The organism is Hylemonella sp. GW821-FHT12C09, from assembly GCF_058807395.1.
In genome coordinates this window covers 493739-718015 of record NZ_JBXAQQ010000001.1, presented here as the reverse complement: position 1 = coordinate 718015, position 224277 = coordinate 493739, and the positions used below count along the sequence as shown (strand labels likewise).

Sequence of the window (224277 nt, the reverse complement as noted above, 5' to 3'; positions counted from 1 at the left end):
CCGGCCGTCAACCAGCTCAACCTGCATCCCGCGGTCACCAAGATTGCTGCGGAGCAGCAGTGGCTGCACTGGTTCCTGCTGATCATCTGCACCGTCATCTTTGTGGCGGTGTTCGGTGTGATGTTCTATTCCATCCTGAAGCACCGCAAGTCGGTGGGCCACAAGCCGGCTGACTTCCATGAGTCCGTGGCCGTGGAAATCGCCTGGACCGTCATCCCCTTCATCATCGTGATCCTGATGGCCCTGCCGGCCACCAAGACCGTGGTCGCCATGAAGGACACCAGCAACGCTGATCTGACCATCAAGGCGACGGGTTACCAGTGGAAGTGGGGCTACGACTACCTCAAGGGCGAGGGCGAAGGCATCGGCTTCCTGTCCACGCTGGACAGCTCCCACCGTGCCATGTCCGAGTCCGGCAAGCCGGCGCCTACCGACAACTACCTGCTCAAGGTGGACAACCCCCTGGTTGTGCCGGTCGACAAGAAGATCCGCATCATCACCACCGCCAACGACGTGATCCACGCCTTCATGGTGCCGGCTTTCGGCATCAAGCAGGACGCCATCCCCGGCTTCGTGCGCGACACCTGGTTCCGCGCTGAGCAGACCGGTGACTTCTACGGCCAGTGCGCCGAGCTGTGCGGCAAGGAACACGCCTACATGCCCATCCACGTGAAGGTGCTGTCCGCAGAGGACTACGCCAAGTGGGTGGATGGCCAGAAGAAGGCCATGGCCGCCAAGGCCGACGATCCGGCCAAGGTCTGGGTGCTGGACGATCTGGCCAAGCGTGGCGAGAAAGTCTATGCCGCCAACTGCGCCGCCTGCCACCAGGCCAACGGCAAGGGTGCCGGCCCGATCAAGGCGCTGGACGGTTCGGCCATCGTGCAGGACGCCGACAAGGGCAAGCAGATCGCCATGCTGCTCAACGGCAAGGGCGCCATGCCGGCCTGGAAACAGCTGAGCGACACCGAGATCGCTGCCGTCATCACCTACACCAAGAACAGCTGGTCCAACAAGACCGGCCAACTGGTGCAGCCGGCCGACATCAAGACCGCCCGCAAGTAATTAGTCGTCAGACGCTTAGAGTATTGAGAAGGAAATCAGGATGAGTGCCGTTCTAGACCATCACGATCACCACGCCCACGACGACCATCACGCCCCGACGGGCTGGCGGCGCTGGGTCTTCGCGACCAACCACAAGGACATCGGTACGCTGTACCTGCTGTTCGCATTCACCATGCTGATGGTGGGTGGCGTTCTGGCCCTGCTGATCCGCGCCGAGCTGTTCCAGCCCGGTCTGCAGGTGGTGAACCCTGAGCTGTTCAACCAGCTGACCACGATGCACGGCCTGATCATGGTGTTCGGTGCCATCATGCCGGCCTTTGTGGGCTTCGCCAACTGGATGGTCCCGCTGCAGATCGGCGCGGCCGACATGGCTTTTGCCCGCATGAACAACTTCAGCTTCTGGCTGATGATCCCGGCAGCGCTCATGCTGGTGGGGTCCTTCTTCATGCCCGGTGGTGCTCCCGCCGCCGGCTGGACGCTGTATGCCCCGCTGACCCTGCAGATGGGCCCCTCGATGGACGCCGGCATCTTCGCGATGCACATCCTGGGCGCTTCCTCCATCATGGGCTCGATCAACATCATCGTGACCATCCTGAACATGCGCGCGCCCGGCATGACGCTGATGAAGATGCCGCTGTTCTGCTGGACCTGGCTGATCACCGCCTACCTGCTGATCGCCGTGATGCCCGTGCTGGCCGGCGCCATCACCATGACGCTGACGGACCGCCACTTCGGCACCACCTTCTTCAACCCCGCCGGCGGCGGTGACCCGGTGATGTACCAGCACATCTTCTGGTTCTTCGGCCACCCCGAGGTGTACATCATGATCTTGCCGGCCTTCGGCATCATCAGCGCCATCGTGCCGGCCTTTGCCCGCAAGAAGCTGTTCGGCTACGCCTCCATGGTCTACGCCACGGCCTCCATCGCCATCCTGTCCTTCATCGTGTGGGCCCACCACATGTACACCACCGGCATGCCGGTGACCGGCCAGCTGTTCTTCATGTACGCCACCATGCTGATCTCCGTGCCCACCGGCGTGAAGATCTTCAACTGGCTGGCGACGATGTGGAAGGGTTCGATGACCTTCGAGTCCCCGATGCTGTGGGCCGTGGGTTTCATCTTCGTGTTCACCATGGGTGGTTTCACCGGCCTGATCCTGTCCATGGCGCCGGTCGACATCCAGCTGCAGGACACCTACTACGTCGTGGCCCACTTCCACTACGTGCTGGTGGCCGGTTCGCTGTTTGCCATGTTCGCCGGCATCTACTACTGGCTGCCCAAGTGGACGGGCCGCATGTACAAGGAAGGCCGCGGCAAGCTGCACTTCTGGTGGTCGATGATCTCCTTCAACATCACCTTCTTCCCGATGCACTTCCTGGGTCTGGCCGGCATGCCGCGTCGTTATGCCGACTACCCCATGCAGTTCGCCGACTTCAACATGATCGCCACGATCGGTGCCTTCGGCTTCGGTCTGGCCCAGGTCTACTTCTTCTTCTTCGTCGCGCTGCCCGCCATGCGCGGCCAGGGCGAGAAGGCCCCGCAGAAGCCCTGGGAAGGCGCCGAAGGCCTGGAGTGGGAAGTGCCCTCGCCGGCCCCCTTCCACACCTTCGAAACCCCCCCGAAGCTGGACGCCACGGCGACCAGGGTCATCGGCTGAAGAACCGGCACCAGCCTGAACCATGGCCATGACACCTGAACAGAAAAAAGCCAACCTGCGCATGGGGCTGGTCCTGGCCTCCGTGGCCGTGGTCTTCTTCCTCGGTTTCGTGGCCAAGTTCGTGTTTTTCGCCAAGTGACGAAGCAGCCATGAACCTGCGACGCGAAAACGTCCGGATGGTGGGCAAGCTGGCCATCGTGGTGGCCGGCATGTTCGGCTTCGGCTATGCGCTGGTGCCGATCTACAAGGCCATCTGCGAGTTCACCGGTGTGAACATCCTGGCCATCGGCGAGCGTGACGTTCCCGGCCGCAGCAGTGCGGCCCTGGTCAACACGCAGGTCGACACCAGCCGCACCATCACGGTCGAATTCGACGCCAATGTGCGCGGCCCCTGGGGTTTCAAGCCCGCGCAGCGTTCGCTGCAGGTGCATCCGGGCGAGATGGCCACCGTCATGTACGAGTTCGAGAATGTGCAGGACCGCCGCATGTCGGCCCAGGCCATCCCGAGTTATGCGCCGCGCCAGGCAGCAGCGCACTTCAACAAGCTGGAGTGCTTCTGCTTCAACGAGTACACACTGGCCCCGGGCGAGAAGAAAAGCTGGCCGGTGGTCTTCGTGATCGACCCCAAGCTGTCCAGGGACGTGAGCACCATCACGCTGTCCTACACCTTCTTCGAGGTGGGCAGCAAGACGCCGCCCGCGCCCACGGCCGCACGCAAGTCGACGGAGGCCGGCGCATGAGCGACGCACCGGCACCCAAAGGTTCGCTGTGGGCGACGGTCAAGGCCGTGGCCTGGTCCTTTCTCGGCGTGCGCAAGAGCAGTGGTTTCCAGGATGACATCGCCCAGCTCAAGCCTTACCACATCATTGCGGTGGGTCTGGTCGGCGGCATCCTGCTGGTAGTGAGTTTGATTGCATTGGTGAACTGGATCGTGGTCAAGTAAGACCCGGTCCGGGATATCTGAAAATTTGAGAGAAGCAGAATCGGAAGGAATGGAGCAAACATGAGTTCGACTACACACGGCGGCACCCCGTACTACTACGTGCCTGGCCCGTCCCGTCACCCCGTGATGGCGGCGATCGGCCTGTTCTTCGTCATTCTTGGTGCCGGTCAGTGGGTCAATGGCGCCAGCTGGGGCAAGTACTCCCTGGCCTTCGGCCTCATCTGGTGGCTGGTCGTGCTGTTCCAGTGGTTCCGCGAGGCCATTGCCGAGAGCGAAGGTGGCCAGTACGGCCACAAGATCGACATTTCCTTCCGCTGGAGCATGACTTGGTTCATCTTCTCCGAAGTGATGTTCTTCGGCGCCTTCTTCACCGCCCTGTGGTGGGCCCGCGCGCACTCGGTGCCCGCGCTGGGCAGCCTGGACAACGCGCTGCTGTGGCCCGACTTCAAGGCTGTATGGCCCAGCGTTGCCGCTGGCGCTACCGCCTCGCCGGCCGGCATCATCGAGCCCTTCCAGACCATGGGCCCGTTCTGGCTGCCCACGATCAACACCGCCCTGCTGCTGAGCTCCGGCGTCACGCTGACCATCGCCCACCACGCCCTGCGTGACGGCAACCGCGGCAAGACCCTCGCTTTCATGTGGGCCACCGTGCTGCTGGGCCTGACCTTCCTGTTCGTGCAGGGTTACGAATATGCCCACGCCTACAGCGACCTGAACCTCAAGCTCACGTCCGGCGTCTACGGCTCCACCTTCTTCATGCTGACCGGCTTCCACGGCTTCCACGTGTTCGTCGGCATGCTGATGCTGTTCTTCATCACCCTGCGCCTGCAGAAGGGCCACTTCACGGCAGACCGCCACTTCGGTTTCGAAGGCGCCGCCTGGTACTGGCACTTCGTGGACGTGGTGTGGCTGGGTCTCTACATCCTCGTCTACTGGATGTAATCGGGGCGGCTACTGCGCGGGCTTGATCCGTCGTTGCGGGGCCCGTCGGAAGATCCTCACGTACCTCAGGGTACGCTCCGGTCTTCCGCCACCCGCGCCTAGGCTGAAGCCCGCTCGCTACGCCGCCAGGCGTGGGCGAGCCGACAAAAACAAAAGCCGCTCGCAGCGGCTTTTGTTTTTGCTGAAGTCGAGGCCTTACTTGCCGGCCTGGATGCCGGTGGGCTGGATGTAGCCCAGCTTCCAGGCGATCAGGATGCAGATGAAGATGAGGATGGAGAAGCCGACGCGGAAGGCGAGCGCACGGGCCATGTTGCTGGTCTTGGGCTTGCCGTCGCGGCCGTCCTTCATCATGAAGAACAGGGCCGAGCCGAGGCTGGCAAGGATGGCCAGGAAGGCCAGGGCGACGAGGTATTTCATGAACGGGATTATGGCGTGAGTGTCCGGCTGCGTTTCTGGGTGGTGACATTCGCCGCGTTGCTCGGCGCGGCCGTGACCCTGTCGCTCGGGAGCTGGCAGCTTGACCGCGCGGCGGAAAAACAGGCCTGGCAGGCCAGCATCGATGCGCGTGCCCAGTTGCCCGTGCTGGATGCGCGCGGCTTGGCCGGCATGTCCGACAGCGACGAACTGCTGCACCGTCGCGTCGAGGCCGTGGGGCAATGGGTAGCGGAGCACACCGTGTTTCTCGACAACCGGCAGATGAACGGTCGCCCGGGCTTCTTCGCGCTGACGCCCCTGCGCCTGGACAACGGAACAGTCGTGCTGGTGCAGCGCGGCTGGGCGCCGCGCAACTTCGAGGACCGCACGCGCGTGCCGCAGATCGCCACACCCGCAGGCCTGGTGCGTGTCCAGGGCCGCATAGCCCTTGCTCCTTCCAAGCTCTATGACATGGGTGAGGCCGGTACCGGGGCGATCCGGCAAAATCTCGATCTGGCGCAGTTCCGGGCCGAAACGGGCCTGGCCCTGCTGACGGTGTCGATCCAGCAGACCGGGGCGTCGGGCGACGGCCTCGCCCGTGACTGGCCGCAGATCAGCAGCGGGGTCGACAAGCACTACGGCTACGCGTTCCAATGGTTCGGGCTCTGTGCCCTGATAACACTTCTTTATGTCTGGTTCCAAATTGTCAAAAGATACAAGCGCCGCGCCGGATGAAGGCGGCGAGCACGTGCTCGGGCTCACGGTGTACGACCTGCCGGCACCGGGCCAGGCGCTGGCCGACGACATACGCCGCACGCGCAGCGGCCGCTGGAAGATGATCGCCCTGCTGCTGGTCAGCGCGGCGCCAGTGATCGCGTCCTACTTCACCTACTACGTCATTCGACCCGAAGGGCGGCGCAACTTCGGTGAGCTGATCGATCCGCAGCGTCCGCTGCCCGACATGCTGGGCCTGGACCTTGAGGGGCGTACGCACAAGCTCACGGAGCTCAAGGGCCAGTGGTTGCTCGTGAGCGTGGGCAGCGGCAACTGCGATGAAGGCTGTGTGCAGCAGCTCTATTTCCAGCGCCAGTTGCGCGAAAGCCTGGGCAAGGAAAAAGACCGGCTGGACCGGGTCTGGCTGGTCCGCGACCTGCAAGCCATACCCACGGAACTGCAACCAGGCCTGAAGGACGCGACGGTGCTGCGTGTGCCGGACGCGGAACTGGCGCAGTGGCTCGCACCCGCCAGCGGCCATGCGATCGGGGAACACCTCTATCTGGTGGACCCCCTGGGCAACTGGATGCTGCGTTTCCCGGCCCGGCTCGATATCGAGGGGGCCGCCAAGGCCAAGCGGGACCTGGAGCGGCTGATGCGCGCGTCCTCCTCCTGGGACAAGCCCGGCCGGTAGGAGACAGCATGACCGACGTCGCACTTTACGATCTCGCGCCGGCCTTGCGCCTCATGCTCATGGGCCTGGTGCTGGCCGGCGGGCCCCTGGCCTGGGTCTGGCTGCGCCAGCGCCAGGCCTCGACCACGCGCCGCCTGCAAGCCCTCACCGTGCTCACGCTGTTCCTCACCTTCGACCTAGTGCTGTTCGGCTCCTTCACCCGCCTCACCGATTCGGGCCTGGGCTGTCCGGACTGGCCCGGTTGCTACGGCAATGCCAGCCCGGTCGGCGCGCATGCCGAAATCTCCTCCGCGCAGCAGGCCATGCCCACCGGCCCGGTCACGCATGGCAAGGCCTGGGTCGAGATGATCCACCGTTACCTCGCCACCGGCGTCGGTGTGCTCATCCTGGTGCTGGCCGCCGTCAGCTGGCGCGAACATCTGCGCCGCCAGCGTGGCGCTGCCGATGCACTGAGCCCCTGGTGGGCCACGCTCACCCTGGTCTGGGTCTGCGTGCAGGGCGCCTTCGGTGCGCTGACCGTCACCATGAAACTGTTTCCGGCCATCGTCACGCTGCACCTGCTGGGCGGTCTGTTGCTGCTGGCCCTGTTGTGCCTGCAGGCCGTGCGTTACGCGCAGATGCATGACGCCGCCGCTACGCTGACGATGCCGCCGGGGCTGCGCGCCCTGTTGTGGTGGAGCCTGGGCCTGCTGACGCTGCAGATCGCGCTGGGCGGCTGGGTCAGTACCAACTACGCCGTGCTGGCCTGTACCGAGTTCCCGGCCTGCCAGGGCCGCTGGTGGCCCGAGATGGACTTCTCCCAGGGCTTCGAGCTTTGGCGCGAGCTGGGCCTGACGGGCGAGGGTCAGCACATCAGCTTTGCCGCGCTCACCGCCATCCATTACGTGCACCGCCTGGCGGCCTTTGTCGTCATCGCCGTGCTTGCCCTGCTGGCCTGGCGCCTGCGTGGCCTGCCGCAGTGGCGCGCCCCGGCGGGCTGGCTGGCGGCGCTGCTGGCCCTGCAATTTCTTACCGGCCTGAGCAACGTCGTGCTGGGCTGGCCGCTGCTGGCGGCCGTGCTGCATACCGGCGGCGCCGCCGGTCTGGTCGTGCTGCTGACCTGGAGCCTGGCCAGCAGCCGGCGCAGGGAGCTGCAGCCCGGCACTTCTTTTGTTCCCGTTTCGAGTTCTGCCGCATGAGTGCCCCCACCCTTGCTTCCACGATGTCCGTGTTCAGCCAGTTCTATGCGCTGACCAAGCCGCGTGTCGTCCAGCTGATTGTCTTCTGCGCCCTCATCGGCATGGTGCTGGCCGTGCCCGGCCTGCCGCGCTGGCCGGAATTGCGCCTGATGTTCATCGCCTGCATCGGCATCTGGCTGGTGGCCGGTGCGGCGGCGGCCTTCAACTGCATCGTCGAGAAAGGCATCGACGCCAAGATGAAACGCACCGCCTGGCGTCCGACCGCCAAGGGCGAACTCAGTGATGTGCAGACCCTGCTGTTCTCGGCCGTGCTCTGCGCCGCCGGCTCCGTGCTGCTGTACGTCTGGGTCAACCCGCTGACCATGTGGCTGACCTTCGCCACCTTCGTCGGGTATGCCGTGGTCTACACCGTCATCCTCAAGCCGCTGACACCGCAGAACATCGTGATCGGCGGCGCGTCCGGGGCCATGCCGCCGGTGCTGGGCTGGGCGGCACTGACCAACGATGTCGGCCCCGAGGCGCTGATCCTCTTCCTCATCATCTTCCTGTGGACACCGCCACACTTCTGGGCGCTGGCGCTGTACCGTGTGGAGGACTACCGCAAGTCCGGCCTGCCCATGCTGCCGGTCACGCACGGCAACGAGTTCACGCGCCTGCAGATCCTGCTCTACACCCTGGTCCTGTTCGCGGCCTGCCTCATGCCCGTGGCCTACGGCATGAGTTCCTGGCTCTACCTGGCAGCTGCCGTGGTCTTGAGCATCGGCTTCTTTGTCTACGCTTTCAAGCTGTGGCGCAACTACTCGGACGAGCTCGCCCGCAAGACCTTCCGCTTCTCGCTGATTCACCTCAGCGTGCTGTTCGCAGCCCTGCTGCTCGACCACTACCTGCTGTGAGCCCTCCATGAACAAGCGCAACGCACTCCATTCCCTCGCGGCCGGCCTGCTCGCCACTGCGGCCCTGCTGCTCAGCGGCTGTTCCGACAATGGCAAACCCGGTTTCAGCGCGATCGACCTGACCGGCGCCGATTACGCCAAGGATTTCGCGCTGACCGATCACAACGGAAAGGCACGCACGCTCAAGGATTTCCAGGGCAAGGTCGTGGTGGTGTTCTTCGGTTACACGCAGTGCCCCGACGTCTGCCCCACGTCCCTGACCGAACTGGTCGCGGTGAAGAAGTTGCTGGGGGTGGACGGTGACAAGCTGCAGGGCCTGTTCGTGACCATTGATCCCGCGCGCGACACCCCGGAGGTGATGAAGAGCTACATGGCCAACTTCGACCCGACCTTCCTCGCCCTGTATGCCGACTCCGCGGAGAAGCTGGCCGCGCTGGCCAAGGATTACAAGGTCTATTACAAGAAGGTCGACGGCAAGACCCCCAGCAGCTACACCATGGACCACTCGGCCGGCATGTACATCTACGACACCCAGGGCCGGCTGCGTTTGTATTCGCGCTACGGCAGTGGAGCGGGGGCGCTGGCTGCAGATATCAAGCTGTTGCTGCAGGAGAAATAGCCGTCACAGGCGTACGGTGGGCCCGCTTCCGAGCGGGCTTTTCTTTTCTGCAGTCTGGTTTGTGCGCGTTGCGAGCCGGGCGCACATCCCGGCAATGCCACGCAAACAAACAAGGTGACAAGGCTACTCAGCCTTGATCCCACGCTCGGCAATGATCTTGCCCAGTGTGGCTGTATCGGACTTGATGCGCAGGGCCAGCGCCTCCGAGGAGCCGCCCGCCACCTGCCAGCCCTGCTGGAACAGCCGTTGCCGTACCTCAGGGCTGCGCGCGATCTCGCTGAAGAGCGCAGAGAGTCGGGCGACGACGGGCTTGGGCATGGAAGCCGGGCCGGCCACCGCGTTCCAGATCTCGAGCTGGAAGTTCTTCACGCCGGCTTCGGCCAGGCTGGGAATTTCCGGTGTCAGTGTGCTGCGGCCGGCCGACGTGACGCCCAGCACGCGGACCTTGCCGGCGCGGGCCTGCGCCAGGGCCAGGCCCGGCGGCAGCATGGAGAGCTGGATCTGTCCGCCCAGCATGGCCGTCACCACTTGCGGGTAACCGGGGTAGGGCACGTGCACGGGGTTCATGTCCACGCGCGCCTTGAGCAACTCCATGCCAATATGGCCCACGGTGCCCACGCCGGGCGAGCCATAGCTCCACTTGTCGCCGCTGCTGCGTGCCGCGGCCAGGAATTCGGCGGTGGTCCTGCCGGGGGCCTCGACCGGTGCGGCCAGCACCAGCGGCGCGGTGCCGATCAGGCTGATAGGGGCCAGGTCCTTGGCCGGGTCATAGGGCGTCTTCGCGTTCAGCAGCCTGGCGATGGTCAGGTTGCCGTTGATCATCACGCCGATGGTGTGGCCGTCGGTGGCCTTGGCCACCATGTCGGCCGCGATATTGCCGCCCGCACCCGGCTTGTTCTCCACGATCACTGGCTGGCCCAGCGCCTTGCTCAGGGGCTCGGCCAGCGTGCGTGCCACCAGGTCGGGCGAGGTGCCGGCCGGAAAACCGACCATGATCTTCACCGGCTTGCTCGGCCAGGCAGCCTGCTGCTGCGCGTGGGCGCCGGTGGCCAGCGTGAACAGGCCCAGCGCCAGCAGGGCGCGACGCAAGGGGGAGGGGGTCAAATGCATTCTTGTCTCCAGTGAAAAAGCCCCGGACTCTCTCGAATCCGGGGCCTGGTGGCTTGTGGCGAAAGTCAGGCGTATTCTGCCAGCGCCGACTTCATCTTTTTCATGGCGGCCACTTCGATCTGGCGGATGCGCTCGGCGCTCACGCCGTACTCGGCGGCCAGCTCGTGCAGCGTCATGCCACCCGAGCTGTCGTCGTTCACCTTGAGCCAGCGCTCTTCCACGATGCGGCGGCTACGTGCGTCCAGTGTGTCCAGCGCCGCGGCAATGCCGTCGCTGGCCAGGTGGTCGCGCTGGCGCGCCTCAATCATGGCCGTGGGCTCGTGGTTGGCGTCGGCCAGGTAGGCGATGGGGCCGAAGCTGTCCTCGCCATCGTCGCCCGGGCCCGGGTCCAGCATGACGTCACCGCCCGACAGGCGGGTTTCCATCTCGATGACCTCTTCGCGCTTGACGTTGAGCTCCTTGGCCATCAGGTCGATTTCCTGCTCGCTCAGCGTCTCGCGGTGGGTGGCGGCGTCCGCGGCAGCGGCATCGGCCTTGTAACCCTGCTTCTTGGAGCGCAGGTTGAAGAACAGCTTGCGCTGGGCCTTGGTCGTGGCGACCTTGACCATGCGCCAGTTCTTCAGGATGTACTCATGGATCTCGGCCTTGATCCAGTGCAGCGCATAGCTCACCAGGCGCACGCCCTGGTCCGGGTCGAAGCGCTTGACGGCCTTCATCAGGCCCACATTGCCTTCCTGGATCAGGTCGCCGTGGGGCAGGCCGTAGCCCAGGTACTGGCGGGAAACGGACACCACCAGGCGCAAGTGAGAGAGCACCAACTTACCGGCGGCCTCAAGATCGTTCGAATCGCGGAATTTGCGCGCAAACTCCTGCTCTTCCTCGAGGGTGAGCATGGGCAGGCGGTTGGCGGCCGAAATATAGGCGTCGAGATTACCCAGCGGGGGCACGAGCGCCCACGGGTTGGCGACGGTCAGCGCGGAAGCGGAAACTCCAGTGACAGCGGTCATGGCAGAACTCCTTTCGAGGTCATGTTTCTATATTAGCACTCTCTGTGATTGAGTGCTAAACCCGAAGTTCCTGAGGTTTTACACAGTTCCGGGGGATAGCTGCGTCACGGCTAGGGGTGGCCGAAACCGTTTGTCAATTGTATTGCGAACCATTATCATTCGCATAACTAGATGAACTACCACCACCCGCCATGATCGTCTGCGTCTGCCATCGCGTCTCTGACAAAACCATCGAACGTGCCGCCCGTGCCGGTGCCGACTTCGACGAGATCCAGCTCGAACTCGGCGTGGCCACCCAGTGCGGCAAGTGCGAGGGCTGCGCCCGTGCCCTGTGGTCCGAATGCCGGCCCAGCCACAAGATGGCGCACCTGGGCCAGGAGCTCGGCCTGGGGCGCTCCATCCAGCTCGTGGCCGCCTGAATCTCTGCTGACACCCCCATGAAAAAGGGCTACGCCGTGCGTAGCCCTTTTGTTTTGGAGTATGGCCGCTTCAGGAAATCTCGCCCATCTGGCTCTGCAGGTAGTTCTGCAGGCCCACCTTGTCAAGCAGCTCGATCTGGGTTTCCAGGAAGTCGATGTGCTCCTCGGTGTCGTCCAGGATCTCCTGCAGCAGGTCGCGTGAGACGTAGTCGCGCACCTTCTCGCAGTGGGCGATGCCGTCCTTGATGGTGGCCTGCGCGCCGGTTTCCAGCGCCAGGTCGCTGCGCAGGATCTCGGGCACGTCCTCCCCGATATGGAGCTTGCCCAGGTCCTGCAGATTGGGCAGGCCGTCCAGCGTGAAGATGCGGTCCATGAGCTTGTCGGCGTGTTTCATCTCGCCGATCGACTCTTCGTATTCCTTCCTGGCCAGCTTGTCCAGGCCCCAGTGCTTGAGCATGCGGTAGTGCACGAAGTACTGGTTGATGGCGGTCAACTCGTTCTTGAGCTGGGCCTGCAGATGGGAGATGGCTTGCGGGTCGCCTTTCATGGGCCTTCCTGTTCTTGGTTGCGGGAGACACTTGCATTGTCGTGCAAAGCCGTGGCAATGCAAGTGCAGGCCGACGGCCACAGGATTTCAGCGAACGCGGCTGAAAACCCGGCGCAATGCGATCCGTTCGCTCAGGCGGTGGTACAGCCCGGACCGATCGCGAGCATGGCCGTGTTCGCATTTTTCACCTGCACGATCTCCGCGAGGATCGAGACCGCGATCTCAGCCGGGGTGCGGGCGCCGATGCGCAGGCCCACCGGCCCGTGCAGCCGGGCCAGTTCGTCGGCGCTGAGGTCGAAATGCTCGGCCAGGCGCTGCTTGCGTGTGGCCTGGTTGCGGCGTGAACCCAGGGCTCCGACGTAGAAGGCCGCGGACTTCAAGGCCTCTAGCAGCGCCATGTCGTCGAGTCTGGGGTCGTGGGTCAGCGCGACGATGGCCGTGTGGGCGTCGGGCAGCATCTCGCGCACCACGTCGTCGGGCATGCCCGGCAGGCGCTGCACACCGGGGAGCAGCCCGAGGCTGGCGGCGTATTCCTCACGCGGATCGCAGACCAGCACCTCGAAGTCCAACAGGCTGGCCATCTCGGCCACCGCCTGCGAGAGCTGGCCCGCACCGATGAGCAGCAAGCGCCACTTAGGGCCGAAGACCGTCGTCAGTGTGGCGCCGTCGAACTGCAGGCCTTCGCCCCGCACGGCATCGCGCAGCGTGACTGTGCCGCTGCCCATGTCCAGTGTGCGGGCCACGAGGCGGTGCGCGGCCGTGCGTTCGAGCAGCTGCTCCAGCCACGCGGTATCGCGCAGGGGTTCCAGCACCAGGCGCAGGGTGCCGCCGCAGGGCAGACCGAAGCGGGCGGCCTCTTCCTTGTCGACGCCGTAGACCACGAGGCCGGGGCCCTGCGATTCCGGGCCCGCGGTACCCCGGGCCAGGGCCGCCTTGGCGCGCGCGATCAGGTCGTCCTCCACGCAGCCGCCGGAGACCGAGCCGCTGACCATGCCGTCGTCACGCACCGCGAGCAGGGCGCCCGGTGGTCGCGGCGCGCTGCCCCAGGTCTGCACGACCGTAACCAGCTCCACATGATGGCGGGCCCGCCTCCAGGCCAGGGCTTCGCCCAGCACGCGCAGATCAAGACTTTCCATGGTTCATCTCCAGCACAGGTATAGGCAGGGGGCGCAAAGATCAGGTGGCCGCGTAGGCATGCAGGCGGTCATCGCCGGGGCCGTGGATCTGCGCGTTGAAGGAAACAATGATGCGGTCCTGCTCGCCCACATAGGGCATGGCCTTGTGCGGCAGGAAGGACGGGAACAACACCAGCTCGCCTTCTTGCGGGGTCACGTCCAGCGTGGCCTGCTGCAGGAAGGCATTGCCCATGTCGATGTGCGCGCCGCCCAGCAGCGGGAACATGGGGCTGTAGAAACGCGTGGCGCCGTTGAGCGCGCGGAAGTCCGGGTGTTGCGCGCGCTGCGCCACCGGGTCGATCTGCACGTAGTACACGCCCGACCAGGAGCAGTTGCCGTGGGTGTGCACGTCGTGAAAGGTGGCGCCGTTCTGGATCTGGAACCAAACCCCCATCAGCTCCAGTTGCAGGTTGTGCCGACCCGGCGGCCACAGGCCCGCGTTGGCCTGCTGGGCCGTGGTCTGGATGGCCTTGGCGATGAACTGCACCAGCTCGTGAAACTCGGGCAGCTGGATGCGATGCAGCAGGTCGTCCGGGCTGGCGTAGAAGCGTCCGGCCGGCGCGCTGGTGTCGGTCGCGCGCAGGGCCGTGAAGACGCGTGCCAGCAGCGGGTTGACCTCGGTCGCGCGCTCGAAACGATGCACCGCCAGCGGCACCGGCCAGTGCTGTTGCAGCGTGCCGTCGGGGTTCAGAACGGGGCTCACGCGGCGGTCTCGCGCGTGGGCAGCTCCAGCTTCCAGCCGGTGCGCCGGGCCAGTTGCTCCACGTCCTCGCGGGTGTCGAGGTCGGTGATGAAACGGGTGTTGGACGTCTCGTGCACCAGCACCAGCTCGGGGTTGCGCTCGATCAGATGGCGGCAGGCCAGGTTCTGCTCGCTGGCCAGGATCTGCTCGCGCGCCTGCGCATCGAGCACGATGGGGTTGCCGCGCTGGCCGGTCACCACCGGCACCAGCACCTGCCCGCCTTCGCGCTTGCTCGCCTTCTTGAAGGCCGCGATCAGCTCGGTCAGGTCGGCCGCGCCGATCAGCGGCTGGTCGGCCAGCACCACCAGCACCGCATCGAGCTTGCTGCCCAGCGCCGCCAGGCCGGTGCGCACCGACGACTGCTGGCCCTGCGCGTAGTCGGCGTTGTGCGCCAGCGTGACGGGGAAATCCTGGATCTGGGCCTCCACGGCATCGCGTTCGAAACCGGTCACCACCACCACTTCATCGACGCCGGCACCGCTGAGTGCAATCAGATGGCGCTTGATCAGCGGCACGCCCTGCAGGCGGATCAACGGCTTGGCCACACCGCCCATGCGTGCGCCCTCGCCGGCGGCCAGCAGCACAGCACCGATGCGCAGCCTGGCATACAGGCCGCCGCCCTGTTTCATGATGCATCCCATGGTTTGCGTTCCTCTTCAAGATCTCATTTCAACAACTCGGGCAATCGAGCCAGGCTGGCCAGATTGTGCGCCGGCAGAAAGCGTGTCACATGCTGCGCCGCCAGATCCATCGCGGCCGACTGCGGTACCTGCTCCGTGGGGTGCAGCCAGCCGATGCGGGCACCCTTGGATCGAACCTGGGCCAGGACCGCAGCCAGGGCCTCGGGCTCGTCGGTGTCGTAGCCGTCACTGAACACCAGGAACAGGTCGCCGCGGGCCAGCCCGCGCCCCAGGTGCGTGTGCAGGGCCTCGTGCAGGCTGCTGGCGATGCGCGTGCCACCGCCGAAGCCGAAGGTGACGGCGTTGACCTTCTCCTGCACGCGCTCGCTGCGCCGCTTCATCAGCGGTGTGACCTCGGCCACCTTGGTGTGAAAGACGAAGGCGCGCGCGTCCATCACCTCGACGAAAGCGCGCGAGAGGCGCAGGAAGAACTGCGCGTGCACCTCCATGGAGCGGCTCACGTCCACCAGCACCACGACACGCGGCTGGCGGCGCTGGCGCCGCACATGGTGCAGCTGCACCAGTTCGCCGCCGGTCGCCAGGGCCGCACGCAAGGAACGGCGCAAGTGGATCTGCGGGCCGCTTTGCTGGTGCTGCAGGCGGCGCAGCAGCTGGCTGCGCAGGCGGCGCTTGAGGGCTTCGACCAGCGGCTCGAAACGGTCCATGTCGCCGGGCTGCCATTCGGAGAAGTCGCGCTGATCCAGCGGGGCGGTACGGCTGGCGCCGCCCTGGGCGCGCGGCGGGCCGGAAGCTTCTTCCAGTTCGCCGCTGCCGGTCTGGTCGGCCAGGTCGAGTATCGGCTTGGCCGCCTGCTGATCCTGCCGCCCGGCTGGCGGGGACTGCCCCAGCTCGCTGTGCATCTGTTGCACCAGCTCGGGCAGGGAACGGCCCTTGCGCGTCAGCCCCGTGCTGCGCGTGCTGCCCTTGACCTTGTGCGGGAACCAGAAGGCCTGGTGCAGGTCCGGATACTTCTGCCACTGCCTGCGACTGCCGCTGCTGATGCCGCGCCACAAGGCCTGGATGCGCTGCCACTGGTCCAGCGGCAGGGATGCGGCCGCGCGCGCCATCAACTCCACCTCGGCATAACCCAGGGTGAAGCCGTGCTCGCGCAGGTAGTGGGCGAACTCGCCGAGTTGCTGGCGCGGGTCGACGGCGACCATGGCCTACTTCATCGCGCCGGCCACGCCTACGTCCTGGGCGATGCGTGGCCCATCAATCAGCTTGCCTACCCGCTCCACCGTCACCTGCCAGCGGTCGTTGCGCGTCTTGAGCAGCGTGGCCAGCGTGGACACCAGCAACTGCGGATCGACCGGCAGTTCCTTCATGCCCAGCTTGAACAGCACGCGCACCCAGTCCAGCGTCTCGGCCACGCCGGGTGTCTTGTCCAGATCTTCCTTGCGCAGGCGCTGCACAAAGGCCACCGCCTCCTCCACCAGTCGCGTGGCTGCCTCGGGCACCAGGGTGCGCACGATGTCGATCTCGCGGGCCAGCGAGGGAAAGTCCACGTAATGGAACAGGCAACGCCGGCGCAGCGCGTCCGACAGGTCCCGCGTCCCGTTGCTGGTCAGCACAACCAGCGGTTTGGTGATGGCCTTGAGCGTGCCGAGCTCTGGCACGGTGATCTGGTACTCCGACAACATCTCCAGCAGGAAAGCCTCGAAGGCCTCGTCGGCGCGGTCGATCTCGTCGATCAGCAGCACGCAAGGCTGGGGCGAGCGGATGGCCTGCAGCAGCGGACGCTCCAGCAAGAAGGCCTCGGAAAACAGGTTGTCGCGCAGCGCGGACTTGTCACCCTGCCCGGCTTCGGTCAGGCGGATTTCGAGCAGCTGGCGGCTGTAGTTCCACTCGTAGACGGCCTGGTTCAGGTCCAGGCCCTCATAGCATTGCAGTCGCAACAAGTTGCGGCCCAAGGCCTTGGCACAGGCAGCGGCGATGGCAGTCTTGCCCACACCTGCCTCGCCTTCGAGCAGCAGCGGACGCTCCAGCGTGAGGCTCATCCAGACCAGGCTGGCCAGGTCTTCGTCCGCAATGTAGCCGGCCTGGTGCAGGCGTTCGCGCAAGCCCTGCGGGGTGGCGAGCACTTCGTGTGCGGTCATGGTGCTCAGCGTATCAGGATGCCTTGCGGCCGAACAGGCCCGAGAAGAACTGCTTGATCAGGGCCCAGATCAGCCCCAGGGCATTGAGCTCCTTGGCCACCACCGGCGCAGCGGCCACCGCAGGCCCGACGCCGGCTTCGGCGCCCTGCAGGGCCTGTGCCTTCTGCGAGAAGGTCTCGGCAAACTGGGCCAGGATCATGTCGGACACCGAGGTCATCATGCGGCCGCCGAACTGGGCGAACTTGCCGTTCACGATGACCTGCGAATGCCCCCGCAGCGTGCACTGGCCGTTGGCCGCCGGCAGCAGGCTGGCGGTGAGCTCCATGGAAGCGGAAGAGCCACCCTTGTCGGCCCCCTTGCCCATCAGCTTGAGCGTGCGGCTGGCGGCATTGACCTCCAGCACTTCGATGGTGCCGGCAAACGCAGCCACGGCCGGGCCCACCTTCACGCGCACACTGCCCTTGTAGTGGTTGGCATCCACCTGCTCGGTGATGGCGGCACCCGGCATGCAGGTGGCGAGTTCGTTGATGTCGGACAGCACGGCCCACGCAGCGTCCAGGCCGGCAGTGACGGGGTATTGCTTGTCGAGAGTAACTTCCATGAAAACTTTCCAGGTAAAACAAAGAAGCGGCCGCGCCCTCGCGCGACCGCCTTGCACAGACCGCGATCAGCTCGTGGCGATCCCGTTTTTCTTCAATTCCTGCCACACGCGGTAGGCCGTGTGCGGCATGTTGAAGTGCGTGACACCCAGGTGGGCAAAGGCATCGACCATCGCGCTGGTGAAGGTCGGGATGCTGCCCACGTGCGGGGACTCGGCCACGCCCTTGGCACCGATCGGGTGGTGCGGCGAGGGCGTGACCGTGTAGTCGGTCTCCCAGTGCGGCGTCTCCACCGCGGTCGGCAGGAAGTAATCCATGAAGGAGTTGCCCTGGATGTTGCCCTGCTTGTCGAAAGACAGCAGCTGGCCCATGGCCACCGCGAAGCCCTCGGTCAGGCCGCCGTGGATCTGGCCTTCGATGATCATCGGGTTGATGCGGGTGCCGCAGTCGTCCAGTGCGTAGAAACGACGGATCTTGGTCTCGCCCGTGCCCTTGTCGATGTCCACCACGCAAAGGTAGATGCCGAAGGGGTAGGTGAAGTTCGGCGGGTCGTAGTAGTGCACCGCCTCCAATCCCGGCTCCAGACCCTCCGGCGGCTTGTTGTAGGCCGACCAGGCGATGTCCTTCATGGTCTTGAACCTGGCGTCGTTGCCCTTGACCTTGAAGCGGTCGATCTCCCACTCGAGATCGGCCTCGCTCACCTCCAGCAGATGGGCCGCGATCTTCTTGGCCTTGGCGTGGATCTTGCGCGCCGCCAGCGCAATGGCCGCACCGGCCACCGGCGTGGAACGCGAGCCATAGGTGCCCAGGCCATAGGGGGCCGTGCTGGTGTCGCCCTCCTCGACCTGGATCACCTCGCTCGGAATGCCCAGCTCGGTGGCGATGATCTGCGCATAGGTGGTCTGGTGCCCCTGGCCCTGCGTGATCGTCCCCATGCGGGCGATGGCGCTGCCCGTGGGGTGGACACGGATCTCGCAGCTGTCGAACATGCCGATGCCCAGGATGTCGCACATCTTGGTCGGGCCGGCGCCCACCACTTCGGTGAAGGTCACCAGGCCGATGCCCATCAGCGTGGGGCTGTTCGGGTCGGCGCGCTTTTTCGCCTGTTCGGCGCGCAGGCCCTTGTAGTCCACCGCCTTGAGCACCTTGTCCAGCGCGGTCTGGTAGTCGCCCGAGTCGTACTCGAAGCCGAAGGCGCTCTTGTAGGGGAACTGTTCCTTGCGGATGAAGTTCTTGGCGCGGATCTCGGCCTTGTCCATGCCCAGCTTCTGCGCCAGCACGTCCACCATGCGCTCGATCAGGTACACCGCCTCCGTCACGCGGAAGGAGCAGCGGTAGGCCACGCCACCGGGCGCCTTGTTGGTGTAGACACCGTCGACCTTGCAGTAGGCTGTCGGGATGTCGTATGACCCGGAGCAGATATGGAACAGGCCGGCCGGGAACTTGCTCGGGTCGGCGCAGGCGTCGAAGGCGCCGTGGTCGGCGATGACGTTGGTGCGCAGCGCCAGGATCTTGCCGTCCTGTGTGGCGGCCAGTTCGCCCGTCATGTGGTAGTCCCGCGCGAACGCCGTGGAAGACAGGTGCTCGATGCGGTCTTCCACCCACTTCACGGGCCGCCCCAGCACGATGGAGGCCACGATGGCGCAGACATAACCGGGGTAGACGCCCACCTTGTTGCCGAAGCCGCCGCCGATGTCCGGCGAAATGATGCGGACCTTGGACTCGGGCACGCCCGAGAGCATGGACACCACGGTGCGCACCACGTGCGGAGCCTGGTGGGTGATCCAGGTGGTGAGTTCGCCGCGCACCGGGTCGAAGGAGGCCACGCAGCCACAGGTCTCCAGCGGGCTCGGATGCACACGCGGGTAGAACATGTCCTGCTTCACCGTGACCGGGGCCTTGGCGAATGCAGCGTCGGTGCTTGCCTTGTCGCCCGCGTCCCAGGTGAAGATGTGGTTGTGGTGGTAGCGCTTGCCGTGCGCCCCCTCGGTCTTGCCGGCCAGGTCCTCGCGCAGCACGGGCGCGCCGGGCTTGAGGGCCTCGAACGGGTCCACCACCACGGGCAGTTCCTCGTACTCGACTTCCACGGCCTCCACGCCGTCGGCGGCGGCGTAGCGGTCGGTGGCGACGACCACGGCCACTTCCTGCATCTGGAAGTGCACCTTCTCGTCGGCCAGCACGGCGGCCACATCACCGGCCAGGGTGGGCATCCAGTGCAGCTTGAGTGGCTTGAGGTCGTCGGCCGTCAGCACGGCCAGCACGCCCGGAACCTTCAGCGCGGCTTCCTTGTTGATCTTCTTGATGCGGGCATGGGCCAGCGGCGAGCGCACGATGTCCATGTGCACCATGTCCGGCATCTTGATGTCGTCGACGTAGTGGCCCTTGCCCTGGATGAAACGGGCGTCCTCCTTGCGCAGGCGGGACTCACCCATGCCCATCAGGGCCTTTTCACGATCGCTGATCGGTGCGTTCATTGTGTGTCTCCTGGTGGGCCGCTCAGGCGGCCACTTTCTGGGGTTGTTGCAGCGTCCTGGCGGCGGTCATCACGGCCTTGACGATGTTCTGGTAGCCGGTGCAGCGGCACAGGTTGCCGGCCATGCCGGCACGCACCTCTTCTTCGGTCGGGTTGGGGTTGTCCTGCAGGAATCGGTAGGCGCGGATCAGCATGCCGGGGGTGCAGAAGCCGCACTGCAGGCCGTGCTCCTTGTAGAAGGCATCCTGCACGGCATGCAGCACGCCGCCCTGGGCCAGGCCCTCCACGGTCTTGATGTCGCTGCCTTCGCACTGCACCGCCAGGTGGGTGCAGGCCTTGACCGACTGGCCGTCGACGTCCACCGTGCAGACGCCGCAGTGGCTGGTGTCGCAGCCGATGTGCGAACCGGTCAGGCTCAGCTTCTCGCGCAGGAAGTGGATCAACAGGGTGCGCGACTCGACCGCCTCTTCCACCTTGCGGCCGTTGACGGTCATGGAAACGATGTGCTTGCTCATTCTTGTGACTCCTCTGGTTCTCACTTGCAGCGGGCGGCCGCGGCCTGGATGGCGCGTTTGGCCATCTCGCCGGCCATGGCGGTCTTGTATTCGACGTCGCCGCGCAGGTCTTCGGCCGGGTCACAGATGGCACGCACGGCCGCCGCGGCGGCGTTCAGCGTGGCCGCATCGACGGCCTTGCCCACCAGCGCCTGCTCGGCGGCGCTGGCGCGCAGCGCGGTGGGCGCCACGTTGGTCAGGGCGATGCGGGCCTGCGTGACCTTGCCACCGCTCATGTTCAGGATCACGGCGGCGCCGGCCGTGGCCCAGTCACCGGTCTTGCGCTTGAGCTTGCTGTAGGCGTAGCCGGTGCCGGCTGCAAACGGCGCCACCAGGATGGCGGTGAGGATCTCGTTATCGGCCAGGGCCGTCATGTAGGTCCCCTGGAAGAACTCGGTGGCTTTCACCTTGCGCTCGCCCTTGGGGCCTTGCAGCACAAAGGTGGCATCCAGCGCCATGGCGATGGCCGGGTGGTCGTTGCCCGGGTCGCCGTGGGCGATGTCACCCCCGATGGTGCCGCGGTTGCGCACCTGCGGGTCGGCGATCAGCTGGGCAGCTTCCGGCAGCAGTGGTAGTTTCTGCTGCAGCAGCTTGGAGGCGATCAGCTCGTTCTCGGTGGTCATGGCGCCGATGCGGATCAGGCTGCCTTCTTCCTTGATGCCGCGTAGCTCGGGGATGCGGTTGATGTCGATCAGCGCGCCGGGTTGGGCAAAGCGCAGCTTCATCATGGGCAACAGGCTGTGGCCGCCGGCAAGCAGCTTGGCGTCGTCGCCCAGATCGCTCAGCAGCTTGAGAGCCTCCGGCAGGGTGCGGGGCGCATGGTAGGCAAATGAAGGTGGAATCACGATGTCTCCTCTTGCTTTTGTTGCCGTGCAGCACGGCGTTGCGGTATCAGAGGCCGCAATCTACCGGCGGCCCGCGCGCTTGCGGACTTGAAGAAATCAATGCGCTGCGCGCGCGCACGAACGGCAGCTCCGGTGCACGAACCGGAGTGACGCACCGGCCTGCTCCAGCGCAGGCCTTTATATTGCCGGGGGCTTAATTAAGTGCGCGAGGGTGCGGGGTCTGACAGACCCAACTGCTCAAGCAGGCGCGGCGCGCTGGCGCGAGAGACGGGGATCTCCACGGGCGTGGTGCCCATCATGCGCAAGGTCATGCGGCCGTCGTCGCGCACAATCTCGTCCACATGCGAGAGGTTGACGATGTAGCTGCGGTGCACGCGCAGGAAGAGCTGCGGGTCCAGCCGGCTCTCCAGGTCGCCGATGTTGAGGTTGCAGAACTGGCTGCCCTGGCCCGTGTGCACCCAGGTGTAGTGGCCCTCGGAGCGGATGAAGGACACGGCCGGCACGTCCACCAGCAGCACGCGGTTGGCCTTGATGGTGGGGATCTTGCGCAACTGGCGGCGCTGCTGCTCGTGGTTCTCTCCCGTCTCGCGGCTGCCGCGCGTGGTGCCCTCGCTCTCGTGGCTGACCACGTCCGTGATGTCATAGAACACCAGCGTGTAACCGGTGGTCGCACCCTGCATGTCGCCGATCTTGGACACCTTGATCAGCAGCATGCGATCCGGGATGTTGATCATCATCGCCATCGGCGGCGCATTGTTCACCGGGCACTCGGCCTGGTCGAGCAGGAACTTCACCTTGTTCTTGGCCGCATCCGGGTGGAAGTCCAGCACGTACTTGTCGAAGGGTAGCTTGTCCTGCACCGGCAGGCTGCGGCGTGCGAAGTCGTTCATTCCGGCCACGCGCAGGTCCTTGTCGAGGTGAATCACGCCGACGTCGAAGCGCTCCAGCAGATAAAGCCAGGAGTTGCTATTGGCCGGCTGAGCGTGTTGCATGGGGCAGTTTTTCATGGCAATGTCTCACGAAGCGCAGGGGGAATACCCGGGGCTGGACGCTCATGCACGGGGCCGGGCAATCGTGCAGGCGGGCTGCATTTCGTTCACCGGGCACTGCAGCAGCCCGGTCGGCCCTTTAGAGTGCCGACAGGAGACGAGAGTGTCGGGGACTTGCTGCGCGCACGACCACCGTGTAAACCCGGGGTCCCGATAGCTTTCCTCAACTGTCTTATTAGATAGACCGCACACGCCTGCGACGAACCGTTCCATGAACCTTGCCCCGCAACCCCACTGGCTGGCACGCAGCATAGGCTCGGTCACCCTCACGCCCGCCCTGCTGGTGGCGGCGGTGGCGTTCACCCTCTGGTCGCTGGGCCGCAGCTCGGCCCTGCCCGGTGACGCGCAGCCGCTGCTGATAGCCGGCACCCTGCTCGCGGTGGCCACGGGCTGCGCCGCGCTGGCCTTCATCCGTCCGCAGCGCGCCGGCCTCTCGCCGCCGCACGTCATGCTCTCGCTGGGCTTCGGCGGCATGCTGCTGGGCCTGCTGTGGGACGTGCTGCAAAGCGGCCCGGCGCGGCTCGACAGCCTGTGCCTGCAGTCCACCGGACTGGGTTTTTACGAGAGCCTCGTGTTGCACCTGGAGTTCCTGCCCGGCATGCACATCGGCATGCTGGCCGGAGGCCTGGGCGCCATCCCCAGCCTGCGCGTGCTGCGCCCGCACTGCGGCCGCTACCTCTGCTCGCTGTTCGCGCAGAACCTGATGTGCTCGGGCTGGATGCTGATCGGCATGACGGCCGGTGCGCTCTGGTTGGCGCGCTGGCAGGCGCTGGACACCCAGTCCACCCTGCCCGGGATGCTGGGCGGCATGTTCGCCGGCATGACCTGGGGCATGGTGTTGAGCGTGGCCCTCTACCGCGGCTTCTTCGCCTGGCGCAACCGTCCGTCGCCCGGCTGATTCCCCCGCAACGTCAAATTCCATATACTGTACACATGAACAGTATATGGATCTCTCCCGAAAAGCTGCCAGCCCTTGCCCGGCCGTCTGTGGCCGTCTCGGCGCGGGGTCGGGCGGTTTCCCGCCGCAGGCACTGACAGGACGAGGTGTCGCCATGCACATCCCCGCCCGCCGTCGCCTCGAGTTCGACGAGGCCCGCCTCTACGAATACCCCGAGCACCTGCGCGCGTGCGTGGAGGCCCTGCCGCATCTGCCCGGCGTGTACACCTTCCATGGCGAGCCCGGTGACGCGCTGCCGCTGTACATCGGCAAGAGCGTGAACCTGCGCGCGCGCGTGCTCTCGCACCTGCGCAACCCCGACGAAGCGCGCCTGCTGCGCCAGACCCGCCTCATCACCCATCGCCGCACCGCGGGGGAGGTGGGCGCGCTGCTGCTGGAGGCCAGCCTCATCAAGCAGCAGCAACCGCTCTACAACCAGAAGCTGCGCCGCAGCCGCCAGCTCTGCGCGCTGCGCCTGGGCGCCGCGGGTCGCCCCGAGGTGGTGGACGCGCGCACGCACAACTTCGCCACCACGCCCGACCTCTTCGGCCTCTACGGCAGCCGCCACGCCGCGCTCGACGGCCTGCGCGACCTGGCCGACCTGCACAAGCTCTGCTACGGCGCGCTGGGCCTGGAGCGCCTGGCCCCGGGCCGCGCCTGCTTTCGCGCCGCGCTGCACCAGTGCGCCGGTGTCTGCCGTGGCGACGAAACCCTGGCCGCGCACCAGGCGCGCCTGTGCGAGGCGCTCGAAACCCTGCGCGTGGCCTGCTGGCCGCACGCGGGCGCCATCGGCCTGCGTGAACGTGACGAAGAGGGTCTGGAGCAGATCCACGTCATCCGCAACTGGTGTTACCTCGGTAGTGCGGACAGCCTGGCCCAGGCGCGGGGGCTGGACCAAAGCGCCATCGGCTTCGATGCCGACGGCTACAAGATTCTCTGCCGCCCGCTGCTCTCGGGTACGGCGGATCTCATCGCGCTTTGAAGCTTCGTCATGTCCGCCGCGCTCCGCCTTGTGTTGCCCGCGTGCTCGCCCGACGAACTCGCGGGCGTCTGGCGTGCGGACCAGCTGGCCCCCCAGTCGCAGGCCGTGCTCGCCAGCGGCCATGCCGAGCTCGATGCCGAGCTGCCCGGCGGCGGCTGGCCCCTGGGGCAATTGACGGAAGTGCTGCAGCTGCAGAGCGGCCAGCATGAATGGCGCCTGCTGCTGCCCGCGCTCCAGGCCGCCGTGGCCCAGGGCCCGCTCGTGCTCATCGGCGCGCCGCACCTGCCGCACCTGCCCGCGCTCGTGGCGGCGGGCATCCCCGCCGCGCAGCTGCTGCGCATCGACGCACACACCCCGGCCGAGCGCCTCTGGGCCGCCGAGCAGGTGCTGCGCTGCCGCGATCTCGGCGCGCTGCTGGCCTGGCTGCCGCAGGCGCGGCCCGACCAATTGCGTCGCCTGCAACTGGCCAGCAGCGCCACGCAGGCTCTGGTGTTCGCCTTCCGGCCCGAGGCCGCGCGGCACGAGTCCTCGCCCGCGCCGCTGCGCCTCACGCTGCGCACAGCGGCGGACGAGCCGGGCCTGAGCATTGAGTTGCTCAAGCGCCGCGGCCCGCACATTGACCATCCCCTCACCCTTGCCGCGCCGTTGCCCGTGATGACCGCGCTGCGCAAGCGACGGCCCCTCCAGGACCCCGGCCATGCTGTGGATCGCCCTGCGCCCACCCGCACCGCCCGACGCCAGCTCCAGAGCGCATGAGCCCCTGCCGCCCAGCCCTGAACAACAAGCCCTTGCCTGGTGGGCCCTGTCGTTCAGCCCCCGGGTCTGCGTGCTGGAAGAGGCCGTACTGCTGGAAGCCGGGGCCAGCCTGCGCCTCTTCGGCGGCCAGCGCGCGCTGCTGCAGCGCCTGCGTGACGAGCTGGCTGTAGCTGGCGGCACGGGTCTCGCCGTCGCGCCCACGGCCCTCTCTGCGCTGGCCCTGCTGCGCACGCTGCCGCCGGCGGGTGACGCCGCACCCGTACCCGCCGTGTCCTGTACCGCGCGCCGCCTTGGTACCGCGCTCGACGCACTGTCTCTGCCCCATCTCAGCGCCACACAGGCACATGCAAGCGTACTCGCGCGCCTGGGCTGCCGCACCCTGGGCGATGTGCGCGCGCTGCCGCGCGACGGTGTCTCGCGCCGCTTCGGTGCCGCGCTGCTCGACGCGCTGGACCGTGCCTACGGCCAGCGGCCCGAGGCCCATGAGTGGGTGGCGCTGCCCGAAACATTCAGCGCGCGGCTCGAATTCATGGGCCGCATCGAAGTAGCCGAAGGCATGCTCTTCGGCGCGCGCCGCCTGCTGGGGCAACTGGCCAGCTGGCTGCAGGCGCGCCAGCGCGGTGTGCTCGCCATCACCCTGCACTGGGAGCACGACCTCGTGCGCCGTGGCGAGCTGCACCACGGCCAGCTGCCCGTACGCACCGCCCAGGCCACGCGCGACATCACCCACCTGGCCCGCCTGCTGGGCGAACACCTGGCGCGTTTGACCCTGCCCGCGCCCGTGCTGGCCATCCGCCTGGAAGCCGGCGAGACCGAGGCGCTGCAAACCACGAGCGCCAGCCTGCTGCCTGAAGACGTGAGAAAAGGCGAGCCGCTGCAACAGCTCATCGAGCGCCTGTCCGTGCGCCTGGGCGCAGAGCGTGTACTTCGCGGCCAGCTGCTGGCCGACCACCGGCCCCAGCACATGCAGGCCTGGGTGCCGGCGGGCGAGGGCACGGCGACTGCAAAAGCCCCAGCCCTGCCGCAGCACCTGCAACTGCACCCGCCCTGGATCCTGCGCGAGCCCCTGCGCCTGGCCATGCAGGGCGAGCGCCCGCTTTACCAGGGCCCACTGCGCATGCTGGCCGGCCCCGAGCGCCTGGAGTCCGGCTGGTGGAGCCTGCTGTCAGCCGCAGAAACGGAAGGCGAGGAACTGGCCCTGCGCGATTATTTTGTGGCCCGCAGCCCGCAGGCGGGCCTGCTCTGGGTGTATCGGCGCCGCAGCGCGGGGGAACCGGCGTGGTTTTTGCAGGGCGTTTATGGCTGAGGGCGCAGCCAGCTCACCAGTAGCGGCGCCACGCAGAGGAAGAGCAGGCCGTAGAGCAGGTAATTGCCCGTGCCAGGGTTGAAGTCCGGCCAGAGCTTGTGCCACGCCTTGCGCATCACAATGCGGCCAACGGCCAGGTCGAACCCGGCCATGAAAGCCGCAAGCACCAAGCCCAGCTGCCCGTGCGCCAGCGCGCCCTGCAATGCCATGGGCGGCACCAGCAGCCAGCAGATCACGAAGGCCAGCACCGAGCCCGTGAACGCGCTGAGCTTGAGCGCGCGCTCCTTGCCCAGGTGCGGCACCACCCACACCGTGCGCGCGATGCCGTGCAGCATTTCTGCGCCGGCGAGCACGATGCAGAGCGAGACGATGCGGATCAGGGTGTCAGTACTCACAGGGCGAATGATGGCTGTGCAGTGTTACGCCGACGTGGGCTGCACAACCAGCTGCACCCCTAGCGCCTTCGCTACCTTGACTACGGTGTCAAAGCGCGGCTTGGCCCCCGGTGTCAGCGCCTTGTAGAGGCTCTCGCGGCCCAGCCCGGCGTCCTTGGCCACTTGGGCCATGCCGCGTGCGCGCGCCACGTCGCCCAGCGCGAGCAGCAGCAGATCGGTGTCGCCGGTTTCGAGCACGGCATTCATGTATTCGGCAATGGCCGCGTCGCCGCCCAGGTAGCGGGCGGCATCGAAGGGGACCAGCTTGGTCTTGGCTTTGGTGGTGCTCATGGTTCCAGCTCCAACTGTGTGAGGAGCTTTTGTGCTCTCTTAATATCCCTGGCCTGTGCGGACTTGTCGCCACCTGCGAGCATGACGATGACGATGTTCTGTCGTCGCGTGAAGTACAGCCGGTAGCCCGGCCCCACAGCCACGCGCATCTCCGACACGCCCGCGCCCACCGCCTTCCAGTCGCCCAGGTTGCCCGCCTCGGCCAGGCGCAGCCGCGCAACGATGCGTACCTGCGCCTTCAGGTCCTTGAGAGCGTCCAGCCAATCCCGGAACTCTTCGGTCTGGAGTACGGTGTGCATAAGAGAATTGTATCCATATGGATACTTATGTCAAACGCGCCCTTGATGGTTCAGGCCGGTCGCGCATACTGGTCGGACCCGAACGGCTGGGGCTCGGTGGATGGAGTTTGTTGTCAGCTGCGAAAGAGGATGTCAAATGTAATGTCTGATCCCGAGCCAGGGTGTGGGAACGCGCCGCGCCCGGTGACGATAGCCTGGGCAACCCCCTGCGCCTGCGCCGCGCGCTGGAACACGGCGTCACCGTCATCCTGGCGCACTGCGCCTCCATGGGCGAAGACCGCGACCTGGACAACGCGGGCGGCAAGGCCGACGGCGGCCCCTGGGTGAGCAGCTTCTCGCTCTTCGAACGCCTGATGGACGAACTCGCCCACGTGGGCCGGCTCTATGGCGACCTCTCCGCCATCACCCAGACCGCCCGCGCCGGCCAGCCGCTGCGCCGGGTGCTGGAGCGCGCGCACGAGGGGGGTGACTGGGCCGCTCGCCTGCTCAACGGCTCGGACTACCCGCTGCCCGCCTTCATGCCGCTGTATTCCACGCGTGGTTTTGCCGAGGCGGGCCTGCTCGATGCGGCCGCCGTGCCCGTGCTGGTGGCCATCCGCCGGCACAACCCGCTGCTGTATGACTTTGTGCTCAAGCGTAGTCTGCGGTTGGATGGCAAGTCGCTGGCCAAGGCTGTGTTCGAGACGCGGCGGGTTTTTTTGCGGCAGGGCTGAAGTTCGGCGGATGGAGCTTGCTGTTGGCTATGAGGCCGAAGGATAGGAAGTGGCGCCACGCGAGGGCTCGCTGTGGTCGCACCGGCAGCGTTGTTTCCGCAGCGGAGCCATAGCGTTTGATCTAGCTGGCCAACGCCTTGAGGTTGACGTTGAATTCTTTTTCGACGAAAGCGAGAGTAATGGGCTGGCGTTCTAGCGAAGCGCGTACTAGTTGTGTGGTGTAGAGACCTGATTTCGGCTTCCACTTTGCCTCATTACGTGGAACCGATGCCACCCACTCAACACGAAGAACATATTCAGACTTGGCGGGGTCATCAGAGTTCTCCCACATGTGTGGCGCTGCTAGGTTGAAGTCTTGAAGAAGGCGCCCTTTGTAACGAAAGTCGAGATAGGGTACTGCACGAGCCACAACTTTTCCAACGCCTACATAACCTTTTCTTCTCAGAAAGGCAACGACAACATCTCCTTCGGAGAGTTCAAGAATCTGATTGCGCCACCTGGGCCCTTGTCCAGCAGAAAGAAACCCAAGGCGACGACAGTCATCCCAATTGCGATGTGGTCCCTCTCCGACGTTGACGTAGTAAATGCCATTCTGAAAATCGAAGCGCGCAAGTTCCCGGTGGAGAGTGTTGTGCGGCCTGAATAGCGAAACGAAGCGGCCTGCCGCCTTGTTCGTGAGTCCGCGGCCAAGCTTCCAAATCAATGTTGTCTCAATGAGATGCGCTTCTTGCTCCGCGAGGCCAGCGGCGACCGTACGAATAATAGGCAACAGCCCTTCGGCTTCGATGGCACGAATGCGCGCTGTTTTCTCGGAATCATTACTGTCGGATAGGTGCGCGAATCGACGCGAGCCCTTTCCCTTCCCGTAATAGAACTCCTCAAGATTCCGAGGATCGATATATACGTAGACGTAATAGGTGCGATCTGCCATGGACTAACTCGCGTAATAGTATTCGACACATGTTGAACTGTCGCGAGGCGCAACGGCTCAATTAAGGCTTCGTGCGGAAAGAGAAGTTAGACCTTCGTGAGTTCTCCAGCGAGCGTCTGAGCGGCCTTCTGAATAGCGATAACCGCTGCATTCATTTTGGCCAAGTGTTCTGAGTACTTGTCGCAGTGAGCTTGCGAAGGCGCAGCCTTCTGTCCCGTTCCTTTCCATGTATCCAATCGCTCACGCATACCTTGTGCAACCCAAGACGTGAACTCCGCAGTGGCCCCGGAAAGTGCCGCATGAGGGCCGGCCAACTCTGGCAAGTAGAGGGTCTGCAGCATCGTCGCTGTCTTCCACGGGTCATCGCCTACCGGTAGATCTGCATCAAAGAATCGGTGCCGCATTTCTTCAGAGTAGTAGTCCACCGTCTTCAGAACTGCCACAACGTATTTCTCTAGCTTTTCTTGTTTTAGCCATCGCAATTTTTCCGAACGGTCAGATAGCCGCTTCACGTCAGTCTTGATGGATTCTGTAAGCACAGTGGTGTCGTGCAGCTGCCTTTTTACGGCGTCGAAATCCGCTTCAAGCGCGGCATGCTCTGCTCTTCTCTTGATATAGGAGCCCAAGAATGCTCCTCCGGCAGACAGCAGGATCGTTAGGCACGCCAATACGGCATAGAAAGTCCAATTCCCAACAATCGTCTGGGAAACGATTTCAGATGCGAGCGCTCGAATCGTCTCCGGGCTCATAGTCGACCCACCAATTTCGATCGCAAAACTTGCGATCCGAGTTGGCGAACACGAAACAAACCGGTCATCCCATCCTCCCGTCCATGGCTTGCCTACAGCGCTTGCGGCAACTATACTGTACAAAAATACAGTCATTGATTTTGACCCTGTAACCACGCGCCTTGTAGACCGCCACCCCGTGACAGCAAGGCAGCCGGCCGGCGTGGCCACAGCGTCACCAATATAGCCCGCAAGACCGCGTCTGACCAGAGCCGTTTTCCCTGCCTGCGCCGGCTGACCCGCCATGAACCCCAGCCAATCCCTTGCATCTTCGGCCGCGTTGCCGGCCTACGCCGAGCTGCATTGCCTGAGCAACTTCAGCTTCCAGCGCGGGGCCTCGAGCCCGGAGGAGCTGGTGGCGCGTGCGTTTGCGCTGGGCTACAGGGCGCTGGCCATCACGGACGAATGTTCCATGGCCGGGGTGGTGCGCGCGTTTGGGGCGGCCCAAGAGCTGGGGCTGCAGCTGCTGATCGGTACCGAGCTGCGCGTGGAGGCCGAGGGAGCGGAGGAGAGTTTCACCCTGGTGCTGCTGGCGCGCAGCCGCGCGGGCTACGGCGAGCTGTGCGAACTCATCACCCAGCTGCGCGCGCAGCCGGACAAGAAAGCCAACCGCCGCTACCGCGTGCACGCGCAGGACTGGGATGCGCTGGCTTTCGACAGCCGCGAGGTGCTGGCCCTGCTGGTGCCGAACCGCCAAGCGCTGCGCCCCGAAGACGCGGCCTTTGCGCCAGCACTGGCCGCGCGCCTGGCCTGGCTGAGGTTGCGCTTTGCAGCCTGCTGGCTGGCCGTGGAGCTGCTGCACCGGCTGGACGACGCGCTGTGGCTGGAGTGCCTGGGCACGGCGGCGCAGGGTGCGGGTGTGCCGCTGGTGGCGGCGGGCGGTGTGCACATGCATGTGCGTTCGCGCAAGCCGCTGCAGGACGTGATGACGGCCATACGCCTGGGCCGGCCGGTGGCCGAGTGCGGTTTTGCGCTGCAGCCGAATGCCGAGGCACACCTGCGCTCGCGCCAGCGCCTGGCCGCGCTCTACCCGCCCGAGTTGCTGGCCGAGACGCAGCGCGTGGCGCAGCTCTGCAGTTTCAGCCTGGACGAACTGAAGTACGAGTACCCCGAAGAGGTGGTGCCCGCGGGCGAGACGCCGGCTTCTTACCTGCGCTGTGCCACGCTGGAGGGCGCGCTGGTGCGTTACCCGCAGGGCGTGCCGGCGCAAGTGCAGCAGCAGATCGAATACGAGCTGGCCCTCATCAGCGAGCTGCACTACGAGAAATACTTCCTCACGGTCTACGACATCGTGCGGTTTGCGCGTGACCAGAAGATCCTCTGCCAGGGCCGCGGCTCGGCGGCCAACTCGGTGGTCTGCTACTGCCTGGGCGTGACCGAAGTGGACCCGGCTCGCACCAGCGTGCTGTTCGAGCGCTTCATCAGCCGCGAGCGCGCGGAGCCGCCGGACATCGACGTGGACTTCGAGCATCAGCGGCGCGAGGAAGTGATCCAGTACCTTTACAAGAAGTACGGGCGCGACCGCGCCGCGCTCACCGCGGCCGTGCACACCTACCACGCGCGCGGTGCCATTCGCGACGTGGGCAAGGCGCTGGACATGGACGAGGCGCTGATCGACGCGCTGGCCAAGGCGCACCAGTGGTGGGACGGGCGCGAGGTGAACGCCGAGCGCCTGCAGGAACTGGGGCTGGACCCGGGCAGCCGGCAGATCCGCCTGCTGATCGAGCTCACGCGGCCCCTGCTGCGCTTTCCGCGCCACCTCTCGCAGCACAGCGGCGGCTTCGTGCTCACGGGCGACAAGCTCACGCGCACGGTGCCCGTGGTGCCCGCGGCCATGGAGGGGCGCACCACCATCGAGTGGGACAAGGACGACATCGACGCGCTGGGCCTGTTGAAGGTGGACGTGCTGGCCCTGGGCATGCTCAGCGCCATCCGCCGCACGCTGGACTTCGTGGGCCAGTGGCGCGGGCAGGGGATGCGCATGCAGGACATCCCGGCCGAAGACCCGGCCACCTACGAGATGATCTGCCGCGCCGACACGGTGGGGGTGTTCCAGATCGAGAGCCGCGCGCAGATGAGCATGCTGCCGCGCCTGCAGCCGCGCTGTTTCTATGATCTGGTGATCGAGGTGGCCATCGTGCGGCCCGGGCCCATCCAGGGCGGCATGGTGCACCCCTTCCTGGCGCAGCGCGAAGCCCGGCGCCGCGGCGAGCCGCTGACCCTGGCCAAGGAGGCGCTGCGCCCCGCGCTGGAGCGCACGCTGGGCGTGCCCATCTTTCAGGAGCAGGTGATGCAGATCGCCATCATCGCCGCGGGTTTCACGCCGGGCGAGGCCGATCAGCTGCGTCGCGCCATGGCGGCCTGGAAGCGCCGCGGTGGCGTGGACAAGTTCCGGGACCGCCTGATTGAGGGCATGACGGCGCGCGGCTACGAGCTGGCTTTTGCCGAGGCCATCTTCCGGCAGATCGAGGGCTTTGGCGAATACGGTTTCCCTGAAAGCCATGCGGCCAGTTTTGCGCTGCTGGTCTATGCGAGCGCCTGGCTCAAGTGCCACGAGCACGCGGCCTTCCTGGCCGGCCTGCTCAATTCCCTGCCCATGGGTTTCTACGGCCCCGCGCAGCTGGTGCAGGACGCGCAGCGCCACGGCGTGACGGTGCGGCCTGCCGACGTGTTGCACAGCGACTGGGACTGCACACTGGAGCCCGATGAAGACGGCAAGCCCGCCGTGCGCCTGGGCCTACGCCTGGTGGCCGGGCTGAAGGCGGCGAGCGCCTTGCGCATCGTGGATACGCGTGCCGTGGCGCCCTACCGCAGCACCGAAGACCTGGCCCTGCGCGCAGGGCTGGACGCGCTGGACCTGAAGGCCCTGGCCAGTGCCGATGCGCTGCTCAGCCTCAGCGGCCACCGCCGCCAGCAGGTGTGGGACGCGTCGGCGCTGCAGGCCGCGCCGGCCCTGCTGCGCGGCGCACCGGTGCACGAGGCAGCGCTGGCGCTGGCGCCCGCACCCGAGGGCGAGGAGATCGTCTTCGACTACGCGGCCACGGGCCTCACGCTGCGGCGCCATCCGCTGGCGCTGCTGCGCGAACGGCTGGGCCAGCGCCGCCTGCAGACGGCCGCCGAGCTGCAGGCCTGCCCCAACGGCCGGCCCGCGCGTGCCTGCGGCCTGGTGGTGGCCCGGCAGCAGCCGGGCACGGCCAAGGGGGTGGTCTTCGTGACGCTGGAGGACGAGACCGGTTCGGTGCAGGTCATCGTCTGGAAGGCGCTGCGCGACAAACAGCGCGAGACCCTGATCTCGGCGCGCCTGCTGGCCGTGCACGGCACCTGGCAGCGCGAGGGCGCGGTGTGCCACCTGATCGCGGGGCACCTGGAAGACCTGACGCCGCTGCTGGGGCGGCTGGCGACGCAGAGCCGGGATTTTCACTGAGGGCGGGCCGGCCGGGCTTGAAATGGCCGACGACGCCACTATCTCGCCCGCCGAGGAGCTCTTTTATGAATGCATCGCATGTGAACGACGTGGCCCGGGCCATGGTGGTGGACGAGGTGGACAGCCTGGACCCGGAAGACAAATTCAAGCTCAGCCTGCAGGAAAAGTTTGCGGTGCACCGCGTCATGCACGACAGCGCCATCACCGACGCCCACCCCGAGTTCTACATGGCCCTGGCCAAGGCGCGCCGCCGGCTCGTGGTGCAGGTGGAGAACAAGGGCGAGCGCCTCCTGGTCGACGTCGAACAGCTGTATGAGCAGGCTCGCCGCCTGGGTACCCTCGACGCCGCCTTCCGGCAGGTCTTCGAGCTGCGCTGCACCGGGCATGTGGTGCAAGGGCCCTTCCGCTGCAACTTCGCCTACGCGCACTGGGCCGAGGGCCCGATGGACTGAGGCGCGCTCAGCCGGCGGGCCACTGGCCGCCGCTGCAGCGTTCGATGCCCGCCAGGTCGCGGCGCGACTGCACCTGCGCAAAGCCGGCCTGCGTGAGCAGGGCGCGCACGGCCTCGGCCTGTTCCCAGCCATGTTCCAGCAGCAGCCAGCCGCTGGGCTGCAGATGCGCCGGTGCCTGCGCGACGATGGCGCGGATGGCGTCCAGGCCGTCGGCGCCCGAGGTAAGGGCCAGGCGCGGCTCGTGTCCCAGCTTCTCCAGGTGCGGATCGTCCTCGGTGATGTAGGGCGGGTTGGAGACGATGAGGTCGAACGTCCCTTGCAGGCCTTCGAGCCAGCTGCCGAGATGGAAGGCCACGGCCAGACCGAGGCGCTGCGCATTGGCCTGGGCCACGGCCAGGGCTTCGGGGCTGGCATCCACGGCCTCGACGCGGGCGCCGGGCCGCTGGCTCTTGAGTGCCAGGGCGATGGCGCCGCTGCCCGTGCCCAGGTCCACCACCGAGCCCTGGGGGCCCAGGTGTTCGAGCGCCCAGTCGACCAGGGTCTCGGTGTCGGGGCGCGGGTCGAGCACACGCGCATCGACCTGCAGCGTCAGGCCGTAGAACTCGCGCTGGCCCGTCAGGTAGGCCAGGGGCGTGCCGGCGGCACGACGGCGCGTGAGGTTGATGTAGCGCATCTCCGCGTCCGGGGCCAGCGCGTCGCCGTCGTGCGCCACCAGCCAGGCGCGGTCGTTCTGCGGGCGGCCCAGCGCGTGCAGCAGCAGCAACTGCGCATCCAGCCGCTCCAGCCCGAGGGCGGAGCAGGCGGCGGCGAGGGCTTGCTGGATCTGCATGGTGCTACTGAAAATGTAGCTGCATTGTAGGACTGCAAGCCCATTCCGGGGGGATTCAGGCGCTCAGTTGTTGCCTACTTCCAACTCCGCCAGCTGTTCGGCCTCGCGCGCATGGCGCAGGGCGCTCACCACGTCGTCCAGTTCGCCTTCCATGATGCGGTCGAGCTTGTAGAGCGTGAGGTTGATGCGGTGGTCGGTCAGGCGGCCCTGCGGGAAGTTGTAGGTGCGGATGCGGTCGCTGCGGTCACCGCTGCCGATGAGCCCTTTGCGCAGGGCGGCGTCCTTGGCGGCGCGCTCGCTGCGGTCCTTTTCCTGGATGCGGGCCGAGAGCACCTGCAGGGCCTTGGCCTTGTTGCGGTGCTGGCTGCGGTCGTCCTGGCACTCGGCCACGATGCCGGTGGGGATGTGGGTGATGCGCACAGCCGAGTCGGTCTTGTTGATGTGCTGGCCGCCGGCACCGCTGGCACGGTAGGTGTCGATGCGCAGGTCGGATGGGTTGATCTGCACGGCCTGGGTCTCGTCGGGTTCGGGCAGCACGGCCACGGTGCAGGCGCTGGTGTGGATGCGGCCCTGGGTCTCGGTGGCGGGCACGCGCTGCACCCGGTGGCCACCGGATTCGAAGCGCAGGTCGCCGTAGACGTGGTCACCCGTGATACGCAGCACCACTTCCTTGTAGCCGCCGAGCTCGCTGGGTGATTCGCTGATGAGCTCGGTCTTCCAGCCGCGGCGCTCGCAGTAGCGCGTGTACATCCGCAGCAGGTCGCCGGCGAACAGGGCCGATTCGTCGCCGCCGGTGCCGGCGCGGATTTCCATGAAGGCGTTGCGCGTGTCGTCCGGGTCCTTGGGCAGCAGCAGGCGCTGCAGCTCGTCTTCGAGCTGGGTCAGCTCGGCGCTGGCTGCGTCCACTTCTTCCTGGGCCATGGCTGCCATATCGGGGTCGGCCAGCATCTCGCGCGCGCCGGCCAGGTCGGCTTCGCGCTGCTGGTAGCGGGCGTAACGGCCGGCCATCTGCGTGACTTCGTTGTGCTCGCGCGAGAGCGCGAGGAACTGGCCCATGTCGGCCATGATGTCCTCGCGCGAGAGCAGGAAGTTGAGTTCTTCCAGGCGCTGGGCGTAGCGTTCAAGTTGTTGCCGGAGAAACGGTTTCATGATGGGGCGGGTAGGGGCTTCGACAGGGGCTTGCCCGGGTGGGCAAGCGATGGTGCGGACTGTGAAGCCAGCTAGCGCAGCGCAGGGCCGCCCCAAGCAAGCGCGGCCCCCTCGGGGGGCAGAGAGCTACACGCAGTGAGCGAACGTGGGGGCACCATTACTTCTCTTTGCGCAGGAAGAAGTGCTGGATGGCCGCGCTGGCGCGTTCGCGCGCGGCGGCGTCGCCGGCATGCAGCTCGGCCAGGGCGCCGTGCAGCATCTTCTGCGTGAGCCCTTTGGACAGGGCTTCGAGCACGGCATCCACGTCCTCGCCCCGGGCCAGCAGCTTGCGCGCGCGGGCGATCTCGGCGGCGCGCCACTCGTCGGCCTGGGCGTTGAGCTGCTGGATCAGCGGCACGGTGCTGCGCTGGTCCATCCAGTGCATGAAACTCTGCACGCCCGCATCGATGATGACTTCGGCCTGGGCCACCGCGGCCTGGCGGTTGGCCTGGCCGGTCTGTACCACGGCGGCCAGGTCGTCCACGGTGTAGAGGTAGACATCCGAGAGGCCCTTGACTTCGGGTTCGATGTCGCGCGGCACGGCCAAGTCCACCATGAACATGGGGCGGTGCTTGCGTTGCTTGAGGGCGCGCTCCACCGCACCCAGGCCGATCAGCGGCAGGGTACTGGCGGTGCAGCTGATGACGGCGTCGAATTCGTGCAGGCGCTCGGGCAGGTCTGCCAGGCGCATGGTTTCGGCGCCAAAGCGGCTGGCCAGCTTTTCGCCGCGGTCCAGCGTGCGGTTGGCGATCACCATGGCCTTGGGATGTTTGGCGGCGAAGTGGGTGGCCGCCAGTTCGATCATCTCGCCAGCGCCGACGAAGAGGATGCGCACCTGTTGCAGGTCTTCGAACAGATTTCCGGCCAGGCGCACGGCAGCGGCCGCCATGCTGATGGAGTGCGCGCCGATCTCGGTGGAGCTGCGCACTTCCTTGGCCACGGCAAAGGAACGCTGGAAGAGCTGGTTGAGCGTGGTGCCCAGGGCGCCGGCTTCTTCGGCCACGCGCACGGCGTCCTTCATCTGGCCCAGGATCTGCGGTTCGCCCAGCACCATGGAATCCAGGCCGCTGGCCACGCGGAAGGCATGGCGGGCAGCTTCATTGCCCTGCAGCGTGTAGGTGTGCGAACGCAGCTCCTCGGCCGAGACGCCGCCGCTCTTGGCCAGCCAGTCCAGCGTGGGGGCCAGCTCCATCTGCTCGCTGGCGCAATAGATCTCGGTGCGGTTGCAGGTGGAGAGGATGGCAGCCTCGGGTGGGCGCGGGAGCGCACCGCGCAGGCCGTGTAAGGTGGGGGGGAGCTGGTCGAGCGCAAAGGCAAACCGGCCGCGCAGATCGAGCGGCGCGGTCGTGTGATTGATGCCCAAAGCCCAGACTGCCATGGCGGGATTATAAAATTTATAGATACATCAATGGTTTGCGCCATTTTTTACCGGCGCCGGCCTGTTCCATGAACTTCCAAGACATCCTCTTACACCTGCTCAACTTCGTCGCTCCGGCCTTCGCGCTGGCCGTGCTGCTGCCCTTGCTGGCCTGGCCTCTTTTCAGGAAGAGGACCGCCATGCCCTGGTGGGGGCAGGTGCTGGTGAACGTTGCGGTGGGGGTGGGTGTGCTGCTGGCCAGCCTGTGGTGGCTGGGGCGCGACGGCAAGATGACGGCGTATGCCCTGCTGGTGCTGGCCGTGGCCAGTTCGCAGTGGCTGCTGGCGCGGGGCTGGCGGCGTTGAACCACCGCGTGAGAAGCCGGGCCCAGCCCGGCTTTTTTGTGCCCTGCGCTCAGAAGTTGTAGATGACGCCGACGGACAGGCGTGTCACGTCGGCCTTGCTGTTGGACGACGGGATCTTGACCCGACCCAGGTTCTCGTACTGCACACGCATGCTGAATTCTCTGTCGAAGCGGATCTGGGTGCCAAAGCCGTAGATCAGGTCATCGGGCAGGCCGTTCACCTCGCCGTCGTGCAGGCCCACGCCGGCTTTGCCGAACAGGTGGACCTGGCTGTTGAGCGGCACCTTGCCCACGGCCACCGCGCTCACGATGTTCTGGTTGATGCTCACGCGCCCCGGGCCGGGCACATCGGCTGTGGCGCTGCCGATCATCGTCAGGCCGGCTTCCAGGTCAAGGTTGTCGAGGTAGTGGTAACCGCCGGAGAGCGTCAGGGCGCCGGGGCTGGAATAGGAGCCCGGCCCGCTGAGGCTGACGATGCCGTAGGCGGCGGCGGCGTAGTAACGCGCGTTCTGGGCCAGGGCGGGGGCCATGGCGGCGCTGCAGAGCAAGGCCGTGGCAAGGATTTTTTTCATGGTGCGAACCTGTCGTTGCAATGGAGGACCCGCCGGGTGGCGGGGACGCGGTCGGAATTATGGGAAGGCCGCGGCCACGCCTTGTAACGAGGTGTTATGCCCCTTTTCGCCTTGGGCGTAAAAAAGCCGGGCAGGGCCCGGCTTTTTTTGAAAGGGGTGCGACTTCAGAAGTTGAGCACGCCGCCGATGGACACGCGGCTGATGTCGGCACCCGGATCGCTCGGGCTGCTCTTGGACTTGCCCAGGGCTTCGTACTGCAGGCGCAGGCCGAACCGGGAGTTGATGTTGAACTGGCCGCCAAAACCGATGATGGCATTGGTGGTGGTTTCCTTGTTGTAGGTGCCGGCGTAGGCGCCAGTACCCGTGACTTTTGCGGTGTGGAAACCGATACCGGCCTTGCCGAACAGATCGAAGCTTTGCGACAGCGGCAGGATGCCGACCGCCAGGAAGCGCGCATCGCCCTGTTCGGCCGTGGTGGTGCCGTTGTTGTAGACCAGGGTGGAGTCGCCGTAGCCGGTCAGGCCGCCTTCAAGCGCAAAGTTGCGGTTGAAGCGGTAACCGCCCGAGACGGTGAGCGAGCCCGGGTTGGCGTAATTGCTGTTCTGCATCTTCAGCGTACCGGCATCCAGTGCGAGATACCAGTGGCTTTCCTTTTGCGCCAGGGCGGGCGTGACGACGGCGGCGCAAAGCAGGGCGGCGGCGATGATTTTTTTCATGGGACTCCCGGAAAAGTTGAGGCAAAAAACGGTGCGTTCCCGCAAGGGAGACGCAGGGTGATTCTAGGTGCCTCTTTTAACGTCACGGGCTGCGTGCGGGTTGACGGCCACGCTGTCGGCCTGCGAGGGATCGAAGAAATCCACACGGTCGGTGATCAGGCCGTCGAGGCCCAGCGCCAGCAGGTCTTGCGCAGCGCTGGCGTCGTTCACCGTGTAGCACAGGCCGCGCAGGCCGGCTGCGCGCGTGCGCGCCAGCAGGGCGGCGTCCCATAACGTGTATTTGCAGACCACGGCCACGCAATCCAGTCTGCGCGCGGTGTCCAGCCAGCCCTCCCACAAGCTGTCCAGCAGCAGGGCGCGCGGTAGTGCCGGGGCCGCAGCCTGTGCGCCCAGCAGGGATTCGGGCTGGAAGGAACTCAGCAAGGGCGGTACCGCTGCCCCTTGCCACAACTGTGCCGCGGCCTGCGCCACGACCTCCCCGGTCTGGCGCTCGGTGCCGGGGGTGGGTTTGATCTCGATATTGAGCAGGCTGTCGTGGTCCAGGCAGAAACCTGCGATGGCCTGCAGCGTGGGCAGCGGCTCGCCGGCATAGGCGGGCGCCAGCCAACTGCCGGCGTCCAGCCGGGCCAGCTCGGCCCAGGGCCACTGGCCCGCCGTGCCCTGGCCCTTGGTGGTGCGCTCCAGCGTGGCGTCGTGCAGGAGAAAAGGCACGCCGTCGGCGCTGAGCTTCACATCGCATTCGAACATGCGCCAGCCGTGCGCGTGCCCGAGCCTGAAGGCGGCCAGGGTGTTCTCGGGGGCCAGCTTGCCGGCGCCGCGGTGTGCGACCCAGCGCGGGTAGAGCCAGGCGCCCGATGCCGGGCTCACAGGCGCTTCCCCGTGGCCTCGTCGAAGCGGTGCAGGCGCCCGGCCTGCGGCTGCAGGTGCAGGGTGCTGCCGATGGCGGGGACCGAGCCCTGGTCTTCGTTGACGCGCACGATGATCTGTTCGCTGTCCAGCCGTGTGTAGACCAGACGCTCGGCGCCCAGCATCTCGATGGCCTCGACCTGCACGCTCCAGCCTTGAGCGGCCGCTTGCGGCACGATGTCCAGATGCTCCGGGCGGATGCCCAGGATGGTGCCAGGCTGCACATGGGGAGCGCTGGACAGCAGGTTCATGGGCGGTGCGCCGATGAAGCTGGCCACGAAGGTGGAGGCCGGGCGGTGGTAGACCTCCTCGGGCGTGCCGAACTGTTCCATCCGGCCGGCATTCATGACGATCATGCGCTGGGCCAGCGTCATGGCCTCGACCTGGTCGTGCGTGACGAAGAGCGAGGTGATGCCGAGTTCGCGGTGCAGCTTCTGGATCTCCAGGCGGGTCTGGGCGCGCAGCTTGGCGTCCAGGTTGGAGAGTGGTTCGTCGAACAGGAAGACCTGGGGCTGGCGCACGATGGCGCGGCCCATGGCCACCCGCTGGCGCTGGCCGCCCGAAAGCTCGCGCGGTTTGCGCTCCAGGAAGGGGCCCAGTTCCAGGATGCGCGCGGCCTTGTCCACGCGTGCACGGATCTCGTCCTTGGGCACCTTGGCGATCTTCAGGCCGTAGGCCATGTTGTCGAACACGCTCATGTGCGGGTAGAGCGCATAGTTCTGGAACACCATGGCGATGTCGCGTTCGGCCGGCTCCAGGTCGTTGACCACGCGCGGGCCGATGCGGATCTCGCCGCCGCTGATCTCTTCCAGCCCGGCCACCATGCGCAGCAGGGTGGACTTGCCGCAGCCCGAGGGACCGACGATGACGATGAACTCGCCGTCGGTGACGTCGGCGTTGACGCCATGGATGACCTGGTTGGCCTTCGGGCCATGGCCGTAGCGCTTGATGACGTTGGAGAGGGTCAGGGATGCCATAACTTCTGTCTCTTATTTTTCCGTGTCGACCAGGCCCTTGACGAACCATTTCTGCATGAGGATCACGACCAGCGCGGGTGGGATCATGGCCAGGATGGCCGTGGCCATGACCACGTTCCATTCCACATAGACCTCGCCGAAGATGGCGCGCTTGATGCCCAGCACCACGGGGTACATGTCCTCGTTGGTGGTGACCAGAAGGGGCCAGAGGTACTGGTTCCAGCCGTAGATGAACTGGATCACAAAGAGCGCTGCGATGGAGATCTTGGACAGGGGCAGCAGCACGTCCCAGAAAAAGCGCATGGGCCCGGCGCCGTCCATGCGCGCGGCCTCGACAAGTTCGTCGGGAACGGTCAGGAAGAACTGGCGGAACAAAAAGGTGGCCGTGGCCGAGGCGATCAGCGGGATGGTCAGGCCGGCGTAGGTGTTGAGCATGCCCAGATCGGACACCACCTCATAGGTCGGACCGATGCGCACCTCCACGGGCAGCATCAGCGTGACAAAGATCATCCAGAACACCAGGCCGCGTGCCGGGAAGCGGAAGTAGACGATGGCAAAGGCCGAGAGCAGGGAGATGGCGATCTTGCCCAGCGCGATGACCATGGCGCTCACGAAGCTGACCCAGAGCATCGGAGCCACCGGGGCGATGGTGGAGCCGCCCGAGGTCTTGCCGCCAAACAGGGCCAGCTTGTAGCTCTCGATGAAATTGCCGCCGGGCCACAGGGACAGAGGGTTGCTCGTGGAGATCTGTTCGGCCGTCTGGGTCGAACCGATGAAGGTGACCAGCACAGGGAACACCACCACCAGCACGCCGAGGACGAGGATGGTGTGGGCCAGGGCGTTCAGCCAGGGGCGTCGTTCGATCATCTCAGTACTGAACCTTCTTCTCGACGAAGCGGAACTGGATCACGGTCAGCGCGATGACGATCAGCATGAGGATGACCGACTGCGCAGCCGAACCGCCCATGTCCAGGGCCTTGAAGCCGTCGTAATAGACCTTGTAGACCAGGATGGCGGTGTCCTTGCCGGGGCCACCGTGGGTGGCCGCGTCCACGATGGCGAAGGTGTCGAAGAAGGCGTAGACCACGTTGATCACCAGCAGGAAGAAGGTGGTCGGCGAGAGCAGGGGGAAGACGATGGTCCAGAAACGGTGCCAGGGCGAGGCACCATCGATGGTGGAGGCCTCGACCAGCGATTTCGGGATGGATTGCAGCCCGGCCAGGAAAAAGAGGAAGTTGTAGGAGATCTGCTTCCAGACCGCGGCCATGACGATCAGCGCCATGGCATGGTCGGGGTTGAGCAGATGGTCCCACTCCACGCCCATGGCCTTGAGCGCATAGGCCACCACACCGTAGGGCGAGGCGAACATCAGCAGCCACAGCACGCCAGCGACCACGGGGGCGACAGCATAGGGCCAGATCAGCAGGGTCTTGTAGACCATGGCACCACGCACCACACGGTTGGCCATGACGGCCAGCAGCAGTGCGATGCTCAGGCCGCTGACGGCCACGAGTACCGAGAACAGGGCCGTGGTCTTGAACGAAGCGAGGTAGCTTTCGTCGTTGAAGAGGCGTTCGAAATTCTCCAGCCCCACGAATTCGACCGAGGTACCAAAGGCATCCTGCTGCAGCACGCTCTGGTACAGCGCCTGGGCAGCCGGCCAGAAGAAAAAGACCAGCACGATGGCCATCTGCGGCGCCACCAGCAGCCAGGGCAGCCACCAGGATTTGAATCGGACCCGTTTTTCCATGCCGAGATTGTGCGTTAACCGAAATCAAAAAGCCCTCCCCCGCTTGGCGGGGGAGGGTTGGGAGGGGGTGCCGTCAGTACAGCCAGAGGCTGGGCAGGGCCCTGCTCAGCCCTTGTTCGCTTTCTGGAAACGCTCCAGCTGTTCGTTGCCACGCTTGGTGATGGTCTGCAGGGCTTCCTTGGCGCTCTTCTTGCCCGACCAGACACCTTCGAATTCCTCGTCGATGATGGTGCGGATCTGCACGAAGTTGCCCAAGCGTACGCCGCGCGACTTATCCGTGGTCTTGCGGATCATCTGCGTGACCGAGACGTCGGTACCGGGGTTCTTTTTGTAGAAACCTGACTTGTCGGTCACCTCAAACGAAGCCTTGGTCACAGGCAGGTAGCCGGTGCGCTGGTGGCTGGCGGCGGCAATCTCGGGCTTGGAGAGGTGGGCGAAGAACAGGGCCACGCCCTTGTATTCCTCGGCCTTCTTGCCGGCCATGACCCAGAGGCTGGCGCCGCCGATCACCGTGTTCTGCGGCGCGCCGGGCACGTCCGGGTAATAGGGCAGGGTGCCGATGCCGTAGCCGAACTTGCCGTTGCGCGTCACGTTGCCGTACAGGGCCGAGGAGCCCGTGGCCATGGCGCATTCGCCCGAGACGAAGGTGGCGTCAGCGGCGTTGCCGCGGCCCTTGTAGACGAACAGCCCTTGCTTGGCCATATTGGCCAGGTTCTCGATATGGCGCAGGTGCAGGGGTGTGTCGATGGCCAGGCGCGTGTCCAAGCCGCCGAAACCGTTGTTCTTGGTCGCGAACAGCACGTTGTGCCAGGCCGAAAAGCTCTCAAGCTGGGTCCAGCTGACCCAGCTGGTGGTGAAGGGGCACTTGTGGCCGGAGGCCTTGAGCTTGGCGGCGGCCAGGGCGACTTCGGGCCATGTGGTCGGCGGCTTCTCGGCGTCCAGGCCGGCGGCCTTGAAGGCATCCTTGTTGTAGTGGAAGACCGGGGTGGAGCTGTTGAAGGGGAAGCTCAGCATCTGGCCGTTGGGGGCGGTGTAGTAGCCGGCGACCGCGGGCACGTAGGCGTCGGGGTTGAAGCTCACGTTGGCTTTTTTCATGACCTCAGCCACGGGAACGATGGCACCCTTGCTGGCCATCATGGTGGCGGTGCCCACTTCGAAGACCTGCAGAACGTGGGGCGCATTGCCGGCGCGGTAGGCGGCGATGGCTGCCGTCATGGATTCGTCATAGCTGCCCTTGAAGGTGGGCACGATCTTGTAATCCTTCTGGCTGGCGTTGAAGTCCTTGGCCAGGTCATTGACCCATTCACCCAGGGCGCCACCCATCGAGTGCCACCACTGAATCTCGGTCTGGGCCTGGGCCGGGGCGAGCAGCAGAGCCGACAGGGCGGCGACGCTCAGTTTCACGGAAAGTTTCATGCGGGGCTCCTTGTGGACAAGCTCGCCAGCCTAGGCTGGCAATGTGACAAACACATTAAGCCTCGGTTACGGTCCTCTCAGGATGCGGGGTTTCCATGATGCGGGCAGGGCTCCAATGCGCTTGTCCACGGGGCTATGTTGCACTGCGGTAACATCTCGCCTCAGCCGGTGGCTCCGTTCTGGCTGAAATTCCGGATCTCCCATGAACGCACCGACTCCGCTAGATCAATTCGTGGATGCAGCCGGCCCTGCGCCGCACGGCCACGAGCGCATCCGCGAAATCCCCTACAACTACACCTCCTTCTCCGACCGCGAGATCGTGATCCGCCTGCTCGGCGCACGCGCCTGGGAGGTACTGAACCAGCTGCGCGAGGAGCGCCGCACCGGCCGATCGGCCCGCATGCTCTACGAGGTGCTGGGCGACATCTGGGTGGTGCAGCGCAACCCCTATCTGCAGGACGACCTGCTGGACAACCCCAAGCGCCGGGTGCTGCTGGTCGAGGCCCTGCACCACCGACTGGGCGAAGTGCAGAAGCGCCGCACGCCGCAGGCCGACCCGCAGCGCGATGCGCTGGTGGGCGAATTGCTGGAGGTGGCCAGCCGCGCCGTCGAGGCCTTTGATGCCTCTTTCCAGAAGATCGCTGCCCTGCGCCGCAAGGCCCAGCGCGCGCTCAGCCGCCTGACCGCCAAGGACAACGTCAAGTTCGACGGCCTGTCGCGCGTCTCGCACGTGACCGACGCCACCGACTGGCGCGTCGAGTACCCCTTCGTCGTACTGACCCCCGACAGCGAGGCCGAGATGGCGCGCCTGGTCAAGGGCTGCATCGAGCTGGGCCTGACCATCATCCCGCGCGGCGGTGGCACCGGCTACACCGGCGGCGCGGTGCCCCTGAGCTGGAAGAGCGCGGTCATCAACACCGAGAAGCTCGAGGCCATGACCGAGGTCGAGATGCTGCAGCTGCCCGGTCTGGACAAGCCCGTGCCCACCCTCTGGACCGAGGCCGGTGTGGTCACCCAGCGGGTGGCCGACGCGGCCGAGCGCGCCGGTTTTGTGTTTGCCGTGGACCCGACCTCGGCCGAGGCGTCCTGCGTGGGCGGCAACATCGCCATGAATGCCGGCGGCAAGAAGGCCGTGCTCTGGGGCACGGCGCTGGACAACCTGGCGAGCTGGCGCATGGTCACGCCCGACGCGGGCTGGCTGGAAGTCACGCGCCTGAATCACAACCTGGGCAAGATCCACGACGCCGACGTCGCCAGCTTCGAGCTCAAGTACTTCGAGGCCGACGGCAAGAAGCTGGTGAAGACCGAGCGCCTGGACATCCCGGGCCCGAGTTTCCGCAAGGAAGGCCTGGGCAAGGATGTGACCGACAAGTTCCTCTCCGGCCTGCCCGGCGTGCAGAAGGAGGGCTGCGACGGCCTGATCACCAGCGCGCGCTGGGTGGTGCACCGCATGCCGGCGCACACCCGCACGGTCTGCCTGGAATTCTTCGGCCACGCGCGCGACGCGGTGCCCAGCATCGTCGAGATCAAGGACTTCATGTTCGCCGAGCAGAAGCGCAGCGGTGTGCTGCTGGCCGGCCTGGAGCACCTGGACGACCGTTACCTGAAGGCCGTGGGTTATGCCACCAAGAGCAAGCGTGGTGGCCTGCCCAAGATGGTGCTGATCGGCGACATCGTGGGTGACGATACCGACGCCGTGGCCCGTGCCACCAGCGAGGTGGTGCGCATTGCCAATTCGCGCAGCGGCGAGGGTTTCATTGCCATCAGCGCCGAGGCCCGCAAGAAGTTCTGGCTGGACCGCAAGCGCACGGCCGCGATCAGCAAACACACCAACGCCTTCAAGATCAATGAGGACGTGGTGATCCCGCTGCCGCGCATGGCCGAGTACACCGACGGCATCGAGCGCATCAACATCGAACTCTCGTTGCGCAACAAGATCAAGCTGGCCGACGAGCTGGAGCACTTCTTCGGCGAGGGCAGCCTCACCCATTTGCTCACGATCGGCAAGCCGGACGATGCCAACGAGGCGCCGTCGGTTGAGCTGATGGAAGAACGCGTGACCCAGGCCCGCGAGCTGGTGCGCACGGTGCGCGCCCAGTGGCAGGACTGGCTGGACCGGGTGGACGGGTTGTTCCCCCAGCTGCAGGACCATTCCTTGCGCGCCAGCTGGAAGACCCAGATCCGTACACCGCTGGAGGACATCTTCACCGGCCGCGCCTTCGAGCCCATGCTGGCCGAATGCAATGCCATCCAGCAGCGCGTGCTCAAGGGCCGGGTCTGGGTGGCGCTGCACATGCACGCCGGTGATGGCAATGTGCACACCAACATCCCCGTCAACAGCGATGACTACGAGATGCTGCAGGCCGCGCATGGTGCGGTCAAGCGCATCATGGCGCTGGCGCGCTCGCTCGACGGCGTGATCTCGGGCGAGCACGGTATCGGCATCACCAAGCTCGAATTCCTGAGCGACGCCGAACTCCAGCCCTTTGCGGATTACAAACAACGCATCGACCCCGAGGGTCGCTTCAACCGCGGCAAGCTGCTGCGCGAGAGTGCCCATCCGGCCGACCTGACCAACGCGTACACGCCCAGCTTCGGTCTCATGGGCCATGAGTCGCTGATCATGCAGCAGAGCGACATCGGCGCCATCGCCGACAGCGTCAAGGACTGCCTGCGCTGCGGCAAGTGCAAGCCCGTGTGCTCCACCCACGTGCCGCGCGCCAACCTGCTCTACAGCCCGCGTAACAAGATCCTGGCGACCTCGCTGCTGGTCGAGGCCTTCCTCTACGAGGAGCAGACCCGCCGCGGTGTTTCCATCAAGCACTGGCAGGAGTTCGAGGACGTGGCCGACCATTGCACGGTCTGCCACAAATGCCTCTCGCCCTGTCCGGTGAAGATCGACTTCGGCGACGTGTCGATGAATATGCGCAACCTGCTGCGCAAGATGGGGCAGAAGACCTGGCGCCCGGGCAATGCGGCGGCCATGTTCTTCCTCAATGCCACCAACCCCGAGACCATCAAACTGATGCGCACGGCCATGGTCGGCGTGGGCTTCAAGGCCCAGCGTCTGGCCAACCAGCTGCTGCGGGTGGTGGCGAAGAAGCAGACCGCCCGGCCGCCGGCCACGGTGGGCCCCGCGCCCATCAAGGAGCAGGTGATCCACTTCATCAACAAGAAGATGCCCGGTGGCCTGCCCAAGAAGACGGCGCGTGCCCTGCTGGACATCGAGGACGCCGACTACGTCCCCATCATCCGCGACCCGCAGGCCACCACGGCCGAGACCGAGGCGGTGTTCTATTTCCCGGGCTGTGGCTCCGAGCGCCTGTTCAGCCAGGTCGGCCTGGCCACCCAGGCCATGCTCTGGCATGCCGGTGTGCAGACGGTGCTGCCGCCGGGTTACCTGTGCTGCGGCTACCCCCAGCGCGGCAGCGGTCAGTTCGACAAGGCCGAGAAGATGATCACCGACAACCGGGTGCTCTTCCACCGTGTCGCCAACACCCTGAACTACCTGGACATCAAGACCGTGGTGGTCAGTTGCGGCACCTGCTACGACCAGCTGCAGGGTTACAAGTTCGAGGAGATCTTCCCGGGCTGCCGCATCATCGACATCCACGAGTTCCTGCTGGAAAAGGGCATCAAGCTCAGCGGCGCCCAGGGCGGCTACCTGTACCACGAGCCTTGCCACAACCCCATGAAGCTGGGCGACTCGATGAAGACGGTGCGCACGCTGCTGGCCGGGGACTCGAAGGACAACGTGCTCAAGAGCGACCGCTGCTGCGGCGAGTCCGGTACCTTGGGCGTGAGCCGGCCCGATGTCTCGACCCAGGTGCGCTTCCGCAAGGAAGAGGAGATTCGCAAGGGCGAGACCGAGCTGCGCGAGGCCGGCCTGGTGGGGGCGAAGGACAACGTCAAGATCCTGACCAGTTGCCCGAGCTGCCTGCAGGGCCTGACCCGCTACGGCAACGACCTGAGCAACGGCCTGCTGGAGGCCGACTACATCGTGGTCGAGATGGCGCGCCAGATCCTGGGTGAGGACTGGATGCCGCAGTACGTGGCCTCGGCCAATGCTGGCGGCATCGAGCGCGTGCTGGTATGACCCTGCTGGCGGCTGTGCCGCCAGTCTGGGGATAATCCGCTGATAACAGACGAGGTGAGTTCCATGGCAGGTTTGCAAACCGGCGCGCCGACGCCGCAGGATCTGACGGTGCATAGCAAGTCGCGGGTGCTGGAAATAGCCTTTTCCGATGGCAAGACCTTCCGCATCCCCTTCGAGCTGATGCGCGTCTATTCGCCCTCGGCCGAGGTGCAGGGCCACGGCCCGGGCCAGGAGGTGCTGCAGACCGGCAAACGCGAGGTGGAGCTGGCGGGGCTGGAGCCGGTGGGCAACTACGCCGTGCAGCCTGCGTTCTCGGATGGCCACGACAGCGGCATCTTTTCCTGGGATTACCTCTATTTCCTGGGTTCGCAGCAGGATCAGCTCTGGGCCGACTACGAGGCCCGCCTGAAAGCAGCCGGCGTGGACCGCGACGCGCCCATGCCCGAAAAAGCCGGCCACGCCTGCGGCAGCCACTGACCATGAGCAGCACCCATTTCGGATTCGAGACGGTCGACGAGGCCGAGAAGGCCCGCCGCGTGCGCGGTGTATTCGATTCGGTGGCGTCGAAATACGACGTCATGAACGACCTCATGTCCGCCGGCCTGCACCGCGTCTGGAAGGCCTATACCGTCACGGTGGCCAACCTGAAGGAGGGCGACCGCGCGCTCGACATCGCCGGCGGCACCGGCGATCTGGCCCTGGCTTTTGCCAAGAAAGTCGGCAAGACCGGCCAGGTGGTGCACACCGACATCAACGAAGCCATGCTGCGCGTGGGTCGTGATCGCCTGATCGACGCCGGCGTGGTCCTGCCCACCGTAGTCTGCGACGCCGAGAAGCTGCCTTTCCCGGACCGCCATTTCGACTTGGTCAGCGTGGCCTTCGGCCTGCGCAACATGACGCACAAGGACCAAGCCCTGGCCGAGATGTGCCGCGTGCTCAAGCCCGGCGGCAAGTTGCTGGTGCTGGAGTTTTCGAAAGTGGCGCCGCCCCTGGCCAAGGCCTACGACTGGTATTCCTTCAAGATCCTGCCCCAGCTGGGCAAGCTGGTGGCCGGCGACGCCGACAGCTACCGCTACCTGGCGGAGTCCATCCGCATGCATCCGGGCCAGGAAGAGCTCAAGGCCATGATGAAAAAAGCCGGATTCGGGCATGTGGATTTTCACAACATGAGCGGCGGTGTGGTGGCACTTCATGTTGGAATCAAGTGCTGACGTACCGGATTTGAGTTAAGTTCGGCATACGCGGGCACGTACAGTATTTTTGGAGCAAGCATGAAACTTTGGTCTTTGGCCCTTTCCCTGGTCCTGGCGCTGGGTGCCGTGGACGTCGAGGCCAAGCGTCTTGGCGGCGGCAAATCGGTCGGCAAGCAGTCCAGCAATGTGACGCAGCGTGAAGCCGCGCCTGCTGCTCCGGCGGCCCCGACACAGAATGCGGCGGCGACCAAACCCGCGGCGCCGGCCGCGGCACCTGCCGCTGCTCCGAAGAAGCCCTGGGGTGCCATGCTGGGTGGCCTGGCTGCCGGTCTGGGCCTGGCCTGGCTGGCCAGTTCGCTGGGCCTGGGCGAAGCCTTCGGTCAGTTCATCCTGATCGCCCTGGTGGTGTTGCTGGCCATGATGGCCTTCGGCTGGTTCATGCGCAGCCGGCGCCCGGGCGCCACGGACCGCAGTCCCTATGCTTTCCAGGGGGCTGGTGCCGGTGAAGTTCCGACCGCCAAACCCGGCTATCGCCCGGAAAACGTGGGTAACGATGCCTCGGCACGTCCCTGGGAGCGCAGCCAGACGGCCTTTGACGGTTCGAGCGGCACCTCCGGCATCGTGATCGGCTCTGGCCTGTCCAGCAACTGGAGCGTCCCCGCCGGTTTTGACGCCGACGGCTTCCTCAAGGCCGCCAAGAGCAATTTCATCCTGCTGCAGGCCGCCTGGGACCAGGCCGACATGGCCACCCTGCGCTCCATGATGACGGACGACATGCTGACCGAGATCAGCGCCCAGCTGGCCGAGCGCGAGGCCCACACGGGCGGCGCCGTGAACCTGACCGAGGTGCAGATGCTGCAGGCCCAACTGCTGGGCATCGAGGAACTGGGCGACGGTTACATGGCCAGCGTCGAGTTCTCCGGCATGATCCGCGAGACGCCGCAGGCCGGCCCCAGCCCCTTCCGCGAGGTCTGGAACATGGTGAAACCCAGGGATGGCAGCCGCGGCTGGCTGGTCGCCGGGGTGCAAGCCCTGCAATAACAGCGCGCTTTCAATCAATAATCGGGGACTATGGCAACACAGTCCCCTTTTTCATTGCTGGAAGACGTTTTCCAGAAACTCGGCACGACCCTGCAGCCACCCGAGTGGGCCGTGCAGGAAGTGCAGCGGCGTATCGTGCTTCTGCTCAACCATGTGCTGATGCAGGAGCCCGAGGCCATGAATCGGCTGGTGCGACAAAAAGGCCGGGTGGTGCTGTTCCACTGGCGCGAGTTCCAGTTCAAGCTGCAGCTCACGCCGGCCGGTCTGCTGGACCTGGCCGCGGCCGATGCCCCGTCCGACCTGACGCTCTCCGTGACCGAGGCGTCCCCGGTGGCCCTGATGCAGGCAGCACTGGCGGGCGACAAGCCGGCCGTGCGTATCGAGGGCGACGTGCAGCTGGCGGCCGAGATCAACTGGCTGGTCGACCATGTGCGCTGGGACATCGAGGAAGACCTGGCGCGCATCATCGGCGATGCACCGGCGCATGGCCTGGCCCAGGCAGCACGCCGTACCCTGGACGCCCTGCGCCAGTGGCTGACGTCCAGACGCGGAGGCCAGGCATGACCCGTCTGCTGCGCGGCAGCTACATCGTCTGGATCGTGCTGCGTTATGGCCTGGACGGACTGGTCCTGACCAGCTTCCAGAAGCCCTGGCTGCGCGTGATCGCACGCATCGTCTCGATCGGCCGCAACCTGGACGCGCCGCGTGGCCAGCGCCTGCGTGAGGCGCTGGAACGCCTGGGCCCGATCTTCGTCAAGTTCGGCCAGGTGCTCTCGACCCGGCGAGACCTGCTGCCGGCCGACATGGCCGACGAACTGGCCAAGCTGCAGGACCGCGTGCCGCCTTTCCCTTCCGAGGTGGCGGTGGCGACGATCGAGCGGGCCTTTCGCAAACCGGTGGCGCAGATCTTCAGCGAATTCGAGCGTGAGCCGGTGGCCAGTGCCTCGATTGCGCAGGTGCATTTCGCCAAGCTGATCGACCGCGAAGGCCGTGAACGCGAGGTGGCCGTCAAGGTGTTGCGCCCTGGCATGCTGCCGGCGATCGAGAAGGACCTGAGCCTGATGCGCCTGATGGCCGGCTGGGTCGAGGGCCTGTCGTCCGACGGCAAGCGCCTCAAGCCGCGCGAGGTGGTGGCCGAGTTCGACAAATACCTGCACGACGAACTGGATCTGGTACGCGAGGCCGCCAGCGCCGCCCAGTTGCGCCGCAACATGGAAGGCCTGGACCTGGTGCTGATCCCCGAGATGTTCTGGGACTACTGCCACAACGACGTCATCGTGATGGAGCGCATGAAGGGCATCCCCATCAGCCAGACCGCGCGCCTGCGCGAGGCCGGCGTGGACATGAAGAAGCTGGCGCGCGACGGTGTCACCATCTTCTTCACCCAGGTGTTCCGTGACGGCTTCTTCCACGCCGACATGCACCCGGGCAATATCTTCATCAGCACCGACCCGGCCACCTTCGGGCGCTACATCTCGCTGGATTTCGGCATCGTGGGCACGCTGACCGAGTACGACAAGGAATACCTGGCGCAGAACTTCACGGCCTTCTTCCGCCGTGACTACAAGCGCGTGGCCGAGCTGCACATCGAGTCGGGCTGGGTGCCGCAGCGTACGCGGGTGGATGAGCTCGAATCTGCCATTCGCTCCGTGTGCGAGCCGTATTTCGACCGCCCGCTCAAGGAAATCTCGCTGGGCATGGTGCTGATGCGACTGTTCCAGACCTCGCGCCGTTTCCAGGTCGAGATCCAGCCGCAGCTGGTGCTGCTGCAGAAGACCCTGCTCAACATCGAGGGACTGGGTCGCGAGCTGGACCCGGAGCTGGATCTCTGGAGCACGGCCAAGCCTTTCCTGGAGAAGTGGATGGCCGACCAGATCGGCCCGCGCAGGCTGCTGGAGGAGCTGAAGAACCAGGCCCCGCGCTACGCCAAGATGCTGCCCGACCTGCCGCGCCTGCTGCACGATTACCTGAAGCACAACGCCGGCGGGAACCGGCGCGAACTGGAAGAACTGCTGATGGAGCAGCGGCGCACCAACCGGCTGCTGCAGGCGCTGATCTACGCAGGCATCGGTTTTGCTTTGGGATTGATCATCGTCCAGATGGTGATCCGCTTTCAGCTGTTTTAGGGCCCGCTTCTGGGGATAATCCTGGCCCATCGCGTACAAGGAGATACAAGGTGCTGCTGACCCTCGTCATTGTTTACCTGCTGGTGACCATTGCCATCGGCCTGTGGGCTGCCAAGCGGGTCAAGAACTCGGCGGACTTCGCCATCGCCGGGCGCCGCCTGCCCCTGGTCATGATCGTCACCACCACCTTCGCCACCTGGTTCGGTTCGGAGGTGGTGCTGGGCATTCCGGCCAAGTTCGTGGGTGGCGGCCTGGGCAGCGTGGTGGAAGACCCCTTCGGCGCCGGTACCTGCCTGATCCTGGTCGGCATCTTCTTCGCCGCCAGGCTCTACCGCATGACCCTGCTGACTATCAGCGACTTTTTCCGCGAGCGTTATGGCCGCAGCGTCGAAATCGTCTGTTCGCTCATCATCATGCTCAGTTATCTGGGCTGGGTGTCGGCCCAGGTCACGGCCCTGGGCCTGGTGTTCAACCTGCTGTCAGGCGGCGCCATCAGCATCCCCTTGGGCATGTTGATCGGCGTGGTCTCCGTGCTGGCCTACACCCTGTTCGGGGGCATGTGGTCGGTGGCGCTGACCGACTTCATCCAGATGATCATCCTGGTCGTGGGCCTGAGCGTCCTGGCCGTGTTTGCCGGCGGCCTGGCCGGTGGGGCCGACAAGGTGGTGGCGCTGGCCGTGAGCCGCGACATGTTCAATTTCCTGCCCGAGCCCAGCTTCAAGGACGTGGTGTTTTTCATCGCCGCGGCCATCACCATGATGCTGGGCTCCATCCCCCAGCAGGACGTGTTCCAGCGCGTGATGTCCGCTGACAGCGAGAAGTCGGCCTCGCGCGGCGCCATCATCGGCGGCGCGCTCTATATCCTTTTTGCCTTCGTGCCCATGTTCCTGGTGGTCAGCGCCCTGATCATCATGCCGGAGCAGGCCGACGCCTTGATCAAGGAGGACCCGCAGAAAGTGCTGCCCACCCTGGTCATGGAGAAGATGCCCTTCATCATGCAGGTGCTCTTTTTTGGCGCGCTGCTCTCGGCCATCAAATCCTGCGCCTCCGCCACCCTGCTCGCGCCCAGTGTGACCTTCGTGGAGAACATCTGGCGCCAGTTCAACCCGCACATGAGCGACAAACAGGAGTTGAAGACCATGCGCATCACCGTGCTGCTCTTCAGCGCCCTGGTGCTGCTGTATGCGATCAAGATGCAGGGCACCTCGATCTATGAAATGGTGTCCGGTGCCTACCAGGTGACCCTCGTGGGCGCTTTTGTGCCGCTGACCTTTGGCCTGTACTGGAAGCGGGCGACGACCCAGGGCGCGCTGTTTTCCATCGTGCTGGGCCTGCTGACCTGGGGGCTTTTCCTGGCCACCCCGGCGGGCCAGGATTTCCCGGCCCAGCTGGCCGGTGTGCTGGCGGCGCTGACGGGCATGCTGCTGGGTTCGCTCGGGCCTCAGACCATCGTCAACCGGCATGCCGGCCACCACAAGCTCGCGGGACTGGAGTAGCGGCGTGCACCCCGGCCCCCGGGCCAGGCACCGGCCTTGATTCCGGGGTGGCCGCCTATAATTGAGGGTTTCCTGCCGCTTGCCCTGTCACAGGACGGGGTGCGTGCAGGGCGTTCACCTGATTTGACCTCTTCCACCTCCTTCGAGCCATGCCAATTTACGCCTACAAATGTGAATCCTGCGGTGCCGCCAAGGATGTGCTGCAGAAGATCTCCGACCCGACCCTGAGCGACTGCCCGGCCTGCGGCCAACCCACGTTCCGCAAGCAGGTGACAGCGGCCGGCTTCCAGCTCAAGGGCAGCGGCTGGTACGCCACTGATTTCCGCGGGGGAGCCACCCCTGCGGCCGCTGCCACTTCCACCGCCGCTGCGGCCCCGACCAGTGAAGCCCCGGCTGCTGCTGCGCCGGCCAGCCACAGCTGTGGCACGGGCTGCGGTTGCGCTTGAAACCCATGGCCAAATTCCGCAAATGGCTGTTCGCGGGCCTGCTGGTGCTGGCCCCGCTGGGCATCACCGTCTGGGTGCTGGAATGGGTGGTGTCCACGCTGGACCAGACCCTGCGCATCCTGCCCGAGGCCTGGCAACCGGACCGCTGGCTGGGTCTGCACATTCCCGGCCTGGGTGTGCTGTTCGCTCTGGCCGTGGTGCTGGCCATTGGTGCCCTGGCTTCCAACATCATTGGCAACCAGCTGGTCGGCTGGTGGCATGCGCTGCTGCACCGCATCCCGGTGGTGCGCTCCATCTATTCCGGCGTCAAGCAGGTCTCGGACACCCTGTTCTCCGAGAAGGGCAACGCCTTTCGCCAGGCTGTGCTGGTGCAGTGGCCGCGTGAAGGCATGTGGACCATCGGTTTCGTGACCGGTACGCCCGGTGGCGACCTGGTCAACCACTTGCCAGGCGAGTACCTGAGCGTCTACGTGCCCACCACGCCCAACCCGACCGGCGGCTATTTCGTGATGGTCAAGAAGAGCGACTGCATCGTGCTGGCCATGAACGTCGACGAGGCGCTGACCTATGTGATTTCCATGGGGGTGATCGTTCCTGGAGCTGCCAAGCACACCCCACTGCAGCCGGCCGAACCCGGCCAGCAAACCCTTCCCTGAGTTCCTGAAAGAGTAAGCCAAATGGCCATGCGTTCCCACTATTGCGGTCTCGTGACCGAGGCCCTGCTGGGCCAAACCGTCACCTTGTGCGGCTGGGTCAACCGTCGGCGCGACCACGGTGGCGTGATCTTCGTCGACGTGCGCGACCGCGAAGGTTATGTGCAGGTGGTCTGCGATCCGGACCGTGCCGAGATGTTCAAGGCCGCAGAGGGCCTGCGCAACGAGTTCTGCATCCAGGTCAAGGGCCTGGTGCGTGCGCGCCCCGAAGGCACCACCAACGACAGCCTCAAGAGCGGCAAGATCGAAGTGCTGTGCCATGAGCTGAACGTGCTCAACCCCTCGGTCACACCGCCCTTCCAGCTCGACGAGGACAACCTGTCCGAGACCACGCGCCTCACGCACCGCGTGCTGGACCTGCGCCGCCCCTACATGCAGAACAACCTGATGCTGCGCTACAAGGTGGCCATGGAGGTGCGCAAGTTCCTCGACGCCAACGGCTTCGTGGACATCGAGACCCCCATGCTCACCAAGAGCACCCCGGAGGGCGCGCGCGACTACTTGGTGCCCAGCCGCGTGCACGACGGCCAGTTCTTCGCGCTGCCGCAGTCGCCCCAGCTCTTCAAGCAGCTGCTCATGGTGGCCGGCTTCGACCGCTACTACCAGATCACCAAGTGCTTCCGTGACGAAGACCTGCGCGCCGACCGCCAGCCCGAGTTCACGCAGATCGATATCGAGACGTCCTTCCTGAGCGAGCAGGACATCCGCGACATGTTCCAGGGCATGATCACCACGGTGTTCAAGAACACCATCGGCGTTGACCTGGGCGAGTTCCCGGTCATGACCTACCAGGATGCCATGCACCTGTACGGCTCCGACAAGCCCGACCTGCGCGTGAAGCTGCAGTTCACCGAGCTCACCGATGTGATGAAGGACGTGGATTTCAAGGTCTTCTCGGGCGCCGCCAACATGGTGGGCGGTCGTGTGGTGGCCTTGCGTGTACCGGGCGGTTCTGTCGAAGGCGGCGGCATCAGCCGCGGCGAGATCGACGCCTATACCGAGTTCGTCAAGATCTACGGTGCCAAGGGCCTGGCCTATATCCGTGTCAACGAAGTGAACAAGGGGCGTGACGGCCTGCAGTCGCCTATCGTCAAGAACCTCCACGACGCTGCACTGGCTGAAGTGCTCAAGCGCACGGGCGCCCAGGATGGTGACCTGATCTTCTTCGGTGCCGACAAGGCCAAGATCGTCAATGACGCCATCGGTGCCTTGCGCCTCAAGGTCGGCCACAGCGAATTCGGCAAGAAGAACGGCCTGTTCGAGGCCCGCTGGGCGCCGATGTGGGTGGTGGACTTCCCCATGTTCGAGTTCGACGAGGAAAACCAGCGCTACACCGCCGTGCACCACCCCTTCACCGCGCCCAAGGCCGGCCATGAAGACTGGATGGTCAGCGCGCCCGAGAAGTGCATCTCGCAGGGCTACGACATGGTGCTCAACGGCTGGGAAATGGGGGGCGGCTCGGTCCGTATCCACCGTGCCGACGTGCAGCAGAAGGTGTTCGACGCCCTCAAGATCACCCCTGAAGAGGCCCAGATGAAGTTCGGTTTCCTGCTGGACGCGCTGCAGTATGGCGCGCCGCCGCACGGCGGCCTGGCTTTCGGCCTGGACCGCATCGTCACGCTGATGACCGGTGCCGAGTCCATCCGCGATGTGATCGCCTTCCCCAAGACCCAGCGTGCCCAGTGCCTGCTGACCCAGGCCCCGAGCCCGGTGGACGAGAAGCAGTTGCGCGAACTGCACATCCGCCTGCGCAACCCGGACGGCGTCAAGGTGGCCTGAGGGGCCTTGGTGCAGAATCAAAGGGCGCTCTGGTAGCGCCCTTTTTCCATCCATGGCCCCGATCTACAAAATCCCTCAGTCCGTGCTGGTGGTGATCCACACGCCCGACCTCCAGGTGCTGCTCATCAAGCGTGCCGATACCGAGGACTACTGGCAATCGGTCACCGGCGCCAAGGACCACCTCGACGAATCCTTCGAGGCCACGGCCATGCGCGAGGTGGCCGAGGAGACCGGCATCGATGCCCGTGCGAGTGGTCATGCGCTGCTGGACTGGGGGCTGGAAAATGTCTACGAGATCTATCCGCGCTGGCGACACCGCTACGCGCCGGGGGTGATACACAACACCGAGCATCTGTTCGGCCTGCTGGTGCCGGCGGCCACGGCCGTGACCTTGAGTCCCCGCGAGCACACCGACTACCAATGGCTACCCTGGCGCGATGCGGCCGAAGCCTGCGCCTCGCCCAGCAATGCCGAGGCCTGCCTGATGCTGCCGCGTTTTGCCAGGGCATCGTCCGTCCTGCCAGAATGATGGCCATGAAGACCCTGCGCGTTGCCACCTACAACATCCACAAAGGTGTGCAAGGCATGGGTCCGAGCCGGCGCCTGGAGATCCACAACCTGGGGCTGGCGGTGGAGCAGCTCGACGCCGACATCGTGTGCCTGCAGGAGGTGCGCAAGGTGCACCGACGCGAGGAGCAGTACTTCAGCCGTTGGCCCGAGATGCCGCAGGCCGATTTCCTGGCACCCGAAGGCTACGAGGCGGTCTACCGCACCAATGCCTATACCCGGCATGGCGAGCATGGCAACGCCATGCTGTCACGCTGGCCGGTGGTGTCGCACCAGCACGAAGACATTTCGGACCATCGGTTCGAGCAGCGCGGCTTGCTGCACAGCGAGGTCATGGTGAACGAGCGGCCGGTGCATGTGGTCGTGGTGCACCTGGGCCTGATCCGTGCCAGCCGCGTGCGCCAGGTGGATCAGCTGAGCCGTTACATCGAGCGCGAGGTGCCGGCCGGCGCCCCGCTGATCGTGGCGGGCGACTTCAATGACTGGGGGGACCGCGTGCGCCTCATGCTCGAAGGCATGCAGATGCAGACCTGGCACCCGGGCCGCAACCCCACCTTTCCGGCCCGCCTGCCCCTGGTGCAGCTGGACTACGTCTATGCGCGCGGCCTGCGGCCGCTGCATGTGGACGTTCCGCGCGGGCGCGCCTGGTGGCGGATGTCCGACCACCTGCCGCTGATCGCGGAATTCAGTCTGCCGGTATGAAGGATCGTCACCTCCCCACCTTGCGTGCTGCGCATCACGTGCAACTGCTGCAGGGCGGGCAGGAACTGTTTCCCGCCATGGTGCGGGCGATCGACCGGGCGCTGCACGAAGTGCGCATCGAGACCTACATCTTCCATCCGGATGCCGCTGGCGAGCAGGTGGCCGCGGCCTTGGTGCGGGCGGCGCAGCGCGGGGTGGAGGTCTACCTGGTGATGGATGGCGTGGGCACGCCATCGCTGCCGCCAGAATGGTCCGGTCGTTTCGATGCGGCTGGCGTGCAGTGGCGGATCTTTCTTCCTTTGGGGCGGCTTGGCCTGCTGATCCCCAGCCGCTGGCGCCGGCTGCATAGAAAGCTGTGCGTCGTCGATGGCCGGGTGGCTTTCTGCGGTGGTATCAATGTCCTGGATGACAGGAACGATCCTAACCATGGCCCTCTTGAGGCGCCGCGCTTCGATTTTGCGGTGCGTGTCACGGGGCCTCTGGTGCGTGCCGTGCACGAGGTGACGGTCCAGTTCTGGTGGCGTGTGCAGGCGGGTAGCAAGGTCCGGGAAGTGGATCTGCCGGCGGCCTGGCATCACGTGGAAGAAGCAGTCCGGCAGGCGCTGCAGAAAGGTGCGGCCGACAGTGCCGAGCTGGACGACGTGCATCGCGGCGGTGCGGGAACCCGCGCGGCCTTGCTGCTGCGCGACAACTTGCGGAATCGCAGCCGCATCGAGCGGGCCTATCGCAAGGCGATCGCCGAAGCGCGTGAAGAGATCATCATTGCCAACGCCTATTTTGCGCCGGGACGCAAACTGCGTCAGGCGCTGACACATGCCAGCCAGCGCGGTGTGCGGGTGCGCCTGCTGCTGCAGGGGCGCTACGAGTATTTCATGCAATTTCACGCCGTGCGCATGGTCTATGGTGTCCTGTTGGGCGCCGGCATGGAGATCCATGAGTACTCGCCCAGCTTCCTGCATGCCAAGGTGGCGGTGATCGATGGCCACTGGGCCACCGTCGGCTCCTCCAACCTCGATCCATTGAGCCTCCTGCTGGCCAGGGAGGCCAATGTGGTGGTGGACGATGCCGGTTTTGCGCGGGATCTGCGCGCTCGCCTGGTCCGTGCCATGGAGCACGAAGGGCGCCGCGTGGACCCGACCCGTTATGCCGAGCGGCCCTGGCATCAGCGCCTGCTGGATCGCATGGCCTTCAGCCTGATGCGGGTGGGCGTGTTCCTGAGTGGTAATCGCTACTGAATTGATAGCGTTATTTGATGATGGCAAAGGGTTTTTCGCAGATAACCCTCATGTTGAATCGCTGTTACCATAACGGCATGCTGAAGAAAAGTCAGAGCCTTATGAATCCGACAGATGCTGCCGACGAGGGCACCCCGGTGTCCGTGAAGATTCGCGAACGCCTGCTGGCGGCGCGCAAGCGCTTCTACGCGAACGACAACATTGCCCCTTACATCGAGCCTGGCGAGCTGGAGCAGTTGCTCGACGAGGTGGAGCACAAGATGCAGCATGTGCTCGACAGCCTGGTGATCGATACCGAGAACGATCACAACACCGACAACACCGCCAGGCGCGTTGCCAAGATGTACCTCAACGAGGTGTTTCGTGGCCGTTATGTGCATGCGCCGACCATCACGGAATTCCCCAATGCCGAGCACCTCAACGAGCTGATGATCGTCGGTCCGATCACGGTGCGCAGCGCCTGTTCGCACCATTTCTGCCCGGTCATCGGCAAGATCTGGATCGGTGTCATGCCCAACGAGCACACCAATGTCATCGGCCTGTCCAAGTACGCGCGTCTGGCCGAGTGGATCATGGGTCGGCCGCAGATCCAGGAAGAGGCCGTCGTGCAGCTGGCCGACCTGATCCAGGAAAAGACCCAGCCCGATGGCCTGGCCATCGTCATGGAAGCCAGCCACTACTGCATGGCCTGGCGCGGGGTGAAGGACATGGACAGCAAGATGATCAACTCGGTCATGCGTGGCGTGTTCCTGAAGGATCCCAACCTGCGCCGCGAATTCCTGTCACTGATTCCCCGGAGGAACTGAACATGCTGGTCCGCCTGCTCTACGCCAGCCGCGCCATCGATACGAGCCCGGAAGCCATCGAGAACATCCTCGCGCACTCGCGCCAGTACAACCCGAGCTGTGGCGTCACCGGCATCCTGTGTTACGGGGGCGGCATCTTCCTGCAAGCCATCGAGGGTGGACGCAATGCGGTCAGCGACCTGTATGGCCACATCCAGCGCGATGTGCGCCACAAGGACGTGGTGCTGTTGCATTATGAGGAAATCACCGAACGGCGCTTTGGCGGCTGGACCATGGGGCAGGTCAACCTCTCGCGCATCAACACCTCGATCCTGCTGAAGTACTCCGAGAAGCCGGAGCTGGATCCTTACTCGGTGTCGGGCCGCGTTTCGCTGGCCCTTCTCGAAGAGTTGATGGCCACAGCCTCCATCATCGGCCGCAGCTGAAAACTGGCGAATAAATCTACTGCGCAACCCGATCGCGACGTTGGGCGGTGCTCGAAATCCTCACGTACCTGAAGTACGTTCCGGTTCCTGCGCTCCGTCCGCCTTGCGCTCGGGCTGCTCGCTACGATTTCTTCGCCAGTTTTGGCTTAGCGAGGCGGGGCCTCAGCCGTTCTTGGGGATGACGGTGTCTTCGACCTTGCCGGCCAGCTGGACCAGGGCCAGTCCGGCGGGACAGCCCGGCGTGACCTGCATGAGCAACTGGCGGCGCATGATGGCCTGGCGCACCGAGGTGTCGACCGGGATGTCACCCAGGTGCACCAGCTTGACCGGTTTGCCCGGTTCCCCGGGTACGAAGCGGTCCACCACCTGTTGTAGCTGGACCGTGATGGCCCGGCCGTCGCCCGGACGGGCGGTCTGGTTGACGATCATGCGGATGGTCTGGCGCTTCTGCTGGCCGACCAGCACCTTGATGGTGGCGTAGGCATCGGTCAGCGAGGTCGGTTCGGGGGTGACCACCAGCAGCACTTCGGATGCCAGCGAAACAGCGAACAGCACCACGTCGGAAATGCCGGCGCCGGTGTCGAGCAGCACCACGTCGAAACGCGGCACCAGGCTCTCCATCACACGCAGGAATTCGTCGCGCACTTCGGGGGTCAGGCGTGAGTACTCGACCATGCCGGAGCCCGCCAGCAGCACCGAGAAGCCACCCGGCGCCTTGATGATGGCCTCATCCAGCTTGGCCTTGCCGGTGAAGACATCGTGCAGCGTGGTCTTGGGGTAGAGGTTGAGCACCACGTCCAGGTTGGCCAGGCCGAGGTCGGCATCCAGCACCAGCACGCGCAGGCCACGCCGCGCCAGCGCGGCGGCCAGGTTGGCCGAGACGAAGGTCTTGCCCACGCCGCCCTTGCCGCTGGTGATGGCCAGCACCTTGCCCAGGGGTTTGAGGGGCACGGGCGGTGCCGGCTTGTCCTTGTCGGTCTTCACTTCATCACTCATCAGCTGAACCTCTGCGTGCTGCTGTCGGTCAGGTCACCCCAGGCGGAGTCGGCCAGGGCCAGGTTGCCGAACAGCAGGCTTTTCTCTTCCGGACTGACGGAAATGACCTGTTGGTGATCGATGCACACCCGGTTGCGCCCCTGGGCCTTGGCCAGGTAGAGCTGGGTGTCGGCGCGCTCGATCCACAGATCGGCCGTGGAGCGCACCCAGACCGGGGCGAAGGCGCCGCCCACGCTGGTGGTGATCTGCAGGTTGACCAGTGGGCTGGCCGGTATGGACAAGGCGGCGACCGACTGGCGCACGCGCTCCGCGACGGTTTCGCCATAAGCGGCCTGGCAGTCGGGCATGACGATGGCGAATTCCTCGCCGCCATAACGGGCCACGGTGTCTTGTGGGCGCACGCAGCCGGCGATGCAGCGTGCCACGGCCTGCAAGACCTTGTCACCGGCCAGGTGGCCATGGGCGTCGTTGATCTTCTTGAAGTGGTCGATGTCCAGCATCAGCAGCAGGGCCGAGTTGCCGGAGCGGGCCACGATTTCTATCTCGCGCGAGAGTACGGCCCTGAAATGGCGCCGGTTGGCCAGACCCGTCAGCGGGTCGCGCAGGGACAGCTCGCACAGCCCGTCGATGATGCGCTGCAGGTAGGCGGTCGGGCCGTCCCCGGGCGCCGGCAGCTCGGTGCCATCGTGCTCGAGCAGCGCGCGCGCGTCGTCCAGACGCAGCGCGTTCACGTCAAGCGAGGGAGTGGCAGCCGAACTCACAGGGGGTATCCATCATTTACTATCAAAGTCTAACAGGAGCCCTGCGGGGGAAGTGGCCAAATTTGACAGGCTCCGTCCTTTAAGTCCGGACTTGGATGGATCCGGGGCAGAAACAAGGAAAAACAAGGTGAAGGAACTTCAGTCGGGCCGCCAGGCGGCGTCCCGCATGGGCCGTCTGGTCTACGGCTGGTTGGTGCTGTGCTTGGCACTCCCACTGGCTGCACAGGGCGCGAAGTCGAGCTGGTCCGGTACGGTGACCCATGTCAGCGATGGCGACACGCTGTGGGTGCGGCCGCAGCGCGGTGGCGCGCCCCGTGCGGTACGCATCGACGGGATCGATGCCCCCGAACTTTGCCAGACCCATGGCGAGACGGCACGGGCCGCCTTGGTGGGCCGGGCGCTGGGGCAGGCGGTGCAGGTCAGCGTACGCCGGCATGACGATTACGGCCGGGCCCTGGCGCGGGTCAGTCTGCGCGGGCAGGACCTGGGGGCCTGGCTGGTCAGCCAGGGCCACGCCTGGTCCTATCGCTACCGGGGGTATAGCGGGCCGTATGCGCAGCAGGAAGACCAGGCGCGGGCGCGTCGGCTGGGACTGTCCCGCCAGGGGCGTGCCGAATTGCCACGGGAGTTTCGCCGCCGCCACGGTCCCTGCCATTGAGGCGGGATGGTTTCAGTGGGCGGTTTGGCCGCATACCGGGCAGGCCGGGTTGCGCGGTATCTGGATCTCGCTGAAGGCCATGTGTCGGCCGTCCAGCATGAGCAGGCGGCCAGCCAGCGGCGTGCCAGCACCGCTGAGCAGCTTCAGGGCCTCGGCCGCCTGCAAGGTGCCGATGATGCCCACCAGTGGCGCGAAGACGCCCAGGGTGGCGCAGCGGGTTTCCTCGAAATCGTCCTGTGGGGGGAAGACGCAGGCGTAGCAGGGGGAGTCGGCCGTGCGCGGGTCATAGACCGCGAGCTGCCCGTCAAAACGGATGGCCGCGCCCGAGACCAGTGGCTTGCGCAGACGTACGCAGGCCGCATTGACGGCCTGGCGCGTGGCGAAGTTGTCACTGCAGTCCAGCACCACATCGGCTCGGGCCACCAGCGCGTCGAGGAGGGCGGCATCCGCGCGTTGCGCCACGGTGTGGACCTGCACGTCGGGATTCAGGGCGGCCACGGCCTGGCGGATGGAGTCGACCTTCGGTGCGCCCACACGCGCCATGCTGTGGGCGATCTGGCGCTGCAGGTTGGTGACGTCGACCGTGTCGTGGTCGACCACGGTGAGCTGGCCGACACCAGCCGAGCCGAGGTAGAGCGCAACCGGAGAGCCCAGGCCGCCGGCACCGATGATCAGGGCGTGGCTGTCGAGGAGGCGCTGCTGGCCTTCGATGCCGATCTCTTCGAGCAGGATGTGGCGCGAATAACGCAGCAGCTGATCGTCGGTCATCGTCTGCTCAGAGAGGGCTGGCGTCTCGACGGACGCCGCCGCCCAACTCAGTTTTCCTTGGGTTCTTCCTTGCGCTCGGTCTGGGTCTTGCTGACCAGAACGGGCAGACCCTTGAGCTGGTTGATCGCCTGCATCAACTGGAAGTCCTTGTCGGTGCCGAATTCAGGCAGCTTGCGCTCGGCCGCCGGCTTCTTGGCCTCGTCTTCCAGCTTCTTGAGGGCGGCATCACGAGCTTTTTCGCGGGCCTCGTCCTTTTTCTCGGCGCCCTGGCCGTTGCTCAGGTGCTTGTCGAGGTCCGCTTCGCGCGTGCGCAGCACCGAGAAGACATTGCCTTCGGCGGTTTCGTCCACCATGACGTCGGGCAGGATGCCCTTGGCCTGGATCGAGCGGCCCGAAGGCGTGTAGTAGCGTGCTGTGGTGATCTTCAGACCGGTGTCGGGGCCCAGCGGACGCACCGTCTGCACCGAGCCCTTGCCGAAGGTCTGGCTGCCCATGATGGTGGCGCGCTTGTGGTCTTGCAGGGCGCCGGCCACGATCTCGCTGGCCGAGGCCGAGCCTTCGTTGACCAGGACGACGAGCGGCACCTTCTTGAGGCTGGCGGGCAGGCGCTTGAGCGGGTCGCTGTTGCCGCGACGCTGGTAAAACTCGGGCGCGGCCTTGAAGGTGTATTTGCTCTCGGCGAGCTGGCCGTTGGTCGAGACCACGGTCACGTTCTCCGGCAGGAAGGCGGCCGAGATGGCCACGGCGGCGTCGAGCAGGCCCCCCGGGTCGTTGCGCAGGTCCAGCACCAGGCCCTTGAGCCCGGACTCCTGCTTGTAGATTTCCTCGATCTTGCGGGCGAAGTCGTCCACCGTGCGTTCCTGGAACTGGCTCAGGCGGACCCAGGCGTAGCCGGGCTCGATCACCTTGGCCTTGACCGACTGGGTCTTGATTTCCTCGCGCGTGATGGTGACGGGGAAGGAGCGGTTCTCGTCCTTGCGGAAGATGGTCAGCATGACCTTGGTGTTGGGCTCACCGCGCATGCGCTTGACCGCTTCATTGAGCGTCAGGCCCTTGACGGCGGTGTCATCGATGCGGGTGATCAGGTCATTGGTCTTGAGGCCGGCGCGGTGGGCGGGCGAGCCCTCGATGGGCGAGACCACCTTGACCAGGCCGTCTTCCTGCGTGATCTCGATGCCCACGCCCACGAAACGCCCGGCCGTGCCCTCGCGGAATTCCTTGTAGGACTTCTTGTCGAAGTACTGCGAATGCGGGTCCAGGCTGGAGACCATGCCGGAGATGGCGTCGGTGATGAGTTTTTTCTCATCGACCGGCTCGACATAGTCGGTCTTGATCATGCCGAAGACGGCGGCGAGCTGCTGCAGCTCCTCCAGCGGCAGCGGCGCTACGGCATTGCGTGCCACGGTTTGCAGGGAAACGGTGGTGAGCGCGCCGGCAAGCACGCCCAGCGAAACCCAGCCGGCGATTTTCAATTTCTGACCCATGGATAGACCCTCGTCGCTTCAATATACACGGTTGGAAGCGAAATTGCCGCCGGGGTTCCGGCGGCTGGTGACAAATTGTTGGGCCGTTCCCGGCCCCGGTGTGCTCTTCCAGTTGGGGGTGGAAGCGCCAGGGGCAAGGGCCGCTTGCTCAGGCCTTGCCCTGGGTAGCGACGGCGGCCGCCGCCCGGGCGGCCGCTTCGGCGTCGCCCAGGTAATAGTGGCGGATGGGTTTGAGGCTGGCGTCGAGCTCGTAGACCAGGGGGATGCCGTTGGGGATGTTCAGGCCCACGATCTCCTGGTCGGAGATGCCGTCCAGATACTTGACCAGGGCGCGGATCGAGTTGCCATGGGCTGAAACCACCACCCGCTGGCCGGACCGGATGGCCGGGGCCAGGGATTCGTTCCAGAAGGGCAGCACGCGGGCTACGGTGTCCTTCAGGCACTCGGTCAGGGGGATCTGGTTGGGCTGCAGGCTGGCGTAGCGGCGGTCGCCCCGTTCGCTGCGCGGGTCGGTCGGCTCCAGGGCGGGGGGCGGGGTGTCGTAGCTGCGGCGCCAGACCAGCACCTGTTGCTCGCCGTATTGCTTGGCCATGTCGGCCTTGTTCAGGCCCTGCAGGCCACCATAGTGGCGCTCGTTCAGGCGCCAGCTCTTGACCACCGGCAGCCAGGTGCGGTCCATCTCGTCCAGGCAGTACCACAGGGTGTGGATGGCGCGCTTGAGCACGCTGGTGTAGGCCACGTCGAAATCGTAGCCCTCGGCCTTGAGCAGCTTGCCGGCCGACATGGCCTGGGAGACGCCGGTCGGGGTGAGGTCGACGTCGGTCCAGCCGGTGAAGCGGTTTTCCAGGTTCCAGGTCGATTCGCCGTGGCGGATGAGCACGAGTTTGTACATGGTGGTGGGGCGGTTACGGAACGGTTACGGGGGCAGGGCAGGGGCAAACCGGCCGGATTCTGCAGCAATCAAGCTGTCATTTTAAAATCAGGCTTTTGCACTTACCGTCTCCAACAAGGAATATTGTGAAATTCATCCTCGACAACTGGTCGCTGATCCTGGTTTGCCTAACTTCCGGCGTCTTGCTGGCCTGGCCGGCCATCAAGGGCGCCGCGGGCGGATCCCTGACGCCGGTCGCCGCCGTGCAGCTGATCAACCGCGAAAAAGCCGTGGTGATCGACGTGTGCGAGGCCGGCGAATATGCCGCCGGCCATGTCGCCGGCGCCAAGCACATCCCCCTGTCCCAGCTGGCCAACCAGCTGCCGGCCGTGGTGAAGAACAAGGAACTGCCCGTGATCTTCGTCTGCCAGAGCGGGGCGCGCTCCAGCAGCGCCGCCCGTGTTGCCAAAGGCCTGGGCTACACCCAGCCCCTGTCCCTGGGCGGCGGGCTCTCCAGCTGGCGTGCCGCCAGCATGCCGGTCGAGAAAGGTTGAACCCATGCAAGCAGTGAAGATGTACACCACGGCCGTTTGCCCCTACTGCATGCGTGCCAAGCAGCTGCTCAAGTCCAAGGGTGTGGAGCAGATCGAGGAAATCCGCATCGACACCGATCCCCAGGCGCGCGAGCACATGATGAGCATCACCGGCCGGCGCACCGTGCCGCAGATCTTCATAGGCTCCACCCACGTGGGCGGCTGCGACGACCTGATGGCGCTGGATGCCCAGGGGGGGCTGGTTTCCCTGCTCCAGTCGGCCTGAGATAATCGGCGCCAACCCGATCGTGAGCCCGCTCGGTCTCCGCCGGGCGGGCTCTCATTTTTTGACCCCTGTCCATCTCACAAGGCAAGTCCATGGCCGACCAGCAAGAACCCGTTTTCCAGATCCAGCGCGTCTACCTCAAGGAGGCTTCGCTGGAGCAGCCCAATTCGCCCGGCATCCTGCTGCAGGGCGAGCAGCCGTCGGTCGACATCCAGATCGGCGTCGAGGCCCAGCCGGTGGCTGAGGGTGTCTACGAGGTGTGCGTGACGGCCACCGTGCACACCCAGATCGCCGACAAGACCGTGTTCCTGGTCGAGGCCAAGCAGGCCGGCATCTTCGAGATCCGCAACCTGGCGGAAGACCAGATGGGCCCCATCGTCGGTGTGGTCTGCCCGCAGATCGTCTTCCCCTATCTGCGCGGCAATGTGGCCGACATCGTGCAGCGCGCCGGCTTCCCGCCCGTGCACCTGGCGGAAATCAATTTCCAGGCCACCTATGAGCAGCAACAGCAGCAGGGCACCGAACTCAAGATCCAGTAAGGCTGGGCCCATGCCTCGTCACTGCTGTCCTTCGAGACCATGAAAATCCTCGTGCTTGGTGCCGGTGCCTGGGGTACGGCGCTGGCCATGAGCGCCAGCCAGAACCCGCAGACCCGCCACGACGTCACCTTGTGGGCACGGGACGGGGTGCAGGCGCAGGCCATGCGGGCCGCCCGTGTCAACGCGCGTTATCTGCCCGGGCTGGTTCTGCCCGAATCCCTGCAGGTGATCGACGGGCCGGCCGATGCGCTGGCCGGCCTGGTGCAGGGCCAGGACCTCGTGGTGATCGGCACCCCGATGGCCGGCTTGCGCGGCGTGCTGCGGCAGATCCACGCTTGCGATCAGCCCGTGGCCTGGCTGTGCAAGGGCTTCGAGCCGGCCGGGCCGGGCGCCCAGGGCCTGCTCGCGCACGAAATCCAGGCCGAAGTGGCGCCCGGACTGCAGGCCGGTGTGCTCAGCGGCCCGAGCTTTGCGCTGGAGGTGGCCAGGGGCCAGCCTACCGCCCTGGTCGCCGCCAGTCGCCATGCGGTCGTGCGTGAGCGCTTGGTCCAGGCTTTCCACAGCCCCACGCTGCGCATCTATGACAACGAGGACATCGTGGGTGTCGAGGTGGGTGGGGCCGTCAAGAACGTGTTGGCCATCGCGACGGGCCTGTGCGACGGCCTGAACCTGGGCCTGAACGCCCGGGCGGCGCTGATCACCCGTGGCCTGGCCGAGATGACGCGCCTGGGGCTGGCCCTGGGCGCACGGGCCGAGACCTTCATGGGTCTGTCGGGGCTGGGCGACCTGGTGCTCACTGCCACCGGCGACCTCAGCCGCAACCGCAAGGTGGGTCTGCTGCTGGCCCAGGGGCAGACGCTGGCGCAGGCCGTGGCTTCGCTGGGTCATGTGGCCGAAGGGGTCTACTGCGCCCGCACCGTGGTGCAGCGGGCGCGAAGCCTGGGCGTGGACATGCCCATTGCCCAGTGCGTGGTGGCCCTGCTGGATGGCCACATGCAGCCGGCCCAGGCCGTGGCGGCCCTGATGGGCCGCACGCCCGGTTCCGAAGCGAAATAAGACCGGGTCCGGACCAGCCTGTCGTCAGGCGCCGTCGCGGGCGATGCGCGCGCTGATGTGGGCGATGGCTTCTTCCACCTGGTCCACCAGGATCAGGCACAGGTCTCCCTCGCCCAGGCGATCCATGGCCGTGTCGATGGCCAGGAACTCGCCGCGGATCTCGTTCACGTCACGCGCGCGCTTGGCCTCGGCCAGGCCTGAGCGCAGCAGCGCCAGCACCTCGCCGTCGGCACGGCCACGCTGGCAGGCGTCCTCGAAAAGCACGATCTGGTCGAAGGCATCGCCCAGGATGCGGGTCTGTTCGCGGATGTCCTCGTCGCGCCGGTCGCCGGCACCGCTGATGACCACCGAGCGGCGCTGGGCCGGCATGGCCCCCACGGCCTGGACCAGTGCCAGCATGGCGTCCGGGTTGTGGCCGTAGTCGGCGATCACCGTGGCGCCGCGGTAGCGGAAGAGGTTGAAGCGGCCCTGCGCGTTGTTGCTGTCGTTGTCGAACGTGGCCAGGCCCTGGCGGATCAGCGCCCAGTCCAGGCCCAGTGCCCAGGCAGCACCCACGGAGGCCATGACGTTCTCGACCTGGAAGCCGATGGCGCCGCCCAGGGTGAGAGGCACACCAGCCAGCGGCAGCCGGTGCTGGACCTTGCCTTCGGCCGCCACCAGATGTCCATCCTCGACATAGACGGCCCGCTTGCCCTGGGCCAGGTGCGTGGCCATGACCGGGTTGTGGCGGTCGGCGGCGAAGTAGGTCACCAGGCCGCTGCGGCATTGGCTGGCCATGGCCGCGACGATGGGGTCGGTCGCGTTCAGCACGGCGGTGCCCTTGTCGGAGATGTTCTGCACGATCACGCGCTTGAGCACGGCCAGGTCTTCCACCGTGGTGATGAAGTTCAGGCCCAGGTGGTCGCCGGCCCCGACGTTGGTGACCACCGCCACGTCGCAGCGGTCAAAGGCCAGGCCTTCGCGCAGCATGCCGCCGCGTGCGGTTTCCAGCACCGCTGCATCCACGTCGGGGTGCTGCAGCACATTGCGCGCGCTCTTGGGTCCGCTGCAGTCGCCGGTGTCGATGCGCTCGCCGGCGATGTAGACGCCGTCGGTGCTGGTCATGCCCACGCGCAGCTTGTTCTGCGTGAGCAGGTGCGCGATCAGGCGCACGGTGGTGGTCTTGCCGTTGGTGCCGGTCACGGCCACCAGCGGGATGCGGCCATTCTCATGTTCCGCGAACATGGTCGAGATGATGGCCTCGCCCACCGCACGGCCCTTGCCATAGGAAGGCGAGAGGTGCATGCGCAGGCCGGGTGCGGCGTTTACTTCGACGACGCCACCACCGGTTTCCTCCAGCGGCTGCAGGATGTTGTCGCAGACCATGTCCACACCACAGATGTCCAGCCCCACCATCTTGGCGGCAATGATGGCGCGGTGCGCCACCTCGGGATGCACGTCGTCGGTGACGTCGGTGGCGCTGCCGCCGGTCGAAAGATTGGCGTTGTGACGCAGCGCGACGCGCCGGCCGCGCGCCGGCACCGAATCGGCGTTCAGGCCCTGGCCCGCCAGGCAGGCCAGAGCGATGTCGTCGAAGCGGATCTTGGTCAGCGAGGTCGAATGACCGGTGCCGCGGCGCGGGTCCAGGTTGACCTGGTCGACCAGCTGGCGCACGCTGTGCTCGCCGTCGCCCACCACGGTCGGCGGGTCGCGGCGCGCCGCGGCGACCAGCTTGTTGCCCACCACCAGCAGCCGGAAATCGTTGCCGGGCAGGAAACGCTCGACCAGGATCTCGTTGTCGAACTCGGAGGCGGCCGCATAGGCCTTGAGCAACTGCTCGCGGGTGGTGATGTTGACCGTGACGCCCTTGCCCTGGTTGCCGTTCTTGGGCTTGATCACCACGGGCAGGCCGATCTCGCCGGCAGCGGCCCAGGCCTCTTCGGCCGACGTGATCTCACGCCCCAGCGGCACCGGCACGCCTGCGCTGGCCAGCAGCTTCTTGGTCAGTTCCTTGTCCTGGGCGATCGATTCGGAGATCGCGCTGGTCACGTCCATCTCGGCGGCCTGGATGCGGCGCTGCTTGCTGCCCCAGCCGAACTGGATCATGCTGCCCGAGGTCATGCGGCGGTAGGGGATGCCGCGTGCGGTGGCCGCGTCGGCGATGCAGCCGGTGCTCGGGCCCAGACGCACGTCCTCGTCGAGTTCGCGCAGCTGGCCCAGAGCGGCGGCCAGGTCAAACGGTGTGTCCTCCAGGGCAGCGCGGCACAGGTTCTGGGCCATTTCCAGGGCCATGCGGCCGACGGCTTCTTCGGAATACTCGACCACCACCTGGTACACGCCGGGTTCGACCGTGGGCGTGGTGCGGCTGAAGGTGACCGGGCAACCGGCCTGCGCCTGCAGGCCCAGCGTGGCCAGTTCCAGCACATGGGCCAGGGGCACGGTGTCGTCATGACCGGTCGGGTTCAGCGGCAGGATCTGCGGGAAGCGCGTGCGCAGGCGCAGACCGAAGTTCTGGCGCGCGCTGAGTTCGCATTCCGCCGGCGTGCAGTGCACGACGGCCTCGATGGCGGTGTGGTGGCTCCACAGATTGGGGCCGCGCAGGGCGCGTATGCGTTTGACTTCCATATCAGTGGTCGTTGGTGAGGTTGGCCTTGAAGGTGCGCAGGCCGGCGCCGATCAGTTCGGGGCGGACGTCCAGCGCCCAGGCGGTGGCGACGGCGGCCATCACCATGTCGGGTTTGGCCGCCTTGGTCGGGTTGAGCGAGTCCAGCGGTACTTCGCTGATCTCGTCCATCCCCTGGGCCAGCACGATGTGGCGGTCGCGCAGGAACACGGTGCGCTCGCCCTGCTGGCGATGCTGGGCGATGGCCGGCAGCTGGGCGTCGGAGCCGTAGAAGATGACCTTGCCGTCGCACAAGGCGGCCATCTCGACCACGCGCGGATCGGCGGCGTTGAGCACCGCCGTGCCGCTGGGCAGGATCACGTCGACCTGGGTGCGCACCACGTTGTAGAGCTTGTCGGCGTCGTCGATGTAGAACTCGGCCAGGTCCTCCAGGCCGTCCAGATCGGTCACCACGCCGACCGTGCAGCGGTCATAGGCCAGGCCCTCGGAGAGGATGGCGCGATGGGTGTGCTCGAACACGGCCGCTTCCAGCGAGCGGTTGATCAGCAGGCGCTGGCCGGTTTCCCAACCCGAACCATCACGGGCTTCGACCTGGCGCGGGCCCAGGAAGAAGCCGTCGCGGCAGGCCAGGCCGACCTGGGTGCCGTTGATGTGCAGCAGCCAGTTCACCATGCGCGCGATGCGGGTGGTGTTGCGCGTGCCTGTGATGCCGACGATGGGGATGCGGCCCTGGTCTTCGCCAGGGAAGAGGTGAGCCACGATGGCCTGGCCGACGTTGCGCGGCTGGCCTTCGGCGGGCTTGAGGTGCATGAGCAGGCCGGGGCCGGCGTTGACCTCGATGATGGCCCCGCCCTGCTCGGCCAGGGGCCTGGAGATGTCGGGTGTGACCAGGTCGATACCGGCGATGTCCAGTCCGACCACCCGCGCGGCCAGTGCGGCGGCCGCAGCCACCTGGGGGTGCACCTGGTCGGTCACGTCGTAGGCGAGGTCACCGTGGCGGCGGATCAGCACCACCTGGCCGGGCGGCGGCACGGAGTCGCCGTTGTAGCCCTGGCGCGAGAGTTCGAGCTGGGCGATCGGCTCCTTGTCCAGGATCAGCGGCTCGAGGGGGAATTCCTCTTCCTCGCCGCAGCGCGGGTCGCTGTTGATCTGGCTGTCGATCAGCTGCAGGATGGTGGAGCGGCCGTCGCCGGTGACGACCTGCTTCTTGCCGCGCGTGGCGGCCACCACCTGCCGGCCTACGACCAGCAGGCGATGGGCCTCGCCCTCGATGTACTTTTCCACCAGCACGCCGCTGCCTTCGGCATCGGCGGCATGCCAGGCTTTCTCGACGTCCTCGCGCGTGTGCAGGTCGGTGAACACGCCGCGGCCGTGGTTGGCGTCGGTCGGCTTGACGGTGATCGGCACACCGATATCCTGGGCCACGCTCCAGGCCTGCTCGGGACTGTCGACCTCTTCGCCTTCGGGGACCGGAACGCCGCAGGACTGCAGCAGCTCCTTGGTGAGCTGCTTGTCGCTGGCGATGCTCTCGGCGATGGCACTGGTCTGGTCGGTCTCGGCGGTCCAGATCCGGTGCTGGCGCGCGCCATAGCCCAGCTGCACCAGATTGCCTTCGTTCAGGCGGATGTGCGGGATGCGGCGGTCGGTGGCGGCCTCGACGATGTGTGCCGTGCTCGGACCCAGGAAGAGCCGGTCGCACAGCTCGCGCAGGCGGGCGACGGTGGCGGACACGTCATAGGGCCGGTCCTCGATGGCGGCCAGCAGCAATTCGCGCCCGGCCTCCAGCGCTGCCCGGCCGACTTCTTCCTGCCGGGTCCGGAAGGCCATCTTGTAGACGCCATGTTTGGAGGTCATGCGCGTCTTGCCAAAGCCGGTCTGCATGCCGGCCTGGGTTTGCAACTCCAGCACCACGTGCTCCAGGATGTGCCCGGCCCAGGTGCCGTCGCGCAGCCGCTCCAGGAAGCCGCCGGGTTCGCCCACCCCGCAACGATGCTGCTCCAGGCCGGGGAGCATGCCGGTCAAACGCTCGTAAAATCCGGGGATGACATTGGAAGGCCGGTCTTCCAGGTCCCCCAGGTCCAGCCAGGTCTCGATGACCGGGCGATAGGTCCAGATGTTGGGACCGCGCAGATGGCTGACCCGCAGAATTTGAAGGTTTTTTTGAGTCATGAAGCTAGGCAGGGTGAACTATCGGTCCCTGCGTTGGTCTTGCTCGCTGGCAGGGCCAGATCGGGCGATGGCTGCGGTATGTCTCCAAGGTGCCGTGCATAAAACGGGGACAATCGACATCAGCAAATCCTTACCCAGGTTCCGGACTCCATGACTCGCTCCACCCCGTCAGCAGCTCTATTATCTTTCAGCGACGTTCCGGCGGAATGGCTGGCTGAAATACGCACACAACTGCACCCTGATGAGAACGTCCAGGCGGTGCTGGAGGTTGACCTCGACACCCGCCTGCAGTTTGGTCGCGGCCTGCTGGTGGCCACCGAACGACGCCTGCTGGCACGGGCGCCGGGCCAGTCTGCCTGGCAGGCCTGGGCCTACCACCCCGCCCTGAAACTGAACCAGCACGACCACGCCGGTGTCGGCCACCTGGAGCTGCTGGACGGCCAGGGCCGGCTGGCGCACTGGTGTTACACCTTGGGAAAAAATCTGCAGGCCGTGCGCTTGGCCGAGCAGGTGGGTCGCCAGCTACGCAGCCTGATCACCGGCCAGCCGGTGCCTGTCCCGGTCGGCCACGACTGCCCGATCTGCAAGGCCCCCCTCGATCCCGGCCAGGACGAGTGCCCGATCTGCGCCAAGGTCATCCACACCCCGCCCTCGACCTGGACCCTGCTGCGCCTGTGGCGCTTCGCCAAGCCGTACAAAGGCCAGTTGCTGCTGGGTTTCGTGCTCACGCTGCTGGGCACGGCCGCCAGCCTGGTGCCGCCCTACCTGACCATGCCGCTGATGGACGAGGTGCTGGTGCCGCTGGAGGCCGGCAAACAGGTCGACCCCATGCTGGTCGTGCTCTACCTCAGCGGCCTGCTGGGGGCGGCCGTGCTGGCCTGGGGTCTGACCTGGGCCAAGACCTATATCCTGGCCCTGGTGTCCGAACGTATCGGCGCCGACCTGCGCACCACCACCTACGACCACCTGATGCGCCTGTCGCTCGAATACTTCGGCGGCAAGCGCACCGGCGACCTGATGGCACGCATCGGCAGCGAGACCGACCGCATCTGCGTCTTCCTCTCGCTGCATCTGCTGGATTTCTTCACCGACCTCATCATGCTGCTGATGACGGCGGCCATCCTCTTCTCCATCAACCCCTGGCTGGCGCTGGCCACGCTGATCCCGCTGCCCATCATCATGTGGATGATCCATGCGGTGCGCCACCGCCTCAAGACCGGCTTCGAGAAGATCGACCGCGTCTGGTCCGAGGTGACCAGTGTGCTGGCCGACACCATCCCCGGCATCCGCGTGGTCAAGGCCTTTGCCCAGGAAAAGCGCGAGTCGGCGCGTTTCCACGAGGCCAACCGCCAGAACCTGCTGGTCAACGACCGCATCAACAAGATATGGTCCCTGTTCGCGCCCAGCATCTCCTTCCTGACCGAGGTCGGTTTGCTGGTGGTCTGGGGCGTGGGCGTCTGGCTGATCGCAAGAGGCGAGACCTCGGTGGGCGTGCTCACGGCCTTCATCGCCTACATCAGCCGTTTCTACGGGCGCCTGGACTCCATGAGCCGCATCGTCTCCTGGACCGAGCACTCGGCCTCGGCCACCAAGCGCATCTTCGACATCCTGGACCACGTCTCCAGCGTGCCCGAGCCGGCGCAGCCGGTGCACCTGACGCAGGTGCAGGGCCGCATCGAGGTGCGCGATGTGGGTTTCCGCTACGGCAACCGCGAGGTCAACCGGGGCATCAACATCACCATCGAGCCCGGCCAGATGGTGGGCCTGGTCGGCCACAGCGGCTCGGGCAAGAGCACCCTGGTCAACCTGATCTGCCGTTTCTACGACGTGACCGAGGGTTCGATCCGCATCGACGGCGTCGACATCCGTTCCCTGCCGGTGGCCGAGTACCGCCGCAACATCGGCCTGGTGCTGCAGGAACCCTTCCTCTTCTTCGGCACCATCGCCGAGAACATCGCCTACGGCAAACCCGACGCCACGCGCGAGCAGGTCATGGCGGCCGCGCGCGCCGCGCATGCGCATGAGTTCATCCTGCGCCTGCCGCAGGGCTACGACTCCATCGTGGGCGAACGCGGCCAGGGCCTGTCGGGCGGCGAGCGCCAGCGTATCTCGATCGCACGCGCGCTGCTGATCGATCCGCGCATCCTGATCCTGGACGAGGCCACGGCCTCGGTGGACTCCGAGACCGAGAAGGAGATCCAGAAGGCGCTGGACAACCTGGTGCAGGGCCGCACGACCATCGCGATTGCCCACCGCCTGTCCACCCTGCAACGCGCCGACCGCCTGATCGTGCTGGACCGCGGTCAGGTGGTGGAAGAGGGCACGCACGACGAGCTCATGGCACGCCAGGGCGCCTACTACAACCTCTACCAGGCGCAGGCGCGCAACGTGGACACCGACATGGATGATGCCGAGGCGGAAGTGAACCCCGAACGCAAGGACGACGCCAAATGAACTCGCGCCCCATCCTGAACCAGATGCAGCTGGTCGCGGCCCTGTCGCGCAATGCCTACGGCAAGCTGGCGCTGACCCTGGCCGATGGCCAGATCCGTACCGGCGTGGTGCCGGTGCGCGCCTTCCCCATCCAGGCGCCCGAGCGCGACATCTCCCTGCTGGATGCCGACGGCCACGAGGTGGCCTGGATCGAGGAGCTGGCGCGTGTGCCCGAGCCGGCTCAGGCCCTGATCCGCGCGGCGCTGGCCGAGCGCGAGTTCATGCCCGAGATCCAGGCGATTCTCGGCGTCAGCAGCTTCTCCACGCCCAGCACCTGGCAGGTGCGCACCGACCGCGGTGACACTTCCTTCGTGCTCAAGGGCGACGAGGACATCCGCCGTCTCGCGGGCAACACCCTGCTGGTGACCGACTCGCACGGCATCCAGTTCCTGATCCGCGACATGACGGCGCTCGACCGCGAGAGCCGCCGCCTGCTCGACCGCTTCAAGTGAACCCGGCTTGGCTGGGCTGATTCGCAGATGAAAACTGTCTCCGACTATTCCGAAACCTTCCTGCAGCAGCTGGCGCAGGCCGATGTGGCCCGCGCCCTGCAGGAAGACGTGGGCAGCGGCGACCTGACCGCCGGCCTGATCGATCCGGCGCGCCGGGCGCACGCGCGCATCCTGGCCCGCGAGAGCGCCGTGATCTGCGGCGCGGCCTGGGTGCAGGCCACCTTGCAGCAGGTAGTGCCTCAGGCCAGTGTCACATGGCACGTGCGTGACGGTCAGCGCTGCGAGGCCGACCAGGTGGTGCTGGAAATGACCGGGCCCGCGCGCGGCCTGCTGACGGCCGAACGCACCATGCTCAACTTCCTGCAACTGCTCAGCGCCGTGGCCACGCACACCGCAGCCTATGTGCAGGTGGTGCAGGGCGTGCCGGGCAGCCGCGCGCAGATAGTAGACACGCGCAAGACCCTGCCCGGCCTGCGCCTGGCGCAGAAGTACGCGGTGCACTGCGGCGGGGGGACCAACCACCGCATCGGCCTGTACGACGCCGTGCTGATCAAGGAAAACCACATCGCTGCCGCGGGCGGCGTGACGGCCGTGCTGCAACGCGCCGCCGCCGTGGCGCCCACGGCCGAGTTCGTCGAAATCGAGGTCGAGACATTGGCCCAGCTCCGAGAAGCCCTACAGGCCGGTGCCACCATGGTGCTGCTCGACAATATGGACTTGCCGACCTTGCGCGAGGCCGTGCGCCTGAATGCCGGGCGCGCCATCCTGGAGGTTTCGGGCGGGGTGAACATGGGCACGGTGCGCGAGATTGCCGCCACGGGCGTGGATCGCATCTCGATCGGGGCCCTGACCAAGGATGTGAAGGCCGTTGATTTCTCCATGCGGTTTACGGAGTTGTGATGAACACGACCAGTCAGGTGATCGACGTCGAATACGAACAGCCCGAGATAGCGCAGGGTGAGGGCGTGGCCTGTTCCACCCACCACGCCTGGGCGCGCGTGCCGGTGGAGCCCGGCCCGGCCGAGCGTGCTGCGCTCAAGGACAAGATCCGTCGTCTGCTCAAGGAAAAGAACGCGGTGATGGTCTCGCACTACTACGTGCACCCGGACCTGCAGGACCTGGCCGAGGAAACCGGCGGCATCGTCAGCGATTCGCTCGAGATGGCACGTTTCGGTCGCGACCACGGGGCCCAGACCCTGGTGGTTTCGGGCGTGCGCTTCATGGGCGAAACCTCCAAGATCCTCTCGCCGCACAAGCGCGTGCTCATGCCCGACCTGGACGCGACCTGTTCGCTGGACCTGGGTTGCCCGATCGACGAGTTCTCGGCCTTCTGCGATGCACACCCGGACCGTACGGTCGTGGTCTATGCCAACACCAGCGCGGCCGTGAAGGCGCGCGCCGACTGGCTGGTCACCTCCAGCTGCGCGCTGGACATCGTGCGTGCGCTGAAAGATCAGGGCCACAAGATCCTGTGGGCGCCAGACCGCCACCTGGGCGGCTACATCCAGCGCGAGACCGGGGCCGACATGCTGATGTGGAACGGCTCCTGCATCGTGCACGACGAGTTCAAGAGCTTCGAGCTGGAAGAGCTCAAGAAGGAACATCCCAAGGCCAAGGTGCTGGTGCACCCGGAGTCGCCCGCCGCCGTGGTGGCCCTGGCCGACGCGGTGGGCTCCACCTCGGGCATCCTCAAGGCCGCGCAGAAGATGGATGCGCCGGAGTTCATCGTGGCCACCGACAAGGGCATGATGCACAAGCTGCGCACGCTCAACCCCGGCAAGACCTTCATCGAGGCGCCTACCGCCGGCAACAGTGCCACCTGCAAAAGCTGCGCGCATTGCCCCTGGATGGCCATGAACGGCCTGGCGGGCGTGGCGCGGGTGCTGGAGAGCGGCGCCAACGAGATTCATGTGGACCCGGCATTGATCCCGCGCGCCCGTGTGCCGATCGACCGCATGCTGGCCTTCACGGCGGCGCTCAAGGCTGGCCGACCGGTCGCCGGCCTGGTGCCCAACATCGGCGCGGCCTGATCGGCGCCCCCCAGACGCTTTGGGTCTCCCCCTCAAGGGGCGCTCCCAGCGGACTGGCGAAGCCAGATCCGCGGGAGCCCTGGTCTTTTCCTCGCATGCCTCGGGCGTGGGACGGCATAATCGGCGCGAACAAGGAGTTGATCCATGTCCCGCAACGTGTTCGCCGTCTATCCCGGTACCTTCGACCCCATGACCCTGGGCCATTCCGACGTGATACGCCGGGCGGCCCAGCTGTTCGACCGTGTCCTCGTGGGCGTTGCGGCGGCCCATCACAAGAAGACCATGTTCACGCTGGAGGAGCGCATGGGCATGGTGCGCGAGGTCATGCACGACCAGCCCAATGTGGTGGTCGAGAGTTTCTCGGGCCTGTTGCGTGATTTTGTCGTGGGGCGCGGTGCCAAGGTGGTCATCCGCGGCCTGCGCGCGGTAACCGACTTCGACTACGAGTTCCAGCTGGCTGGCATGAACCGCAGCCTCATGCCCGAAGTGGAGACGGTTTTTCTCACGCCCAGCACGAGCTACCAGTTCATCTCCAGCACCCTGGTGCGCGAGATCGCCATCCTGGGCGGTGAGGCCGAGAAGTTTGTCGACCCCGTGGTGGCGCAGCGCCTGGCTGAAAAAGTGCGCAGCCCGGGCCGTGCGTAGGGCCTTGCCGCTGTCGGCCGGGGCGCTGCTCCCGGTGACTGCTGCTCCAGGATGACCTTGTGTTTCCAGATGAAACCGCCACGTTGCCGTCATGCGTGCGCCGCATAATTGCCATATGACCGAACTCATCCTGATTCGCCACGGCGAAACCGACTGGAACCGCGAACTGCGTTTCCAGGGGCAACTGGATGTGCCGCTCAATGCCACCGGACTCGAGCAGGCGCGTCGCGTTGCAGCGCGCCTGGCCCGGGAGTCTATGCACCAACTGGTCAGCAGCGATCTGCAGCGTGCCTTGCAGACGGCCCAGGCCGTCGCCGGACAAATTCCTGCGCAACTGGAGCCGGTGCTCGAGGCTGCGCTGCGCGAACAGCATTTCGGTGTGGTCGAGGGCCTGTGCGTGCCAGATATCCAGCAGCGCTACCCGCAGGCCTGGGAGCAGTGGGTGCGTTTCGACGCGCACTATGCTTTCGAGGGGGGCGAATCCACCCATGATTTCCATGCCCGTGTCCTGGCAGCCTTGCATGCCCTGGCGCAGCGCCATGCGGGCCAGACAGTGGCGGTGGTCACGCACGGTGGTGTGCTGGACATGGTCTACCGCAGCGCGCTGGGCCTGTCCTTGTCCGGCCCGCGTGTCAGCGAGATTCCCAACGCCGGCATCAACCGGGTGCGCTTGTCGGGTGAGCTCATCGAGATCGTTGATTGGGCCGACACCCGCCACCTGGCCGATCTGCCGCCGCAGCCGGTCTATGACCAGCAGCGCCTGGCCCGTGAACGCGCTGCCGCCAACGCCGAAGTCGGCACGGCCTGAGGGGTCTCTCGCCCCGGGGTTTTTGGGCGAGCGGGGATAATCGGGCCCACCATGGCCCTGATGATCACCGACGAATGCATCAACTGTGATGTCTGCGAGCCCGAGTGCCCCAACCAGGCCATCTATCTCGGGATCGAGATTTACGAGATTGATCCGACCCGCTGCACCGAGTGCGTGGGCCATTTCGACCAGCCCCAGTGCGTGCAGGTCTGCCCGGTGGCCTGCATTCCCGTGAATCCGGACCGCGTGGAAGACCGCGATACCTTGTGGCAGAAATACCGGCGCCTGCAGGCTGAGGCCACTGCGGCTGTCGCCAGCAAACCACCTTCCGCCTGAGTTGCCGGCCTTACTTGGGCGAGGCGGGCACGCGGTAGGCTGGCAGCTTTTCCTTGGTGTTCTTCCTGGCGGCGGTCTTCTGTGCTGCCTTATCGGCATCGCGCTGGGCCTTGTCGGCTTTTTCAGCAGCACGTTGTGCGGCTGTTTCTTCCTTCAGCCGGGTCTTCTCCAGCGCGTCGCCGGCACGCTTTTCATGTTTCACGCTGGCCTCGTGGGCCTTGCGTTGCTCGGCTGTGCGGCTGTCCGTGGTGTCTACGGTGCCGCCGCCGGGACAGGGTGTCTGGCTGTAGCTGCTGCCGCAGCGGTAGACGGTCTGCGCCGACAGTCCGGTGCACAGCGACATGGCAGCGATCGCGAGGATGAGGGACACAGTCTTCATGCGGGCTCTCCTTCCTTGGGGGGCAGATCGGCCGGGCGCGGCGGCTTGGGCCGGGGTGGTTTGCTGGTATGGATCAGCATGGTGGCCTTTTCCATCTCGCCGGCCAACAGCTCGGGCAGGGCCTTGATCGAGCGTGCGATGCAGTCCTCGATGGCGGTCCGGTGGTCCGGCGAGGGTTTTTTGAGCACCCAGTTCACCACTTCGGCTTTCACGCCCGGGTGGCCGACGCCGATGCGCAGGCGCCAGTAGTCGTCCGTGCCCAGCCTGGCATGGATGTCGCGCAGGCCGTTGTGGCCGGCATGGCTGCCGCCGAACTTGAGCTTGACCTGGCCTGGCACGATGTCGAGTTCGTCGTGTGCGACGAGGATCTCCTCGGGCTGGATCTTGAAGAAGCGCGCCAGCGCTGCCACCGATTTGCCCGATTCGTTCATCCAGGTCTGCGGCTCCAGCAGCCAGACGGTCTGGCCCTTGATGGTGGTGCGTGCCATGAGGCCGTGGTAGCTCTTGTCCATGGTCAGGCCGAGCTTGAGTTCGCGCGCCACGGCGTCGATCCACCAGAAACCGGCGTTGTGCCGGGTGGCCTCGTATTCGGGGCCGGGGTTGCCCAGGCCGACAAACAGTTTGATCATGCGCGGATTATCAATGCATCGCGGGGCAGCGTCCTGCAGGTCGGACTCCAAAGAAAAACGGCCCACCGAAGTGGGCCGTTGACGCAAAGCCGGGTGGCTTATTTCTTGGCGGCGGGCGCCTTGGCAGCCGGAGCGGCGGCCTTGCCGGCAGCCGGGGCCGCAGCGGGAGCAGCGCCTTCGGCGGCGGGAGCAGCCTCGGTCGCATCCGCGCCGGCCACCATCACCACGGACACCACGACCGGGTTGGACTTGCCGTGGGTCACGGCAGTCACGCCCTTGGGCAGCTTGATGTCAGACAGGTGCAGGGAAGCACCCTTCTTCAGGCCGCTCAGGTCCACGGCGATGAACTCGGGCAGATCGGCCGGCAGGCAGAGCACTTCGATTTCGGTCAGCACGTGGTTGGCGATGCAGCCGTCGTTCTTGACCGCAGGCGAATTCTCGTCACCGCTGAAGTGGAAAGGCACCTTCATGTGCAGCTTGGTGTTGGCGTCCACGCGCTGGAAGTCGATGTGCAGCACCAGGGGCTTGAAGGGGTGCATCTGCACGTCGCGCAGCAGCACCTTGTTGCTCTTGCCGTTCACTTCCATCTCGAGGATGGACGAGTGGAAGGCTTCCTTCTTCAGGGCATGCCACAGCGCGTTGTGGTCGAGCTCGACCAGTTGCGGCTCAACCGTGCCACCGTAGACGATACCGGGCGTACGGCCCGTATTGCGGAGACGGCGGCTCGCACCCGTGCCCTGCTTGGCGCGCTCAAAAGCGACGAATTTCATAGTTCACTCCATAAAGAGTCCACCGCGACCAGTGAGACTCCGTTTCAACAAAGGCCTGCGGCTGTAGGCGTGCAGGCCGGCTTTTTGCCCGGGTCAGAACAGATCGTCCTGGTCCGAGAACAAACTCATGACCGACTCGCCCTTGGCGATCCGGTGGATGGTTTCCGCAATCAGCGGTGCCACGTTCACCTGCCGGATCTTGGCGCAGCCGGTGGCGGCGGGGCTCAGCGGGATGGTGTTGGTCACCACCACCTCGTCCAGGGCCGTGCCCTTGGACAGGCGCTCGATCGCCGGACCCGAGAAGATCGGGTGCGTGCAATAGGCGTAGACCTTCTTGGCACCGCGCTCCTTGAGCACCTCGGCCGCCTTCACCAGCGTGCCGGCGGTGTCGATCATGTCGTCCATGATCACGCAGTTGCGGCCTTCGATTTCGCCGATCACGTGCATCACTTCGCTCACGTTGGCACGCGGGCGACGCTTGTCGATGATGGCCAGGTCGCAACCCAGCTGCTTGGCCAGCGCGCGCGCGCGCACCACACCGCCCACGTCGGGCGAGACCACGATCAGGTCTTCGTACTTTTTCAAGCGCAGGTCACCCAGCAGCACCGGCGAAGCGTAGATATTGTCCACCGGGATGTCGAAGAAGCCCTGGATCTGGTCGGCATGCAGGTCCATGGTCAGGACGCGGGCCACGCCCACGGTCTGCAGCATGTTGGCGACGACCTTGGCCGTGATCGGCACGCGCGTGGAGCGCGGGCGGCGGTCCTGGCGGGCGTAGCCGAAATAGGGGATGACGGCGCTGATGCGCTCGGCCGAGGCGCGCTTGAGCGCATCAACCATGATGAGCAGCTCCATCAGCGAGTCATTGGTCGGCGCGCAGGTGGACTGCACGACGAAGACGTCGCGGGCGCGCACGTTCTGGTTGATCTCGACGGTCACTTCGCCGTCGGAGAAGCGACCGACCGTAGCGGCACCCAGCGAGATGCCGAGGTGCTTGGCGATGTCGGCGGCCAATGCCGGGTTGGCATTGCCCGTGAAGAGCATGAAATCGGGGGGCGGAGCGACCTGCATGAACGATCCAGCGATGAGTGACTATTGACCCAGAAAAATTTGGCAGGGGAGAAAGGATTCGAACCTTTGCATGCTGGAATCAAAATCCAGTGCCTTAACCAACTTGGCGACTCCCCTACACAGGTCAACAGCTGAGTACAGCTGCCCACCGACTAACTCTTTTCGCTGGCCGCCCAACCGCTAAGCGGGTGCGCTTCCAGGCTGCAACACAACCGGGCCTGCAAGGTTTCCGGCGCCTTCGGAACACGCAGGTCAGGAGGTGCCCACGCAAACACAGCACTTCCCGAGCCTGTCATTCGTCCCGCGAGTCCCAGGGTGGCGAGCCACTCCAGAGCTTGCGTGACACCCGGGCAGAGCCGCTGGGCGACAGGCTGCAGGTCGTTGCGAGCTTCCATCAGAAAAGCTGGCGGGTCTGCAGCAAAGCCTGAAATTGTAGCAGGAATACTGTCGCGCTTCAAAGCCGGGTCCGAAAAAATCGCCCGCGTCTCCAGCCCGGCCTGCGGTTTGACCACCAGCACGTGGCGGCGCGGCAGTTCGACCGGGGTGATGGACTCGCCGATGCCCTCGACCCAGGCGTTGTGCCCGCGCAGGAAGAAGGGCACGTCGGCGCCCAGCTGCAGGCCGATGGCGCACAGCTGCTCCAGGCTGAGCCCGAGTTGCCACAGGCGGTTGAGTGCCAGCAGCGTCGAGGCGGCATCCGAGGAGCCGCCACCCAGGCCGGCCTGGGCCGGCAGCCGTTTCTCGATGGCAATATGTGCACCATGGGGTGTGCCGGTAGCGGTCTGCAGGGCCCGCGCGGCCCGCAGGATCAGGTCATCGGCCGGCAAGGGCGTCAGCAGGTCCTCGCGGCTCAGCCCGGCGGCGCGCTTTTCGAAATGCAGGGTGTCGGCCCAGTCGATCAGCATGAAGACCGATTGCAGCAGGTGGTAGCCGTCGGCGCGCCGGCCCGTGATGTGCAGGAAGAGGTTGAGCTTGGCCGGGGCCGGGATGTCGTGGAGCGACTGCATGCCCGGGATTATGGTTCGATGATGAGCCGCAGCTCGGCGGCCGGCGCAGGCTGGCTGCGTCGGGCCACCAGGCGGCCGGCCTCCAGTTGCGACAGGTCTGCCAACCAGCCGTCGGCGACCGCAGGCCGCCCCTGCAGCCACTCGAACAGCGCTGCGATCGGGATGGCCGTGCCGGTGGCTTCGGTGGCCAGGGCGTCCAGCGAATCAAAGGCGCGGGTCTGGCCGTTGTTGCGCAGCAAGGCCTGCTGCGGGCTCCAGCGCAGCTGGGCCAGTGTGGTGCCCAGGGGGGAGGACAGCATCAGCTCGCCGGCGCGGGGCTGGCCGCTGAGTTCGAAGCTGGCGAAGAAGGACGTCGGCTCCGGGCTGTTGTCGACCTTCAGAGCGAGGCGACCGCGCCAGTAGGTCTGGGCCTGGCCATCGGGGATGGGCGGGCGCAGGTTAGGCTGGGCACAGCCGGACAGCAGGGCCGCCAGGACGCAGAGCAGGCCGGCCGCGAGGATGCGCAGCGCGGACTTCACGGCTTGACGCGCAGGCGCTTGAGCGTCTCGACCAGCGTGTCGTTTTCGGCGTTGAGCTGCAGCCCCTCGCGCCACACGCTCAGGGCCTGTTCGCGCTGGCCCATGCTCCAGAGCACCTCGCCCAGGTGGGCGGCGATCTCGGCGTCGGGGCGCGCGCGATAGGCCTTCTGCAGCACGCGCAGAGCCTCGGCCTTGTTGCCTTCGCGAAACTCGACCCAGCCCAGGCTGTCGCTGATGAAGGGATCGTCGGGTGCGAATTCGAGCGCCTTGAGGATGAGCTGGCGTGCCTCGCCCAGGCGCACGCTGCGATCGGCGAAGGAATACCCCAGCGCGTTGTAGGCGTGGTGGTACTGGGGTTTTTCAGCAATGATCCGGCGCAGCAGGCGTTCCATCTCCTCCGGCCGTCCCAGCTTCTCGGCCAGCGTGGCCTGGTCGTAGACCAGGTCGTAGTCTGTCGGATCGCGTTGCGTGGCCTCGGCCAGCAGTGCGTAGGCCTGCGCATAGAGCCTGTTGTCGCGCAAGAGCTGGATCTCGCTGGAGAGCTTGACGCGTGCGTCGGCCGGTGAGCGCTCGGGCAGGTTGCGGATCAGTTCGCGCGCCTCGTCGATCTTGCCCTGGCGCGCCAGGATGCCGGCGCGCCGGCTCTGGGAGCGCACCAGGTCTTCTGGGCTGCTGATCCTGGCCAGCCAGGCTTCGGCTTGTTTGTAGTCCTTGCGCTGTTCGGCGATCTGGGCCAGCGAGAGGTAGGCCTGGGCCAGCGCACGGCTGGGCTCATCGACGCCGTTGCCGCGGCGCGCCTGCATCAGCTCCAGGAACTGCTTGAGCGAGCGCTCTGAGGGGTCGAGCCGGTTGTCTTGCAGCTCCAGCGTGCCACGGATCAGCCAGGCCTCGGCGTAATCGGGTTTTTCGCTGGTGACGATCTGGACCTGGGTGCCTGCTTCGGCGTAGCGCTGGGCATCGAGCAGCGCGCGCGCATAAGCCAGGCGCACTTCCACGAGGGGGCGGCCCTCCAGGTATTTGCGTACGACGGCTTCCGCCCCGGGCTGCTGGGGGGACATCAGTGCCAGGGCGAGCAGCACGGGCCCTTCGGCGCGTGCATCCTGTGACTGGCCGCGACGTGCGGCCTCCAGCGCGCCCGTGTTGTCCCCGTTCTCCAGGCGCATGCGGCCCACGGCGCTCCACGCGGCAGCGCCTGTGCTGCTGTTGCCCAGGTGCTCGGCCAGGGCCTGTTCCAGCATCTCGGTGGCGAGCTTCTTGTCGCTGCTGCGTGCGAAGTAACGCGGCAAGGTGAGAATGGTGAGAGCGCGTTCCTTGGGCTCGGCCAGGGCGATTTCGCGCTTGAGCGGCTCCACCGTCTCGTTCAGACGGTTCAGTCCGATCAGGATCTGCAGCACATAGCGGTTGGCATCGCGCGAATTGGGCTGGGCCTGCTTCCAGGCGCGTGCGGCCTGCAGGGCCGAATCGCCGGCGCGCGCCTGCAGCGAGATGTCGATGGCACGCTGGTACAGCCGCGCGTCGTTGGTCTTGCGCGCGGCATCCAGGATCAGGGAGTAGCCAACGCCGGCGTCGCCGCGTTGCGTGCTGAACTCCCCCACCAGCAACTGGTAGAAGAGCTCACCGTCGAGTGCCGAATTGGCCGGTGGCGTGATGGGGGCCGGGCCCGGCTGTTGCGCATGGACCGTCAGGGCGGCCGTCAACAGCAGGGGGAGGAGACGTAGGCGTGGGAACATCGAACCATAATAATCCAAGCCAGCTATCCCCCTGCCTGCCTACTGCCATGCCTGAATTGCCCGAAGTCGAAGCCACGCGCCTGAGTTTTGCCGACCGCATTACCGGGGCCGGCATCGTCTCGGCCTGGTGTGGCAAGCCCCTGCGCTGGCCGCTCGGATTGCCCGTTGCCAGACTCGCCGGGCGCCGCGTGCGGGGGGTGCGCCGGCGCGGCAAGTATTTGCTGCTCGATCTGGACGCCGGCCTGCTGCTCCTGCACCTGGGCATGTCGGGCAGCCTGAGTTTTGGCGCCAGCCTGCCGCCCCGTGGTGCGCATGACCACTTTGAACTCACCACCACCCATGGCACCCTGCGCCTGAACGACCCGCGCCGCTTCGGTGCCGTGGTCTGGGCGCCGGACCAGGACGCACCGCTGGCGCACAAGCTGCTCGGAGGCCTGGGCGTGGAGCCGCTGTCGGAGGACTTTGATGCCGCGGATTTTCATGCTGCCCTCAAGATGCGCAAGGCCGCGATCAAGCAGGTGCTGCTGGCCGGTGATGTGGTGGTGGGGGTGGGTAATATCTATGCGTCCGAGGCCCTGTTCCTGGCCGGCATCCGCCCCACCCTGAGTGCAGCCCGTCTGAGCCGGCCGCGGGCGCAAAAGCTGCATGCCGCCGTCCGCGATGTGCTGGGGCGGGCCCTGGCGGCGGGCGGCACCACGCTGAGGAACTACTCCAACGCGGTGGGTGAGCGCGGTAATTTCCAGTTCGAGGCCATGGTCTATGGCCGCGAGGGCCAGCCCTGCAGGGTATGCGGTACGCCGGTCAAAGCCATGCGGCAGGGGCAACGCGCGACATTTTTCTGCCCAAGCTGCCAGAAAACATGAAAAAACGCCGCTAACTCAGTGTTATATTGGAAAATCTGGCCTGAATACTAATAAGGCGAGGGGGATACCTTGGCGACGTCTTTCAACGAACAATTCGATCAGCACGGCACGTGGCGGCGTGAATTCGCCCTGCGCCTGAAGTTGCTGGGCGAATGGATGAAAGACCATGACCTGCTCGACGCCGCTGTCGAGGAGCGTCTGCATCGCCTGGAGATGCAGGTGCGCGCCGACAAGGTCATGGTGGCCTTCGTCGCCGAGTTCTCGCGCGGCAAGTCCGAACTGATCAACGCCATTTTCTTCGCCGGCTACGGTCGGCGCATCATGCCGGCCAGCGCCGGGCGCACCACCATGTGCCCGACCGAGATGGGCTACGACGCCGAGGTGCCGCCCTGCCTGCGCCTGCTGCCCATCGAGACCCGCCTGCAGCCCCAGTCCCTGATGGAATGGCGCATGGTCCCCGAGAAGTGGACCCGCGTCGACCTCGACGTCAACGACCCGCAGCAGCTGGCCATGGCGCTGGAGAAAGTCTCCGAGACCCGTCGGGTGACGCTGGAGGAGGCGCGCGCCCTGGGTTTCTGGAGCAGCCAGTCCCCGAACGACAGCCCGCTCATGGACGCCCAGGGCAAGGTCGAGGTGCCCAAGTGGCGCCACGCCCTCATCAACATCGCCCACCCCCTGCTCAAGCAGGGCCTGGTCATCCTGGACACCCCGGGTCTCAACGCCATCGGTGCCGAACCCGAACTGACGGTCAGTCTGGTGCCGCAGGCGCATGCCGTGGTCTTCATCCTGGGGGCCGATACCGGCGTCACCAAGTCCGACCTCGAGATCTGGCGCGAACACCTCATCACCGAGTCCGCGGTCGGGACCGACACCCGACTGGTCGTGCTCAACAAGATCGACTCGCTCTGGGACGCGTTGAGTTCGCCGGCCCAGATCCAGATGCAGATCGACCGCCAGCGCGCCACCACGGCCGAAATCCTCGGCCTGTCGCGCGAGCAGGTGCTGCCCGTCTCCGCCCAGAAGGGCCTGGTCGCCAAGGTCACCGACGACACCAAGCTGCTGCAGGCCAGCTGCCTGCCAGCGCTGGAAGAGGCGCTGGCCCAGCGCATCATGGGCCAGCGCCAGCGCATCCTGGGCGCGGCCGTGGCGGTTGGCATCTCGGACCTGCAGCTCGAAGTGGGCCGGGTGCTCAACATCCGCCGCCGCGACCTCAACGAGCAGATGCTCGAGCTCAAGGGCCTGCAAGGCAAGAACGCCGCCGTCATCAAGCACATGCGCCTGCGCATCTCGCAGGAGCAGGCCGAGTTCGACCGTGCCGGCGCCAAGATCCATGCCGTGCGTTCGGTGCATCTCAAGCTGCTGCGCGACGTGTTCGCGCTGCTGAGCACCAAGAGCCTGCGCGCCGAGATGAACCAGCTGATGCAGTCGCTGCTGCAGACCGGCCTCAAGCTGGGTGTCAAGAAATCCTATGGCGACACCTTCGATCGGCTGCGCGAGAACCTGCGCCGGGTGCAGTCGCTGATGGGCGAGATCCAGATCATGCTGGCCACCTCCTTCAAGCAGCTCAATGCCGAACAGGGCTTCTCGCTGCAGCCTCCGGCCGAGCCTTCGTTGCAGTCCTATATCGACAGCCTCGACCAGGTCGAGCGTGGTCATCTGCAGTACCTGGGTCTGGGCAACGCCTTCCGCCTGGCCCAGCCCGAGTTTGCCGACCGTCTGGTGCGCGCCCTGGCCACGCGCCTGCGCAGCGTCTACCAGTCGGCCCTTGGTGACGTGGAACTGTGGAGCAAGTCGGCTGCGGCCCAGCTCGACGCCCAACTGCGCGAGCGTCGTCGCAACTTCAGCCGCCGGCTCGAGGCCATCGACCGCATCCAGCAGGCCGCTGGCGGTCTGGATGAGCGCATCGCAGAAATCAACGAGCAATTCCGTGCGCTCGCCCAGCTCGATTCCAAGCTGCTTGAACTCACGGCCTACCTGATCCGGGCGCAGGACGTCACCAAGCCCAAAGACACGGTAGCTGCCGAACTGCAGGCCTCGTGAGCCGGCCTCGGCGCCTGTCTGCGGCGGCTTCTTCTGCCATGCCGGCCGATTGGAGTGCCCGGGTGCTGCGCTGGCAGGCCGTGCACGGCCGCAAGGACCTGCCCTGGCAGGGTACGCAGGATCCCTACCGGGTCTGGCTTTCCGAGATCATGCTGCAACAGACCCAGGTGGTCACGGTGCGCGACTATTACGTGCGTTTCCTGCAGCGTTTCCCCGATGTCAGGGCCCTGGCGGCCGCAAGCCTTGACGACGTGCTGGCCCTGTGGAGCGGCCTGGGCTACTACAGCCGCGCGCGCAATCTGCACGGCTGCGCCATCCAGGTGATGCAGGTCCATGGTGGCGCGTTTCCCCGCACGGCGGCTTTGCTCCAGACCTTGCCGGGCATCGGCCCGTCCACGGCCGCGGCGATCGCTTCCATCTGTTTCGGTGAACGGGCTGCCATCCTCGATGGCAACGTCAAGCGCGTGCTCACGCGCGCCCTGGGCTTTGGTGCCGACCTGGCCGTGGGCGCCAACGAACGTGCCCTCTGGGCCCTGGCCACGGAGCTGCTGCCGCAGCGCGACCTGGCGCATGCCATGCCGCGCTACACCCAGGCCGTGATGGACCTGGGCGCCACCGTCTGCCTGGCGCGCAAGCCCCTGTGCGAGACCTGCCCCATGCTGGGCGTCTGCGTGGCGCGGCGCGAAGGCCGGCCCGAAGGCTATCCGGTCAAGACACGCAAGCTCAAGCGCAGCGCACAGTCACTCTGGCTCCTGTGGGCGAGGACCCGCGACGAGGCGGTCTGGCTGCGCCAGCGGCCCACGCCGGGCGTCTGGGCTGGACTGTATTGCATGGAGCTGTTCGACAGTTTTGAGGCCTTGCAGGCGGCTGTGCCCGTGGCTTACCGGGACCGGTTACAGGAGTTGGCCATGTTCACCCATGTGCTCACGCACAAGGACCTGCACCTGCATCCGGTGTGCGTGCAGTTGCCGGCCCGCACGAAGCTGTCGCCAGAAGGTGGTTGGCAGGCGGTGGATGTCTGGCCCAAGCTGGGGCTGCCGGCCCCGGTGCGCAAACTGCTGCAGGGCTGAGGCGGGGGGTCAGCCGCCGATTTCGCGGTGGCGCCGCAGCGTGGCCCAGCGTGTGGCAAAACGGCGCGCCAGTTCCTCCACCAGATAGACCGAGCGATGCTGGCCGCCGGTGCAGCCGATGGCCACAGTCACGTAGCTGCGATGGTTCTGCGACATGGCGTCGAGCCAGTGCGTGAGAAAGGCCTCGATGTGTTCCAGCATGCGGGTCGCCTCGGGCTGGGCGCGCAAGAAGTTTGCCACCGGCTCGTCGCGGCCGGTCAAGGGACGCAACTCGGGCTCGTAATGCGGGTTGGGCAGCATGCGCACGTCGAACACATAGTCGGCGTCGACCGGGATGCCGCGTTTGTACGCGAAGGACTCGAACACCAGCGTGAGCTGGCTGCCGGGCAGCCGGATCACTTCCTTGATGTAACCCTGAAGCTGCGAAGGACGGATCAGGCTGGTGTCGATCACGTGGGCCTGTTCGCGCAGGGCTCCCAGCAACTCGCGTTCAAGCTCGATGGCTTCCACCAGCACGCGATTCAGGTCGACGTCTTCGCGCATGGCCTGGGAGAGCGGGTGCTTGCGCCGGGTTTCGGAATAACGGCGCACCAGGGTGTCGGTGGAGGCGTCGAGGAACAGCGGCTTGATCGCGATGCCTTGCCGGCGCAGCGTGGCCAGCAGCGCCGGCACCTGCGGCAGCGAGGTGGCGCTGCGCACGTCCATGGCAATGGCCACACGGCTGGCCTGGTGTTGCTGCTCCAGCGTCACGAAGGGCAGCAGCAGCTCGGGCGGCAGGTTGTCTACGCAGTAATAACCGGCGTCTTCCAGCGCATTGAGCGCCACCGACTTGCCGGAGCCGGACATGCCCGTGATCAGGACGATTTCCATGGCCATGGTCTTGCGCCCGCTGCACTCAGCTGCCGGACTGCAGCATTTCCTTGGCGTGGGCCAGTGTGGTGCTGGACAGGCGCTCGCCGCCGAGCATGCGCGCGATCTCGGCCACACGCGCCTCGCCCTGCACCGGTGTTACCGTGCTGAGCGTGACCTGGCCCTGGCGCTGCTTGGCCACCACCAGGTGGTGGTCGGCGCAGGCCGCCACCTGCGGCAGGTGCGTGACGGCCATGACCTGGCGGTCGCGGCCCAGCTGTTTCATGAGGCGGCCCACGGTCTCGGCCACGGCGCCGCCCACGCCGGCATCCACCTCGTCGAAGATCAGGGTTTGCGCCGTGCCGAGCTGGCTGGTGGTCACGGCAATGGCCAGGGCGATGCGCGAGAGCTCCCCGCCTGAAGCCACCTTGCCCACGGGGCGCGGCGTGCTGCCCGCGTGCCCGGCCACCAGGAAGCTCACCTCTTCCAGGCCGCTTTGCATGGGGTGTTCGGCCCTCTGCAGCGTCACTTCAAAGCGTCCGCCTTGCATGCCCAGGCCCTGCATGGCCTGGGTGATGGCCTGGGCCAACTTGGGTGCGGCCACGGCGCGTGCCTTGGAGACGGCCTGCGCCTGTTTCATATAGGCGGCCTGGGCCTGCTGCTCGGCGCTTTCCAGTGCGGCCAGATCGGCGGCGGCGTCGAGCTTGGCGAGTTCTTCCTTCCAGCCGGCGAGGGTGGCGGCCAGTTCCTCCGGGGGGCGCTTGTAACGACGCGCCAGCGACATCCAGGAGGTTATCCGAGTGTCGAGCTCGGCCAGGCGCTCCGGGTCCAGGTCGGTGCGGCGCAGATACGCGCGCAAAGTGTGCACACTGTCTTCCACCTGCGCCAGGCTGGAGTTCAATACCTCCGCCAGGGATTTGAATTCAGGCTCCAGATGCTCCTGATTTTGTAGCGTCTGGCGGGCGCTGCCCAGGGCGTGTGCGGCACCGCCGTCCTCGCCCTCGAGCGCGTCCAGTGCACCCTGGGCGGCATCGAGCAGGGCCTGGGCATGGGCCAGGCGGCTGTGGTCGGTGTTGAGCGTTTCCCATTCGCCGGCCTGGGGTGCGATTTTTTCGAGCTCGCTGATCTGCCAGCCCAAGCGCTCGCGTTCGCGCTGCAGGCTGTCCTGGGCCTTGCGGGCTTCGTCCAGCGTGGTCTGGGCCTCGCGCCATAGCCCCCAGCTGTGGCTCAGGGCGCTGGTGTCGAGCTGGGCATAGGCGTCGAGCAGGCCGCGCACAGCCTCGGCGCGCGTCAGGCTCTGCCAGGCATGCTGGCCGTGGATGTCGAAAAGGCGCTCGCCCAGCTCGCGCAGCTGGGTCGCGGTGGCCGGGCTGCCGTTGATCCAGGCGCGGCTTTTGCCTTGCGTGTCCACGGTACGGCGCAACAGCAGGGTGAAACCGGGGTCGAAGCCCGGGTCGAAACCGGCTTCTTCCAGCCAGCCCAGCAGGGCAGTGCATTCTCCGAACTCGGCGCTCACGTCGGTGCGGTTGGCACCTTCGCGGATCAGACCGGTGTCGGAGCGGGCCCCGGTGACGAGCTGCAGGGCGTCTATCAGGATGGACTTGCCGGCACCGGTCTCGCCGGTCAGCACGCTGAAACCGCTCTCGAGATCGAGCTCGAGTTCGCTGATGATGACGAAATCCCGCAGGACGATGCGCTTGAGGCTCATGAGCTCGTGATCCCTTCGTTCCAGTGCAGCTTCTGCCGCAGGGTGTCGAAATAGCTCCAGCCGCGCGGGTGCAGGAATCGCACACTGTGCTCCGAGCGGCGCACGATGATGCGGTCGCCGTGGTGCAGCGCGGACAGGGACTGCATGTCGAAGTTGGCAATGGCTTCGCGGTCCGATGCGATCTCGATGGCGACCTCGGACTGGCTGGACAGCACGATGGGGCGGTTGGACAGGGTATGCGGCGCGATCGGCGCCAGCACCCAGCCGGCGATGGCCGGGTGCAGGATGGGGCCGCCAGCCGACAGGGAGTAGGCCGTGGAGCCCGTCGGGGTGGCGATGATCAGGCCGTCGGCGCGCTGGTTGGCCACGAAGTGGCCGTCCACCTCGACGCGCAGCTCCACCATGCCCGAGGAGTTGCCGCGGTGCACCACCACATCGTTCATCGCCAGGGTATCGAACACGCAGTTGCCCTGGCGCAGCACGCGGGCGTGCATGAGCTGGCGCTTTTCCTCTTCGTATTCGCCGCGCAGCATGGGCGGCAGCACGGTCTCGAAGCTGCCGAAAGGAATGTCGGTCATGAAACCCAGCCGACCGTGGTTGATGCCGATCAGCGGCACGCCTGAGCTGGCCAGCTGCCGGCCGATGCCCAGCATGGTGCCGTCACCGCCCACCACCAGGACCAGATCGCATTGCTGGCTTATGGCGGCCAGATCCAGCACCGGGTGGCCGTCCAGCCCGGCGTTGGTCGCGGTCTGTTCTTCCACCACCACGGCACAACCCTGCGACTGCAGGAAGGCCGCGATGTCGGCCAGCGCCGGGCGCGCGCGGCTGCCCTGGCTGCCGCCGGCGACGGTCTGGTACTTGCCGATCAGGGCTACCTGGCGGAATCTGGAGTTCATTCGCAAATTACATCATTAAAATGATCCCATGCTCGATGACCGCGCCAAGTTGTTGTTGAAAACGCTGGTGGAACGCTACATTGCCGAAGGGCAACCCGTGGGCTCGCGTACGCTCTCGCGTGCGTCCGGTCTGGAGCTGTCGCCAGCGACCATCCGCAACGTGATGTCCGACCTGGAGGAGCTGGGCCTGATCGCCAGTCCGCACACCTCGGCCGGGCGCGTGCCCACGGCGCGCGGTTATCGCCTGTTTGTCGACACCATGCTCACCGCCCAGCGCGAGCAGATCGCCACGCCCAGCCTGACGCCGGACCAGCCGCAGAAGGTCATCTCCAGTGCCGCCAACCTGCTGTCTTCGCTGTCGCAGTTCGTCGGGGTGGTCATGTCGCCGCGCCGCTCCTCGGTGTTTCGCCACATCGAATTCCTGCGCCTGGGCGAGCGCCGCATCCTGGTCATCCTGGTGTCGCCGGAGGGCGACGTGCAGAACCGCGTCATCTTCACCGAGACGGACTATTCACCCTCGCAGCTGGTCGAGGCATCCAACTACCTCAACACCCACTACATGGGCCTGACGCTGGAGCAGGTGCGTGAACGCCTGCAGGGCGAGGTGGATACGCTGCGCGGGGAGATCGCCAAGCTGATGCAGGCGGCGGTGACGGTGGGCACCGAGGCCATGACGCAACCGCAGGACGAGGTGGTGATCTCAGGCGAGCGCAACCTGCTGGCCGTTTCCGATTTTTCCAGTGACATGAGCCATCTGCGTCGCGCTTTCGACCTGTTCGAGCAGAAGGCCCAACTGATGCGCCTGATGGATATTGCCGGTCAGGCCGAGGGCGTGCGCATCTTCATCGGCGGCGAAAGCCAGGTGGTGCCTTTCGAGGAGCTCTCCGTGGTCAGTGCCCCCTACGAGGTGGATGGCCAGGTGGTGGGCACGCTGGGCGTGATCGGCCCCACGCGCATGCCCTACGAGCGCATGATCCAGATTGTGGACATCACGTCCAAGCTGCTGGGCAACGCCCTGAGCCACCAGAAGTAGGCCCGTACAATCGTCTATTCGGTCGGGGCGTTAGCTCAGCTGGTTAGAGCAGGGGACTCATAATCCCTTGGTCGCAGGTTCAAGTCCTGCACGCCCTACCATTTGTACACAGGAGAACGGCTGTCATGGTCGTTCCCCTTTTCCAGATGGCGTAGCCAAAGCGTAGCCTGAAAGCACATTATCAAGCCTACTTGCGGCTTGCTGCAAGCCCTCCGGGGCAATGTGCGCATACCTCTCCACCATTGCCAGCGTTTTCCAGCCGCCTAGGCGTTGCAGCTCATGGGTAGGCGTGCCTGCCTGCCGGTGCCAGGTCGCGAAGGTATGCCGCAGGTCATGCCAGCGGAAATTTTCGATCCCAGCCCGTTCCAGAGCACCCCACCATGCCTTGGTGGACACGTTGACCACAGGCTTGCCGTTGTAGGTGAATACGTGGGTCGGATGCTTGCCGACCTGAGCGACCAAAACCGCCATGGCCACCTCGTTCAACGGGACGGCATGAGGCTTGCCGTTCTTGAACTTGCTGGCCGGTATCCATGCATGCCGACGATCCAGACTCACCTCGACCCATTCCAGCTGGGAGACGTTGGCCTGACGCAGACCCGTGGCGACCGTGAACAGCGCCATATCAGCCAGGTGAGGGGGTAGCTCCGAATGCAGCCGGTTGAACTCTTCGAAAGTCAGGGAGCGCACGCGACCCTCGGGTTCCTTGAAAAGCGAAACCTTCGGGATGCGATCGATCCACTCCCATTCGAAGTGGGCTTTGCGCAGGACGGAGCGGATCAGCGCAAGGTAACGATTGGCCGTACTCTCTGAACCGACCTTGAGTCGTTCAGCCTTGATACGGTCGATCAACTGGCGGTTGACCTCATCCAGATGCTTGTCGCCAAGGATGTGGTGCAGCCAACTCATGATGGCAATGTCTTTCGACTGCGAACGCTTGTGCGTCGTCTCGCTCAGAAACTTGCCTGCTGCCTCCTGCCAGGTCCGGCGCGATTTGACGCCGAGCTTGTCCTGCTCCCAGCGTTCGGCTTTGAGTTTGTCGTGGAACTCTTGGGCCTTGCGTTTGTTCGCAATCCCAGTGCTGACCTGTAGAGGTCCTGATTCGCCAGTGATTGGCGGTAGCTTGACCCACCAGTAGGGGGAGTCTTTTCTTCTGTAGAGGGACATTCAGGTTTCTCCTGAGTACCGGCTACAGACACACGCGAGAACGATTGTGCCACCAGATACTCGATCAGCAAAGATTCGACAAAGACCCAAGCCTTGCCCACCCTGCAGCCAGGTATGAAGCCAGCTCGCGCCCGCTCCTTGAGAGTCTGCGGATGGATGTGGAGCAGCTGGGCGGCTTCCGCAGCGTTGAGGGTGCGGGTGCTCATGGCGGTGACCAGGTCGAGTACGCGCCGTCGTGGAATCTGTCCGGTATCTCCCGGATGAGTGAGACGCTCAAGCCGTAGGGCATCAGCTTGACGAGGTAGGGAGACTCCAGCACTTCGCCGGTGGCATGAACAATCAGCCGACCGGAACGCCGTGCCAGCTCACCGACGCCGTAGCTGCGTTTTGCCCACTCAGGGAGGTTGAACCAGCCGCGCACCTTGCGCCCCTGTTCGGTGAGGCCGCCCACCCCGTAGAGGCGCAGACCCTTCGGAAAGCGGGTCAGCTCACCGAGCTTGGAGAGGTACTTCATGAGGTAGCCCACCCCCGCTCTGGCCTTCTCGGTATTGCTCATGCCGTGCTGCCAGAAGGCGCGGCGGCGACCTACCGGCCGGTCCCAGTGAGGCATGCTGATGCCGCGGGGAAGCCACGCCAACAGGTGGTAGTGGACGGCCCCCCTGCCTTGAAGCTCAGCCACCCATGTGTAGCGGCAAGGAATGCCTTGCTTGGTGCACCAATAGCGGTATCGGTCTAGGGAGCTTGCGATGTGCTGGGCGCGCCAGTCATCGACCCCGGCATAGGTCAGGGTGACGAACCAGCAAACGGAAGGTCTGGAGCCGTTCTCGGCCAAGCCGTGAAGGTGGCCGGAAGCCCAGACCGAACGCTTTAACCGTTTGACCCGCCGTTCGGCCACAGCCGAGGGAGCTAGGTTGATGGCCAAGTCGTGAGGACTTGTTTTAGATGTGACAAGCCCGGCGGCTGCGCCGCCAGGAGGCGCCCCGCAAGCGGGTGCGCTTCCTGACTGGGCAGGGTCGGGGGATGGGCATGAAACAACGGACGCAGACGCACACATGCGAACTCCAAGAAGTTGGGAATTCGCGACAGATGCGGTTGCGTCTGAAGAATTTGCCTATCGTGGTATCAACCGGCTGAGTACCTCGATCCCTGGCTGTGCTTCATTCCAGCGTGACTGGAGAACTCACTATTCGGGTGCCTGTGTGTAGGCTGTCGCTAGGGTGCAATGTAGCAGCCTACTGAATTGCATGTCAAGCGCAAGACCGAACGCTGCACGCACCCTTGACATGGTGCCCCTGTCCGGAACGCCGACCGCTACGCCCCCCGCCCCGTGCCCTCCGGTCCCGGTCGCGGGTGTCGTGACGGTAGCATCCCGTCCTACCCCATATCAAGGGCAAGCGCTACGCGTTGCGCGCAGCCTTGCCAGGTGAAGCGCGCTGAAACTCAGCCTCAAAGCGTGCGGCTTCTCTGCTGAGTGCAAGAGATGCGAAGTGGGACACAGGCAAGCCCATGGTTTCGCAGATAGTGCGAAGACGCTCGGACAAAGCTGGTTCAATCGAGACATGCAGAGTCGCTTTCTTGCGATTAGGCTTGTTATTCATCTGCATCTCCCATGTTGACAGCTGCGTCTGCAGCTGTCTCGCGCGCTGCATTCAGCGCATCCCGGAGCGTCCCGGACAGACCTGACTGAGCGGCAAGCGCGCCGTTACGCATGATGGTGATGGTCCAGTCTCCGTCGTGGTGGTCGTCCAAGTTCTGGCCGTCAATGGTGATTTGGATAGATTGATTCATGGCGATGAGAAAAAGAAAAGGCTTGGCAGGACGCGCTGAGAACTGATGTAGCAGGCCAGCAGAGCGCACGCGAAAAAGATGACTTCAATGCGGATGTTCATGGCTTTGCATGGGGGCACGCCCCCATACCCCGTTGGGCCGGGTCATAGCCACCTGCGCAGGAAAATGGCCTGCCGATGACTCAGCCAGTCCGTCACTGGTTCGGTCGCCCGGCCGTACCAGGTCGAGAGTCTCTCCAGCCCAAGCCGGTCTAGCCAGTAGCCGATCCAGTGAACGGAACGGTAAAGCCTGACTGACCAATGCCGCTGCAGCTGGGAACGGGCATCGTCGGCTCTCATGCGGGCCGCCACACGTTCAATATAGGGGTTCTCCATAGCGTAGCTCCTTCGTAGCTTCTGACAGCTGTTTGGGGCTACGCTTGGCACCCTGTGGCGCGGTGCGTGTGTCTGTAAGCCTTGGGTTTAGGGAAGCCAAAAGATCACGAGTCGCCCTCATAATCCCTTGGTCGCAGGTTCAAGTCCTGCACGCCCTACCATTTCATCCGGGTGCCAGGCGCAACTGGGGGAAAGTCATGCTACAATTGCGCTCTTCGCGGCTGTAGCTCAGTTGGATAGAGTACTTGGCTACGAACCAAGGGGTCGTGGGTTCAATTCCTGCCAGCCGCACCAAAACGGAAAAGCCTGCAACTGCAAAGTTGCAGGCTTTTTTCTTGAGTCAGACAATTTCCGGTCCACAGGACGATGCCATGAGCAAAGCCTTTACCCGAGAATCCGACAGCGAAGACGACGATGAAGCGCAACTGCCCGCCCTGCCGGTTGGCGGTAAGAACTACATCACGCCCGCCGGTTATGCGCGCCTGCGCGCCGAGTGGATGGCGCTGATCGACGACGAGCGGCCCAAGGTGGTGGAGATCGTGCATTGGGCGGCCAGCAATGGCGACCGTTCGGAGAATGGCGATTACCTCTACGGCAAGAAGCGCCTGCGCGAGATCGACCGGCGCATCCGTTTCCTGACCAAGCGGTTGGAGATCGCCGAGGTCACCGATCCCAGCGTGCACCATGGCAGCGACCAGGTCTTTTTCGGCGCCACCGTCACCTATGCCGATGGGGCCGGCCTGGAGCGCACCATCACCATCCTGGGCATCGACGAGGCCGACAGCCTGCAGGGCCAGGTCAGCTGGGTGGCGCCGGTGGCGCGCACCCTGCTCAAGGCGCGCGTGGGCGATGTCCTCAAGCTGGTGACGCCGGTCGGGGTGGAAGAGATCGAGGTGCTGGCAGTGCAGTACCCGGCGCCGGTCGCGGCGGGCTGATCAGGCGCCTGTTGCTGTGCTGCGTCGGGCCTGCAGCACCGAGGAGGTACGCTGCAGGTTGCGCAAGGCAGTTGCCAGGTGCTGGCGGTCGCGCACCGCGATGACAAAACGCAGGTCGGTGGTTTCCTGGGCCGCTTCCTGGCCCATGTCGATGTGGATGATGTCCGCTTCCGAGGCCGCCAGGGCCGACGCCACACGGGCCAGCACGCCCTTGCCGTTGTGGACCGTGACCACGATGCCGGTTTCGAAGGCACGCGCCGGCTCATCCGACCACTCCACGCCGATGAAACGTTCACTGTCCTTGTTGTGCAACTTGCGCGCCACGGCGCAGTCTTCAGCATGCACCACCAGGCCCTCGCCACGGCCAAGGTAGCCGACGATGACATCGCCCGGGATGGGGCGGCAGCAGCTGGCGTACTGGACCGAAGCGTTCTCGCTGCCATCCACGATCACCGTGCTGTGACCCGATGATTCGGCATTGAAGCGTTCGCGGGTCATCAGTACGGCATTGGGCTTCTCGCCGCTTTCACTCAGCAGGGTGGCCATGCGCTTGGCGACGATACCGGCAATGCGCTTGCCCAGGCCGATGTCGACCAGCAGTTCAGCGCGGTTGCGGTTGCCTGTGAAGCGCAGCAGCTTGTCCCAGATGCCGGCGCTCGTACCGTCGTCGGTGGGGAAGCGTTCGACGCCCTCGGCGCGCAGCGCCTGCAGCAGCAGTTTTTCGCCCAGCCCTTCGGACTCGGTCTGCGCCAGGGTCTTGAGGTGGTGGCGGATCTTGGAGCGTGCGCGGCCGGTGCGCACGAAACTCAGCCAGGCCGGGTTGGGCGCCGACACCGATGCGGTGACCACCTCGACCACGTCACCGTTCTTGAGCTCGGTGCGCAGCGGCACCTGTTCGCCATTGACCCGTGCGGCCATGGTGCGGTCGCCGATGTCGCTGTGGATGGCGTAGGCGAAGTCGACCACGGTGGCGCCGCGCGGCAGGGCCATGATCCGGCTCTTGGGCGTGAAGACGTAGACAGCGTCGGGGAACAGGTCCACCTTGACGTGGTCCCAGAATTCGGCGGCGTCGCGGGTTTCGTTCTGGATGTCCAGCAGGGACTGCAACCACTGCGCACCCAGGCGTGCGGTCATGGGGCTGTCGGGTTCGTTGGCCTTGTAGAGCCAGTGCGCCGCCACACCCGACTCGGCCACCACGTGCATGGCCTCGGTCCGGATCTGGAACTCGATGTTCACCCCCGAAGGGCCGACCAGGGTGGTGTGCAGGGACTGGTAGCCGTTGAGCTTGGGGATCGCGATGTGGTCCTTGAACTTGCCGGGCACCGGCTTGTAGAGCTGGTGCAGGGTGCCCATGGCGGTGTAGCAGTCGGACTGGCTGGGCACGAGCAGGCGGAAACCGTACATGTCGGTGATCTGCGCGAAGCTCAGGTGCTTTTCGTCCATCTTGCGGTAGATGGAATACAGCGTCTTCTCGCGCCCGCCGATGCGCACCGACATGTTGGCACTTTCGAAGGCGGTTTCGACTTCCTTGCGCACCTTCTGGATCAGGTCGCGGCGGCGGTTGCGGGCTCGCTCCAGCGCCTTCTCCAGCACGGCGTGGCGCCAGGGGTGCAGGTGGCGGAAGGACAGGTCCTGCAGTTCGCGGTAGGTCTGGTTCAGGCCCAGGCGGTAGGCGATGGGGGCGTAGATCTCCTGGGTTTCCGAGGCGATGCGCGCCCACTTGGCGCGCGGCACGTCCGCCAGGGTGCGCATGTTGTGGCTGCGGTCGGCCAGCTTGATGAGGATGACACGCACATCGCGCGCCATCGCCAGCAGCATCTTGCGGAAGGATTCGGCCTGGCTTTCCTCGCGCGTGTTGAACTGCAGCTTGTCCAGCTTGGTCAGGCCGTCCACCAGTTCGGCCACCGGTGAACCGAAGCGCTCGATCAGCTCGGCCTTGCTGACGCCGCAGTCTTCCAGGGCGTCATGCAGCAGGGCGGCCATCAGGGCCTGGGCGTCGAGTTTCCACTCGGCGCACTGGGCGGCCACGGCGATCGGGTGGGTGATATACGGTTCGCCGCTGTTGCGCAGCTGGCCCAGGTGGGCCTCGTCGGCAAAGCGGTAGGCCTGGCGTACCTGTTCCAGGTCCGGGGGCGAGAGGTAGTCCAGGCGGGCCGTGAGGCTGGCGAAGCTTGCCGCCGCCGCATTGGCCGCAGCCGGTCCGGCCGGGCCAGGGGGACTCGGGTTATGGGGACTGGCGGCTGGGGCCTGGAGGATGGCGCTCACCCCTCGAATATATAGCGGCGCGCTCTATTCAGGGGCCGGGCAATAAAAAAGCACCGCTGACGGTGCTTTTTTGGGGGGAGGCGGTAACGGCCTCAGATCGGGACTTTCTTGAGCATTTCCAGGCCGATCTTGCCTTCGGCGATCTCGCGCAGGGCGGTCACGCCCGGCTTGTTCTTGCTCTCGATCTTGGGCGCGTGGCCCTGGCTGAGCATGCGGGCGCGGTAGGTCGCGGCCAGCACGAGCTGGAAGCGGTTGGGGATCTGCTGCAGGCAGTCTTCGACGGTGATACGGGCCATGTGTTTACTCCAGTGGACCGGGAGAATCCGGCATCAGGGCAGGCGCAGTGCCTGGAAAGTGTCGGGCCGGGCCCGGCGCTGGGCCGGATACCGGAGCCGCTGGGCATGGACCACCAATTGGAGGTCGGCCAGCGCGCGCTCGAACAAGTCATTGATTATAACGAAATCGAAGTTCGGGGCCTGGGCCACCTCGGTGGTGGCATTCTCCAGCCGCAGGGCGATCACTTCGGCGGCGTCCTCGCCGCGCTTGACCAGCCGGGCACGCAGTTCTTCCCAGCTCGGCGGCAGGATAAAGATGGTGACGGCGTCCGGGAACAGCTTCTTGATCTGCATGGCGCCCTGGTAGTCGATTTCCAGCACGATGTCGGCGCCGGCCCGGATCTGGTCCTCGATGGCCTGGCGCGAGGTGCCGTAGCGGTGGCTGTGCACATGGGCCCATTCGACAAAGGCGTCGGCCTGGACCATGGCGTCGAAGGCGGCAGGGGAGACGAAGTAGTACTCGCGCCCGTTCTGCTCCTGCCCGCGCGGCGAGCGCGTGGTGTGCGAGACCGACAGCTGCAGGCGGTCGTCCTGCGCCAGCAGGGCCTTGACCAGGGTGGACTTGCCGGCCCCGCTGGGGGCGGCGATGACGTAGAGGTTGCCGGGGTGTTCCATGGATGAATCTTAATGCGGCAGGTTTCGCCGCCGGGCCGCCCCAAGGCGAAACGTGCTCCCTCCGGGGGCAGCGACCCGCGTGGCGGCGGAGCGTGGGCGCATCATTTCATTCCAGGTTCTGGACCTGCTCGCGCATCTGCTCGATCAGCACCTTCATGTCCACCGAGATGCGGGTCAGGTCCAGCGCGGCCGATTTGGAGCCCAGGGTGTTGGCTTCACGGTGCAGTTCCTGGATCAGGAAGTCCAGGCGTTTGCCGACCTCGCCGCCTTTCTTGATCAGGCGCTCGATTTCGTCCAGGTGAGAGGCCAGGCGCGTCAGTTCCTCGGCCACGTCGATGCGGATGGCATAGGCGGTGGCTTCAGTGAGCGCCCGCTCCTGGGCCGCCTGCGGCGGCGTGGCGCCATCGGTCAGGGCCATGGCCTCCTGCCAGCGCTCCAGGAAGCGCTGACGCTGTTGCTCCACCAGCAGGGGCAGCATGGGGCCGGCCTGGGTGGCCAGCTGGCGCAGCTGGGCGATGTGGCCCAGCAGCATGGTGGCCAGGCGCGCGCCTTCGCGCGCACGGGATTGCACCAGGGCGTCCAGCGCTTCGGTCGCCAGGGCCTGCAGGGCCGGGCCCCAGTCCTGGCCGGCGCCCTGTTCGCCGGAGGCCAGCTTGAGGATGTCGGCCACGCTCAGGCCCCGGGCGTCAGGCAGCCAGGACTTCACGCTGTCCTGCAGGGTGTTGAGGCGCTGCAACAGGCGCGGGCTGGGCTCGGCCACGTTGCCAGCCACGGTGGATTCGACGAAGGCGCGCAGTTCGACCTTGCCGCGCTTGAGCCGGCCCTGCACCAGTTCGCGCAGGGCGGGCTCGTGGGTGCGCAGTTCTTCGGACAGGCGCAGGCTGAAGTCCAGGAAGCGGCCGTTGACGGAGCGGATTTCCAGGCCGAGGCGCACCGGCGCCGCGGTGCTGTCTGTGCCGGTACCTGCGCCTTGTTGGGCGCTGGCGTAGCCGGTCATGCTGTAAACTGGCATGGCGTTTTCTTGATCTGTATAACGACCCCGAGAATAACCGGATTGGGCCCGGTCATCGGAGTAGCCCAACGAGAATGATGTCCAAGGTCAAACCAGCACCCTTATCTCCGGAGACCCTGATCGGCGGTTACCGTGTCGTCCGCAAGGTGGCAGCCGGAGGCTTTGGCGTTGTGTACCTGGCCATCGACCCGGAGGGCCAGCAGGTCGCGATCAAGGAATACCTGCCGGCTTCCCTCGTGGCCCGTGGGCCCGGCGAACTGCTGCCCCAGGTCACGACCGAAAAACTCTCGCTCTATCGTCTTGGCCTTAAGAGCTTTTTCGAGGAAGGCCGCTCGCTCGCACAGATCTCCCACCCCTCGGTGGTCAGCGTGCTGAACTTCTTCCGCGAGAACGAGACCGTCTACATGGTGATGAACTACCTGGAGGGCGCGTCCCTGCAGGATTTCATCATCACCGCGCGCGACCAGAAGCAGCAGAAGGTGTTCCGCGAGTCCACCATCCGCTCGCTGTTCGACGAGATCCTGCGCGGTTTGCGCATCGTCCACCAGCACAAGATGCTGCACCTGGACATCAAGCCGGCCAACATCTTCATCACCGACGACAACCGCTCGGTGCTGATCGACTTCGGCGCCGCGCGCGAGGTGCTGAGCAAGGAAGGCAACTTCATCCGTCCCATGTACACGCCCGGTTTTGCGGCGCCCGAGATGTACCGGCGCGACGCCGCCATGGGGCCGTGGACCGACATCTACGCCATCGGCGCCTGCATCTATGCATGCATGCAGGGCTACCCGCCCAACGAGGCACCCCAGCGCCTTGAGAAGGACCGCCTGACCACTGCACTGGCGCGCCTGCGTGGCGTCTATTCCGACAACCTGATCGAGGTGGTGGAATGGACCATGGCGCTGGACCCCCTGTCGCGCCCGCAATCGGTATTCGCCTTGCAGAAAGAACTTAGCCGCGAGGGTGAGCGTCGTTACACCAAGCTCAGCATGGCCGAAAAGATGCGCCTGCAGTTCGACACCATGGTGGCCGATACCAAGAAGAGCGTCAAAAGCGTGACCGGCGCGCCCGTCGCCCGACAGAAATGAAATTTTCCGTTTTCCAGATCAGTCGCAGGGGCGGGCGTGGCACCAACGAAGACCGCATGGGCTACTGCTACACGCGTGACGCTGCGCTGTTCCTGCTGGCCGACGGCATGGGGGGCCACCCGGAAGGCGAGGTGGCGGCCCAGCTCGCGCTGCAGGTGGTCTCGGCCGCCTTCCAGCAGGAAACCAAGACCGGCATCAAGGACCCGCGCGCCTTCCTGGCGTCGTCGATCCTGCTGGCGCATCGCCAGATCCTGACGTATGCCGCCAGCAAGAACATGCTGGATACCCCGCGCACCACTTTCGTGGCGGCACTGATCCAGGGCGACAGCGTGTGCTGGGTGCACTGCGGCGATTCGCGCCTGTACATGGTGCGCGACGGCGAGATGCTGGCGCGCACCCGCGACCATTCCTATATGGAGCAGCGTCAGGACGAAGTGCCGCCCGGGGCCAAGACCGGCGAGAAGACCAATCGCAACGTGCTCTTCACCTGCCTGGGTTCGCCGGCCAACCCGGTGTTCGATGTCATGGGGCCGATCAACCTGCAGCAGAGCGACCGCATCCTGCTGTGCTCGGACGGCCTGTGGAGCGCCTTGTCGGACATCGAGATCACCTATGACCTGGGACTCAAGCCGGTCGCGCGCGCCGTGCCCGACCTGGTCGACAAGGCGCTGGAGAAAGCCGGCGCCAGCAGCGACAACGTGACCGTGATCGCCATGGAGTGGGAGACACCCGACGGCTTCGAGGAGACCCGTGGCAGTGTCACCACGGACAGCATCAACGACGGCGTCTTCGCCTCCACGGTGCAGGCCGGCGGCGTGGAGGGCCTCGTTGAGGACCTGGACGACGAGGCCATCGAACGCTCGATCGCCGAGATCAACGAAGCGATCCGCCGCACCGCCGCGCGCCGCAACAACTGAGTGCCGCGCACCCGGCGGCATCGCCCTTTCTTCTTCAGGTGAAGCCATGACTGAATTTGCACGTAGCGGCGGTCGCGCTGCTGGCCAGTTGCGCCCGGTGCGCATCACGCGCAGCTACACCATCCACGCCGAAGGCTCGGTGCTCATCGAGTTCGGCAATACCAAGGTACTCTGCACCGCTTCGGTGGAAGAGCGCGTACCACCGCACAAGAAGGGCAGCGGCGAGGGCTGGGTGACGGCCGAATACGGCATGCTTCCGCGCGCCACCCACACCCGTAGCGACCGCGAGGCCGCGCGCGGCAAGCAGACCGGTCGCACGCAGGAGATCCAGCGCCTGATCGGTCGCTCCCTGCGTGCCGTTTTCGATCTGAAGAAGCTGGGCGAGCGCACCATCACCCTGGACTGCGACGTGTTGCAGGCCGACGGCGGCACGCGCACCGCCGCCATCACCGGCGCTTTTGTCGCCGCGCAGGATGCGGTCAACACATTGCTGGCCGCCGGCAAACTCACCGCCTCGCCCATCACGGGTCACGTGGCCGCCATCTCGGTGGGCATCGTGCAGGGCACGCCCTTGCTGGACCTGGAGTACACCGAAGACTCGGCCTGCGATACCGACATGAACGTGGTGATGACGGGCGCGGGCCACTACATCGAGGTGCAGGGCACGGCTGAGGGCGCGGCCTTCAGCCGCCAGGAGATGGACCGCCTGCTGGCGCTGGCCGAGTCGGGCGTCAAGGAGCTGGTGCGCCTGCAAGACGAGGCGCTGAAGTCCTGATGAACAAGATCGTCCTCGCTTCCAACAACGCCGGCAAGCTGCGCGAGTTGCAGGACATGCTGGCGCCGCTCGGCCTGGCGCTGGTGCGCCAGGGTGAACTGAACATCCCCGAAGCCGAGGAGCCGTTTCGTACCTTCCTGGAAAACGCCCTGGCCAAGGCCCGCCATGCCGCGAAACTCAGCGGCTTGCCTGCCATCGCGGACGACGCAGGCCTGTGCGTGGACGCCTTCGGCGGCCTGCCCGGCGTCGACACGGCCTACTACGCCACGCAGTTCGGTTACGCCAAGGGTGACGACAACAACGTCACGGCCCTGCTGGAGCAGATGAAAAATATCAGCAACCGCCGCGCCGCCATGGTCAGTACCCTGGTCGCCCTGCGTTCGGCCGACGATCCCGAGCCGTTGGTGGCCGTGGGCCGCGTAAAAGGCGAGATCGCGCGTGAGCGCCTGGGCACGAACGGCTTCGGCTTCGACCCGGTGATGTACATCCCCGAGTTCGGCAAAACCTTTGCCGAGCTGCCGATCGAGGTCAAGAACGCCAACAGCCACCGTGGCCGCGCTGCCAAGGCCATGGTCGAGCTGATCCGCGAGCGTTGGTTGACATGAAACACCCCTGTGCCGGCTGTCGCCGTCTCCCCCTCAAGGGGGCAACACCAGTGGCCCGGCAAAGCCGGTTCCACGGTGTTTCCCGGTTAGATCATTGCGCAGGTTGCGCGCTTCCAGTCCTCGTGGCACAGGGCTGACTCTCAACATGCACGACATCCAGCACTACCTGCGCCCCGGTACGCTGCAGCTGGCGAGCCTGCCGCCGCTCTCTCTCTACGTGCACCTGCCCTGGTGTCTCAAGAAGTGCCCGTATTGCGATTTCAACTCGCATGAGATGCGCGCGGCCGACATGCCCGAGCAGCGTTACCTCGACGCGCTCGTGGCCGATCTGGAAAGCGCGCTGCCGCTGGTCTGGGGGCGTACCGTGCACAGCATCTTCCTGGGTGGCGGCACGCCCAGCCTGTTTGCGCCTGAGTCCATCGCCCGCCTGCTGTCCGACATCCGTGCGCGGCTCAAGCTCTCGGCCGACTGCGAGATCACGCTGGAGGCCAATCCCGGCACTTTCGAGAAGGAGCGCTTCCGCGCCTTCCGCGATGCGGGCGTGACGCGCCTGTCGGTGGGCGTGCAGAGCTTCAAGGACGAGCACCTGCGGCGCATCGGCCGGGTGCACGACAGCGCCCAGGCCATCGCCGCGCTGGAAGAGGCCGCGCGCAGTTTCGACACCTGGAACCTCGACCTCATGTACGCGCTGCCGGGCCAGAGCCTAGAGGACCTGCGCCAGGAAATCGACCAGGCCCTGGCCTTTGCACCGCCCCATCTCTCGATCTACCACCTGACCATCGAGCCCAATACCTACTTCGCCAAACACCCGCCCCAGATCCCCGAGGACGACACCGCCTACGCCATGCTGGACCTGATCACCGAGCGCACCGGCCTGGCCGGCCTGCAGCGCTACGAGGTCTCGGCCTATGCGCGCACCGGCCACCATTGCCGGCACAACCTCAATTACTGGCAGTACGGTGATTACCTGGGCATCGGCGCCGGCGCGCACGGCAAGATCAGTTTTGCGCACCGCATCGTGCGCCAGGTGCGCACACGCGAGCCGCGCCTGTACATGGAGCGCGCGCTGGCCGGCAACGCCGTCTCGCAGGAAGAGGAGGTCAAGCGCGCAGACCTGCCCTTCGAGTTCATGCTCAACGCCCTGCGCCTGCGCCAGGGTTTTGCCCTGGGCGAGTTCAGCGAACGCACCGGTCTGGCCATCACGGCCATCACGCGCCAGCTGGAAGAAGCGGAGCGCAAAGGCTGGATCACGCGCGACTTGCAGCGTGTCCAGCCCACCGCGCGCGGCTTCGACTTCCTCAGCGATCTGCAGGGTTTGTTCCTTCCCGATCCCGCCTGACGCCGGCTATAGTCTGTGCACGACAGTGCATGGAGGACCGGCATGTTCTCGATCTACGGTGAAAGCGGGCGCCTGTTCAAGGGTGCGATGGAAGACCTCTGGCGCGTCGAGGCCTTGCGCGCGGTCACCCGCGCACGCCGCCTCGAAGCCCAGCATCAGACGGCACCGGTCAGCCCCGTGGCAGCCCGCGACGTGGCAGCGCCCCACACCCTGGCAGGCGCCGCCCTGTCGGCTTATGCGCAAGCCGGCGGTGGCCAGCCGGTCCGGCATCCCCTCACCCGGGTGGCCGACGTCATGAGCCGGGGTGCCACCACCGTGGGGCAGGACCTGACCGTGCTGCAGGCCTGGCAGATGCTGGGTCGTGCCGGCCTGGGTCAGGCGCCCGTCACCAATGCCCTGGGCGAGCTGGTCGGCTTGCTGACACGGGCCGAACTGCTGAACCTCGATCGCCTGCCCCAGCCCGATGCACCCAGCCTGGTCTGGCGCGCCCTGCTGATGCAGCCGGTCTCGGCGGTCATGCTCAGTCCGGTGCCGGCCGTGTCCGAAGACATCGACCTGCGCCGTGTCGCGCGCGTGCTGCTCGACACCCGGCTCCCGGGCCTGCCGGTGGTGGCCGAGGAGGGGCAGGTCACCGGCTTCATCTCGCGTAGCGACATTTTGCGTGCAGTAGTGCACGATCCACCGCTGGATCTGTGGAGTTGAGCCTGGAGAGAAACTGCACCCTCGATTACCATCCATCGATCAGCAGGCCCTGCCTGTCGTGTCCTGATGGAACGCCGCAAGTTGACCGCACTCGAACCATGACGGGGAGATACATTCGGTGCTCGCAAACCTGAAGACTTACTGGCGCTGCGACGCCCGGTATTTTCTGCCGGCCGTGCTGGGGTTTTTGGTGGCCATGTCCCTGCCGCCTTTCCCTCTTTTCGAAGACCGGGCTTCCAGCATGCTGCAGCTGCATCTGGTGCTGGAGCTGTTTGCCGTCATCGTCGCGATCCTGATCGGGGTGGTCTCCTGGCATGACCTCAAGCACCAGAGCCGGCCCGAGTCGGGCGTCCTGCTGACCGGCTTCGCCGTGGTGGCCTTCGTGGACCTGGTGCATGCCCTGACCTATGACGGCATGCCCAGGCTGGTCACCGACAGCTCCACGCCCCGCGCCATCTTCTTCTGGCTGGCCGGTCGCACCCTGGTGCTGCTGACCCTGCTGCTGGTGGCGCTGCGCCTGCGCCTGCAACTCTCGCGCTACGTCTGGCTGGGCATCGCTGCCTTGGCTAGCGCCGCCCTGTTCTGGCTGGGAACCTGGGGGATGGAATGGGTGCCGACCACCTTCGTTACCGGCAGCGGTGTCACGACCTTCAAGCGCAACTACGAGTACGGCCTGTTCCTGGGTTATGGGGCGCTGGCCTTCCTTTTTGTCTACCGCGCAGGCGCAGACAACCGCCAGCGTTCCTTCGCCTTTGCCTCGTCCTGCCTGGTGATGGCCATGGGCGAGATCGTCTTCTCCAACTACAAGGCACCGTCGGATTTCCTGAACATCTTCGGCCACGTCTTCAAGATCGTGTCCTATGCCTTCCTCTACCAGAACGTTTTCGTGCTGGCGATTCGCCAGCCTTACGAAGCCCTGCGCAAGAGCGAAGGGCGGTTCCGGGCGCTGACGGAGCTGTCTGTCGATGGCTACTGGGAGCAGGATAGAAACTTTCGCTTCGTCAAGGTGTCCCAGTCGTTCCATGGCATGGAGATGCAGGCCATGCTGGGCCGGACCCGCTGGGAATTGCCTGTGCTGGGGGTGAGCGCCGAGCAGTGGCAGGCGCACCGTGCCCAGCTGGAGCGGCACGAACCTTTCCGGGATTTCGTCTACCAGGTCGAGGTGGCGCCCGGCAGGGTCCGCACCCTGGCGGCCAACGGCAGCCCCCTGTTTGACGAAGACGGCGAATTTCTCGGCTACCAGGGCGTGGGCCGCGACATCACCGAACAGCTGGCGGCCGAGAAGCGTATCGAGTTCCTGGCCTATCACGACACGCTGACCGGCCTGCCCAACCACCGCTTGCTGCAGGAGCAGTTTGCGCAGCTGACCGCCCAGTCCCTGCACCCCGAGGCGCGCGCCGCCCTTCTGCTGCTGGACCTGGACAACTTCAAGGGCATCAACGACATCCTTGGGCATGACAGCGGCGATGCCCTGCTGCGCGAAGTGGCCCGGCGCCTGCGGGTGAAGGCGCGTGACGTGGATGTGGTGAGCCGCCAGGGTGGTGACGAGTTTTACGTGCTGATGCCGGGCCTGCGACATGCCGATGATGTGGCCCTGCTGGCTTCCGCCCTGATGGAGAGCTTGCAGGAGCCGGTGATGCTGGGGGGGCAGGAAATCGTCACCTCGGCTTCCATGGGCGTGGCGATCTACCCTGACGACGGTGGTGATCTGGAGACCCTGCGCAAGAAGGCCGATGTGGCCATGTACCAAGCCAAGCAGGCTGGCCGCAACACCTACCGTTTTTTCGACGCGGCCATGAATGTGGAAGCCTTCGAGCACCTCAGCCTGCGCAACGGCCTGCACCGCGCGCTGGAGCGCGCCGAACTCACCTTGCACTACCAGCCTCAGATTGACCTGGGTAGCGGCGCCGTCGTCGGTGTCGAGGCGCTGCTGCGCTGGCGCCACCCCGATCGCGGCCTGATCTCCCCCGCCCGTTTCATCCCGGTGGCCGAGGAGAGCGGCCTGATCGTGCCTATCGGTGTCTGGGTGCTGAGCGAAGCCTGTCGCCAAGCCGTGGCCTGGCAGCGCGCAGGCTTGCCGGAACTGACCATGGCCGTCAACCTCTCGGCCGTGCAGTTCAAGCGCGGCGATGTCGAACAGTCGGTGCTGCGTGCGCTGGAAGAATCGGGTTTGTCGCCGCAACTGCTGGAGCTGGAGCTGACCGAGTCCATCCTGATCCAGAACGCCGAGGGTGTTCTGGCCAGCCTCAAGCGGCTCAAGCACATAGGTGTGAAACTGTCCATCGACGACTTCGGAACGGGGTATTCCAGCCTGTCCTACCTCAAGCGTTTCGACATCGACAAGCTCAAGATCGACCAGAGTTTCGTGCGCGACCTGGGCAAGGAGGAGGACGATGCTGCCATCGTGCGCGCCGTTATCCAGATGGCGCACAGCCTCAGCCTCAAGACCATTGCCGAAGGCGTGGAAACCGAAGAGATGCTGGCCAGCTTGTGCCGCTACGGCTGCGACGAAGCCCAGGGGTACCACTTCGCCCGGCCCATGCCGGCATCGGAGATGACGGAGTTCTTGCGCCGTGCGGTGGCGCAACCCGCCTGCACGCCCTCGAATCAGCCCGCCTGAGCGGGTGTCTGGCGCGGCACAGGCGACTGGTTTGCGCGAAATGGCCCAAAGTCCGGTCAGCCGGGGGGGCTGAAAAAGCTCTGATCAAGACCGGTCCCGTCATCACCTCGAGGGCTCGACCCGGAAGAAAAGCGCGCAGTGGTCGGACCAGAGCTTGGTCTGCGTTTCGCAGTTTTCGCCGTCGGCCAGCGCGGGCATGTGCTGCACCAGGTTGGCATAGGGCGTCTGTTTCGCCGGAGGAAAGTTGGGTATGTCACCGCTTCCTCTGCCGAACATGGCGCCGTCTACCTCACCACCGTTGGACCATGCCGCTACTTTGAACCTCGGGAAAAAGGAATCCAGCAAGCGCGTGTCCGGCCGCGAGCCGACATTGAAATCGCCGACCAGAATGGGCGGGTACAGCAGCGGGCCGGAGGACTGGAACCGGCTCTCCATGTCCGTCACGAGCTGGTTGATGTTCTGCGAGCCGAAGTCCAGTATCTGGAGGTTCTGCGGGTTGTCCGTATTCCATCCCCGGTGCACGTTGTAGATGTGCACGTAGTTGCCCGGCTGGCGAACCAGTTCGAAGCGGCTGAAGGCCGCATCGGACGTCGGGCGGGTGCGGTCTACGCCCTGTGTTGCCAGGCGGCCCCTTGTCCACGCCAGACCCAGCGGTGTCGGGCAGACGGCTTTGGACGGTTCATGATGGGTGGCCAGGGGGGTGACCAGCGGGCCGTCGATGAGTGGGCATACATCGGTCCGGTCGGCTGCCGGGGCGCAGCATTGCATGCTTCTGGCCAGATAGGTGCTCTGGAGTGGGAAGGGGGCGGTGTAAGGAGACACCACCGAGTCGCCGGGGCTGGGCTGGGTGATGACGTTTCTGACGCGGCTGGGACGATAGAGCAGTGCCAGACCTCCCTGTGTGGAGCAGAACTGCGCCGGTGCGCTGCCGATCCATGCGGTGCCGTCAGCCATGTGCCCCTTACCGGCCAGCAGATAGGCGATGCGGTACTGCTCGCCCCCCGCGTTGCGGATACCGTCCATCAGGAAATCAAGGGCTGCATAGTCTGGCAGGCGCCGGTCATCGGTCGGGCAGGTCCATTGTCCCGGTGCCTCCTGGAGTGCGATGACATCGGGGAAGTTGCCCGTGTCCCGCATCCAGGTGAAGATGCGCGTGTAACGGGTCTGCCACGTGACGCCGGTCGCGCTGTGCGGCACGTTCATGATGTCGTGCAGGTTGACCGTGAGGATGGAAACGCCCAACTGATCTCTGGCCAGCTCCTGGGCGGTTGTGCCCAAGGGCGTGGACTGGCACCCTACGATCAGAGCGGATGCCGCCATCAAGAACAGTGACAGCACGCGGGTAAGGTATGGCTTGGACATCTTTTTCTCCTGAATGATGTGTGAGAAATGTTTTGGTCTTGCTGTGTGTGGCATACGGGCCTGATGGATTCAGGGCCGGCAACTGCGCTGGCAGGCGATCAGTCCGGTGGCGCATTGCTGCGGGCGCGGGCCGTCCGCTTCGGTCACTTCCGCCATGCAGGCGTTGCGTTCCATGAGGCAGTCGCGAACGCATTTCTGTTGCGGCGTCAGTGGCGGCGGCGGTATGGCCGGTGGTCGGGGTGCTGCCGGGTCGTCCCGCAGGCAGGTGATGGGTACCCGTAGGGCACGTTGTTGCACGGGCCAGTCGTTGGGGTTGGTGGTGTCCGTCCTGCTGGCCACATCGACTTCCGCTTGGGTGCTGGCTTGTGTCGTCCCCTGGACAGTCGCCGAGCCGCCGGACCCGGCCGCTGTTTGAACATAGAGCTCGACCGAGGCCGGGCCATTGGCGTGCTCGATGCGCCTGCAGATGGCATGAAAGATCACGTCTTCGGTGCGGCTGGCGTTGGCACGGGCGGTGGGGAGGTGGATGACTGAAAAATGCCGGTTGGCGTTGGGCGGGTAGAGAAAGAGGGTGACGATGGTGTGGATACTGCCGTTGAAATTGGGGTCTCTGCGGTACTGCACGACAGCTTCCACGAGCTGTAACCCGCCCGGGCCACCCGCGGTCGCGGGAGCAACGAGAACAACGGGATTGACGGTCACCCGTTCAATGCTCCAGGGGGACGCGCAGCCAAACATCGTCAGCGTGATGAACGACAGCGCGCTGATGCGTAGCAGACGCATCAGGCCGGCGTCACACGACGAAAGCTGCCTCCATCCAACCATTGAATTCCGGTGCATGGAATGTTCCCCAGTTGTTCCGCGTCTCACGGCTCCATGACGCGGTGCGCGTCATGAACGGCTCAGAGGTACGGGGCGCGGAGCTGAATCAGAGGCCACCCGCCGCGTTTCTGAGTTGCTTGGCCCATTCTTGGGCAGGCCCATGGGTTTGACCATCCCACAAACGGGGGAGGTGACATGCGGCTTGGGGCTGGGGAAGAGGAGCGTCATCCATGAGCAGGCCCATGGAAAGACAAAAATGCGTGAGTACTGGTCTGGCGGAAGCGGTGAGATTCGAACTGTTATCTAAACCAAATTCCAGATGGAAATCCAGAATCTCAGGCAATTTCCCTTCATTGAATTCGATGCACAAATGTGCAACTAGAAGGGTCGGAGGTGCTCCATGTGAATTGCTTGGCAGGGAGTCTTACACCGCAAAATTCTTGATTAGCCTGTGTAAGTTAGAAACTAAGGTCAATGCCCTACGGCCAAAGACCGTGTCGACTCAGCCGCTGGTGGCAAAAACCACTGAATTTTTGGCGGTCTTCCATAGCATCCTCGTGTACGAAGTGGTTGGTCGTACTTTTCAGCCCCTTTTCTGAGCAGAGTCTAAGCGTTTGAGTTCACTGTGGACTCGCTGAAAAACTGACTCCAAGTCGGCTAAGCCGTTGGAATTCAAGTCAATGTAAGAGAGGGTCAGAAGGGTCAGAGGATGGATGCCCAGTTCTTGAGCAAGGATGTCAACCTTCCCCAAAGTTGGCGATTTCAAGCCCCGCTCCAGGACACTCAAGTAGGTTCTGCTGGACACAAGACCAAACGATTCTTGAGAGCGGCCTGAGCTAAGGCGAAGCGCCTTAAGGGCTTCAGCAAAATTATTTGTCTTCAAAAACTTCCGCGACATAGTCACGGATTACGCGATAATGAACCCCAAAGAGCTACAACCTATAGTGTTCATTTAATAATATGTTTATTACTAATGAAGCCCATCGTTCCAAGCTGGAAGCGCTCATCTCGGATGCTGGCGAATCCGTATGGCGCTCTGCAGAAGTCTGCATAGAGAAACCTTGGTTCATTGTTTCTGTCGTTCAGACCGGGTCTGGGGATACCGACTCCATACCATCTGATTTCATTGAAGACTCGGCCCTCATGCGCCGCACTCTACTCGTAGCGAACCTTGAAGACTTAGTTTCATTTACCGAGTCGCTTGATGTCGATACTTACACCTTGGCGGAAGTCCATGTTCTTCTGCCGCCTCTTTCAGAGTCGATGAACCGGTGGCAAATGGAGCCGCTCGCTGCGGTATGGGGTTTGGCTGAATCCTCACATGCGGGACTTCCCATGCTGGGGCGGGGAGTTCTTGAAACTACAAGCGGAGCGAAATACTGGGACTTTCCGAATGGCACTTATGACGGGCAGCAAAAGGAGCTTGTTCTGCGAATTAGGTTTTCCAATATGAGTTGACTGATGGCCTCGTACTGCATGAATAGGGCGCCTAGAGTAGCGCGTTAGCACCGACTCCGGACTGTGTAGCAGCTTCCTTGACAGTCAAGCTGCGATTTATATAAGCCAGACCAACCTGGTCCACTTCTCCAGACAAACAATATGAATGAAGTTCCTGAAGACTTCCCCCGAGGGTTCACTGCCTCGACAATCCCTGGAACACAAGACAAATTTATCGCCCGCAAGATCGACGGTCGTTTCGTAGTTGGTCTGACTGAGGAGGAGCGATTCGAGCGATGGAGTTACTGCGAAGACTTGGCTCAACAGCTCGCAGCACGGACACAACGCAAGCTTGCGGCGGATCTCATCTCTGACATTGATGCCTTTTACAAGGAGACCGAGCACAGGGTTCGGGGCCAAGGATGGGGCCTGAATGAGGACGAGGTGAAGTGGCTGATGAATCGCACTCGGTCGTTGGCCGATCCGCATCAATAGATCGACGATGCAGAGCCAAACAGGAAATTGCAGGATGGATTTTCTTCGGTGTGTAGGCGGCAGTGTTGAATTCCGCCGAAATCTGACCCACTAAGGACAGAGATTGGAGTGAACCCCTGCAGCTGGACCACCGGGAGTCAGATCTAAGCCAATTGCCGGACCAGTTGCTCTTCGAACTCGTTGGGTGACCGGTAGCCGAGTGCAGGCGCTTGGCGTTGTAGACCTCATCAATGAACCTCGGCAAACGCGCTGCGACATCGCCGAAGGTCTCATAGCCGCTGATGTAGACCTCTTCGACCTTGAGCGTCTTCATGAAGCTCTCGGCCTGTGCATTGTGATACGGATTGCCAGGCGAGCTCATGGAGCCTTTCATGCCGGCCTCCTGCAGGGCCCGGCGGTAGGATTCACTTGCGTATTGCGCCCCTCGGTCCGTATGGAAGATGCAGCCCGCCAAAGCCTGCCGGCCTTTCACTGCGGATCTCAGTGCCGCCAGGGCCAGCGTCGTATCGATGTTGCGCGAGATCGCGTAACCCACCACCTTGCGGCTGCAAGCGTCCAGAATCGCCGCCAGGTAGCAGAATCCTGAGGCCATCTGGATGTAGGTGAAGTCGGCAACCCACACGACGTTTGTCCGAGAGGGAATGACGTTGCGGTACAGGTTGGGGAAGATCGGCGAGTTGTGCTTGCTGTCGGTGGTGCGGACGAATCGCCTGCGCGGCTTGATGCCCAGGCCCTGTGCCTTCATGACGCGCGCGACTCGCTTGTGATTGACCACGTGGCCGCGGCGCCGCAATTCGTGCGTCACGCGTCGGTACCCATAGCCCGACAAGTCATCCTGAATGATCTAAATCAGCTCGGTGAGCCTGGCATCGCCCAGACTCTCGTGAACTGCCGTCGAGCGGTAGTAGAAGGTGCTGCGCGGCAGATCGATCACTTGGCACCCCCGTCGAATGGAGCAGGCTTGAGGCCGGTGATGATCGAGAAGTTCTCGTTGTCGTTCACGAGGCGCAGGCGCGGTGTTTTTTTATCCAATTCCAGCTCCATGGTGAGCTGGCCGACCTTGCGCTCGAGGGCACCCGATAGCTCAAGGATCCTGTACCAGCTGACCGATATAGGCCGATCTGAGTCGGTCGCGGTAGTTGGCCTGAAAGACGGCACCGGCCGTCACCGTTCATTCGACGGCCAACCTATCGTACGACCGCAATACCTTCGAGACCGGTTGTTTCGTAATCCGTAATAGCATTCTGGAAGCCTCGGCGTCGGTTCCAAAACACGCGCCATAGCGCAGGATTCGCCGCCCAGCCGTTGCTTAGCCTGTTACGCGGTCGCCGACATCGATGAGGGCAAATAGACCGGTGAGCCAATGACGGCTTCCGGTCTTTAAGAGTGCGCCTAGCCCTACACTTCGGATGACGGCAACCGCTGCCCAGCCGACGTTCGGCACGCTCAAGTCGATGACGGCATTGCAGCGGAAGCGCCAGTTCCGGGAGCGGGAAAGCTGCTGTTGGATGGCGTGATGAGGCTCGATTCCCGAAATGTCTGCTCTGGGAGGTACTGCAGTCATTCAACCGTAGAAATGGGTAATGTTCGGTATTGGCGTCAGCGGTCACTGGCTTGCCAAAGTTGACCGACGGCAACCAGCCTTGAAGTGACATTCCCGCCACAACTGTGAATCACACTAATTTAATGAATTACACAAGTATTTCTTGAACTGAGATTGGGTGGTTTGCCGAAAAGTTCAATGCAGATACTAGATGACACCGCATGGTCATGGTATTGCCGCTTTGACATTACTTGCGGCACCGGGCGTGCCGTGAATTCTCCGGGGGAGTTTCAGTCAATCTTGCTCTTTTGACGCACGAGCCCGCTGGCGGGGCGATATAGATTTCAGCATCTGCAGCGGACTGATGGTGACCGTCGGCTGCAGCATTGAGATCCAATCCGTCCTTTCCATGGCCTTTAGGACCCGCACCAGAGTCTCGACCGTGGCTCCTTTCCCGCCCTCAAGATTGCGCACCGCTGTACGGGAGACACCAGCATCCCGGGCCAGCGCTTCCTGGGATAAGTTCCGTAGCAATCGAGCAGCACGGATTTGCTCACCCAACGTTACTTCGAGCTCGGCCGGCGTAGAGAGATCTTTTGCCATGGGTTGATCAGTAGATCGATTTAGGACTTGATGCTATTGGCTTTCTTTAAGACCAATAAATGAAAAGTTAGGCTTATTGGTTTTTATTAGAACCAAAATCCCAGAACAATAAAAGCAAGCCTTGCCAAGTCGATAGGCCATGTTTACTTGTCTAGTATCGTGGACAAATGATCACGCACGACTCACTCAGCATTCTTGACCGCCAATCACTTTTACAGCTTGGTGACCGTCTCAAGCGGTTGCGTAAAGCCCGAGGCTTTGGCACGGTCGAGATGGCCAAACGCGCCGGGGTCTCACGCACGACGCTGACTGCCGTCGAGTCGGGTGATCCAAGTCCCTCTATCGTCCTTGGCGATGACGGATCGAAGCCTATTGACGATTGAGTGAGCGGAGAGGCCCTTCGCGAAGGGTGAGCAGTGGCTACAAACGCTCAGGTGTACACGCCTGTTGAATTCCGCCGAAATCTGATCCACTGTGGACAGTGATTGGAGTGAACCCCTGCGGCTGGACCACCGGGCAAAGCAGAACTGATACGCTGGCCGGGCCTTCAACCAGGAGAAGGTCATGTCATCAGGAGGCAAGTAGGGGCCACCCGCTGGTCCAAGTATCGCCCTCATGACCATCTGCGGCAAAAGTGCCTTGACCGGCCGCTTCGCGCTCTGAGGCGGCCGACCAGCCTGAAAGCTTCTCAATGACCGGCATCGCTGGCTGCAGTCATTGGCGCTTCAAAATCTAGCGGCGGCAATCAGCCTTGAACCGACATTGCCATCACAGCCGACGCTAGCGCAGTGATTTCTGCCGGTGGATTGTGGGCGAGCGGAATTTCGACATTTGTCTTGGATTTTTAGCGGTCATGGATGTTGAGGTGCCTTGTCAGCGCAATATCCATGCGCCTTCCTGAATGTATATAATGAATTATATTAATAAAATTAATTATATGTATGGCGTCCGCATCACGCGCAATCGTCCTGACAGAACGTGCCATTGCCAGTTTAGCAAAGCAGCCGGGCCTGACTCAAGCCACTGCGTTGCTGCTCTGGAAATTGGTCGGTCTCCTGCCCATTTCTGGACAGCCTCTGAATCTCAGCCAGCTTGCTGATGAACTGGGCCTGACCATCGCTACAGTCACAAACGGCATGCAGACGTTGCTCAAGGCGGGGTTTGTGCTGCGTGGTCCCAAGGTGGGAAGGCTCCACACTTACAAGCTCAATACCGCTTATTTCCATCATCTATGAGCGATACGGCCGCAGACATGACTTAGCCCCACTGCAAGAGGCGGCTTGCCTGTTCCGAACATCGAGTGTCCGGTCTCGGCGGTACAGCGGCCACATGAGCCGCTGCCTGTTGGATGTCCGGTAATTGTCGCCACAGTCATTGACGCCGCTGAAGCCGAGTGACGCAGATCAGCCTGAAGCTGCCTCCGACCAAGCTCGACTCAATGTCGGCTTCTGGCCGGCTACCGCCACCAGGCGCCAGAGGTCCCGAACGCTGCACTCCGGTCTGTCGTCATGACAACGTCGGTTCAAGGCTGGTCGCGGCCCTTCGGCCAACGCTCATTCGCCGGGAGCTAATGATCCATAACGGACACACGACCTGACGGGTATATTCCATCCTGTGTGAGTCCTTGAAGCGTCCGCCGTATGGTTGCAATCTATGGAAAAAATCACAAGTGAACTTATCTCCCCAGTTATTAAGGATGCCTACTCAGATGCAGTCGCCCCCGCGATGCGCGAGTTCGGCAAGATTGGCGAGGACGCAGTCAAGGTGGCTCGTTTAGCATTGTTTCCAATCCAGTACGGTGCGTTGCTGCAAGACAGGCTCGCACGTTACCTGGCCAAGGCACTAGACAAGGTTCCAGAGGAACGCCGCGTTGCGCCACGCGATGCCGTTATGTTGCCGGTGGCGGAGAAGCTTCGCCATGAGGACGAAGATGGAAATCCAATCGCGGACCTGTATGTGAACCTTTTAGCTCGAGCGATGGACCGGGAGCGTCTCGGAGACGCGCACCCTGCCTTCGTGCATCTTATTGGGCAACTAGCGCCAGACGAGATTCTGATCCTATTACAGCTAAGTGCACAGCGTCATCGCGTGTTTTTTCGCCTCGTGCCCAGCGAACCTGCTCTGCTGCATGAGCAGGTAGTCCCTCTGTTGCAGAGAATGCCTGAGCTCGTGGCGGCTGAGTTGCTTGGTGCTGCCGTCCGGCCTGAAGATCTCGCACAACCAGAGCTATTTCTGACGTTCCTAGAGCATTTGGTGGCGCTAGGGATTGTTGAATACACAAATGAACCAAGATCGAACGAGTCAAGAGAACTGTCGTTCCGCTTCCTTGGGTTCGAGTATCACTTCATTCGGCTTACGGCTTTCGGCCATCTATTTCATCGCGCATGTGTTGAGTCTGACGAACTGTTGGCTCCCCGCTAACTTGTTCTGATTGGCGTTTGATGACTGACGGCGACATGGTCCAGAGTATTCGGTAAATCGAGATTGTTGCAGTCGCTGCACACTGGACGGTGGTTGCCGCATCAGAAGAGCTGCGGGTTATCGGCCGTCGCCGTGGCCATCATGGCTTCAGCCGGATACGCCTTCATGAAATCCATGCTCTCATCTGGCTTGGCCTCCAGCCAGGCATCGTATTGATCCTCAGGCAGGATCACCACCATCCGCTTCTCATCTTCCGGACGGTGAAATTGATTCATGAGCAGGTGGTCTGTCGCATTGATCGTCAGCATGGTGAAGCTGTAGATCAACTCGCCGTCCGGCGAAGTCCATCGATCCCAAAGCCCAGCGATTCCCATGGGCTGGCTACTCCCCAGGGCAATGTTGGTCGGAATCGAGATTCCTGATCGCCAGTCCGGCTCAAAGAACGACATCGCGGGGACCACGCAGTGCTGCCCCATGCTCCACGCATTCCGATAGCTGGGCTTCTCCGCGACTGTCTCGGTCCTGGCGTTGTACGTGCTGCGCACCTTCTTCAGGTCCTTGACCCAGGGTGCCACCATTCCAAACCGACCCAACTGCGCGAGGCGCCCGCCATCACCGTCCTTGCGGATGAAGCCGGCCTCGTAGCCTGGCCAGACGTGATGTGCTCCCGGGCCCGGGGGAGGCTCGGCCTTGAATGTCTCCCGGTAGATCGCGGCAAGCGGCGGCGCCAGGTAGTTGCTGCACATGCCTTGATTCTAAGTAGCCCCCGCCATATACTGGATGTATGAACAGTATTCTAACGCAAGGCGCACCAGCCTTGATGAACAACGCAGCTCTCGTGCTTCCCGAGCTGGGAAGCGCCCAGGCTGGGTTTCCCTCGCCAGCGGAAGATCTGCAGGAGAAGGCCATAGACCTCGGGCAGGTCCTCGTCACTCACCCACAAGCGACTTTCCTTATCCGAGCTCGCGGTCAGTCCATGATCGACGCCGGCATCCACGACAACGCCATCCTTGTGGTGGACCGAGCTCTAAAGCCCCAGCACATGGACATCGTGGTGGCAGTTGTGGATGGTGAGTTCACGATCAAGCACCTCTGGAAGCGAGGTGGTCGGCCGAAGCTGAAGGCTGCGAACCCAACCTTTCCGGACATCACACCCAAGGACGGCCAGACGCTGGAAATCTGGGGCGTGGTGACGGCCGGTATCAACCAGTACCGCAAGTGAGCATGGCCGGAGAAATTCTGTGTACGCCCTCGTGGATGGGAACAACTTCTATGTCTCGTGCGAGCGAGTCTTCCGACCTGACCTGAACGGCCGTCCGGTCATCGTCCTCTCCAACAACGACGGATGCGCGATTGCGCGCAGCAACGAAGCCAAGGCCCTGGGTATCAAGATGGGTGCCCCTTGGTTTGGGATCCGGCACTTGGAAGAGAAGGAAGGACTGGTCGCACTCTCGGCTAACTTCGCCTTGTATGGCGACATGTCTGACCGGATGATGAGCCTGGTCGCAGGACTGGGGCATCAGCAGGAAATCTACTCCATCGATGAGTCTTTCGTGGACCTCTCAGGTGTCCGCGGGGACTTGATGGACCGCAGCCGCCGACTGCGGCAGCGTGTTCTGGACTGGACAGGCTTGCCCACCTGCGTGGGAATAGGCCAGACCAAGACCCTGGCCAAGCTGGCCAACCACATCGCCAAGAGCGCCGAGCGAAAGCCAGGCAGCTACTCGTCCGAGCTCAGTCAGGTCTGCAATCTCGCCGCGATGCAGGGAGAGGAACTGCAGCAAGTGCTGGCAGACACCGAGGTGCGGGACGTCTGGGGCGTGGGGCCGCGTATCGGACAGCAGCTGGAGGACGAAGGCATCAAGACGGTCCTGGATCTCACCCAACTCGATCCCGCAACGGTACGCAGGCGCTGGTCCGTCGTCTTGGAGCGTACGGTGCGCGAGCTGCAAGGAACACCCTGCGTGGATTTGGAAGACGCACCGCCGGCGAAGAAGGAGATCGCCTGCACACGGTCGTTTGGCAGAGCGGTGATAGAGCTGGGTGAGCTGGAGGAGGCGGTGACCACCTTCGCCAGCCGTGCGGCAGAAAAGCTGAGGCGCCAGGGCAGCCATGCGGGCCAGGTTCTGACCTTCGTGCGGACCAGTCCGTTCCGCCCCGACAAGCAGTACTCCAGGTCAATCATCGTTCCGCTGCGCAGGCCGACGGCGGACACCGCGGCCCTGGTGGAGGGCGCGCTAATGGGCCTGAGGACTATCTACCGATCCGGCTACAAATTCGCGAAGGCGGGGGTGATGCTAGTCGACCTCTCAGGCGCTTACGTGGAGCAAGGGGAGCTGGACTTTGATGAGGGAGACAGTGGCGACCGGTCCCGGCTCATGAAAACCATGGATGCGCTGAACCAGCGCTATGGCCGAGGTACCGTGATCATCGGCAGTGCGGGGACGGGGGAGATGCCGAGGAACTGGGCGATGAAGCAAGAGAGACGGACACCTAGGTATACGACAAGGATCGGGGAAATCCCGGTGGGGAAGGCGTAGGCCAGAGATCAAATACGTTGTCCGACCAAGTATCTGTAGCAAACGGTGCCAGCTGACAGTTTTAGGCTGATTGCCGCCACGTGGTTTTGGAGCGCCAATGACCGCTGCAATCGGCAGCGGTCATTGAACAGTAATCAGGCTAGTAGCGGCTTCAGAGTGCGAAGCTAACCGCGCCTAGCACGGAGCGCAATATTGAGTTGATCGACAACCTCTGACCAATCAGCATCGTCTTGAAGCTTTTCCCGAAGAAGGGTGGCTTGCGCAGCACTCCAAAACGGCGCGTCCTCTAATCGCACCTCGGCAGACAACGGTGAATTCTTCTCGATAAATGCACGGATATCGGCTGGCTCGCGCGAGAGGCCAATCTGGGAAAAAAGCTCAGAGAATTGGTGATAGAAAGCATCCATCTCAAAAACCTCTTCTTGCGTCTTCAACCATTCTGCGTACACACCATCTCGCATAAGCAGGACCCAGGAGCCATCCCAGCCATCTCAGGGCCAATGGGCCGGGCAATTCGTAATCGATCCAGACCTACAGGCGCGTGTCCGTACCCGCTGGCACCAGGATAAAGCCCATCCGATAGGCTCCAATGACGAGCAAGCGCGGCTCGCCAAGCGTGGCCTACGCCTTGCGTAAGGGTGGCTCATATTCATTCACGATCTCGTCCAGCCCGAGTTCAATGCCGGCGACACGCCCGTTCATGCGGATAACCGAGCCGACACGATGCCCCTGAAACTGATCCAGCTCGAAATTGAATTTCGAGCCCAAGGTCATCCACGACGCTTTTGTCATGTGCGCCGCCAGCCGGCGTTGGTCGTCCAGCCTCGCAAAAATCTGCTCTGGCGCCGCATGGATCAGCGCCACAGCCTTGGCATGTCTCTCTCGCTGTTGACTCATCGCCGTAGACGCAATGCATTACCGATCACCGACGCCGAACTGAAGCTCATGGCCAGTGCGGCAATCAGGGGAGAAAGCAGCCATCCGGTCACTGGATATAAGACACCGGCGGCCACCGGAATACCCAGCGCGTTGTACAGGAAGGCAAACATGAGGTTCTGCTTCATGTTGCGCACGGTGTCTTCCGACAAGGTACGTGCCACCGCAATCCCGCGCAGATCGCCCTTGACCAGGGTGATCTGCGCGCTGTTCATCGCCACGTCGGTGCCGGTGCCCATGGCGATGCCGACATCCGCTTTCGCCAGTGCTGGCGCGTCGTTGATACCATCGCCCGCCATCGCGACGACCCGACCTTCACGCTGCAGCTTCTCCACAAGGATGAGTTTGTCCGCCGGCTTGACCTCACCATGCACCTCGTCTATCCCCAGTCGGGCACCGACCGCCTTGGCCGTCGTCAGGCCATCGCCGGTGGCCATCACGATGCGCATGCCGGCTGCCTTCAGGTTGGCCAGCGCCTCGGGCGTGCTGGCCTTGATGGGATCGGAGACAGCCAGCAGCCCGGCCAAGCGGCCGTCAACCGCCAAATGCATGACGCTGGCGCCCTCCGCACGGAGTGCCTCAGCCTGGGGAACGAGGGTGTCAACCGACACACCCATCTGCTGCATCAGGGTTGTATTCCCCAGCGCCAGTTGCCGTCCGCCAACGCTTCCGCGCACGCCGATACCGGATCCAGACTCAAACTGCTCAGGCTTGTCCAGCGCAAGGCCGCGCTCGCGGGCGGCGCGCACGATGGCGTCGGCCAAGGGGTGCTCGCTGCCCTGATCCAGGCTGGCCGCCAGCCGCAACACTTCGTCTGCCTCGAAACCGGCAGCCGCAACCGCGCGGTCGAAGGCCGGCCGACCTTCCGTCAGGGTGCCAGTCTTGTCGATGATCAGCGTGTCGATCCGGCGCATGTGCTCGATGGCCGCTGCGTCGCGGAACAGCACACCACGGGTGGCGCCCTTGCCGGTCGCCACCATGATGGACATGGGCGTCGCCAGTCCGAGCGCACAGGGACAGGCAATGATCAGGACGGCAACCGAATTGATCAGCGCATAGACCCAGCTAGGCTGAGGCCCAAAGAACCCCCAGACAAAGAAGGTCAGCAGCGCAATGGCAACGACCATGAGTACGAAATACCCGGCCACGATGTCCGCCATGCGCTGCATCGGCGCCTTGGAGCGCTGGGCCTGCGCCACCATCTGAACAATCTGCGCCAACATGGTCGAAGAACCGACTTTTTCTGAGCGCATGACCAGGGCGCCGTTGGTATTCATGGTGGCACCGATCACCTTGTCACCGACCCGCTTTGTCACGGGCACTGGCTCTCCAGTGAGCATCGATTCGTCAACCGCGCTACTCCCTTCCTCCACCACGCCATCCACCGGCACCTTTTCTCCGGGCCGGATGCGCAGCCGGTCGCCCACATGCACATGGGTCAAGGGCACGTCCTCTTCCGAACCATCGACACGAATGCGCCGCGCAGTCTTGGGCGCCAAACCCAGCAGCGACTTGATAGCGGCCGAGGTCTGGGACCGGGCTTTCAATTCGAGCACCTGCCCCAAAAGCGTCAGCGAAATGATGACTGCAGTGGCCTCGTAATAGACGGCCACACGGCCCATGGCAACGAAGGAGGCCGGGAACACTTCCGGCGCGATGGTAGCTACCAGGCTGTAAAGAAAGGCGGCACCGGTGCCCAAGCCGATCAAAGTCCACATATTGGGACTGCGGTTGAGAACCGACTGCCAGCCGCGCTCAAAAAACGGCCAGCCCGCCCACAGCACGATCGGCAGGGAGAGGACCAGTTCGATCCAGCTCTGTCGTGCCATGTCAAACCAGTTGAGCTGGTGGCCAAACATGGCCAACACCGTCACAACCACTGTCAGCGGGAGCGTCCACCAGAAGCGTCGCCGAAAATCTTTCAGCTCAGGGTTGTCTTCCTCTTCCAACTCCGGCAGCAAAGGCTCAAGGGTCATGCCGCACTTGGGGCATGAGCCCGGATGGTCCTGCCGGATCTCCGGATGCATGGGACAGGTGTAGATCGTCCCAATGGGCGCCGGCGCTGACACCGGTGCGGCGGCTACCGGGCTTGCGTAGCGCTCTGGATCAGCGGCGAACTTGCCTTGGCACTTCGCACTGCAGAAAAAGTAACTCTGCCCCTGGTGGCTGAGGCGGTGTTCTGACTGCGCGGTGACTGCCATGCCGCAGACCGGATCTTTCAAACCAGCCGTCTGCGCCGGTGATGTCGAGGCTGGTTTTACCCCATCATGATGATGGTGTTCGTGATGAGCATGTTCATCCATGGCTTCAACTTCCCTTCTGTTCTCAAACAATCTTGGCGCAGCGGCAGTTCAGTCAACGGCCGCAGCAGCAACCACCTTGACCTTGCGTGGCTTTGGCGCTGGTGCAGCGCCCCATGCTAGGGCTCGGCGAATCTTCGCTCACCGATACCGGCGAACCTGAAACCAGTTTCCCCTTGTAGCCAGCTTCAGTCAGCGCATCCAGCATATCCTGCAGATGGTTTCCATCACCTGGAGACGCGACCATCGCCCGTCCTCGCGCGAGATCCACGTCAACATGACTGACACCGGGAACGCGAGTCAACGCTCTGCGCACGGCGTTGGCACAAGAGCCGCAGGTCATACCTTCTACTGACAGTTCCATCGAGCTCATAAGTTTCTCCTGTTAGGCGTCTCTATTGACGCAGATACCAAGATAAACCTTCCCATCATGTCAATGTCAAGCGTTATTCCCGAGGCTTGATCATCCCCCCGCCTGTTCAGTTTGGCTTTACCCCCAGCGGAAATACACCATCCATTTCGTGGCGTAGCTGCCATTGCTTCACCAGAGCATAAATGGCCGGGATAACGGCCAACGTGAGGACGGTCGAAGAAATCATGCCTCCGACCATGGGGGCGGCAATACGACTCATGACCTCGGAGCCGGTGCCGCTGCCCCACATGATGGGCAAAAGACCCGCCATGATCGCTACCACGGTCATCATCTTGGGCCGCACGCGTTCAACGGCGCCATCCATCACCGCCGCGTAGAGGTCGGCCGCTCCCGGGGTCTTCCCCTCCGCCTGGCACCGAGCCTTCACCTCTTCCCAGGCGTGATCCAGGTAGATCAGCATGACCACTCCGGTCTCCGCTGCTACCCCGGCCAGAGCGATGAAACCCACGGCCACGGCAACCGACAGGTTGTAATCCAGCAGCCACATCAGCCAGATCCCGCCGACCAGGGCAAACGGAACGGAGAGCATCACGATCAGGGTTTCCGTGAGACGCCTGAAGTTCAGGTACAGCAACAGGAAGATCAGCGCCAGCGTCACGGGGATGACCACCTTCATTTTCTGGATAGCCCGCTCCATGGACTCAAACTGGCCGCTCCAGGTTGCGTAATATCCCGGCGGGAACTTGACCCGTTCAGCTACGGCCTTCTTGGCATCGGCCACATAGCCACCGATGTCCCGATCCCGGATGTCCACATAGATGTACGCGGACAGCAAGGCATTTTCGGTGCGGATACCGGGCGCACCCTTGGCTATCGAAAGAGTCGCCACCTGCCCCAGCGGCACCATGGCGCCGCCCGGCGTCGGCACCAGCACCTGTGTCGCGATCTGCTGCGGATCGTTGCGCAACTCACGCGGGTAGCGCACAGTGACGCCAAAGCGCTCGCGTCCTTCGACCGTGGTGGTCACCATTTCGCCGCCCAGCGCCGTCCCGATGACTTCCTGCAACTCACCCACATTGAGCCCATAGCGTGCCAGCTGCGGGCGATCGGGCTCGATGTTCAGGTAGTAACCGCCGGTGATGCGCTCGGCGAACGCCGAACTGGTTCCAGGCACCGTCTTGACGACCGCTTCAATCTCCTTGGCTAGACGCTCCATCTCGGCCAGGTCCTTGCCGAACACCTTGATACCTATCGGCGTGCGTATGCCGGTCGAGAGCATGTCGATACGCGCCTTGATCGGCATGGTCCAGGCATTGGAAACACCAGGGAACTGCAGCGCCTTGTCCATCTCTGCGATCAGCTTGTCCGTCGTCATGCCGTCCCGCCACTCTGAGGTCGGTTTGAGGTTGATGACCGTCTCGAACATCTCGGTTGGGGCCGGATCGGTTGCCGTGTTGGCACGGCCAGCCTTGCCGTATACGGAGGTTACCTCCGGGAAGCTCTTGATGATCTTGTTCTGGGTCTGCAGCAGTTCGGCAGCCTTGGTGATGGACATGCCAGGCAACGAAGACGGCATGTACAAAAGCGTTCCCTCGTTGAGCGTCGGCATGAATTCGGATCCAAGCCTGGACGCCGGATAAAGGGTGATACCCAGCGCCAGCAGCGCAAGGCCAATGGTCGTCTTTTTCCAGATCATCACCCAGGCAATGATGGGGCGGTACAACCAGATCAGGAAACGGTTCACCGGATTCTTGGCCTCCGGCATGATCTTGCCGCGGATGAAGAACAGCATCAGGACCGGAACCAGTGTCACCGAGAGCATGGCCGCTCCGGCCATGGCGAAAGTCTTGGTGTAAGCCAAGGGCGAGAACAAGCGCCCTTCCTGCGATTCCAGCGTGAAGACCGGCAGGAACGAGACCGTGATGATGAGCAGCGAGAAGAACAAGGCCGGCCCAACCTCCTTGCAGGCGACCACCATCGCATCGGCACGCTGGGCCGCCGTATGCTCGGACGGCAGGCGCTCCAGGTGCTTGTGCGCGTTCTCGATCATCACGATGGCGGCATCGACCATGGCGCCGATGGCAATCGCAATCCCCCCCAGACTCATCAGGTTCGAATTCATGCCCAGCAGGCGCATGGCGATGAAAGCAATCAGGACGCCGATGGGCAGCATCAGAATGGCAACCAGGGCGGACCGGACGTGGAGCAGAAACACCACGCAGACCAGCGCAACGATGAGGGATTCCTCGAGCAAGGTCCGCTTCAGCGTGTCAATCGCCCGGTGGATCAGGTCGGAACGGTCATAAACAGCCTCAATGGTGACCCCCTCGGGCAGGCCCGAGGAGACCTCGGCGACTTTTTCCTTCAGATTGTGAATAACCTCCAGGGCGTTCTGACCATAACGCGCCATGGCGATGCCGGAAACCACCTCGCCTTCGCCGTTGAGTTCGGTCAGGCCGCGGCGCTCGTCGGGTACCAGTTCCACCCGTGCGACGTCGCGCACCAGCACCGGTGTCCCCTTCTCGCTGCGCAGCGCCAGGGTTTCGATATCCGACACGCCGCGCAAATAGCCCTTGCCGCGCACCATGTACTCGGTCTCGGCCATCTCAATGACCCGTCCGCCCACGTCCCGATTGGAATCGCGGATCACCTGGGAAATCCGGCTCAGGGGTATGCCGTAGGCGCGGAGCTTTACCGGGTCGACCGTGACCTGATAGGTCTGGACGAAGCCTCCGATGGAGGCAACTTCAGAGACCCCGTGGGCCTTGGTCAGCTGATAACGAAGATACCAATCCTGCAGGCTGCGCAACTCGGCCAAGCTACGGTCTTTCGCCAGCAAGGCGTATTGATACACCCACCCCACGCCGGTCGCGTCGGGCCCGATCTGCGGGGTCACGCCCTTGGGCATACGTCCGGCGGCGAAGTTGAGGTACTCCAGCACGCGCGAGCGTGCCCAGTAGATGTCGGTGCCGTCCTCAAAAATGATGTAAACGAAAGAGGCACCGAAGAAGGAGAATCCCCGCACCACCTTGGATCGGGGCACCGACAACATGGCTGTTGTCAAAGGGTAGGTAACCTGGTCCTCGACCACCTGCGGTGCCTGTCCTGGATACTCGGTGTAGACGATGACCTGGACGTCGGACAGGTCAGGCAGGGCATCCAGCGGTGTGCGGATCACGGCATAGATGCCGGCCGCGACAACGAACAGGGTGGCAAGAAGGATCAGGAAGCGGTTGCGCCCCGACCAATCGATGATTCTGGCGAGCATTTTTCTTCCCGTTAGCGACTCTTGTGTGCAGCGGCATCATGCGTTGGTGCGGCACGGCGCATTGCCGTCACCACCCACTCACCGGGCTTACGCTCGACAAACTCGAACGCCACCATGTCGCCAAGTTTGTAACCCTGCAGCAGGCCGCCATTGGCGACAGCGAACTCCATCGACATGGCTGGCCATTTGAGGCTGGGTACCGGACCATGGCTGATTTCGACCGTGCCGTTCTTAAAATCAATACTTTCGATCGCACCCTCCGCCCGATGACCTGTCGTTGCCGCTTTCGGCGTCTCGCTCGATGGCTTCTGCCCGGCATCTGCACTGGAGCCATGACCCGCGTGACCAAAGCCGCTGGCGGCTGCCTTGAGATTGCTCTCGGCATCAATCAGGAAGTTGGCAGATACAACGACGATCTCGCCGTTGCGCACGCCTTCCAGGACTTCCACCTCATTGCTGGCGCGCCGGCCTAGGCGGACCTCCCTCGGCTCGAAGCGCCCCTCCCCAACCTGGACGAGCACGAGCTGCCGCGTACCGCTGTCGATGACCGCCGAATTAGGCACCGTCACTGTCTGTGTGCGTGTTCCGACCGATAGTTCGATCTGCGCAAACATGGCTGGCTTGAGCAGCATGCCGGGGTTGGACAGCTCAATGCGCACGGGAATCGTCCGCGTCTCAGGATTGAGCGTGGGGTAGACATAGGTGACGATGCCCGAAAACGCCTTGTCAGGATAGGCATTGATCGTCACCTTGACCTTGGCGCCCGTCTTCACGAGACCGATATCCTGTTCGAATACATCGGCCACTACCCAGACAGCGCCGAGGTCGGTGACTTGGTACAGCGCTTCGCCTGGCATGAAACGCATGCCCTGCACGGCCTTTTTCTCCGTCACCAGGCCCTGGACCGGGGAACGAAATGCCAGTGTGCGTCGGACCTCCCCTGACGACGTCAGACCGGAGATCTGTTCTTCCGAGATATCCCAGTTGCGCAGACGCTGCAGACTGGAGTCGGCCAAACGACGCATTCCCGACTGAACCTGATCCGCAGATCCTTGCGTCGACTGCAAGCCCTGCAAAGCGATCTGGTACTCGCGCTGCGCGGAGATCAGTTCCGGGCTGTAGACCTCAAAGAGCACCTGACCCTTGGCCACCGTCTGACCGGTCACGTTCACATGCAGGCGCTCCACATAACCCTCGAACTTCGGCGAGATGGTGTAGATCCGGCGCTCGTCGGGTTCGACCCGTCCCGCCGCACTCACTGTGCGTTCCAGTTTTTGGACGCGCGCCGCTTCGGTCCGAACCCCCAACTTCTGGATCTTTTCCGTGCTGATCCTGATCAGGCTTGTCTGACCCGAACTTTCTTCCTGATCCTCGCCCTTATAGACGGCGATGTAGTCCATGCCCATGGGATCCTTCTTCGGCACGGGAGAGGTATCGGGCAAGCCCATGGGATTGCGATAGAAAAGAAGCTTGCGTGCAGGCTTGGACGTTGCGGCATTCGGCGTTTCCGCCCCACTCGCTGTGGCAGCCGCTTGCAGTTCGTGGCCTCGGTACAGGAAGCCATAGCGAACTTCGAGCGCGATGAGAACCACCAAACTGACGCCCAGACCGGCGATCAGCCATTTGGACCGGACACTCATAGATCTTCTCCAATGATTCGTTCGATTTCAGCCAGCCGGAATTGCGCTTCCACCTGGGAGTCCAGCTGACTCTGTCTGGCCTTGCGGATCTGCCGCTGGGCATCCAGCAGCGTCGCAAAGTCCACCTTGCCGTTCTCATACCCTACCAAGGCCGCCTGATAGGTAAATTCCGACTGGGGAAGTAATTGGGTCGCTACGAGGTTCTCCGTACGACGGGCGGCATCGATCGCATCCACGTTCTCCGAAAGTTCGGACAGCAGTTGCCGAGTCGCAGACTCCTTGCGCGCCTGGGCTGCCTGCAGCATGGCTTCGGATTCCCTCTCCTGAGCTCGACGGGATGACTGCTGCAAAGGTATATTCATTTCGATCATCAGTTCCCATTCCTTCACGGTTCCTTGGTACTGGATGGGAGACACCCCTAGGGTGATGTCGGGGTAGCGGTTCTTCAGCACGAGATCCCGGCTCAACTGGGCAGACCTGATGCGGGATTCCTCGCTACTGAGTTGCGGATTGCGCGTTATTGCACGCTCCTCCAGCCCTGTCAGGTTCAACTGTTCATACGGCGGCACAGGCCGCAGTGCGACCGGTTCTGCCAGGGAGGCTCCGGCGGGCCGGGCCAGCAAGCCATTCAGACGTGCCTGTAGCTGACGCCGCTCCGCCTCCAGCGCGATCAGTTCATTGCGCAAGGCAGATTGTTCGAGCTGGGCCCGGATTACGTCCTGTTGGGCCGCCAGGCCACCGGCGTAGCGGGCCTGCGTCACGCTCTCAAGACGGGTCATCAAGTCGATGATCTCGCGCGCAATTCTTTCGCTGCGATACAGCAGGTAGAGTCGTGCATAGGCAACTTTGATGCGACTTGAAATCTCGATCCAGGTTCCCTGGCTGCGCCCCCTAGCTGCTTCGACATCCTGCTCGGCAATGTTTCGCTTCAGATCCCGCTTGCCATACCAGGGGAACTCCTGCATCAGGAGATATCGCGTGCTACCGACCTGGCCTGGAAGAAGCAGGGGGGATTGGTCCCCCTGGCGGGTCACGTCCCGAAGTTCGGCGCGGAAACGCGGGTCGGGCAAGGCCCCCGCAGACTCTACGCGCTGGGTCGATGCGTCCAACTCGGCGCGCATCGCAGCGTATTCAGGATTGCCCTTACGCGCGTAGTCGAGGAGACCGCTGAGTGACGCGCCGAGGTCCGACTCCTGGGCCACCGCGGGAAAAATCAGCAACAACCAGGCAATGGAGGCGCAAAGTAGAGTCCGGTAACTTGTTTTCATAACTATCGTTGCTTCCAGAGTCAGCATTCGGTCGATTGGGATGCGACCTGATGCTGACTGGCAGTATCGGAGCCTGGGACCGACAAATTCCTGACAAATTGATTACATTCTTGTAATCCATAATGCGTGGGAACGCCGACTACTTTATGTTTGATCCCGATCAAACGCTGTCATGACGATGCGGCCGGCGCAAAGATCAGCGCATAAAGCCACAAAGCCGAGAATCCCACTGGAAGTACGAGCGGCGTGATCCGAACGAGGGCGTGGATACGTCCGCCGACGATCTTGCCAGCCCCATTGGCCCGATTGACGACCATGGTTCGCTCATAGACCTGAAGCGCCATCTTTTCGGCATCCGAAAGTTGAAACTCCGAATTGATCCTGGAAACCAGCGCCTCCTGCTCCCTCAAATACACATCCTGTGCCCAGGTTGCCGCATAGATGGACGCCAGGATCACCACCGAGAGAACGATGGCCGCAATCGGCATCACGTGATGAAAAAATGACTGCCAGAGAAAACCGGTACTCCAGGAAGCTGCATACGCCGTCAGCAGAAACGACTGCGAGGTCACGTACCAAGTCACTCGGCTGGCGATCAAGGTGTTTTCAGCCTGAATGTCTTCTCGTAGCGCCCTCAGGATGTCGGCAAGAGCAAGAGATTTCGTTTCCATGATGGGTATGAATGGGGTCGCTGGCAGATGCTGATGACGATCAAGCGCAGGACTGGCCCGGTGCGATCGTATAAATTGCCCCTCGTTCCGACTGAACGATAGCAGCATACTGCTCAAACAGAACTCGTGCCGGCAAGATCAACGGCAACACCCGCCCCCCTTTCCGTTCTCCTGAATCGATGGACAAGGCATGCTGCCATATGAGCAGTAGACGCAACAGTCGCCTGGCTTGGGGCGGAGCACGGTGTGGCACTGCTCGCACTCGTAGAACCACTGGCAAGCATCTGTAGGCATGATCTCCCGCTTGCTGTGGCCGCAGACCGGGCAGGTCAGCATCGAATCTGGTACGACGGCAGTCATTGTGCATTCCCTAGCGGTTGAGACGGATAACCCGCCTCCTGAGTGGCCCAGGTCAGTGTCTCGACAAGGGTCTTGGCATCGTCGAAGCTCACGGTAGCCTGGCGTTTCTCCAGGCTCACCGCAATCTTGTTGACGCCGGGCACCAATGTCAGCAGCAGCATCGCCGCCGCCGTAGTAGCGCTCAAGTTACCCGACAGCTTGGTTGCATAGGACGATGTCAACAGCAGGGATAGCCCGAGCAACGCACCCAGCAGCGGCCAGCCACCGAAGGCCGACTGTAGACAGACGATATATGTTGCTGATTGAGCTATCAAACAAGTGGGGGAAGATTTTTTCGTCCAAAGAACCTAAGCGCAACGATCACGCTCAAAATTGCCGCGAAGAAACACCAAACGGAGATGAACCATCTCGCAAAGATCAGATAGGCCAGCATAAATGAGATCAAGGCGAGAGCCCCAAAGATCCTGACCATGATCTCATTCGACAGCAGTGGGCTTACGGTGGCTGCGAGAAGGTACCCCGTCATCGTCACTACAGCAAAAAAATGGGGTGACACATATTCAATGTGCCCCCCCGTCGCCCGGGATGTGATCGGATACTCGAACATCGAATACAGCAGATACAAGCCGACCCCCATCCCAGCAATGGCGGTCAATTTCAGCAGTCTGTTCCGCCTGCCTGGAGGCTCCAGCAAGAGCACGGCCAGAGGCACATAGGCCGGCCAGAGTACGTGCGAGAAAAACGAGTAGAACTGAGTCATGACGACATTGAGACCCGGCGCATCGTGGGCAAAGGTCCACCAGACGACACCCTCGCTCAGTTGCTGAATGGAAAAGAGCAGTGGTATTGCAGCAAAAGGAACCTCAGACGAACGTCGTGCAGCCTTCACGGTCATTGTGCCAACGCCGAGCAGAAATCCTCCGGCGGCAAGACTGGCAGTCATCGAAAAGCACATGGTTCAAGCTTCGTCGTGGCTATTGATCAATCGCATCAATGATGATCATCGCATTGTCGATGCAACGTCCGCTGGCGCTGTTGCATATAGCGATGACCTAACGCCACCGGGGAAAGAACCTGGGCGTTTTTAGTGCGTAGCGATCGAATTCCTCCCCGAACTGCGCCCGCATTTCCGTCTCCTCCGTGATGGCGAGCCGGCCGTACATCATCAACAGGATCGGAAACATGAGCAATGTCAGGAGTGTGGGCCACTGCAGCAGAAAGCCCAGGAGGATCAGGACAAACGCGACATATTGTGGGTGACGGATCCGCGCATATGGGCCTGTCATTGCCAGTGTATGCCTGCGTTGCGCATGGTAGAGAACATTCCAGGCTGTAGACAGCAGGTAGAAGCCGTAGCCCAGAAAGATATAGCTGGCGATGTGCAGGACACCAAAATGCGGATCTCCCTTCTCTCCGAGCAGCGTGGCCCATAGGTGGCCAGTATCATGGGACATGATGTCCAGATTCGGAAACTTCGTCTGTAGCCATCCTGACAGCAGGTAAATCGTCAGTGGGAATCCGTACATTTCGACGAATAAGGCGACGATGAACGCGGCGAAGGCGCCGAAGGTCCTCCAGTCGCGAGCAGTTGCGGGCTTGAAGAAGCTGAAGGCGAACATGATGAAGACGGCCGAGTTCAAAGCCACCAGCAGCCAAAGTCCATAAGCAGGTTCGGCGTGAGTCATGGTGCATCTCCCTTGTCGCCGGAACCAGGTCCCAGGTTGTCCTGTCGGCTGGGTCCGTGCTTATGACCATGCCCGCGATGCATGAAAAAATGCATGATGGGGCAGGCGAGAATAAACAAGTATGGGAGCGCAGTGGCTACGTGTACCAGATGCTCTTTCAACAGAAAGTAACCGGCAACGGCCCCGATCACGAGCAAGCCGACCGAATAACGTGAACCCCAGAATGACGGGGCAGGTTCATGTTGGTGATGTTCGTGATTCATGGTGCCCCCCGATTACTTTCCGGCTGGTGCCGGCTGGATGTCCATCATCATCTGCATCATCATCTGCATCATCATCTGCATCATGTCCATGCGTTTCTCCATCATTTGCTGACGGTCCTCCATGTTGCCAGGCATGCTCTTGCTGTCTTGCGCGCCACCCATCCCCGGGCCACTCATGCCACCCCCACCCATACCTGCGCCGGCCATGCCGGAGCCTTTCATCATGTTCATCATGGACATGCCGTCCTGCATCATTTTCATGTGCTCACCCATGAGCGCACCACGCTCACCTGCTGATTGGGCGCTCATCATCTTCTGATGCATTTCGCCCATCATCATCATTTGCTTGTCCATCCGCTCAATGTTCTCCTTCACGGCCGCCGAAGGCTTCGGCGCAGAGGCTTTTGTCGCTGGCGGTTTTGCCGCGGGGGTCTTGGATTTCGGCGCTGACGCAGCGCCGGCGGGGTGATGGGCCTCGTGATCTTGCGGATCAGGTTGAGCGGCCAGGCTCAACGTTGAAAGACACGCGATCAAGGACACAGCGATCAGGGAACGTACTGCCTTCATACCAACCTCCTAGAAGTGAAAAAACCAATTGAGAACGGGAAACGCCTTACCTCTCGGCCTCCTCCGAGATGGTCAAAAAGGGGTGGGACTTTAGATATTCCTTTGCGTAAGACAACTCCCCAGTAGATTCCGCGTGCAGGGTGAACAAGGGCACTCCCTGCTGCACAGAGTCCCCGAGTTCAACATGCATGATCAAGCCAGCGGTTGGAGTTGTTGGTGCTCCCAGCAGCTTCGCCAGGCGTGACAGACGTCTGTTATCAATGTGAGAAATGTGTCCCGAAGATGCTGCGATGACGGGGTCTTTGATTCTGGCGACGGGTGGCTCATGCAAACCTCCTTGCGCTTCGCAAATACCTTGGAATTTCTGCCACGCCATACCAGAGTCAAGCAGCCGCCATGCGAGCGAGTTCCCCGTTCCTGGAGTCGCTTTGCCACAGAACTCCAGCAGGTCGCCCGCCAAGTTGAGCGCACGCATCCGGAGATCGACGGGTGCATGCGCGGCCCCACGGAGTACGCCCATCACGTCGTGAGCTTCGAGCGCTGGGCCGACACCTCGACCTACCGGCTGGCCTCCCCGGGTATGGCGTATGTGCAAATTCAGGCCACAGGCGTCGCCGACCTGCTGAAGCATGGTGGTCAGTCGGCGTGCGTCCTCCTCGCTACGAACTTTTGCGGTGGGGCCAACCGGGATATCCAACACGACATGTGTCGCCCCCGCAGCGATTTTCTTGGACAGCACAGAGGCCACCAGCTGGGCATCACTGTCCAGGTCCAAGGGCCGCTCAACACGAATCAGTAGATCGTCGGCAGGGCTCAGCGACAACGCGCCACCCCAGGCAAGACAACCTCCCTCTCGCTCAACGACCCGACGCATGGCAACCAGATCCAATGACACGTTTGTCATCGTCTCCATCACGTCCGCTGTTCCAGCCGGGGACGTGATGGCGCGCGAGGAGGTCTTGGGCATGGTTAGACCGGCCGCGGCGACGATGGCCACGACGATCGGTGTCGTCCTGTTGCCGGGCAGACCACCAACACAATGCTTGTCCGCGATCGGGGTTCGCCCCCAATCGATCTGCGTTCCTGCCTCCACCATGGCTAGAGTCAGGTCGATGACTTCCTGCAGATCCATGCGGCCACCGGCGCAGGCACTGAGAAATGCCGCCAGATGCATATCGGAATAATGACCAGCAGATACATCCGTGATGATGCTGCGGTATGCCGACGCATCGAGCCGGTGCCCGTATATCTTGGACCGCAGCGCACTGTAGGACTCCAGCGTCGGCGCGTGGGAGACTTGGAGTTGGCTTTGCTCGTCTGCAGCCAACGTCTGGGCTGCACCACGCGAAAGGCCAACTTCGCCTGGCAACAGCAAGTCGGAATCGATCACGTTGAGGGTGGCGATGATATGGCGATCCCCCAGGTCCACGCGTACCCGGGTTTGCGATTGAAAACCCTCAGCCCGACACACATGACAGTCTCGCCGCATGTAGATCACATACTCCTGCTGCGTGTCGATTCCCAACAGCCGGTACCGAAGCGCAGCATGCGTCTCGTGATCTTCAAGAGCGTGGAGGTGACTCATGGAACCAGCTCCACGGTCTGGCCTAAGCGGGGCACGCCAGCCGTCCAGCCGAGTTCTCTGTCCACACGCTGTCGCAAAATGTCGGCCGGTCCTGGCTCGCCATGAGTCAGGAAGACCTTCCTGGGCGCGTGGGGCATAGCGGCCATCCAGCGCATGAGCTGTCCGGCATCGGCGTGTGCGGACATGCCGCGCAGCATCGCGACTTCGGCATTGACAGCCACATCCTCGCCAAAGATCCGGATAGACTTCTCCCCGGTGGCTAGACGTGCACCACGCGTACCACCGGCCTGATAGCCCACCAGGACGATGGTGTTGCGCCGATCCGGTGCCATTCTCTTGAGATGGTGCAGCACCCGACCTCCGGTGGCCATGCCGCTGGCCGAGATGATGACGGCGGGGTAGCGAACCTTGTTCAGGGCGCGCGATTCGTCAGAGGTCCGGACCATGGTGGCGACCCGGCACAGACCTTTACACTCTTCCGGGCTCAGTCGGTGCTCCTTCCGGTGCCGGTGGTAGATCTCGGTCATGTCGATGGCCATCGGACTGTCTAGGAACACGGGCAGATCCGGTATCGCGTGTCGTGCCTTGAGGCGCGAGAGCAGAAACAGCAGGGTCTGCGCGCGCCCCACCGCGAAGGCCGGTATCACAACGCTGCCACCGCGACCCGCCGTTCTCTGGATGATCTCGGCCAGAAGCGCCTCGTTGTCCTCCGGCTGGTGCAGCCGATCGCCATACGTGGACTCGATGACTAGGTAGTCCGCCTTCCCAAGCGGTGTCGGCGGCCGCATGATCGGATCGTCATCGCGTCCAACATCTCCTGAAAAGACGATGGTCAAGCCGCCCGCCTGAATTTCTGCGCTGGCCGCACCAATAATATGACCCGCTGGCCGCAGTGAAAGCTGCATGCCAGGCACCACTTCTATGGTTTCATTAAATGGCACAGCCTGCATATAGCGCAAAACATGTCGCGCATCCTCTTCTGTGTAGAGAGGAAGAGCCGGCTTATGCTTGCTGGCCTGGTGGCGATTCAGATATTCGGCTTCTTCCTCCTGCAGCCTCGCACTATCAGGCAGGAGCAGTTGACAAAGGTCGATGGTTCCTGGCGTGGTGTAGATGGGGCCGCGATACCCGTTCCGAAGCAGCAGAGGCAGGGCACCGGAGTGATCCAGATGCGCATGGGTCAGGATGACACAGTCCAGGCGCGAGACATCCACTGGGAAAGGCTCCCAGTTCATCTCCCGCAAATGCTTGTAGCCTTGGAAGAGCCCGCAATCGACCAGGATCTGACGTCCGGCATGCTCCAGCAGGTATTTGGAGCCTGTTACTGTGCCTGCAGCGCCGAGAAACGTCAGCTTCATGTCCATTCCTTGTCGCGACGAATTTTTCGCTATTCGTCCTTGTCGAGCAACTGCTTGAGTTGTTCGTACTCTTCCGGCTTGATCTCGCCCTTGGCCAGTCGGCGTCGCAAGACCTGATGCGGCGTCTCCCGCAGGCCGTCATCTCGACCACTGCTACGAGGCCAAGGGCCGAACAATAGCGCGATGATGATGATCACCCAGAAGATCCACCAGAAAGCATGCATGCCGACCATGTAGTAACCATCACCAAAGTACATCGAGATTCTCCCGTTACTGAAGATGCAGTGAATCGTGGGAGCGTCACTCGACTGGCTGGATATCGGTGATAACCATCTTGCCGCCTTCGTTGACGACCATGAACTTGACCTTATCGCCAGGCTTCAAGTTTGTCAGCAATCCCTTGTCTTTTGCCGTGAAGACCATGGTCATGCCTGGCATGTCCAGATGTTTGATATCGCCGTGCTTGATGGTGATCTTGCCAGTCTCACGATCGACCTTGCGGACTTCCCCATCGGTCATGGACGCGGATTGCGACATACCCATCTTGCTCTGGTCCATCATCATGGTTTGCGCGATGCTGCTCATAGGCAAGGCTATGCCCATTGCGAGAGACGAAATGGCAAAAATATGTTTGATGTTTTTCATGATTTCCTCGCGGGATATTACTGAGAACCTGTTGCGACCCTTCTTGGTGGCCAGCACGACCTGGTGCAGATCGTGCAGGCCCCGCCTTAGGATGGGTTTCATTTCCTGGCGACCTTGACCGCACCTTTCATCCCTGCTTCATAGTGGCCAGGCATCAGACAGGCGAAATTCACGGTGCCAGCCTTGGTGAACTGCCAGATGATCTCGCCCTGCTTCCCAGGAGCCAGCGTGACCTTGCTGGGCTCGTCGTGCTCCATATCGGGAAACTTCTTCATCTGCTCCAGATGCTCCATCAGTTCCTGCTGCGTTCCAAGACTGAGTTCGTGCTTGACCTTGCCGACGTTCTTGACCACGAACCGGACGGTTTCGCCTTGCTTGACCTGAACGTCTGCGGGCGTATAGCGCATGCTGTCGTTCATTTCGATGGTGATGGTGCGGTTGACCCGTGCAGCCACGCCTGGCTTGCCGATCGCCGTCTCCTCATCGTCGTGGCCGTGGCCGCCGGCATGGTTGCCACCAGCGAAAGCCGAGCTGGACAGGGCAATCGCCATCAGGGCCATCACTTTGGCCAGGGTGCGTGTCTTGTGTGTCATGGATATCTCCTTGGATTAAAAATTCAGTGCCCGCTGTGGGACTGAGGCTTGCGAACTTTGACTTCGGTCGGTTGGCTGGGGGTCTGCGCACGAGGCATGGATTGGCCGCCTTCGGCCTTGAACCTCGCAGGCTCGCTGAGCGGGCCTTCGTACTCGTGGGCCACCGTGCCTTCGGGATGCTTGAACCACCCCGGGTCCTTGTAGTCCCCGGGCTTCTGATCGCGCCGAACCTTGAGCACACTGAACATGCCACCCATCTCCACCGAACCAAACGGGCCTTCGCCAGTCATCATGGGGGCGGTGTTGTCGGGTATGGGCATCTCCATTTCCGTCATGTCCGCCATGCCACGCTCCCCCATGACCATATAGTCCGGGATCAGGTTGTTGATCTTCTTGGAGAGGCCGCGGTGGTCCACGCCTATCAGCGTAGGGAGGTTATGTCCCATGGCGTTCATGGTGTGGTGGCTCTTGTGGCAGTGGAAGGCCCAGTCGCCTTCCTCGTCCGCGAGGAACTCAACCTGGCGCATCTGGCCAACCGCGACATCGGTGGTCACCTCATACCAGCGCGTGCTTTTCGGTGTGGGCCCGCCATCGGTTCCAGTCACCAGAAACTCATGGCCATGCAGGTGGATGGGGTGATTGGTCATCGTCAGATTGCCAATCCGGATCCGGACCTTGTCGTTCAGGCGGACATTCAGGGAGTCGATGCCGGGGAAGATACGGCTGTTCCAGGACCACAGATTGAAGTCCAGCATGGTCATGATCTTGGGGGTGTAGCTCCCAGGATCGATATCAAAGGCGTTCAGGAGAAAGCAGAAGTCTCTCTGAACCTCGTCGATCAGCGGGTTCTTGACCTTGGGATGGGTCACCCAGAAGCCCATCATGCCCATGGCCATCTGCGTCATCTCGTCGGCATGTGGGTGGTACATGAACGTGCCCGGCCGGCGCGCCACGAACTCGTAGACAAAGGTCTTGCCGGGTTGAATCGCTGGCTGGTTCAGGCCGGCAACGCCGTCCATGCCGTTGGGCAGCCGTTGACCATGCCAGTGGATGCTGGTGTGTTCCGGCAGCTTGTTGGTCACGAAGATGCGTACGCGGTCGCCCTCGACCACCTCGATGGTGGGCCCGGGACTCTGACCGTTGTAGCCCCAGAGATGGGCCTTGAACCCGGGTGCCATCTCGCGGACCACCGGTTCGGCCACCAGATGGAACTCCTTGACGCCCTGGTTCATGCGCCAGGGCAGGGTCCAGCCGTTGAGCGTGACCACCGGGTTGTAGGGTCGGCCGCTGTTGGGAATCAATGGGGCCATGGTGTCTGGGCTGGTCTGGATGACCGGCTCGGGCAGGGCCGCCATGGCCACGCGGCTGACCGAGGCCGCTGCCACAGCACCACCAGCGACGCCTGCTAACTTGAAAAAATCTCTTCTGGATGTCATTGCGGATTCCCTGGAAATCAATGGCCGGCGGCGGCAGCACCGGAAGGAGGCGCTGCTGCGGATAGCGTCGTGCTGGTCGGACGCCCGATGAGGGAAGCCTGCAAGGCTGCGTCAGCCAGCCAGAACTGTTGCTCTGTGCTGATGGCGGCAATGACCGTATTGACTTGATCACGGGCGTCGGCGAGCAGCTCGAAAACGCCGATGATCATCCCGTTGTAGCGCAGCTGGTTCTCGTCTGAGATCACCTTGCGCAGCGGCACGACCTCATCGCGGTGATGGCGCGCCACGTCGTAGGCGGTGCGGTAGCCGGAATAGCTCTCGCGCAGGCTGGATCCGGCCGCACGAATTGTGGCTTCCAGCTGGTTGGCGGCGGCCAGCGTACGCGCGCTCATCGCATCGCGCTGCATGCCACCCCAGTCGAAAATCGGCAACCGTACCCCGATTTCATAGCCACGCGGATCTGAACGGCTGCCCGTTGCGCTGTCGGTCTTGGTATTGCGACGCGCCGTGAGTTCGATGTCGGTGAGGCTGGTCACCGTGGTCAAACCCTGAGATTTGGCATAAGCCTCGAAGTTCGTCTGTGCGAGCCGGATATCCAGGCGGTTGCGCGTGGCGTACGAACCTGCGGTCTGGGGATCGATGGCCTGCTTGGGCAGATCAGGCAAGCGCTCGGGGAGCTTGAGCAGTGGGGCCTGTGCTTCATCGAGCCCCAGCCGGCGGACCAACTCCTCCCGCGTTGCCGTGGCCTGATGGTTGGCCGTGGCCAGGCGTGTGGCAGCATCCGCGTAGAAGGCCTGCTCGCGGGCACGGCTGATGCGACTGAAGTTGCCCGCGGCCTGCATGCGCCGGGCAATCTCGGCGGTGGCTTCTGCACTCTCGTACACCTGACGGGCATACCGGAGGGTTTGCTGCGCCGCAACGGCACGCACCCAGGCCTGGCGGACCTGCGTGACCTGGTCCACCACTTCGCTGGTCAGTCGCAGCTGCGACTGCTCGATGCGGTAGCGGGAAATCCCCTGGCGGGTCGGCAGCGTCAGCAGGTCCAGCAGACCAAACGACAGAGCGCGTCCAATTTCCAGCTCATCGCCCGCGACCATGCGCTCGTAGCTGAAAATTGGGTTGGCGATCCGGCCAACCTGGGCGGCGTCGGCCGATTCCGCCCAGCCCTGGGCCAACAAGGCCTGCAGGGAGGGGCTGTTGACCAAGGCCAGTTGTACTGCTTCGCGCTGCCCCAGAGGCTGGGTGAGGAGTGCCTGGGCGGCGTCAGCCCGCTCCTTGCGCTCCTGCTCCGTGCGCGAAAGCGCCAGTTTCTTCTCCGTGAAGCTGCTAGCCTCGTCGTTCACGCGGCTGACGTTCTGTTCGAGACTGACGCTGGCGCAGCCGGACAGAACCGCCAGAGTCACGGCCGATATCGCGAGCCTGGCTCCGCTCGATTGCAGAGTGCGTCTCATCGCTTGGAACCTCCGTGATGCCCTTCATGGGCCGCAGACGAAGGTGCCGTGTCATTGGCAGGCTCAGCCGTTCTGGCTTCCTTGGCATAGGTGCGCCATCCCCCGATACGGCCAACGGTGTCATTAGCCTCCCGCCAGGACTGGACCGATTGGTCAGCGTAGGCCTGATACCCGTTCAGGGGCGAGGTGTAGGTCAATTGTGCCGGGGGTGCCGGTGGCGGGGTCTGCTCGGCCGTGGTCTGCGCCATGGCTGAGCCGGCAAGCAGCGCCATCGTCCAGGAAAGCAATTTTCCGAAGGACAGGCTGTGGGTAGGGATGGTCATGGATTCCTCTTGGGGTAACTCGCTGATTTCATGGGGTGATTCTGAGAATCCGACGCCGTCAGAAAGCTGACTTACGGATTACATTTCTGTAATCTTGCTGACGAAGGCCAGAAACTTGTCAAACTGACGCCCAGTCGGCTGTGGAGTGCATGCGTGAAGATATTGATCGTTGAAGACGAGCACAAAACTGGGGAGTACCTGCGCCAGGGTCTGGGGGAGGCTGGTTTTGTGGTCGATCTGGCGCGAGATGGAACGGATGGGTTGCACCAAGCCCTCCAGGAGCCCTACGATCTGGTCATCCTGGATGTCATGCTGCCTGGCATCGATGGCTGGCAAGTCCTTCAGGCCATACGCAAACGTGGGCTGCAGATGCCAGTGTTGTTTCTCACGGCACGCGACCAGGTGGAAGACCGCATCAAGGGGCTCGAACTTGGCGCCGACGACTATCTGGTCAAGCCGTTTTCCTTCGCCGAGTTGCTCGCCCGGGTGCGAACCATCCTGCGACGCGGCCGCAGTGGCACAGAGCCAACCACGCTGCTGGTGGCCGACCTGGAGCTGGATCTGCTGCGTCGCCGTGTCGCTCGGGGGGGGCGGAAAATCGATCTGACCGCCAAAGAGTTCGGATTGCTGGAGTTACTGATGCGTCGCCGGGGCGAGGTCCTTCCGCGTTCCCTGATCGCCTCCCAGGTGTGGGACATGAACTTCGATGGGGACACCAATGTCATCGAGGTAGCCATGAGGCGGTTGCGGGTCAAGGTCGACGAGGGCCGTGAGGTCAAGCTTATCCAGACGGTGCGCGGCATGGGCTACGTGCTGGAAGTCCCGGAGGAGTCCTGAGTGCTTCGGTCTCTGTCTCTGACCTCCCGTCTCACCCTGTTCTTCACGCTGCTCTCCGCGGCGATCGTTTTGGGCCTGGGCGTCATTTTTCTGGTGGCGTCCGAACGTCATTTCATTGACCTGGACGACATTGTTTTGCAAGACAAACAACGACTGGTTGGAGAGTTGCTCGCCAGGTCCAGCTCAACACAAGACGCTCAAGTTCGATTGAAGGAGGCGTTGGACCATCACCACGGTCTCTATGTGCTCATCAAAGACGTGCATGGCCGCGTCTTTTTCGAATCGGATGATTTCAACTTGCCCGATGCGGCGGCACTCCCCGAACCAGGGAGCACCCCAAAATCCCTGCGCTGGAGCAGTCGAGAGCGCGCTTACCACGGTCTTGCACAGTGGTCAAAGACCAATCACGGTGAATCTACTGAAATGTTGATCTTGGTTGCCATCGACACCGAGCACCACACTCATTTCATGGCGCAGCTGCAGCACACTCTGGCGCTTTATGCCGTGCTCGCCACCCTGGTCAGCGGGTTTGCAGGCTGGTTCGCCGCTCACCAGGGCATGGCCCCGCTGCGCGCCATGAAATCGAGAGCCTCGGTCGTCAGTGGCCAGCAGCTCAATCAACGCATGCAGGTCGAAGCCGTGCCCATCGAAATGGCCGATCTGGCCAATGAGCTTAACCACATGCTGGATCGGTTGCAGCAGGATTTCCAGCGCTTGTCCGATTTTTCGTCGGACCTGGCGCATGAGCTGCGCACGCCCATCAGCAACCTCCTGACGCAGACGCAGGTGGCCTTGTCCAATCGACGTGATGCCGACACCTATCGCGACATCCTGGCCTCCAACGCTGAGGAGTTCCAGCGCCTGGCACGCATGGTGTCCGACATGCTCTTTCTGGCCAAGACCGAAAGAGGGCTCCAGCTCCCCAGCAAGGAGCTTTTCTCGGCCGAACAGGAGGCCCAGGCTTTGCTGGATTTCTACGAGGCCGTGGCCGATGAAAAAAACGTACGCATGAGCCTGCACGGCAGCGGCAATATCCTGGGCGATCGGCTGATGTTTCGCAGAGCGGTGAGCAACCTGTTGTCCAACGCCTTGCGACATACAAAGATGGCTGGGCAGGTCTGCATCGAGATCAGCGATACCGAAAAATCAACCAAAGTCTCTGTGGAGAACACGGGTGACGGCATTGACCCGAAAATCATGCCCAGGCTGTTTGACCGCTTCTATCGTGCGGATCCATCACGAGCGCAGCCGGACTCTGACGGGACTGGATTGGGACTCGCCATCACACGAGCAATTGTTGAAGCACACGGAGGGAAGATCGAAGTTTCGTCCGCTCAGGGCCGAACAAGATTTACTCTGGAGTTCAGAAAAGTCAGACTTACATGAGTATGAACTCAGACAATACCCTTACTCAGGCAGCGGCGCATTGGAACTAACGCAAATGTAATCGCCGGCACATCTTCATGTCAGGGCTGATCGACAGAATACATAACGTGCATTCGCACAAAGTGCATTGATTGACATTGCATCTGTATTTCAAGAAAGGCCCTGATATGAACACCCGAATCACCTCGCTCTTCGCTGCCGTCGTGCTCAGTACCCTGGCATCGACCGCTTTTGCCACCGACTCGCTGGCAAACAATGTCGACAAGACCTACCGCCTGAAGGACGGCGGCACTGTATTCGTTTTCAAGGACGGAATGATGGCAGTGGCCGACAAGTTCGACCGCGCCGTCCATCTCCCCAAAGGCCAAGTCCTGGACACAGCTGACGGCCAGAAGATCTCCATGACCAGCAGCGAGAGTGCTCGCCTGGACTTCCTGCAGCGCCAAGGTCACGAGAACTGATCTGTCATTTAGGCATACCCGGTTTGAGGAGATGCCTTTGCCCCTTTGAATCTGTACCTCACGAGTCTTGCCGACGATCCAGTGATCTCGCCAAGACTCGTGGCATTTCTTTCACCCGAAAGTTTCAGCGGGTCCATCTGATCACTGTGATGACGGCCATCTTTTATAGTCTGATCTGTATGTCATGCGCGGGTTCAAGTTCAAGTAACCACGAATCTGAAACAGGCAACTGACATCTGTCCGGCAGAACCGTCCTCCGACAACCCCAGTCGCCTGAATCGCGGTAGCTTTACGGCAGGACGAACCTGACCGTCACGGTTTTCCCAGCCTGCTTGACCACAGCTACCGCCTTGGTTCCTTTGGCAACCCTGAATTCCCCGGCAGCGCCTAGCCATTCGTCCTGCGGCACGAGTGCCACCTCCTGTTTGTCCGCTCCATTGAGCAAGGTCAGTGTGGCGGTCGCGTTGTTCACGTCAACTTTCTTGCCGTGATCGCGCAGGTAGAGGCGCAGCTTGTCCTGCTGCGCTACCAGTTCAAAGTCGATGTCTCTGGCTTCTGCGACCACGCCGCCATGCAAAGGTTTTTCGCCATGGCTGTGTGGGCCCGCAGCATGTGCCACGGTGCCCGAGAAAAGCGCAAGCGCTGTGATAGATGCTAGTAACTTCATGGAACGTCCTTTCGTTGAGGTAGGGCTGCAGGAAAAAACTCGGTTTGCATGGGTTCAGAACGCTTCGGCACTGCGGTCATCGAGCAGGCGCTCGGCGTCCTTGCGACCAAAGAGCCAGAACATGACGGGAGTCAGGTAGGTGTCGAGGAGGGTGGAGCTGATCAGGCCCGAGAAGATCACCACCGCCACGGGGTGCAGGATCTCGGTGCCCGGGCGCTCGGCCTCGAAGAGTAAGGGTGCCAGCGCAAAGGCCGTGACCAGCGCTGTCATCAGCACCGGACTCAGCCGCTCCATCGAGCCGCGCAGGATCATCTTGTGATCGAAACCTTCACCTTCGCTGCGCATGAGGTTCAGGTAGTGGCTGACCTTCAGGATGCCGTTACGCACCGAGATGCCTGCCAGCGTGATGAACCCGACCAGCGCCGCCACTGACAGCGGCTGTCCGGACAGCCACAACCCCAGCACGGCCCCCACCAGGGCCAGGGGGATGTTGCCCATGATCAGTGCGGACAGGATGACGGACTTGTAGCGGCTGTACAGCACGACAAACATCAGCACCAGCGAGACGATGGACAGCAGGCCGACCAGACGTGAGGCTTCCTCCTGCGCCTGGAACTGCCCCCCCAGGGTGATGAAGTAGCCCTCGGGCAGCCGGGTTTCGGTGACGACCCGGCGGATATCGGTCACGATCTCTGACAAGGCCCGGCCCTGGGCATTGGCCGACAGCACGATGCGCCGCTTGCCGTCGTCGCGGCTGATCTGGTTGGGGCCATCCCCGTCTTCGATGGTCGCGATGCGCGACAGGGGCACCCGCCCGGAGGGTGTCTCCAGCAGGATGTTGCCCAGACCCTCGACCGAGCGTGCGGATTCAGGCAGGCGCACTACCAGGGCAAAACGCCGGCTGCCTTCAACGATCTGGGTGACCTTTTCTCCTTCGACCAGGCTTTGCAGCGTGCTCAGGATCTGAGGGGTCGGCACGCCGTACTGCGCTGCAGCTGCGTAATCCACCCGGACCTTGATCTGCGGCGCCAACACCTGTTTTTCGATCTCCAGGTCGGCCATGCCCGGAATCGTGGCCAGCCGGCCACGCAGCACATCGGCCTGCCCGCGCAAGGTGTCCAGGTCGTCGCCGAAGATCTTGATGGCGATCTGGGAACGAACCCCCGAGAGCATGTGGTCGATGCGGTGCGAGATTGGCTGACCGATGGCAATGGCCGCCGGCAGATTGACCAGGCGCGAGCGGATGTCGGCGGAGATCTCGCCCATGGTGCGCTTGAGCTCACCAGCCGGGAGCAGGCCCACGTCCAGCTCGCTCACATGCACACCCTCGGCGTGTTCGTCCAGCTCGGCCCGACCGCTGCGACGGCCCACGTGGATCACTTCCGGAACCTGTTTGACCAGCGTCTCGGCCTGCTGCGCCAGAGCGGAGGATTCGGCCAGGGTCACGCCCGGGTTGAGCCGCAGTCCGACCAGCAGCGTTCCCTCATTAAAAGGCGGCAGAAAAGTCTTGGGGAAAAATGGCACCGCCAGCAAGGAAACCAGCACCGCGACTGCCGCCGTGACCAGCGCCGCACGAGGCCGGTTCAGCACATCCTGCAGGCTGGTCTGGTACTTGCGCTTGAGCCAGGCCAGCAGGCGGGTGTCCCCATGGTCCAGGGACTTCATCTTTGGCAGCAGGTAGAAGGACAGCACCGGTGTGACCGTCACCGAGACCACCAGCGAGGCCAAGGTGGAAACGATGAAGGCGATGCCCAGCGGCACAAACAGGCGCCCCTCCATGCCCGGCAGCGCAAACAAGGGCAGGAAGACCAGCACGATGATGACCGTGGCGTACAGGATGGCCGAACGCACTTCCATGGTGGCTGCACCCACCAGCTCCAAGGGGTGCAGGCGGTGGTCGGGGTGCTGGGCACGGTCCACCTTGAGGCGGCGCAGCACGTTTTCCACCCCCACCACGGCATCGTCGACCAGGCCACCGATGGCGATGGCCAGGCCGCCCAGCGTCATGGTGTTGATGGACAAGCCGAAGTAGCGAAACACCAGGGCCGTCACGAAAATCGACACCGGGATGGCGGTCAGCGCGATGATGGTTGGCCGCAGCGTACCCAGAAAGAAGAACAGGATCAGTGCTACAAAAATAGAAGCGCCAATCAATTTGCCCTGCAGCGTGGTGATGGATGCCTCGATGAAGCTGGCTTGCCGGAACGTCACTTTCGGGCTGTCCATGCCGACCGGCAGGGAGCGCTGCATGGCTTCCAGCGCTGACTCGATGGAGCGGGTCAGGTGGATGGTGTCCGCAGCCGGTTGCTTCTGCACCCCCAGAATCACGGCAGGTTTGCCTTCGAAACCGGCATCACCGCGTTTGAGGGCCGGGGCGAAGGTCACATCGGCCAGCTGGCGCAGCAGGATGGGCTGGCCGTTGCGGGTTGTGAGCGCAAGGTTCTTCAGATCATCCAGGCGCGAGGTGCGGCCCAGGTTGCGGATCAGGTACTCGCGGCCGTTGAGTTCCAGGAAACCACCCGAGGTGTTGGAGGAATAACCCTTGAGCGCGGACTCCAGCTGCTCATGCGTAATGCCGAGCTCCCCCATGCGGCTGGTGTTGGGCTGGACCTGGAACTGGCGCACCTCCCCCCCGATGGGGATGACCTGTGCCACCCCGGGGATGGCCATGAGGCGGGGGCGCAGCACCCAGTCGGCGTACTCGCGCACCTGCATGGGAGATATCTTGCTGGTGTCGATCGGGATCGCGATCTGCATGATCTCGCCCATGATGGAGCTGATGGGCCCCATGCGCGGGGTCACCCCAGGCGGTAAACCTTCCTCCATGGCAGAAAGCCGCTCCGACACCATCTGCCGGGCCCGGAAGATTTCCGTGCTCCAGTCGAAAGTGACATAGATGAAGGACAGGCCTGCGCTGGAGACGGACCGCACGCTTTCCACGCCCGGTAGACCGTTCATGGTCGTTTCCAGGGGGAAAGTAATGAGCTGTTCCACCTCTTCCGCGGCCATGCCACCGGCCTCGGTCATGATGGTGACCGTGGGTTTGTTGAGATCTGGAAACACGTCCACGGGTGTGCGTGAGAGCGTGAATGCGCCATAGGCCATGAGCACCAAGCTGGCGATGATCACCAGCAGCCGGTTGCCCAGACTGTTATCGAGGAGCCACTTGAACATGATGCGGGGCTCCCGGTCAGCGGATCTGGTTAATCAGGGCAGCAGCTTGGGTAGCCACCCGGTCGCCGGCCTGCAGGCCGGAGGTGATGGCCACGGAGGCACCATCCAGCGGCTCGACGGTGACCACGCGTGGCTCGAACTGCTCCGGCGCCTTCTTGACCCAGACCACGGATTGGTTGGCGGGGTTTTTCATGAGCGAGGCGGCAGGGACACGCAGGCCGCTCACGCGCGTCGCGGTCTGGACGTAGACCTTCACCGGTTGTCCTACGGCCAGGCTGGAAAGTGCAGCGCCTTCGCCCCGGAACAACATGGGTAGTGCCTGCTCGCGCAGGCTGCGGGCTGCTCCGATAAAGCCCAGACGGATCGATTGCGTCCCGATGGCCACACTGGCGCCCGCCACATTGCGGGCCACCTCGGCGTCGTAGGCCAGGGCCTCGATGCGCAGGCGTGCCGGGTTGATGACCTCGAAGACCAGTTCGCGGGCATCCACAACCTGGCCCGCGACCACATGGCTGGAGGCGATCACGCCGGACACCGGGGCCACCAGCGCGTCGCGATTGCTCAGGCCCGCGCCTACGGCAGCCACGCGCTCGCCCAGGCTGTCGACTTCACTCTGGGCGGCTTCCAGTTCCTTGCGCGGCACGGTGTCCGCGAGTTCCTGCAGGCGGGCCAGGCGCTTCTCTGCCAGGCTCCTGGCCGCGCGCAGTTCGGCCAGCTGGGCGGACTGGTTGGAGCGTTCGATCAGCCCGGTCGAAGGGATCACATAGGCCAGCACCTGGCCTTTGCGCACGTTCTGGCCCACATTGGGAAGCCCGCGGGGACCAGGCTCGATACGCCCCGCAACCATGGCCTGGACCTTGCCGCCGGCATTGGGGTCCATGACGACCTTGCCGGCCAGCTCGATCGAGCGGGGCAGCTCGGCAAGACTGACGGTAGCGGTGCGCACGTTCAGCTGCCGCTGGGCCGGTTTGGGCAGGAAGACGCTGCCATCGGGCAGTCGTTTGGGCCCATTGCCGTTGACAGCGGCGGGGGCATCACCATGGTCATGCCCTTCGCCAGCCCAGACTGAGGGGAAGCCAACGGCCAAGAGCAGTGCAGTGGCGAACGAAGGAATGAATTTCAGGTATTGGGTGTTCATGCTGCACCTCCCAGGAAAGGATGACGACGGCCGAAGCGACGAAGCAGGTCCCAGACGAGCAGGACCAGAACCGCGAGGGCCAGGCCCGCATAAATCAGCCAAGCGCGGAAATCGGTCTGCGCATCGCTATGCTCGTCCTCGTGCAGATCCAGCTCACCTGCGAGCAGATCGGTTTCACGGGTGGTGACCACCGTGGCCATGACGGCGTGCTGTCCAGGGGGGAGTTCCTGGGCCAGGGAGGCGACAAATTCACCGATGCCCTGGGCCTGGACGGGAATCTTCTGCCCGGCCAGTTCGAGTTCCAGGCGCGCGTCGGCGACCGGGCTGTTGTCCGCGCTGTGGTCCAGGTACAGCGTGAGCTGCCTGCCCTGCAGGATGCCCACCAGCTCAAAGCTCTCGGACACCGCCGTGAAACGCGGGGATGCGGATCCCTCTGACATGGCTGGGGCTTCGCCGTGGTCGTGGCCGGGGCCCGCCCAGCTGGGCGGGGTGATGCCCAGGGTGAGGACCGTGAGGCTCAAGGCAAGAAGTTGTTGGAGTCGTTTCATGATGGTTTCCGTTTCACGGGGTACTTTGCTGGGGCAGCAGGCCCAGGGCCTGACGCAGGGCCGAGATGGCGGCGGCGAGTTCGACACGGGAGCGGGCGGCCTGTCGTTCGGCGGCGATGGCTTCCAGCTCGATGCGCAGGCGTGTGGGCAGATCGGTCTCGCCGGCGCGGAAGGATTTCTCGAAAAAAGTGCGTGATTCACGTGCCAGTTGGGCCCGTCGCTCAGCCGCCGTGAGTTGCGTCTGGGCCGACTCCAGGCGTACACGGGCGCCGTCCAGACTGGTCTGGATGCGGTCTCGCTCCAGGCCGAGCTGCGTTTCCGCTTCAATGGCCTGCGCCTGGGCAGTGGCGACGCTGGCGCGATTACGACTGTCCGAGCCGAAGGGGATGCGCACGCCGACAGTGACACTTTGCTGGTAGTTTTCACCGAAAACTCCGCGCTCCCGGCTCGTGGCCAGCATCAGCTCAGGCGTGCCCCGCGTCCTGGCCTGGGCCAGCTCGGCCGAGCTGCGCGCGATCTCGGTCCGGTTGAGCAGTTCAACCACCGCGGGATGCCGTTCTCCCAGGGCCGCCGCATCTTGCGGAATATCCGGTTGGGGTTCGGCAGGCAAGGCTTCGGACGGGACCGTGGTGTCGGTTGGCAGGTTCAAGCCGCTCAGCGCCCGCAGGCGCTGACCTGTCGCCGCGAGGGCGCTGGAGGCCTCGGCCAGCTCGGCTTCGGCGCCGGCTTGTGCACCCTCGGCCTGGTGCTGATCGGCCCGTGCCAGATCGCCGGCGCGTACACGGCGGCTGACATCGGCCGTGAGTTGCTGGGCATTGAGAAGACGCTCACGCGTCAGCACGAAACCGATCCGGGCCAGTTGCCACGACCAGTAGGCATCACGTACTTCGGCAGCCGTCTGCAGCTGCGCCAGCAGGGTGCTGCTTGCTATGGCACGTTGTTCGGCTTCCGCGACCACCATGCTGCGGGAACGCTCGTTTGGTAGCCAAAGAGGGACGGCGACACCAGCCGTGTATTCACGACGACCCAGGTTGTTGTTCATCTGGTCGGTTTGGCCCGACAGCTCCAGGGCGACGGGTTCCGCCGTCCAGCTGGCCGCAGCTTCCTTACGCGCTGCGGCAGCATCCTGGCGAGCCTGCAGCGACCTGGCCTCAGGCTGGCGCTGCCAGGCGGCGTCAAACACTTCGGCCAGCGTGAGGACCGGGGTGTTCGCCGATGCCGATGGTGGTGCCAGACGAAAACCAAGTTGTGGCGGTGACGCCAAGTGGGGGGGCTGAGCAGGGTCAGGAATGGCTTGAGGCGGCTTGAGCTGGGCCCAGACACCGCCGATGCTCCAGCCCAGCGCGGCCAGTGCGATACATAAATTCCGTTCGATTCGCGACATGCGATTCTCCAAAATGGGAAAGACATTTGGGGAATCGGCGAGGCGCGATCAGTAGATCGCTATAGGTGTACCAAGCGCATCAGCGATGCGCCAGGTCACGGAAGTGGGCAGGGATGCCTACCTCGCCGATCAGGCGAGGCGGGCCCAGTTGGGCCGTTCAGGCAGGGTGGGATTAGGCGAAGAGAGCAGGAATCGCGGGCCAGTGTGCACATCGGAGGCCGAGTACAACAAGGGCATAGCGGGGGACTCATGCAGGGCCGTGGCACAGCCTGCGTGGCAGACCGGGCAATCTGCGTCAACGGTACCCAGTATCTTGGTGCCGTTGCCGTCCTGGGCCGTCTCATCAGCATGGTGCTGATGCTCGTGATGGCCGAAGTGCTGGGCCGCTGCGCCGGTTTCGTGCTGGCAATACGTACTCACCGCTGCCCAGCTGAGTTGCAGCGGGAGCAGTGTCAGCAGAAAAATGATGGACCAGCGACGCATGCGGGCTATTCTAGCCACAAAGTATTTGACAGATTGACGATCGACCGAGCAGCCACAACATGCTTCAGATTTTGCTTACTTGGAGGGCTGTCTCCACATATAGTTCTGATGCATCATCATGTGATTCATCATCTGCTGCTGCATCCCCATGTATTGATCCATCATGTACTGACGTTGTTTCATCTGCTCCGGGGTGAGTCTGGAATAGTAGCCCTCCATCCCACGCCAGCCCATCATCGGACCTCCTCTCATGTGGCCGCCCATCATCCCGCCAGGCCCCCACATGCCTTGCATCATCCCCATGCTGTTTTGCATCGTCGCCCAGTGTTCCTGGAGCAATTTTTGTCTTTCTTGGAGGTCTTGTGTCTGACGAATCCTGTCCATCTGCTCCTGCATCTTCTGGATGTTTTCCTGGATTTGTGCCGTCTGCTTGTCAAAGTCTGTGAGATTGGACGCTTTAGACTGCGCTTGCGCATTCTTGTCGGGGTTGCCGGATGGCTGTGCATGAGCGGGCGCCCCAGCCATGAGTCCCAAGACCAATGCCCCTGTCAGTACTGCTAATTTCATTTAGCAATCTCCTTGAAAACCCCAATGGGGAAATGACGCTACTCCGATTACCAAGATTCGTCAACGCACAGCCAGCGGACCCAGGTGCCGCTGGAACTTTTGTCGATCCTGCAATTCATGAGGCATGAGGATTTTTCAGAACCTAATGGGGGGTGAAGTTTTTGATGGTTTTTCTGGAAAGGATGTCCAGATCAGCGCCCACACACCCATGCTGATGAACACGTCGGCGAGATTGAATGCGGGCCAGTGCATTTCATTCCAATGAAAGTCAAGAAAGTCCACGACCTTCCCCGTGATCATGCGATCCAGGACATTGCCAACGGCTCCGCCAAGTATCAGACTCAAGCCCAATGCCTCGTCGCGAGGACCTTGCGTTTTTGGCGAGAACGCCAGCCAGACAGATACAAGCAGCGCCAGAGCGATGAGGAAGTAACGTTGCCAACCACCCGCATCAGCCAGGAAGCTGAAGGCAGCGCCAGGATTCAGTACATAAACCAGATTGAAATATGTGGTGACAGGAACTTGCTCTCCAAGTGCAAAGGTCTTGGTGATCAAACTTTTGCTCGCCTGATCCAGCATCGCAGCAAGCAATGCCAGGCCATGCCAGCGCCAGTTTGAAATCGGCATGAAGTTCATTTGCGCAACAGCCTTAGGCCATTGAACACCACGATCAGGCTCGCCCCCATATCGGCGAACACGGCCATCCACATGGTGGCGCTGCCCAGGACGGTCAGCACCAGGAAGACAGCCTTGATGCCCAGGGCCAGCACGATGTTCTGCCAAAGCACGGCCCGGGTTCGGCGGGACAGCCGGATCAGTTCAGGAATGCGGCGCAGGTCGTCATTCATGATGACCACGTCGGCCGCCTCCATGGCCGTGTCCGTGCCCGCCGCGCCCATGGCGATGCCGATGTCGGAACGCGCCAGGGCCGGCGCATCGTTGATGCCATCTCCGGTCATCGCGGTGGCACCGTGGCGTGCCTGCAGGTCCTCGATGGCAATCAGCTTGTCCTCGGGCAGCAGATTGCCGCGGGCATCGTCGATACCGGCCAGCCGGGCGATGGTCTGCGCCGTGGCCGGGTTGTCGCCCGTCAGCATCACCGAACGCACCCCCAGTGCATGTAACTCGGACAGGGCCTCGCGTGAGCTTTCCTTGATGGTGTCAGCCACGGCAAAGAGGGCTAGCACCTGACTGTCCATGGCCAGCAGCGTCACGGTCCGCCCCTGGGCCTCATGTTCCGCCAGCCTTGCCTTGATCGCCGGGCTGCACAGGCCCCGCTCCTCGACCAGGCGATGGTTGCCCAGGATCAGCGTCTGCCCGTCGTTGCGGGCTTGGATGCCGCGACCCGGCAAAGCCGTGAACTGTTCCAGTTGACCATTGCTGTGATCCAGTCCCTGGGCAATGGCCTTGGACACCGGGTGATCGGAATGACCCGCCAGATCGCCCGCCCAGCGCAGCACCTGTGCTTGGGGGATTGGCGAGGGCAGCGCCTCGGTGGCCACCAGCCGGGGCTTGCCTTCGGTGATGGTGCCGGTCTTGTCCAGCGCAATGACCTTGATCTTGTGGGCGCCTTCGAGGTAGACCCCGCCTTTGATGAGGATGCCGCGGCGCGCCGCCGAGGCTAGGCCGCTGACCACCGTGACCGGCGTGGCAATCACCAGAGCGCAAGGGCAGGCGATGACCAGCAGGACCAGAGCCTTGTACAGGGCCTCCATCCAGCTCAGGTCCATGAGCCAGGGCGTCAACAGTGCCACGGCCACGGCGAGCGCGAACACCGCCGGGGTGTAAATGGAGGCGAAACGGTCCACGAACTGCTGGGTCGGTGCACGGCTGCCCTGGGCCTGTTCCACGGCCTGGATGATGCGGGCCAATGTGGTGTTGCTGGCGGCGGCCGTCACGCGCACTTCGAGCGCGCCGGTGCCGTTGATGGTGCCGGCAAAGACCGGATCGCCGGTGACCTTGTCCACCGGCATGCTCTCGCCCGTCACCGGGGCCTGGTTGACCGCACTGTTGCCCGTCATGACCACACCATCGAGCGGAATGCGCGCGCCGGGCTTGACCCGGACGATGGCTTCCAGCACAACATCGGCCGCAGCAAGCATCTTCCATTCACCATCGGGCTGGCGGACTTCGGCTGTGTCCGGCGTGAGATCCAGCAGGCTCTTGATGGCATTGCGTGCCCGGTCCACGGCCCGCGCTTCGATAAGTTCAGCGATGGCGTACAACGCCATCACCATTGCCGCCTCCGGCCATTGACCAATCAGGAAGGCGCCCGTGACAGCCACCGTCATCAAGGCGCTGATGTTCAGCCGCCCCTGCCGCAGCGCGGTAAAGCCCTTGCGGTAAGTAGAGAAGCCTGCCAGCCAGATGGCTGCCGCTGCCAGGGCCATGCCTGCCCCCTTGTACAGAGCCGTCTCGGGCGCGAAGAAGTCCAGCAGCTCGGCGGCGACCGCCAGCAGCAGGGAGCCGCCCAGACGCCACAGCCCCTCGGACATGGGTGCATGCGGGTCAGCCTGTCCCAGCGGTGCTACGGGCTGGGGATCAAAGCCGGCCTGGCGAATTGCGTCCAGGGCGCGCGGCAGGACTTCGGCCGGGGCATCGATACGCAGGGTGCGCGCAGACAACTGGAAATTCAGTCCCTGAATTCCCGAGATGCCAGCCAACGCGTGCCGGATCTCGCCTTCTTCAGAAGCGCAATCCATGCTCGGGATGCGAAAAACCGTGCCTGGTGCCCCGGGCTGTCCTGCCTCGACGCGGGCAGGCGCGGGCATGCTGCTGCAGCCGCTGTCGCAGGCGCATCCGATGTCTTTGACTTGTTCTGAGAGGTTCTGTCCTTGCATGTCCACTCCTTGTTGGATTGAATTGGAAACCCTGTAGCGGCTATAGAGTCAAGCCGCTAAGATGCAATAACCCTGTTCCCATATCCTCTTTGCCATGCTTGAAGCCCTGCGCGTCCCATTTTTGTTCGTCCTTACCGCTGTGGTGGAGATCGTCGGCTGCTACCTGCCCTGGCTGGTGCTGGTCCAGGGACGCACCCCTTGGCTGCTGTTGCCTGCGGCGCTGGCATTGGCATTTTTTGCGTGGCTGCTGACACTGCACCCGCAGGCTGCTGGTCGTACCTATGCGGCTTATGGTGGTGTCTATGTGGTGGTGGCGTTGCTATGGCTTTGGCGTGTGGATGGTGTCGCGCCCACCCGCTGGGATATGGTGGGCGGCGCGATCTGTCTGCTGGGCATGGCTTTGATTGCTTTTCAGCCTCGGGTGGCCGGGGCCTGACCCCAGGGAGCAGCAGCATGAAGATCGGTGATCTGTCGAAACTAACGCAAACCTCGGTCGAAACCATACGCTACTACGAGCGTGAAGGTCTGTTACCCGAACCCGATCGCACCGACGGCAACTACAGAATCTATGGTGAGGCCCACGCCGAGCGGCTTGCGTTCATCCGCCACTGCCGCGGTCTGGACATGACCTTGGATGAAATCCGTCAGTTGCTGCGCTTCAAGGACGATCCTGCATCGGACTGCGGTGACGTGAATGCACTTCTGGATGCGCACATCGGACATGTCGCCGATCGGATAAGGGAGTTACGTGCGCTCGAGAAGCAGCTCAAGCGCTTGCGCGAGCGTTGCTGCGAGGCTCAACTTGCCGCGAACTGTGGAATTCTCGGTGAACTGTCTCGACCGACAAGCGATAAAGATTCGAGAGATTCTTCACAGAGTCACGTCCGTAAAGCTCACGTTTCTGTGGCGGGCAAAGGTTGACTCGCGACAAGCCCAGAGCAATAGGCAGCGCCTCGTATACAACTAGCCTCCTCGATACCCAGGAAGAGTCAATGCCCAGCAATTACCGGAGCCTCTCCTTCGATGTGGAGCTTACGCTTGCGGTGCTGCAACGAGCCCGGCAAACCGTTGCAGTCGATCGCCGCAAAGACGTGGCTTCTGCTGAACGGTAGTGTTGAGGGGTCGCTCCTCTTGGCACCGAGCGACCGCTATGTGACCGCAATTGGACGGTCATGATTCCGAAGTGAAAGACAGCAACCGCTGCATTCCGGCCGTTCCTAGTGTTGCATCGACCGGTTGAATCCGCCGCCTAAACCCGACAACCAGACCGATCTGAGGAGCTAGACCTGCCAGTAGGTTCAATCGTCCTTACATCTGTAAATCATGCTGGCTATAGCGTCTAGTCATAGCTATGCTAGACAACTTGTCCGGAGACAAAGTCATCAGAAAGGGGCAAAGATGCCAACGGTCCTGTGCCCAAACTGTGGCGGTGTTTACAAAGCTGTTGGGCGGAGCTCCGTCCAAGATACAAGCGAGGAGTCGCTCTACATGCTTTCGCATTGCAGGCTGTGTAAGACTCCCAGTCGTGGGTTTCTTCTGATCGATAGCGATCAGCCGTCGGTGAGCCCGGACGGCGTGGAGTTTCCGGAGGCCATCGTTCCCTGGATCCACTGAGTCCGAACTAGCATATTTGGGTGGTGGAATTCCCGTCTTAAACCTTTGCCCAAGAGCCTCCAGCACATGTCGGCGCTCAATTCTGTCGAACCAGAGCCTGCCTATCATCGCCGCCCGCCGGCCCTGAACTCCCACGGCGGTACCGGCCACGGGTCCGCCCACAGTCCTCGACGATAGTCTCTTGCCTCCCCTTCCGCGCGGTCGTAGCTCTGCCGATCCGCATCCGAAAGCTCCTGCTCATAGTGCCGGTAGAACCACGCCAGTCCACGCCGGATCTGTTCGACGTTGACGTCCTTGCCGTTCACCAGGACCTTGCCGACCCGGCGTCCATAGCGGTCCTGCTTCTCGGTGTCGACGATGACCGTCCGGTTTGCCACCAGTTCAGCAAGGGACTCCCGTGAGCGTTCGCCGTAGGCCTGGGACTTTTCAGGGGCGTCGATTCCGGCCAGGCGAACCTTGTGTTGCACCTTGTTTGCATCGAGCACCGTGACCGTGTCCCCATCGGCCACGTGAACCACCCGGCCGCTGATCAGCTCAGCCTGGCTGGGTAGGGCCAGAAAGGCGAAAGCCAGAACAAGAATCGCTCGCATGGTCAATGCGACTCCACCGTCAGGTGCTGCCTAGCCTTCGGCCAGGCGCGCTGCCGCGCCCCGTTTGCCGAGCTTGCGCACCTCGGCGATGCGCTGCATCTGGCTGGCCCTGGGCTTGGACTGCCCCTTTTCCCAGTGGTAGACGGTCTGCAGCGACACGCCCAGCAGCTTGCCCATATCGGCCGCCGAAAGGCCCTGCTTCTTGCGCAGGGTGGCAAAGCCATCGGCACGGAAGCGCAGCTGAGGACCTTCCTCGGGCGACTTGCGGGTCTCGACTGCAGGTTTGCCTTTACGCAGCCTGGCGATCGATCGATCCTGCTCGGCAATACGCCGCTTGAGCGCCGCAATATCAGCGCGGTACTGAGCTGACGCCTTCTTCAAGGCTTGGGTTTCGGCGCGGATCTCTTTGCGGGCAATGCGCGAGATCTCGGCCTTGAGCTGGCTGGCAAAGTTGGCCATTTCTTTCTCTGTGTGCTGTCGACTGCCCCATCTTAACGAGTGCAGGATGGCATCTGTTACTTCGCGCGACACCATGTACTTTCTAGGAGCGAATTTAGGACCTGGCGTGTTGGAGCACCGGGACCTGATAGCGTCCAGCATCAGGCCCGTCTTTAGGGGAGAATGACCTTGCCGGCCCGGAAAGCACCGTGCACCTGGCACGTGCATGAAACTCTTACATTTGGTGGTAGGGCTGGAGCATCCATCCCCGTAATGGTTGAACACGCTTGAGAATCCAACTCGCCTCTGACCTGCATCTGGAATTCCTGCCTGAGGATCTGGGGGCAGAGCTCCTGGTCGACCCGCATCCGGACGCTGAGCTGCTGATCTTGGCTGGGGACATCCATATCGGCGTTGAGGCCATACGGCATTTCCGCAACTGGCCTGTCCCCGTACTCTATGTCCCGGGAAACCATGAGTTCTATGGACAGACCTGGGAAGATGTCCGGGAGAGTTTGCGGGAGGCGACTGCCGGCACGTCCATCCAGATCCTGGACAACGACGCCTGCGTCATCGGCGGTGTCCGCTTTCTGGGGACGACCCTCTGGACCGACTTCGCCATCGATAGGGCGCGTCCGGCACCCAGCGCCATGGAGTTGGCGGGGACGTATCTGAAGGACTTCTTCGAGATCCGTACCCGATCAGCCGAGTCCCCCACGGAGCTGATCACGCCAGCCCTGATGCTGGCGGATCACCTGGCATCCCGTATCTGGCTCGAAGGCGAACTAGGACATGAATTCGTCGGAAAGACGGTGGTGATCAGCCATCATGCACCCCATCGCCTGAGCGTGCACCGCAAGTACGTTGGCCACCCGTTGACACCGGCTTTTGCCTCCGACCTATCGGATCTAATGTATCGGACGGATCTCTGGATTCATGGGCATGCGCATGATAGTTTCGACTACCAGGTGGGGCGATGCAGGGTGGTCTCGAACCCGGCCGGCTATTCGCTGAGTCCCCGCGGCAGGCTCTCAGGGCGCGAGTCGCTTAAATTGGAGAATCCTGCTTATCAGGCCAGCTGCCTGGTCGTGATCTAAGGACAACCGGCCCTTGACCTTCAGCCAGCCATGACCCCACAGGACGCCAGCCAGGTACTGACCCGCGCCACATTGCGCGCAGCGGATCTCCTTGGCCTGGATGACCAAGAGCTGGGGCAGGTCATCGGCTACACCGCTAGCGAAGCCGGTCTACTGCGTGGTGGTCTTGCACTGGTGCAAGCCGACACGTATTCGGGTACACGCTGTCTCTTGCTGGTTCGGCTGTTTCAGGCTGTGGAGGCCCTGGTCGGCGGCGACAGGGCGCAACTACGCCTTTGGTTGCGAGGGTTTGATAAAGGTGTGGGCGGTGTGCCAGGGGAGCATATTTCTACAGAGGCCGGACTGATCAGAACGGTCGAGTATCTGGAGAGCCGACTTGGCAGGTAAGGCCAGCGCAGACGGCAGCGATAGATCAGTCGAGTGGACTGCGCTAGGCTGAGCAATCTATCGGCAAGCGTTTCTATGCGCTTCTGTGCCGCTGCGCGAGCGCGGACTCTGGCCGGTTCACGACGTTCATCGAGGCGCTACTGCAGCGCTTATTGACTGACCCGGATACCTGATCGACTGGAATCGCTGCGGAGAGGACTCTCTGCCTGCTGCTGTGAATACGTCTGTTTGTGACGGTAAAGTTCGAATGAAATCCCTGACTAGTAGCCCGGCATTCCGACTAATTCTCGTCGTAGACGGTGCTCGAGCGTCATCCCAGTTGTCAGAGGTTCCGCGTATTGAGTGTGCGTGCTTGCGCATTAAAATTGAGCGAAAAAAACCAAGAGTATCTTTCTGGCTGCGACAGATCTGAACTTGATTTCTACAGTGTTGCCTCATCAATGACGAAGTAGTCTGGTTGATGAAGCGCACGTGCGCGTTGGCAGCTGGAACTCAATAGCCAAAGCCTGCAGAGTGAGGTTTGAACAAGTTCCGTATAGGAGCAGTGGCTCACTGTCTCTGAGACAGGTAAAGCAAAGGAATGATGGACATGGCCAGGTTATTGATCCTCAGTGATTTGCACATCGAGGCTCTCAATATGGATCCCGTCCTCGACGGGCGGCGTATCGATGCCGGCGCTGATGTGGTGGTGCTTGCCGGCGACATCCATGAAGGCGTCGAAGCCCCCATCTGGGCCCGGCGTGCCTTTCCGGACAAGGAAATTGTCCTGGTCGCTGGCAATCATGAGTTCTACAACCACTATTGGCACCAGGATCTGCAAAAGATCAGGGATGTGTCGGCCGATCTGGGGATTCACTTCCTGGAGAACGACTCCGTTGATCTGTTCGGCGTGCGTTTCCTGGGCTGCACACTTTGGACAGACTACAGCCTGTATGGCGAGGAGCGTCGCGAGAAAAGTATGAGTGAGGCGCTGCGCCTCATGACGGATTTCCGACTGATCAAGGTCGACCCGCGGGCAGAAGAGCTCCAAGAATGGTTGGATCACCAAGACGGAAGGTTGCACCCTCAGTTCACCTTGAGGCGCCACGCGCAAAGTGCTTCCTGGCTAGATCAGCAACTTGCCGCGGGAGATCCCAACAAGACTGTTGTCGTGACCCACCACCCGCCTCTGGAGACGTCCATCCCCGAGCCTTTCGTGGGTGACATCCTGAGCCCGGCCTATGCGTCCAACTTGGCGAAATTGGTAGGGCGTTCCAGATTGTGGATACATGGACATGTCCATAGCAACAGGGACTACATACATGGGGCGACACGGGTGATCTGTAATCCCCGCGGGTATGCGGGCATAGAGCGTGTCCCCTTGAACCCGGACTTCATACCGGCCCTGCTGGTCGACATCTGAGCAAGACGGCAACCCGATTGGTGAATCAGCTCGGTTCGCAGCGCTCCGCACAAACTCGAATATCTACACGCGCGTCTATGAAGAAGTAGATAGGCAGATCAGATGCCATCCGATGCTTGGATGTCAGTTCAAGGCTGGTTGCAGACGCTCATAAATTCAAAATCAACGGCCGCTGTCAGCAAGAGTGGTCGTTAACTGTTGGAGTCACGCCCGCTCGGACTGTACCCGGGCTGAGCGTTCTCAAGCGATTTGCCGCACCCGAGTGCATCTTCGCTTTGATCCGCCTGTCGAGCATGCAAACGATGTGCCGCCTACACTAACACTGTGTGCTTTATAGCCTCCGTCTTTCCGTTGGTGCCTGAAACACGTGGTAAGTTACGCGCTTGCCGTAGAAAAAAGTGGAGGACGGAATGCACATATCCAAGCTGACACTAGTCAACTATCGCAACTTCGCGAACGCTACCTTGCAATTCAACAAGGGCGTCAATACGATCATTGGCGAGAACGGCGCGGGCAAAAGCAACGCTCTGAGAGCTATACGGCTCATGCTGGACGATAGCATGGTCCGAGCTTCATACAGGCTCGATGAGTCCGACTTCTATCGAGGGCTTGGCTCCTGGCGCGGTCATTGGATCATCATCAGCGTTGAATTTGACGAAGTCAGCGCTGATGAAGCGATGCAGGCCCTCTTCGTCCACGGTACCGGGGTTGGCCAAGCAGGTGGTGTGGTAGAGCGTTCCACCTACAACCTGATATTCCGCCCGAACAAACAGATGAGAATGAATCTGGCGGCACTTCAAGACTATGACGTCGTCGAGATGAATGCGCTTCTTGATCGCATAACGATTGACGACTACGAGACCCTGTTTACGGGCAAGAGTGGCGCTGATTTCTCCGATCCGGCTGTCTACCGGCGTATCGTCGGAGACTTTGACAATGCAGTGTTTAACAGCGAAGTAGAGTTTCCAGAGCTAGGCGCGCCCATCCCGCGCATGCTGTCAGTCGCGAAGGAGGTCTCGTTCACCTTCATTCAGGCCCTTCGTGATGTTGTGTCGGAATTCCATAGCAACCGGACCAACCCGCTTCTCACCTTGCTGAAGAGCAAGAGCGGTCAGATCGACCCACTGCAGTTTCAGCCGGTCGTAGAGCGTGCCCGGCAGTTGAATGCCGCGATCGAGGGGCTGAATGACGTCCAAACCGTTCGCTCCGACATCATGCAGACGATTCACGGTGCGGCGGGTCAAACCTACTCGCCAGCCTTTCTCGCCATCAAGTCCGATCTGCCAGACGAAGCGGACTTGCTCTTTCAGTCACTCAAGCTCTTCGTTGGTGAGTTCGATGCAGTCCATGAAGGCAGCATCCATGAGCTCAGCCTTGGTGGTGCAAATCTGATCTTCCTGACACTGAAGCTTCTGGAGTTTCAGTATCAGCACGAACGCCAGCCCCTTGCCAACTTTCTGCTCATCGAAGAACCTGAAGCGCATCTACATACACATGTACAGAAGACTCTCTTCGATCGAATCGGATACGCGGGCGCGCAAATCATCTACTCAACGCATTCGACGCAAATCTCGGAAGTCAGCAACATTAAGAGCGTCAACATCCTTGGACGCACCGGCAAGAGCTGCGAGGCATTCCAGCCCTCTGCCGGCCTCGGGTCCGAGCAGGTCGGCAATGTTCAGCGCTACCTCGATGCAGTCCGTAGCAACCTACTGTTCGCGAAAAGCGTGCTTCTGGTTGAAGGGGATGCAGAAGAGATTCTCATTCCGTTGATGGTGAAGCAGGTGTTGGGCGTCAGCCTCGACGAGCTGGGAATTAGTCTCATCAACATCGGCAGCACGGGCTTCTCCAACATATCCGTGTTGTTCCATGATGCTCGAATACGTCGACGGTGCTCGATCATCACGGATCTTGACGCGGCATTCACGGACCCGCATCCCTTGCCGGAGGACGATCCTGAGACGTTGGCTTTCAAGAGTAAGCTGCTTCACGCCCAAGTTTCAGGGGGGAGGCGGAGATTAACCCTGGAAGCCGAAGCCGCTGGAAATGCATGGGTTCGCCCGTTCTTCGCCGCGCATACGTTTGAGGTGGATTTCGTGGCGGCGGGCAACGTCGAGAAGGTAGTTGCATCTGTCAACGCGGTCTACAGCCAGGCCGCGACGCAGGCACTCTCTACGGCGCAATTGAGATCCGGCGATCTAGTTCAGTATGGAGGACGAGTTCTCGCAATGGCCAATTACGAAGGCAAGGGCTGGTTTGCCATTCGTCTCGGCAAGCTCATCGATCACAAGACCGTAATTCCTTCCTACATACGTCAAGCGATCGTCTTCGCTCACGGCTCCTTTTCCAGACAGGTGATCTTCAACATCCTTAAGCATCGTATTACTGTGAACAACCCAGGTGGCGCCGCCGCGCCACCGGCGCTGCAAACATTCTGGGAGCGTCTACTCCAGTACCACGCGGGAACGATTGACTTCAACACCATCCGTGCCGCTGCCGCCATCGGGCTGTCGAATGACCAGATACTTCCATTCCTGGGCGACCTACCGTGACCTTCGTTTGGACAGAAAAGGAACTGAACGCAGAGCAGTCAGAGACCGTTCGCGAAGAGAGTAGTACTTTTCTGGTGGCATGCCCGGGCAGCGGGAAGACCAGGACCCTTACCTACAAGATCGCCTATGAACTCTCGCGCCTGGACAGCGACAGAAGGTTCGTCGCGGCGCTAACGTACACGCACAGAGCAGCGGACGAAATTCATGAGCGAATTGAGGGACTCGGAGTAGACACCTCCCAGCTTTGGATTGGGACAATCCACTCCTTTTGCCTTGAATGGATCCTGAAGCCCTACGCTATCTACGAGCCTGCCTTAGCGCATGGCTTCCGAATCATCGATAGCCACGAGCAAGAAAAGTTGCTGGAAGTGTTATGCCGGACGCAGCAAGGAATCACGTATTGGGACTGCGACTACTACTACACCGAACACGGCTATGTGTTGGGCTGCAGGGATCAGAGCAAACACGCGCGTCTTCATGCCATCTTTGCTCTGTACCTTCGTCATCTCGCGGATAACAGACAGATCGATTTTGAGCTAATCCTGTACTACGCCTCATGCCTTATCCGAAACCAGCCGCAAATTGCGAAAGTACTTTCCAACATCTTCCAGTGGGTACTCATCGATGAGTACCAGGACACGAAGCGAATCCAGTACGAGATCGTTGCGGCCATCGTTCGAGCTGGCGAGGAGCGCACCCGGCTGTTTGTTGTAGGCGATCCCAACCAGGCAATCTTTGGATCGCTCGGCGGATTCGCGATGTCAGCAACAGAGCTGCGGCAGCTCTGTGGAGTGCACATCGAAGAACGTGCCCTGACTTCGAACTACCGATCCACCGATCGGTTGATCAGGTATTTCTCGAACTTCACCGTCCAAGCGACCGTTATTCACGGGGCTGGGCCTGACCGAACGTTTAATAGCACCATCAGCTACAACACCGTAGTAGGCCGTGACGGAGTGGAGGACGAGCTTGCACGGCTCATCAGGCTGAGCGCCGCACAAGGAGTCCGTCCGGAGCAGATATGTGTGTTGGCGCCATGGTGGATTCTATTAGCTGGGGTCACGCGACGGCTAGCCGGTGCGCTGCCCGAGTTTCAGTTCGACGGTCCGGGAATGGTTCCGTTCAGCCGCGACCAGGAGAACTTCTGGTATCGGCTGTCACGCATTGCGTTGACGCAGGCGTCGCCTGATCAGCATGTAAGACGGATGCGCTGGGCGAACGAGGTGATAAAAGACCTTGGCAATGAAGGCCTCGACACGCGCAGAATAACCGGGAAAATACTTCTTCGCGAGAGCAATTCAGTACTGCTCGCTGAGACGGATGGCTTGCAATACCTCAGGCTGTATTTCGATGCGTTGATGGCTCGACTCGGGATCGAATGGCAATCTCACCGCTTGCTAAGCGAACACCATCGGGCGTTCTTCGATAGTTCTGCAGCGAAGGTCGAAAGGTTGCGGAGAGAGGGCACTCCCTACATCGGCGAGATTGATTTCTTTCGCAAGGTGTTCCGACACCGAAGCGGCATCACAGTGAACACTATCCACGGGGTCAAAGGCGCGGAGTTTGATGTCGTGATCGCCTTCGGTTTGCTGCAAGGGATGGTTCCCCATTTCAGCGAAGAGGAAGGTGCGGACGGGGGTGCCGCTAGCGCGAAGAAGTTGCTTTACGTTGTGGGTTCTCGTGCGCGCAAGCATCTCTATCTCATTTCGGAGCAGCAACGCCGGAGAGGCGGAGGGCGGGGACCATACCCTGCAACAGATATCCTAGCTGAATACGTGTTCGACTACGACGACGCATAGCCGCAGAAGTCCGTGTTGTTCTGCAGGTGCTAAATGATTGTCGATTCTTAATTGACTCAAAGCAGACCAAAGATCTCTGAGAGAGGAAGCGGATAAAGACATGGATTCTCATGAACTGCAGTTGATTAGGGGCAAGTTAGACGGCTTCAATGAGCGATGCAAAGCGATCATGGACCTACTGGGCGCCAAGTGGAACCTGTCGCCAGAGAATCGCCTACTTGTAGAGAATCTCTATCGGTCATTGAAAGACGATTTGAAGCGTGCCGCTATCACCGGCACTGTGAGTGGTGATAGTCGGGCATTGACAGACGTAGAAGTGCGCTTCTATGCGCCAGCGGTTCGGGCTGCCGCTCTGGCACTCTCGCCTGCCGTCAACTCCAACCCCATTTCATCCAATTGGTTCTCTGCGCTCTACGACGCACAGATTGAGTTCACGCACTACATGCCCAAAATCAACGACGCTTAGACGAACAACAGCTATCGCATGAGCCCGCAAGATGTAGGATCGTCGATTGAGAGGCACATGGCGTCGCCGGATGTAAGCCTCGATCGCCACGTCCGCGGCAGGCTGCTGGAGCTGGGGCAGATGCTGGCACACAGAAAAGCCATCTACCTGGACTTGCGCTTCTGGATCTTGCTACGCGATGCAATTCATACCGAAGGGTCAGATATGGCTCCCAGGATGCTTTTCAAGCTGCGTACCTTGGTGAATTCCGGCGTTGCGTTCTGTCCGATCAGCGACAGCACTTTCCTCGAATTGTTCAAGCAAACCGACAGTGTCTCCCGAGTGGCCACGGCTGAACTAATCGACGAACTAAGCCTCGGTGTAACGCTTGTCCCGTTCCAACTGCGTGTGGGAACTGAGATCGCGCATTACATGCACTCGACGAAGCCTGCGGCCAGTGTCTATCCCTTGAGGGAGCTAGTATGGTCCAAGCTAGGTTACGTGATGGGCTTTGTCCATCCCACGCACAAGGCGTTCGATGGCCCCACAAACCTAGCGCTACAGAAGGCTTTCTTCGACCACTTGTGGGACAGCACCTCCCTGGTCCAGATGTGTTCGCATCTTGGCGATGCATTTGTCCACTCGGACCCGCTCGATTTCCAGAAAATGTCGGCGAATCTGAACAAGCGGAACCACGTTCATGCCGCGGATCTCAAGAGCTTTCGGAAGACCTATAAGAACGAATTGATTGGGGTGCTGGACCTGTTCGCGGGCACGTTGGCGAAAATTGTTGCGCCCATGCTGCCTCCCGAAGCCGGGGCGCTGCCGGCCGAGGGGAGCGCTGAGCGGGCCGACGTCGATCGGCTGTGCCTGTCATTTCTGGTGGGCGCACTGGACACGGAGGACGGGCGCAAGACAATGCGCAGTCTCCACATCAAGTCCCTGCTGCATGCCGCTGTTCGCTGGAACAAGAAGCAGGCTCTGAAGCCGAACGACATGTTCGACTTTGACCACGCGACGGCTGCGATCGGCTACTGCGACGGGTTCTTCACCGACGGCCCTTTGCGGGCTATGCTGTCTCGGCGTGACCTTGGTTTGAATGAGGACTTTGGCTGCTTCGTGAGTTCCGATATTGATGAGTGCCTGCGCTACTTGACGACCTTGCATCATGCGGATGCAGGGACGTGAGTTGCCGCTTGCAAAAAAGCAAGTGGACCGACAAGAAAAGAACGGATGTCAATTGCTCTAAAAGGTCTGGCGCTAGAAATCGATGCGGCTTGCGAGGTACGGGGCTCGTCGGCACTTCGTGCTCACCTCGAATATGTAGGACCGCATGCCGCTGCCTGTGCAATCTGTATGTTCAGAATGCTTTTAATCGTTCAAAGATACCGGGGGGCTGAATGACTCAGATTCTCCTAATTGGCACTGTTCACGAGGAGAGTGGCCTTGCGACGACCTCGGCATTGCTAGACATAATTGAAAGCGTTAAACCAGAGGTTATCTTCTTAGAGATACCAACGGATTCGTTCACAGTCTTTGATGAAGGTGCAAGGAGCAATCTCGAGTCACGTGCGGCAAGACAATACCGTGAAGCAACCGACGCTGAGCTTGTCCCTGTAGATCGTCCGACGCCGGAGGAATCATTCTTCAGAGATTGGCAGTATCTGGATAGAAGGATCGCGACCACAAGTCCTTCCTATCGCCGTTTGATCGACCAAAACACGATCGAAGTATCCACGCATGGCTTCTCCTATCTAAATAGTGTGCGGTGTCGAGATGCATGGTCTGCGATCTATGGCGCAATAGAGATCGGAATTCAACGCCTTTCGCACGATACCAGGCTCCCAGTGATCTACGAAACCTGGAGGAGTACAAACGAACTTCGCGATGAGGTCATGCTGCAGGGTATCTACGCCCATTTGTCGCGAAAGCCGTTTACTACAGGCGTCCTTCTTGTCGGTGCAGCTCATGCGTATTCAATTGTCAACAAATCGAGTAAGGGGCGTCATGTTAACGCTCCTCGTATTGAGTACTGGGATCCCAGGTGAATTGTTTGCGAGGGCTATTCAATTTGGATGATTCAATCCGTGACCAAACTAGGGACGATCAGCAATGAATATGAACCATCTGCCGAGACTGGTTAAGGGCTCGTCTGCGCTTCGGCATATACCGCTTCATATCGACAGCGAAGACAAGGTGGTCCTTGATGGTATTCGTTACTCGCTGGAAATCGCAGACCGAGCCTACAGACGCTTACGCGAAACGCTGTGGAAAGTTTCGAGCGACAAGAAGTCTGATCATGTCGATCGATACGTTGATTTAGTCTCGGATGCATGGACTGTTGTTGACTCGCTCAATAAGCTTCATACCCTGTGTGGATCAGAATGCTCTTATCTCGACCATGAATATTGCCGCAGCTACGCAGCGGCACTGCGTCCCATCGTCAAACTTAGAAATTCCAACCAACACATCAAAGGGCGGCTGGAGAAAATTGTTGCAAACAAGGAGTCGGCTTGGGGGGCAATTGCTTGGATAACATGCGCATCAATTCCACCGACACGCGGTGAAGCCCATTGCTTCGTAGCTGGAGCAATACGAAATGCGGAGCTAACGCTACCAGAAATTCCAGAACGGCCGTTTTATATGCCGGTGGATGGCATCGCAATGACAGCTGACAAGACGGATGTTTTCATAAGTGACCTAATGCTCCTGACTTTAAAGTTCATTGAGCAGTTTGACATTGACCTTTCAAAAATCTTTCCCAGCAACACACCACATCTTCGCGATGCGCATGCCATTGGTGAATTCTCCTTCAATGGAAGTGGTCTCAAGGCACCACGAGTGACCTTAGCCGTTATCCACAAAGTTGAATCGCCCATGAACCGTGCCGAGCGCCGAAAGAGGCAAAAAAGTCGCACCTAGAAAATTCAGGAAGATTGCATGACAATAAGCTCATATGAAATTTGTGGCAGTGTCATAGCATCGCTGCCCTATGGAATCGGCATGGAACGAGCCAAAGACGCTTGGATGGCTTAGCAGAGTCGCGGTTGGACTGATCCTGGCGCTTTCGTCTGCTACCGGTGTCGATTCAGCTGATGATGAAGCAATTGCGGCAGAAGATGCCGTCGAGTGACGGTATGCAGACGTTTTTTGTACTTACATACCGCAGCAGCGATGCCGCCCAAATAATTTGACGAGGTGGGACTCGAAATATTATCGAAACCGAAAATTGCACCTGCTGACTTAGAAGCGCAGTTGCAGGATGATATGGAGGGCATCGGATTCGAACCGATGGAGGGCTTGCACCCTCGCCAGTTTTCAAGACTGGTGCATTAAACCGCTCTGCCAGCCCTCCGATTTGAAGTGTAACTCATGACCAAATTTCCTGTTACGAGCTTCCTCAGTCTGTTTTTCGAATTTGGCTGATGTTCAATCGTTATTGGGGAATTTCCCACTACTGATTTTCAGATTTACCAATCACAAGCGCCTTGACCATTGGCAGTGCCTGGTTCTGCTCCAGCCAGCGTACAAAATGGGCAACGCGGTCTTTTCCCGCAATGGTGCGTGCAGATGGCTTTGCAGAAAGATCAACCAACTCCAGCCGTTGCCTGTCGAGTTGTACGAAATCTGGAAACCGATGAAGAACATTGACCATCACCATTGCTAAGTCACCGAAAGCAATATCGGCTGCATCGACTGGGCCAGAGTGACGCGGGCGGCTGGCATACCGTTCAAGCTGAGCCCGACAGGCTGCAAGTTCTTCTCGCAGATTTGATGCTGAGATTTTCGCGGTAGCCAGCTTAGCCTGCAAGATGGCTGGGTCGCGCGTCGAGTCGGGCGTTCTTGTGACAATACCTGGTTGGCCAGCTAGGTGAGCGAGAAGCAAGCCCTTGTACTTGACGTTTCGAAGCAGTGTTGTGCGGTGAACCTTCAGGCGGTCGGATAGGTAAGCTGCGAGTAGTCCAACAGTCTTGAACTCTAGCTTTCGTTTTGCGCATAGTCGAAGCTCGTCTGTCAAAGCTGGGGCTAGATGCGCGGAGCGCTCAGCATTGAAGCGGGCCAAATTTGCCGCGCCGCGTTCATTTCCCACCGCTAACTCCAGAAATTAGTACCGGGATGGTGGTTGGCGGAGGTGAGGCCAACTGTGCGGCCACCTGCTTAATAGAAAGTCCCTGGCTCTTCATCATGAGCGCAAGCATCGCTGCAACTCCCTTTATGTCGCTGAAACCATCGTCTACAAAGCTCAACGAATCAACGTCCTTGCCTGCCTGTAATTTGCGCTTCAATTGGCTGGCCACAAGCTGCACCTGCGGCGTGCTCATGCTCGGGTATGCATTAGAATCAGCAATGCGCTGAAGGATTAGCTCGGCTGTGGTTGACGACCGCGTCACTTGTTTCAGGTGACGCTTCACCACCTCAGGCTTTTCGACGTGTAGAAGGAGTTCACCGTCGTTTGGCGCCTCGTTTCGCATTAGCTCCAGCACTTCCTCGCTCAACTTCCACCCCATGAGTTCGTTGATATCCAATTCAATGGCCTCCCAGACTTCGTCAAGGGCAGCAACAGGCTCACCAGCGGCTTCAAGTAGCTCTCGACGTCGATGTTGATACTTGATGCGCTCAAGCAGCTGGTTTCGCTTTGCCGCGATGGCGGGTAGATGGTCGATACACTTCATGGCCAGCGGACAGCTGCCGCATCGGCGCGGTTCGCCAATCTGCTCCAGGATATCGGAGGGGCACTCTTCACCGACCGGGCAGATGTGTGTCTCCCTGAACCGAATCTTAGACATCGGCCCCTCTCGGAGCAACTGCACTCCATTCGTCTCCGAGCTTAAATCGTCAGTCGACCATAGCGCGATGGGTGGCATGAACCGGAAGGCCTGCATTGTCGCCTCACGGTCCTTCGAAAAGCTCTTGACCAGGGCACTGTCGGGCTTATCCGCTCGCACGTGAACGCCAGATTCGGCGAGAAACTGAGCGAAGTCCGACGCAATGGCCGAGTCGCTATTTTGCAGCCGCTGTCGAAGTTCTTCTTCGTTAGGTTTATCGTAGTGTGCGGTAACTACCTCACTGCTATGGCCGAGTAGCTCTGCGGTATCAGATAGTTCAAGCACGCCTTTGCGATTCGTTGCAAACGTAGCACGGCAGGCGTGGGGCGTGTGTATCGTCAGAATGCTGATGGGGCAGTACGGGCGCTCTTCCGCATCCCCTTTATCTTGTATGGTCGGTGTTCCGTCGGCCTGAACACGAGGCTGCAGCTTGTACATGCGGACGTGTCTCTCACCAGTGGCCTCTCGATAAAAGGCTTCGAAATCCACCATCAACCGTTTCCAATACCTGTCGTACAGAGCGTCACTCACCGGAAACGCCGAATCGTGACCGCGGAAAAGTGGCACGATGGGGTCAAAGGGTGACGAGTGGAGGCCCTCATAGTCAACGGGGCCGTAAATGTCAGCGTCGGCGAACTGCGTTTGGAATTTCTCTTGGCGGCGTAGCAAATTCTTGACGCGATGAACGACGTAGGTCCGCCAACTGTTCGTCTTCGTCTTGTCGGTGTTTACCAGAAGCGGAAATGTATAGCTCTCTTCGGGAGTATCCGCTCCTAATTTTCGCCAACTGGAGCGGTCTAACCACTGAACAGACTGCGCTCGCAATCCCGTTTCAAGCGCAGTGATGAGTAGACGTAGCGCGGAACAGTGAGGCATGTATGCGACAGTGCCTTCTACGGAGTCGCTGGGCTTCAGTTCTCGTTCAGCCCAAGCGAACACGTTCGGCACAGTCGCCAGGGTATAGCTTCGGCCCCGATAGGTGACTTGAGGAGTGAAGTCGAAGACGTCTGTCTCGAAGCGTAAAGCGTTGCGCAAGGCCTTGCGGTCATTTGGAAGCAGACCTGACCTGGCCTTCGTTTCAAGGTGCATCCCGAAATCCTCAACGGCGTAGCAGTAGAAGAGCAAGTACCCGTAAATTTGCTTCGGGATGACCTCCTTTGTAGTCTTGCTCTTAGTCTCTATACGCGGAGCATCGAACTCCGGATTGAGGGGGCTCTTGTAGGTCGAGCCGGCGATTGCTTCATCGTCGGCGAAGTGAGTTTCTACAAAGTCGAAGAAGAGACCTAGCTGATGGATGGATACTTTTGCGGACTCATTGCTGGGACGGCGAAGCCGAATCAACTCTAAAAGTGTCGCCGGTAATTCAGTCCATGGTGCCTTCGAGTGTCGGGCAACGAAGGCGTACCTTGAGAACTTGCGAGGGCTGAGCGGAAATGCGACTTTCGCCTCTGGCGCAACTTCCCTCCACCAGGGAAGGTAGTAGAAGAGGTAATCGGCGAGAAGATTGAGAGCAGCCACGGCTTCGTAGGTGCTTCGGTAGCCCTTAACCACTTCTCGGTGATGCAGGAATGCTTTGAAGCAGGTCACCCACAGCTGCATAAGCTCGTCCAACTTGACGTGTTCACGTCCTGGGTAAGAGATTTGGTCTATAGCTTGCCAATCTAGTGCGCGACGACTCACGCCCTTCAGAGACATGAAATTTCGCAGGAGAACTTCATGAGCGCTCTCTTCGTCTGTTACATCCTCGTACTGGAGAATCCGCTCCTTTCTGGTTTTGCGTGTCTTTGGCCCTGCGAGTCCTGGGCGAAGAATTTTCTTGCTAGGGTCAAAGGCTTCGAAGGCGACGTTGCTAATAGCATGGGATAGAGACCAGTTTGAATAGCGTGCGAGGTCATCGGCGGTATATGGCACGTCGTTAGGGAACGCGCGGATCAGTTTGGCTGCTAACAACCCCAGAGGCAGCGTGCCCCATCCAGCAATGGCGTTGGTCGATGATCCTAGTCTGTGTAGAACACGTGCTCTAGTGAGCTCTGCGATTTCGACGAGCGAGACGTCTTTCGGTGTTTGCCAGTCGGCCGCCCACAAAATCCGGGGGCCGTAGAAGTACATCCGCCGGGCGTCTCCGGATCTGGTTTCGTCTTTTGGGTTGAAGGTTCGCACCCAATCCAGCAATGGATGCCGGAACTCATGGACTGGAAAGTAGCTTCCGACGTTGAATACAGTCGGTAGCAGCAGTGTCCGTTGTCGCCAGAGTTCTATGAGAAAGAGCTTCAATCCTCGTTTTAGTGAAGCGAAGCCGCTGGCCGGTGGCGACTGAGCTGTCGAGTACATGCCGAGCGCAGCTGGCAACTTCGCTGCAGTACCGGGAGCAAGTTGACTCGCTTCAAATGCGGCGTCCACAAAGGCTTCGTCGTACTTTTTATTTGGCGGAAGACTGCCTTTTCGGAACATTGTGACGAAGGCAAATTCTTGATAGTCGGCAGCACCTGCCGGTCGTCCCATAATCTGTTCGAGTAGTTCCGTGGTTCGACGTATGGCTTCGTTTGCGGCAGCGTGAAGTTCCTCACCCTCTGTAAGAAACTGGATTCGGTCAGTGACGTTTATCATTTGGCGCCCCCCAAATCCCCGACTGCCGCTCTCGGACGCAGATTCAGTTCTTCCGGGTTGAGATGGAGAAGTGACCGGTCGGAAGCATGAAGCTTTTGCATCAATCGTTCGCGCTTCACGCGAGCGTACTTCTGGGTGGTGCTGATTTTTTTGTGTCCCATTAGCATCTGCACATCGGTAATGGGCAATCCAAATCGACCGTTACGAGGGTCTACGGGGAAGTCATTCAACATGTAAACCCCATACAGATGACGAAGTGAATGCGGCGTATACATCTCACCGTCGAAGGGCAAGGGAACTCCTGCTTTGATGGCAGCTTTCTTAAACGAATTTGCTAGCGCCGCGTCGCTTGCGCCAATAAATGGCTGCCCGCGCCTGCGCGGTTCAACGTACTGAAACAGGAATCGGGGCTCTCCTGGCTTTGCCGTTGGGACGTACTCGAAATTGAGGTACTGCTCCAGCGCGTAGAAAAACTGTTGTCGGAGAGGCGAGAACAAGTAGGTCGCTGCTATGGCGCGACCTTTAAATCGAGGCATCTCCAATACATCCTCGGGCGGGATGAGGCGCCTCCCGTTTGGGTCAATTACGTAGACCTTTTGTTCATCGGGGTGCACGTCTTCAAGCAGCAAATTTCGCGCCTCGCTGGTGCGAATACCTGATGCGGCGAGTAATAGCCAAAGTGCTTTGTCGCGCCATGAAGTGGCCGCTTCTATGAGCGCGGCCAGATGCTCAAGTGGAAACGCTTTGTTCTCGACGTCTTCTTGCGCACCCGCGTCAGACGTGCGCATACGCCTGGGGCGCCGCATTCCCTTTGCTGCATACTTTGCAACGCTCCCGAGCAAGGAATTCTGCCGCATCCGATGCAATTCCACCTTTGCGACAGCGACCTTTCCCTGCAGAGCCTTGACGAGAACTTCAGGTCTGCCGTTGTGCTCGATGCCTAGCAAGCTAGCACTCTCGAACTCCTCACTGGCAAGGGATTCGGAAAGGGATAGGAAGTGGTTGACTGCAGCTAGCGTGTTCGAGAAGCTCCCAGCTTTCATAGGGGGCCAATCAAGTGATTCAGCGGTTATTGCCAACCACTGGTCGTCTCTGTCTGGGGATGCCTCGTGACGCACTTGGCGTGCCGTAAGTTCAGAGCCGTCGCGCAACAGGAGCGGATAGGCGTCTATGACTGCATTGAGACGCCTCTTGGTTAGCGGAGCATCTCCGAAGACGCCTGCTTCGAAAAGGTAATCAAGGAAGCGTCCGACGACTTCAAGGTATCTCTTCGTCGTGCGTGGTTTGTACCTTTGTGTGAACTCACTGAACCGCGAGAATGCCTCGACCTCTTGCCCGTCCAGTGTTCGGAGCAGCCAGGTCGGTTTACCGTTGCGTGTAGTGTGTTCTCGTGTGAGGTTCTTCAGGCTCAAGGTTAGACCCGTCTGCAGCAGTTCTGACTACAAATGTAGCAAGATTAGATGCACACGCGTCAAAAGACTTGGAATTATCCTGCGATAGAGGTAAATCAGAGCTCGAGAAGGTGAATCAGTGGATATTTAGATGCACAGAATTCTGGTAAAGATAAGAACTCACGAACGGTTGCCCGTTGCCGGTTTTCAAGACCGGTGCAATCGACCACTCTGCCACGCTTCCGATGCACCGATTCTAGCGTCTGGGCTGCTCAGCCCAAGGTCTCGTCTTCGCCCTCGTTGACCGCACTGGCCGCGGCGGCGGCAAACACGGCCGCGGGCGAGCCGTCGGTCTTGCGCCCGGTGCGCAGGCTCAAGCCCCCGGCGGGTCGGCCCTGCTCGCCCAGCGCGGGGCGCAGCTTGGGGTTGCCGTTTTTGGCGCGCCACTGCTGGACGGCGGCCTGCAGCTCGGCTGCCTCGGTGATCTTGGCGCCGTAGCGTTGCAGCACCAGGTGGGCCGTCTCGATCAGCTTGGCGTTGAGTGTCTCGTTGCCATGGATCAGCAGGTTGCGTACGGCGCCGGCCGGGTCACCGCCCAGGCTCAGGGCCATGGCCGTCTCGGCCAGCTTGAGAACTTCTGCGCTGGCGGCGCGCAGGCGCTCGGCATAGGCCGGGTGCACACCGGCAGCGCCGGCCAGCAGCTCGCTCATGGAGCGGCCGGTGGAGAAACGCAGCCCCAGGGCGTCGATGGCGGGTTCCACGTCGTCGAGCTGGATGGCCTTGTTGGCCAGCTGGGCCATCAGGGCCACCAGGTTGGTGGCGGATTCGAAATCGAAGGCCGGGTCCTTCACCTGGCTGGCGAGGTCGCGCACGGCATCGACGGCGCGTGCGAACTGGCGGTCCATGATGAGGATGAGCGCATCAGTGATGGCGGCCAGGCGCTGCAGGCGCGGATTTTTTTCGTCGCGGTCGATCAGCTTGACGAAGTCGTCGCGGCAGTGCTGCAGGCCCTTGCGGTCGCTGCATTCCAGCCGGGTGAAGGCCAGCAGCACCAGGGTCTGCGCGTCGAACATCTTGGAGTCCAGGCCCAGGCGCGCGCACTGGCCCAGGATCTTCTCGGCCTCCACGCGGTCACCGCTGTAGTACATCATCAGGCCCAGGTTCTGCAGGCGTGAGATGGAGAAGGGCGTGACCGCGCAGGCCATGCGGTAGGCCGCCAGCGTCTGCTCATGGTTGCCCAGTTCGAACTGGGCGCGGCCCAGCACGTCGTAGGCGTCGGCGTAGCGCGGGTCGTCGCTGATGAGGTTTTCCAGCGTGCTGATGGCGCGGATGGGCTCGCCGTTGTCCAGCAGTGCGCGCGCCACCCCCAGCTTGGCCCAGGGCAAGGTCTTGGCAGCTATCACGGCTTCATACAGCTTCTGGGCCTGGGCATAGTCCTCGATGCGCATCAGCAGCTCGGCACCGATGCGTGCGGCATAGAGCCAGAAGGGGCCGCGGGCCTCGAAACGCTGCAGGCACAGCCGCGCACCCTTTTCGAAATCTTCGGTCTCGATGGCTGCAAAGATGTCGGCCAGCGCGGTCTTGCGCTGGCGCGCCTGGTACAGGCGCTCGGCCAGGCGCGTGGCCGTGTGCGGCTTGATCAGATAACCGTCCAGGGCCGATTCGGCGGCCTCGGCCACCTTGGCGTAGGTGGCTTCGCCGGTGACCATGATGAACACCGTGGCAAAGGGCAGCAGCTGGTTGCGCCGCAGGTCATCCAGCAGGTCCTGGCCGGTGGGGGTGCCGGGCTGGAAATACTGTTCGCACAGCACGATGTCGAAGGTCTTGAGTTCCAGCACCTTGCGCGCATCGATGGAACGGGTGGCCTGTTCCACGGCGCCGACACCGAACTCGCGCAGCTGGTTGACCAGGATGGCGCGCGAGGTCGGGTTGCCGTCAACGACCAGCGCCCGGGTGTTGGAAAGATCGTCGTCGTACAGCGCCATGCGCGGACCGGTCTCCGGTTGAGGATGCGGGGATGATAGTCCTGATGCCATCAAGCAACCAGCCCCGGCGCGCTGACGCGAACCGGGGCTGGTGTTCGTGGGGCGATGCAGGGCACGGGCCCTGCAGCAGATCAGGCGTCGGGCGCGACCTTGTGGTTGGCCAGGGCCTCGATGGCTTTCACCAGGGCCGAGTGGTCGGCCTGGTCGTGGCCCAGGGCGGCGCAGGCGGACATGAGCTGGGCGGCGTTGGCGGTTTGCGGCAGTGCCATCTTGAGCGACTTGGCGCCTTGCAGGGCCAGGTTCAGGTCCTTCTGGTGCAGCGCGATGCGGAAGCCCGGGTTGAAGGTGCGCTTGACCATGCGCTCGCCGTGCACTTCGAGAATGCGCGAGGCAGCGAAGCCGCCCATCAGGGCCTGGCGCACCTTGGCCGGGTCGGCGCCGGCCTTGGAGGCGAACACCAGGGCTTCGCTGACGGCGGCGATGTTGAGCGCCACGATGATCTGGTTGGCCACCTTGCAGGTCTGGCCGGCGCCATTGCCGCCGATCAGCGTGATGTTCTTGCCCATCAGCTCGAACAGGGGCTTGACCTTCTCGAACACGGCCTCGTCGGCGCCGACCATGATGGTCAGCGAAGCGGCCTTGGCGCCGACTTCACCGCCGGAGACCGGCGCGTCCACGTAGTCGCAGCCCAGGGTATTGATCTTCTTGGCGTATTCCTTGGTGGCGATGGGATCGATGGAGCTCATGTCCACCACGATCTTGCCCTTGGAAAGACCCTTGGCGATGCCGTTCTCGCCGAACAGCACCTTCTCCACGTCGGGGGTGTCGGGCACCATGGTGAAGATGATGTCGGCGCGCTCGGCCACACCGGTGGGCGAGGTGCAGACGGTGGCGCCGGCGTCCACCAGCTCCTGCGGCACCTTGCTGCGGGTGTTGACGAACAGCACGTGGCCGCCCTTGATGAGGTTCATCACCATGGGGGTGCCCATGATGCCCAGGCCGATGAAGCCCAATTTCAGTCCGGATTTGGTCATGTCGAGTCTCTCGTTTCTTATTTCGTCAAAGTCTTGATCCAGCCCAGGCCCTCGACCGTCTTGGTGCGGGGCTTGTACTCGCAGCCGATCCAGCCGGTGTAGCCGATGGCGTCAAGGTGGCGGAAGAGGAAAGGATAGTTGATTTCGCCGGTGCCCGGCTCGTTGCGGCCCGGGTTGTCGGCCAGCTGGATGTGGCCGATGCGCGGCAGGTAGGCCTGCGCGGTGGCGGCCAGCTCACCTTCCATGCGCTGGGCATGGTAGATGTCGTACTGGATGTACAGGTTGTCGCTGCCCACGGCGTCCAGGATGGCCGCGGCCTGCGCCGTGGTGCTCAGGAAGAAGCCGGGGATGTCGTAGCTGTTGATCGGCTCGATCAACAGGCGCAGGCCGGCGGCCTTGAGCTTGTCGGCGGCGAACTTGAGGTTGCTCACGAAGGTGGTTTGTGCCTGCTCGCGGCTCACACCGGCGGGCAGCTTGCCGGCGAGGCAGTTCACCTGCGGGCAGCCCAGGGCCTGGGCGTAGGCGATGGCCTGGTCCACGCCGGCGCGGAACTCTTCCACGCGGTCCGGGTGGCAGGCGATGCCGCGCTCGCCGCCGTCCCAGTTGCCGGCCGGCAGGTTGTGCAGGACCTGCTTGAGGCCATGGGTCTTGAGCAGGCCGGCCAGCTCGTTCTTGTCATAGGCGTAGGGGAAGAGGTATTCCACCGCCTCGAAGCCGGCTGCCTTGGCTGCCGCAAAGCGCTCCAGGAAGGGCACTTCGTTGAACAGCATGGTCAGGTTGGCTGCAAATTTGGGCATATCAATCACTCCGTCATAGCAAAGAGGGCCGGCATTGCCGGCCCCGGGGTCTCAGGCTCTCAGGTTCAGGCCGGCGCGCCGACGCGACGGTTTTCCGTTTCCTCGAACTCGATGATATTGTCAATTTCGGTGCCCATGGCGATGTTCGTCACGCGCTCCAGGATGACCTCGATCACCACCGGCACGCTGAACTGCGCCATCAGCTCTTCCGCCTGGGCGATGGCCGGGGCCAGCTCCGAGGGGCTGTGCACGCGGATGGCCTTGCAGCCCAGGCCCTCGACCACCTTGATGTGGTCGACGCCGTAGCCCTGGGCCACCGGGTCACCCTGGGTGTTGATGTTCTCGAAGGCCAGCTGCACGCAGTAGTCCATCTCGAAACCGCGCTGCGCCTGGCGGATCAGGCCGAGGTAGGAGTTGTTCACCACGACGTGGATGTAGGGCAGCTTGAACTGCGCACCCACGGCCAGCTCCTCGATCATGAACTGGAAATCGTAGTCACCCGACAGGGCCACGATCTTGCGGCTCGGGTCGGCGGCACGCACGCCCAGGGCGGCGGGCACGGTCCAGCCCAGCGGGCCGGCCTGGCCGCAGTTGATCCAGTGGCGCGGCTTGTAGACGTGCAGCATCTGGGCACCGGCGATCTGTGACAGACCGATGGTGCTGACGTAGCAGACATCCTTGCCGAAGGCCTCCACCATGCCCTGGTAGACGCGCTGGGGCTTCATGGGCACGTTGTCGAAGTCGGTCTTGCGGTGCAGGGTGGCCTTGCGCTCCAGGCACTCGGCGGCCCAGGTCTTGCGGTCGGCCAGCTTGCCGGCGGCCTTCCACTCCTTGGCGACCTGCACGAAGAGTTCGAGCGCAGCCTTGGCGTCCGACACGATGCCGTAGTCGGGGGAGAACACGCGGCCGATCTGGGTGGGCTCGATGTCCACGTGCACGAACTTGCGGCCCTTGGTGTAGACCTCGACCGAGCCGGTGTGGCGGTTGGCCCAGCGGTTGCCGATGCCCAGCACGAAGTCGGAGGCCAGCATCGTGGCGTTGCCGTAGCGGTGGCTGGTCTGCAGGCCGCACATGCCGGCCATCAGCGGGTGGTCGTCGGGGATGGTGCCCCAGCCCATCAGCGTGGGGATGACGGGCACGCCGGTGAGCTCGGCGAACTCCACCAGCAGGTCGGAGGCGTCGGCGTTGATGATGCCGCCGCCGGCCACGAGCAGCGGACGGGCCGACTCGTTGAGCATGGTCAGGGCCTTCTCGGCCTGGGCGCGCGTGGCGGCCGGCTTGTAGGCGGGCAGCGAGGAATAGGTCTCGGGATCGAATTCGATCTCGGCCATCTGCACATCGAAGGGCAGGTCAATCAGCACGGGGCCGGGGCGGCCCGAGCGCATCAGGTGGAAGGCCTGCTGGAAGGCGCGCGGCACCTGGGCCGGCTCGCGCACGGTGACCGACCACTTGGTCACCGGCTTGGAGATGGACTCGATGTCCACGGCCTGGAAGTCTTCCTTGTACAGGCGGGCGCGCGGGGCCTGGCCAGTGATGCACAGGATCGGGATGGAATCAGCCTGGGCCGAGTACAGGCCGGTGATCATGTCGGTGCCGGCCGGGCCGGAGGTGCCGATGCACACGCCGATGTTGCCGGCGTTGGCGCGGGTGTAGCCCTCGGCCATGTGCGAGGCGCCTTCCACGTGGCGCGCCAGGATGTGGCTGATGGTGCCCTGCTTGCGCAGCGCGGCGTACAGCGGGTTGATGGCGGCGCCGGGGACGCCGAAGGCCTGCGTGACGCCTTCCTTCTCCATCACCCAGACGGCGGCTTCGATCGCTTTCATTTTGGCCATGGGGAGTTCTCCTTGAATATCAAAATCGATGCCGGACTGTAAAAATTCCCGGGCACTTGCGGAAGACGGCTGGAGTCCATAACATCTATTCCATATCGGAATAACTAAGGCGCCAGTCATGGATCGATTGCATGCGATGGAGGTGTACGTACGGGTGGTGGAGACCGGCAGCTTCTCGAAGGCGGCCAAGGAGTTCGCCATCACCCAGCCCACCGTGACCAAGCTGGTCGCGGCGATCGAGGAGCGGCTCAAGGTGCGCCTGCTCAACCGCAACACGCGCGGCGTGAGCGTCACCGAATCGGGCGCGCTGTATTACGAGAAATGCAAGGTCATCGTGCGCGAGTCGGACGAGGCCGACAACATCGTGCGCCTGCGCCAGACCCAGGCCCAGGGCCTGCTGCGCATCGGCACTTCGGTGGCCTTCGGGCGGCGTGTGGTGACGCCGCTGGCGCTGGACTTCATGGCCAAGCACCCGCAGGTACAGATCGACCTGAGCTTCGAGGACCGTTACATCGACCTGGTCGCCAACGGCATCGACGTGGCCATCCGCATGGGCAAGCTGGCCGATTCCACGCTGGGCGCGCGCTTCCTGGGCGTGAACCCCTGGCTCATGGTGGCCTCACCCAAATACCTGCGCAAGCAGGGGGTGCCCAAACAGGCCGTCGACCTGAGCCGGCATCCGGCCCTGATCTACAGCAGCGTGCTGGGCGATGACGTCTGGCGCATGACCACCCCCAAGGGGGAGACCATCACCGTGCCGGTGGCCGGGCGGCTGCGTTCCAACAACCTGTCGGCGGTGCTGGCGGCGGCGCGCAACGGCTTCGGGATCGCAGCCATGCCGCACTACGTGGCCAGCTACTCGCTGAAATCCGGTCATGTGGTGGAGGTGTTGCGCGGGCACACGCTGCCGGAGCAGGAGATCCACGCGGTGTTTCCCAGCCCGAAGCTGGTGCCGGGCAAGGTGCTGGCCTTCATCGCCTACTTGCAGTCGCGCCTGGGCGAGCGCTGGTGGGACGATTTACCGAAGGCCTAGGCGCTTACTGGTTGCCCGCTGCCGAGGGGCCGGACACCAGTCGCACGGTATTCGGGTTCGGCGGCATGGCGCGGCGCGGCTGGTTCCTCGGGCCCTGGCCTTCGCTCAGGGTGTGCAGCTGGAAGTTGCCGCTGGCATCCCACAGCCAGGTTTCGATGTAGGTCGCGCTGCCCATGCGCACCGGCGCCGGGAAGGGGGCGGCCTGGCGTACCGTGCGCTCGATCTCGGCCATGACCTCGGGGGCATGCTCGGGCGCGCGCATCCAGTTCAGCGACTGCAGGTTGCCGCGGCTGTCCACCTGCAGTTCCAGCACGCCGATGGCGTAGAGGAAGTGCGGCATCACGCCCTTGAAGATGCGGCTGTTGTTCTTGTCGTAGAGGTGGTAGGCCGCGTCCAGGCGGTAGTCAATGACGGTGTCGGCGCTGGACACCGGGCCCATGGGCGGCAGGGCTTGCGGCAGGGCGATCACCGGGGCAGGCGGCGCGACACTGGCACGGGGCGCGGGGGCGGTGGCGCAACCTGCCACCAGGGCCGTCAGCACCAGGGCGCCGGCAATGAACAGGAAGGGGCGAAAGCGAAGGTTCTGGCTCATGGGCTAGGGGTCGGCCGGACCTGTTGTCCCAACGGGGTCCGGCCTGCAGGCAGTGATGTGCCTACTGTGCCACAAATGTCAGCAACTGTTACAAATTCCGGGCCACGGGCGCCGGTTTTCCGGCCCCTGCGCCCCGGATGTGTGCCCCGGGTGCAACAGCGCTGGCGTGTTTCAGTCGGCCGTGATGCCGCCCTCGCGGATGGTCTTGGCCCAGAACACGGTCTCGCGCTTGACCAGCGCGTCGAGCGCCTCGGGCGGCATGTAGCGGATCTCGATGCCGGCCGCGTTGGCCCGCGTCTTCGTCTCGGCCTGCTCCATGGCCTGCTTGATGCTGCTGCTGAGCTTGGCGATCACCTCGGGCGGCGTGCCGGCCGGTGCGAAGATGCCGACCCAGGCTTCGAGCTCGAAGCCCTTGAGGCCGGCCTCGTCGGTGGTGGGCACATTGGGAATGCCGGGGTGGCGTGCCTTGCCGGCCACCGCCAGGCCCTTGAGCTTGCCGGCCTGGATATGGCCCATGACCGAGGGCGGCGTCGTGATGAAGACCTGCACCTGGCCGGCCAGCACGTCCTGCACCGCCGGGCCGGAGCCGCGGTAGGGGATGTGGACCATGCTGGTGCGCGTCTGGCCCTTGAACATCTCGGTGCCGATGTGCGAGAGCGAACCGTTGCCTTGCGAGGCATAGCTCAGCTTGCCCGGGTTGGCCTTGAGGTAGGCGATGAACTCCTTGAGGTTGTTCGCCGGCACCGAGGGGTGCACGGCAATCACGTTGGTGGCCACCGTGACCAATGCCACCGGGGCCAGGTCCTTCTGTGCCCAGGGCAGCTTGGGGCTGAGGGCGGGGTTGCCCACGTGGTAGGCCGAGTAGGAGGTCAGCAGGGTGTAGCCGTCGGGGTTGGCGCGCGCCACCAGGCCGTAGGCCACATTGCCGCTGCCGCCGCCCTTGTTGTCCACCACGACCGACTGGCCGAGCACACGCGAAAGCGGTTCGCTCAGCAGGCGGGCCGAGGCGTCGACGAAACCGCCGGGCGGGTTGGGCACCACCAGGGTGACGGGCTTGGCGGGGTAGCTCTGGGCAGCGGCCAGGGTGGCCAGCAAGCTGGTGGCGGCCAGCAGGGCCAGGGTGCGCAGGGTCGGGCGGCGTGGGGTCATGTTTGTCTCTCTCGGTTTTCTGGAAGGAATTTTGCGCAGTTTAGTACGCATGCAAAGTATCTGCTCCGTGTGGCCGGGAATCGTGCGGCGACGGGTTACCGCCGGGTTACGACGTCACAATGTCGGCTGGAGACCCACTGAATGAGCCACCCCGATCCGCGCGTCCAGCCACGCGAGTTCCTCACACACCTTTACCAGGCCGCCGTGCGGCGCGCCCTGCCGCTGCACAACACGGCAGCGCACCTGCCCGCGCCGCCCAAAGGCCGCACCGTGGTCATCGGCGCCGGCAAGGCCGGCGGCGCCATGGCGCAGGCCGTCGAGGCCCTGTGGCCGGCCGACGCTCCGCTCTCGGGCCTGGTCGTCACGCGTTACCACCACACGCCGCCGCGCCCTACGGGCCTGCCGCAGCGCATCGAGGTGGTCGAGGCCTCGCACCCGGTGCCCGATGCGGCCGGCCTGGCGGCTTCGCAGCGCATCCTGCAACTGGTGCAGGGCCTGACGAAGGACGATCTGGTGCTGTGCCTGATCTCGGGCGGCGGTTCGGCCCTGCTCACGCTGCCGGCCGAGGGCCTGACGCTGGAGGACAAGCAGCGCATCAACAAGGCGCTGCTGGCCAGCGGCGCCAACATCGGCGAGATGAACTGCGTGCGCAAGCACCTCTCGCGCATCAAGGGCGGGCGCCTGGCTGCGGCCTGTGCGCCGGCCCAGGTGGTGACGCTGACCATCAGCGACGTGCCGGGCGACGACCCCTCGATCATCGCCAGCGGCCCCACCGTGCCGGATGCAACGACCTGCGCCGACGCGCTGGCGATCCTGCAGCGTTACCGGATCGAGGTACCGGCCCCGCTGCTGGCCGCGCTTGAACAGGGCGCGCTGGAAACGCCCAAGCCAGGCGGCCCCATCTTCCAGGGGCATCAGGTCAATATGATCGCCACGCCGCGGCAATCGCTGGAAGCGGCGGCGGCGGCGGCGCGTGCCGCCGGTTTGCAGGCCTACATCCTCAGCGACGAAATGGAGGGCGAGTCGCGCGAGGTGGGCAAGGTGCACGCGGCCCTGGCGCGCGCGGTGGCGCAGCATGGCCAGCCTTTTGCCAGACCCTGCGTCATCCTCAGCGGCGGCGAGACCACGGTCACGGTGCGTCCGGTGCCCGCGGGCGAGCAGCGCGGCAAGGGTGGCCGCGCCGGCGAGTTCTGCCTGGGCTTGGCGCTGGCGCTGCAGGGCCAGGCCGGTGTCTGGGCCCTGGCGGCCGACACCGACGGCATTGACGGCATGGAAGAGAACGCCGGTGCCTGGGTGGAACCCGGCACGCTGGCGCGCGCCCAGGCGCTGGGCATGAAGGTGGAGCGTTACCTGGACCGCAACGACGCCTACGGCTATTTCCAGCCGCTGGGCGATCTGGTGGTGACCGGGCCGACCCATACCAATGTGAACGATTTCCGCGCCCTGCTGGTTCTCTGAACATCCAACTGCGCGGTCTTTGACTTGGCTCAAGGTCGGTGCCGCCGCGGGGCGGCACAGTGGCTCCCATGTTGCCCCCCGAATTCATGGACGCCAGTGCCGAACGCCGCAAGGCTGCGGCGGGTGGCGTGTTGCTCAAGCGCGGCAGCACACCCACCGCTGTGATGTATGTGGAGTCCGGTCGCGTGGCGCTGGGTGTGATGGAAGGTGACGTCCTGGCACATCAGCTCGGCGAGATCCAGGGGCCGTTCTGGCTGGAGGCCACCGCCGCCGTGCTGGGACTGCCCAGCGTCGTGGACGCCGTGGCGGAAACCGAGGTGGTGTTGCGCCGTATTCCGCTGGCGCGTTTTCGCCAGTCGCTGGGCGCCATGCCGGTGGCGGCACGCACAGTCTTGCAGGACGTGGCCACGGCGCATCGGCGCCAGACCGAACTGGCCGTGAGCCGGCTGGCCAAGGATGCCGAGGCGCGTTGCGCCGAATGGTTGTTGCGCCATGCCCAGCCCGGCGAGAAGGGGGCACTGGCCGTGCCCCTGGAACAGCGCAAACGCCTGATTGCCGCCCAGCTGGGGATCGCACCGGAGACGCTGTCGCGTGTGTTGCGCCATCTGCGCGAGCGCAGCCTGATCAGCGGCACCGGCCGTGTGCTCAATCTGCTGGACCCTGGTGGCCTGCGGGTGCTGGCCGGCGTCTAGCATCAGGGCCCCCACGCTCTCTCACTTCGTGTACTCGCTGCCCCCGAGGGGGCTGCAGTCGCCTTGGGGCGGCCCGGCGGCGACTGAGCCGTTTCTCGCTATTTCAGGAGCACAAGGCCTTGATATCGGCCGGGATCGGGATGGCACGTATGCCCTTACCGTCCTGGCGGTGCGCGGCAAAGATGCGCACCTCGTCGCATTCCATGATCAGGTCCACGGAGCCGTCGGTGTTCTCGCGCTTGATCTGGTAGCGCTGCACGAAGCTCTTGTCGCGCCATTCGGATACGTGCACGTGGATCTGCAGCGTGTCGCCATAGCTGGCGGTCTTGACGAAGCGCGCATGGGTGTCCACCAGCGGCGTGCCGATCAGCCCGCTGGTCTTCTCGGTCTCGTGCCATGGCGGCACACCGCAGTGCAGGAAGAAGTGGCGCGACGCGGCGTCGATCCAGCGGAAGAAGTTGGGGAACCAGACGATGCGCGCGGGGTCGCAGTCGCCGAACTCGACGCGCTGCGTGTAGACGACGGTGCGGGGCTGGGGGGGCGTGGTGTCGGTCATGGTGGGGAACAAAAAAATGGCCCCCTCCACGGGGAGGGGCCGGATGCAGCTCGGGGCTCAGTCGCCCTTGATACCGCGAGCGCGGATGAGGGCGCCGAAACGCTGGGAGTCGTCCGTGGCCTTGGCGGCGAACTGTTGCGGGCTCATCGCTGCGGCTTCGCCACCCAGGGCGGCAATGCGGTCCTTGGTGGACTGGCTGCCCAGGATCTTGTTGATCTCGGTGTTCAGGCGCGTGATCACGGCGGCCGGTGTGCCAGCCGGGGCGTAGAAGCCGAAATAGCTGTCGGCATCGAAGCCTTTGAGGCCGGTGGCCTCGTCCACGGTGGGCACCTCGGGGAACAGCGGTGAGCGCTTGGGGCTGCCGATGGCCAGCAGCTTGAGCCGGTTCGCGCGTACATGCGGCAGGGCGATGCCCGGGTCGAAGGCGAAGTCGATCTGGCCGGCCAGCAAGTCGTTGAGCGCAGGGGCCGCGCCGCGGTAGGGCACGTGCACGGCGAAGGTGTTGGTCATGCTCTTGAACATTTCGGTGGCGAGGTGCGGCGAACTGCCGTTGCCCGGTGTGCCGTAGGACAGCCTGCCCGGATTGGCCTTCAGGTAGGACACGAGTTCCCGGGCGTTGGCCACTGGTAGCGCTGGCTTGACGACCAGGAACACCGCGACGCGCGCGACCGAGGCCACCGGCGTCAGGTTCTTGGCGGGGTCGAAGGGCATCTTGTCGTAGATGTGCGGGTTCACCGACACCAGGCCGCCCGAACTCATCAGCAGGGTGTAGCCGTCGGCGGGTGACTTGGCAACCACGTCTCCGCCGATGTTGCCGCCCGAGCCGGCGCGGTTCTCAACCACCACGGGCTGGCCCAGAGCGTCTTGCAGCGGCGCAGCCACCAGGCGGGCCAGGACGTCGGCCACGCCGCCGGGTGGGAAGGTGACGATGACCTTGACCGGTTTGGCGGGATAGCTTTGCGCATGGGCCAGCGGCAGGCCGCCGGCGGTGGCCAGCAGTGCTGCCAGCAGGGTGCGTCGGCTCAGGGTGCAAAGTGACAGGATGGACTTCATGATGTTGCTCCAATTGGTATTCGGTCGGGATCGGGCCTCGATTTCGCGGCAAGGACCTTAACCCATGCGGGTGGGCAGCCACAGGGCGATGGCCGGGAAGGCGATCAGGATCAGCAGGCGCAGCAGGTCGATACCTATGAAGGGCAGCACGCCGCGGAAAATCTCGGTGAAGGTCACGTCCTGCACCACGCTCTTGATCACGAAGACGTTCATCCCCACCGGTGGATGGATCAGCCCGAGCTCCACCGTCATCACGATGATGACGCCGAACCAGATCGGGTCGAAGCCCAGCTGCAGGATCAGGGGGTAGATGATGGGCACGGTCAGGATGATCATGGCCATGGCATCCATCAGGCAGCCCAGCACCAGGTACATGCCCATGATGATGGCCAGCAGGGCATAACGGCCCAGGCCCAGGCCGGTGAGGAACTCGGTGACCTTCTGCGGCGTCTGCGTGATGGTCAGGAAGTAGCCGAACAGCAGCGCGCCGATCAGTACGGTGAACACCGCGGCCGAGGTTCGGGTTGCCTCCAGCAAGGCCTCGCGAATCTGCGCCAGGTTCAGGCGGCGGCGCACCACGCCCAGGATGAAGGCGCCTGCCGCGCCCATGCCACCGGCTTCCGAGGGCGTGAACAGGCCGCCGTAGAGGCCGCCGATGACGAAGACGAACAGGGCCAGCGGCGCCCACACGTCCTTCAGGCTGGCCAGGCGCTCGCTCCAGGACTTGCGCTCGCCGCCCGGCAGGAAATCGGGCCTGGCCATGACGATCAGCGAGATCGTCAGGATGTACATCATGATGGCCAGCAGGCCAGGTACGACGCCAGCCATGAAGAGCTTGCCGATGTCCTGCTGTGTCAGGATGGCGTAGACCGCCAGCACCGTGGACGGCGGGATCATGATGCCCAGCGTGCCGCCGGCGGCGATCACGCCGGTGGCGAAGGACTTGGGGTAGTTGTAGCGGCGCATCTCCGGGTAGGCCACCTTGGAGAAGGTGGCCGCCGTGGCGACCGAGGAGCCGCAGATGGCGGCGAAACCGCCGCAGGCCAGCACCGTGGCGACGCCCAGCCCGCCGCGCAGGTGGCCCATGAAGGCGTTGGCGGCGCGGAACAGTTCGCGGCTCACGCCGGAGATGGAGACGAAGGCGCCCATGAGCATGAACATGGGGATGACCGCGAAGCTCTGGTCGGTCACGGTGCGCATGGTGGTCTGCCCCACCATCTTGAGTGCGGGGTCCATGCCCACGATGTAGCCATAACCGGTGACGCCCACCAGGCCCATGGCCATGCCCACGGGCACGCGCAGCAGCATGAGAACGAAGAGGACGACAAAGCCGATGCCGGCCACGAGATCGGTATTCAAGACGGGAGCCTCATTCGCTGGTGTGTTGTTCGGGGTGGTCTTCGATCAGATCGGGCTGGAAGATCAGGCGCCAGGTGCGGATGCCGATCAGGAGTACCGCCGCGAGGTCGCCCAGCCAGGCCACCGCGAAGAAGGGCCAGGTCGGCAGGTGCAGGTCGTAGGTGAGCACGTGGTCACGGTAGGTGACCAGCACCTTGTCAAACAGGGTGTAGGTCTGGACGATCACCACGAAGAGCAGCACCAGCGTGGCGAAGATGTCGATCCAGCGCCGGGTGCGTGCGTTGCCCGAGGTCCACAGCAGATCTACGGTGATGTGGGTGCCGCGGTAACTGGTGGCGGCGATGCCCCAGAAGATCAGGATGCCCAGCAGCAGCGAGCCAAAGTCATAGGCGTCGGGGATCGAGGTGTCGAAGAACTTGCGCAGGATGACGGCAAGAAAGATATTGAGGGCAACGATGCCGACGAAGATCGCCGCCAGCCACTCGATCGTGTCGATGACACGATCCATAGAATTGCGCTTCACGCGAGGCTCCAGTAACGGGAAAAGCAGGAACCGGGCGATGCCCTGCGGCACCGCCCGGGTCGGTCACATCGAAGCCTTGTACTTGACGAGTTGCTGCTTCAGGCCGTCCAGCACGGCCTTGGGGTCCTGGCCGGTCTTGTCCTTCAGGTCCTTGGCCCATTCGGATTCCACCGGGGCCACGGCCTTCTTCCAGGCGTCGAGCTGGGCCGGGGTCAGCTTGTAGACCTCGTGGTCGGGCAGGGCGCCGAGCTTGGCGTGACCGCCGTATTCGAAATCGGCCCACTGGCTGGCCACCTTTTCGGCCCATTCGGTGGTGCAATGGTCGTCCACGACCTTCTTCTGCGCGGTCGACAGGGCGTTGTACTTGGACTGGTTCATGACCCAGACGAAAGGCGTCACGTACAGCGGCACGTCCATGTGGTACTTGACGACCTTGTCGATGCCGAACAGCGGGATCGAACCCCAGGGGAAGGTCACCGCGTCGGCCACGCCGCGCTCGATGATCTCGCGCACTTCAGGTGCCGAGGACTGCACATTGGTGCCGCCCAGCAGCGTGACCATGCGACCAATGCCCTCGTGCGCCGGGCGGATCTTCATGCCCTTGATGTCGGTGGGCAGCACGATCTTCTTGCGCGAGTGGAAGGTGCCCGGATCGTGCACGAAGGCGAAGCAGAACTTCACGTCCTTCATTTCCTTGGCCGCGTAGTTGCGGTACCAGGCGTCGACGGCGGCCGAGCCGCCCTTGCCGTTGGCGATGAGGAAGGGCAGGGATGATGCGGCGAAGACCGGGAAGCGGCCCGGCTGGTAGCCGGGGTTCACATAGGCGAAGTCGGCGATGCCGTCACGCGCCATGTCGTAGTGGTCGAAGGCCTTGCCCAGCTGCTGGGCCGGGAACATGGTGGCCGTGAGCGTGCCGCCCGAGGCGGCTTTCATGCTCTCGCCCCAGGCGATGAGCGACGGGTTCAGGGGGTGCTGTGCCGGCACCCAGCTGGAGAAACGGAACATCACCGGCTTGTCCTGGGCCTGTACCGGGGCTGCTGCCAGCAGCAGGGCGGTGGCGCAGGCCGCCGCCAGGCGGGTCAGTGCTTTGGTGGACTGTTGCATACGCGGGGTCTCCTCTTTATGGTGGTTGAGATCATTTCGACCGGATCAATGTACAGCCCGTCCGGTCCCTTGTATATGAGCGTATTCACTGCCTGCGACGGCCGACTCATGCCTGGCCGGGACGGCGCCGCATCCAGCGGATCGGCTGTTCCTTCACGGGACGGACCGGTGCACCATGTTGCAGCAGGGCGCGGTCCAATGCCTTGCCGTCGTCGTCGGCAAGGGCCGCCTGGCGGGCAGCCGCAATGGCGGCGGCGCGCGTGTCATCGCTGGCAAAGTGGTCGGCGGTGGACAGGTGCCTCACCACATGCAGCAGGTTGTCCTTGCCGCGCTCGTTGGTGCTGCCGTAGCCCTTGATCAGGCGGCCACACAAAGCGACCTCGTGGCCGCTGGCCCAGTGGCGCTGCGTGCAAGTCACCACGGCGCCCAGCCACAACTCGATCAAGGCCTGCTCGGCAGCATAGCGGCTGCCCAGGGGACGCAGTGCGCGCAGCATGGCCAGACCACGCAAGGCCAGCATGCCGGAAACCGAATGGGTGCCGATCTTCAGCGGCAGGGCCCAGGGGCTCTTGCCGGCCAGCACGCGCTTGCGGTCCCAGGCCAGCACACGCTGCGCCAGACCCGTGGGCAGCAGGGCGGCGAACTCGGGCGCGCCGGGCTTGAAGTGGTCGTAGAGCTTGAGCAGGTCGGCTTCGCCGGCCTTGACCTCGCCCTGCACCCGTGCCCAGCGGCTGGCGCGGCTCTTGAGGTCGGCCACACGGATGATGTCGTCAAACGCCATCCACAGCGCCAGCCAGCGCGCCATCTCGCGTGTGACGGCCCAGCCGCGCGTGCCCTGCGGGTCGCTGGCGCGCTCAGCGGCCAGCACCTGCTGCAGGCGCTCGACGTAGCGTTGTGCATAGGCGACGTTCTGGTACTCGACCAGGCGCGCATGGCCCAGGGCGATGATCTCGTGCAGCACGGCGGGGAACAGCGCGGCCACGGTCGTGGGCAGGGCCGGCGCTGCGGCCGCCGGAGCGACGGGGGCGGCCGGCTTGGGCGCCAGCACCTGTTCGATGAATTGCGCTTGCGTGCGCTGCGCGTGCACGGCGTCGAAGCCCAGGGCGAAACCACGCAGGCTGGCCTGGGCGCTGCCGCCGCTGTCCTTCAGGATGGCTTCGTACTCGGCGCGGCCCATGGGCAGCAGGCCGCTGGCCGCGATGCAGCCCAGCATCACGGCGCTGACGATGGTGCCGGCCTGGCGCGTGAGCTCGGCCATTTCCAGCACGTGGTGGGCGCGGCTGTGGGCGGCAATCAGGCTCAGCAGCCCCTGCGCATCGCGCCGGCCGTCGCCCATCTGCATCTTTTCCATGGTGGTGAGCGCGCGCGCCGTGGAGCTCAGCACCAGGGTGCGGTCGCTGCTGGCGTGGCCCAGGCTGATCTGGCGCACGGTCTCCAGCAGCTCGCTCGACACCAGGCCATCGAGCCGACCCGGCATGGGGTAGAGGCCCAGCACCGGGCGCTGCCCGCCGAGCTGGGCCATCGGGACGGGAAAGACCTCAAGGTAGTAGGTCGTGGCGCCGGTGCGCTGCGCTACGCCCGGAATGGAGGTGGCCTGCACGGGGTAGCCGGCATGGCGGGCGGTCTCGACCAGCCATTCGGTGAGCACGCCGCCGCCTTCGCCGCCGAGGGCGCAGAGGAGGAGGGAGATGGGTTGTTGGTTCATGTGTCTTGTTTCTTCTGCGTGAGGCGCTGGATAGGGAGAGACCTTTTCTCCCCCCACTCTCCCCCCCGCCCCTCTCCGCCCCCCGCCGGGGGCAGAGAGGGGGGCCTGGATTTGGTGGTTGGTGTTTTGGACAGGCTTCTATGGAGCGAGGCGTCGCCACCGTGGTTTGCGGGCCGGCATTGCTGGCCTGTGGTCGTAGTAAATGGTGAGGCTTGGGTGTGCCAACGACAGCGGTCGCTACGCGACCGGCTGTGCACGAGACAGGTGCTCCTGGTTTCGTCACTGGCCGGCACAGCCGCCAGCCGTGGCGCGCCGGGCTGTGTGAGTTCTCTACGACCGCAGGCTCGCCAGTCGGGGAAAGAAGAAGCAGAGGCGACGGTTCGCGTCGTAGAAGCGTAGCCGGCGCGACGCAACCAAATCAAGGCTCCCCTCTCTGCCCCCGGCGGGGGGCAGAGAGGGGCGGGGGGGAGAGTGGGGGGAAAGAAAAGGTTGAGGAACACAAAAACCTCAAGCCGGTTGCAAAACCCGAACCACAGACCGCCGCACCGAATCCAACAAGCGCTCATACCAGGAAGGGTTCTGCACCACCTCCGCCCGGTAGAACGAGGGACACAAAGTTGCCGCATGCGCATTGGCCCCACAGAGCCCACACCCCACACAACCGTCGATCACGGTGGCCACAGGATCCACCTTCAGCGGATCCGGGTTGTCCTTGAGCGTCAGCGTGGGGCAGCCCGACAGCCGAATGCAGGCATGGTCGCCGTTGCAGACATCCTCATCCACCCCGTACTTCACCCGTTCCACGCGCTTGCCCTTTTTCAGCAGGCCAGCCAGCCAGGGTTTGATGCGCCGCTGCCGTTCCAGCTGGCATTCGCCCTCGGCGATGATGACCTTGAGGCCGTTGAAGTCGGAGGTGAAGGCGTCGATCAGCGTGCGGCGCACGTGCTCGACCTCGTAGGTGGTGACGGTACGCAGCCACTGCACGCCCAGGCCCTTGAGCGTGGTCTCGATGGTCTGGTTGGTGTGGACCACGCTGGCGCGCTTGTCGCTGGCGTCGTTCTTGGCCGCGTCGCCAGGCGTGGAGATGATGTCCTGCGTGCCGGTGGCCGAGGTGTAGCCGTTCTTGAAGATCAGCAGCACGGCGTCGTCGCCGTTGAAGAGTGCGCTCTGCACGCCGGTCAGCAGGCCGTTGTGCCAGAAGCCGCCGTCGCCCATGACCGAAAGCACGCGCCGGTTCATCATGGGCGAGACACCCGCGCGGCTGGCCAGGCTCATGCCATAGCCCAGGATGGAATGGCCGAAGGAGAAGGGCTCGAAGGTGGCCAGGGCGTGGCAGCCGATGTCGCCTGCGATGTGCACCTGGCCCACCTGTTCCTGCGCGAGCTTGAGCGCCGAGAAGACCGGCCGCTCCGGGCAGCCTATGCACATGCCCGGCGGGCGGGCCGGCAGGGGCTGGCCGCTGTTTTTGGTGATCTCGGCGGCGATGGCGGCGCGGCGGTCGCGGTTGCCCTGCAGCCACTGCGGCACGGTGCCGGGCAACAACTCGGAGCGGTAGCGGCGCAGGAATTTTTCCAGGCCGCCGGCCATCACCTCGGCCGAGTACTCGCCGGCCAGGGCCAGCATGTCCTTGCCGTGCAGGGGCGTCTGGATGTCGGCGCGGCGCAGCATCGTGGCCAGTTCCTGCTCGATGTACTCGGGCTGGCCTTCTTCCACCATGAGCACGGCGCGTTTGCCGATGCAGAACGCGCTGAGCTCCTCGGGCACCAGGGGGTAGGTGACGTTGAGCACCAGCAGCGGGATGTCGGTCTGGCCAAAGGCATCGGCCAGGCCGAACTGCTGCAGGGTGCGGATCAGCGTGTTGTACAGGCCCCCCTGCACCACGATGCCCAGATCGCTGTGCTTGCCGGTGAACAATTCGTTGAGCTGGTGCTCGCGGATGTACTGGCGCGCCGCCGGCACGCGCTGCTCGCTCTTGAGTTTCTCGTGGCGAAAGGTCACGGGAGGATGGGCCAGGCGTTCGTAGTTGAAGCTGGCCGGTTCTTCCATCAGGTCGCGCGTGGACACCTTGGAGATGCGGTTGTCCTTGGCCTGGAAGCTGCCTCGCACATGGCAGGCGCGGATGCGCAGTTCCAGGATGGCCGGCATATTGGACGCCTCGGACAGGGCAAAGCCATGCTCCACCATGTCGACCATGCGGCCCAGCTCGGGCCGCGGGTCGAGCAGCACCATGCCGGACTTGAGCGCGTAGGCGTGGGTGCGTTCCTGGATCACGCTGGCGCCCTCGCCATAGTCCTCACCCACCACGATGAGCACGCCGCCCGTGACGCCCGGGGACGAGAGGTTGGACAGTGCGTCGGCCGCGACGTTGGTGCCGACGATGGACTTCCAGGTCACGGCACCGCGCAAGGGGTAATGGATGGAGGCGCCCAGCATGGCGGCGGCCGATGCCTCGTTGGAACAGGCTTCGACGTGCACGCCGAGTTCGTCCATATAGGGCTTGGCCTGCACCATCACGTCCAGCAGGTGCGACACCGGCGCGCCCTGGTAACCGCCCACATAGGCCACGCCGGACTGCAGGAGGCCCTTGGTGATGGCCAGGATGCCCTCGCCATGAAAGGTCTGGCCCTGGCCCAGCGCCAGCGACTTGATTTCCTGGCTGAATGAAACTTCCACGTGTCGTCCTCGATGTTTTATTGGGGGGGGGCAGCGCGTGAGTGTGGCGCCAGGACGGTCATTCATCAATAAAATAATGTGACTATCGTTTATTAGATATATGCATATCAAGGATCTGGACCTGAACCTGCTGCGCGTGTTCGACGCGGTCTACCGCGCGCGCAAGGTCGGCCGGGCCGCCGAGATGCTGGGCCTGACCCAGCCGGCCGTGAGCCAGGGCCTGACCCGCCTGCGCCTGCTGCTGAACGATCCGCTCTTCATGCGCGCCGCGGGCGGCGTGTTGCCCACGCCGCGCGCCGAGCGCCTGGCGCCGGCCGTGCGCAGTGCCCTGGCCACGCTGGAGCAGGCCCTGGGCGAGGCGGCGCAGTTCGACCCGCTGCTGTCGAACAAGACCTTCCGCATCCACATGAGCGACATCGGCGAAGGCCGTTTCCTGCCCGACCTCATGGTGGCCCTGCGCGAGCGCGCCCCCGGCGTGCGCATCGAGACCCTGCCCGTGCCCGCCGCCGGCATTGCCGATGCGCTGGACAGCGGACAGGTCGACTTCGCCTTCGGTTTCCTGCCCACCGTGAAGGAAACGCAGCGCGTGCAGCTGCTGCAGGACCGTTACATCGTCATGCTGCGCGCCGGCCATCCCTTTGCCGCGGCGGCGCGCCGGCGCAGGGGCAAGGGCCTGCTGGAGTCGTTGCAAGAGCTGGAATTCGTGGCCGGGCGCACCCACTCGGACACGCTGCGCATCCTGCAACTGCTCAAGCTCGAAGACCGGGTGCGCCTGACGGCCGAGCACTTCATGGTGCTGCCGGCCATCGTGGGGGCCACCGACCTGGCCGTGGTGATGCCGCGCAACATCGCCCAGGGCTTCGCCGCCGGCGGCGGCTACACCCTGATCGAGCCGCCCTTTCCCTTGCGCGACTTCACGGTCTCGCTGCACTGGAGCCGCCGTTTCGAGACCGACCCGGCCAACCGCTGGCTGCGTGACACGCTGGTCGAGCTGTTCACGGCTGCTTGAATGTTGACCCCCACGCTTGCTCACTACGTGTAGCCGCTGCCCCCCGAGGGTGCCGTCGCCGCCTTGGGAGCGGCCCGGCGGCGGCGAGCCCGTTGGACTCCCTACAATTGCCCGATTCCCAGGAAAAACCACCATGAGCATCAAGAGCGACAAATGGATCCGCCGCATGGCCGAGCAGCACGGCATGATCGAGCCCTTCGAGCCGGGCCAGATCCGGCAGGACGCCGCCGGCCACAAGATCGTGAGCTACGGCACCAGCAGCTATGGCTACGACATCCGCTGTGCGCCCGAGTTCAAGGTCTTCACCAACATCTACAGCACGGTGGTGGACCCGAAGAACTTCGACGAGAAGAGCTTTGTGGACATCGAGAGCGACGTCTGTGTCATTCCGCCCAACAGTTTCGCGCTGGCGCGCACCATGGAGTACTTCCGCATCCCGCGCAACGTGCTGACCATCTGCCTGGGCAAGAGCACCTACGCACGTTGCGGCATCATCGTCAACGTCACCCCCTTCGAGCCCGAGTGGGAAGGGTATGTCACGCTGGAGTTCTCCAACACCACGCCCCTGCCCGCCAAGATCTACGCGGGAGAGGGCTGCGCCCAGGTGCTGTTTTTCGAGAGCGACAAGGACGACGTCTGCGAGACCAGCTACAAGGACCGCGGCGGCAAGTACCAGGGGCAGCGCGGGGTGACGCTGCCGAAGACCTGATCGGTCTCGCTGAACTGTCAGAGATAGAGCAATGAAATCTTTTCTGACGTCCCTGGTGCTAATGGTGGCGCAAGGTGTAAGCAGTGCCGCCAGCTTTGACTGCGAGAAGGCGCAGACAGAGATTGAAAAGATCATCTGCTCTGATGCAGGTTTGTCTAGCCTCGACGAGGTGCTGGCGGAAGCCTATAAAGCTGCACTAACGGATCAGAAACGGGCTGAGGTCATCCGGTCAGCGCAGAAGCGATGGATACGGGCTCGCAATCGGTGTGTTGATCCGGCTTGTGTAAAGCGGTCTTACCAAGTGCGATTGCATGTTCTGTCAACCAAGGGTGATGCGACGCAACAGATGGTTGATAAGTCAGAGGAGCTTCAGGGCGAGACGGAAGCAGCAAAAGCAGCACGTGTACAGGTCGCGTTAGGAAAATTCTCGTACAAACTAACTCACACCAGCGCCCCCTCCTTTTGCAGCGGCCTTTTCAAGGCTTTGCAAGCTAACAGTTCCGAGATTGCCTATATCGAACCGGGGCTCCGTACCGACAATCCTGACCATCCCGGTCTGGCCAAGTATGAAGCCTGCTACCGAGACGAAAGGCCACGTGGCGAGTCGTCCTTTGGACTTTGCGGGGTGGGCGTCCGACGTTTTCGTCTGTACCGACTGGATATGGATGGTAAGCCCGGCAATGGGCTGGAGGAATACCTCTATGGGCAGGAACCGGATTGCCATCCACAAGCCCCTGCTGCGCAATACGCACGGGTCAATTTAGAAACTTGCCAGCACGAGGGAACCACTCCTGTGGCGCCAGAAAGCCCGGGCGGTTGGAATGGCTATGCGGATGGGAGCATCAATGCCTTGGTCCGGTTCCGGGGTGAATATCTTGTAATCGATGTCCAAAATTTTGAAGAAGCAGGGGTAAGCATCACGGCTTGGGTCTACAACAAGCAGAAGCGGTGGTTCAAATCTCCGTTTCAGTGCGCTTGGCACTCGCTGCAACAGAGGTGAAAACCTGCATCTCTACGTTCTCACACCGGCACGGCCAGCCGCGCCGCAGCCAGGTCCCAGCCGGCCCCGCCGCAGCTCTTGAACAACACCGGCCCTGGCGGCCGGTTTTTCTTTGACCTCAGCATGTCCTGCAGGGTCGCAAAGCGGCTCACGTCCAGCCCGGCCTGCAGCAGGTCGCCGGCCTCGTGGTCGGCGTCGCGGGTGTCCACCACCACCGTTCCGAGTTCCGCCAAGTGGCGGCAGAGTTCGGGCGCCAGTTCCACCATGCGCGGCGTGAAGGCGCCGACCGCCGCGATGAAGGCATCGGGCCGCGGTTCAGCCCGCAGCACCACGCGGCTGGCCGGGGTGCAGGTGACGACCAGCGGGCAGTCGGCCAGGGCGGCATTGGGGTTGGCGGTCACTTCGGCTTGGAGCCCCAGCGTGCGGGCATGGGTGGCCAGGGCTTCGGCGCTGGCGCTGCTGCGCGAGGCGATGAACACCTCTTGCACACCCAGGCCGGCCGCAAAGGCTTCCAGATGGGCTCGGCCTTGTACGCCGGCACCGATGATGAGCAGCGGCCCGTTTGGGTTTGGCGCCAGGGTCTGCGCGGCCAGCAGCGAGACGGCAGCCGTGCGGCGGGCCGTGACCGTGGGGCCGTCCAGCACCAGGCGGCGCTCGCCGGTGGCGATATCGAACACCACCACGTCGCCCTGGATGGCGGGGCGGCCGGTGCCGGCATTGGCGGGGGTGTAGGTGATGAGCTTGGTGATGGCCAGACGCTCGTCCAGGGCCGGCATCACGAAGAGGCTGCCGCCCTGGGGCAGGGGCTGGACCAGGCGCGCGGGGACTCGGACGGCCGGATCCCGCAGCAGGGCGGCGATTTCGGCGGCCAGGGCGGGGTAGGGCAGGCGTTCGGCGGTCCGGGCCGGGCTGAGCAGGGTCTCGGGCATAAGGAGGCACTGTAGCCGGCGCGGATGGCCCTGAAACGGGATATCAGGGATAATCGGGGTTTGCCCTTGGATGCAGGGGTGGCCCGCTATCGGTTAGATAGCAACCAGATGGCTATGCCAGACCGATTTGAATACTGAACTGCCCACCGCTCCCGTGACTTCGAACGAACTCACTGCCGACACCCCCATCATGGCCTTTGCCCAGCTGCAACTGGCCGCTCCGCTGGCCCGCGCCGTGTCGGAGATGGGTTACGAGTCCATGACCCCGATCCAGGCCCAGGCCATCCCCGTGGTGCTGCAGGGCCGCGACGTGATGGGCGCCGCCCAGACCGGCACCGGCAAGACCGCGGCCTTCTCGCTGCCCCTGTTGCAGCGCATGCTGAAGCACGAAAACGCCTCCACCTCGCCCGCTCGCCACCCGGTGCGCGCCCTGGTGCTGCTGCCCACGCGCGAGCTGGCTGACCAGGTCGCGCAGCAGGTCAAGCTCTATGCCAAGTACACCAACCTGCGCAGTGCGGTGGTGTTCGGTGGCATGGACATGAAACCCCAGACCCTGGAGCTCAAGAAGGGCGTCGAGGTGCTGGTCGCCACGCCGGGCCGCCTGCTGGACCACATCGAGGCCAAGAACGCCGTGCTCAACCAGGTCGAGTACGTGGTGCTGGACGAGGCGGACCGCATGCTGGACATCGGCTTCCTGCCGGACCTGCAGCGCATCCTGTCCTACCTGCCCAAGCAGCGCACCACGCTGCTGTTTTCCGCCACCTTCTCGCCCGAGATCAAGCGCCTGGCCAACAGCTACCTGCAGGACCCGGTGACCATCGAGGTGGCGCGCTCCAACGCCACGGCCTCCACGGTGGAGCAGCATTTCTACAGCGTGGGCGACGACGACAAACGCCACGCCCTGCACCAGATCCTGCGCCAGCGCGGCATGAAGCAGGCCTTCGTCTTCGTGAACAGCAAGCTGGGCTGTGCCCGCCTGGCGCGTTCGCTGGAGCGTGAAGGCCTCAAGACCACGGCGCTGCATGGCGACAAGAGCCAGGACGAGCGTCTCAAGGCCCTGGACGCCTTCAAGAAGGGCGAGGTCGACCTGCTGGTCTGCACCGACGTGGCCGCGCGCGGCCTGGACATCAAGGACGTTCCGGCGGTGTTCAATTTCGACGTGCCCTTCAATGCCGAAGACTATGTGCACCGCATCGGCCGCACCGGCCGTGCCGGTGCCTCGGGCCTGGCGGTGAGCTTCGTCTCGCCCAAGGATGCCCGCCTGGTGGCCGACATCGAGAAGCTGATCAAGACCAAGATCGAGCTGGAGCCCGTCGAGTACGACGAGGACAAACCCGATATCCGCCGCCAGGGCCGTTTCAACGAAGGCCGTCGCCTCTACGAGCAGACCGAAGAACGCATTGAGCCGCGCGGTGAACGCCGCACAGCGCCGCGCGAAAGCCGTCGCCCCTCGGCTCCGCCGCAGGACCCCTTCTTCAACCAGCCCTACGAGGCACCACAGGTCGTGGCCGAGCCGGCGCCGTGGGAAGCGGTGGCCAAGCCCGCCGGCCGTGTGGTGTCGGCCAATATCCGGCCCAAGCGCAAGGTGGCGGCGCTGTTCAACAAGACGGAAGAAACGTCGAGCTAGTCAGCGCGCGGGCCGGGCGTCTGCGCGGCCTCGCACTTCACCTGGACCAGTTCGTGCCCACGGGCGGGCCCCAGGCGCACAGCACTGAGGCAACCGCCCCAGACACAGCCCGTGTCCAGGGCCAGCACATCGGGCCGATTCAACCAGCCCAGCGTGGACCAGTGGCCGAAGGCCACGGTGATGTCCGCCGTCTGTCGTCCCGGCACCTCGAACCAGGGCCGATAGCCGGCCGGAGCGCCCTGCGCCCCCTCCTTGCTGGCGAACTCCATCTCCCCGTCCGCCGTGCAGAAGCGCAACCGCGTCAGCGCGTTGACGATCACGCGCAGCCGCGCGTCGCCCTGCAGGCTGTCGTCCCAGCGCGCCGGTTCGTTGCCGTACATGCGGTGCAGGAAAGCCGGCAGATCGGGGCCGCGCAGCACGGTTTCCAACTCCCCCGCAAGCGCTACTGTTTTGGTAGCACTCCAGGAAGGCAGCACGCCGGCGTGCACCATCAGGATCTCCTCGCCGTCGAAGGTCTCCCGCAGCGCCAGGGGCTGGCGGCGCAGCCAGTCCAGCAGGGCGGGGCGGTCGGGGGCGTTCAGCACGTCGGCGATGGTGTCGCTGCGGTGCGGCGGCCGCACGCCGCTAGCGATGGCCAGCAGGTGCAGGTCATGGTTGCCCAGCAGGCAGCGCGCCGCTGGGCCATAGCCCATGAGGCGGCGCAGCACGCCGGCCGAATCCGGCCCGCGGTTGACCAGATCGCCCAGCAACCAGAGCGTATCGCGACTGGGCGAGAAGGCGATCGTCTCCAGCAGGCGCTGCAGGGCGGCGTCGCAGCCCTGCACGTCGCCGATCAGGTAATGGGCCATGGGGTGTTTCTGTGGAGTGACAGGAATTTTCGCATTCCGCGTGCGGTCCTTGTCCCGGGCCTGGCGGCTGCATTAGACTGGGTCGACTCAAGGGGGTGCGCTGCTGCCTGGGCCCCAGGCCTGCCGTGCACTTGCATGTAAAAGACAACACAGAGGACGACATGAAAAACGCGTCGTTTTGGCGTAAGGACTGGCTGGTCGGCCTGCTGGTCTCCGTGGTGCTTTTCCTGGGCGCCGGCACGGATCTGATGCAGAGCCTGGAGCGCAAGGCCTATGACCTGGGTGTCCTGGCCAGCACCCGCGTGCCTAGTGACAGGGTCGCCATCATCGCCATCGACGACCAGAGCATCGCCAACCTGGGGCGCTGGCCCTGGCCGCGCGAGATCCATGCGCGCCTGATCGACCTGCTGGCCGAAGGGCCGGCCAAGGTGGTGGGCCATACCGTGCTGTTCACCGAACCCCAGGTCGAGGCCGGGCTGGCGTATGTCGGCCAGGTCAGCGGCTGGCTCGATGCGTCCTCGATCCGCAGTTCGGGCAACCCGGCGCACCGCGCCGACGTGGCACGCCTGGAGGCGTTGCTGGAGGAGGCCGGCCGCAAGCTCGACAACGACCGCAAGCTCGGCGAGAGCCTGGGGCGCAGCGGCAGGGTGGAGCTGGCCATGTACTTCGAACCCGGCGAACCGCAGGGCAAGCCCGACAAGCCCCTGCCCGACTTCGTGCTGCGCAACCGGCTGACCCAGGTGCAGGCCGCGGCTTCCGGCGCCCAACCCGATCCTTCGCTGGGCGTGCTGCTGCCGATTCCCGTGCTGGGCAGCCAGGCCCAGGCCATCGGGCACCTGAACGTCTCGCGTGACGTCGATGGCGCCGTGCGCAGCGAGCCGCTGGTCATGGGCCACTACGGCGACTATTACCCGGCGCTTTCGCTGATCCTGGCGGCGCGCAGCCTGAACCTCAAGGCCGAAGACATCCGGGTGCAGCTGGGCAGCGGTGTGCAGCTCGGCCAGCGTTTCATCAGCACCGACCCGACGATGCGCATGCAGACCTTCTTCTACAAGGATGCCGGCGGCCGGCCGGCCTTCCAGGTCGATTCCTTCTTCGACGTGCTCAGCGGCAAGATCCCGGCCAGCAAGTACCGCGACAAGATCGTGCTCATCGGCGCCTCGGCGGCGGGCGTGGGCACGCTGCAGGTCACCCCCATCGCGGCCAGCATGCCATCGGTGGTGACTCTGGCGCACACCGTCTCCAGCATCCTCAACGGTGACTACTTCCTCACCCCGACCTGGGGCACGCTGGCGCAGCTGGGCATCTTCCTGGCCGTGGCGCTTTACCTCATCCTGCTGCTGCCGCGCCTGAGCGCCGCCACCGGTGCGATGGTGACGGGCGCGGTCTTCGTGGCCCTGCTGCTGGCGCACTTCGGCTTGATGACGATGTACGCCACCTGGTTGCCGCTGATGCTGCCGGCCGTGCTGCTGCTGGTGGGCCACCTGTTGCTGACCACCAAGCACTTCCTGCTGGCCGAGGAGGGCAAGCAGAAGTCCGATGCCGAGTCCGCCGAAAGCAACCGCATGCTGGGCCTGGCTTTCCAGGGGCAGGGCCAGCTGGACATGGCTTTCGAGAAGTTCAGCAAGGTGCCGATGGATGACGGCCTGATGGAACTGCTCTACAACCTCGCGCTGGACTTCGAGCGCAAGCGCCAGTTCAACAAGGCCGAGGCCGTGTTCCGGCGCATGGCCGAATACAAGCCGAAGTTCCGTGACCTGGAAGCGCGGCTGGCCCAGTCCAAGGCCATGGCCGAGACCGTGATCCTGGGGGGCGCCACGCGTGGCAACGACAGCACCCTGGTGCTGGACCGCCCCGGCGTGGCCAAGCCCATGCTGGGCCGCTACGAGATCGAGAAGGAACTGGGCAAGGGCGCCATGGGCGTGGTCTACCTGGGCAAGGACCCGAAGATCGGCCGCCTGGTGGCCATCAAGACCCTGGCCCTGGCGCAGGAGTTCGATGCGGATGTGCTGCAGGAGGTCAAGCAGCGCTTCTTCAGCGAGGCGGAATCCGCCGGGCGCCTGAGCCACCCGAACATCGTCACCATGTTTGATGCCGGCGAGGAACACGACCTGGCCTACATCGCCATGGAGTACCTCAAAGGCAAGGACCTGGTGGGCTATATCAAGCCCGGGGCCCTGCTGCCCCTGCCGGTGGTGATGGGCATCGTGGCGCGGGTGGCCGAGGCGCTGGACTATGCGCACAGGCAGAACGTGGTGCACCGCGACATCAAACCCGGCAACATCATGTACGACCCCGAGACCGACACGGTCAAGGTGGCCGACTTCGGCATCGCGCGCATCACCGATTCGAGCAAGACCCGCACCGGCATGGTCATGGGCACGCCGTCCTACATGTCGCCCGAGCAGCTGGCCGGTCACAAGGTGAGCGGCGCTTCCGATCTTTTTTCGCTGGGGGTCATGCTCTACCAGCTGGCCTGCGGACGGCTGCCTTTCGATGGCGACTCCATGGCCCAGCTGATGTACCGCATTGCCAACGAGGCGCCGGCGGACATCCTGACCTTGCGCGCCGATCTGCCGCCTTGCCTGGTGGCCATTCTGGGCAAGGCCCTGGCCAAGACGCCCGAGGGGCGTTACGCCAGCGGGGCCGAGCTGGCCGAGGCGCTGCGCCAGTGCGCGGCCACGTTGCCCAGGCCGGCCTGGGAGGCCACGGTACCGTCGACGCCGGGTGCGGGCAAGGACTGGTCCGACACGGTGCCGGGGGCGCCATAGCAGGGGAAGGTAAAGTCCGGTGATCTCCACTTTGTTACGGGATCCATGGAATTCCTGCTGATTGCGCTGCTGATCGTCCTCAACGGCCTGTTCGCCATGTCGGAACTGGCGCTGGCCGCCAGCCGCAAGGCCCGCCTGCTGGCCATGGCCGAGGCCGGGGATGGCGGTGCCCAGAAGGCCCTGGATCTGCTGGACAACCCCAACCAGTTTCTCTCCACGGTGCAAGTGGGCATCACTTCCATCGGCGTGCTCAACGGCATCGTCGGCGAGGCCGCTTTCAGCATCGACCTGGCCGTCTGGCTGGAAGAGATGGGTGCGACCGAGCGCGCGGCCGGCATCACGGCCACGGCGCTGGTGGTGGCCATCATCACCTTCCTCACCATCATCTTCGGTGAGCTGGTGCCCAAGCGCATTGGCCAGCTCTATCCCGAGACGGTGGCGCGCTGGATGTCGCGCCCCATGCACTGGCTGGCCATCGGCGCCAAGCCCTTCGTCAAACTGCTGGCGGCCACCACGCAAGGCGTGCTGCGCCTGCTGGGCATCCCCACGAATGTCACGCGCAGCATGACGGAAGAGGAAATCCGCCACAACCTGGAGGAGGGGGTGGACGCAGGCGTGATCGAACAGCAGGAGCACCAGATGGTGCGCAACGTCTTCCGCCTGGACGACCGCCCGCTGACCTCGCTGATGGTGCCGCGTGCCGACATCGACTGGCTGGATGCCTCGCACAGCGTGGCGCAGAGCCTGCAGCACGTGGGCCAGGCCGGCCAGAGCGGCGCGCATTCCTGGTACCCGGTGTGCCGCTGGTCGCTCGAAGACGTGGTGGGCGTGATCAGCGTGGGCAAGCTGCTGGCGCTGGGGCCGGCGACCGAGGGCACGATCGAGGCGCATGCACAACCCGCCGTCTTCGTGCCCGAGACGCTCTCGGGCATGGAACTGCTGGAGCAGTTCCGGCAACGTTCCGGGCGCATGGTCTTCGTGGTCGACGAGTATGGCGTGGTGCAGGGCCTGCTGACGCCAGGCGATCTGCTGGAAGCCATCACCGGCGAATTGCAGCCGGTGGCGCAGATCGACGCCTGGGCCACCGAGCGCGATGACGGAACCTGGCTGCTCGACGGCATGATTCCGGTGGACGAACTCAAGAGCCGCCTGGAGATCCGGGACCTGCCGGACGAGGAGCGTGGGCGTTACAACACCGTGGCCGGCCTGCTGCTGTCCGTCAGCGGCCACCTGCCGCACACCGGCGAGCGCATCGTCTGCGCCGGCTGGGAGTTCGAGGTGGTGGACCTGGACGGCCGTCGCATCGACAAGGTACTGGCCCGGCCGGTGGGACCCTCCGAATAACTCGCGCCGCGCACGGTGCGAGTGATCCGGGTCTCCCGCTTACTCCCAGCTCACGATGCGGTTGCGTCCGGCGCGCTTGGCGGAATAGAGCGCCTCGTCGGCCTGCTTGATCAGCGCCTGGGCGTCGTCCGTTTCGTGCAGCTGGGTCACGCCGGCAGAGAGCGTGGCGGTGCACCAGGTTTCATTGAAGGGATGCTTGATCTGGCCAAAGTCGTGGCGGATGCGGTCCAGCACTTCCACGGCCCGCGGTGTGTCCGCTGCCGGCAGCACCACCAGGAACTCTTCGCCGCCGTAGCGGCCGATGATGTCGGTCTTGCGCAGGCGCTGGCTGAGGAACCAGGACAGGCTGCGGATCACCTGGTCGCCCATGGGGTGGCCGTAGCCGTCGTTGATCTTCTTGAAATGATCGATGTCGATCATCGCCACCGCCAGGGCCTGTTGTGTGCTGCGCGCCTGCTGGATGGCCGTGGCCAGCTTGTCCTTGGACGTGCGGTGGTTGTACAGGCCCGTGAGGCTGTCGCGCTCCATGGCCCGGCGCAGGGCCCGGTAACGCTCGATCTTGCTCTGCACGATGGCGTTGAGCACCACCGGGTTGTAGGGTTTGGTGAGGAAGTGGTCGCCCCCGAGGCGCAGCGCCTCGATCTGCAGCGGCACGTTCGTGTCGCCTGACAGGTAGACGATGGGGATGGAGAGGAACTCCGGGTGTTGGCGTATCACCCGGGCCGCTTCGACCCCGGTGCAGCCCGGCATGAACATATCCATCAGGATCAGGTCGGGCTGGAACTGCGCCAGGCAGTCCAGCACCTCATGGGGATTGGCGATGGCATGGGTCTCGATATCGCACATGGCGAGTGTGCGCTGGATCGATTTGCTGGCGGTGATGGAGTCTTCCACCACCAGCGCCCGGTAGGGAGCTTCCTGCTTGCCGCTGCACAGTTCGATGAGCTTGGCCAGGATCAGTGCCTGGGCGGTCCCCGTCGGGAAGCAGAAATCGCTGCCCGCCGACAAGGCCGCGCGCAGGCTGTCGAAATCGCCCGCGAGTTCGTGCACCAGCAGGGTACTGGCGGCAAAGCGCTCGCGCAGTTGCTGGACCTGTTCGACCGTCTGCCGGCTGCTCAGGCCGCCGGCGTTGAGCAGGACGATGGCCGGCTCGTCGCCGTGTCCGGGCAGGTTGCGGATCTGGTGGAACTCGGCGTCAATGTTGAAGTAGCCCAGTTGCAGCGCCAGCTCCTGCCAGGCCGCGCCGCTGCTGCCGACCAGCCAGACGCGATGCAGCGGGGCGACGTCCCGCATGGACGGGTCGACAGTCTGGGCGCGGCGCTCCATGACAGGGCGGCGTTGGCTGTCGATGAAGTCGCTCACCCGTGCCCCGAGTTCCTGCACACGCTGGTGCAGATCGGCCAGGGTCGCCGGCGCGATGGTGGCATCGGGGCCGATGTCGAGCAGGGCGAGCGTCTGCTGCTCCAGGCTGCGCGAGACCTGGTTCAGCCCCGACAGTCCCTTGCCGTGCAGGAACTCGGTGAAGCTGGAGAGGGAGACGGCAAACTCAAGCAGCGGGTCGGTCCCGGGTGCGGCCAGGAAGGCTTGCCAGCCGGCGGCCAGGGCCGTGCTGCGTTTCAGGAGTTCTTCGGGGGAGCAGGACATGGCCGCGGTGGCGTTCAGCGACCCGGCCGGGCGGAAGTCGCCCTCGCGCAGGTGGCCGTCTCCGCGCAGACCGGACCGGCAAACCGGGGTCGTGGGGCTGGAGGCGGCTGCATGGCCAAAGTATAGGGCGTGTCCTGGGCGACGCGCAGGCGCAGGCCCGATGCGCCGTCCGGCTCAGTCGGAGGGCTTGCGCAGGCTTTCGAGCAGCCGCTCCAGGTGCTGGTACAGGGAGAGCACGAGCCAGATTGCCGCTGCCAGTGTGCCCAGGATGAAGAGCCAGTCGTAGATCTTGCGCAGCTCGGTGCCAAGCAGGCCGCCGAGCAGCAGCAGCAACACGGGATGGGCCGCCGGCACGATGACGACGGTGGCCAGCGGCAGCACGAAGCGGCTGGCCTGCACTTGCCAGCTCCCCTGCTTGTCCAGTTCATGCGCGGCGCGCCGGCTCAGCAGCCAGAGCAGCAGCAGGGCACTGCCATAGCCCAGAAAACGCACCAGATTGGCGGCGGTGAGCTTGAGCGCGGGTAGGCTGGTCTTCTGGAAGAAGGCCAGTTCACCGAGGGCGGCACCCAGGACCAGGGTGACGACGATCACCAGCAGGTAGCGTATCCACCAGGCGGCGTTGTTGTTGTTCATCTCAAGGCTCCGAGGTCGTTGACACCGGCGCGATTGTAGAGAGCAGATGTAGCAGATTTGTATCAGGCGCGCCCCGTGAGCCGGTAGACCCACAGGCCCAGGATTTCATGCAGGGCCGTGTGCCAGCGGGCCGCACCATCGGCCAGCCCGTACTGGGCCCAGGGGGTGGCCTGGCCGGTGCGGTAGTCCGCCGGCCAGGGCGTGACGTTCCAGCCCGCCTTCTCGAAGGTGGCCATGGAGCGTGGCATGTGCCAGGCCGAGGTCAGCAGCAGCCAGGGGCGCGTCTTGTCCACACCCGGCACGGCAGCGCTGAGCACGGCGTTCTCATAGGTGGTGCGCGAGGCCGACTCCAGGATCAGCCGCTGCGCTGGCACGCCCATGCTGTCGTAGAAGCGGCGCGCGCGCTCGGCCTCGGTCAACCCCTTGAAGATCAATTCGCCCTCGCCACCGGTGTAGAGCAGCTTGAGCTGTGGCGCCCGCTGCAGCAGGGGCAGCGCGGCGGTCAGGCGTTCGGCGGCGTCATTCAGCGCGGGTTGTGTGCGGCCTTGCCAGACATAGGACGGCTCCGTGGCGCCTCCCAGCACGATGACGCCGGCATAGCCTTGCAGGTCGATTTCGACGGGGGCAGGGTACTGCGCCTCCAGGTGGCGCAGCAGTGCATCGGGCAGCGGTATCCAGCCCTGCAGCAATAACACGACCAGCGCGCTCCACAGCAAGGCGGTGGCGCTGCGACGCCAGCGGCCTTGCAGGAGCAGGCCCAGTGTGAGCAGGGCGACGACCCAGGCCAGGGGCTGGGTCAGGAAGGCGAGCAGTTTGGCGAGAACGAACATGGGGCGGGTGAGGGGGGTGGCTATGATCGGTGCGATGAGCAACACAGCCATCGAGGATAGCGCCCCGTCGCCCGTGAGTTTCTGGCAGGCCCTGCGTTTCTGGTTCAAGCTGGGCTTCATCAGCTTCGGCGGCCCGGCCGGGCAGATTGCCATCATGCACGAGGAGCTGGTGGAGCGGCGGCGCTGGATCTCCGAGCGGCGTTTCCTGCACGCCTTGAACTACTGCATGGTGCTGCCCGGCCCCGAGGCACAGCAGCTGGCCACCTACCTGGGCTGGCTGATGCACCGCACCTGGGGCGGCATCGTGGCCGGCGTGCTGTTCGTGCTGCCCTCGCTGTTCATCCTGACTGCGCTGTCCTGGATCTACATCGCCTACGGGCAGATGCCGCTGGTTGCGGGCCTGTTCTATGGCATCAAGCCGGCGGTCACGGCCATCGTGCTGCAGGCGGCCTGGCGCATCGGCTCGCGTGCGCTGAAAAACGGCGCGCTATGGGCCATCGCCGCCGCGTCTTTCGTGGCGATTTTTGCGCTGAACGTTCCCTTCCCGGCCATCGTCGCTGCCGCAGCCCTGATCGGCTACCTCGGCGGGCGCCTGGCGCCAGCGCGTTTTCGTACGGGAGGCGGGCACGGCGGCAAGCAGCAGTCCTATGGACCGGCCCTCATCGACGATGACACGCCGCCCCCGGCGCACGCGCGTTTTCGCTGGCCCCACCTGCTGCGGGTGCTGGGGGTCGCTGCCCTCCTTTGGATCGTGCCCATGGCGCTGCTGACGGCCGTCTGGGGCTGGGGCCATGGTTACACGCAGATGGGCTGGTTCTTCACCAAGGCGGCCTTGCTGACCTTCGGCGGCGCCTACGCGGTGTTGCCCTATGTCTACCAGGGGGCGGTGGGCCATTACGGCTGGCTCACCCCCGAGCAGATGATCGACGGCCTGGCCTTGGGCGAGACCACCCCCGGGCCGCTGATCATGGTGGTGGCCTTTGTGGGATTCGTTGGCGCCTACGGCCAGGCCCTGTTGGGGCCGGATGCGCTGTTCCTGGCCGGCGCCCTGGCGGCCGCGCTGGTGACCTGGTTCACCTTCCTGCCGTCCTTCCTGTTCATCCTGGCCGGTGGGCCGCTGGTGGAGTCCACCCACGATGACCTGAAGTTCACCGCGCCGCTGACGGCCATCACGGCGGCCGTGGTGGGCGTGGTGCTGAACCTGGCGCTCTTCTTTGGTTACCACGTGCTCTGGCCGCAGGGCCTGGCCGGTCGTTTCGACCTTGTGTCGGCGGCGATCGCCCTGGCGGCGGCCGTCGCCCTGCTGCGCTACCAGCGCAATGTCATGCACGTCATTGGCGTGTGCGCCTTGCTGGGCCTCGCGCTCAAGAGTGCGGGCGTCTGAGCCTGCACTCACTTTTCGGCCTCCCGATCCCCCGGACCGTCCCTTTTGGTGCGGCGCAATAAAGTTTCCCTATCGTTAGTATTGTTAAATCAATAATTAATTTCGATAGATAAAGACTACAATCTCGTCATCGGTTCAAAAAACCGGTCGTTTTCATACATCCCCTTTATCAATCAACAGGAGTTAATTCATGTCCCTGATCAACACCCAAGTCCAGCCTTTCAAGGCCGAAGCCTTCCACAACGGCCGCTTCGTGCAGGTCAGCAATGAGACGCTCAAGGGCGAGTGGTCCGTGCTGATCTTCATGCCGGCTGCCTTCACCTTCAACTGCCCCACCGAAGTGGAAGACGCTGCTGACAACTACGCCGAGTTCCAGAAGGCCGGCGCCGAGGTCTACATCGTCACCACCGACACCCATTTCGCCCACAAGGTGTGGCACGAGACCTCCCCCGCCGTGGGCAAGGCCAAGTTCCCCCTGGTTGGCGACCCGACCCACCAACTGACCCGCGCTTTCGGCGTGCACATCGAAGAAGAAGGCCTGGCCCTGCGCGGCACCTTCATCATCAACCCCGAAGGCCAGATCAAGACCGCCGAGGTGCATGACAACGCCATCGCCCGCGACGTCAAGGAAACCCTGCGCAAGCTCAAGGCTGCCCAGTACGTGGCCAAGAACCCCGGCCAGGTCTGCCCCGCCAAGTGGAACGAAGGCGCCAAGACCCTGACCCCGTCCCTGGACCTGGTCGGCAAGATCTGATCGTTCGGCTGACAGTTCCGCAGCCCGATGGGCCGCGGTCCCCCAAGGACCCCGGCCCATCCCACAGCGGCATTGCCTGCCCCACCCCAACCTGGAGAACCCCATGCTCGACGACACCATGAAGCAACAGCTGCAGGCCTACCTGGGCAAGCTGCAGCGCCCCATCCGCCTGATCGCCTCGCTGGACGATGGCGCCAGTTCGGCTGAGCTGCGTGCCCTGTTGCAGGACATCGCCAGCCTGTCCGACCAGGTGAGCTTCGACGAGAGCGGCAGCGATGCGCGCAAGCCTTCTTTCGTGATCGCCCGCGAAGGCGAGAGCACCGGTGTGCGTTTTGCCGGCATCCCCCTGGGCCACGAGTTCACCTCTCTGGTGCTGGCCCTGCTGTGGACCGGCGGCCACCCGCCGAAGGTCGATGCCGACGTCATCGAACAGATCAAGGCCCTGGACGGCGACTTCCAGTTCGAGGTCTACATGTCCCTGAGCTGCCACAACTGCCCGGACGTGGTGCAGGCGACCAGCCTGATGGCCATCCTGAACCCGCGCGTTCAGACCACGGTGATCGACGGCGCCCTGTTCCAGGCGGAAGTGGACGAACGCCAGATCATGGCCGTGCCCATGACCTACCTCAACGGCCAGGTCTTCGCCTCCGGTCGCATGACGGTCGAAGAGATCGTCGCCAAGCTCGACGTGAAATCCGAAGCGCGCGAGGCGGCCAAGCTGTCGGCCAAGGACCCCTATGACGTGCTGATCGTCGGCGGCGGCCCGGCCGGTGCAGCCGCTGCCGTGTACGCCGCGCGCAAGGGCATCCGCGTGGGCGTGGCGGCCGAGCGTTTCGGTGGCCAGGTCAACGACACCATGGCCATCGAGAACTACATCTCGGTGCTGGAGACCGACGGCCCCAAGTTCGCAGCGGCCCTCGAAGCCCAGGTACGTCACTACGAAGTGGACATCATGAACCTGCAGCGCGCCGACAAGCTGATCCCGGCCGAGGAGCCGGGTGGCCTGGTCGAAGTGCAGATGGCCAATGGCGGCGTGCTCCAGGCCAGGAGCGTCATCCTGTCCACCGGCGCGCGCTGGCGCAACGTCAACGTGCCGGGTGAGCAGGCGTACAAGAACCGCGGCGTGGCCTATTGCCCGCACTGCGACGGTCCCCTGTTCAAGGGCAAGCGTGTCGCGGTGATCGGCGGCGGAAACTCCGGTGTGGAAGCGGCCATCGACCTGGCCGGCATCGTGCAGCACGTGACGCTGATCGAGTTTGCCGACGCGCTCAAGGCCGATGCCGTGCTGGTGAGCAAGCTCAGGAGCCTGCCCAATGTGAGCATCCACCTCAATGCGCAGACCACCGAGATCACCGGTGACGGCAGCAAGGTCAACGGCCTGGGCTACAAGGACCGCGTGAGCGGTGAGACCAGGCATGTCGAGCTCGAGGGCGTGTTCGTGCAGATCGGCCTGGTGCCCAACACCGAATGGCTCAAGGGCACGCTGGAGCTGAGCCGCTACGGCGAGATCGTGGTCGATGCCAAGGGCCATACCAATGTGGCAGGGGTGTTCGCCGCCGGCGACTGCACGACCGTGCCCTACAAGCAGATCGTGATCGCTGCGGGCGAGGGTGCCAAGGCCGCACTGAGCGCCTTCGACCACCTGATCCGTACGCCGGTGGCCGAGGCCGTGGCCGTGGCCGCCTGATTTCCAGGCCACGTTGCCGGAAAGGGACAGCGCTACCAAGCCTGTCCCTTTTTTCATGGGCGCCAGTCCGGGTGCCGGTCGCTGCTCTTATGATGGCCTGCCAACAAAAGTGGAGGGCAGTTCATGTCTATCGGTTCCGCGATCTTCTGGGGTGTGGTGGTCGTCGTCGGCGTGTACGTCGTCATGCTCTACAACGGCCTGGTGCAGCTCAAGCACAACTTGGCCAAGGCCTGGGCCAATATCGACGTGTCGCTCAAGCAGCGCCATGACGAACTGCCCAAGCTGGTCGAGGTCTGCAAGCAATACAAGCAGTTCGAGCAGGCCACCCTGCAGTCGGTGATCGAGGCGCGCAGCCGCGTGCAGAGCGCGCGCGAGGCGCACGACGTGCCGGCCCTCAGCCGGGCCGAAGGCGCGCTGCGCACCGGCCTGGGCCAGATCTTCGCCGTGGCCGAGGCCTACCCCGAACTGAAGGCCAACGAGCACTTCATGCAGCTGCAGCAGCGCATCAGTTCGCTGGAGAGCCTGATCTCCGACCGCCGCGAGCTCTACAACGAGTCGGTCAACCTGAACAATGTGCGGGTCGACTCCTTCCCCGACGCGCTGGTCGCGCGCATCTTCAACTTCAAGCACCACCCGCTGCTCGAATTCGCCGACCACGAGAAGGCCGACGTCGACGTGCGCCAGCTCTTCAGCAGCTGACCGGTTGAGGGCAAAGCACCGTCGGCTGCCATGCGCTGGCCTCTTTCCTTTGGGCGCTTCGGCAGTTCGCTGCATGCCGGCCTGGCCTTCGGGCAGTTCGTGCTGCTGGTCGTGGGTTTCCATACCGGTCGACGCGAGGTCTGGCTGGGCGTGCTTGCCGGTATCGTGCTGTTGTCTCTGCTGGGCTGGGTGGGCGCCCTGCGGCGGCGCCATGCCATCACGGGCATGCCGACGTCGCGCATCGCCAGCGCGGCCCAGGGTTATGTGGAACTGCACGGCCAGGGCCGGCCACTGGACCTCAACCCCCTGCATTCACCGCTGAGCGGTGCGCCATGCCTCTGGTACCGCTACCAGGTCGAGCACAAGAACAGCGAGGACAAATGGGAGACGGTGGAGCAGGCCGAGAGCCAGACCAGCTTCGTGCTCGACGACGGCAGCGGCCAGTGCCTGGTCGATCCCGAGGGCGCCGAGATCGTGACGCGGCACTGCCGGCGCTGGAACGATGGCGACTACCGTTACGTGGAGTGGACGCTGCAGCAGCGGGACCGCATCTACGTGCTTGGCAATTTCCTGACGCGCCATCCCAGCCAGGGCTTGGACGCCGGCGCGGACGTGCGCGAGCTGCTGGCGCAATGGAAGACGGACCAGACCGGCCTGCTGCGTCGCTTCGATCTCGATCGCGACGGTCAGCTGGACGAACGCGAGTGGGGGCTGGCACGACGGCTGGCGCGCGGCGAGGTCGAGAAGCGCCACCGCGAACTGCGGCGCCAGCCCGAGCTGCATCTGGTCGAGGGCGCGCCCTCCAGCCTCTACCTCATCAGCAACCACGAACCCGACAAGCTGGCTCGGCGTTTCCTCTGGATGGCCGCGGGCCAGCTGCTGGTGTTTTTCCTCGCCCTGGGCTGGCTGGCCTGGTGGTGGCAGCAGGCAGCCTGAGTTCAGGCCGTGCCGAACTTGGTGTTGAACTCGATGCCGATCTTTTGCAGCACCGGGGTGGGCAGCAGGCCACCCGCGCAGACGATCACGGCATCGTTGCGGTAGCGCTGCGGAATGCCGTCGGTGTCGATGATGACCAGGGTCTCGTCGATGGAACGCACATTGGACTTCAGCAGCACGCGGATACGCCCGGCTTTCTGCTGTTGCTCCAGCAGCATGCGGTTCTTCTGCTTCACGCGGGCGAAGGCCTCGCTGCGGTAGGACAGGGTGACGTCCGTGCCCTGTTCCTGCGACAGGGCAATCGCTGCCTCCAGCGCGCTGTCGCCGCCGCCCACCACCAGCACGGCCTGGCCCTGGTACTGCGCGGGATCGATCAGGCGGTAGGTGACCTTGGCGCTTTCTTCGCCGGGGACTTCCAGCTTGCGCGGCGTGCCACGCCGGCCCATGGCCAGCAGCACGGTGCGCGCGGTGTACTTGCCGCGGTTGGTGTGCACCACGAAGCGTCCGTTGTCCTTGTCAATGCTCTCCATGCGTTCGCGGAAGGAGATCTTCAGGCCGGTCTTCTTCACGATGTCCATCCAGAAGTCGATCAGCTTTTCCTTCTGCACCTCGGTGAACCTGACCTTGCCGACCAGGTCCAGCTCGAAAGGTGCCGTCATGGCGATCTTCTGGCGTGGGTAGTGGAAGACCGCGCCGCCCAGCGAATCCTCCTGCTCGATCACCTTGTAGCGCAGCTTGTGGTGGATGGCCGAGAGGCCTGCCGACAGGCCTGCCGGGCCGCAGCCGACGATGACGACGTCGAAGTCTGCCTGGCCGCTGCCGAGCTTCTTGCGGATCGCGGCGATGGCGTCGCGGCCCTGCTGGGCAGCCTTGCGGATCAGGCCCATGCCGCCGAGTTCGCCGGCGATGAAGATGCCCGGCACATTGGTCTCGAAGTCAGGGCTGATATTGGGAATGTCGATGCCGCGTTTCTCGGTGCCGAACACCAGCGTGATGGCCTCGGTCGGGCAGGCGGCCAGGCAGGCGCCGTGCCCGATGCAGGCGGCGGCATTTTTCAAGGCCATCTTGCCGTTGATCACCCCCAGGGCTTCTTCGGGGCAGGACTTGGCGCAGGCGCCCGAGCCCATGCAGCGACTGGGGTCCACGATGGGATGCAAGGAGGCCGGCTCGGCGAGGCCGCTTTGCACGGCCACTTCCAGCGCGGCCACGTCCTGCGCATGCTTGCGGAAGTAACGCCGCAGGTAGAGCGTGATGATGATCAGGATCGCGATGAGGTAGACATAGAGGTAGTTCATGGCGACAGTGGCTTTGCGGTTCGCGGGTGATGGGTTCAGGGGGTGACGGTGTCGCGGATGTCCAGCGTGAGTGACGTGGCACCCGGGCTGACAGGACCGGTCTGGCCGCCCAGGTCGCCGGGCTGGGCGCGGGCCTCGCCGCTCTTGCTGACGCGGGCCTCGACGATGACCTGTTTGGCTCCCGACAGCCTGGCCGCCGGCGACATGGCCAGGCTGTCGTCCAGCGTGAAGCGGTAGGGCAGGTCGCGCACCTGCTTGCGCAGGATGGCCAGCGGCATGCGCGAACCCTGGGCGTCGCGGGCAAAGATGAACACCGTGTCGTCGGGGTTGACCTGGCGGGCCAGCGCGGGGGCCAGCGTGACGGTACCGCTGATGCTGGTGGCCAGGGCTGCGGCGGGGGGTGTTGCGGCAGTCGCCGTCAGGCCGGCGTGCTCGCGGGCCTGGGCCAGGCCGGGCGCGATCTGCTGCACCAGTTCGTTGTCCGGCGTGCCGTAGTCCGTCAGCTGCTGCCAGTATTTGACGGCGCCCTTGTAGTCCTTGCGTTCATAGGCATGGGTGCCGGCCAGGGCCAGGGCCTTGAGGTTGCGCGGGTCGGCCTTGAGGGCGCGCTCCACCCACTTCATGGGTTCGCCGGCCAGCTGGCGCTTGTTCTTCAGCGCCAGTGCGTCGGCGTAGTCGGCCAGCAGATCGGCGTCGTCGCGGCGCAGGGCCACGGCCCGCTCGTAGGCCTTGAGCGCGTCGGCGTGGCGGCCGATCACCGTGTAGGAGCGCGCCAGCATGGCCCAGCCCTCGGTGTTCTTCGGATCGTCCTTCAGGCGTTCGGCCAGCGCATCCACCATGGACGCCATCTGCTCGGCATCGGTGGCGTGCGGGGCCACTTCACCGCTGGTGTGCGGATTGGTGCGCACGCTGTCGGCGCCACCGGCCAGCTGACCCGGCGAGCCGGTCCACCAGTAGCCGGCCGCGGCGACCAGCACCACCAGTGCGGCCACGCCAGCGACGAGGCGGCGCGAGCTGCGGGCTGGCGCGGGCGGGTTCATCACGAGTTCGAGCAGGCGCTGCTCCAGCGGCGCGCGGGCCTGGTCGTACTGGTCTTGCGGCAGGGCGCCGGTGCGGTGCAAGTCGCGCAGCTGCAGCAGCTGCTGCTTGAGGGTGTTCAGGTCGTGGGTCATGGTCGTGTCGTGGGTGGGGTCAGCCGGCTTCGGGCGGCAGCGGGTCGGGTTCGAACTGGTCGTCGGCGAGCTTGCTGCGTCGGCGCAGTACCAGCACCAGCGTGGCGACGCCGGCAACGAGCAGCAGTGCAGGACCGAACCACAGCAGCAGGGTGCTGCTCCGGAGCGGCGGGCGATAAAGCACGAAGTCGCCATAGCGCGCGGTCATGAAATCGATGATCTGCTGTTCGCTGTCACCGCGCTGCAGCATCTCGCGCACCTGCTGGCGCAGGTCGGTGGCCAGGCCCGACTGTGAATCGGCGATGGTCTGGTTCTGGCAGACCAGGCAGCGCAGCTCGGCTGTGATGCGCGCCATGCGGGCTTCCAGCACGGGGTCGGCGGCAGCGGGCGCGGCTTCGCCGGCGCAGGTCAGGCTGGCCGTGAGGGCCAGCAGCAGGGGCAGAAGGAGCTTAGCCATGGAGTTGCCTCAGCAGGGGTTCGATGCGCTCGCGGATGACCTCGGGCGTGAGCGGCCCGATGTGCTTGTAGCGCACCACGCCCGCGCGGTCGATGACAAAGGTCTCGGGTACGCCGTAGACGCCCCAGTCGATGCCGACACGGCCGTCGGGATCGAACAGCGAGGTCTCATAGGGGTCGCCGTAGTTGGCCAGCCAGCGCAGGCCGGCGCTGCGTTGGTCCTTGTAGTTCAGGCCATAGACCGGCACCAGCCGGCGTTTGGCGAAGTCCAGCAGCACCGGGTGCTCCTCGCGGCAAGCCGTGCACCACGAGGCCCAGACGTTGAGCATCCAGACCTGGCCCAGCAGGTCCTCGCGGCGGATGGTCAGGCTGGGCTGGTCCAGGCGCGTGAGCGCGAAGCCGGGCGCGGGTTTGCCGATCAGGGGTGAGGGCACCTCCTTGGGATCGAGCTTGAGGCCAGCGGCCAGGAAACCCGCCAGCGCAAGAAAGATGAGCAGCGGGATGAGGTAACGCCAATACCTGTTCATGTGCCGGCTCCCGGTTCGCGCCGGCTGCGGTAGCGCCGGTCGCTGGCGGCCAACGCTCCGCCCAGCGCCATCAGCAGGCAGCCGCCCCAGATCCAGTCGATGAAGGGCTTGACGTAGATACGCACGATCCAGGCATTGCCTTCCACCGCTTCGCCCAGCGAGACATAGAGGTCGCGCGTGAGGCCGACGTCGATGGCGGCCTCGGTCATGGGGTTCTGCTGCACGCGGTAGACGCGCTTCTCCGGTTTCAGTTCGGCGACCTGGCGCTCGTTCTGCGTCACCTCCACCAGGCCCTGCACGGCGTCGTAGTTGGGGCCTCGCACATCGCGCAGGCCGCGCAGCGTGAAGGTGTAGCCGCGCAGCGTGGTGCTGTCGCCCGGGTTCATGCGCACGTCGCGCTCCACTTCGTAGCCCTTGACCATGACCACGCCGAAGCAGAAGGCAGCCATGCCCAGATGCGCCAGCAGCATGCCCACGGCTGCGCGCGGGATCTGGCGCAGCTTGCGCCAGATTTGTGCGGCGCCCGCGCCTTGCGGACGGATGCGTTCCCACAGGTCGGTGAGCACCGACGCGACGATCCAGAAGGTCATCAGGAGCCCGAAGGTCGCCACCAGATGGATCTGGCCAGCCAGCCAGCCGGTCAGCAGGGCCGCCACCACGGCCGCGCCCAGCGCCCAGCGCAGGCGCCGCGCCAGGTCGGGCAGCTCCGCCTGTTTCCAGCGCGCCAGCGGGCCCACGCCCATCAGGAAGAGCACCGGCGTCATCAGTGGCATGAAGACCGTGTCGAAATAAGGCGGGCCGACCGAGATCTTGCCCACGCCCAGCGCGTCGAGCAGCAACGGGTAGAGCGTGCCCAGCAGCACCGCTGCGGCGGCGACCAGCAGCAGCACGTTGTTGCCCAACAGGGCGGTTTCGCGCGAGACCAGGGCGAAGCGCGCCCCGAGGCCGACCCTGGGCGCACGCCAGGCGTAGAGCGCCAGCGAAGCGCCGATCACCACCGTCAGCAGGCCCAGGATGAAGAGGCCGCGCCGGGGGTCGGTGGCGAAGGCATGCACCGAGGACAGCACGCCCGAGCGGACCAGGAAAGTGCCCAGCAGCGAGAGCGAGAAGGCCAGGATGGCCAGCAGCACGGTCCAGGATTTGAAGCTGCCACGTTTTTCCGTGACGGCCAGCGAATGCATCAGCGCCGTACCGACCAGCCAGGGCATGAAGGAGGCGTTTTCCACCGGGTCCCAAAACCACCAGCCGCCCCAGCCCAGTTCGTAATAGGCCCAGGCACTGCCTAGCGCAATGCCCAGCGTAAGGAAGAGCCAGGCCACCGTGGTCCAGGGCCGGGTCCAGCGCGCCCAGGTGGCATCGAGCTTGCCGCCCATCAGCGCGGCGATGGCGAAGGCGTAGGCCACCGAGAAGCCCACATAACCCATGTAGAGCAGCGGCGGGTGGAACACCATGCCCGGGTCCTGCAGCAGGGGGTTCAGGTCGCGGCCGTCGGCCGGCACCGGGAACAGGCGCTCGAAGGGATTGGAGGTGACGAGCATGAACAGCAGGAAGCCCAGTGCTACCAGACCCATCACGGCCAGGATGCGTGCCACCACCGCCGGCGGCAGATGCCGGCTGAAGCGCGCTACCGCCACCATCCACAGACATAGCATCAGTACCCACAGCAGCAGCGAGCCTTCATGCCCGCCCCAGACCCCGGCGATGCGGTAGGCCAGGGGCAGGGCGGTGTTGGAGTTGGAGGCGACGTACAGCACGGAGAAATCGTGGCGCACGAAGGACGCCACCAGGCAGACAAACGCCAGCACCACCAGCAGCGCCAGGGCGTAGGACAGGGGCCGGGCCAGCGCCATCCAGTCGGTGCGGCCACGGGCGGCGCCAGCCAGCGGCAGGGCGCCCAGAACGAGCGAGGTGCCCAGCGCCAGCCAGAGCAGGAAATGGCCAATCTCGGGAGTCATGGTTTTTTCTCCGTGGCCGCTGCGGGGGATGAGGCCTTGGCGGCAGCCTGCAGGGCTTGCGCCGCCTCCGGCGGCATGTAGTTCTCGTCGTGTTTGGCCAGCACCTCACGGGCCTGGAAGACGCCGTCTCTCAGCTGCCCCTGGGCCACGACGCCTTTACCCTCCTTGAACAGGTCGGGCAGGATGCCCTCGAAGCGCACGGGGATGGCCCGCGCCGTGTCGGTCACGATGAAGCTGACCATCAGCCCGTCGCGTTTGACGGAGCCCTGCTCCACCAGGCCGCCCAGGCGGAAGGTCCGGCCCTGTGGCACCTCGTTCGCGGCCACCTGCGTGGGCGAGTAGAAGAAAACGAGGTTGCTCTGGAAGGCGTTGAGCACGAGGGCGACCACGGCCCCCAGCACCAGCACGACACCGGCAGCAATCGCCATCTTGCGGTGACGCGGTTTCATGTCAGCGTCCCTCCGGCAGCTTGTCGTGTGCCTGGTCCAGCGCACGTCGGTGACGCCGCTGGACCAGAACCGGTTCCAGCAGCATCAGCAGCAACACCAGTGCGTAGGCACCCCACACGTAGAGACCGTAACCACCCATGGCTACGAAGTCATCGAAGCTGATCCAGTTCATGCAGTTTCCTTGTTCGTGTCCCGGGCCAGGGCCTGCACCCATTCGGCATCGGTTTCGCGTTCGAGAATGATCGCGCGCGTGCGGCTAAAGACCACGGCGAAGGCATAGGCCCAGAAGGCCACGGTCATCACCAGCATGGCGGCCAGCATGGTGCTGGCCATCGTGGGGGCGGCGGTCATGCTGATGCTGGCGCCCTGGTGCAGGGTGTTCCACCAGCGCACCGAGAAATAGATGACGGGCACGTTGATGGCGCCCACCAGGGCCAGCAGGGCACCGGCGTGGTCGGCGCGCCGTGTGTCGTCGATCGACTCGACCAGGGCGATGTAGCCCAGGTAGAGGAAGAGCAGGATGAGCTCGGAGGTCAGACGCGCATCCCAGACCCACCAGGTGCCCCAGGTCGGCTTGCCCCACAGGGCACCGGTCCACAGTGCCATCACGGTGAACAGGGCGCCGGTGGGCGCCAGCGCGCGCGCCACCATGGAAGCCAGCCGGGCATTGAAGGCCCAGCCCACCACGGCCCAGCCGGCCATGGCCAGGTAGAGCAGCATGGACATCCACGCGGCCGGCACGTGGATGAAGATGATGCGATAGGACTCGCCCTGGGTGGCATCGGTAGGGGCGACGAAAAACCCCATGTACAACCCCAGCACCGTGCCCAGCAGGGCCAGCGCGTAGAGCCAAGGTGTGAGCTGGCCGGCCAGCGCATAAAAACGTGAAGGGGCTGCGTAGGTGAAGAAGCGGAAGGTGGGGAGCATGTCAATCGACCGAAATGTTCAATGCGGCGGCGGTCGCCAGCGGGGCGCCCAGCAGGCAGAGCAGCAGCAGCGCCGCCAGCAGCGAAAGGTGGCCTTGCACGGGCAGTCCGGCCTCGGCGGCCGTCACGGCCCCGGCCCCGAAGATCAGTACCGGGATGCACAGCGGCAGCACCAGCAGCAGCACCAGCACACCGCCATTGCGCAGGCCCAGGGTGAGCGCCGCCCCGATGCCGCCCAGCAGGCTGAGGATGGGCGTGCCCAGCAGCAGCCCCAGGGTCAGCACGCCGATGGACGCAGAGGACATGCCGAAGAGCAAGCCGAGCAGCGGCGCCAGCAGCAGCAGCGGCAGGCCCGTCAGCAGCCAGTGCGCCAGGGCCTTGCCGCCAGCCAGCAGCGTGAGTGAGCGGCGCGACAGCAGCATCTGTTCCAGCGTGCCGTCGGCATGGTCGCTGCCGTAGAGCGAGGTGAGCGAGAGCATGCTGGACAGCAGGGCGCAGACCCAGACGATGCCAGGCCCGATCTCGCGCAGGGTCTGCGGTTCGGGCCCGACACCGAACGGAAACAGGCTGGACGCGACCAAGAAGAAGACGAGGGGCAGCAACATTTCGATACGGCGCCGCGCCGCCAGACGCAGGTCGCGCAGCAGGATGAGTGCGAAGGAGCTGTTACGCATGTGCAGCCCTCGCGTCCAGATCCAGCACCATCACGGGGAGGCCAGGCCGGGTGAAGGGGATGTGGCTGCTCAGGATGACGGCACCCTGGCGCTGCAGGTGCTCGCGGATCAACTGCAGCACGATGTCCATGCCCGTGGCATCCAGGGCGTCGAAGGGTTCGTCCAGGACCCAGACGGCCGGCTGGTCTTCGAGGGCCAGGCGCGCCAGGGCCACGCGGCGACGCTGTCCCTGCGAAAGGGTGCGCACGCCACGCCGGCTGCTTTGCTGCACCTGCAGGCGTTGCAGGGCGCCGTCGATGGCCGCGACGCGATGCTCGCGGCCATGCAGGCTGGCGAGGAACTGCAGGGCTTCGCGGGCACTCAGGTCATCCTTGAGTGCGGTGTTGTGCCCGATGTAGACGGGGCTGGCGGCCATGGGGTCCACCTCGCCTGTCTCAGGGCGCGACAATCCCACCAGCGTGCGCAACAGACTGGTCTTGCCGCTGCCGTTCTGTCCGCGCAGCCAGCACAGCTGGCCCGGGGCGAGCGTGAGGTCAAGGTCGCGAAACAGCCATGCGCGGCCACGCCGCAAGGCCAGCCTGCGGGCCGACAGCAGAGGGGAACGGACGTGCTCAGAAATCGTAGCGCCCCCCGAAATAGTAGAACACCCGTCTCGCCGATTCCATGCGCAACGGTCCTTCCGAATTGGATATTTCATACTGCAATTCGGATTCCAGCGAAACGTGCTTGAGCACGCGGTAGGTCAGGCGCACGCCAGGTGTCCAGCGCACGATGCGCGTGTCGGTGTTGTCTGTTTGCGTGTAGTAGCGCAGCGATGGCTCGACCTGCCACTGCTCGTTCAAGCCGGTCAGGTTGTTGTAGGTCAGCATCTGCCCGTTGTAGGTCGGACCGGTCAGGAACGACAGGTTGAAGACGTGCGTGTCTCGGTTCGAGTAGAGGTTGGTGCCGATCAGCTGCAGGCCCAGGCTCCAGAGATTGCCGGTGGCTGCCTGGCCTTGGGGCAGGATCACGTCCACCGGGGGGATTTCGTCGATGCTGGTGTAGTTGATATTCCCGCCGGTCTGCCAGCGCTTGGTGATCGGTGTCGTGTAGCCCAGCATGGCCTGGTTCTGGAACGGCGTGATGCCCCGGACCCGCGTGACCAGCGTGTCCAGTGGGGTCGTCAACAGCAGTTCGCGGATGGTCCGTGCGATCGTCGGCGTCGAAGGGTCCTGGAAGAACAGGGCGTTGCCCAGTGACAGCAGCGGCGAGGTGCGCCGGTCCACCAGGAAATTGAGAACGCTGTTGTCAGCGTAGATCATGGTGCCTTGCAGGGCGGCAATATTGGTGCGCTGGAACACCATGTCGTAGTCCAGTTGGCCGAACATGGACAGGCCCCCGCTGAAATAGCGCAATTCGGTGCCGTAGGCCTGCCGGTCGGTTTCACCGTCGATGGTCTGCTGGATCGCATAGATGTTGCCGCTGAGTTCGCGGGTCAGTGCCTCGGCCTCCAGCGACACGCCGGTGAAACGGCGCTGGGTGTCGAGCAGGTCGTCCGAGGGCTTGCCGAGTACGCCGCTGACGCGCCACTTGGGTGCGAAGCCGTAGCCTGCCTGGATGCCGTCGAAGCGATAGAGCACGCCGCCGCCCGAGGGGGATTGGCGGCCGACGCGGAAGTTGGTGCCGTTGACGAAAGAGCGCTGGTCGAAGTACATCGCCGTCAGACGGTTGCGCCCGGAGCTGTTGGGCAGGAGGTTCGCGGTTCCCGTATCGCGGAACACGAAGCGCATGTCCTTTTCGCTGTCCCGATGGCGCCAGTTGAGGTCGGTGGTGGCCTGGATCTGGCTGAGATCGTTGGCCGACAGCGTGCTGTCGGACTGAAGCACCGGAAGGCCATTGATCGGCGAGTTCTGGAAATCCTGCGTCCGCGTCTGGGACTGGCCACCATAGTAGAACAGCGAGATGGAACCGCTCGTGCTTGACGCGGGTTCCACCACGGCTGGTTGAGAAACCGGCACCGCCGCTGCGGGCAGGGTCGCCAGTTGCCGGCGGACCTGGTCACTGTCGGCGCCGGACGGATAGATCTCCAGGAACAGTTCGAACTCGCGGCGCGCACCTTCTGCGTCACCGTTCTTGAGCCTTGCAAACCCGATCAACTGCTGCGCTGCGCGCGAAGAGCTGTTGTTGGGCAGGTTCAGCACGGTGTTGAGCGTGTCGGTCGCCGCTGCAAAGTCCCCCTGGTTGTAGGCGCGTTGAGCATCGGCAAGCAGCAGGCGGGCCTTGTCGTTGTATTCGGCTGCAATCTGAGGACTGGGGACTGCCGCCTCGGCCGGTGCAGAGGGCGCGGCTGCCAATGGCAGAGGGGCCACAGGTGCCGCCGGCGTCGGGGTCGGTGCCGTCGCGACCGGAGCGGGCGCCGTCGCGACCGGAGCGGGCGCCGTCGCAGGCGCCGTTCCCGTTTGCTGAGTGGCTGCCGATGGTGCAGGGGCCGTCGCCGCCGCGGGCGGGGCGGCTGCAGCCGCGGTGGCTGATGGCGCCGCCGTGGCCCGGGTGGGCGGTACTGCGGTCCGCAGGTCGATGACTGTGGCGCCGGGGAAACGGCGCTCCAGGCGCGTGCGTGCACTCTCAGCGGCGGCCTGGGACGGGAAGTAACCCAGATTGATTTCGTAGAAATTCCGGCCGTTGACCACGCGCTGCGAGGTGTAGAGCGACTTGTCCTGGAATTCGGCCGGAACCGAGGCCCGCATCGCCTGCCCAGGTTCGTTCGAGCTTTGCAGGCGCACGGCGTAGACCTGGCTGCTGGCGGCGGTGGCCAGCGAGGCCGGCACGGCGGCCTGGGTGGGGATGAGTGCGCTGATGGCGGCACCGCGGCCCTCGAGCACGATTTCAATGCCTTGGCGAT

General features: G+C 63.8%; 216 protein-coding genes, 4 tRNA genes, 1 other RNA gene and 2 pseudogenes (2 of these 223 only partly in view). 96 read left to right on the top strand and 127 right to left on the bottom strand.

Going from position 1 to position 224277, the window contains the following annotated elements; translation table 11 throughout:
• The 6 genes in view from coxB to AC1RRP_RS03550 are tightly spaced (at most 60 nt apart) and all read left to right on the top strand, a layout consistent with a single transcriptional unit that may run on beyond the window.
• Nucleotides 1-1062: the 3' portion of a cytochrome c oxidase subunit II gene (coxB, locus tag AC1RRP_RS03575; RefSeq protein WP_493033438.1), read on the top strand. Its footprint begins 108 nt before the window's first position; 1062 of the gene's 1170 nt are visible here — the last part of the coding sequence; its start codon lies off the left edge, out of view; its stop codon occupies nucleotides 1060-1062.
• A gap of 40 nt (nucleotides 1063-1102) precedes the next feature.
• A complete protein-coding gene (ctaD, locus tag AC1RRP_RS03570) occupies nucleotides 1103-2719 on the top strand; it encodes a cytochrome c oxidase subunit I (protein WP_493033277.1) in 1617 nt (538 codons plus the stop codon).
• A 28-nt stretch (nucleotides 2720-2747) separates the two neighbouring features.
• Nucleotides 2748-2858 (top strand): cytochrome oxidase small assembly protein, encoded by a 111-nt coding sequence (locus AC1RRP_RS03565; RefSeq protein WP_493033275.1) that lies wholly within the window; start codon nucleotides 2748-2750, stop codon nucleotides 2856-2858.
• Nucleotides 2859-2868: 10 nt separating this feature from the next.
• Entirely contained in the window at nucleotides 2869-3459 is a 591-nt protein-coding gene (locus AC1RRP_RS03560) for a cytochrome c oxidase assembly protein (protein ID WP_493033273.1), read from the top strand.
• Entirely contained in the window at nucleotides 3456-3662 is a 207-nt protein-coding gene (locus tag AC1RRP_RS03555) for a DUF2970 domain-containing protein (RefSeq protein WP_493033272.1), read from the top strand. Before AC1RRP_RS03560 ends, AC1RRP_RS03555 begins: the two co-directional genes overlap by 4 nt.
• A gap of 60 nt (nucleotides 3663-3722) precedes the next feature.
• Nucleotides 3723-4604 (top strand): cytochrome c oxidase subunit 3, encoded by an 882-nt coding sequence (locus AC1RRP_RS03550; protein WP_493033270.1) that lies wholly within the window; start codon nucleotides 3723-3725, stop codon nucleotides 4602-4604.
• 195 nt (nucleotides 4605-4799) lie between these two features.
• Here the strand turns inward: AC1RRP_RS03550 and AC1RRP_RS03545 are convergent, their stop codons facing one another.
• Nucleotides 4800-5021, bottom strand: coding sequence for a twin transmembrane helix small protein (locus tag AC1RRP_RS03545; protein ID WP_493033268.1), 222 nt, complete (start codon nucleotides 5019-5021; stop codon nucleotides 4800-4802).
• Between the two features lie 15 nt (nucleotides 5022-5036).
• Here AC1RRP_RS03545 and AC1RRP_RS03540 point away from each other — a divergent pair, with 15 nt between their 5' ends.
• From AC1RRP_RS03540 to AC1RRP_RS03520, 5 genes are read left to right on the top strand one after another with little or no spacing between them, the layout of a single operon-like run.
• Nucleotides 5037-5753, top strand: coding sequence for an SURF1 family protein (locus tag AC1RRP_RS03540; protein ID WP_493033266.1), 717 nt, complete (start codon nucleotides 5037-5039; stop codon nucleotides 5751-5753).
• Nucleotides 5707-6426 carry an SCO family protein gene (locus AC1RRP_RS03535; RefSeq protein WP_493033264.1) on the top strand — a complete coding sequence of 240 codons (720 nt, stop codon included), beginning with the start codon at nucleotides 5707-5709 and terminating at the stop codon, nucleotides 6424-6426. The genes AC1RRP_RS03540 and AC1RRP_RS03535 overlap by 47 nt, the downstream gene beginning before the upstream one ends.
• Before the next feature lie 8 nt (nucleotides 6427-6434).
• Nucleotides 6435-7604 carry a COX15/CtaA family protein gene (locus AC1RRP_RS03530; protein WP_493033262.1) on the top strand — a complete coding sequence of 390 codons (1170 nt, stop codon included), beginning with the start codon at nucleotides 6435-6437 and terminating at the stop codon, nucleotides 7602-7604.
• A complete protein-coding gene (gene cyoE, locus AC1RRP_RS03525) occupies nucleotides 7601-8497 on the top strand; it encodes a heme o synthase (protein ID WP_493033260.1) in 897 nt (298 codons plus the stop codon). Before AC1RRP_RS03530 ends, cyoE begins: the two co-directional genes overlap by 4 nt.
• Before the next feature lie 7 nt (nucleotides 8498-8504).
• Nucleotides 8505-9116, top strand: coding sequence for an SCO family protein (locus tag AC1RRP_RS03520; protein WP_493033258.1), 612 nt, complete (start codon nucleotides 8505-8507; stop codon nucleotides 9114-9116).
• Between the two features lie 123 nt (nucleotides 9117-9239).
• Here the strand turns inward: AC1RRP_RS03520 and AC1RRP_RS03515 are convergent, their stop codons facing one another.
• Together AC1RRP_RS03515 and rpoH are read right to left on the bottom strand one after the other, a co-directional pair.
• Complete coding sequence (locus AC1RRP_RS03515; RefSeq protein ID WP_493033256.1) at nucleotides 9240-10226, bottom strand: Bug family tripartite tricarboxylate transporter substrate binding protein; 987 nt, start codon at nucleotides 10224-10226, stop codon at nucleotides 9240-9242.
• 65 nt (nucleotides 10227-10291) lie between these two features.
• Complete coding sequence (rpoH, locus tag AC1RRP_RS03510; protein WP_493033254.1) at nucleotides 10292-11233, bottom strand: RNA polymerase sigma factor RpoH; 942 nt, start codon at nucleotides 11231-11233, stop codon at nucleotides 10292-10294.
• Nucleotides 11234-11424: 191 nt separating this feature from the next.
• Between rpoH and AC1RRP_RS03505 the strand changes: the two genes are divergently transcribed.
• The gene (locus AC1RRP_RS03505; RefSeq protein WP_057674907.1) at nucleotides 11425-11652 is read left to right on the top strand and encodes a (2Fe-2S)-binding protein; all 228 of its coding nucleotides are present in this window, start codon (nucleotides 11425-11427) and stop codon (nucleotides 11650-11652) included.
• A 70-nt stretch (nucleotides 11653-11722) separates the two neighbouring features.
• Here AC1RRP_RS03505 and bfr read toward each other — a convergent pair whose 3' ends face one another.
• The 11 genes from bfr to AC1RRP_RS03450 all read right to left on the bottom strand — a co-directional run bounded on the left by bfr (nucleotide 11723) and on the right by AC1RRP_RS03450 (nucleotide 22355).
• Nucleotides 11723-12199 carry a bacterioferritin gene (gene bfr, locus AC1RRP_RS03500; protein ID WP_493033252.1) on the bottom strand — a complete coding sequence of 159 codons (477 nt, stop codon included), beginning with the start codon at nucleotides 12197-12199 and terminating at the stop codon, nucleotides 11723-11725.
• A 131-nt stretch (nucleotides 12200-12330) separates the two neighbouring features.
• On the bottom strand, nucleotides 12331-13335 hold the full coding sequence (locus AC1RRP_RS03495) for an XdhC family protein (protein WP_493033250.1): 1005 nt from the start codon (nucleotides 13333-13335) through the stop codon (nucleotides 12331-12333).
• Between the two features lie 40 nt (nucleotides 13336-13375).
• A complete protein-coding gene (locus tag AC1RRP_RS03490) occupies nucleotides 13376-14077 on the bottom strand; it encodes a TIGR02466 family protein (RefSeq protein WP_493033248.1) in 702 nt (233 codons plus the stop codon).
• On the bottom strand, nucleotides 14074-14757 hold the full coding sequence (locus AC1RRP_RS03485; RefSeq protein WP_493033246.1) for a nucleotidyltransferase family protein: 684 nt from the start codon (nucleotides 14755-14757) through the stop codon (nucleotides 14074-14076). The genes AC1RRP_RS03490 and AC1RRP_RS03485 overlap by 4 nt, the downstream gene beginning before the upstream one ends.
• A 23-nt stretch (nucleotides 14758-14780) precedes the next feature.
• Complete coding sequence (locus AC1RRP_RS03480; protein ID WP_493033244.1) at nucleotides 14781-15956, bottom strand: VWA domain-containing protein; 1176 nt, start codon at nucleotides 15954-15956, stop codon at nucleotides 14781-14783.
• Between the two features lie 3 nt (nucleotides 15957-15959).
• Nucleotides 15960-16892, bottom strand: coding sequence for an AAA family ATPase (locus tag AC1RRP_RS03475; protein ID WP_493033242.1), 933 nt, complete (start codon nucleotides 16890-16892; stop codon nucleotides 15960-15962).
• Between the two features lie 13 nt (nucleotides 16893-16905).
• Nucleotides 16906-17493: an SRPBCC family protein gene (locus AC1RRP_RS03470; RefSeq protein ID WP_493033240.1), complete on the bottom strand. Its 588-nt coding sequence runs from the start codon at nucleotides 17491-17493 to the stop codon at nucleotides 16906-16908.
• Between the two features lie 66 nt (nucleotides 17494-17559).
• Complete coding sequence (locus AC1RRP_RS03465) at nucleotides 17560-19965, bottom strand: aerobic carbon-monoxide dehydrogenase large subunit (RefSeq protein WP_493033238.1); 2406 nt, start codon at nucleotides 19963-19965, stop codon at nucleotides 17560-17562.
• Between the two features lie 22 nt (nucleotides 19966-19987).
• Nucleotides 19988-20479, bottom strand: coding sequence for a (2Fe-2S)-binding protein (locus tag AC1RRP_RS03460; RefSeq protein WP_493033236.1), 492 nt, complete (start codon nucleotides 20477-20479; stop codon nucleotides 19988-19990).
• Nucleotides 20480-20499: 20 nt separating this feature from the next.
• Entirely contained in the window at nucleotides 20500-21363 is an 864-nt protein-coding gene (locus AC1RRP_RS03455; protein WP_493033234.1) for an FAD binding domain-containing protein, read from the bottom strand.
• 197 nt (nucleotides 21364-21560) lie between these two features.
• Entirely contained in the window at nucleotides 21561-22355 is a 795-nt protein-coding gene (locus AC1RRP_RS03450; RefSeq protein WP_493033232.1) for a LytTR family DNA-binding domain-containing protein, read from the bottom strand.
• 268 nt (nucleotides 22356-22623) lie between these two features.
• Between AC1RRP_RS03450 and AC1RRP_RS03445 the strand changes: the two genes are divergently transcribed.
• The 4 genes from AC1RRP_RS03445 to AC1RRP_RS03430 all read left to right on the top strand — a co-directional run bounded on the left by AC1RRP_RS03445 (nucleotide 22624) and on the right by AC1RRP_RS03430 (nucleotide 26393).
• Nucleotides 22624-23310 carry a hypothetical protein gene (locus AC1RRP_RS03445; RefSeq protein WP_493033230.1) on the top strand — a complete coding sequence of 229 codons (687 nt, stop codon included), beginning with the start codon at nucleotides 22624-22626 and terminating at the stop codon, nucleotides 23308-23310.
• A 154-nt stretch (nucleotides 23311-23464) separates the two neighbouring features.
• Entirely contained in the window at nucleotides 23465-24331 is an 867-nt protein-coding gene (cho, locus tag AC1RRP_RS03440) for an excinuclease Cho (protein WP_493033228.1), read from the top strand.
• 9 nt (nucleotides 24332-24340) lie between these two features.
• Nucleotides 24341-25087 (top strand): translesion DNA synthesis-associated protein ImuA, encoded by a 747-nt coding sequence (imuA, locus tag AC1RRP_RS03435; RefSeq protein ID WP_493033226.1) that lies wholly within the window; start codon nucleotides 24341-24343, stop codon nucleotides 25085-25087.
• Nucleotides 25029-26393: a Y-family DNA polymerase gene (locus AC1RRP_RS03430; RefSeq protein ID WP_493033224.1), complete on the top strand. Its 1365-nt coding sequence runs from the start codon at nucleotides 25029-25031 to the stop codon at nucleotides 26391-26393. Before imuA ends, AC1RRP_RS03430 begins: the two co-directional genes overlap by 59 nt.
• Here the strand turns inward: AC1RRP_RS03430 and AC1RRP_RS03425 are convergent.
• The 3 genes from AC1RRP_RS03425 to AC1RRP_RS03415 are packed head-to-tail and all read right to left on the bottom strand — an operon-like array spanning nucleotide 26384 to nucleotide 27417.
• Nucleotides 26384-26788: a hypothetical protein gene (locus AC1RRP_RS03425; RefSeq protein WP_493033222.1), complete on the bottom strand. Its 405-nt coding sequence runs from the start codon at nucleotides 26786-26788 to the stop codon at nucleotides 26384-26386. The genes AC1RRP_RS03430 and AC1RRP_RS03425 overlap by 10 nt on opposite strands.
• A 24-nt stretch (nucleotides 26789-26812) precedes the next feature.
• Entirely contained in the window at nucleotides 26813-27118 is a 306-nt protein-coding gene (locus AC1RRP_RS03420) for an addiction module antidote protein (RefSeq protein ID WP_493033220.1), read from the bottom strand.
• Nucleotides 27115-27417 (bottom strand): type II toxin-antitoxin system RelE/ParE family toxin, encoded by a 303-nt coding sequence (locus AC1RRP_RS03415; protein ID WP_493033218.1) that lies wholly within the window; start codon nucleotides 27415-27417, stop codon nucleotides 27115-27117. Before AC1RRP_RS03415 ends, AC1RRP_RS03420 begins: the two co-directional genes overlap by 4 nt.
• A 161-nt stretch (nucleotides 27418-27578) precedes the next feature.
• Between AC1RRP_RS03415 and AC1RRP_RS03410 the strand changes: the two genes are divergently transcribed.
• Nucleotides 27579-28130 (top strand): amidohydrolase family protein, encoded by a 552-nt coding sequence (locus AC1RRP_RS03410; RefSeq protein WP_493033216.1) that lies wholly within the window; start codon nucleotides 27579-27581, stop codon nucleotides 28128-28130.
• A gap of 121 nt (nucleotides 28131-28251) precedes the next feature.
• On the opposite strand, the gene AC1RRP_RS03405 is transcribed toward AC1RRP_RS03410, so the two are convergent.
• Both AC1RRP_RS03405 and AC1RRP_RS03400 read right to left on the bottom strand, forming a co-directional pair.
• Nucleotides 28252-29061 carry a DUF8606 domain-containing protein gene (locus tag AC1RRP_RS03405; protein ID WP_493033214.1) on the bottom strand — a complete coding sequence of 270 codons (810 nt, stop codon included), beginning with the start codon at nucleotides 29059-29061 and terminating at the stop codon, nucleotides 28252-28254.
• A gap of 86 nt (nucleotides 29062-29147) precedes the next feature.
• Nucleotides 29148-29810 carry a hypothetical protein gene (locus AC1RRP_RS03400; RefSeq protein ID WP_493033212.1) on the bottom strand — a complete coding sequence of 221 codons (663 nt, stop codon included), beginning with the start codon at nucleotides 29808-29810 and terminating at the stop codon, nucleotides 29148-29150.
• Nucleotides 29811-30093: 283 nt separating this feature from the next.
• On the opposite strand from AC1RRP_RS03400, the gene AC1RRP_RS03395 reads away from it, so the two are divergent.
• Together AC1RRP_RS03395 and AC1RRP_RS03390 are read left to right on the top strand one after the other, a co-directional pair.
• Nucleotides 30094-33273, top strand: coding sequence for an error-prone DNA polymerase (locus AC1RRP_RS03395; RefSeq protein ID WP_493033210.1), 3180 nt, complete (start codon nucleotides 30094-30096; stop codon nucleotides 33271-33273).
• A gap of 65 nt (nucleotides 33274-33338) precedes the next feature.
• Complete coding sequence (locus AC1RRP_RS03390) at nucleotides 33339-33725, top strand: hypothetical protein (protein WP_493033208.1); 387 nt, start codon at nucleotides 33339-33341, stop codon at nucleotides 33723-33725.
• A 7-nt stretch (nucleotides 33726-33732) separates the two neighbouring features.
• Here the strand turns inward: AC1RRP_RS03390 and prmC are convergent, their stop codons facing one another.
• The 3 genes from prmC to hemA form a co-directional block, all read right to left on the bottom strand.
• Nucleotides 33733-34554 carry a peptide chain release factor N(5)-glutamine methyltransferase gene (prmC, locus tag AC1RRP_RS03385; RefSeq protein WP_493033206.1) on the bottom strand — a complete coding sequence of 274 codons (822 nt, stop codon included), beginning with the start codon at nucleotides 34552-34554 and terminating at the stop codon, nucleotides 33733-33735.
• Between the two features lie 63 nt (nucleotides 34555-34617).
• On the bottom strand, nucleotides 34618-35703 hold the full coding sequence (gene prfA, locus AC1RRP_RS03380) for a peptide chain release factor 1 (protein WP_493033204.1): 1086 nt from the start codon (nucleotides 35701-35703) through the stop codon (nucleotides 34618-34620).
• Nucleotides 35704-35860: 157 nt separating this feature from the next.
• On the bottom strand, nucleotides 35861-37120 hold the full coding sequence (gene hemA / locus AC1RRP_RS03375) for a glutamyl-tRNA reductase (protein ID WP_493033202.1): 1260 nt from the start codon (nucleotides 37118-37120) through the stop codon (nucleotides 35861-35863).
• A gap of 68 nt (nucleotides 37121-37188) precedes the next feature.
• Here hemA and AC1RRP_RS03370 point away from each other — a divergent pair, with 68 nt between their 5' ends.
• Nucleotides 37189-37464, top strand: a complete 276-nt coding sequence (locus AC1RRP_RS03370; protein ID WP_493033200.1) for a hypothetical protein — start codon at nucleotides 37189-37191, stop codon at nucleotides 37462-37464.
• A gap of 49 nt (nucleotides 37465-37513) precedes the next feature.
• Here the strand turns inward: AC1RRP_RS03370 and AC1RRP_RS03365 are convergent, their stop codons facing one another.
• The 7 genes from AC1RRP_RS03365 to ugpB form a co-directional block, all read right to left on the bottom strand.
• Complete coding sequence (locus AC1RRP_RS03365; RefSeq protein ID WP_493033198.1) at nucleotides 37514-38035, bottom strand: porin family protein; 522 nt, start codon at nucleotides 38033-38035, stop codon at nucleotides 37514-37516.
• Between the two features lie 164 nt (nucleotides 38036-38199).
• Complete coding sequence (locus tag AC1RRP_RS03360; protein ID WP_493033196.1) at nucleotides 38200-38751, bottom strand: porin family protein; 552 nt, start codon at nucleotides 38749-38751, stop codon at nucleotides 38200-38202.
• Nucleotides 38752-38814: 63 nt separating this feature from the next.
• A complete protein-coding gene (ugpQ, locus tag AC1RRP_RS03355) occupies nucleotides 38815-39618 on the bottom strand; it encodes a glycerophosphodiester phosphodiesterase (protein ID WP_493033194.1) in 804 nt (267 codons plus the stop codon).
• Entirely contained in the window at nucleotides 39615-40634 is a 1020-nt protein-coding gene (locus AC1RRP_RS03350) for a sn-glycerol-3-phosphate import ATP-binding protein UgpC (RefSeq protein WP_493033192.1), read from the bottom strand. Before AC1RRP_RS03350 ends, ugpQ begins: the two co-directional genes overlap by 4 nt.
• A 12-nt stretch (nucleotides 40635-40646) precedes the next feature.
• Entirely contained in the window at nucleotides 40647-41501 is an 855-nt protein-coding gene (gene ugpE / locus AC1RRP_RS03345) for a sn-glycerol-3-phosphate ABC transporter permease UgpE (protein WP_493033190.1), read from the bottom strand.
• A 1-nt stretch (nucleotide 41502) separates the two neighbouring features.
• Nucleotides 41503-42384 carry a sn-glycerol-3-phosphate ABC transporter permease UgpA gene (ugpA, locus tag AC1RRP_RS03340; RefSeq protein ID WP_493033188.1) on the bottom strand — a complete coding sequence of 294 codons (882 nt, stop codon included), beginning with the start codon at nucleotides 42382-42384 and terminating at the stop codon, nucleotides 41503-41505.
• Nucleotides 42385-42489: 105 nt separating this feature from the next.
• The gene (gene ugpB / locus AC1RRP_RS03335; protein ID WP_493033186.1) at nucleotides 42490-43800 is read right to left on the bottom strand and encodes a sn-glycerol-3-phosphate ABC transporter substrate-binding protein UgpB; all 1311 of its coding nucleotides are present in this window, start codon (nucleotides 43798-43800) and stop codon (nucleotides 42490-42492) included.
• 202 nt (nucleotides 43801-44002) lie between these two features.
• Between ugpB and AC1RRP_RS03330 the strand changes: the two genes are divergently transcribed.
• From AC1RRP_RS03330 to AC1RRP_RS03255, 16 genes are all read left to right on the top strand, one after another.
• Entirely contained in the window at nucleotides 44003-47896 is a 3894-nt protein-coding gene (locus AC1RRP_RS03330) for a DUF3683 domain-containing protein (protein ID WP_493033184.1), read from the top strand.
• Nucleotides 47897-47959: 63 nt separating this feature from the next.
• Entirely contained in the window at nucleotides 47960-48373 is a 414-nt protein-coding gene (locus tag AC1RRP_RS03325; protein ID WP_493033182.1) for a gamma-butyrobetaine hydroxylase family protein, read from the top strand.
• 2 nt (nucleotides 48374-48375) lie between these two features.
• Nucleotides 48376-49107 carry a bifunctional demethylmenaquinone methyltransferase/2-methoxy-6-polyprenyl-1,4-benzoquinol methylase UbiE gene (ubiE, locus tag AC1RRP_RS03320; protein ID WP_493033180.1) on the top strand — a complete coding sequence of 244 codons (732 nt, stop codon included), beginning with the start codon at nucleotides 48376-48378 and terminating at the stop codon, nucleotides 49105-49107.
• A gap of 60 nt (nucleotides 49108-49167) precedes the next feature.
• Entirely contained in the window at nucleotides 49168-50130 is a 963-nt protein-coding gene (locus AC1RRP_RS03315; RefSeq protein ID WP_493033178.1) for a Tim44 domain-containing protein, read from the top strand.
• Between the two features lie 30 nt (nucleotides 50131-50160).
• A complete protein-coding gene (locus AC1RRP_RS03310; protein WP_493033176.1) occupies nucleotides 50161-50694 on the top strand; it encodes a ubiquinone biosynthesis accessory factor UbiJ in 534 nt (177 codons plus the stop codon).
• Complete coding sequence (gene ubiB, locus AC1RRP_RS03305) at nucleotides 50691-52256, top strand: ubiquinone biosynthesis regulatory protein kinase UbiB (RefSeq protein WP_493033175.1); 1566 nt, start codon at nucleotides 50691-50693, stop codon at nucleotides 52254-52256. Before AC1RRP_RS03310 ends, ubiB begins: the two co-directional genes overlap by 4 nt.
• 50 nt (nucleotides 52257-52306) lie before the next feature.
• The gene (locus tag AC1RRP_RS03300; protein WP_493033173.1) at nucleotides 52307-53752 is read left to right on the top strand and encodes a high affinity choline transporter 1; all 1446 of its coding nucleotides are present in this window, start codon (nucleotides 52307-52309) and stop codon (nucleotides 53750-53752) included.
• Nucleotides 53753-53901: 149 nt separating this feature from the next.
• Entirely contained in the window at nucleotides 53902-54198 is a 297-nt protein-coding gene (locus AC1RRP_RS03295; protein WP_493033171.1) for an FmdB family zinc ribbon protein, read from the top strand.
• A 5-nt stretch (nucleotides 54199-54203) separates the two neighbouring features.
• Nucleotides 54204-54854 (top strand): DUF502 domain-containing protein, encoded by a 651-nt coding sequence (locus AC1RRP_RS03290; protein ID WP_493033169.1) that lies wholly within the window; start codon nucleotides 54204-54206, stop codon nucleotides 54852-54854.
• Between the two features lie 21 nt (nucleotides 54855-54875).
• Nucleotides 54876-56690, top strand: a complete 1815-nt coding sequence (gene aspS / locus AC1RRP_RS03285) for an aspartate--tRNA ligase (protein ID WP_493033167.1) — start codon at nucleotides 54876-54878, stop codon at nucleotides 56688-56690.
• 52 nt (nucleotides 56691-56742) lie between these two features.
• Entirely contained in the window at nucleotides 56743-57219 is a 477-nt protein-coding gene (nudB, locus tag AC1RRP_RS03280) for a dihydroneopterin triphosphate diphosphatase (protein WP_493033165.1), read from the top strand.
• 5 nt (nucleotides 57220-57224) lie between these two features.
• Complete coding sequence (locus AC1RRP_RS03275; protein WP_493033163.1) at nucleotides 57225-57959, top strand: endonuclease/exonuclease/phosphatase family protein; 735 nt, start codon at nucleotides 57225-57227, stop codon at nucleotides 57957-57959.
• A complete protein-coding gene (gene clsB / locus AC1RRP_RS03270; protein ID WP_493033161.1) occupies nucleotides 57956-59194 on the top strand; it encodes a cardiolipin synthase ClsB in 1239 nt (412 codons plus the stop codon). Before AC1RRP_RS03275 ends, clsB begins: the two co-directional genes overlap by 4 nt.
• A gap of 77 nt (nucleotides 59195-59271) precedes the next feature.
• Entirely contained in the window at nucleotides 59272-60000 is a 729-nt protein-coding gene (folE, locus tag AC1RRP_RS03265) for a GTP cyclohydrolase I (protein ID WP_493033159.1), read from the top strand.
• A gap of 2 nt (nucleotides 60001-60002) precedes the next feature.
• A complete protein-coding gene (locus tag AC1RRP_RS03260; protein WP_057674935.1) occupies nucleotides 60003-60425 on the top strand; it encodes a BLUF domain-containing protein in 423 nt (140 codons plus the stop codon).
• Nucleotides 60426-60487: 62 nt separating this feature from the next.
• Nucleotides 60488-60562: non-coding RNA, sX9 sRNA (locus AC1RRP_RS03255), on the top strand.
• 25 nt (nucleotides 60563-60587) lie between these two features.
• Here the strand turns inward: AC1RRP_RS03255 and AC1RRP_RS03250 are convergent.
• Together AC1RRP_RS03250 and AC1RRP_RS03245 are read right to left on the bottom strand one after the other, a co-directional pair.
• Entirely contained in the window at nucleotides 60588-61421 is an 834-nt protein-coding gene (locus AC1RRP_RS03250) for a MinD/ParA family protein (protein ID WP_493033156.1), read from the bottom strand.
• Complete coding sequence (locus AC1RRP_RS03245) at nucleotides 61421-62182, bottom strand: GGDEF domain-containing protein (protein WP_493033154.1); 762 nt, start codon at nucleotides 62180-62182, stop codon at nucleotides 61421-61423. The genes AC1RRP_RS03250 and AC1RRP_RS03245 overlap by 1 nt, the downstream gene beginning before the upstream one ends.
• A 127-nt stretch (nucleotides 62183-62309) precedes the next feature.
• Between AC1RRP_RS03245 and AC1RRP_RS03240 the strand changes: the two genes are divergently transcribed.
• Nucleotides 62310-62840, top strand: a complete 531-nt coding sequence (locus AC1RRP_RS03240) for a thermonuclease family protein (protein WP_493033152.1) — start codon at nucleotides 62310-62312, stop codon at nucleotides 62838-62840.
• A 12-nt stretch (nucleotides 62841-62852) separates the two neighbouring features.
• Here AC1RRP_RS03240 and AC1RRP_RS03235 read toward each other — a convergent pair whose 3' ends face one another.
• From AC1RRP_RS03235 to gpmA, 3 genes are all read right to left on the bottom strand, one after another.
• The gene (locus AC1RRP_RS03235) at nucleotides 62853-63608 is read right to left on the bottom strand and encodes a HesA/MoeB/ThiF family protein (protein ID WP_493033151.1); all 756 of its coding nucleotides are present in this window, start codon (nucleotides 63606-63608) and stop codon (nucleotides 62853-62855) included.
• 47 nt (nucleotides 63609-63655) lie between these two features.
• A complete protein-coding gene (locus tag AC1RRP_RS03230) occupies nucleotides 63656-65092 on the bottom strand; it encodes a S41 family peptidase (RefSeq protein ID WP_493033149.1) in 1437 nt (478 codons plus the stop codon).
• 148 nt (nucleotides 65093-65240) lie between these two features.
• A complete protein-coding gene (gene gpmA, locus AC1RRP_RS03225; RefSeq protein WP_493033147.1) occupies nucleotides 65241-65984 on the bottom strand; it encodes a 2,3-diphosphoglycerate-dependent phosphoglycerate mutase in 744 nt (247 codons plus the stop codon).
• Nucleotides 65985-66109: 125 nt separating this feature from the next.
• On the opposite strand from gpmA, the gene AC1RRP_RS03220 reads away from it, so the two are divergent.
• From AC1RRP_RS03220 to AC1RRP_RS03205, 4 genes are all read left to right on the top strand, one after another.
• Nucleotides 66110-66517 (top strand): rhodanese-like domain-containing protein, encoded by a 408-nt coding sequence (locus AC1RRP_RS03220; protein WP_493033145.1) that lies wholly within the window; start codon nucleotides 66110-66112, stop codon nucleotides 66515-66517.
• Nucleotides 66518-66521: 4 nt separating this feature from the next.
• Nucleotides 66522-66782, top strand: a complete 261-nt coding sequence (grxC, locus tag AC1RRP_RS03215) for a glutaredoxin 3 (RefSeq protein ID WP_493033143.1) — start codon at nucleotides 66522-66524, stop codon at nucleotides 66780-66782.
• Nucleotides 66783-66874: 92 nt separating this feature from the next.
• Entirely contained in the window at nucleotides 66875-67321 is a 447-nt protein-coding gene (gene secB / locus AC1RRP_RS03210) for a protein-export chaperone SecB (protein WP_493033141.1), read from the top strand.
• Nucleotides 67322-67360: 39 nt separating this feature from the next.
• On the top strand, nucleotides 67361-68377 hold the full coding sequence (locus tag AC1RRP_RS03205) for an NAD(P)H-dependent glycerol-3-phosphate dehydrogenase (protein ID WP_493033139.1): 1017 nt from the start codon (nucleotides 67361-67363) through the stop codon (nucleotides 68375-68377).
• A gap of 24 nt (nucleotides 68378-68401) precedes the next feature.
• On the opposite strand, the gene cphA is transcribed toward AC1RRP_RS03205, so the two are convergent.
• Together cphA and AC1RRP_RS03195 are read right to left on the bottom strand one after the other, a co-directional pair.
• Nucleotides 68402-70981, bottom strand: a complete 2580-nt coding sequence (gene cphA, locus AC1RRP_RS03200; protein WP_493033137.1) for a cyanophycin synthetase — start codon at nucleotides 70979-70981, stop codon at nucleotides 68402-68404.
• A 1-nt stretch (nucleotide 70982) separates the two neighbouring features.
• On the bottom strand, nucleotides 70983-73148 hold the full coding sequence (locus AC1RRP_RS03195; RefSeq protein WP_493033135.1) for a cyanophycin synthetase: 2166 nt from the start codon (nucleotides 73146-73148) through the stop codon (nucleotides 70983-70985).
• A 150-nt stretch (nucleotides 73149-73298) separates the two neighbouring features.
• On the opposite strand from AC1RRP_RS03195, the gene AC1RRP_RS03190 reads away from it, so the two are divergent.
• From AC1RRP_RS03190 to AC1RRP_RS03160, 7 genes are all read left to right on the top strand, one after another.
• Nucleotides 73299-75602 (top strand): cyanophycin metabolism-associated ABC transporter, encoded by a 2304-nt coding sequence (locus AC1RRP_RS03190; RefSeq protein WP_493033133.1) that lies wholly within the window; start codon nucleotides 73299-73301, stop codon nucleotides 75600-75602.
• Entirely contained in the window at nucleotides 75599-76093 is a 495-nt protein-coding gene (locus tag AC1RRP_RS03185) for a cyanophycin metabolism-associated DUF1854 family protein (protein ID WP_493033131.1), read from the top strand. The genes AC1RRP_RS03190 and AC1RRP_RS03185 overlap by 4 nt, the downstream gene beginning before the upstream one ends.
• 27 nt (nucleotides 76094-76120) lie before the next feature.
• The gene (gene nadC / locus AC1RRP_RS03180; RefSeq protein ID WP_493033130.1) at nucleotides 76121-76993 is read left to right on the top strand and encodes a carboxylating nicotinate-nucleotide diphosphorylase; all 873 of its coding nucleotides are present in this window, start codon (nucleotides 76121-76123) and stop codon (nucleotides 76991-76993) included.
• Entirely contained in the window at nucleotides 76993-78123 is a 1131-nt protein-coding gene (gene nadA / locus AC1RRP_RS03175) for a quinolinate synthase NadA (protein WP_493033128.1), read from the top strand. Before nadC ends, nadA begins: the two co-directional genes overlap by 1 nt.
• Nucleotides 78124-78267: 144 nt before the next feature.
• Complete coding sequence (coaD, locus tag AC1RRP_RS03170) at nucleotides 78268-78768, top strand: pantetheine-phosphate adenylyltransferase (protein ID WP_493033126.1); 501 nt, start codon at nucleotides 78268-78270, stop codon at nucleotides 78766-78768.
• Between the two features lie 115 nt (nucleotides 78769-78883).
• Nucleotides 78884-79576 carry a histidine phosphatase family protein gene (locus tag AC1RRP_RS03165; protein WP_493033124.1) on the top strand — a complete coding sequence of 231 codons (693 nt, stop codon included), beginning with the start codon at nucleotides 78884-78886 and terminating at the stop codon, nucleotides 79574-79576.
• Between the two features lie 51 nt (nucleotides 79577-79627).
• Nucleotides 79628-79912, top strand: coding sequence for a YfhL family 4Fe-4S dicluster ferredoxin (locus tag AC1RRP_RS03160; RefSeq protein ID WP_493033122.1), 285 nt, complete (start codon nucleotides 79628-79630; stop codon nucleotides 79910-79912).
• Between the two features lie 10 nt (nucleotides 79913-79922).
• Here the strand turns inward: AC1RRP_RS03160 and AC1RRP_RS03155 are convergent, their stop codons facing one another.
• The 8 genes from AC1RRP_RS03155 to AC1RRP_RS03120 all read right to left on the bottom strand — a co-directional run bounded on the left by AC1RRP_RS03155 (nucleotide 79923) and on the right by AC1RRP_RS03120 (nucleotide 86016).
• Nucleotides 79923-80291: a hypothetical protein gene (locus AC1RRP_RS03155; protein ID WP_493033120.1), complete on the bottom strand. Its 369-nt coding sequence runs from the start codon at nucleotides 80289-80291 to the stop codon at nucleotides 79923-79925.
• A complete protein-coding gene (gene pth, locus AC1RRP_RS03150; protein ID WP_493033117.1) occupies nucleotides 80288-80920 on the bottom strand; it encodes an aminoacyl-tRNA hydrolase in 633 nt (210 codons plus the stop codon). Before pth ends, AC1RRP_RS03155 begins: the two co-directional genes overlap by 4 nt.
• 98 nt (nucleotides 80921-81018) lie before the next feature.
• Nucleotides 81019-81690 carry a 50S ribosomal protein L25/general stress protein Ctc gene (locus AC1RRP_RS03145; protein ID WP_493033115.1) on the bottom strand — a complete coding sequence of 224 codons (672 nt, stop codon included), beginning with the start codon at nucleotides 81688-81690 and terminating at the stop codon, nucleotides 81019-81021.
• 93 nt (nucleotides 81691-81783) lie between these two features.
• Complete coding sequence (locus AC1RRP_RS03140) at nucleotides 81784-82761, bottom strand: ribose-phosphate pyrophosphokinase (protein ID WP_057674956.1); 978 nt, start codon at nucleotides 82759-82761, stop codon at nucleotides 81784-81786.
• Between the two features lie 40 nt (nucleotides 82762-82801).
• Nucleotides 82802-82878: transfer RNA gene (locus AC1RRP_RS03135), tRNA-Gln, on the bottom strand.
• 35 nt (nucleotides 82879-82913) lie between these two features.
• A complete protein-coding gene (gene ispE / locus AC1RRP_RS03130) occupies nucleotides 82914-83768 on the bottom strand; it encodes a 4-(cytidine 5'-diphospho)-2-C-methyl-D-erythritol kinase (RefSeq protein ID WP_493033113.1) in 855 nt (284 codons plus the stop codon).
• Between the two features lie 8 nt (nucleotides 83769-83776).
• A complete protein-coding gene (locus tag AC1RRP_RS03125; protein ID WP_493033111.1) occupies nucleotides 83777-84286 on the bottom strand; it encodes a lipoprotein insertase outer membrane protein LolB in 510 nt (169 codons plus the stop codon).
• The gene (locus AC1RRP_RS03120; RefSeq protein WP_493033109.1) at nucleotides 84283-86016 is read right to left on the bottom strand and encodes a tetratricopeptide repeat protein; all 1734 of its coding nucleotides are present in this window, start codon (nucleotides 86014-86016) and stop codon (nucleotides 84283-84285) included. Before AC1RRP_RS03120 ends, AC1RRP_RS03125 begins: the two co-directional genes overlap by 4 nt.
• 47 nt (nucleotides 86017-86063) lie before the next feature.
• Between AC1RRP_RS03120 and mutM the strand changes: the two genes are divergently transcribed.
• From mutM to mutY, 3 genes are all read left to right on the top strand, one after another.
• Nucleotides 86064-86879, top strand: coding sequence for a bifunctional DNA-formamidopyrimidine glycosylase/DNA-(apurinic or apyrimidinic site) lyase (gene mutM, locus AC1RRP_RS03115; protein WP_493033107.1), 816 nt, complete (start codon nucleotides 86064-86066; stop codon nucleotides 86877-86879).
• 69 nt (nucleotides 86880-86948) lie between these two features.
• On the top strand, nucleotides 86949-88919 hold the full coding sequence (locus AC1RRP_RS03110; RefSeq protein ID WP_493033105.1) for a dynamin family protein: 1971 nt from the start codon (nucleotides 86949-86951) through the stop codon (nucleotides 88917-88919).
• Between the two features lie 38 nt (nucleotides 88920-88957).
• Nucleotides 88958-89989, top strand: coding sequence for an A/G-specific adenine glycosylase (gene mutY, locus AC1RRP_RS03105; RefSeq protein ID WP_493033102.1), 1032 nt, complete (start codon nucleotides 88958-88960; stop codon nucleotides 89987-89989).
• Between the two features lie 9 nt (nucleotides 89990-89998).
• Here mutY and rapZ read toward each other — a convergent pair whose 3' ends face one another.
• The 3 genes from rapZ to AC1RRP_RS03090 are packed head-to-tail and all read right to left on the bottom strand — an operon-like array spanning nucleotide 89999 to nucleotide 93445.
• Nucleotides 89999-90865 carry an RNase adapter RapZ gene (rapZ, locus tag AC1RRP_RS03100; RefSeq protein ID WP_493033101.1) on the bottom strand — a complete coding sequence of 289 codons (867 nt, stop codon included), beginning with the start codon at nucleotides 90863-90865 and terminating at the stop codon, nucleotides 89999-90001.
• Nucleotides 90866-90884: 19 nt separating this feature from the next.
• Nucleotides 90885-92546: a DNA repair protein RecN gene (gene recN / locus AC1RRP_RS03095; protein WP_493033100.1), complete on the bottom strand. Its 1662-nt coding sequence runs from the start codon at nucleotides 92544-92546 to the stop codon at nucleotides 90885-90887.
• Nucleotides 92543-93445, bottom strand: coding sequence for an NAD kinase (locus tag AC1RRP_RS03090; RefSeq protein ID WP_493033098.1), 903 nt, complete (start codon nucleotides 93443-93445; stop codon nucleotides 92543-92545). The genes recN and AC1RRP_RS03090 overlap by 4 nt, the downstream gene beginning before the upstream one ends.
• 28 nt (nucleotides 93446-93473) lie before the next feature.
• On the opposite strand from AC1RRP_RS03090, the gene hrcA reads away from it, so the two are divergent.
• Nucleotides 93474-94478 (top strand): heat-inducible transcriptional repressor HrcA, encoded by a 1005-nt coding sequence (hrcA, locus tag AC1RRP_RS03085; RefSeq protein ID WP_493033096.1) that lies wholly within the window; start codon nucleotides 93474-93476, stop codon nucleotides 94476-94478.
• 24 nt (nucleotides 94479-94502) lie between these two features.
• Nucleotides 94503-94579, top strand: a tRNA-Ile gene (locus AC1RRP_RS03080).
• A gap of 22 nt (nucleotides 94580-94601) precedes the next feature.
• Here AC1RRP_RS03080 and AC1RRP_RS03075 read toward each other — a convergent pair.
• The 4 genes and pseudogenes from AC1RRP_RS03075 to AC1RRP_RS03060 form a co-directional block, all read right to left on the bottom strand.
• On the bottom strand, nucleotides 94602-95645 hold the full coding sequence (locus AC1RRP_RS03075) for a tyrosine-type recombinase/integrase (RefSeq protein ID WP_493033094.1): 1044 nt from the start codon (nucleotides 95643-95645) through the stop codon (nucleotides 94602-94604).
• A 65-nt stretch (nucleotides 95646-95710) separates the two neighbouring features.
• Nucleotides 95711-95851, bottom strand: a pseudogene (locus AC1RRP_RS03070) (helix-turn-helix domain-containing protein); the annotation flags it as partial.
• Nucleotides 95848-96477 carry a rolling circle replication-associated protein gene (locus tag AC1RRP_RS03065; RefSeq protein ID WP_493033092.1) on the bottom strand — a complete coding sequence of 210 codons (630 nt, stop codon included), beginning with the start codon at nucleotides 96475-96477 and terminating at the stop codon, nucleotides 95848-95850. The gene AC1RRP_RS03065 and the pseudogene AC1RRP_RS03070, both read right to left, overlap by 4 nt.
• Nucleotides 96478-97235: 758 nt before the next feature.
• Nucleotides 97236-97433 (bottom strand): hypothetical protein, encoded by a 198-nt coding sequence (locus AC1RRP_RS03060; protein WP_493033091.1) that lies wholly within the window; start codon nucleotides 97431-97433, stop codon nucleotides 97236-97238.
• A gap of 591 nt (nucleotides 97434-98024) precedes the next feature.
• Between AC1RRP_RS03060 and AC1RRP_RS03055 the strand changes: the two genes are divergently transcribed.
• Both AC1RRP_RS03055 and greB read left to right on the top strand, forming a co-directional pair.
• Nucleotides 98025-98101: transfer RNA gene (locus AC1RRP_RS03055), tRNA-Arg, on the top strand.
• A gap of 77 nt (nucleotides 98102-98178) precedes the next feature.
• A complete protein-coding gene (gene greB / locus AC1RRP_RS03050; protein ID WP_493033089.1) occupies nucleotides 98179-98742 on the top strand; it encodes a transcription elongation factor GreB in 564 nt (187 codons plus the stop codon).
• On the opposite strand, the gene AC1RRP_RS03045 is transcribed toward greB, so the two are convergent.
• The 4 genes from AC1RRP_RS03045 to AC1RRP_RS03030 form a co-directional block, all read right to left on the bottom strand.
• Nucleotides 98743-100998, bottom strand: coding sequence for a RelA/SpoT family protein (locus AC1RRP_RS03045; RefSeq protein WP_493033436.1), 2256 nt, complete (start codon nucleotides 100996-100998; stop codon nucleotides 98743-98745).
• Nucleotides 100999-101099: 101 nt separating this feature from the next.
• The gene (gene rpoZ / locus AC1RRP_RS03040; RefSeq protein WP_057674977.1) at nucleotides 101100-101303 is read right to left on the bottom strand and encodes a DNA-directed RNA polymerase subunit omega; all 204 of its coding nucleotides are present in this window, start codon (nucleotides 101301-101303) and stop codon (nucleotides 101100-101102) included.
• Between the two features lie 33 nt (nucleotides 101304-101336).
• Nucleotides 101337-101957, bottom strand: coding sequence for a guanylate kinase (gene gmk / locus AC1RRP_RS03035; protein ID WP_493033087.1), 621 nt, complete (start codon nucleotides 101955-101957; stop codon nucleotides 101337-101339).
• A gap of 106 nt (nucleotides 101958-102063) precedes the next feature.
• A complete protein-coding gene (locus AC1RRP_RS03030) occupies nucleotides 102064-102969 on the bottom strand; it encodes a YicC/YloC family endoribonuclease (protein WP_493033085.1) in 906 nt (301 codons plus the stop codon).
• Nucleotides 102970-103046: 77 nt separating this feature from the next.
• Here AC1RRP_RS03030 and AC1RRP_RS03025 point away from each other — a divergent pair, with 77 nt between their 5' ends.
• From AC1RRP_RS03025 to AC1RRP_RS02995, 7 genes are all read left to right on the top strand, one after another.
• Nucleotides 103047-104057, top strand: coding sequence for a serine/threonine protein kinase (locus tag AC1RRP_RS03025; RefSeq protein ID WP_493033434.1), 1011 nt, complete (start codon nucleotides 103047-103049; stop codon nucleotides 104055-104057).
• Nucleotides 104054-104974 carry a PP2C family protein-serine/threonine phosphatase gene (locus tag AC1RRP_RS03020; RefSeq protein ID WP_493033083.1) on the top strand — a complete coding sequence of 307 codons (921 nt, stop codon included), beginning with the start codon at nucleotides 104054-104056 and terminating at the stop codon, nucleotides 104972-104974. The genes AC1RRP_RS03025 and AC1RRP_RS03020 overlap by 4 nt, the downstream gene beginning before the upstream one ends.
• A gap of 46 nt (nucleotides 104975-105020) precedes the next feature.
• The gene (gene rph / locus AC1RRP_RS03015; protein WP_493033081.1) at nucleotides 105021-105749 is read left to right on the top strand and encodes a ribonuclease PH; all 729 of its coding nucleotides are present in this window, start codon (nucleotides 105021-105023) and stop codon (nucleotides 105747-105749) included.
• Entirely contained in the window at nucleotides 105749-106354 is a 606-nt protein-coding gene (gene rdgB / locus AC1RRP_RS03010; RefSeq protein WP_493033080.1) for an RdgB/HAM1 family non-canonical purine NTP pyrophosphatase, read from the top strand. The genes rph and rdgB overlap by 1 nt, the downstream gene beginning before the upstream one ends.
• A 145-nt stretch (nucleotides 106355-106499) precedes the next feature.
• A complete protein-coding gene (hemW, locus tag AC1RRP_RS03005) occupies nucleotides 106500-107693 on the top strand; it encodes a radical SAM family heme chaperone HemW (RefSeq protein WP_493033077.1) in 1194 nt (397 codons plus the stop codon).
• Nucleotides 107694-107735: 42 nt separating this feature from the next.
• Nucleotides 107736-108395 (top strand): CBS domain-containing protein, encoded by a 660-nt coding sequence (locus tag AC1RRP_RS03000; RefSeq protein WP_493033075.1) that lies wholly within the window; start codon nucleotides 107736-107738, stop codon nucleotides 108393-108395.
• A 118-nt stretch (nucleotides 108396-108513) separates the two neighbouring features.
• Nucleotides 108514-111015 carry a bifunctional diguanylate cyclase/phosphodiesterase gene (locus AC1RRP_RS02995; protein ID WP_493033073.1) on the top strand — a complete coding sequence of 834 codons (2502 nt, stop codon included), beginning with the start codon at nucleotides 108514-108516 and terminating at the stop codon, nucleotides 111013-111015.
• Between the two features lie 102 nt (nucleotides 111016-111117).
• Here the strand turns inward: AC1RRP_RS02995 and AC1RRP_RS02990 are convergent, their stop codons facing one another.
• From AC1RRP_RS02990 to AC1RRP_RS02980, 3 genes are all read right to left on the bottom strand, one after another.
• The gene (locus AC1RRP_RS02990) at nucleotides 111118-112377 is read right to left on the bottom strand and encodes a hypothetical protein (protein ID WP_493033071.1); all 1260 of its coding nucleotides are present in this window, start codon (nucleotides 112375-112377) and stop codon (nucleotides 111118-111120) included.
• Nucleotides 112378-112446: 69 nt separating this feature from the next.
• Nucleotides 112447-113160, bottom strand: coding sequence for a hypothetical protein (locus tag AC1RRP_RS02985; protein WP_493033066.1), 714 nt, complete (start codon nucleotides 113158-113160; stop codon nucleotides 112447-112449).
• A 622-nt stretch (nucleotides 113161-113782) separates the two neighbouring features.
• Nucleotides 113783-114097 carry a helix-turn-helix domain-containing protein gene (locus tag AC1RRP_RS02980; RefSeq protein WP_493033061.1) on the bottom strand — a complete coding sequence of 105 codons (315 nt, stop codon included), beginning with the start codon at nucleotides 114095-114097 and terminating at the stop codon, nucleotides 113783-113785.
• A 62-nt stretch (nucleotides 114098-114159) separates the two neighbouring features.
• Between AC1RRP_RS02980 and AC1RRP_RS02975 the strand changes: the two genes are divergently transcribed.
• On the top strand, nucleotides 114160-114657 hold the full coding sequence (locus AC1RRP_RS02975; RefSeq protein ID WP_493033059.1) for a hypothetical protein: 498 nt from the start codon (nucleotides 114160-114162) through the stop codon (nucleotides 114655-114657).
• A gap of 343 nt (nucleotides 114658-115000) precedes the next feature.
• Here AC1RRP_RS02975 and AC1RRP_RS02970 read toward each other — a convergent pair whose 3' ends face one another.
• On the bottom strand, nucleotides 115001-115960 hold the full coding sequence (locus AC1RRP_RS02970) for an IS3 family transposase (RefSeq protein WP_493033058.1): 960 nt from the start codon (nucleotides 115958-115960) through the stop codon (nucleotides 115001-115003).
• A gap of 1008 nt (nucleotides 115961-116968) precedes the next feature.
• Nucleotides 116969-117277, bottom strand: coding sequence for a helix-turn-helix transcriptional regulator (locus tag AC1RRP_RS02965; protein ID WP_174252887.1), 309 nt, complete (start codon nucleotides 117275-117277; stop codon nucleotides 116969-116971).
• A gap of 167 nt (nucleotides 117278-117444) precedes the next feature.
• Between AC1RRP_RS02965 and AC1RRP_RS02960 the strand changes: the two are divergent.
• The 3 genes and pseudogenes from AC1RRP_RS02960 to AC1RRP_RS02950 all read left to right on the top strand — a co-directional run.
• Nucleotides 117445-117621: pseudogene (locus AC1RRP_RS02960) on the top strand (helix-turn-helix transcriptional regulator); the annotation flags it as partial.
• 597 nt (nucleotides 117622-118218) lie between these two features.
• A complete protein-coding gene (locus tag AC1RRP_RS02955; RefSeq protein WP_493033057.1) occupies nucleotides 118219-118512 on the top strand; it encodes a MarR family transcriptional regulator in 294 nt (97 codons plus the stop codon).
• A 418-nt stretch (nucleotides 118513-118930) separates the two neighbouring features.
• Nucleotides 118931-119698, top strand: a complete 768-nt coding sequence (locus AC1RRP_RS02950) for an Abi-alpha family protein (RefSeq protein WP_493033056.1) — start codon at nucleotides 118931-118933, stop codon at nucleotides 119696-119698.
• Between the two features lie 101 nt (nucleotides 119699-119799).
• Here the strand turns inward: AC1RRP_RS02950 and AC1RRP_RS02945 are convergent, their stop codons facing one another.
• Nucleotides 119800-120444 (bottom strand): SOS response-associated peptidase, encoded by a 645-nt coding sequence (locus AC1RRP_RS02945; protein ID WP_493033055.1) that lies wholly within the window; start codon nucleotides 120442-120444, stop codon nucleotides 119800-119802.
• Nucleotides 120445-120482: 38 nt separating this feature from the next.
• On the opposite strand from AC1RRP_RS02945, the gene AC1RRP_RS02940 reads away from it, so the two are divergent.
• Together AC1RRP_RS02940 and AC1RRP_RS02935 are read left to right on the top strand one after the other, a co-directional pair.
• On the top strand, nucleotides 120483-120920 hold the full coding sequence (locus AC1RRP_RS02940; RefSeq protein WP_493033054.1) for a LexA family protein: 438 nt from the start codon (nucleotides 120483-120485) through the stop codon (nucleotides 120918-120920).
• Between the two features lie 19 nt (nucleotides 120921-120939).
• Nucleotides 120940-122238, top strand: a complete 1299-nt coding sequence (locus AC1RRP_RS02935) for a Y-family DNA polymerase (RefSeq protein ID WP_493033053.1) — start codon at nucleotides 120940-120942, stop codon at nucleotides 122236-122238.
• Between the two features lie 164 nt (nucleotides 122239-122402).
• On the opposite strand, the gene AC1RRP_RS02930 is transcribed toward AC1RRP_RS02935, so the two are convergent.
• From AC1RRP_RS02930 to AC1RRP_RS02825, 22 genes are all read right to left on the bottom strand, one after another.
• On the bottom strand, nucleotides 122403-122645 hold the full coding sequence (locus AC1RRP_RS02930; protein ID WP_493033432.1) for a DUF2789 domain-containing protein: 243 nt from the start codon (nucleotides 122643-122645) through the stop codon (nucleotides 122403-122405).
• Nucleotides 122646-122859: 214 nt separating this feature from the next.
• Complete coding sequence (locus AC1RRP_RS02925; RefSeq protein WP_493033052.1) at nucleotides 122860-123135, bottom strand: hypothetical protein; 276 nt, start codon at nucleotides 123133-123135, stop codon at nucleotides 122860-122862.
• Entirely contained in the window at nucleotides 123132-125477 is a 2346-nt protein-coding gene (locus AC1RRP_RS02920) for a heavy metal translocating P-type ATPase (RefSeq protein ID WP_493033051.1), read from the bottom strand. Before AC1RRP_RS02920 ends, AC1RRP_RS02925 begins: the two co-directional genes overlap by 4 nt.
• A 52-nt stretch (nucleotides 125478-125529) precedes the next feature.
• Complete coding sequence (locus AC1RRP_RS02915) at nucleotides 125530-125847, bottom strand: heavy-metal-associated domain-containing protein (protein WP_493033050.1); 318 nt, start codon at nucleotides 125845-125847, stop codon at nucleotides 125530-125532.
• A gap of 106 nt (nucleotides 125848-125953) precedes the next feature.
• On the bottom strand, nucleotides 125954-129115 hold the full coding sequence (locus tag AC1RRP_RS02910) for an efflux RND transporter permease subunit (RefSeq protein WP_493033049.1): 3162 nt from the start codon (nucleotides 129113-129115) through the stop codon (nucleotides 125954-125956).
• An 11-nt stretch (nucleotides 129116-129126) separates the two neighbouring features.
• Complete coding sequence (locus tag AC1RRP_RS02905; protein ID WP_493033048.1) at nucleotides 129127-130755, bottom strand: efflux RND transporter periplasmic adaptor subunit; 1629 nt, start codon at nucleotides 130753-130755, stop codon at nucleotides 129127-129129.
• Nucleotides 130752-132050, bottom strand: coding sequence for a TolC family protein (locus AC1RRP_RS02900; protein ID WP_493033046.1), 1299 nt, complete (start codon nucleotides 132048-132050; stop codon nucleotides 130752-130754). Before AC1RRP_RS02900 ends, AC1RRP_RS02905 begins: the two co-directional genes overlap by 4 nt.
• Nucleotides 132051-132193: 143 nt before the next feature.
• Entirely contained in the window at nucleotides 132194-132694 is a 501-nt protein-coding gene (locus AC1RRP_RS02895) for a hypothetical protein (RefSeq protein WP_341922250.1), read from the bottom strand.
• A 138-nt stretch (nucleotides 132695-132832) separates the two neighbouring features.
• Nucleotides 132833-133054 (bottom strand): GDCCVxC domain-containing (seleno)protein, encoded by a 222-nt coding sequence (locus AC1RRP_RS02890; protein ID WP_493033045.1) that lies wholly within the window; start codon nucleotides 133052-133054, stop codon nucleotides 132833-132835.
• Nucleotides 133051-133368 (bottom strand): cation transporter, encoded by a 318-nt coding sequence (locus tag AC1RRP_RS02885; RefSeq protein WP_493033044.1) that lies wholly within the window; start codon nucleotides 133366-133368, stop codon nucleotides 133051-133053. Before AC1RRP_RS02885 ends, AC1RRP_RS02890 begins: the two co-directional genes overlap by 4 nt.
• Nucleotides 133365-134009 carry a DUF6629 family protein gene (locus tag AC1RRP_RS02880; RefSeq protein ID WP_493033043.1) on the bottom strand — a complete coding sequence of 215 codons (645 nt, stop codon included), beginning with the start codon at nucleotides 134007-134009 and terminating at the stop codon, nucleotides 133365-133367. The genes AC1RRP_RS02885 and AC1RRP_RS02880 overlap by 4 nt, the downstream gene beginning before the upstream one ends.
• 97 nt (nucleotides 134010-134106) lie before the next feature.
• Nucleotides 134107-134739, bottom strand: a complete 633-nt coding sequence (locus tag AC1RRP_RS02875; protein WP_341922254.1) for a methyltransferase family protein — start codon at nucleotides 134737-134739, stop codon at nucleotides 134107-134109.
• Nucleotides 134736-135002, bottom strand: coding sequence for a DUF2933 domain-containing protein (locus tag AC1RRP_RS02870; protein WP_174251310.1), 267 nt, complete (start codon nucleotides 135000-135002; stop codon nucleotides 134736-134738). The genes AC1RRP_RS02875 and AC1RRP_RS02870 overlap by 4 nt, the downstream gene beginning before the upstream one ends.
• A gap of 12 nt (nucleotides 135003-135014) precedes the next feature.
• A complete protein-coding gene (locus AC1RRP_RS02865; RefSeq protein WP_493033042.1) occupies nucleotides 135015-135569 on the bottom strand; it encodes a hypothetical protein in 555 nt (184 codons plus the stop codon).
• A gap of 46 nt (nucleotides 135570-135615) precedes the next feature.
• The gene (locus tag AC1RRP_RS02860; RefSeq protein WP_493033041.1) at nucleotides 135616-137154 is read right to left on the bottom strand and encodes a thymidine phosphorylase family protein; all 1539 of its coding nucleotides are present in this window, start codon (nucleotides 137152-137154) and stop codon (nucleotides 135616-135618) included.
• The gene (locus AC1RRP_RS02855; RefSeq protein WP_493033040.1) at nucleotides 137151-138512 is read right to left on the bottom strand and encodes an MBL fold metallo-hydrolase RNA specificity domain-containing protein; all 1362 of its coding nucleotides are present in this window, start codon (nucleotides 138510-138512) and stop codon (nucleotides 137151-137153) included. Before AC1RRP_RS02855 ends, AC1RRP_RS02860 begins: the two co-directional genes overlap by 4 nt.
• A gap of 29 nt (nucleotides 138513-138541) precedes the next feature.
• A complete protein-coding gene (locus AC1RRP_RS02850; RefSeq protein ID WP_493033039.1) occupies nucleotides 138542-138769 on the bottom strand; it encodes an SHOCT domain-containing protein in 228 nt (75 codons plus the stop codon).
• Between the two features lie 43 nt (nucleotides 138770-138812).
• The gene (locus tag AC1RRP_RS02845; RefSeq protein ID WP_493033430.1) at nucleotides 138813-139157 is read right to left on the bottom strand and encodes a copper-binding protein; all 345 of its coding nucleotides are present in this window, start codon (nucleotides 139155-139157) and stop codon (nucleotides 138813-138815) included.
• A 98-nt stretch (nucleotides 139158-139255) separates the two neighbouring features.
• Entirely contained in the window at nucleotides 139256-139750 is a 495-nt protein-coding gene (locus tag AC1RRP_RS02840; RefSeq protein ID WP_174251306.1) for a cupredoxin domain-containing protein, read from the bottom strand.
• Between the two features lie 23 nt (nucleotides 139751-139773).
• Nucleotides 139774-141186, bottom strand: coding sequence for a multicopper oxidase family protein (locus AC1RRP_RS02835; protein ID WP_493033038.1), 1413 nt, complete (start codon nucleotides 141184-141186; stop codon nucleotides 139774-139776).
• Nucleotides 141187-141203: 17 nt separating this feature from the next.
• A complete protein-coding gene (locus tag AC1RRP_RS02830) occupies nucleotides 141204-142637 on the bottom strand; it encodes a TolC family protein (protein ID WP_493033037.1) in 1434 nt (477 codons plus the stop codon).
• On the bottom strand, nucleotides 142634-142960 hold the full coding sequence (locus AC1RRP_RS02825) for a hypothetical protein (RefSeq protein WP_493033036.1): 327 nt from the start codon (nucleotides 142958-142960) through the stop codon (nucleotides 142634-142636). The genes AC1RRP_RS02830 and AC1RRP_RS02825 overlap by 4 nt, the downstream gene beginning before the upstream one ends.
• A 153-nt stretch (nucleotides 142961-143113) precedes the next feature.
• On the opposite strand from AC1RRP_RS02825, the gene AC1RRP_RS02820 reads away from it, so the two are divergent.
• The 3 genes from AC1RRP_RS02820 (at nucleotide 143114) to AC1RRP_RS02810 (ending at nucleotide 145644) form a co-directional block, all read left to right on the top strand.
• Nucleotides 143114-143797 (top strand): heavy metal response regulator transcription factor, encoded by a 684-nt coding sequence (locus tag AC1RRP_RS02820; RefSeq protein ID WP_057675105.1) that lies wholly within the window; start codon nucleotides 143114-143116, stop codon nucleotides 143795-143797.
• Nucleotides 143798-145183, top strand: coding sequence for a heavy metal sensor histidine kinase (locus AC1RRP_RS02815; RefSeq protein WP_493033035.1), 1386 nt, complete (start codon nucleotides 143798-143800; stop codon nucleotides 145181-145183).
• Nucleotides 145184-145350: 167 nt separating this feature from the next.
• On the top strand, nucleotides 145351-145644 hold the full coding sequence (locus AC1RRP_RS02810) for a CopK family periplasmic copper-binding protein (protein WP_493033034.1): 294 nt from the start codon (nucleotides 145351-145353) through the stop codon (nucleotides 145642-145644).
• A gap of 289 nt (nucleotides 145645-145933) precedes the next feature.
• Here AC1RRP_RS02810 and AC1RRP_RS02805 read toward each other — a convergent pair whose 3' ends face one another.
• The 9 genes from AC1RRP_RS02805 to AC1RRP_RS02765 form a co-directional block, all read right to left on the bottom strand.
• The gene (locus AC1RRP_RS02805; RefSeq protein ID WP_341922266.1) at nucleotides 145934-146311 is read right to left on the bottom strand and encodes a hypothetical protein; all 378 of its coding nucleotides are present in this window, start codon (nucleotides 146309-146311) and stop codon (nucleotides 145934-145936) included.
• Nucleotides 146312-146365: 54 nt separating this feature from the next.
• Nucleotides 146366-149485 (bottom strand): efflux RND transporter permease subunit, encoded by a 3120-nt coding sequence (locus tag AC1RRP_RS02800; RefSeq protein ID WP_493033033.1) that lies wholly within the window; start codon nucleotides 149483-149485, stop codon nucleotides 146366-146368.
• Between the two features lie 16 nt (nucleotides 149486-149501).
• Nucleotides 149502-150623, bottom strand: coding sequence for an efflux RND transporter periplasmic adaptor subunit (locus AC1RRP_RS02795; protein ID WP_493033031.1), 1122 nt, complete (start codon nucleotides 150621-150623; stop codon nucleotides 149502-149504).
• Complete coding sequence (locus tag AC1RRP_RS02790; protein WP_493033030.1) at nucleotides 150620-151171, bottom strand: hypothetical protein; 552 nt, start codon at nucleotides 151169-151171, stop codon at nucleotides 150620-150622. Before AC1RRP_RS02790 ends, AC1RRP_RS02795 begins: the two co-directional genes overlap by 4 nt.
• Before the next feature lie 13 nt (nucleotides 151172-151184).
• The gene (locus AC1RRP_RS02785; RefSeq protein WP_493033028.1) at nucleotides 151185-152555 is read right to left on the bottom strand and encodes a TolC family protein; all 1371 of its coding nucleotides are present in this window, start codon (nucleotides 152553-152555) and stop codon (nucleotides 151185-151187) included.
• A 129-nt stretch (nucleotides 152556-152684) separates the two neighbouring features.
• Nucleotides 152685-153038, bottom strand: a complete 354-nt coding sequence (czcI, locus tag AC1RRP_RS02780; protein ID WP_493033026.1) for a cation efflux protein, CzcI family — start codon at nucleotides 153036-153038, stop codon at nucleotides 152685-152687.
• Between the two features lie 75 nt (nucleotides 153039-153113).
• Entirely contained in the window at nucleotides 153114-153605 is a 492-nt protein-coding gene (locus AC1RRP_RS02775) for a DUF2059 domain-containing protein (protein ID WP_493033024.1), read from the bottom strand.
• A 135-nt stretch (nucleotides 153606-153740) separates the two neighbouring features.
• Entirely contained in the window at nucleotides 153741-154241 is a 501-nt protein-coding gene (lspA, locus tag AC1RRP_RS02770; RefSeq protein ID WP_493033022.1) for a signal peptidase II, read from the bottom strand.
• Complete coding sequence (locus tag AC1RRP_RS02765; protein ID WP_493033020.1) at nucleotides 154238-156445, bottom strand: heavy metal translocating P-type ATPase; 2208 nt, start codon at nucleotides 156443-156445, stop codon at nucleotides 154238-154240. Before AC1RRP_RS02765 ends, lspA begins: the two co-directional genes overlap by 4 nt.
• A 94-nt stretch (nucleotides 156446-156539) precedes the next feature.
• On the opposite strand from AC1RRP_RS02765, the gene AC1RRP_RS02760 reads away from it, so the two are divergent.
• Together AC1RRP_RS02760 and cadR are read left to right on the top strand one after the other, a co-directional pair.
• Nucleotides 156540-156881: a YnfA family protein gene (locus AC1RRP_RS02760; protein WP_493033018.1), complete on the top strand. Its 342-nt coding sequence runs from the start codon at nucleotides 156540-156542 to the stop codon at nucleotides 156879-156881.
• A gap of 17 nt (nucleotides 156882-156898) precedes the next feature.
• Nucleotides 156899-157366, top strand: coding sequence for a Cd(II)/Pb(II)-responsive transcriptional regulator (gene cadR / locus AC1RRP_RS02755; protein ID WP_493033015.1), 468 nt, complete (start codon nucleotides 156899-156901; stop codon nucleotides 157364-157366).
• Nucleotides 157367-158163: 797 nt separating this feature from the next.
• On the opposite strand, the gene AC1RRP_RS02750 is transcribed toward cadR, so the two are convergent.
• Together AC1RRP_RS02750 and AC1RRP_RS02745 are read right to left on the bottom strand one after the other, a co-directional pair.
• Nucleotides 158164-158649 (bottom strand): thermonuclease family protein, encoded by a 486-nt coding sequence (locus tag AC1RRP_RS02750; protein ID WP_493033013.1) that lies wholly within the window; start codon nucleotides 158647-158649, stop codon nucleotides 158164-158166.
• A 30-nt stretch (nucleotides 158650-158679) separates the two neighbouring features.
• A complete protein-coding gene (locus AC1RRP_RS02745) occupies nucleotides 158680-159183 on the bottom strand; it encodes a helix-turn-helix domain-containing protein (RefSeq protein ID WP_493033011.1) in 504 nt (167 codons plus the stop codon).
• Between the two features lie 191 nt (nucleotides 159184-159374).
• On the opposite strand from AC1RRP_RS02745, the gene AC1RRP_RS02740 reads away from it, so the two are divergent.
• From AC1RRP_RS02740 to AC1RRP_RS02700, 9 genes are all read left to right on the top strand, one after another.
• A complete protein-coding gene (locus AC1RRP_RS02740) occupies nucleotides 159375-160184 on the top strand; it encodes a metallophosphoesterase (RefSeq protein WP_493033009.1) in 810 nt (269 codons plus the stop codon).
• Nucleotides 160185-160214: 30 nt separating this feature from the next.
• Nucleotides 160215-160571: a hypothetical protein gene (locus tag AC1RRP_RS02735; RefSeq protein ID WP_493033007.1), complete on the top strand. Its 357-nt coding sequence runs from the start codon at nucleotides 160215-160217 to the stop codon at nucleotides 160569-160571.
• A gap of 589 nt (nucleotides 160572-161160) precedes the next feature.
• Nucleotides 161161-161973, top strand: coding sequence for a metallophosphoesterase (locus tag AC1RRP_RS02730; protein ID WP_493033005.1), 813 nt, complete (start codon nucleotides 161161-161163; stop codon nucleotides 161971-161973).
• Between the two features lie 410 nt (nucleotides 161974-162383).
• Complete coding sequence (locus AC1RRP_RS02725; protein WP_493033003.1) at nucleotides 162384-164525, top strand: ATP-dependent nuclease; 2142 nt, start codon at nucleotides 162384-162386, stop codon at nucleotides 164523-164525.
• Nucleotides 164522-166324, top strand: coding sequence for a UvrD-helicase domain-containing protein (locus tag AC1RRP_RS02720; RefSeq protein WP_493033001.1), 1803 nt, complete (start codon nucleotides 164522-164524; stop codon nucleotides 166322-166324). Before AC1RRP_RS02725 ends, AC1RRP_RS02720 begins: the two co-directional genes overlap by 4 nt.
• Nucleotides 166325-166424: 100 nt before the next feature.
• Nucleotides 166425-166790 carry a hypothetical protein gene (locus tag AC1RRP_RS02715; protein ID WP_493032999.1) on the top strand — a complete coding sequence of 122 codons (366 nt, stop codon included), beginning with the start codon at nucleotides 166425-166427 and terminating at the stop codon, nucleotides 166788-166790.
• An 18-nt stretch (nucleotides 166791-166808) separates the two neighbouring features.
• Entirely contained in the window at nucleotides 166809-167957 is a 1149-nt protein-coding gene (locus AC1RRP_RS02710) for a hypothetical protein (RefSeq protein ID WP_493032997.1), read from the top strand.
• Between the two features lie 212 nt (nucleotides 167958-168169).
• Nucleotides 168170-168817, top strand: a complete 648-nt coding sequence (locus AC1RRP_RS02705; RefSeq protein ID WP_493032995.1) for a hypothetical protein — start codon at nucleotides 168170-168172, stop codon at nucleotides 168815-168817.
• A gap of 70 nt (nucleotides 168818-168887) precedes the next feature.
• A complete protein-coding gene (locus AC1RRP_RS02700) occupies nucleotides 168888-169691 on the top strand; it encodes a hypothetical protein (RefSeq protein WP_493032993.1) in 804 nt (267 codons plus the stop codon).
• 346 nt (nucleotides 169692-170037) lie between these two features.
• Here AC1RRP_RS02700 and AC1RRP_RS02695 read toward each other — a convergent pair.
• The 8 genes from AC1RRP_RS02695 to gcl form a co-directional block, all read right to left on the bottom strand.
• A tRNA-Ser gene (locus AC1RRP_RS02695) sits at nucleotides 170038-170124 on the bottom strand.
• 99 nt (nucleotides 170125-170223) lie between these two features.
• On the bottom strand, nucleotides 170224-170859 hold the full coding sequence (locus AC1RRP_RS02690) for a hypothetical protein (protein ID WP_493032992.1): 636 nt from the start codon (nucleotides 170857-170859) through the stop codon (nucleotides 170224-170226).
• A complete protein-coding gene (locus AC1RRP_RS02685) occupies nucleotides 170849-174202 on the bottom strand; it encodes a hypothetical protein (RefSeq protein WP_493032990.1) in 3354 nt (1117 codons plus the stop codon). Before AC1RRP_RS02685 ends, AC1RRP_RS02690 begins: the two co-directional genes overlap by 11 nt.
• A complete protein-coding gene (locus AC1RRP_RS02680; RefSeq protein WP_493032988.1) occupies nucleotides 174199-175614 on the bottom strand; it encodes a tyrosine-type recombinase/integrase in 1416 nt (471 codons plus the stop codon). The genes AC1RRP_RS02685 and AC1RRP_RS02680 overlap by 4 nt, the downstream gene beginning before the upstream one ends.
• A 251-nt stretch (nucleotides 175615-175865) precedes the next feature.
• The gene (locus tag AC1RRP_RS02675) at nucleotides 175866-177578 is read right to left on the bottom strand and encodes a response regulator (RefSeq protein WP_493032986.1); all 1713 of its coding nucleotides are present in this window, start codon (nucleotides 177576-177578) and stop codon (nucleotides 175866-175868) included.
• A 131-nt stretch (nucleotides 177579-177709) separates the two neighbouring features.
• On the bottom strand, nucleotides 177710-178612 hold the full coding sequence (glxR, locus tag AC1RRP_RS02670; protein WP_493032984.1) for a 2-hydroxy-3-oxopropionate reductase: 903 nt from the start codon (nucleotides 178610-178612) through the stop codon (nucleotides 177710-177712).
• 17 nt (nucleotides 178613-178629) lie between these two features.
• Nucleotides 178630-179409, bottom strand: a complete 780-nt coding sequence (gene hyi / locus AC1RRP_RS02665; protein WP_493032982.1) for a hydroxypyruvate isomerase — start codon at nucleotides 179407-179409, stop codon at nucleotides 178630-178632.
• A gap of 65 nt (nucleotides 179410-179474) precedes the next feature.
• Complete coding sequence (gene gcl / locus AC1RRP_RS02660; protein WP_493032980.1) at nucleotides 179475-181241, bottom strand: glyoxylate carboligase; 1767 nt, start codon at nucleotides 181239-181241, stop codon at nucleotides 179475-179477.
• 118 nt (nucleotides 181242-181359) lie between these two features.
• Here gcl and AC1RRP_RS02655 point away from each other — a divergent pair, with 118 nt between their 5' ends.
• Nucleotides 181360-182274 (top strand): LysR family transcriptional regulator, encoded by a 915-nt coding sequence (locus tag AC1RRP_RS02655; protein ID WP_493032978.1) that lies wholly within the window; start codon nucleotides 181360-181362, stop codon nucleotides 182272-182274.
• A gap of 4 nt (nucleotides 182275-182278) precedes the next feature.
• On the opposite strand, the gene AC1RRP_RS02650 is transcribed toward AC1RRP_RS02655, so the two are convergent.
• Both AC1RRP_RS02650 and AC1RRP_RS02645 read right to left on the bottom strand, forming a co-directional pair.
• Entirely contained in the window at nucleotides 182279-182866 is a 588-nt protein-coding gene (locus tag AC1RRP_RS02650; protein WP_493032976.1) for a hypothetical protein, read from the bottom strand.
• A 171-nt stretch (nucleotides 182867-183037) separates the two neighbouring features.
• The gene (locus tag AC1RRP_RS02645) at nucleotides 183038-184015 is read right to left on the bottom strand and encodes a Bug family tripartite tricarboxylate transporter substrate binding protein (protein WP_493032974.1); all 978 of its coding nucleotides are present in this window, start codon (nucleotides 184013-184015) and stop codon (nucleotides 183038-183040) included.
• Nucleotides 184016-184156: 141 nt separating this feature from the next.
• On the opposite strand from AC1RRP_RS02645, the gene AC1RRP_RS02640 reads away from it, so the two are divergent.
• Nucleotides 184157-185473: a glycerate kinase type-2 family protein gene (locus AC1RRP_RS02640; RefSeq protein ID WP_493032972.1), complete on the top strand. Its 1317-nt coding sequence runs from the start codon at nucleotides 184157-184159 to the stop codon at nucleotides 185471-185473.
• 68 nt (nucleotides 185474-185541) lie between these two features.
• Nucleotides 185542-186165, top strand: a complete 624-nt coding sequence (locus AC1RRP_RS02635; protein WP_493032970.1) for a Crp/Fnr family transcriptional regulator — start codon at nucleotides 185542-185544, stop codon at nucleotides 186163-186165.
• A 103-nt stretch (nucleotides 186166-186268) separates the two neighbouring features.
• On the opposite strand, the gene AC1RRP_RS02630 is transcribed toward AC1RRP_RS02635, so the two are convergent.
• From AC1RRP_RS02630 to AC1RRP_RS02600, 7 genes are all read right to left on the bottom strand, one after another.
• Nucleotides 186269-186721 carry an acyl-CoA thioesterase gene (locus AC1RRP_RS02630; protein ID WP_493032968.1) on the bottom strand — a complete coding sequence of 151 codons (453 nt, stop codon included), beginning with the start codon at nucleotides 186719-186721 and terminating at the stop codon, nucleotides 186269-186271.
• Nucleotides 186722-186778: 57 nt separating this feature from the next.
• Complete coding sequence (locus AC1RRP_RS02625; RefSeq protein WP_493032966.1) at nucleotides 186779-187774, bottom strand: Bug family tripartite tricarboxylate transporter substrate binding protein; 996 nt, start codon at nucleotides 187772-187774, stop codon at nucleotides 186779-186781.
• A gap of 57 nt (nucleotides 187775-187831) precedes the next feature.
• On the bottom strand, nucleotides 187832-189133 hold the full coding sequence (locus AC1RRP_RS02620) for a TRAP transporter large permease (protein WP_493032964.1): 1302 nt from the start codon (nucleotides 189131-189133) through the stop codon (nucleotides 187832-187834).
• 10 nt (nucleotides 189134-189143) lie between these two features.
• Nucleotides 189144-189656 (bottom strand): TRAP transporter small permease, encoded by a 513-nt coding sequence (locus AC1RRP_RS02615; protein ID WP_493032962.1) that lies wholly within the window; start codon nucleotides 189654-189656, stop codon nucleotides 189144-189146.
• Between the two features lie 63 nt (nucleotides 189657-189719).
• Entirely contained in the window at nucleotides 189720-190760 is a 1041-nt protein-coding gene (locus AC1RRP_RS02610) for a TRAP transporter substrate-binding protein (RefSeq protein ID WP_493032960.1), read from the bottom strand.
• 106 nt (nucleotides 190761-190866) lie between these two features.
• Entirely contained in the window at nucleotides 190867-192465 is a 1599-nt protein-coding gene (locus AC1RRP_RS02605; protein ID WP_493032958.1) for an indolepyruvate oxidoreductase subunit beta family protein, read from the bottom strand.
• Nucleotides 192466-192972: 507 nt separating this feature from the next.
• Entirely contained in the window at nucleotides 192973-195138 is a 2166-nt protein-coding gene (locus AC1RRP_RS02600) for a thiamine pyrophosphate-dependent enzyme (protein ID WP_493032956.1), read from the bottom strand.
• 100 nt (nucleotides 195139-195238) lie between these two features.
• Between AC1RRP_RS02600 and AC1RRP_RS02595 the strand changes: the two genes are divergently transcribed.
• The 3 genes from AC1RRP_RS02595 to AC1RRP_RS02585 all read left to right on the top strand — a co-directional run bounded on the left by AC1RRP_RS02595 (nucleotide 195239) and on the right by AC1RRP_RS02585 (nucleotide 197856).
• A complete protein-coding gene (locus AC1RRP_RS02595; protein ID WP_493032954.1) occupies nucleotides 195239-196147 on the top strand; it encodes a LysR family transcriptional regulator in 909 nt (302 codons plus the stop codon).
• Between the two features lie 133 nt (nucleotides 196148-196280).
• Nucleotides 196281-196856 (top strand): dCTP deaminase, encoded by a 576-nt coding sequence (gene dcd / locus AC1RRP_RS02590; protein ID WP_493032952.1) that lies wholly within the window; start codon nucleotides 196281-196283, stop codon nucleotides 196854-196856.
• A 31-nt stretch (nucleotides 196857-196887) separates the two neighbouring features.
• Complete coding sequence (locus tag AC1RRP_RS02585; protein ID WP_493032950.1) at nucleotides 196888-197856, top strand: lysozyme inhibitor LprI family protein; 969 nt, start codon at nucleotides 196888-196890, stop codon at nucleotides 197854-197856.
• A gap of 20 nt (nucleotides 197857-197876) precedes the next feature.
• Here the strand turns inward: AC1RRP_RS02585 and AC1RRP_RS02580 are convergent, their stop codons facing one another.
• Nucleotides 197877-198785: a delta(1)-pyrroline-2-carboxylate reductase family protein gene (locus AC1RRP_RS02580; RefSeq protein WP_493032948.1), complete on the bottom strand. Its 909-nt coding sequence runs from the start codon at nucleotides 198783-198785 to the stop codon at nucleotides 197877-197879.
• Between the two features lie 190 nt (nucleotides 198786-198975).
• Here AC1RRP_RS02580 and AC1RRP_RS02575 point away from each other — a divergent pair, with 190 nt between their 5' ends.
• Nucleotides 198976-200412 (top strand): DEAD/DEAH box helicase, encoded by a 1437-nt coding sequence (locus tag AC1RRP_RS02575; protein WP_493033428.1) that lies wholly within the window; start codon nucleotides 198976-198978, stop codon nucleotides 200410-200412.
• Here the strand turns inward: AC1RRP_RS02575 and AC1RRP_RS02570 are convergent.
• Nucleotides 200409-201260, bottom strand: a complete 852-nt coding sequence (locus AC1RRP_RS02570; RefSeq protein ID WP_493032946.1) for a symmetrical bis(5'-nucleosyl)-tetraphosphatase — start codon at nucleotides 201258-201260, stop codon at nucleotides 200409-200411. The two genes, AC1RRP_RS02575 and AC1RRP_RS02570, sit on opposite strands and share 4 nt — an antisense overlap.
• A gap of 161 nt (nucleotides 201261-201421) precedes the next feature.
• Here AC1RRP_RS02570 and AC1RRP_RS02565 point away from each other — a divergent pair, with 161 nt between their 5' ends.
• Nucleotides 201422-204031 carry a CHASE2 domain-containing serine/threonine-protein kinase gene (locus AC1RRP_RS02565; protein ID WP_493032944.1) on the top strand — a complete coding sequence of 870 codons (2610 nt, stop codon included), beginning with the start codon at nucleotides 201422-201424 and terminating at the stop codon, nucleotides 204029-204031.
• A 45-nt stretch (nucleotides 204032-204076) separates the two neighbouring features.
• Nucleotides 204077-205375 (top strand): hemolysin family protein, encoded by a 1299-nt coding sequence (locus AC1RRP_RS02560; RefSeq protein WP_493032942.1) that lies wholly within the window; start codon nucleotides 204077-204079, stop codon nucleotides 205373-205375.
• 39 nt (nucleotides 205376-205414) lie between these two features.
• Here the strand turns inward: AC1RRP_RS02560 and AC1RRP_RS02555 are convergent, their stop codons facing one another.
• The 3 genes from AC1RRP_RS02555 to AC1RRP_RS02545 all read right to left on the bottom strand — a co-directional run bounded on the left by AC1RRP_RS02555 (nucleotide 205415) and on the right by AC1RRP_RS02545 (nucleotide 208482).
• A complete protein-coding gene (locus AC1RRP_RS02555) occupies nucleotides 205415-207019 on the bottom strand; it encodes a GGDEF domain-containing response regulator (RefSeq protein ID WP_493032940.1) in 1605 nt (534 codons plus the stop codon).
• A gap of 174 nt (nucleotides 207020-207193) precedes the next feature.
• The gene (locus tag AC1RRP_RS02550; protein ID WP_493032938.1) at nucleotides 207194-207652 is read right to left on the bottom strand and encodes a hypothetical protein; all 459 of its coding nucleotides are present in this window, start codon (nucleotides 207650-207652) and stop codon (nucleotides 207194-207196) included.
• 62 nt (nucleotides 207653-207714) lie between these two features.
• Nucleotides 207715-208482, bottom strand: a complete 768-nt coding sequence (locus AC1RRP_RS02545) for a YdcF family protein (protein ID WP_493032936.1) — start codon at nucleotides 208480-208482, stop codon at nucleotides 207715-207717.
• 34 nt (nucleotides 208483-208516) lie between these two features.
• Here AC1RRP_RS02545 and chrA point away from each other — a divergent pair, with 34 nt between their 5' ends.
• The 5 genes from chrA (at nucleotide 208517) to AC1RRP_RS02520 (ending at nucleotide 213942) form a co-directional block, all read left to right on the top strand.
• Entirely contained in the window at nucleotides 208517-209866 is a 1350-nt protein-coding gene (gene chrA / locus AC1RRP_RS02540; protein WP_493032934.1) for a chromate efflux transporter, read from the top strand.
• Between the two features lie 190 nt (nucleotides 209867-210056).
• Nucleotides 210057-210620, top strand: coding sequence for an alkyl hydroperoxide reductase subunit C (gene ahpC, locus AC1RRP_RS02535; RefSeq protein ID WP_174251226.1), 564 nt, complete (start codon nucleotides 210057-210059; stop codon nucleotides 210618-210620).
• A gap of 103 nt (nucleotides 210621-210723) precedes the next feature.
• The gene (gene ahpF / locus AC1RRP_RS02530; protein ID WP_493032932.1) at nucleotides 210724-212307 is read left to right on the top strand and encodes an alkyl hydroperoxide reductase subunit F; all 1584 of its coding nucleotides are present in this window, start codon (nucleotides 210724-210726) and stop codon (nucleotides 212305-212307) included.
• 123 nt (nucleotides 212308-212430) lie between these two features.
• A complete protein-coding gene (locus tag AC1RRP_RS02525) occupies nucleotides 212431-213006 on the top strand; it encodes a LemA family protein (RefSeq protein WP_493032930.1) in 576 nt (191 codons plus the stop codon).
• Nucleotides 213007-213036: 30 nt separating this feature from the next.
• Entirely contained in the window at nucleotides 213037-213942 is a 906-nt protein-coding gene (locus tag AC1RRP_RS02520) for a GIDE domain-containing protein (RefSeq protein ID WP_493032928.1), read from the top strand.
• A gap of 2 nt (nucleotides 213943-213944) precedes the next feature.
• On the opposite strand, the gene AC1RRP_RS02515 is transcribed toward AC1RRP_RS02520, so the two are convergent.
• The 11 genes in view from AC1RRP_RS02515 to AC1RRP_RS02465 are tightly spaced (at most 35 nt apart) and all read right to left on the bottom strand, a layout consistent with a single transcriptional unit that may run on beyond the window.
• The gene (locus tag AC1RRP_RS02515; protein WP_493032926.1) at nucleotides 213945-215237 is read right to left on the bottom strand and encodes an NAD(P)-binding domain-containing protein; all 1293 of its coding nucleotides are present in this window, start codon (nucleotides 215235-215237) and stop codon (nucleotides 213945-213947) included.
• 35 nt (nucleotides 215238-215272) lie between these two features.
• Nucleotides 215273-216409 (bottom strand): c-type cytochrome biogenesis protein CcmI, encoded by a 1137-nt coding sequence (gene ccmI / locus AC1RRP_RS02510; RefSeq protein WP_493032924.1) that lies wholly within the window; start codon nucleotides 216407-216409, stop codon nucleotides 215273-215275.
• Nucleotides 216410-216428: 19 nt separating this feature from the next.
• Nucleotides 216429-216866, bottom strand: a complete 438-nt coding sequence (locus AC1RRP_RS02505; RefSeq protein WP_493032922.1) for a cytochrome c-type biogenesis protein — start codon at nucleotides 216864-216866, stop codon at nucleotides 216429-216431.
• The gene (locus AC1RRP_RS02500) at nucleotides 216859-217392 is read right to left on the bottom strand and encodes a DsbE family thiol:disulfide interchange protein (RefSeq protein ID WP_493032920.1); all 534 of its coding nucleotides are present in this window, start codon (nucleotides 217390-217392) and stop codon (nucleotides 216859-216861) included. The genes AC1RRP_RS02505 and AC1RRP_RS02500 overlap by 8 nt, the downstream gene beginning before the upstream one ends.
• Complete coding sequence (locus AC1RRP_RS02495) at nucleotides 217389-219347, bottom strand: heme lyase CcmF/NrfE family subunit (RefSeq protein ID WP_493032918.1); 1959 nt, start codon at nucleotides 219345-219347, stop codon at nucleotides 217389-217391. Before AC1RRP_RS02495 ends, AC1RRP_RS02500 begins: the two co-directional genes overlap by 4 nt.
• Nucleotides 219344-219796 carry a cytochrome c maturation protein CcmE gene (gene ccmE, locus AC1RRP_RS02490; RefSeq protein WP_493032916.1) on the bottom strand — a complete coding sequence of 151 codons (453 nt, stop codon included), beginning with the start codon at nucleotides 219794-219796 and terminating at the stop codon, nucleotides 219344-219346. The genes AC1RRP_RS02495 and ccmE overlap by 4 nt, the downstream gene beginning before the upstream one ends.
• Nucleotide 219797: 1 nt before the next feature.
• Nucleotides 219798-219968, bottom strand: coding sequence for a heme exporter protein CcmD (ccmD, locus tag AC1RRP_RS02485; RefSeq protein WP_493032914.1), 171 nt, complete (start codon nucleotides 219966-219968; stop codon nucleotides 219798-219800).
• Nucleotides 219965-220723, bottom strand: a complete 759-nt coding sequence (gene ccmC, locus AC1RRP_RS02480; protein WP_493032912.1) for a heme ABC transporter permease CcmC — start codon at nucleotides 220721-220723, stop codon at nucleotides 219965-219967. The genes ccmD and ccmC overlap by 4 nt, the downstream gene beginning before the upstream one ends.
• Nucleotide 220724: 1 nt before the next feature.
• Nucleotides 220725-221396, bottom strand: a complete 672-nt coding sequence (gene ccmB, locus AC1RRP_RS02475; protein ID WP_493032910.1) for a heme exporter protein CcmB — start codon at nucleotides 221394-221396, stop codon at nucleotides 220725-220727.
• Nucleotides 221389-222093 carry a heme ABC exporter ATP-binding protein CcmA gene (gene ccmA, locus AC1RRP_RS02470; protein ID WP_493032908.1) on the bottom strand — a complete coding sequence of 235 codons (705 nt, stop codon included), beginning with the start codon at nucleotides 222091-222093 and terminating at the stop codon, nucleotides 221389-221391. Before ccmA ends, ccmB begins: the two co-directional genes overlap by 8 nt.
• Nucleotides 222008-224277, bottom strand: partial view of an SPOR domain-containing protein gene (locus AC1RRP_RS02465; protein WP_493032906.1) — the 3' portion only. The gene runs 379 nt beyond the window's last position; only the last 2270 of its 2649 coding nucleotides appear in the window; the start codon falls outside the window, past its right edge; its stop codon occupies nucleotides 222008-222010. The genes ccmA and AC1RRP_RS02465 overlap by 86 nt, the downstream gene beginning before the upstream one ends.

Bases quoted from the DNA above. Each gene is read 5' to 3' on its own strand.
- ctaD (WP_493033277.1), top strand. From the start codon at position 1,103: ATGAGTGCCGTTCTAGACCATCACGATCACCACGCCCACGACGACCAT.
- AC1RRP_RS03565 (WP_493033275.1), top strand. From the start codon at position 2,748: ATGACACCTGAACAGAAAAAAGCCAACCTGCGCATGGGGCTGGTCCTG.
- AC1RRP_RS03560 (WP_493033273.1), top strand. From the start codon at position 2,869: ATGAACCTGCGACGCGAAAACGTCCGGATGGTGGGCAAGCTGGCCATC.
- AC1RRP_RS03555 (WP_493033272.1), top strand. From the start codon at position 3,456: ATGAGCGACGCACCGGCACCCAAAGGTTCGCTGTGGGCGACGGTCAAG.
- AC1RRP_RS03550 (WP_493033270.1), top strand. From the start codon at position 3,723: ATGAGTTCGACTACACACGGCGGCACCCCGTACTACTACGTGCCTGGC.
- AC1RRP_RS03545 (WP_493033268.1), bottom strand. From the start codon at position 5,021: ATGAAATACCTCGTCGCCCTGGCCTTCCTGGCCATCCTTGCCAGCCTC.
- AC1RRP_RS03535 (WP_493033264.1), top strand. From the start codon at position 5,707: ATGTCTGGTTCCAAATTGTCAAAAGATACAAGCGCCGCGCCGGATGAA.
- AC1RRP_RS03530 (WP_493033262.1), top strand. From the start codon at position 6,435: ATGACCGACGTCGCACTTTACGATCTCGCGCCGGCCTTGCGCCTCATG.
- cyoE (WP_493033260.1), top strand. From the start codon at position 7,601: ATGAGTGCCCCCACCCTTGCTTCCACGATGTCCGTGTTCAGCCAGTTC.
- AC1RRP_RS03520 (WP_493033258.1), top strand. From the start codon at position 8,505: ATGAACAAGCGCAACGCACTCCATTCCCTCGCGGCCGGCCTGCTCGCC.
- AC1RRP_RS03515 (WP_493033256.1), bottom strand. From the start codon at position 10,226: ATGCATTTGACCCCCTCCCCCTTGCGTCGCGCCCTGCTGGCGCTGGGC.
- rpoH (WP_493033254.1), bottom strand. From the start codon at position 11,233: ATGACCGCTGTCACTGGAGTTTCCGCTTCCGCGCTGACCGTCGCCAAC.
- AC1RRP_RS03505 (WP_057674907.1), top strand. From the start codon at position 11,425: ATGATCGTCTGCGTCTGCCATCGCGTCTCTGACAAAACCATCGAACGT.
- bfr (WP_493033252.1), bottom strand. From the start codon at position 12,199: ATGAAAGGCGACCCGCAAGCCATCTCCCATCTGCAGGCCCAGCTCAAG.
- AC1RRP_RS03495 (WP_493033250.1), bottom strand. From the start codon at position 13,335: ATGGAAAGTCTTGATCTGCGCGTGCTGGGCGAAGCCCTGGCCTGGAGG.
- AC1RRP_RS03485 (WP_493033246.1), bottom strand. From the start codon at position 14,757: ATGGGATGCATCATGAAACAGGGCGGCGGCCTGTATGCCAGGCTGCGC.
- AC1RRP_RS03480 (WP_493033244.1), bottom strand. From the start codon at position 15,956: ATGGTCGCCGTCGACCCGCGCCAGCAACTCGGCGAGTTCGCCCACTAC.
- AC1RRP_RS03475 (WP_493033242.1), bottom strand. From the start codon at position 16,892: ATGACCGCACACGAAGTGCTCGCCACCCCGCAGGGCTTGCGCGAACGC.
- AC1RRP_RS03470 (WP_493033240.1), bottom strand. From the start codon at position 17,493: ATGGAAGTTACTCTCGACAAGCAATACCCCGTCACTGCCGGCCTGGAC.
- AC1RRP_RS03465 (WP_493033238.1), bottom strand. From the start codon at position 19,965: ATGAACGCACCGATCAGCGATCGTGAAAAGGCCCTGATGGGCATGGGT.
- AC1RRP_RS03460 (WP_493033236.1), bottom strand. From the start codon at position 20,479: ATGAGCAAGCACATCGTTTCCATGACCGTCAACGGCCGCAAGGTGGAA.
- AC1RRP_RS03450 (WP_493033232.1), bottom strand. From the start codon at position 22,355: ATGCAACACGCTCAGCCGGCCAATAGCAACTCCTGGCTTTATCTGCTG.
- AC1RRP_RS03445 (WP_493033230.1), top strand. From the start codon at position 22,624: ATGAACCTTGCCCCGCAACCCCACTGGCTGGCACGCAGCATAGGCTCG.
- cho (WP_493033228.1), top strand. From the start codon at position 23,465: ATGCACATCCCCGCCCGCCGTCGCCTCGAGTTCGACGAGGCCCGCCTC.
- imuA (WP_493033226.1), top strand. From the start codon at position 24,341: ATGTCCGCCGCGCTCCGCCTTGTGTTGCCCGCGTGCTCGCCCGACGAA.
- AC1RRP_RS03430 (WP_493033224.1), top strand. From the start codon at position 25,029: ATGCTGTGGATCGCCCTGCGCCCACCCGCACCGCCCGACGCCAGCTCC.
- AC1RRP_RS03420 (WP_493033220.1), bottom strand. From the start codon at position 27,118: ATGAGCACCACCAAAGCCAAGACCAAGCTGGTCCCCTTCGATGCCGCC.
- AC1RRP_RS03415 (WP_493033218.1), bottom strand. From the start codon at position 27,417: ATGCACACCGTACTCCAGACCGAAGAGTTCCGGGATTGGCTGGACGCT.
- AC1RRP_RS03405 (WP_493033214.1), bottom strand. From the start codon at position 29,061: ATGGCAGATCGCACCTATTACGTCTACGTATATATCGATCCTCGGAAT.
- AC1RRP_RS03400 (WP_493033212.1), bottom strand. From the start codon at position 29,810: ATGAGCCCGGAGACGATTCGAGCGCTCGCATCTGAAATCGTTTCCCAG.
- AC1RRP_RS03395 (WP_493033210.1), top strand. From the start codon at position 30,094: ATGAACCCCAGCCAATCCCTTGCATCTTCGGCCGCGTTGCCGGCCTAC.
- AC1RRP_RS03390 (WP_493033208.1), top strand. From the start codon at position 33,339: ATGAATGCATCGCATGTGAACGACGTGGCCCGGGCCATGGTGGTGGAC.
- prmC (WP_493033206.1), bottom strand. From the start codon at position 34,554: ATGCAGATCCAGCAAGCCCTCGCCGCCGCCTGCTCCGCCCTCGGGCTG.
- prfA (WP_493033204.1), bottom strand. From the start codon at position 35,703: ATGAAACCGTTTCTCCGGCAACAACTTGAACGCTACGCCCAGCGCCTG.
- hemA (WP_493033202.1), bottom strand. From the start codon at position 37,120: ATGGCAGTCTGGGCTTTGGGCATCAATCACACGACCGCGCCGCTCGAT.
- AC1RRP_RS03370 (WP_493033200.1), top strand. From the start codon at position 37,189: ATGAACTTCCAAGACATCCTCTTACACCTGCTCAACTTCGTCGCTCCG.
- AC1RRP_RS03365 (WP_493033198.1), bottom strand. From the start codon at position 38,035: ATGAAAAAAATCCTTGCCACGGCCTTGCTCTGCAGCGCCGCCATGGCC.
- AC1RRP_RS03360 (WP_493033196.1), bottom strand. From the start codon at position 38,751: ATGAAAAAAATCATCGCCGCCGCCCTGCTTTGCGCCGCCGTCGTCACG.
- AC1RRP_RS03350 (WP_493033192.1), bottom strand. From the start codon at position 40,634: ATGGCATCCCTGACCCTCTCCAACGTCATCAAGCGCTACGGCCATGGC.
- ugpE (WP_493033190.1), bottom strand. From the start codon at position 41,501: ATGATCGAACGACGCCCCTGGCTGAACGCCCTGGCCCACACCATCCTC.
- ugpA (WP_493033188.1), bottom strand. From the start codon at position 42,384: ATGGAAAAACGGGTCCGATTCAAATCCTGGTGGCTGCCCTGGCTGCTG.
- ugpB (WP_493033186.1), bottom strand. From the start codon at position 43,800: ATGAAACTTTCCGTGAAACTGAGCGTCGCCGCCCTGTCGGCTCTGCTG.
- AC1RRP_RS03330 (WP_493033184.1), top strand. From the start codon at position 44,003: ATGAACGCACCGACTCCGCTAGATCAATTCGTGGATGCAGCCGGCCCT.
- AC1RRP_RS03325 (WP_493033182.1), top strand. From the start codon at position 47,960: ATGGCAGGTTTGCAAACCGGCGCGCCGACGCCGCAGGATCTGACGGTG.
- ubiE (WP_493033180.1), top strand. From the start codon at position 48,376: ATGAGCAGCACCCATTTCGGATTCGAGACGGTCGACGAGGCCGAGAAG.
- AC1RRP_RS03315 (WP_493033178.1), top strand. From the start codon at position 49,168: ATGAAACTTTGGTCTTTGGCCCTTTCCCTGGTCCTGGCGCTGGGTGCC.
- AC1RRP_RS03310 (WP_493033176.1), top strand. From the start codon at position 50,161: ATGGCAACACAGTCCCCTTTTTCATTGCTGGAAGACGTTTTCCAGAAA.
- ubiB (WP_493033175.1), top strand. From the start codon at position 50,691: ATGACCCGTCTGCTGCGCGGCAGCTACATCGTCTGGATCGTGCTGCGT.
- AC1RRP_RS03295 (WP_493033171.1), top strand. From the start codon at position 53,902: ATGCCAATTTACGCCTACAAATGTGAATCCTGCGGTGCCGCCAAGGAT.
- AC1RRP_RS03290 (WP_493033169.1), top strand. From the start codon at position 54,204: ATGGCCAAATTCCGCAAATGGCTGTTCGCGGGCCTGCTGGTGCTGGCC.
- aspS (WP_493033167.1), top strand. From the start codon at position 54,876: ATGGCCATGCGTTCCCACTATTGCGGTCTCGTGACCGAGGCCCTGCTG.
- nudB (WP_493033165.1), top strand. From the start codon at position 56,743: ATGGCCCCGATCTACAAAATCCCTCAGTCCGTGCTGGTGGTGATCCAC.
- AC1RRP_RS03275 (WP_493033163.1), top strand. From the start codon at position 57,225: ATGAAGACCCTGCGCGTTGCCACCTACAACATCCACAAAGGTGTGCAA.
- clsB (WP_493033161.1), top strand. From the start codon at position 57,956: ATGAAGGATCGTCACCTCCCCACCTTGCGTGCTGCGCATCACGTGCAA.
- folE (WP_493033159.1), top strand. From the start codon at position 59,272: ATGCTGAAGAAAAGTCAGAGCCTTATGAATCCGACAGATGCTGCCGAC.
- AC1RRP_RS03260 (WP_057674935.1), top strand. From the start codon at position 60,003: ATGCTGGTCCGCCTGCTCTACGCCAGCCGCGCCATCGATACGAGCCCG.
- AC1RRP_RS03250 (WP_493033156.1), bottom strand. From the start codon at position 61,421: ATGAGTGATGAAGTGAAGACCGACAAGGACAAGCCGGCACCGCCCGTG.
- AC1RRP_RS03235 (WP_493033151.1), bottom strand. From the start codon at position 63,608: ATGACCGACGATCAGCTGCTGCGTTATTCGCGCCACATCCTGCTCGAA.
- AC1RRP_RS03230 (WP_493033149.1), bottom strand. From the start codon at position 65,092: ATGGGTCAGAAATTGAAAATCGCCGGCTGGGTTTCGCTGGGCGTGCTT.
- gpmA (WP_493033147.1), bottom strand. From the start codon at position 65,984: ATGTACAAACTCGTGCTCATCCGCCACGGCGAATCGACCTGGAACCTG.
- grxC (WP_493033143.1), top strand. From the start codon at position 66,522: ATGCAAGCAGTGAAGATGTACACCACGGCCGTTTGCCCCTACTGCATG.
- secB (WP_493033141.1), top strand. From the start codon at position 66,875: ATGGCCGACCAGCAAGAACCCGTTTTCCAGATCCAGCGCGTCTACCTC.
- AC1RRP_RS03205 (WP_493033139.1), top strand. From the start codon at position 67,361: ATGAAAATCCTCGTGCTTGGTGCCGGTGCCTGGGGTACGGCGCTGGCC.
- cphA (WP_493033137.1), bottom strand. From the start codon at position 70,981: ATGGAAGTCAAACGCATACGCGCCCTGCGCGGCCCCAATCTGTGGAGC.
- AC1RRP_RS03195 (WP_493033135.1), bottom strand. From the start codon at position 73,148: ATGACTCAAAAAAACCTTCAAATTCTGCGGGTCAGCCATCTGCGCGGT.
- AC1RRP_RS03190 (WP_493033133.1), top strand. From the start codon at position 73,299: ATGACTCGCTCCACCCCGTCAGCAGCTCTATTATCTTTCAGCGACGTT.
- AC1RRP_RS03185 (WP_493033131.1), top strand. From the start codon at position 75,599: ATGAACTCGCGCCCCATCCTGAACCAGATGCAGCTGGTCGCGGCCCTG.
- nadC (WP_493033130.1), top strand. From the start codon at position 76,121: ATGAAAACTGTCTCCGACTATTCCGAAACCTTCCTGCAGCAGCTGGCG.
- nadA (WP_493033128.1), top strand. From the start codon at position 76,993: ATGAACACGACCAGTCAGGTGATCGACGTCGAATACGAACAGCCCGAG.
- coaD (WP_493033126.1), top strand. From the start codon at position 78,268: ATGTCCCGCAACGTGTTCGCCGTCTATCCCGGTACCTTCGACCCCATG.
- AC1RRP_RS03165 (WP_493033124.1), top strand. From the start codon at position 78,884: ATGACCGAACTCATCCTGATTCGCCACGGCGAAACCGACTGGAACCGC.
- AC1RRP_RS03160 (WP_493033122.1), top strand. From the start codon at position 79,628: ATGGCCCTGATGATCACCGACGAATGCATCAACTGTGATGTCTGCGAG.
- AC1RRP_RS03155 (WP_493033120.1), bottom strand. From the start codon at position 80,291: ATGAAGACTGTGTCCCTCATCCTCGCGATCGCTGCCATGTCGCTGTGC.
- pth (WP_493033117.1), bottom strand. From the start codon at position 80,920: ATGATCAAACTGTTTGTCGGCCTGGGCAACCCCGGCCCCGAATACGAG.
- AC1RRP_RS03145 (WP_493033115.1), bottom strand. From the start codon at position 81,690: ATGAAATTCGTCGCTTTTGAGCGCGCCAAGCAGGGCACGGGTGCGAGC.
- AC1RRP_RS03140 (WP_057674956.1), bottom strand. From the start codon at position 82,761: ATGCAGGTCGCTCCGCCCCCCGATTTCATGCTCTTCACGGGCAATGCC.
- ispE (WP_493033113.1), bottom strand. From the start codon at position 83,768: ATGCAGTCGCTCCACGACATCCCGGCCCCGGCCAAGCTCAACCTCTTC.
- AC1RRP_RS03120 (WP_493033109.1), bottom strand. From the start codon at position 86,016: ATGTTCCCACGCCTACGTCTCCTCCCCCTGCTGTTGACGGCCGCCCTG.
- mutM (WP_493033107.1), top strand. From the start codon at position 86,064: ATGCCTGAATTGCCCGAAGTCGAAGCCACGCGCCTGAGTTTTGCCGAC.
- mutY (WP_493033102.1), top strand. From the start codon at position 88,958: ATGCCGGCCGATTGGAGTGCCCGGGTGCTGCGCTGGCAGGCCGTGCAC.
- rapZ (WP_493033101.1), bottom strand. From the start codon at position 90,865: ATGGCCATGGAAATCGTCCTGATCACGGGCATGTCCGGCTCCGGCAAG.
- recN (WP_493033100.1), bottom strand. From the start codon at position 92,546: ATGAGCCTCAAGCGCATCGTCCTGCGGGATTTCGTCATCATCAGCGAA.
- AC1RRP_RS03090 (WP_493033098.1), bottom strand. From the start codon at position 93,445: ATGAACTCCAGATTCCGCCAGGTAGCCCTGATCGGCAAGTACCAGACC.
- hrcA (WP_493033096.1), top strand. From the start codon at position 93,474: ATGCTCGATGACCGCGCCAAGTTGTTGTTGAAAACGCTGGTGGAACGC.
- AC1RRP_RS03075 (WP_493033094.1), bottom strand. From the start codon at position 95,645: ATGTCCCTCTACAGAAGAAAAGACTCCCCCTACTGGTGGGTCAAGCTA.
- AC1RRP_RS03060 (WP_493033091.1), bottom strand. From the start codon at position 97,433: ATGAATCAATCTATCCAAATCACCATTGACGGCCAGAACTTGGACGAC.
- greB (WP_493033089.1), top strand. From the start codon at position 98,179: ATGAGCAAAGCCTTTACCCGAGAATCCGACAGCGAAGACGACGATGAA.
- rpoZ (WP_057674977.1), bottom strand. From the start codon at position 101,303: ATGGCCCGTATCACCGTCGAAGACTGCCTGCAGCAGATCCCCAACCGC.
- gmk (WP_493033087.1), bottom strand. From the start codon at position 101,957: ATGGAACACCCCGGCAACCTCTACGTCATCGCCGCCCCCAGCGGGGCC.
- AC1RRP_RS03030 (WP_493033085.1), bottom strand. From the start codon at position 102,969: ATGCCAGTTTACAGCATGACCGGCTACGCCAGCGCCCAACAAGGCGCA.
- AC1RRP_RS03025 (WP_493033434.1), top strand. From the start codon at position 103,047: ATGTCCAAGGTCAAACCAGCACCCTTATCTCCGGAGACCCTGATCGGC.
- AC1RRP_RS03020 (WP_493033083.1), top strand. From the start codon at position 104,054: ATGAAATTTTCCGTTTTCCAGATCAGTCGCAGGGGCGGGCGTGGCACC.
- rph (WP_493033081.1), top strand. From the start codon at position 105,021: ATGACTGAATTTGCACGTAGCGGCGGTCGCGCTGCTGGCCAGTTGCGC.
- rdgB (WP_493033080.1), top strand. From the start codon at position 105,749: ATGAACAAGATCGTCCTCGCTTCCAACAACGCCGGCAAGCTGCGCGAG.
- hemW (WP_493033077.1), top strand. From the start codon at position 106,500: ATGCACGACATCCAGCACTACCTGCGCCCCGGTACGCTGCAGCTGGCG.
- AC1RRP_RS03000 (WP_493033075.1), top strand. From the start codon at position 107,736: ATGTTCTCGATCTACGGTGAAAGCGGGCGCCTGTTCAAGGGTGCGATG.
- AC1RRP_RS02990 (WP_493033071.1), bottom strand. From the start codon at position 112,377: ATGTCCAAGCCATACCTTACCCGCGTGCTGTCACTGTTCTTGATGGCG.
- AC1RRP_RS02985 (WP_493033066.1), bottom strand. From the start codon at position 113,160: ATGCGTCTGCTACGCATCAGCGCGCTGTCGTTCATCACGCTGACGATG.
- AC1RRP_RS02980 (WP_493033061.1), bottom strand. From the start codon at position 114,097: ATGTCGCGGAAGTTTTTGAAGACAAATAATTTTGCTGAAGCCCTTAAG.
- AC1RRP_RS02975 (WP_493033059.1), top strand. From the start codon at position 114,160: ATGTTTATTACTAATGAAGCCCATCGTTCCAAGCTGGAAGCGCTCATC.
- AC1RRP_RS02965 (WP_174252887.1), bottom strand. From the start codon at position 117,277: ATGGCAAAAGATCTCTCTACGCCGGCCGAGCTCGAAGTAACGTTGGGT.
- AC1RRP_RS02955 (WP_493033057.1), top strand. From the start codon at position 118,219: ATGGCGTCCGCATCACGCGCAATCGTCCTGACAGAACGTGCCATTGCC.
- AC1RRP_RS02950 (WP_493033056.1), top strand. From the start codon at position 118,931: ATGGAAAAAATCACAAGTGAACTTATCTCCCCAGTTATTAAGGATGCC.
- AC1RRP_RS02945 (WP_493033055.1), bottom strand. From the start codon at position 120,444: ATGTGCAGCAACTACCTGGCGCCGCCGCTTGCCGCGATCTACCGGGAG.
- AC1RRP_RS02940 (WP_493033054.1), top strand. From the start codon at position 120,483: ATGAACAGTATTCTAACGCAAGGCGCACCAGCCTTGATGAACAACGCA.
- AC1RRP_RS02930 (WP_493033432.1), bottom strand. From the start codon at position 122,645: ATGGATGCTTTCTATCACCAATTCTCTGAGCTTTTTTCCCAGATTGGC.
- AC1RRP_RS02925 (WP_493033052.1), bottom strand. From the start codon at position 123,135: ATGAGTCAACAGCGAGAGAGACATGCCAAGGCTGTGGCGCTGATCCAT.
- AC1RRP_RS02920 (WP_493033051.1), bottom strand. From the start codon at position 125,477: ATGGATGAACATGCTCATCACGAACACCATCATCATGATGGGGTAAAA.
- AC1RRP_RS02915 (WP_493033050.1), bottom strand. From the start codon at position 125,847: ATGAGCTCGATGGAACTGTCAGTAGAAGGTATGACCTGCGGCTCTTGT.
- AC1RRP_RS02910 (WP_493033049.1), bottom strand. From the start codon at position 129,115: ATGCTCGCCAGAATCATCGATTGGTCGGGGCGCAACCGCTTCCTGATC.
- AC1RRP_RS02905 (WP_493033048.1), bottom strand. From the start codon at position 130,755: ATGAGTGTCCGGTCCAAATGGCTGATCGCCGGTCTGGGCGTCAGTTTG.
- AC1RRP_RS02900 (WP_493033046.1), bottom strand. From the start codon at position 132,050: ATGCTGACTCTGGAAGCAACGATAGTTATGAAAACAAGTTACCGGACT.
- AC1RRP_RS02895 (WP_341922250.1), bottom strand. From the start codon at position 132,694: ATGGAAACGAAATCTCTTGCTCTTGCCGACATCCTGAGGGCGCTACGA.
- AC1RRP_RS02890 (WP_493033045.1), bottom strand. From the start codon at position 133,054: ATGACTGCCGTCGTACCAGATTCGATGCTGACCTGCCCGGTCTGCGGC.
- AC1RRP_RS02880 (WP_493033043.1), bottom strand. From the start codon at position 134,009: ATGTGCTTTTCGATGACTGCCAGTCTTGCCGCCGGAGGATTTCTGCTC.
- AC1RRP_RS02875 (WP_341922254.1), bottom strand. From the start codon at position 134,739: ATGACTCACGCCGAACCTGCTTATGGACTTTGGCTGCTGGTGGCTTTG.
- AC1RRP_RS02870 (WP_174251310.1), bottom strand. From the start codon at position 135,002: ATGAATCACGAACATCACCAACATGAACCTGCCCCGTCATTCTGGGGT.
- AC1RRP_RS02865 (WP_493033042.1), bottom strand. From the start codon at position 135,569: ATGAAGGCAGTACGTTCCCTGATCGCTGTGTCCTTGATCGCGTGTCTT.
- AC1RRP_RS02860 (WP_493033041.1), bottom strand. From the start codon at position 137,154: ATGAGTCACCTCCACGCTCTTGAAGATCACGAGACGCATGCTGCGCTT.
- AC1RRP_RS02855 (WP_493033040.1), bottom strand. From the start codon at position 138,512: ATGAAGCTGACGTTTCTCGGCGCTGCAGGCACAGTAACAGGCTCCAAA.
- AC1RRP_RS02850 (WP_493033039.1), bottom strand. From the start codon at position 138,769: ATGTACTTTGGTGATGGTTACTACATGGTCGGCATGCATGCTTTCTGG.
- AC1RRP_RS02845 (WP_493033430.1), bottom strand. From the start codon at position 139,157: ATGAAAAACATCAAACATATTTTTGCCATTTCGTCTCTCGCAATGGGC.
- AC1RRP_RS02840 (WP_174251306.1), bottom strand. From the start codon at position 139,750: ATGACACACAAGACACGCACCCTGGCCAAAGTGATGGCCCTGATGGCG.
- AC1RRP_RS02835 (WP_493033038.1), bottom strand. From the start codon at position 141,186: ATGACATCCAGAAGAGATTTTTTCAAGTTAGCAGGCGTCGCTGGTGGT.
- AC1RRP_RS02830 (WP_493033037.1), bottom strand. From the start codon at position 142,637: ATGAGACGCACTCTGCAATCGAGCGGAGCCAGGCTCGCGATATCGGCC.
- AC1RRP_RS02825 (WP_493033036.1), bottom strand. From the start codon at position 142,960: ATGACCATCCCTACCCACAGCCTGTCCTTCGGAAAATTGCTTTCCTGG.
- AC1RRP_RS02810 (WP_493033034.1), top strand. From the start codon at position 145,351: ATGAACACCCGAATCACCTCGCTCTTCGCTGCCGTCGTGCTCAGTACC.
- AC1RRP_RS02805 (WP_341922266.1), bottom strand. From the start codon at position 146,311: ATGAAGTTACTAGCATCTATCACAGCGCTTGCGCTTTTCTCGGGCACC.
- AC1RRP_RS02800 (WP_493033033.1), bottom strand. From the start codon at position 149,485: ATGTTCAAGTGGCTCCTCGATAACAGTCTGGGCAACCGGCTGCTGGTG.
- AC1RRP_RS02795 (WP_493033031.1), bottom strand. From the start codon at position 150,623: ATGAACACCCAATACCTGAAATTCATTCCTTCGTTCGCCACTGCACTG.
- AC1RRP_RS02790 (WP_493033030.1), bottom strand. From the start codon at position 151,171: ATGAAACGACTCCAACAACTTCTTGCCTTGAGCCTCACGGTCCTCACC.
- AC1RRP_RS02785 (WP_493033028.1), bottom strand. From the start codon at position 152,555: ATGTCGCGAATCGAACGGAATTTATGTATCGCACTGGCCGCGCTGGGC.
- czcI (WP_493033026.1), bottom strand. From the start codon at position 153,038: ATGCGTCGCTGGTCCATCATTTTTCTGCTGACACTGCTCCCGCTGCAA.
- AC1RRP_RS02775 (WP_493033024.1), bottom strand. From the start codon at position 153,605: ATGAAATTAGCAGTACTGACAGGGGCATTGGTCTTGGGACTCATGGCT.
- lspA (WP_493033022.1), bottom strand. From the start codon at position 154,241: ATGAACTTCATGCCGATTTCAAACTGGCGCTGGCATGGCCTGGCATTG.
- AC1RRP_RS02765 (WP_493033020.1), bottom strand. From the start codon at position 156,445: ATGCAAGGACAGAACCTCTCAGAACAAGTCAAAGACATCGGATGCGCC.
- AC1RRP_RS02760 (WP_493033018.1), top strand. From the start codon at position 156,540: ATGCTTGAAGCCCTGCGCGTCCCATTTTTGTTCGTCCTTACCGCTGTG.
- cadR (WP_493033015.1), top strand. From the start codon at position 156,899: ATGAAGATCGGTGATCTGTCGAAACTAACGCAAACCTCGGTCGAAACC.
- AC1RRP_RS02750 (WP_493033013.1), bottom strand. From the start codon at position 158,649: ATGCGAGCGATTCTTGTTCTGGCTTTCGCCTTTCTGGCCCTACCCAGC.
- AC1RRP_RS02745 (WP_493033011.1), bottom strand. From the start codon at position 159,183: ATGGTGTCGCGCGAAGTAACAGATGCCATCCTGCACTCGTTAAGATGG.
- AC1RRP_RS02735 (WP_493033007.1), top strand. From the start codon at position 160,215: ATGACCCCACAGGACGCCAGCCAGGTACTGACCCGCGCCACATTGCGC.
- AC1RRP_RS02730 (WP_493033005.1), top strand. From the start codon at position 161,161: ATGGCCAGGTTATTGATCCTCAGTGATTTGCACATCGAGGCTCTCAAT.
- AC1RRP_RS02725 (WP_493033003.1), top strand. From the start codon at position 162,384: ATGCACATATCCAAGCTGACACTAGTCAACTATCGCAACTTCGCGAAC.
- AC1RRP_RS02715 (WP_493032999.1), top strand. From the start codon at position 166,425: ATGGATTCTCATGAACTGCAGTTGATTAGGGGCAAGTTAGACGGCTTC.
- AC1RRP_RS02710 (WP_493032997.1), top strand. From the start codon at position 166,809: ATGAGCCCGCAAGATGTAGGATCGTCGATTGAGAGGCACATGGCGTCG.
- AC1RRP_RS02705 (WP_493032995.1), top strand. From the start codon at position 168,170: ATGACTCAGATTCTCCTAATTGGCACTGTTCACGAGGAGAGTGGCCTT.
- AC1RRP_RS02700 (WP_493032993.1), top strand. From the start codon at position 168,888: ATGAACCATCTGCCGAGACTGGTTAAGGGCTCGTCTGCGCTTCGGCAT.
- AC1RRP_RS02685 (WP_493032990.1), bottom strand. From the start codon at position 174,202: ATGATAAACGTCACTGACCGAATCCAGTTTCTTACAGAGGGTGAGGAA.
- AC1RRP_RS02675 (WP_493032986.1), bottom strand. From the start codon at position 177,578: ATGGCGCTGTACGACGACGATCTTTCCAACACCCGGGCGCTGGTCGTT.
- glxR (WP_493032984.1), bottom strand. From the start codon at position 178,612: ATGACCAAATCCGGACTGAAATTGGGCTTCATCGGCCTGGGCATCATG.
- hyi (WP_493032982.1), bottom strand. From the start codon at position 179,409: ATGCCCAAATTTGCAGCCAACCTGACCATGCTGTTCAACGAAGTGCCC.
- gcl (WP_493032980.1), bottom strand. From the start codon at position 181,241: ATGGCCAAAATGAAAGCGATCGAAGCCGCCGTCTGGGTGATGGAGAAG.
- AC1RRP_RS02655 (WP_493032978.1), top strand. From the start codon at position 181,360: ATGGATCGATTGCATGCGATGGAGGTGTACGTACGGGTGGTGGAGACC.
- AC1RRP_RS02650 (WP_493032976.1), bottom strand. From the start codon at position 182,866: ATGAGCCAGAACCTTCGCTTTCGCCCCTTCCTGTTCATTGCCGGCGCC.
- AC1RRP_RS02645 (WP_493032974.1), bottom strand. From the start codon at position 184,015: ATGACCCCACGCCGCCCGACCCTGCGCACCCTGGCCCTGCTGGCCGCC.
- AC1RRP_RS02640 (WP_493032972.1), top strand. From the start codon at position 184,157: ATGAGCCACCCCGATCCGCGCGTCCAGCCACGCGAGTTCCTCACACAC.
- AC1RRP_RS02635 (WP_493032970.1), top strand. From the start codon at position 185,542: ATGTTGCCCCCCGAATTCATGGACGCCAGTGCCGAACGCCGCAAGGCT.
- AC1RRP_RS02630 (WP_493032968.1), bottom strand. From the start codon at position 186,721: ATGACCGACACCACGCCCCCCCAGCCCCGCACCGTCGTCTACACGCAG.
- AC1RRP_RS02625 (WP_493032966.1), bottom strand. From the start codon at position 187,774: ATGAAGTCCATCCTGTCACTTTGCACCCTGAGCCGACGCACCCTGCTG.
- AC1RRP_RS02610 (WP_493032960.1), bottom strand. From the start codon at position 190,760: ATGCAACAGTCCACCAAAGCACTGACCCGCCTGGCGGCGGCCTGCGCC.
- AC1RRP_RS02605 (WP_493032958.1), bottom strand. From the start codon at position 192,465: ATGAACCAACAACCCATCTCCCTCCTCCTCTGCGCCCTCGGCGGCGAA.
- AC1RRP_RS02595 (WP_493032954.1), top strand. From the start codon at position 195,239: ATGCATATCAAGGATCTGGACCTGAACCTGCTGCGCGTGTTCGACGCG.
- dcd (WP_493032952.1), top strand. From the start codon at position 196,281: ATGAGCATCAAGAGCGACAAATGGATCCGCCGCATGGCCGAGCAGCAC.
- AC1RRP_RS02585 (WP_493032950.1), top strand. From the start codon at position 196,888: ATGAAATCTTTTCTGACGTCCCTGGTGCTAATGGTGGCGCAAGGTGTA.
- AC1RRP_RS02580 (WP_493032948.1), bottom strand. From the start codon at position 198,785: ATGCCCGAGACCCTGCTCAGCCCGGCCCGGACCGCCGAACGCCTGCCC.
- AC1RRP_RS02575 (WP_493033428.1), top strand. From the start codon at position 198,976: ATGGCCTTTGCCCAGCTGCAACTGGCCGCTCCGCTGGCCCGCGCCGTG.
- AC1RRP_RS02570 (WP_493032946.1), bottom strand. From the start codon at position 201,260: ATGGCCCATTACCTGATCGGCGACGTGCAGGGCTGCGACGCCGCCCTG.
- AC1RRP_RS02565 (WP_493032944.1), top strand. From the start codon at position 201,422: ATGAAAAACGCGTCGTTTTGGCGTAAGGACTGGCTGGTCGGCCTGCTG.
- AC1RRP_RS02560 (WP_493032942.1), top strand. From the start codon at position 204,077: ATGGAATTCCTGCTGATTGCGCTGCTGATCGTCCTCAACGGCCTGTTC.
- AC1RRP_RS02555 (WP_493032940.1), bottom strand. From the start codon at position 207,019: ATGTCCTGCTCCCCCGAAGAACTCCTGAAACGCAGCACGGCCCTGGCC.
- AC1RRP_RS02550 (WP_493032938.1), bottom strand. From the start codon at position 207,652: ATGAACAACAACAACGCCGCCTGGTGGATACGCTACCTGCTGGTGATC.
- AC1RRP_RS02545 (WP_493032936.1), bottom strand. From the start codon at position 208,482: ATGTTCGTTCTCGCCAAACTGCTCGCCTTCCTGACCCAGCCCCTGGCC.
- chrA (WP_493032934.1), top strand. From the start codon at position 208,517: ATGAGCAACACAGCCATCGAGGATAGCGCCCCGTCGCCCGTGAGTTTC.
- ahpC (WP_174251226.1), top strand. From the start codon at position 210,057: ATGTCCCTGATCAACACCCAAGTCCAGCCTTTCAAGGCCGAAGCCTTC.
- ahpF (WP_493032932.1), top strand. From the start codon at position 210,724: ATGCTCGACGACACCATGAAGCAACAGCTGCAGGCCTACCTGGGCAAG.
- AC1RRP_RS02525 (WP_493032930.1), top strand. From the start codon at position 212,431: ATGTCTATCGGTTCCGCGATCTTCTGGGGTGTGGTGGTCGTCGTCGGC.
- AC1RRP_RS02520 (WP_493032928.1), top strand. From the start codon at position 213,037: ATGCGCTGGCCTCTTTCCTTTGGGCGCTTCGGCAGTTCGCTGCATGCC.
- AC1RRP_RS02515 (WP_493032926.1), bottom strand. From the start codon at position 215,237: ATGAACTACCTCTATGTCTACCTCATCGCGATCCTGATCATCATCACG.
- ccmI (WP_493032924.1), bottom strand. From the start codon at position 216,409: ATGACCCACGACCTGAACACCCTCAAGCAGCAGCTGCTGCAGCTGCGC.
- AC1RRP_RS02505 (WP_493032922.1), bottom strand. From the start codon at position 216,866: ATGGCTAAGCTCCTTCTGCCCCTGCTGCTGGCCCTCACGGCCAGCCTG.
- AC1RRP_RS02500 (WP_493032920.1), bottom strand. From the start codon at position 217,392: ATGAACAGGTATTGGCGTTACCTCATCCCGCTGCTCATCTTTCTTGCG.
- AC1RRP_RS02495 (WP_493032918.1), bottom strand. From the start codon at position 219,347: ATGACTCCCGAGATTGGCCATTTCCTGCTCTGGCTGGCGCTGGGCACC.
- ccmE (WP_493032916.1), bottom strand. From the start codon at position 219,796: ATGAAACCGCGTCACCGCAAGATGGCGATTGCTGCCGGTGTCGTGCTG.
- ccmD (WP_493032914.1), bottom strand. From the start codon at position 219,968: ATGAACTGGATCAGCTTCGATGACTTCGTAGCCATGGGTGGTTACGGT.
- ccmC (WP_493032912.1), bottom strand. From the start codon at position 220,723: ATGCTCCCCACCTTCCGCTTCTTCACCTACGCAGCCCCTTCACGTTTT.
- ccmB (WP_493032910.1), bottom strand. From the start codon at position 221,396: ATGCGTAACAGCTCCTTCGCACTCATCCTGCTGCGCGACCTGCGTCTG.
- ccmA (WP_493032908.1), bottom strand. From the start codon at position 222,093: ATGAAATATCCAATTCGGAAGGACCGTTGCGCATGGAATCGGCGAGAC.